The organism is Ignavibacteriota bacterium (assembly GCA_016708125.1).
Classification (GTDB): Bacteria; Bacteroidota; Ignavibacteria; order Ignavibacteriales; family Melioribacteraceae.
In genome coordinates, this window is sequence record JADJGF010000001.1 from 810687 (window position 1) to 1041372 (window position 230686).

At 29.4% G+C, this 230686-nt stretch carries 202 protein-coding genes, 1 tRNA gene and 6 pseudogenes (2 of these 209 only partly in view); 70 read left to right on the forward strand and 139 right to left on the reverse strand.

All coding sequences use genetic code 11. The annotated features are described in order from the left end of the window. The 85 genes and pseudogenes from IPH62_03840 to IPH62_04260 all read right to left on the reverse strand — a co-directional run. Positions 1-640: the 5' portion of an aminotransferase class V-fold PLP-dependent enzyme gene (locus IPH62_03840; protein MBK7104397.1), read on the reverse strand. 503 nt of this gene lie to the left of the window's left edge; only the first 640 of its 1143 coding nucleotides appear in the window; its start codon is at positions 638-640; the stop codon falls past the left edge of the window. 77 nt (positions 641-717) lie between these two features. Next, on the reverse strand, positions 718-1278 hold the full coding sequence (locus IPH62_03845) for a transposase (protein MBK7104398.1): 561 nt from the start codon (positions 1276-1278) through the stop codon (positions 718-720). 39 nt (positions 1279-1317) lie between these two features. After that, positions 1318-3315: an oligopeptide transporter, OPT family gene (locus tag IPH62_03850; GenBank protein MBK7104399.1), complete on the reverse strand. Its 1998-nt coding sequence runs from the start codon at positions 3313-3315 to the stop codon at positions 1318-1320. Positions 3316-3320: 5 nt separating this feature from the next. Further along, the gene (locus IPH62_03855) at positions 3321-6122 is read right to left on the reverse strand and encodes a S8 family serine peptidase (GenBank protein ID MBK7104400.1); all 2802 of its coding nucleotides are present in this window, start codon (positions 6120-6122) and stop codon (positions 3321-3323) included. A gap of 3 nt (positions 6123-6125) precedes the next feature. Further along, positions 6126-6965 (reverse strand): hypothetical protein, encoded by an 840-nt coding sequence (locus IPH62_03860; protein ID MBK7104401.1) that lies wholly within the window; start codon positions 6963-6965, stop codon positions 6126-6128. 198 nt (positions 6966-7163) lie between these two features. Then, the gene (locus tag IPH62_03865) at positions 7164-9020 is read right to left on the reverse strand and encodes a PAS domain-containing protein (protein MBK7104402.1); all 1857 of its coding nucleotides are present in this window, start codon (positions 9018-9020) and stop codon (positions 7164-7166) included. A gap of 7 nt (positions 9021-9027) precedes the next feature. Beyond that, positions 9028-9678, reverse strand: a complete 651-nt coding sequence (locus tag IPH62_03870) for a hypothetical protein (GenBank protein MBK7104403.1) — start codon at positions 9676-9678, stop codon at positions 9028-9030. An 81-nt stretch (positions 9679-9759) separates the two neighbouring features. Then, positions 9760-10413 (reverse strand): response regulator, encoded by a 654-nt coding sequence (locus tag IPH62_03875; protein ID MBK7104404.1) that lies wholly within the window; start codon positions 10411-10413, stop codon positions 9760-9762. A gap of 144 nt (positions 10414-10557) precedes the next feature. Beyond that, the gene (locus tag IPH62_03880) at positions 10558-11325 is read right to left on the reverse strand and encodes an OmpA family protein (GenBank protein MBK7104405.1); all 768 of its coding nucleotides are present in this window, start codon (positions 11323-11325) and stop codon (positions 10558-10560) included. Next, complete coding sequence (motA, locus tag IPH62_03885; GenBank protein ID MBK7104406.1) at positions 11325-12182, reverse strand: flagellar motor stator protein MotA; 858 nt, start codon at positions 12180-12182, stop codon at positions 11325-11327. The genes IPH62_03880 and motA overlap by 1 nt, the downstream gene beginning before the upstream one ends. 9 nt (positions 12183-12191) lie before the next feature. After that, positions 12192-12902, reverse strand: coding sequence for a response regulator (locus IPH62_03890; protein MBK7104407.1), 711 nt, complete (start codon positions 12900-12902; stop codon positions 12192-12194). Continuing rightward, the gene (gene csrA, locus IPH62_03895) at positions 12889-13143 is read right to left on the reverse strand and encodes a carbon storage regulator CsrA (GenBank protein ID MBK7104408.1); all 255 of its coding nucleotides are present in this window, start codon (positions 13141-13143) and stop codon (positions 12889-12891) included. Before csrA ends, IPH62_03890 begins: the two co-directional genes overlap by 14 nt. Before the next feature lie 10 nt (positions 13144-13153). Beyond that, positions 13154-13537 (reverse strand): flagellar assembly protein FliW, encoded by a 384-nt coding sequence (gene fliW / locus IPH62_03900; protein ID MBK7104409.1) that lies wholly within the window; start codon positions 13535-13537, stop codon positions 13154-13156. Between the two features lie 11 nt (positions 13538-13548). Beyond that, positions 13549-14139, reverse strand: a pseudogene (locus IPH62_03905) (OmpA family protein). 80 nt (positions 14140-14219) lie between these two features. Then, positions 14220-14999, reverse strand: a complete 780-nt coding sequence (locus tag IPH62_03910) for a MotA/TolQ/ExbB proton channel family protein (GenBank protein ID MBK7104410.1) — start codon at positions 14997-14999, stop codon at positions 14220-14222. After that, the gene (gene flgL / locus IPH62_03915) at positions 14999-16246 is read right to left on the reverse strand and encodes a flagellar hook-associated protein FlgL (protein ID MBK7104411.1); all 1248 of its coding nucleotides are present in this window, start codon (positions 16244-16246) and stop codon (positions 14999-15001) included. The genes IPH62_03910 and flgL overlap by 1 nt, the downstream gene beginning before the upstream one ends. 2 nt (positions 16247-16248) lie before the next feature. Then, positions 16249-17607, reverse strand: a complete 1359-nt coding sequence (gene flgK, locus IPH62_03920; GenBank protein ID MBK7104412.1) for a flagellar hook-associated protein FlgK — start codon at positions 17605-17607, stop codon at positions 16249-16251. Between the two features lies 1 nt (position 17608). Then, positions 17609-18064 (reverse strand): flagellar export chaperone FlgN, encoded by a 456-nt coding sequence (gene flgN, locus IPH62_03925; GenBank protein MBK7104413.1) that lies wholly within the window; start codon positions 18062-18064, stop codon positions 17609-17611. Between the two features lie 3 nt (positions 18065-18067). Beyond that, the gene (locus IPH62_03930; GenBank protein MBK7104414.1) at positions 18068-18877 is read right to left on the reverse strand and encodes a transglycosylase SLT domain-containing protein; all 810 of its coding nucleotides are present in this window, start codon (positions 18875-18877) and stop codon (positions 18068-18070) included. 1 nt (position 18878) lies between these two features. Further along, a complete protein-coding gene (locus tag IPH62_03935; GenBank protein MBK7104415.1) occupies positions 18879-19973 on the reverse strand; it encodes a flagellar basal body P-ring protein FlgI in 1095 nt (364 codons plus the stop codon). 9 nt (positions 19974-19982) lie between these two features. Next, the gene (locus IPH62_03940) at positions 19983-20552 is read right to left on the reverse strand and encodes a flagellar basal body L-ring protein FlgH (protein MBK7104416.1); all 570 of its coding nucleotides are present in this window, start codon (positions 20550-20552) and stop codon (positions 19983-19985) included. A 3-nt stretch (positions 20553-20555) separates the two neighbouring features. Then, the gene (gene flgA, locus IPH62_03945) at positions 20556-21194 is read right to left on the reverse strand and encodes a flagellar basal body P-ring formation protein FlgA (GenBank protein ID MBK7104417.1); all 639 of its coding nucleotides are present in this window, start codon (positions 21192-21194) and stop codon (positions 20556-20558) included. Position 21195: 1 nt separating this feature from the next. Next, positions 21196-21993, reverse strand: coding sequence for a flagellar basal-body rod protein FlgG (gene flgG / locus IPH62_03950; GenBank protein MBK7104418.1), 798 nt, complete (start codon positions 21991-21993; stop codon positions 21196-21198). A gap of 13 nt (positions 21994-22006) precedes the next feature. Beyond that, entirely contained in the window at positions 22007-22714 is a 708-nt protein-coding gene (locus IPH62_03955) for a flagellar hook-basal body protein (GenBank protein ID MBK7104419.1), read from the reverse strand. After that, entirely contained in the window at positions 22711-22884 is a 174-nt protein-coding gene (locus tag IPH62_03960; protein ID MBK7104420.1) for a hypothetical protein, read from the reverse strand. The genes IPH62_03955 and IPH62_03960 overlap by 4 nt, the downstream gene beginning before the upstream one ends. 9 nt (positions 22885-22893) lie before the next feature. Then, entirely contained in the window at positions 22894-24024 is a 1131-nt protein-coding gene (locus tag IPH62_03965) for a hypothetical protein (GenBank protein ID MBK7104421.1), read from the reverse strand. An 8-nt stretch (positions 24025-24032) separates the two neighbouring features. Then, positions 24033-24497, reverse strand: coding sequence for a hypothetical protein (locus IPH62_03970; GenBank protein ID MBK7104422.1), 465 nt, complete (start codon positions 24495-24497; stop codon positions 24033-24035). Further along, positions 24494-25789, reverse strand: a complete 1296-nt coding sequence (locus IPH62_03975; GenBank protein ID MBK7104423.1) for a hypothetical protein — start codon at positions 25787-25789, stop codon at positions 24494-24496. Before IPH62_03975 ends, IPH62_03970 begins: the two co-directional genes overlap by 4 nt. Next, positions 25786-26664, reverse strand: a complete 879-nt coding sequence (locus IPH62_03980) for an HDOD domain-containing protein (protein MBK7104424.1) — start codon at positions 26662-26664, stop codon at positions 25786-25788. Before IPH62_03980 ends, IPH62_03975 begins: the two co-directional genes overlap by 4 nt. A gap of 25 nt (positions 26665-26689) precedes the next feature. After that, positions 26690-27517 (reverse strand): HDOD domain-containing protein, encoded by an 828-nt coding sequence (locus IPH62_03985; GenBank protein ID MBK7104425.1) that lies wholly within the window; start codon positions 27515-27517, stop codon positions 26690-26692. Positions 27518-27563: 46 nt separating this feature from the next. Continuing rightward, on the reverse strand, positions 27564-28196 hold the full coding sequence (locus IPH62_03990) for a sigma-70 family RNA polymerase sigma factor (protein MBK7104426.1): 633 nt from the start codon (positions 28194-28196) through the stop codon (positions 27564-27566). A gap of 19 nt (positions 28197-28215) precedes the next feature. Further along, entirely contained in the window at positions 28216-28425 is a 210-nt protein-coding gene (locus IPH62_03995; protein MBK7104427.1) for a hypothetical protein, read from the reverse strand. A gap of 109 nt (positions 28426-28534) precedes the next feature. After that, positions 28535-29350 (reverse strand): AAA family ATPase, encoded by an 816-nt coding sequence (locus tag IPH62_04000; protein ID MBK7104428.1) that lies wholly within the window; start codon positions 29348-29350, stop codon positions 28535-28537. Beyond that, positions 29350-30453 (reverse strand): hypothetical protein, encoded by a 1104-nt coding sequence (locus tag IPH62_04005; protein ID MBK7104429.1) that lies wholly within the window; start codon positions 30451-30453, stop codon positions 29350-29352. The genes IPH62_04000 and IPH62_04005 overlap by 1 nt, the downstream gene beginning before the upstream one ends. Before the next feature lies 1 nt (position 30454). Continuing rightward, a complete protein-coding gene (gene flhA, locus IPH62_04010; protein MBK7104430.1) occupies positions 30455-32494 on the reverse strand; it encodes a flagellar biosynthesis protein FlhA in 2040 nt (679 codons plus the stop codon). A gap of 1 nt (position 32495) precedes the next feature. Continuing rightward, the gene (gene flhB, locus IPH62_04015; protein MBK7104431.1) at positions 32496-33581 is read right to left on the reverse strand and encodes a flagellar biosynthesis protein FlhB; all 1086 of its coding nucleotides are present in this window, start codon (positions 33579-33581) and stop codon (positions 32496-32498) included. Position 33582: 1 nt separating this feature from the next. Then, positions 33583-34359, reverse strand: coding sequence for a flagellar biosynthetic protein FliR (fliR, locus tag IPH62_04020; GenBank protein ID MBK7104432.1), 777 nt, complete (start codon positions 34357-34359; stop codon positions 33583-33585). After that, complete coding sequence (gene fliQ, locus IPH62_04025; GenBank protein MBK7104433.1) at positions 34356-34625, reverse strand: flagellar biosynthesis protein FliQ; 270 nt, start codon at positions 34623-34625, stop codon at positions 34356-34358. Before fliQ ends, fliR begins: the two co-directional genes overlap by 4 nt. After that, entirely contained in the window at positions 34625-35386 is a 762-nt protein-coding gene (fliP, locus tag IPH62_04030) for a flagellar type III secretion system pore protein FliP (protein ID MBK7104434.1), read from the reverse strand. The genes fliQ and fliP overlap by 1 nt, the downstream gene beginning before the upstream one ends. Beyond that, complete coding sequence (locus tag IPH62_04035; GenBank protein MBK7104435.1) at positions 35383-35727, reverse strand: flagellar biosynthetic protein FliO; 345 nt, start codon at positions 35725-35727, stop codon at positions 35383-35385. Before IPH62_04035 ends, fliP begins: the two co-directional genes overlap by 4 nt. Beyond that, complete coding sequence (gene fliN / locus IPH62_04040) at positions 35727-36089, reverse strand: flagellar motor switch protein FliN (protein MBK7104436.1); 363 nt, start codon at positions 36087-36089, stop codon at positions 35727-35729. Before fliN ends, IPH62_04035 begins: the two co-directional genes overlap by 1 nt. 96 nt (positions 36090-36185) lie before the next feature. Continuing rightward, the gene (gene fliM, locus IPH62_04045) at positions 36186-37172 is read right to left on the reverse strand and encodes a flagellar motor switch protein FliM (protein MBK7104437.1); all 987 of its coding nucleotides are present in this window, start codon (positions 37170-37172) and stop codon (positions 36186-36188) included. Between the two features lies 1 nt (position 37173). After that, the gene (locus IPH62_04050) at positions 37174-37710 is read right to left on the reverse strand and encodes a flagellar basal body-associated FliL family protein (GenBank protein MBK7104438.1); all 537 of its coding nucleotides are present in this window, start codon (positions 37708-37710) and stop codon (positions 37174-37176) included. A gap of 236 nt (positions 37711-37946) precedes the next feature. Next, a complete protein-coding gene (locus tag IPH62_04055) occupies positions 37947-38996 on the reverse strand; it encodes a T9SS type A sorting domain-containing protein (GenBank protein MBK7104439.1) in 1050 nt (349 codons plus the stop codon). A 159-nt stretch (positions 38997-39155) separates the two neighbouring features. Continuing rightward, the gene (locus tag IPH62_04060; GenBank protein ID MBK7104440.1) at positions 39156-40796 is read right to left on the reverse strand and encodes a flagellar hook-basal body complex protein; all 1641 of its coding nucleotides are present in this window, start codon (positions 40794-40796) and stop codon (positions 39156-39158) included. Between the two features lie 104 nt (positions 40797-40900). Continuing rightward, positions 40901-41275: a flagellar protein gene (locus IPH62_04065; protein MBK7104441.1), complete on the reverse strand. Its 375-nt coding sequence runs from the start codon at positions 41273-41275 to the stop codon at positions 40901-40903. 10 nt (positions 41276-41285) lie between these two features. Then, complete coding sequence (locus IPH62_04070) at positions 41286-41978, reverse strand: flagellar hook capping protein (protein ID MBK7104442.1); 693 nt, start codon at positions 41976-41978, stop codon at positions 41286-41288. A gap of 12 nt (positions 41979-41990) precedes the next feature. After that, positions 41991-45134 (reverse strand): flagellar hook-length control protein FliK, encoded by a 3144-nt coding sequence (locus IPH62_04075; protein MBK7104443.1) that lies wholly within the window; start codon positions 45132-45134, stop codon positions 41991-41993. Next, positions 45134-45682, reverse strand: a complete 549-nt coding sequence (locus IPH62_04080; GenBank protein ID MBK7104444.1) for a hypothetical protein — start codon at positions 45680-45682, stop codon at positions 45134-45136. Before IPH62_04080 ends, IPH62_04075 begins: the two co-directional genes overlap by 1 nt. A gap of 4 nt (positions 45683-45686) precedes the next feature. Continuing rightward, entirely contained in the window at positions 45687-46118 is a 432-nt protein-coding gene (locus IPH62_04085) for a flagellar FliJ family protein (protein MBK7104445.1), read from the reverse strand. Between the two features lie 3 nt (positions 46119-46121). Then, positions 46122-47456, reverse strand: a complete 1335-nt coding sequence (gene fliI / locus IPH62_04090) for a flagellar protein export ATPase FliI (GenBank protein ID MBK7104446.1) — start codon at positions 47454-47456, stop codon at positions 46122-46124. Beyond that, complete coding sequence (locus IPH62_04095) at positions 47453-48109, reverse strand: hypothetical protein (GenBank protein ID MBK7104447.1); 657 nt, start codon at positions 48107-48109, stop codon at positions 47453-47455. Before IPH62_04095 ends, fliI begins: the two co-directional genes overlap by 4 nt. Further along, positions 48102-49148 carry a flagellar motor switch protein FliG gene (fliG, locus tag IPH62_04100; GenBank protein ID MBK7104448.1) on the reverse strand — a complete coding sequence of 349 codons (1047 nt, stop codon included), beginning with the start codon at positions 49146-49148 and terminating at the stop codon, positions 48102-48104. Before fliG ends, IPH62_04095 begins: the two co-directional genes overlap by 8 nt. Then, positions 49138-50694: a flagellar M-ring protein FliF gene (gene fliF, locus IPH62_04105; protein ID MBK7104449.1), complete on the reverse strand. Its 1557-nt coding sequence runs from the start codon at positions 50692-50694 to the stop codon at positions 49138-49140. The genes fliG and fliF overlap by 11 nt, the downstream gene beginning before the upstream one ends. A gap of 59 nt (positions 50695-50753) precedes the next feature. Further along, complete coding sequence (gene fliE / locus IPH62_04110; protein ID MBK7104450.1) at positions 50754-51035, reverse strand: flagellar hook-basal body complex protein FliE; 282 nt, start codon at positions 51033-51035, stop codon at positions 50754-50756. A 10-nt stretch (positions 51036-51045) separates the two neighbouring features. Further along, positions 51046-51288 (reverse strand): hypothetical protein, encoded by a 243-nt coding sequence (locus tag IPH62_04115; protein ID MBK7104451.1) that lies wholly within the window; start codon positions 51286-51288, stop codon positions 51046-51048. Next, entirely contained in the window at positions 51289-51786 is a 498-nt protein-coding gene (gene flgC, locus IPH62_04120; protein MBK7104452.1) for a flagellar basal body rod protein FlgC, read from the reverse strand. After that, positions 51786-52142: a flagellar basal body rod protein FlgB gene (gene flgB, locus IPH62_04125; protein ID MBK7104453.1), complete on the reverse strand. Its 357-nt coding sequence runs from the start codon at positions 52140-52142 to the stop codon at positions 51786-51788. The genes flgC and flgB overlap by 1 nt, the downstream gene beginning before the upstream one ends. A 116-nt stretch (positions 52143-52258) precedes the next feature. Continuing rightward, entirely contained in the window at positions 52259-52504 is a 246-nt protein-coding gene (locus tag IPH62_04130) for a hypothetical protein (GenBank protein MBK7104454.1), read from the reverse strand. Between the two features lie 2 nt (positions 52505-52506). Next, positions 52507-53577 (reverse strand): chemotaxis response regulator protein-glutamate methylesterase, encoded by a 1071-nt coding sequence (locus IPH62_04135; protein ID MBK7104455.1) that lies wholly within the window; start codon positions 53575-53577, stop codon positions 52507-52509. Between the two features lies 1 nt (position 53578). Then, positions 53579-55297: pseudogene (locus IPH62_04140) on the reverse strand (chemotaxis protein CheW). Between the two features lie 30 nt (positions 55298-55327). After that, a pseudogene (locus IPH62_04145) lies at positions 55328-55579 on the reverse strand (Hpt domain-containing protein). Between the two features lie 16 nt (positions 55580-55595). Next, on the reverse strand, positions 55596-56351 hold the full coding sequence (locus IPH62_04150) for a protein phosphatase CheZ (protein ID MBK7104456.1): 756 nt from the start codon (positions 56349-56351) through the stop codon (positions 55596-55598). Positions 56352-56364: 13 nt separating this feature from the next. Further along, a complete protein-coding gene (locus IPH62_04155) occupies positions 56365-56739 on the reverse strand; it encodes a response regulator (protein MBK7104457.1) in 375 nt (124 codons plus the stop codon). A 15-nt stretch (positions 56740-56754) separates the two neighbouring features. Next, positions 56755-57120 carry a response regulator gene (locus IPH62_04160; GenBank protein MBK7104458.1) on the reverse strand — a complete coding sequence of 122 codons (366 nt, stop codon included), beginning with the start codon at positions 57118-57120 and terminating at the stop codon, positions 56755-56757. A gap of 4 nt (positions 57121-57124) precedes the next feature. Then, positions 57125-58030: a protein-glutamate O-methyltransferase CheR gene (locus IPH62_04165; GenBank protein MBK7104459.1), complete on the reverse strand. Its 906-nt coding sequence runs from the start codon at positions 58028-58030 to the stop codon at positions 57125-57127. Positions 58031-58033: 3 nt separating this feature from the next. Further along, positions 58034-59425, reverse strand: a complete 1392-nt coding sequence (locus IPH62_04170) for a HEAT repeat domain-containing protein (GenBank protein ID MBK7104460.1) — start codon at positions 59423-59425, stop codon at positions 58034-58036. Positions 59426-59804: 379 nt separating this feature from the next. After that, the gene (locus tag IPH62_04175; GenBank protein MBK7104461.1) at positions 59805-61196 is read right to left on the reverse strand and encodes a sigma-54-dependent Fis family transcriptional regulator; all 1392 of its coding nucleotides are present in this window, start codon (positions 61194-61196) and stop codon (positions 59805-59807) included. Between the two features lie 15 nt (positions 61197-61211). Further along, positions 61212-61886, reverse strand: a complete 675-nt coding sequence (locus IPH62_04180; GenBank protein MBK7104462.1) for a HAMP domain-containing histidine kinase — start codon at positions 61884-61886, stop codon at positions 61212-61214. A gap of 216 nt (positions 61887-62102) precedes the next feature. Beyond that, a complete protein-coding gene (locus IPH62_04185) occupies positions 62103-62366 on the reverse strand; it encodes a hypothetical protein (GenBank protein ID MBK7104463.1) in 264 nt (87 codons plus the stop codon). Between the two features lie 3 nt (positions 62367-62369). Next, positions 62370-62702, reverse strand: coding sequence for a hypothetical protein (locus IPH62_04190; protein ID MBK7104464.1), 333 nt, complete (start codon positions 62700-62702; stop codon positions 62370-62372). Positions 62703-62705: 3 nt separating this feature from the next. Continuing rightward, a complete protein-coding gene (gene fliD, locus IPH62_04195) occupies positions 62706-64112 on the reverse strand; it encodes a flagellar filament capping protein FliD (GenBank protein ID MBK7104465.1) in 1407 nt (468 codons plus the stop codon). A gap of 11 nt (positions 64113-64123) precedes the next feature. Beyond that, entirely contained in the window at positions 64124-64477 is a 354-nt protein-coding gene (locus tag IPH62_04200; protein ID MBK7104466.1) for a flagellar protein FliS, read from the reverse strand. Positions 64478-64545: 68 nt separating this feature from the next. Continuing rightward, entirely contained in the window at positions 64546-65433 is an 888-nt protein-coding gene (locus tag IPH62_04205) for a flagellin (protein ID MBK7104467.1), read from the reverse strand. 185 nt (positions 65434-65618) lie between these two features. After that, positions 65619-67127, reverse strand: a complete 1509-nt coding sequence (locus IPH62_04210; protein MBK7104468.1) for a glycosyltransferase — start codon at positions 67125-67127, stop codon at positions 65619-65621. Next, positions 67127-69484, reverse strand: a complete 2358-nt coding sequence (locus tag IPH62_04215) for a glycosyltransferase (GenBank protein MBK7104469.1) — start codon at positions 69482-69484, stop codon at positions 67127-67129. The genes IPH62_04210 and IPH62_04215 overlap by 1 nt, the downstream gene beginning before the upstream one ends. Positions 69485-69513: 29 nt before the next feature. Beyond that, positions 69514-70536, reverse strand: coding sequence for a methyltransferase domain-containing protein (locus tag IPH62_04220; protein MBK7104470.1), 1023 nt, complete (start codon positions 70534-70536; stop codon positions 69514-69516). Continuing rightward, entirely contained in the window at positions 70533-71678 is a 1146-nt protein-coding gene (locus IPH62_04225; protein MBK7104471.1) for a hypothetical protein, read from the reverse strand. The genes IPH62_04220 and IPH62_04225 overlap by 4 nt, the downstream gene beginning before the upstream one ends. Positions 71679-71691: 13 nt before the next feature. Continuing rightward, positions 71692-72350, reverse strand: a pseudogene (locus IPH62_04230) (acetyltransferase). Continuing rightward, on the reverse strand, positions 72347-73516 hold the full coding sequence (locus IPH62_04235; GenBank protein MBK7104472.1) for a DegT/DnrJ/EryC1/StrS family aminotransferase: 1170 nt from the start codon (positions 73514-73516) through the stop codon (positions 72347-72349). Before IPH62_04235 ends, IPH62_04230 begins: the two are co-directional and overlap by 4 nt. Before the next feature lie 5 nt (positions 73517-73521). Beyond that, the gene (locus IPH62_04240; GenBank protein MBK7104473.1) at positions 73522-74493 is read right to left on the reverse strand and encodes a CoA ester lyase; all 972 of its coding nucleotides are present in this window, start codon (positions 74491-74493) and stop codon (positions 73522-73524) included. Then, on the reverse strand, positions 74486-74953 hold the full coding sequence (locus IPH62_04245) for a MaoC family dehydratase (protein MBK7104474.1): 468 nt from the start codon (positions 74951-74953) through the stop codon (positions 74486-74488). Before IPH62_04245 ends, IPH62_04240 begins: the two co-directional genes overlap by 8 nt. A 110-nt stretch (positions 74954-75063) precedes the next feature. Then, entirely contained in the window at positions 75064-76917 is a 1854-nt protein-coding gene (locus IPH62_04250) for a hypothetical protein (GenBank protein MBK7104475.1), read from the reverse strand. A gap of 204 nt (positions 76918-77121) precedes the next feature. Then, the gene (locus tag IPH62_04255; GenBank protein ID MBK7104476.1) at positions 77122-79020 is read right to left on the reverse strand and encodes a T9SS type A sorting domain-containing protein; all 1899 of its coding nucleotides are present in this window, start codon (positions 79018-79020) and stop codon (positions 77122-77124) included. A 251-nt stretch (positions 79021-79271) separates the two neighbouring features. Continuing rightward, positions 79272-80234, reverse strand: a complete 963-nt coding sequence (locus IPH62_04260; protein MBK7104477.1) for a T9SS type A sorting domain-containing protein — start codon at positions 80232-80234, stop codon at positions 79272-79274. A gap of 623 nt (positions 80235-80857) precedes the next feature. On the opposite strand from IPH62_04260, the gene IPH62_04265 reads away from it, so the two are divergent. Continuing rightward, positions 80858-82759 carry a hypothetical protein gene (locus IPH62_04265; GenBank protein MBK7104478.1) on the forward strand — a complete coding sequence of 634 codons (1902 nt, stop codon included), beginning with the start codon at positions 80858-80860 and terminating at the stop codon, positions 82757-82759. Between the two features lie 275 nt (positions 82760-83034). Here IPH62_04265 and IPH62_04270 read toward each other — a convergent pair whose 3' ends face one another. Genes IPH62_04270 through IPH62_04280 form a run of 3 tightly spaced genes read right to left on the reverse strand, consistent with a single transcriptional unit; the run spans position 83035 to position 86239 of the window. Continuing rightward, positions 83035-83496, reverse strand: coding sequence for a hypothetical protein (locus IPH62_04270; GenBank protein MBK7104479.1), 462 nt, complete (start codon positions 83494-83496; stop codon positions 83035-83037). Positions 83497-83520: 24 nt separating this feature from the next. Further along, positions 83521-84402: a hypothetical protein gene (locus tag IPH62_04275; protein MBK7104480.1), complete on the reverse strand. Its 882-nt coding sequence runs from the start codon at positions 84400-84402 to the stop codon at positions 83521-83523. Then, complete coding sequence (locus IPH62_04280; protein MBK7104481.1) at positions 84389-86239, reverse strand: DNA adenine methylase; 1851 nt, start codon at positions 86237-86239, stop codon at positions 84389-84391. The genes IPH62_04275 and IPH62_04280 overlap by 14 nt, the downstream gene beginning before the upstream one ends. Positions 86240-86713: 474 nt before the next feature. Here IPH62_04280 and IPH62_04285 point away from each other — a divergent pair, with 474 nt between their 5' ends. From IPH62_04285 to IPH62_04300, 4 genes are all read left to right on the forward strand, one after another. Then, positions 86714-88879, forward strand: coding sequence for an RNA-binding transcriptional accessory protein (locus tag IPH62_04285; GenBank protein ID MBK7104482.1), 2166 nt, complete (start codon positions 86714-86716; stop codon positions 88877-88879). A 63-nt stretch (positions 88880-88942) separates the two neighbouring features. Continuing rightward, entirely contained in the window at positions 88943-89692 is a 750-nt protein-coding gene (locus IPH62_04290) for a geranylgeranylglyceryl/heptaprenylglyceryl phosphate synthase (protein ID MBK7104483.1), read from the forward strand. 79 nt (positions 89693-89771) lie between these two features. Beyond that, positions 89772-90719 carry an SLAC1 anion channel family protein gene (locus IPH62_04295; GenBank protein ID MBK7104484.1) on the forward strand — a complete coding sequence of 316 codons (948 nt, stop codon included), beginning with the start codon at positions 89772-89774 and terminating at the stop codon, positions 90717-90719. Between the two features lie 187 nt (positions 90720-90906). After that, positions 90907-93168: an aconitate hydratase gene (locus tag IPH62_04300; protein MBK7104485.1), complete on the forward strand. Its 2262-nt coding sequence runs from the start codon at positions 90907-90909 to the stop codon at positions 93166-93168. Positions 93169-93269: 101 nt separating this feature from the next. Here IPH62_04300 and IPH62_04305 read toward each other — a convergent pair whose 3' ends face one another. After that, positions 93270-93773 (reverse strand): CYTH domain-containing protein, encoded by a 504-nt coding sequence (locus IPH62_04305; protein ID MBK7104486.1) that lies wholly within the window; start codon positions 93771-93773, stop codon positions 93270-93272. Between the two features lie 108 nt (positions 93774-93881). Between IPH62_04305 and IPH62_04310 the strand changes: the two genes are divergently transcribed. Next, complete coding sequence (locus IPH62_04310) at positions 93882-94526, forward strand: hypothetical protein (protein MBK7104487.1); 645 nt, start codon at positions 93882-93884, stop codon at positions 94524-94526. 140 nt (positions 94527-94666) lie between these two features. After that, the gene (locus IPH62_04315; protein MBK7104488.1) at positions 94667-95056 is read left to right on the forward strand and encodes an STAS domain-containing protein; all 390 of its coding nucleotides are present in this window, start codon (positions 94667-94669) and stop codon (positions 95054-95056) included. On the opposite strand, the gene IPH62_04320 is transcribed toward IPH62_04315, so the two are convergent. Continuing rightward, the gene (locus IPH62_04320; GenBank protein MBK7104489.1) at positions 95053-95829 is read right to left on the reverse strand and encodes a ParA family protein; all 777 of its coding nucleotides are present in this window, start codon (positions 95827-95829) and stop codon (positions 95053-95055) included. The two genes, IPH62_04315 and IPH62_04320, sit on opposite strands and share 4 nt — an antisense overlap. Positions 95830-95956: 127 nt before the next feature. Here IPH62_04320 and IPH62_04325 point away from each other — a divergent pair, with 127 nt between their 5' ends. Continuing rightward, the gene (locus IPH62_04325; GenBank protein ID MBK7104490.1) at positions 95957-97408 is read left to right on the forward strand and encodes a peptidase M14; all 1452 of its coding nucleotides are present in this window, start codon (positions 95957-95959) and stop codon (positions 97406-97408) included. A gap of 93 nt (positions 97409-97501) precedes the next feature. Further along, positions 97502-97699 (forward strand): 30S ribosomal protein S21, encoded by a 198-nt coding sequence (gene rpsU / locus IPH62_04330; protein ID MBK7104491.1) that lies wholly within the window; start codon positions 97502-97504, stop codon positions 97697-97699. 27 nt (positions 97700-97726) lie between these two features. On the opposite strand, the gene IPH62_04335 is transcribed toward rpsU, so the two are convergent. Continuing rightward, entirely contained in the window at positions 97727-98548 is an 822-nt protein-coding gene (locus tag IPH62_04335; protein MBK7104492.1) for a TIGR00730 family Rossman fold protein, read from the reverse strand. Between the two features lie 142 nt (positions 98549-98690). Between IPH62_04335 and dacB the strand changes: the two genes are divergently transcribed. Further along, on the forward strand, positions 98691-100091 hold the full coding sequence (dacB, locus tag IPH62_04340; GenBank protein ID MBK7104493.1) for a D-alanyl-D-alanine carboxypeptidase/D-alanyl-D-alanine-endopeptidase: 1401 nt from the start codon (positions 98691-98693) through the stop codon (positions 100089-100091). A gap of 36 nt (positions 100092-100127) precedes the next feature. Here the strand turns inward: dacB and secG are convergent, their stop codons facing one another. The 7 genes from secG to IPH62_04375 all read right to left on the reverse strand — a co-directional run bounded on the left by secG (position 100128) and on the right by IPH62_04375 (position 105867). Beyond that, the gene (secG, locus tag IPH62_04345; protein ID MBK7104494.1) at positions 100128-100490 is read right to left on the reverse strand and encodes a preprotein translocase subunit SecG; all 363 of its coding nucleotides are present in this window, start codon (positions 100488-100490) and stop codon (positions 100128-100130) included. A 19-nt stretch (positions 100491-100509) separates the two neighbouring features. Further along, positions 100510-100583, reverse strand: a tRNA-Met gene (locus IPH62_04350). A 62-nt stretch (positions 100584-100645) separates the two neighbouring features. Continuing rightward, a complete protein-coding gene (locus IPH62_04355) occupies positions 100646-101653 on the reverse strand; it encodes an iron ABC transporter permease (protein ID MBK7104495.1) in 1008 nt (335 codons plus the stop codon). Continuing rightward, positions 101632-102618, reverse strand: a complete 987-nt coding sequence (gene obgE, locus IPH62_04360) for a GTPase ObgE (protein ID MBK7104496.1) — start codon at positions 102616-102618, stop codon at positions 101632-101634. Before obgE ends, IPH62_04355 begins: the two co-directional genes overlap by 22 nt. 3 nt (positions 102619-102621) lie before the next feature. Continuing rightward, the gene (locus IPH62_04365) at positions 102622-104787 is read right to left on the reverse strand and encodes a hypothetical protein (GenBank protein MBK7104497.1); all 2166 of its coding nucleotides are present in this window, start codon (positions 104785-104787) and stop codon (positions 102622-102624) included. Between the two features lie 204 nt (positions 104788-104991). Then, on the reverse strand, positions 104992-105417 hold the full coding sequence (locus IPH62_04370) for an STAS domain-containing protein (GenBank protein MBK7104498.1): 426 nt from the start codon (positions 105415-105417) through the stop codon (positions 104992-104994). Between the two features lie 21 nt (positions 105418-105438). Then, complete coding sequence (locus tag IPH62_04375) at positions 105439-105867, reverse strand: hypothetical protein (GenBank protein MBK7104499.1); 429 nt, start codon at positions 105865-105867, stop codon at positions 105439-105441. Between the two features lie 234 nt (positions 105868-106101). On the opposite strand from IPH62_04375, the gene IPH62_04380 reads away from it, so the two are divergent. The 4 genes from IPH62_04380 to IPH62_04395 all read left to right on the forward strand — a co-directional run bounded on the left by IPH62_04380 (position 106102) and on the right by IPH62_04395 (position 114698). Continuing rightward, positions 106102-108162: a histidine kinase gene (locus IPH62_04380; GenBank protein MBK7104500.1), complete on the forward strand. Its 2061-nt coding sequence runs from the start codon at positions 106102-106104 to the stop codon at positions 108160-108162. A gap of 91 nt (positions 108163-108253) precedes the next feature. Continuing rightward, the gene (locus IPH62_04385; protein MBK7104501.1) at positions 108254-108850 is read left to right on the forward strand and encodes a response regulator transcription factor; all 597 of its coding nucleotides are present in this window, start codon (positions 108254-108256) and stop codon (positions 108848-108850) included. A gap of 328 nt (positions 108851-109178) precedes the next feature. Next, the gene (locus IPH62_04390; GenBank protein ID MBK7104502.1) at positions 109179-114413 is read left to right on the forward strand and encodes a T9SS type A sorting domain-containing protein; all 5235 of its coding nucleotides are present in this window, start codon (positions 109179-109181) and stop codon (positions 114411-114413) included. Between the two features lie 6 nt (positions 114414-114419). Further along, positions 114420-114698 (forward strand): hypothetical protein, encoded by a 279-nt coding sequence (locus IPH62_04395; GenBank protein MBK7104503.1) that lies wholly within the window; start codon positions 114420-114422, stop codon positions 114696-114698. Between the two features lie 218 nt (positions 114699-114916). On the opposite strand, the gene IPH62_04400 is transcribed toward IPH62_04395, so the two are convergent. Both IPH62_04400 and IPH62_04405 read right to left on the reverse strand, forming a co-directional pair. Next, positions 114917-116239: an adenosylhomocysteinase gene (locus IPH62_04400; GenBank protein ID MBK7104504.1), complete on the reverse strand. Its 1323-nt coding sequence runs from the start codon at positions 116237-116239 to the stop codon at positions 114917-114919. Between the two features lie 2 nt (positions 116240-116241). Further along, entirely contained in the window at positions 116242-117384 is a 1143-nt protein-coding gene (locus tag IPH62_04405; protein MBK7104505.1) for a methionine adenosyltransferase, read from the reverse strand. A gap of 126 nt (positions 117385-117510) precedes the next feature. On the opposite strand from IPH62_04405, the gene IPH62_04410 reads away from it, so the two are divergent. From IPH62_04410 to IPH62_04435, 6 genes and pseudogenes are all read left to right on the forward strand, one after another. Then, positions 117511-118449, forward strand: coding sequence for a nitronate monooxygenase (locus IPH62_04410; GenBank protein MBK7104506.1), 939 nt, complete (start codon positions 117511-117513; stop codon positions 118447-118449). 12 nt (positions 118450-118461) lie between these two features. Continuing rightward, a complete protein-coding gene (locus IPH62_04415; protein MBK7104507.1) occupies positions 118462-118935 on the forward strand; it encodes a hypothetical protein in 474 nt (157 codons plus the stop codon). A 64-nt stretch (positions 118936-118999) separates the two neighbouring features. Then, complete coding sequence (locus IPH62_04420) at positions 119000-120139, forward strand: 1-deoxy-D-xylulose-5-phosphate reductoisomerase (protein ID MBK7104508.1); 1140 nt, start codon at positions 119000-119002, stop codon at positions 120137-120139. Positions 120140-120170: 31 nt separating this feature from the next. Then, positions 120171-120533 (forward strand): annotated as a pseudogene (locus IPH62_04425) (four helix bundle protein). A 54-nt stretch (positions 120534-120587) separates the two neighbouring features. Then, on the forward strand, positions 120588-121973 hold the full coding sequence (gene rseP / locus IPH62_04430; GenBank protein ID MBK7104509.1) for an RIP metalloprotease RseP: 1386 nt from the start codon (positions 120588-120590) through the stop codon (positions 121971-121973). A 226-nt stretch (positions 121974-122199) separates the two neighbouring features. Further along, entirely contained in the window at positions 122200-124011 is a 1812-nt protein-coding gene (locus IPH62_04435) for a TonB-dependent receptor (protein MBK7104510.1), read from the forward strand. 233 nt (positions 124012-124244) lie between these two features. On the opposite strand, the gene IPH62_04440 is transcribed toward IPH62_04435, so the two are convergent. From IPH62_04440 to IPH62_04465, 6 genes are all read right to left on the reverse strand, one after another. Further along, on the reverse strand, positions 124245-124490 hold the full coding sequence (locus IPH62_04440; protein ID MBK7104511.1) for a hypothetical protein: 246 nt from the start codon (positions 124488-124490) through the stop codon (positions 124245-124247). 190 nt (positions 124491-124680) lie between these two features. Further along, positions 124681-125043, reverse strand: a complete 363-nt coding sequence (locus IPH62_04445; protein ID MBK7104512.1) for an energy transducer TonB — start codon at positions 125041-125043, stop codon at positions 124681-124683. A gap of 12 nt (positions 125044-125055) precedes the next feature. Continuing rightward, complete coding sequence (locus IPH62_04450; GenBank protein MBK7104513.1) at positions 125056-125625, reverse strand: energy transducer TonB; 570 nt, start codon at positions 125623-125625, stop codon at positions 125056-125058. Between the two features lie 298 nt (positions 125626-125923). Beyond that, the gene (locus IPH62_04455; protein ID MBK7104514.1) at positions 125924-126391 is read right to left on the reverse strand and encodes a hypothetical protein; all 468 of its coding nucleotides are present in this window, start codon (positions 126389-126391) and stop codon (positions 125924-125926) included. A gap of 195 nt (positions 126392-126586) precedes the next feature. Next, positions 126587-127036 (reverse strand): RNA polymerase sigma factor, encoded by a 450-nt coding sequence (locus IPH62_04460; GenBank protein MBK7104515.1) that lies wholly within the window; start codon positions 127034-127036, stop codon positions 126587-126589. Between the two features lie 172 nt (positions 127037-127208). After that, positions 127209-127811 carry a leucyl/phenylalanyl-tRNA--protein transferase gene (locus IPH62_04465; protein MBK7104516.1) on the reverse strand — a complete coding sequence of 201 codons (603 nt, stop codon included), beginning with the start codon at positions 127809-127811 and terminating at the stop codon, positions 127209-127211. Between the two features lie 248 nt (positions 127812-128059). Between IPH62_04465 and IPH62_04470 the strand changes: the two are divergent. Continuing rightward, positions 128060-128929 (forward strand): annotated as a pseudogene (locus IPH62_04470) (DMT family transporter). Here IPH62_04470 and IPH62_04475 read toward each other — a convergent pair. Genes IPH62_04475 through IPH62_04490 form a run of 4 tightly spaced genes read right to left on the reverse strand, consistent with a single transcriptional unit; the run spans position 128919 to position 130948 of the window. Beyond that, positions 128919-129851 carry an MBL fold metallo-hydrolase gene (locus tag IPH62_04475; GenBank protein ID MBK7104517.1) on the reverse strand — a complete coding sequence of 311 codons (933 nt, stop codon included), beginning with the start codon at positions 129849-129851 and terminating at the stop codon, positions 128919-128921. The pseudogene IPH62_04470 and the gene IPH62_04475 overlap by 11 nt on opposite strands. A 12-nt stretch (positions 129852-129863) precedes the next feature. Then, positions 129864-130322: a TPM domain-containing protein gene (locus IPH62_04480; GenBank protein ID MBK7104518.1), complete on the reverse strand. Its 459-nt coding sequence runs from the start codon at positions 130320-130322 to the stop codon at positions 129864-129866. An 11-nt stretch (positions 130323-130333) separates the two neighbouring features. After that, the gene (locus IPH62_04485) at positions 130334-130552 is read right to left on the reverse strand and encodes a type II toxin-antitoxin system Phd/YefM family antitoxin (protein MBK7104519.1); all 219 of its coding nucleotides are present in this window, start codon (positions 130550-130552) and stop codon (positions 130334-130336) included. A gap of 3 nt (positions 130553-130555) precedes the next feature. Then, positions 130556-130948: a type II toxin-antitoxin system VapC family toxin gene (locus IPH62_04490; protein MBK7104520.1), complete on the reverse strand. Its 393-nt coding sequence runs from the start codon at positions 130946-130948 to the stop codon at positions 130556-130558. 279 nt (positions 130949-131227) lie between these two features. Here IPH62_04490 and IPH62_04495 point away from each other — a divergent pair, with 279 nt between their 5' ends. After that, the gene (locus IPH62_04495) at positions 131228-132853 is read left to right on the forward strand and encodes a 2,3-bisphosphoglycerate-independent phosphoglycerate mutase (GenBank protein MBK7104521.1); all 1626 of its coding nucleotides are present in this window, start codon (positions 131228-131230) and stop codon (positions 132851-132853) included. A 62-nt stretch (positions 132854-132915) separates the two neighbouring features. Here the strand turns inward: IPH62_04495 and IPH62_04500 are convergent, their stop codons facing one another. Then, entirely contained in the window at positions 132916-133635 is a 720-nt protein-coding gene (locus IPH62_04500) for a DNA-binding protein (protein MBK7104522.1), read from the reverse strand. A gap of 208 nt (positions 133636-133843) precedes the next feature. Between IPH62_04500 and IPH62_04505 the strand changes: the two genes are divergently transcribed. Further along, the gene (locus IPH62_04505; protein ID MBK7104523.1) at positions 133844-134248 is read left to right on the forward strand and encodes a hypothetical protein; all 405 of its coding nucleotides are present in this window, start codon (positions 133844-133846) and stop codon (positions 134246-134248) included. A 171-nt stretch (positions 134249-134419) separates the two neighbouring features. On the opposite strand, the gene IPH62_04510 is transcribed toward IPH62_04505, so the two are convergent. Beyond that, the gene (locus tag IPH62_04510) at positions 134420-135193 is read right to left on the reverse strand and encodes an SDR family oxidoreductase (protein MBK7104524.1); all 774 of its coding nucleotides are present in this window, start codon (positions 135191-135193) and stop codon (positions 134420-134422) included. A gap of 205 nt (positions 135194-135398) precedes the next feature. Between IPH62_04510 and bglX the strand changes: the two genes are divergently transcribed. The 7 genes from bglX to IPH62_04545 all read left to right on the forward strand — a co-directional run bounded on the left by bglX (position 135399) and on the right by IPH62_04545 (position 142289). Then, the gene (bglX, locus tag IPH62_04515; GenBank protein MBK7104525.1) at positions 135399-137618 is read left to right on the forward strand and encodes a beta-glucosidase BglX; all 2220 of its coding nucleotides are present in this window, start codon (positions 135399-135401) and stop codon (positions 137616-137618) included. A 348-nt stretch (positions 137619-137966) separates the two neighbouring features. Then, complete coding sequence (locus IPH62_04520; protein ID MBK7104526.1) at positions 137967-138419, forward strand: hypothetical protein; 453 nt, start codon at positions 137967-137969, stop codon at positions 138417-138419. 19 nt (positions 138420-138438) lie between these two features. Beyond that, the gene (locus IPH62_04525) at positions 138439-139572 is read left to right on the forward strand and encodes a T9SS type A sorting domain-containing protein (GenBank protein ID MBK7104527.1); all 1134 of its coding nucleotides are present in this window, start codon (positions 138439-138441) and stop codon (positions 139570-139572) included. 14 nt (positions 139573-139586) lie between these two features. Continuing rightward, entirely contained in the window at positions 139587-139757 is a 171-nt protein-coding gene (locus IPH62_04530; protein ID MBK7104528.1) for a hypothetical protein, read from the forward strand. A gap of 437 nt (positions 139758-140194) precedes the next feature. After that, positions 140195-140437: a hypothetical protein gene (locus IPH62_04535; protein ID MBK7104529.1), complete on the forward strand. Its 243-nt coding sequence runs from the start codon at positions 140195-140197 to the stop codon at positions 140435-140437. Between the two features lie 190 nt (positions 140438-140627). Further along, entirely contained in the window at positions 140628-141689 is a 1062-nt protein-coding gene (locus IPH62_04540; GenBank protein ID MBK7104530.1) for a PorV/PorQ family protein, read from the forward strand. A gap of 48 nt (positions 141690-141737) precedes the next feature. After that, positions 141738-142289, forward strand: coding sequence for a hypothetical protein (locus IPH62_04545; protein MBK7104531.1), 552 nt, complete (start codon positions 141738-141740; stop codon positions 142287-142289). A 93-nt stretch (positions 142290-142382) separates the two neighbouring features. Here IPH62_04545 and IPH62_04550 read toward each other — a convergent pair whose 3' ends face one another. Both IPH62_04550 and IPH62_04555 read right to left on the reverse strand, forming a co-directional pair. Continuing rightward, positions 142383-142979 (reverse strand): TetR/AcrR family transcriptional regulator, encoded by a 597-nt coding sequence (locus tag IPH62_04550; protein ID MBK7104532.1) that lies wholly within the window; start codon positions 142977-142979, stop codon positions 142383-142385. 213 nt (positions 142980-143192) lie between these two features. After that, the gene (locus IPH62_04555; protein ID MBK7104533.1) at positions 143193-145820 is read right to left on the reverse strand and encodes a valine--tRNA ligase; all 2628 of its coding nucleotides are present in this window, start codon (positions 145818-145820) and stop codon (positions 143193-143195) included. A gap of 261 nt (positions 145821-146081) precedes the next feature. Between IPH62_04555 and IPH62_04560 the strand changes: the two genes are divergently transcribed. After that, a complete protein-coding gene (locus IPH62_04560; protein ID MBK7104534.1) occupies positions 146082-146255 on the forward strand; it encodes a hypothetical protein in 174 nt (57 codons plus the stop codon). Positions 146256-146259: 4 nt separating this feature from the next. On the opposite strand, the gene IPH62_04565 is transcribed toward IPH62_04560, so the two are convergent. Next, positions 146260-147921: an undecaprenyl/decaprenyl-phosphate alpha-N-acetylglucosaminyl 1-phosphate transferase gene (locus IPH62_04565; protein ID MBK7104535.1), complete on the reverse strand. Its 1662-nt coding sequence runs from the start codon at positions 147919-147921 to the stop codon at positions 146260-146262. Positions 147922-147995: 74 nt separating this feature from the next. Next, on the reverse strand, positions 147996-150041 hold the full coding sequence (locus tag IPH62_04570; GenBank protein ID MBK7104536.1) for a polysaccharide biosynthesis tyrosine autokinase: 2046 nt from the start codon (positions 150039-150041) through the stop codon (positions 147996-147998). 171 nt (positions 150042-150212) lie between these two features. Here IPH62_04570 and IPH62_04575 point away from each other — a divergent pair, with 171 nt between their 5' ends. The 3 genes from IPH62_04575 (at position 150213) to IPH62_04585 (ending at position 154927) form a co-directional block, all read left to right on the forward strand. Continuing rightward, a complete protein-coding gene (locus IPH62_04575) occupies positions 150213-151880 on the forward strand; it encodes a PAS domain S-box protein (GenBank protein ID MBK7104537.1) in 1668 nt (555 codons plus the stop codon). Between the two features lie 2 nt (positions 151881-151882). Continuing rightward, positions 151883-153307: a sigma-54-dependent Fis family transcriptional regulator gene (locus tag IPH62_04580; GenBank protein MBK7104538.1), complete on the forward strand. Its 1425-nt coding sequence runs from the start codon at positions 151883-151885 to the stop codon at positions 153305-153307. 129 nt (positions 153308-153436) lie between these two features. Then, entirely contained in the window at positions 153437-154927 is a 1491-nt protein-coding gene (locus IPH62_04585) for an OmpA family protein (protein ID MBK7104539.1), read from the forward strand. Positions 154928-155008: 81 nt separating this feature from the next. Here IPH62_04585 and IPH62_04590 read toward each other — a convergent pair whose 3' ends face one another. Next, positions 155009-156568, reverse strand: a complete 1560-nt coding sequence (locus IPH62_04590) for a T9SS type A sorting domain-containing protein (GenBank protein MBK7104540.1) — start codon at positions 156566-156568, stop codon at positions 155009-155011. Positions 156569-156735: 167 nt separating this feature from the next. Then, the gene (locus tag IPH62_04595) at positions 156736-157794 is read right to left on the reverse strand and encodes a hypothetical protein (GenBank protein ID MBK7104541.1); all 1059 of its coding nucleotides are present in this window, start codon (positions 157792-157794) and stop codon (positions 156736-156738) included. A gap of 309 nt (positions 157795-158103) precedes the next feature. Here IPH62_04595 and IPH62_04600 point away from each other — a divergent pair, with 309 nt between their 5' ends. From IPH62_04600 to IPH62_04625, 6 genes are read left to right on the forward strand one after another with little or no spacing between them, the layout of a single operon-like run. Beyond that, positions 158104-158493 (forward strand): transcriptional repressor, encoded by a 390-nt coding sequence (locus IPH62_04600; protein ID MBK7104542.1) that lies wholly within the window; start codon positions 158104-158106, stop codon positions 158491-158493. Further along, entirely contained in the window at positions 158481-159320 is an 840-nt protein-coding gene (locus IPH62_04605; GenBank protein MBK7104543.1) for a zinc ABC transporter substrate-binding protein, read from the forward strand. Before IPH62_04600 ends, IPH62_04605 begins: the two co-directional genes overlap by 13 nt. Beyond that, positions 159317-160042, forward strand: coding sequence for an ABC transporter ATP-binding protein (locus IPH62_04610; GenBank protein ID MBK7104544.1), 726 nt, complete (start codon positions 159317-159319; stop codon positions 160040-160042). The genes IPH62_04605 and IPH62_04610 overlap by 4 nt, the downstream gene beginning before the upstream one ends. Positions 160043-160050: 8 nt before the next feature. After that, positions 160051-160857, forward strand: coding sequence for a metal ABC transporter permease (locus IPH62_04615; protein MBK7104545.1), 807 nt, complete (start codon positions 160051-160053; stop codon positions 160855-160857). A gap of 16 nt (positions 160858-160873) precedes the next feature. Next, positions 160874-161668: a prolipoprotein diacylglyceryl transferase gene (gene lgt, locus IPH62_04620; protein MBK7104546.1), complete on the forward strand. Its 795-nt coding sequence runs from the start codon at positions 160874-160876 to the stop codon at positions 161666-161668. Positions 161669-161684: 16 nt separating this feature from the next. Next, the gene (locus IPH62_04625) at positions 161685-162827 is read left to right on the forward strand and encodes a PD40 domain-containing protein (protein ID MBK7104547.1); all 1143 of its coding nucleotides are present in this window, start codon (positions 161685-161687) and stop codon (positions 162825-162827) included. Positions 162828-162912: 85 nt separating this feature from the next. On the opposite strand, the gene IPH62_04630 is transcribed toward IPH62_04625, so the two are convergent. Both IPH62_04630 and IPH62_04635 read right to left on the reverse strand, forming a co-directional pair. Then, positions 162913-166386: a right-handed parallel beta-helix repeat-containing protein gene (locus IPH62_04630; GenBank protein ID MBK7104548.1), complete on the reverse strand. Its 3474-nt coding sequence runs from the start codon at positions 166384-166386 to the stop codon at positions 162913-162915. 11 nt (positions 166387-166397) lie between these two features. Beyond that, entirely contained in the window at positions 166398-167048 is a 651-nt protein-coding gene (locus IPH62_04635; protein MBK7104549.1) for a hypothetical protein, read from the reverse strand. Between the two features lie 1026 nt (positions 167049-168074). Between IPH62_04635 and IPH62_04640 the strand changes: the two genes are divergently transcribed. From IPH62_04640 to aroE, 4 genes are all read left to right on the forward strand, one after another. Further along, complete coding sequence (locus IPH62_04640) at positions 168075-168503, forward strand: hypothetical protein (protein ID MBK7104550.1); 429 nt, start codon at positions 168075-168077, stop codon at positions 168501-168503. Between the two features lie 6 nt (positions 168504-168509). After that, positions 168510-169940, forward strand: a complete 1431-nt coding sequence (locus IPH62_04645) for an NOL1/NOP2/sun family putative RNA methylase (GenBank protein MBK7104551.1) — start codon at positions 168510-168512, stop codon at positions 169938-169940. 210 nt (positions 169941-170150) lie between these two features. Next, complete coding sequence (locus tag IPH62_04650; GenBank protein ID MBK7104552.1) at positions 170151-171566, forward strand: tetratricopeptide repeat protein; 1416 nt, start codon at positions 170151-170153, stop codon at positions 171564-171566. A 2-nt stretch (positions 171567-171568) separates the two neighbouring features. Further along, positions 171569-172456, forward strand: a complete 888-nt coding sequence (gene aroE, locus IPH62_04655) for a shikimate dehydrogenase (GenBank protein ID MBK7104553.1) — start codon at positions 171569-171571, stop codon at positions 172454-172456. Here aroE and IPH62_04660 read toward each other — a convergent pair. Both IPH62_04660 and IPH62_04665 read right to left on the reverse strand, forming a co-directional pair. Beyond that, positions 172437-173618 carry a pyridoxal phosphate-dependent aminotransferase gene (locus tag IPH62_04660; protein ID MBK7104554.1) on the reverse strand — a complete coding sequence of 394 codons (1182 nt, stop codon included), beginning with the start codon at positions 173616-173618 and terminating at the stop codon, positions 172437-172439. The genes aroE and IPH62_04660 overlap by 20 nt on opposite strands. 84 nt (positions 173619-173702) lie before the next feature. Beyond that, positions 173703-174176 (reverse strand): YbaK/EbsC family protein, encoded by a 474-nt coding sequence (locus IPH62_04665; GenBank protein MBK7104555.1) that lies wholly within the window; start codon positions 174174-174176, stop codon positions 173703-173705. Positions 174177-174378: 202 nt separating this feature from the next. On the opposite strand from IPH62_04665, the gene IPH62_04670 reads away from it, so the two are divergent. Together IPH62_04670 and IPH62_04675 are read left to right on the forward strand one after the other, a co-directional pair. Continuing rightward, positions 174379-175302, forward strand: coding sequence for an ROK family protein (locus tag IPH62_04670; protein ID MBK7104556.1), 924 nt, complete (start codon positions 174379-174381; stop codon positions 175300-175302). Continuing rightward, positions 175299-177164 (forward strand): MFS transporter, encoded by a 1866-nt coding sequence (locus tag IPH62_04675; protein MBK7104557.1) that lies wholly within the window; start codon positions 175299-175301, stop codon positions 177162-177164. The genes IPH62_04670 and IPH62_04675 overlap by 4 nt, the downstream gene beginning before the upstream one ends. A gap of 104 nt (positions 177165-177268) precedes the next feature. Here the strand turns inward: IPH62_04675 and IPH62_04680 are convergent, their stop codons facing one another. The 3 genes from IPH62_04680 to IPH62_04690 form a co-directional block, all read right to left on the reverse strand. Beyond that, the gene (locus IPH62_04680) at positions 177269-177904 is read right to left on the reverse strand and encodes a T9SS type A sorting domain-containing protein (GenBank protein ID MBK7104558.1); all 636 of its coding nucleotides are present in this window, start codon (positions 177902-177904) and stop codon (positions 177269-177271) included. A gap of 1235 nt (positions 177905-179139) precedes the next feature. Beyond that, entirely contained in the window at positions 179140-181506 is a 2367-nt protein-coding gene (locus IPH62_04685; GenBank protein ID MBK7104559.1) for a S8 family serine peptidase, read from the reverse strand. Positions 181507-181689: 183 nt separating this feature from the next. Next, positions 181690-183012, reverse strand: coding sequence for a glucosyl transferase (locus IPH62_04690; protein MBK7104560.1), 1323 nt, complete (start codon positions 183010-183012; stop codon positions 181690-181692). A gap of 434 nt (positions 183013-183446) precedes the next feature. Here IPH62_04690 and IPH62_04695 point away from each other — a divergent pair, with 434 nt between their 5' ends. From IPH62_04695 to sucC, 6 genes are all read left to right on the forward strand, one after another. Then, complete coding sequence (locus IPH62_04695; protein ID MBK7104561.1) at positions 183447-184619, forward strand: serine hydrolase; 1173 nt, start codon at positions 183447-183449, stop codon at positions 184617-184619. 1 nt (position 184620) lies between these two features. Continuing rightward, complete coding sequence (locus IPH62_04700; GenBank protein MBK7104562.1) at positions 184621-185400, forward strand: aminoglycoside 6-adenylyltransferase; 780 nt, start codon at positions 184621-184623, stop codon at positions 185398-185400. A gap of 6 nt (positions 185401-185406) precedes the next feature. Beyond that, positions 185407-186324 carry an ABC transporter ATP-binding protein gene (locus IPH62_04705; protein ID MBK7104563.1) on the forward strand — a complete coding sequence of 306 codons (918 nt, stop codon included), beginning with the start codon at positions 185407-185409 and terminating at the stop codon, positions 186322-186324. Between the two features lie 2 nt (positions 186325-186326). Further along, on the forward strand, positions 186327-187163 hold the full coding sequence (locus tag IPH62_04710; protein MBK7104564.1) for an ABC transporter permease subunit: 837 nt from the start codon (positions 186327-186329) through the stop codon (positions 187161-187163). Continuing rightward, entirely contained in the window at positions 187160-187837 is a 678-nt protein-coding gene (locus IPH62_04715; GenBank protein MBK7104565.1) for a hypothetical protein, read from the forward strand. Before IPH62_04710 ends, IPH62_04715 begins: the two co-directional genes overlap by 4 nt. An 82-nt stretch (positions 187838-187919) precedes the next feature. Next, on the forward strand, positions 187920-189083 hold the full coding sequence (sucC, locus tag IPH62_04720) for an ADP-forming succinate--CoA ligase subunit beta (GenBank protein MBK7104566.1): 1164 nt from the start codon (positions 187920-187922) through the stop codon (positions 189081-189083). An 89-nt stretch (positions 189084-189172) separates the two neighbouring features. Here sucC and IPH62_04725 read toward each other — a convergent pair whose 3' ends face one another. Together IPH62_04725 and IPH62_04730 are read right to left on the reverse strand one after the other, a co-directional pair. Further along, on the reverse strand, positions 189173-190831 hold the full coding sequence (locus IPH62_04725) for a T9SS type A sorting domain-containing protein (GenBank protein ID MBK7104567.1): 1659 nt from the start codon (positions 190829-190831) through the stop codon (positions 189173-189175). Positions 190832-192535: 1704 nt separating this feature from the next. Next, a complete protein-coding gene (locus IPH62_04730) occupies positions 192536-193537 on the reverse strand; it encodes a GHKL domain-containing protein (protein MBK7104568.1) in 1002 nt (333 codons plus the stop codon). Positions 193538-193760: 223 nt separating this feature from the next. Here IPH62_04730 and IPH62_04735 point away from each other — a divergent pair, with 223 nt between their 5' ends. Together IPH62_04735 and IPH62_04740 are read left to right on the forward strand one after the other, a co-directional pair. Continuing rightward, entirely contained in the window at positions 193761-194207 is a 447-nt protein-coding gene (locus IPH62_04735) for an Lrp/AsnC family transcriptional regulator (GenBank protein ID MBK7104569.1), read from the forward strand. 11 nt (positions 194208-194218) lie between these two features. Next, a complete protein-coding gene (locus tag IPH62_04740) occupies positions 194219-195238 on the forward strand; it encodes a glutamine synthetase beta-grasp domain-containing protein (GenBank protein MBK7104570.1) in 1020 nt (339 codons plus the stop codon). Between the two features lie 77 nt (positions 195239-195315). Here the strand turns inward: IPH62_04740 and IPH62_04745 are convergent, their stop codons facing one another. Beyond that, positions 195316-196059: a TerC family protein gene (locus IPH62_04745; protein ID MBK7104571.1), complete on the reverse strand. Its 744-nt coding sequence runs from the start codon at positions 196057-196059 to the stop codon at positions 195316-195318. A gap of 190 nt (positions 196060-196249) precedes the next feature. Here IPH62_04745 and IPH62_04750 point away from each other — a divergent pair, with 190 nt between their 5' ends. Together IPH62_04750 and rfbA are read left to right on the forward strand one after the other, a co-directional pair. Further along, positions 196250-196993 (forward strand): hypothetical protein, encoded by a 744-nt coding sequence (locus IPH62_04750; protein MBK7104572.1) that lies wholly within the window; start codon positions 196250-196252, stop codon positions 196991-196993. An 8-nt stretch (positions 196994-197001) separates the two neighbouring features. Next, complete coding sequence (gene rfbA, locus IPH62_04755; GenBank protein MBK7104573.1) at positions 197002-197871, forward strand: glucose-1-phosphate thymidylyltransferase RfbA; 870 nt, start codon at positions 197002-197004, stop codon at positions 197869-197871. A gap of 65 nt (positions 197872-197936) precedes the next feature. Here the strand turns inward: rfbA and IPH62_04760 are convergent, their stop codons facing one another. The 3 genes from IPH62_04760 to IPH62_04770 all read right to left on the reverse strand — a co-directional run bounded on the left by IPH62_04760 (position 197937) and on the right by IPH62_04770 (position 201772). Next, positions 197937-199235, reverse strand: coding sequence for a discoidin domain-containing protein (locus IPH62_04760; GenBank protein ID MBK7104574.1), 1299 nt, complete (start codon positions 199233-199235; stop codon positions 197937-197939). A gap of 358 nt (positions 199236-199593) precedes the next feature. Beyond that, the gene (locus tag IPH62_04765) at positions 199594-201183 is read right to left on the reverse strand and encodes an N-acetylmuramoyl-L-alanine amidase (protein MBK7104575.1); all 1590 of its coding nucleotides are present in this window, start codon (positions 201181-201183) and stop codon (positions 199594-199596) included. Position 201184: 1 nt separating this feature from the next. After that, positions 201185-201772 (reverse strand): isoprenylcysteine carboxylmethyltransferase family protein, encoded by a 588-nt coding sequence (locus tag IPH62_04770; protein ID MBK7104576.1) that lies wholly within the window; start codon positions 201770-201772, stop codon positions 201185-201187. Between the two features lie 149 nt (positions 201773-201921). On the opposite strand from IPH62_04770, the gene IPH62_04775 reads away from it, so the two are divergent. The 5 genes from IPH62_04775 (at position 201922) to IPH62_04795 (ending at position 206632) form a co-directional block, all read left to right on the forward strand. Then, positions 201922-202434: a hypothetical protein gene (locus IPH62_04775; protein ID MBK7104577.1), complete on the forward strand. Its 513-nt coding sequence runs from the start codon at positions 201922-201924 to the stop codon at positions 202432-202434. A gap of 200 nt (positions 202435-202634) precedes the next feature. Further along, positions 202635-203147, forward strand: a complete 513-nt coding sequence (locus IPH62_04780) for a hypothetical protein (protein MBK7104578.1) — start codon at positions 202635-202637, stop codon at positions 203145-203147. Positions 203148-203155: 8 nt separating this feature from the next. After that, a complete protein-coding gene (locus IPH62_04785) occupies positions 203156-203809 on the forward strand; it encodes a hypothetical protein (protein MBK7104579.1) in 654 nt (217 codons plus the stop codon). A 10-nt stretch (positions 203810-203819) separates the two neighbouring features. After that, positions 203820-205133, forward strand: coding sequence for a hypothetical protein (locus IPH62_04790; protein ID MBK7104580.1), 1314 nt, complete (start codon positions 203820-203822; stop codon positions 205131-205133). Positions 205134-205381: 248 nt separating this feature from the next. Next, entirely contained in the window at positions 205382-206632 is a 1251-nt protein-coding gene (locus IPH62_04795) for an asparagine synthetase B (protein ID MBK7104581.1), read from the forward strand. Between the two features lie 167 nt (positions 206633-206799). Here the strand turns inward: IPH62_04795 and IPH62_04800 are convergent, their stop codons facing one another. Then, positions 206800-208914, reverse strand: a complete 2115-nt coding sequence (locus tag IPH62_04800; protein ID MBK7104582.1) for a S9 family peptidase — start codon at positions 208912-208914, stop codon at positions 206800-206802. A gap of 276 nt (positions 208915-209190) precedes the next feature. Between IPH62_04800 and IPH62_04805 the strand changes: the two genes are divergently transcribed. The 3 genes from IPH62_04805 to IPH62_04815 all read left to right on the forward strand — a co-directional run bounded on the left by IPH62_04805 (position 209191) and on the right by IPH62_04815 (position 211678). Continuing rightward, positions 209191-210465, forward strand: coding sequence for a peptide MFS transporter (locus IPH62_04805; GenBank protein MBK7104583.1), 1275 nt, complete (start codon positions 209191-209193; stop codon positions 210463-210465). 154 nt (positions 210466-210619) lie between these two features. Further along, positions 210620-211276: a fumarylacetoacetate hydrolase family protein gene (locus IPH62_04810; GenBank protein MBK7104584.1), complete on the forward strand. Its 657-nt coding sequence runs from the start codon at positions 210620-210622 to the stop codon at positions 211274-211276. Positions 211277-211294: 18 nt separating this feature from the next. Continuing rightward, positions 211295-211678 (forward strand): rhodanese-like domain-containing protein, encoded by a 384-nt coding sequence (locus IPH62_04815; protein ID MBK7104585.1) that lies wholly within the window; start codon positions 211295-211297, stop codon positions 211676-211678. A gap of 50 nt (positions 211679-211728) precedes the next feature. Here IPH62_04815 and IPH62_04820 read toward each other — a convergent pair whose 3' ends face one another. Beyond that, positions 211729-215367 (reverse strand): T9SS type A sorting domain-containing protein, encoded by a 3639-nt coding sequence (locus tag IPH62_04820; GenBank protein MBK7104586.1) that lies wholly within the window; start codon positions 215365-215367, stop codon positions 211729-211731. A gap of 104 nt (positions 215368-215471) precedes the next feature. Continuing rightward, complete coding sequence (locus IPH62_04825) at positions 215472-216329, reverse strand: polyphosphate kinase 2 family protein (protein ID MBK7104587.1); 858 nt, start codon at positions 216327-216329, stop codon at positions 215472-215474. A 343-nt stretch (positions 216330-216672) separates the two neighbouring features. Between IPH62_04825 and IPH62_04830 the strand changes: the two genes are divergently transcribed. The 6 genes from IPH62_04830 (at position 216673) to IPH62_04855 (ending at position 224714) form a co-directional block, all read left to right on the forward strand. Next, positions 216673-217389 (forward strand): hypothetical protein, encoded by a 717-nt coding sequence (locus tag IPH62_04830; protein ID MBK7104588.1) that lies wholly within the window; start codon positions 216673-216675, stop codon positions 217387-217389. A gap of 122 nt (positions 217390-217511) precedes the next feature. After that, positions 217512-220367 (forward strand): PAS domain S-box protein, encoded by a 2856-nt coding sequence (locus tag IPH62_04835; protein MBK7104589.1) that lies wholly within the window; start codon positions 217512-217514, stop codon positions 220365-220367. A 286-nt stretch (positions 220368-220653) separates the two neighbouring features. Beyond that, positions 220654-221469: a sulfite exporter TauE/SafE family protein gene (locus tag IPH62_04840; protein MBK7104590.1), complete on the forward strand. Its 816-nt coding sequence runs from the start codon at positions 220654-220656 to the stop codon at positions 221467-221469. 61 nt (positions 221470-221530) lie between these two features. After that, complete coding sequence (locus IPH62_04845; GenBank protein ID MBK7104591.1) at positions 221531-222361, forward strand: universal stress protein; 831 nt, start codon at positions 221531-221533, stop codon at positions 222359-222361. Positions 222362-222417: 56 nt separating this feature from the next. Further along, entirely contained in the window at positions 222418-224040 is a 1623-nt protein-coding gene (locus IPH62_04850) for a cation:proton antiporter (protein ID MBK7104592.1), read from the forward strand. Then, on the forward strand, positions 224037-224714 hold the full coding sequence (locus tag IPH62_04855) for a HAMP domain-containing histidine kinase (GenBank protein MBK7104593.1): 678 nt from the start codon (positions 224037-224039) through the stop codon (positions 224712-224714). Before IPH62_04850 ends, IPH62_04855 begins: the two co-directional genes overlap by 4 nt. Here the strand turns inward: IPH62_04855 and IPH62_04860 are convergent, their stop codons facing one another. The 5 genes from IPH62_04860 to IPH62_04880 all read right to left on the reverse strand — a co-directional run. After that, positions 224715-227120 (reverse strand): carboxypeptidase-like regulatory domain-containing protein, encoded by a 2406-nt coding sequence (locus tag IPH62_04860; GenBank protein ID MBK7104594.1) that lies wholly within the window; start codon positions 227118-227120, stop codon positions 224715-224717. It abuts the gene before it with no gap. Positions 227121-227221: 101 nt separating this feature from the next. Next, positions 227222-228445: a hypothetical protein gene (locus tag IPH62_04865; protein MBK7104595.1), complete on the reverse strand. Its 1224-nt coding sequence runs from the start codon at positions 228443-228445 to the stop codon at positions 227222-227224. Between the two features lie 3 nt (positions 228446-228448). Then, a complete protein-coding gene (locus tag IPH62_04870; protein MBK7104596.1) occupies positions 228449-229084 on the reverse strand; it encodes a hypothetical protein in 636 nt (211 codons plus the stop codon). 1 nt (position 229085) lies between these two features. Then, the gene (locus IPH62_04875) at positions 229086-229592 is read right to left on the reverse strand and encodes a hypothetical protein (GenBank protein ID MBK7104597.1); all 507 of its coding nucleotides are present in this window, start codon (positions 229590-229592) and stop codon (positions 229086-229088) included. 123 nt (positions 229593-229715) lie between these two features. Then, positions 229716-230686 carry the 3' portion of a DUF4900 domain-containing protein gene (locus IPH62_04880; GenBank protein MBK7104598.1) on the reverse strand. 259 nt of this gene lie beyond the right edge of the window, so the window shows 971 of its 1230 coding nt (coding positions 260-1230); the start codon falls outside the window, past its right edge; it ends in the stop codon at positions 229716-229718.

Consider the following 230686-nt stretch of genomic DNA (forward strand, 5'->3'; position numbering starts at 1 on the left):
CCATTAACCATTTTTGAGTTCCGCCTGCAAAGAAATTCACATGAACATTTTGCAAGTTTATATTTACATTTCCCGCAGCTTGAATTCCATCAACGCAGAAAATAATATTTCTTAATTTACAAAATTCGCCGATTGATTTTATATCAGCTCTGTAACCGGAAAGAAACTGAACTAAACTTATAGAAATTAATTTTGTACGCGGAGTAACTAATTTTTCAATTTGAGGTAAATCAACTTTCCAATTTTCTGATTTTGCAAAAATGATTTCCACACCAATATTTTTAAGATTTAAAAATGGATAAACATTTGCCGGAAATTCAATATCATTTAAAATTATTTGATCGCCGGATTTCCAATCCAAACCTTGCGCAACAATATTCATTGCATTTGAAACGTTGTCTGTCCAACCAACAAAGTTTTCATCTACATTAAGCAATCTTGATATTTTTTCTTTTGCGGATTTAACTTGTGGAATTGTTTCAAAATAATTTTCAACTATTGTTTCGGATCGTTGATTTAAATAATCATCCAACTTTTCTTTTACAAGAGATGAAATTGGTCCAACTGCAGCATGATTAAAATAGGTTAGCCCATTTTTTATATAAGGAAAATATTTTCGAGTTTCTTCAAATTTGTTCATTTTGATTTTTCCAATAGTTCTTCATTTTCGAATTGACAAGTCTTTCATTTTAGATTTTATATTCTTAGATACAAACATTAAAATGCATAGTATTCATCTAAATTCCATTTAAGTGGATTTTGAGAAATATATTTTCTAATTCTATATAAATCAGTCTCGTTTCTAATTATATGATCATAATAATTTGACTGCCATTTAAATTCTCTATTTAATTTATGAATCTGGAAAGTCGTTTTTGCCTTAAAGTATCGTATAATTTTACCTAATGAAATATTAGGGTTTTTCATCATCATCCAATTTGTACATGGATTATTAGTTAATTTATGCTTATGCATCGTAGAGACATGATTAATCATGTCTCTACAAAAATCTTTTAAAATTATAATTCCATGAATATGATTAGGCATAATTACAAATTCATCAAGTTCAGCATTATTAAAATGTATGGGAATTTCATTCCATAATTTAAATGTAATTTGTCCAAAATTGTTTAATTCAATTTTATCATTCTGCACAATCCCAAAAACATTTTTTTTATGTTGAGTACAAATTGTAACAAAATACCAAAATGGTTGAGTATAATCGAAATTGTTTAAACGGTTAGAATTTATTCTTAACTTATTATTATACTTTTCCATTTTACGATATTTTACATCATCAAAACTTGATATAATTTTTTATTCTTCATTTTTTGCGCGCATTGAATCCCAAATTACATAAAGGCACAACAAACTAAACATAATAAATGCAAGCACTACTGAAGTATTTGATTCTGCCCATTCGTGCATAAACCAATCAGGCATATTATTTTCTTTTAAAACGGCTTTTATAATTACACTAACAACCCCCATAAGTGCGCCACCGGCAATAAAACCGGAAGCAATTAAAGTACCTCTTTCACGTCTTGCATTATTTAATTTTTCATCTTTACTTCTTGTTGAAACGAAGTGTGCAATTAAGCCGCCAACTAATAATGGAGTATTAATTTCTTGAGGTAAATACATTCCAAGTGCAAATGCTAATGCTGGAACATTTATCATTACAAGAATTAGAGAAATAAAAGCTCCGCCAATATAGAGCATCCATGGAGCAGGTTGATTTGACATTAAAGGCTGAATTACTGCCGCCATTGCATTAGCTTGCGGAGCCGGTAATCCGCCGCCGGCAAATCCATAAATTCTATCAAGTAGTGCAATAATCCAAACAACTGTTGCTGCTGAAACAATTGTTCCGACAAACTTCCAACCTTCTTGTTTGTTTGGTGATGAACCAAGCCAGTATCCAATTTTTAAATCTGTAACAAATGAACCGGCAACAGATAATGCAGTACAAACCACGCCGCCGATTATTAATGCAGAAACCATTCCGGATGCACCAGATAATCCAACCGCAACTAAAATTATTGAGGAAAGAACCAATGTCATTAAAGTCATTCCAGAAACCGGATTATTACCAGTAATTGCAATTGCATTTGCCGCAACTGTTGTAAACAAAAATGACATTATCATCACAATTAATAAACCGGCTAATGCATGAACAAAATTGAAAACAACTCCATATAAAAAAAATATAAAAAGTACAATTGCTGTTAATATTATTCCCCCAACAATTATTTTCATTGAAAGATCACGCTGCGTTCTCAATGAAGAACCTTCAACACTTCTTCCACCAAAAATCTCTTTAACTGCCAATGAAATTGCAGAGCTTATTACTTTTGATGAACGAACTATTCCTATAAATCCAGCCATTGCTATTGCGCCAATTCCTATATGACGAACATAATTGGTAAATATTTGTTCAGCCGACATATCTCTTATCAACAGTTGAACATTTGCTCCAACCGGTGTAGTAATAAATTCTCCTAAATAATTAAAAATCGGAATTAAAACATACCACGACACAAACGAACCGGCTACAATAATTAGTGAATATTTTAATCCAATTACATATCCTAAACCAACTACGGCTGCGCTTACGTTTAGTCTAAAAACTAATTTAAATTTATCAGCTACAACTTGACCAACACCTACAACTCTAGATGTAAATATTTCTGCCCATGTTCCAAAAGTTGAAATTAAAAAATCGTAAAAACCTCCAATCAATCCTGCACTAATTAAAACAATTGCCTGACTGCCACCCTTTTCTCCGGCAACTAAAACTTCAGTTGTTGCGGTCCCTTCTGGAAATGGAAGTTTTCCATGCATTTCAGAAACAAAATATTTTCTAAACGGAATAAGAAATAAAATTCCTAAAAATGCGCCGAATAAAGATGCCATAAACATTTGGAAGAATGATGCTTGAAGATTTAGAATATAAATTCCGGGCAATGTAAAAATTGCTCCCGCAACAACAGCGCCGGACGTAGATCCAATAGATTGAATAATTACATTTTGACCCATTGCATCTTTCTTCTTAAAAATATTTGAAAATCCAACAGCTAAAATTGCAATTGGAATTGCGGCTTCAAAAACTTGTCCGACTTTTAATCCTAAATATGCCGCAGCTGCAGAAAACAATACCGCCATTATCAAGCCGGTTATAACAGAATACGGTGTAACTTCTGAAATTTTGGAATGCGGAGACATTACCGGAATATATTCTTCACCGGGTTTAAGTTCCGAATATGCATTGGATGGTAATCCTATTGGTTTTTCACTTGTTTTTATTTCACTCATAAAACTTATTCCTTAGAATTTATTGAAATAACTTTTTTAAATTCAACTTCATTTGTATTTACCGAATTGAAAATAATCTCAACAAAATAATTTGTACCAATTGGTCTAATAATTTTTGGTTCATCAAAATTTGTTGAAATTTTAATTTCATTGAAAGGAAATAAATTTACATTTTGATCTTTCATTGCAACCTTTTCACTTTCGTTGAAATAAGTTTTTTCACAGATATTAACTTCTAATTCACTCTGCTCATTTGCAAAACCCGGAATTAAAACGAATTCATATTTTTCAACTTTATCATTTTCTTTTTTTGATATTGATGAAGAACCTTCACTATACGACAAACCGTTAACATCAACAGCTTTACCGGTTTCATCATAAATCATTAATGCAAAATCAGTTACTTTATTAAAATCTTCTTTGCTTAATTTAACTTCGAATTCTTTTTTAGTTTCACCATTTTTTAATTCAAAAGGAATTTTGTGAACATTATTTCCACTTATTTTTACGTTGTAATTTTTCTGATATCCAAGCAAATTTCCTTTTACTTTTAAGGATTTTTCTTCATCAAAATAATTAACAATTGTTAAAGATTTTTTCTCTGCAATAGAATTTTCAATAATATTTATTCCATCAATTTCTAAATTAAGATTGTAAATAGATTCTTGCGAAGATGTAAATTGTCCAAGTATTACAAGCTCATAAACACCCGGAGTTAAGTCATCAATTTGTTTTGTGCTATTGGCATTATCTTCCGAATCAAACATTCCAAAATATTTTTCTCTTCCATCGGGATCATGAAGATAATATCTCAACGAAGAAAAATCTTTACTATTTGCACTTAAATTAATTTTAAGATTTGAAGTTCCAACCGGAATTTTTAAAAAATATCTTTTGTGAATTCCGGGCATAATTTTTTCCGCTTCAAACATTTGACTGTAATTATTTGAAGAATTAAATTCGTAAGGAACAATAAAAGTTGCCATCAAATCAAATTCTGGATTTGCAGATTTATCAGCTCTTGTTGCAAATATTTTAGCATTATACAATCCGGGAGTTTTTAAAATTTCAGAATCAATAGTGGCGTTTACAATTACAGTTTGGTCATTTCTTAAATGAACATTTTTCTGTACGGGTTTTAGCCAATTTGCACTGCTCTTTAAATTGTACATTCTGTAAAACTTATCCGAACTGATTGTATTATTTCTACTAACTCTAAATGTAAACTTTTCTTTGCCTGTTAAAAATTCTGAATCTCTAACGTATAAATTTGAGGAAGTATTATTTGGCATATTTGGAGCAAATGCTTTTGTTGTATATGTTTCGAAATTTTTAATTTCATTGCTTTGAATATATTTTTTAAGCAAATTATATGCGGCTTCAATATTTACTAATCCACTTCCTTGATCAATAAAATCATAGCCAGTCATAGGCGTTGCGCTTTCTCTTAAAACTTTGTATAAAAATCGTGAAGGAATTTTAACATCGGGAAATTCTATTTTTGCAGCACCAAGTAATACTGACATAACTCCTGCTGAATAAGGTGATGCCATTGAAGTTCCCCAGAATCTGTCGCCATCACTAAAATTTGGAACAGTAGAAACACAAGCTCCGGGAGCAACAACATCCGGCTTACTAACTTCTCCACCACGTGAACTAAAATGTAAAATTATATCTTTATCTAAAGTTGTTCCATATAAATCATTTCCGACTTCTTGAGCTAAAACTGCTCCTGTTGAAAAAATTGATCCTAAAGTCGAAGGCAATCCAGTTGTGGAAATTCCAGGTCCCTCATTACTGTTTGAAGTTGAAATATATAAATAAGCATTGTTCTTAACCAATTCATCTAAAAATTTTTCTATTTCAGATTGCTGTTCAATTTCAGAACCAATTCCAAAACTCATATTTATTATGCAAGGTTCTTTTCTTTCTTTAGAAATTTTATCGGCATATAGATAAGCTTTTTTCATACTTTCCGTAACTGTTGCACCGCCGGCAAAATTATTATTCCCAAGTTTTAATCCCATAACTTTTGCGCCGGGAGCAATTCCATATAATTCATTATTGCCAATTTTATTACCAGCGGCAATTCCAGCACAGTGAGTTCCATGCGAGCCGTCATCAAAATAAAAACTTACTATTTGGGTTTCGGGAAAAATATTTAGTCCGAGTGCAAAACTGGGTAAGCCATTTTCTTTTGGGAATGTAAATACATCAAATTTTTCTTTATAATTTCTAAGCGGTTTTTCATCTTCTAAATTTCCGTTTCCATTTAAATCTAAATAGACAACCCAAAATTTTTCTCCTTCATTTTGAGTTTGAAATGTTACAAAATAAAATTTATCATCATTTTTTTTGTTGCCATTAATATCATCAACTCCTGAACCTGAATTTTTCCAAAGTGATTCTTCAACAACTCCAATAAAATATTTTTCATCATCGGATTTAAGTTTTAGATTATTTGCACCGGAAACTTTGTAACCTTTTTTTTCATTAACAAAAAAATCAACATCATTTTCTTCTTCAATTTCTGCTTCAAAAAATGGAATATCTCCTTGTCCCGTAAAATCTTGAACATCAATAACTTTTACTTCACCGGTTGATGTTGTTGTTAATCCATCAACACCCATATCAACACCTGTATCCAAAACAAGAATAATTGTTCCTCGTCCGTCATATTCCGGAAATTTTTCTTGAAAATTTTCAACACCTGTGTTTCTTAACGAAATGAAAGTTTGATCTTTTTGTTGTGCAAATAAAGTATTTATTGCAATCAAGATGAGTGAAATTCTAAAAATAATTTTCATGTTTTACCTTTTTTCTATGATTTTTTCTATTGATTTTTTTTGCTGATCAAGTTTGTTATAATCTAATTCAGAGCCAAGCACACTATGTGGAATAAGATATACAATCAACAGCAGTATGGCTCCAAAAGCTGCCCAAAGTTTTGGATTTCTACTTTTCTTATACATTATAAATGCAAATATCCAACCAAGAATTGTAATTAAAGTTTTGTTATCTGTTAAATCAATTCCAAACGGAAAGCCGGTCCAATATTCACCAAAAGCAAATTTTTGCATAATTGGGCCAAGAATAAATCCACCAACAATTAAAAATGCGAGAGTCCAAATTGTAAGTTTTTTAATATTTTTTCCATCGTTAAAATATTCAAATCCTGTTCGCGTTGATAAGAGCATTCCAAAAAACATTGCAAAAATATGCGGAATTAAAACATAGATGGGAACATCGCCTTTAAATCGAATTATAACCGGATGATCATTAGGAATTTTATTGATTTTATTTTGAGAATTAAATTCAACAAAATATTGAAGTTTACCCGCCGGAGGTTGATGCGGCAAACTTGCACTTAATTCTCCATTATTATTTCTCATTGGAATTTTCTGCCAATTATCAGAGGTTTTGTATCGTTTAAAAAATAAATCTCCAGAAATATTTTCATCATAAACATTTATTTTTACTTCGTGATCACTCAAACCGCCGTGAGTTCTATTTAGTTTATAAATTACTTCATTGTTGTTTAATTTTAATTCTCCGGTTATTGGGTAAGTTGGACCTGTAACTCTTTGATAAACAGCAGTCAATGCAGTAATTACAAAGGCAAGAATCCAAAGTAATACATTTTTTTTCATACACGATTTGGATTTTTATTAGCATAATGATTTTATAATTATAAACATAACCCTTTCTTAATATCGAAATCAACCTAATAATTAATATGGCAAATGTATGGATTTTACGCAATGATTTTTAAAGAAAGATCTCTAGAATTTTGTGCAGATTACATTTTCCGAGAAGTTTTGATAAAGAAAATTATTCTACGTAAACTTTTATTGCTTTGGTAAAATAATTTTTACTGAAGTTCCTTTTGTTAGCTCGCTGGTAATTTTTAATTCACCTTTCATGTACGAAATTAATTTATTTGCTAATGAAAGTCCTAAACCCGCACCTTCATATTTTCTTGTGTATCCAACATCTTCGCTTTGTTCAAAAATGTGCAAAATTCTTTTAAGATTATTGCTTTCAATACCAACGCCAAAATCTGTGATATTGATTTTGCCTCGTTCTTGTTTTTCACTTGTAGCAATAATAATTCTGCCTTTTTCATTGCTGAATTTAATCGCATTATCAACTATTTCGTTAATCGCCCTTATTAACTTTTCTTCATTTGCATAAATGAAAATTTCATACTCGGAAAGATTAAAAATAAAGTTGATTGATTTAGGTTTTGCTTGCTCGCACCAATAATCTTTATTTGAATTTATTAATGAATTTAATTCGATTTCTGTTAATTCAATTTCCTCGTTACCAGATTCTAAAAGTGAAACCTCCACAATATTATCAACTAATTTTAAAAGTCGATTTACACCTTCTTTTAAATATGTGGTCATTTGTGATGACGATTCAAAATTTTTAGCTTTTACATCATCTTCAAGCAAATCAGAATATCCAACAATTGCATTTAACGGCGTTCTAATTTCATGCGACATATTTGCAAGAAATGTTGATTTTAATTTGTTGAGACTAATTTCTTTTTTGTATGCATCTCTAAGTTTTCTTTCAATTTCAAGCTGTTCGGTTATGTCCGTCATACTAATTATAAACAGTTTTATATGATCAGAATTATCATCTGTAAAAGTTATTTTGCCCAAAAATCTTTTGTTGTTGTGAGATGTAAAATGAAATTGAGAATGAATTCTATTTGAATTATTCAAATTTGTTATTGAATGATTTATTGAATTAAATAATTCTTCCGATAAAATATTTTGGATTTTTGCTTCTGGATTTATTTCATTTTTTGCAGCAAGAATATTTTTATAAAAACTATTATTTGCGTTTTCAAAAATTAAATTATTTTTTTCTTTTCGAAGTATTAATATCGGATCGGAAATATTATTGATTATCGATTTTTGTTTCTGTTCGGAAATTTTCAGCAATCTCGCTTGTCTAATATGTTCGGTAATATCATTTGCAGTTACAATAAAACTTATTGATTTATCTATATTATCTTGAACAGTATTTAATCTAATTTCCTTATATAAAACTTCACCTTCGTGAGAAATATCGGAAATTACTTTCACCCAATTTTTATAATGGTCAACAGAAATTTGTAACTCATTTATTTCTTGTGCGGATAAATATTTTTTGAAAACATCAATTAAATTTTTGTTATAAAGTTCTTCAATATTTTTATGTAAAAAATCTTCAAATGAAGTTGAGAGATAATTTATACTTGCATTTTTATCTGCAAGCATTACACCCACATTTACGGATTCTAAAGCTTGATTGTAAGAATTGATTTTTTTAGTAATTCGTGTTCTATTATCTTGAGATTCAATGTAAACAATAAAAACATCTTCATTCTTGATTATTACTTTTTCAATATTTAACAAATATCCGCTGTAATAATTGTCTTCTTCTTTAATTACAAAATCCGTAGAAAAACTTGAAATTTTATTTTTCGTTAAATTATTAAATAGCGATTCTAAATCCGGCTCGGAATTAAAATCGAATAAATTTTTTCCTTCTTTGAATTTGTGCTTGATTCTTGCAGAATTGTTAGCATATAGAATCAGCCCGTTACCGTTCGATAGAATAACCGGCTTAGTATTGGGAAATTCTTCAAAAGATTCAAATTTACTGATAATATCTAAATCAAAATAAGAGTAATTAAGAGTATTTTTCAAATTAAATTCAATCTGTATTAATTATGTCTATTTGCTGAATAATAATCGGAATATTTGATTGGCTCTTTAGAATAAAATTCTTTTTTATTTTATCAGGATGTTTTGTTGTAATAAATGTATAAATAACTTTAAGAATGTAATTAAGCTCATTATATATGCCGTTTTCAATACCTGCCAAAATTTCATCATAAATATTTTGCAAAATTGAAGCTTTAAATTCATGAATTTCCATTCGATTAAAAAATCTTTTTAAAGAACCAATTTCAATCTTTTCCGGAATTTCGAGAATTGTTATTTCATCTTTTTGAACTTCAATTCTGGCTTCAAAGTTTACCTTTTTATTATCTATAAATCCGGCTCTGAATACCGAAAATTCTTGATGTGAGTTTGTGTAAAGCTCATTAAAATTTATTATTGTAAAAAATTCAATATCATCAACAATAAAATGGAAAAGCATTTCTTCTTCCGATGGATATTCAAGATTTAGGATTTGCCAATTTATTTTCGACATCAATTTTGCAAGCGGAGAAAATAATGCGGAATCTTTTTTATGTTTATCATAATTATTTGCGTGAATGTAATATGGATTTACGGAATGAACTTTTGTTCCGCTTTTAAATTTATCATGTGGATTAATATTTATAATTTTTTCTAACATTATTCTCCTAAAATCATTATCGGTACATGAGATCAAGAGTTTAATAGAAGTAATTGAGGAAAACCAGGAAAAATTATTACACTAAATTTTCAGCATTTTATTATCTAATGCGTAATCTGTAATTTCCGCACCTTGTAAGTTCTGAAGTGCTTTAACAAATTCTTGAATTCTTTTTAGTGATTCTTCAATCACAAAAAAATCATCGCTGATATTTTCTTTTTTGGAATCAATTTCATCCTTCAAAGATTCGACTGACATTTTTAAACTGCTCAACGGATTATTAATTTTATGACCGATCGTACAAGCTAATTCAATAACGGCTTTATTGTGTTCAATATTTTTTAATTCATTCTGCAAATTGTGAATTCTAATTCCGGATCTAATTCTTGCAACCAGTTCTTGATTATCAATCGGTTTCACTAAATAATCATCGGCGCCGGTATCTAAACCTTCAACTCTGTCTTTCAGCGAAGTTCTTGCGGTTAGCAAAATAAAATAAATGAGTTTAAATTCTTCTTTACTTTTTACAATGTTGCAAAGTTCAATTCCGTTTAATTTGGGCATTGTCCAATCAGCCAATATTATTGCCGGTTTGAATTCACTAATAACATCAAGCGCTTCTTCACCGTTATTTACACTTTTTATTGTGTAACCATTTTTTGTAAGAAGTCTTTCATAAATAAATCGCGAATCTTCTTCATCTTCAACAATTAGAATTTTGTTTTTATCGTTCATTGTAAAACTTTATTTTATTTAATATAAGATTATTGATAAATATTGATTAAAAATAATTTTAAAATAATTATCAACAATTTAGGATAAAAGCTAAGAATTTTTTCTGTTTATATCCACAGAATTGGGAAGTACAAAATTTATGTTTTACTGGGAGTATTTTACGATAATGCTAATTCTACGATTTACAACGTCGTTCGGATCATTTACGTTGCGTAATCTATTATCTGCGTAACCTCTAATTTCATCAATTTGATCATTTTTTAAACCGCTGGAAAGTAATATTCTTCTCGCAGAATTTGCACGATCCGCACTCAATTCATAATTTGAATATCCGTCTTGCCCATTTGAGAAAGGGCGAGAATCTGTATGACCTTCTACAACAATTTTATTATTAACTTGAATCATTTGTTTTCCAATAATTGAAAGAATAGATTTTGCTTTTTCACTTAAGATTGAAGTTCCGACTTCAAAAAAAGCATCATTACTCGATTCCATTATTTCAATTCTCAAACCTTCGTCAGTTACTTCAATATCAATTTGATCAATTAACTCTTTAAAATCTTGATTCTTAAGATTATCTAATAACTCTTCCCCCATTGATTCAAGTCGTTCTTTTTCAATTTCTTTTTTTTGCAAATCTGTGAGGGGAGAAGGAATCATTTGCTGTTTGCCTTTTCCTTCAATTGCGCTTGGACCGTTGCCAACTCCAAATCCGCTGGGATCATTAAAATATCCGGCAATATTTTCTTTCACTGCTTGATCTTGACCAAGAATCCATAGCACAATAAATAAAGCCATCATCGCTGTTACGAAATCTGCATAAGCAACTTTCCATGCACCTCCATGATGCCCATGTCCACCGTCTATAATTTTTTTTACAATTATCGGTTTATCGTTGCCTTGATCCGCCATTATTCTGTTTTACCCCTTAAGTAATTTTCCAACTCAGAAAATGATGGTCTTGTATGTGAGTTTATTGTTCTTCTTCCAACTTCAACCGCAACAATTGGAGGATTTCCTTTTGCATATGCTATAACACATTCTTTAATTGTTTCAAGATATCTTATTTCGCCTTCAATCATGTGCTCAATATTTGTTGCCAATGGACCAACAAAACCATAGGATAATAATACTCCCAAAAATGTACCAACAAGCGCTGCGGCAACATGGTGACCAACGGCTTCAGCACCGGCATTAATACTACCCATTGTTACAATAATTCCCAAAACTGCGGCAACAATTCCCAATGCCGGAAATGCATCGCCGAGTTTACTCAATAATGCATAAGTGGGATGTGTTTCGGTTTTGTAAGTTTTAATTTCAATATCCATTAAAGCTTCAACTTCATGTGGAGGAACTCCGCCGGAAAGCATAACTTTTAATGTATCGCATAAAAACGTAATTGCAGTTTTATTTTTTAATAATTTTGGATCAGATTTAAATACATCACTTTCACTCGGGTTTTCAATATGTTTTTCAATTGCTAACAAACCATCTCTTTGAGCTAAAAGGAATAAATCATATAATGCTTTTAGAAGTGATAAATTTTCTGGTTTAGAATGATGTTTATGACTAATTGCTTTAGGAATTGCAGCAACAATATTTTTTATATCATCAATCGATGCAGAAATTAATAAGCTTCCGATTGCGGCTCCGCCAATTGTTACAAATTCCGAAGGCTGAAGCAAAACTAAAAGCTGTCCGCCCGCCATTGAAAAACCAACAATTAAGCTGGCTATTACAACTATAGCTCCAATAATTATAAACATAATTTTCTATCAATTTTTAGTTATTAAATTTTGTTTATTACTTTTATTTAGCTCATGCTCTATTTGCTTAATTATCAGTTCTGCAAACATCCAATCAGAAGGTTTTGCAAATTCTTTTTTTGATAAATCATTTAATAATTCTTTAACAATTAATCTCGAACTTTTTCCGGCAAAATCTATAAGTACATTAACAATATTTTTTAGATTTTTCGGTTCTCTATTCTCAATTGCCTCAGATAAATTTATTTTGTACTCGCTAAACTTTTCTATAAAATCTAATTCATTTTCGTTTTTTTGCACCAGAACATTTTGATATTCATTTTCGGTTTCAGTTCCGAAGCATTCAAAATTTAATAATTCATTTACTGTTGCTTTTAGCTGTTTAATATTTATCGGCTTAGCTAAAACTCTATCTGCACCCGCTTCAATTGCCGCAATTACATTATTTCTTCCGGCATTAGCACTTATAACAATTACCGGAATTTCTTTAATATCATTCAAAACTTTTTTCAGCTGAAGCATTTTAATGCCGTCAATATTCGGCATCATCAAATCTAAAAAGATTATATCGGGTTTAAATTCTGCAGAATCCTGTAAACCTTCGTAACCATTTGTACTGGTTTTTACGGTAAACCCGTATCTTTCTAACAATGTTTTCAGATATTGTAGTATCGAATAATTATCATCAATTATTAATACCTTAACATTATTTTTTGTCATCTTTTTTAATTTTGTTAATCTTTAATGATTTCAAATTTTCCGGCAATTCTTTATTTAATTTAGCAGTCGAATTTTTATTGTTCTCAATTATCTGCTGATATATTTCTTCTCTAAAAATTGTTATATCTTTTTCGGCTTCAATTCCAATTTTAACATGATTATCGGAAATTGAGATAATATTTAAAACAATATTGTTTCCAATTCTAATTTTCTGATTTTCTTTTCTCGTAAGTATTAACATTTTACAATTCTCAATTATTTACAAAAAGTGGATAGTCCAAAGGTAATTCTTCGTTTTCTGATATTTTTTGAAATCCTATTTTTTCATTGTGATCAATAAACACGGGTGCTTTAAGATTTATTGTAATATTTTCCGGCTGCTTATCTAATCTTACAATTCCATATGGTTCAAAATTATTCTCTTTGCTAAATTCCTCTTGAAGTAATTCAATTGGAAATAATGGAAAAATAATTTCCGGCTGATCAACAGAAGTAAGCCAAGAAAAAAAACTGTCTTTTTCGTTAATCAATATAAAGTTTTTCAATTCTTCAAATCCAAGAATACCTTCTTTGAATTTTAATATTGAATCTTCCTTATATTCTATTTCACCAAATTGTTTGTTTTGAATCTTCATATTCTTTTCTCTTATTTGTTTAAAATTACTATGTCAACTCTTCTATTTAGGCTTCTTGATTCCGGAGTATCATTTGCGGCAACCGGTTTAAATTCAGAATTTCCAACAACAGAAACTCTTTCTTGATTTAGCCCTTGCTCATGCATTAAGTAATACGCCGTATTAGTTGCTCTTTCCATTGATAAATGCCAGTTAGATGGAAACTCGGCTGTTTCAATTGGAATATTATCCGTGTGACCTTCAATTCTTATATCGTTTGGTAAAGTTTTTAACAATTGCGCCATTTTATTCAATATTGGATGTGATTCTTCGGATAATTTAGCTTCTCCGGATTCAAACAAAATATTATCTAAAATGCTGATTACAATTCCTCTTTCGTTTTCCATAATTTTGATATTATTTGAATACTCGTATTCATTAATAAAATTTTGTATTGAACTTTTAAGAGTTTCTTTCCCGTCACTTATATCTAAATAATCAGATTTATATTCCGGATCGGCAAAATATTCGTTGCCAAAATAATTACCCATATTCTCCATCATTTTTTCATACTTAGAAACATCAACGTTTGAAATTGCATATAGAATAATAAATAACCCAAGCAGCAAGGTAATTAAATCTGCATAAGTTAAAAGATATCTTTCGGGATTTGATTCTTCAAATAATTCCGAATCATCATCTTCTATCTTACGCCTATTGATCCTTGTTCTTTTTGAGGTAATAAGCTCATTAGCCGTGATTTTACTATCGATGGGATTTCCCCACTTTGTATAGCCATCACTCCTTCTAATGAAAGTTCCATCATATGTTTTTCGTCTAAGTGACATTGTTTTAATTTATCTGCTATTGGTAACCAAATTAAATTTGCGCTGAGTATTCCCCACAATGTTGCAATAAACGCAGTTGCAATATTATGAATTAAAGTGTTTGGGTCTTTTCCGGCATTGGCTAAAGTCATAATTAATCCCATTACGGTTCCAATAATTCCCATTGTAGGAGCATAACCTCCCATTTTGCTGAACATTGAAATATTTTGATTATGTCTATTTGCCATTGCTCTAATTTCACCGTATGCAATTAATTCTAATTGTTCAATATCCGTACCATCCATTACAAAGTGCATCATTTTTTTTGGAAACGGGTACATTAATTTGCTTATATGATTTTGAATTGCAAGAATTCCTTCTTGTCTGCTTTTTACCGCAACATTTACAAAACCATCAATTAATTGTTTAATATCGTACTTTGGTGGAAAATAAGCCATTCTTATTAACATAAATATTTTTTTGAACTTATCAATTCCAACACCGATTATTGTTGCTGAAAAAGTTCCGCCAAAAACAATAAGCATTGCAGGCAATAAAAACAATGCGTTAAAAGAGCCGCCTTCTAAAAGAAATGCGCCAAATATTGAAACAAATCCTAAAAGTAAACCGTAAAGACTTCCGCTTTTTCTGAACATTACATGTAATCCAGTAATGATTTGGGTAATATCATTGAGGAAATTTTATAACTTACATCCAATGCATATTGCGAATTTTCTAAATCCAGCAAAGCTCTTGCAACATCCACATCTTTTTCAACCGATAATAATTCTGTAAGTTCAATTTCTTTATTTAATAAAATTTCTTGTGTATCAGATAGTTTATTGGAAATTCCGCCGGCTTCCGAAAGTTTATTTAATATATGCTGATTAAAATCCGTTACTAATTGCTGCTGTTCTTGGGTTGGTTTTTCACCGGCTAATAATTTTTGTTTTATCTGAATCAATGTATTAAAGATATCTGCTTTTTGATTTAGTGAATTGCTTAAATCTGCCGGCGAGCTTTGTTCGGTTAATGAATTTAGATCTAATACAACATCAATTTTATTAGCAGTATTCTGAATTTTAACTTCTCCGAAAGTATCACCATTTATTGATTCAAATTCTCCGGTTGCGGCATTAAATGAAATATCCGAAACTGTTTCTGTAGAAACAACATTTGAATCACTATCTACAACACTGTAATTCAGATCATAAGTATTTGCAGAAGTTGATGTGTATGTTAAATTTAAAGTATATTCATTTCCTTCGGCATCATAAATTTTACTTGAAGATGATTGATCAACTCCAATTCCGGCAGTTGAATCCAAATTTCCATTTTGCTTTACAACGCTTAAAAATAAATCCTTTCCGGAAATATTAAATTTTTGTGTTATACTTGAAGCAATTTTTACAACTCTATCTCCGCCTATGTGACTATTATTTGTAACAATATTATTTGCTTTATCATAGTAAAATGGCTTTGAGCTATTCTCGGTTCCGCTAAAATTATATTGCCCGTTAAATTCACTGTTTGCCAAATCGACTAATATTTCAATTGCCGAATCGATGCCGGTTGCAAATGAATCAAGTTCATCAGTAACAATTGCAGAATTTAGTTTGGTTAGTTCAATCATAGTATTTTGAACAGTCGTCTGCATATTTTCCATTGATAATATTGCATCATCAACCATTGATAAACCATAGTTTATATTGCTTTTGTAAGTTTCAATATTACTTAGCTGATTTTGAATTCTCATAATTCTTGAATTGCTGAGCGGATTATCAGAAGGTTTATTAACCTTACTTTGCGTAGTTAATTGATATTGAATTTCGGCAAGTGTGCTTTTATTCTTGCTTACATTTTTCATAAAATTTGTTTGAAGTAACGTATCCGGAACTCTCATAATTATACCAAGTTTATTAGTGTTTCTAATAATTCATCTGCAACATTTATTAATTTTGCCGCCGCATCATATGATCTTTGATACTGCATAACATTTACCATTTCCTCATCGGTAGAAACTCCGGAATATTCTGCTCTTTGGTTTTGCAGCTGATTTAAAACCAAAGAATATGATTCTGCATTTTGCTCTTGTAAATTTATTTCATTTGCAATTCCGCTTATTAACTCTGAGTACATTACCGAAAGTGTATTTCCATCGAGAACTTCAGAGTTTTGTAATTCAGCCATCATCAAAGCAATTTTGTTATCGCCGTTTATTCCATCGCCGCTTGCTGCAATATTATCGCTATCTTTTAAAATTTCTTCATTTATATAAAGTACGCCATTTTCAAAATTTGTAAAAAATTCAACATCGGTTTTAGCGGGATCAGTAATCGTAAATCCTTGCTTGTGAACAATATTTACGTTCTCCATTAATGTTGTTGTAAGAATATTTAGTTTGTTCAATTGATCCGGCAATTCTTCATTAAAAATATTTAACAATCCATTTAACTCACCGCCTTGCAAAGTTGCCGAAGCTGATTTTTCCTCATTCATTAAAGAAATTGTTTCTCCATCTTGAACAAGATCAAACGTAACATGATGCAAACCATCTACGGCAAACATTCCGCCAATTGAAACATTTGCAACATTATTTTTATCATAATATACATTTATGCTAGCATACTGACTTAATTCATCAATTAATGATTCTCGTTTATCAATTAAATCATTTGCATAATGATCAACAACGGAAGCCTCATAAATTTGTTTATTTGTTATATGAATTTGTTCAACGATTCCATTTATTGTATCAACCATTGCACCGGCTTCGTTTTTAACATCAGCTTTGGTTTGACTAATTCCCTTATGAATACTTTCAATTTTTTCAGAAAGTGTTTGGGCAGTTTGGACTACACTTGTTCTAAGTGAAGACGACAAAGGATCAACCGCAAGTTCATCCCAAGAATTAAAAAATGAATTTATTAAATTCGAAAGTCCATATTCCGAAGGTTCCGAAAACATACTTTCAACTTGCTTCAGCATTGATGATCTTTTATTGGCATCATAATAATTTTGATTGTTTGCTCTAATTTGAGTATCGGTAACTTGATTTCTTATTCGCAAAACCTCATCAACCGCAACACCGGTTCCAAAAGAAAATACAGCTCTGTGATCCGGAGGTGTTGCCCCGAACATTACTACTTGTCTACTGTAAGCCGGGTTATTAGCATTTGCTAAATTTGTAGAAGTTACAGACAATGCCTGCTGATGAGCGAACAAACTGGATTTTGCAATCCCGAAAATACTGTTTAGTGCCATTTCATCCTTTCCTATCTACAATAGCTCTATTCTTTGAATTTAGTACAGCCGTAATTGTTTCGTTTATTAAACTTCTGGATTGCTGAATAAGAATTAAGTTTTGTTGATTTATTTTTTGTATTTCTTTAATTGTTTTTTTAATACTTATTTCAAGCGAAGAAATAATTTTAAATAAATTACTGTCTATTTTATTTTTAATATTCTCGAGTAATACTTCAAGTTTATATCTCGCATTAGTAATATTAAACTCTGTAAATATTTCTTCCATTAATTTCAGTCGAGTTTCTTCAGTTAGTTGAATTGATAAAAGTAATTTTTCCTCTTTAGATACGGATTCTTTTATATTTTCATTTCTGCAATTAACCAAAGCAATTTGTTTTTCAAGCACGGACTGTAATAATTTTTCTAGATTTATATTTTGCTTTTCCAATACTGCAATCAATTTTTCAATGTTCATTTTTTATTCCAATATATTTATATAGTTGTTAACTCGTGCAATATAATTTTGAGTTTCCTTAAATGGAGGAACACCATCATATTTATTAACGTTGCCCGGGCCCGCATTATATGCCGCTAACGCAAGTGTTGTATCTCCATTATATTGTTTTAATAATTTCGATAAATATTTAACTCCGCCGTGAATATTATCTTTCGGATCAAAGGGATTTAAAACGCCCATATCTGTCGCCGTTGAATCCATTAACTGCATTAACCCTTTTGCATCAGCTTTTGATTTTGCATTAGCGTTACCTGCTGATTCTGTAAGTATTATCGACTTAATTAATTTTTTATCTACATCATATTTATTAGATGCTTCCGCAATAATCGGTTCAAATTTTTCTAATCTTTTTAATGCACTATTACTTGGAGTAGTTTTTTCAATATTCTTTATAGCTTCGGTAACTTTACTATCAACAGCATTTACATTAGGTTTCGAAATATTTTTTTTATTCACAGCATTCAGATTTTCACCGGTCATACTTTTATATATTTTATCTGCAATTCCCATTCCCTTTGTGTTGGAAATATGTTTTGCCATTTCTGTTTCAAACAAAACATCTAATACATCGCCGCCATAATTTTCATTTCCAAATAAGCCATCTGTCGTTTTTGTCATACTCTTTATCATCATTGCAGTAAGCATACTTTCAAAATCTTTTGAAGCTTGTGCTAATTTTGTTTTCTCTTCTTTTGAATATCTTTCATCTGCAATTTTACCTTGCTTAATGTGGGATTCCGGTTTCGTTATTTTTAATTCTAAATAATTCATTTTACATTATCACTAATTCTGCAGTTAGCGCGCCGGCTTCTTTCAATGCTTGAAATATTGCTATAATATCTCTTGGTGAAACCTTTAATGAATTTAACGCAGCAGCAACTTCCTGAGCATTTGATGCACCATCAATTGTATAAGTGCTTGTTTCATTTTCATTCTCTTTAACATCCGGAACTTGATTATTAAATAACATCGTATTTCCCTGTGAAAATGGTGAAGGCTGAGATATTAAAGGAAATGATTTTATAGTAATATTTAAACTTCCGTGAGAAATTGAAACCGGTGCAATTCTTACATTTGTGCCGGAAATTACAGTACCTGTTCTTTCATTCAATACAACTTTTGCTATTACATCTTTTTGCACATTTATTAATTCAACTCTTGAAAGAAAATCAGATATATTATTTTCACCGGTTGGTATTGCTAAAGATACTTCAGCGGCATCAATAGATGTCGCAATTGTTGAACCAAATACTGTGTTAATAGAATCTGCAATTGATTTTGAAGTTGTAAAATCCGGATCTTTCAGTACAACGCTTAATTCTGTTGGAGCAAAACCTTCTTCAAGAATTGGTTTTTCTAAAACGCCTCCATTAGGAATTCTTCCGCTCAGTGCATGATTTTTAGCAACTCTTCCGCCACTGCTTGTGTTTATATCATAACCGCCGATTGATATTGCACCTTGACTCATTGCATAAACATTACCGTCACTTTTTGAAAGAGGTGTCATCAATAAAGTTCCACCCATTAAACTTTTCGCATCTCCTAGTGAAGAAATTGAAACATCAAATTCGCTTCCTTGTTTTGCTAAATTACTCACCTTTGCAGTTACCATAACTGCGGCAACATTTCTTGTTCTTAAATTTGCATCCGGAACAGTAATCCCAAATCTTTTTAACATACTTGTTACTGATTGAACTGTAAATGTTGATCTATAACTATCGCCGGTGCCGCTTAAGCCTACAACTAATCCATAACCAATTAGCTGTTCAGAGTTTATGCCTTTGAAATATGCAATGTCTTTTATTCTTTGGCTATAAATTAAGTTTGATAAAAACACTATTAATAAAATTGATTTAATAATTTTCATATTCTTCCTCTAAAATAACCAATGGAAAAGTTTTGTTATCCAACCCGGATCTTGCATATTCTTTATTTGTCCTTCACTTTGGAAAATAATTTCCGCATCGGAAATATTATATGAATAAACTGTGTTATCAGTTTGAATATCTGAGCTTCGTACAATTCCTCTAATTGTAATCATTTGTTCTTCATCATTAATTACAATTTTTCTGCTTCCTTTAATTCTTAATAATCCATTTGCTAAAACTGAATCTATCATTGCGCTTAATTTTGTTCTTACCATTCCTGAAGATTTTGCAGAGCCGCTTCCTTTAAAATCATTTCTTGAACCTAAATCTAAATCAACACTTGGCAATGCTGTTGCATCCAGACCCCCATCAAGTCCAAACCCCACATCACTTTCTCTTCCTGTTGATTTCTCAGCTTCATTTGATGCTTCGGAAGATTCCACAACTATTATTGTAATAGCATCTCCAAGACTTGCTGCTTTATAATCTGAGAATAATGATCTAAATCCGTTTTGAGTCATATTTTGTCCATTTACTAAAAATGGAATTGATAAAATAAATACTATAATATTTTTCATTTTTTACTCAACTATTTTTACTGTATTATAATTTATTATTACCGCTTTGAATATTTTTTTATCTTCAGTTCTAATTTTTATAACATCTCCTACCTTCCCTTCAGTTCTGGCTGCTGCGTTAAAACTTATATGAATAATTCCCTTACTGTAAACTGCATTTACGTTGTCTCCGATTTTAACATCGGGAATTACCTCAACCATATTTTTACCAATAACTGATTCTGAAGAAATATTAATTCTTGCTCTAAATTTATTTATGTTATCAAAATTTAAAATTGGTTCTGTTCTAAGTGATGTAATTTCCTTTTCTTCAATAATAAAATCGCCCAAATTTAGTTCTTCATCTTTGTTAATGTTTCTTGTAGAAACAAGAACATCCTGATATAATTTCATTTTAAGAGTAATTATTCCTTGCTTTGTTTCTCCGTTTTGCATAAAATAATTTACTGGAACGTAAGCGTAATTATTTTCAAGTTTGAATTCTCTACTTTCATCCGGAATAATATTTTTATTGCCTGGTTTAGTGATTTCATACTCGTACTTTTTAAAATTGCTTAAATGTTTCTTTAAATAATTTTCAATTACTTCATTGCTATTTGATAAAAGTAAAATTCCCAACAATATTTTAATTGCTAAAATCATTTTATCGTTTTAAATTATTTGCAATTGACATCATTTCTTCAACAGTTTTAACAGTTTTAGAATTTATTTCGTAAGATCTTTGTGCAGAAATCATTGAGATCATTTCCTCTACAATATCAACATTGGATGATTCTAAAAAACCTTGATTCAATTCACCAAAACCTTCTTGTCCGGCTTGACCAAGTATAGGCGAGCCGGAAGCTTCGGTTTCGTTATATAAGTTATCACCAATTGCTTGCAGACCTCCTGGATTTACAAATTTTGCGAGTTCAATTGTTCCTAATTCAATAGTATCGCCGCCAACTTCAGTGGAAGAAATAATTCCATCTCTTGAAATACTTATGCTTCTTACATCTTCATTCAATGTAAATCCGGGTTCTAAAACATAACCATCCGCTGTAACCATTGAGCCTTCAGAAGATATTTTAAATGATCCATCGCGTGTATAAGAAAATGTTCCGTCACTTTTTCTAACTTGGAAAAATCCGTCTCCATTTATTCCAACATCAAATTGTTGTCCTGTTTGCTGTAAATCACCCTGCACAAAAAGTTTTTGAGTTGAAGATGGCTTTACTCCACTGCCGACTTGAATTTTTGTATTTGAATTTTCCACCGATCCGGGAATAACAGTGTTTTGCGGATTTGCAGAAATTTCTTGATAAATTAAATCCTTAAATTCAGCACGGTTTTTTTTGAAACTCGTGGTGTTCATGTTGGCTATATTATTGGATATAACTTGAATGTTTATTTCTTGAGCATACATTCCCGAAGCGGCACTTTTTAAAGCTCTTGTTGGCATTTATTTATTCCTCTTAAATTTTTCCGATTTCTTTACTTTGACTTAGCATTCCATCCAAAGATGTAATCATTTTCTGTGATGCTTCGTAATCTTTTTGCAATTGTATCATTGCCTGCATTTCTAAAATAGGATTGGTGTTAGATCCCTCTATAAATCCTTGATGAATTTTAAACTCACTTTTATCCGCATTATTAAAATCTTGTTCAGCATAATAAAATGTTTGGTTCTCTGATCTTTCCAACATTTCCGGCTGTTCAACATTTACTAATTTTAAATAATCAATAAAAAATTCACCTACTTTTATTTGTCCATCATCTGTAACTGTAATTTCACCTTTTGATTTTAAAAGTGATTCATCCAAATTTATATTTCCCTTTTCACCTAAAACTTTATTGCCGTCTTTCGTTGTTAAATATCCTTCTTCATCAATTTCAAATTGACCATTTTTTGTTAATTCAATTCCGCGTTCCGTATTTACGGCAAAAAAAGCTTTGCCTGAAATTGCAAAATCTAACGGATTATCCGTTTCGAGAAATTCGCCTTCAGAAAAATCCGTAACTTGCTTCACACCTTCATTTTCGGCTCTTTCCATATATTCTGCAAATGGAATTTCTCGCTTGAATCCATTTGTACTTAAGTTGGCAAGATTATTTGCAACAATTTGTATGTTATGAATTTTATCATTCATACTTTTCGATGCATTGTATAAACCTTTTATCATTTTCTTTCCAAATTATTTTGAAGTTTTAATATAAATTCAGAAAACTCTTTTGCAATAATTTTTATTGTTCTATCTTCTTTAATATTTTCTGATAAAGAATTATTTAAAATTGCGTTATCATTTTTCATTACTTTAAATTTTCTTGCTAATTCAATAATAAGTTTTATCATAAAAGTTACTTAAGAAACCAGTTTGTTAATTCCATTTTTGTGAAAGCTTTTCTCTGCCGAATAAATCTGGTCCTCTGTAATATTTAACTCCACATTTATTTGCCACTTTTCATTAATTTCTTTTTTAAATTCATCAATTTCCTGAAGCAATAAATTGTTTTCATAATTTTCAATATCAATACTTCCAACAAGAAAATTATTTCTTAAAAAACCTTTTATCTTTGCCGGAATTTCTCCATGCTCAAATTCTAATTTATAAGATGGCATTCCGTTTGATAAAAAAAGTTTTTTAATATTGTATTTTATAAATGAAAAACCACTGCCTCTTTTTACTATTACAAAATCGGGATAATAATCATAATCTTTAAATACCGATTTTTGTAAAATGTATATTGAGCTAAACTTTATAAATTCATCAACTTCTTTTGATGAAAATTCTGCATCATTAAAATATTTTATAAGTTTTAGTAAAACTTCCGATTTGTTCTGCAATGAATTTGTGTTTTCTCTTTTTACATCATAGATTAAATTTGTGTTAACTTCATTTAACAAGTAAACATCTTCTTGATTCAGCATTAAATTTTTAATAGAATTAAATAAATATTTACACGTTGTAGAAAATGAAATTGCAAATAAATTTTCATACAAATCTAAAATCAATGGAATGTCTTTTTCTGAATATTTCCAAATTAGATTTATCAAAAGAGAAAGTTCCAATTCTTTTACTTTAATTTTTTGTGTAATATTTTCTAATTGCAAATACTTTGATTTTATTAATGGTTTTTCTTCTTGAATAATTTTTGTTAACAGATCCTTAGTCCTTTCTGTATTGCTGATTTTAAACTTTTCAGAGATCTGTTCAAAAAGAAAATTCTTATTTCTTAACAATATTTGATTTAGATTTAATGAAAGTGTAATCGGTCTCTTTTCAACAACAACAGCAATTAACTCAGCTTTTAGTGGAATTTTTTCATCAAATTCGGCAATAAATATTTTGCCGTCAATTAATACTTTTACGGAATGACCAAATATTTCCAAAGGAATTAGACTAACTAAATTATTTTTTTCTGGTAAATATATTTCAGCATTAACTGAGTTTCTCACTCTAGTTAAAGATTCAAAATCAATCATATTTTTCATTGTATTTTTCATCTTGATTGCTGGTAAAGTTTTTGAATTTTAGCTGCTAAAAATATTTCTCCTTTTCCAATATTTAATTCTCTTGCCTTTTTACTAATATTGGCTGAGTCCATCACAAAACTTTTCATAACTTTTTTTAGTGATTTTCTTTTCTTACTTCTTACTTTGTCATTTACAAAAGTGAATTTTTCATTTCTCAATGCTTGAATATTTTTTTTATAACTTTGGTCAAATTGTCTTTTAACATTGTTTCGTGTTTTCTTCCAGTAAAATAAAACCATTAATAAAACAGTAATTTCAAATACAATAATTCCGTTCCGCAATAATTTTTCTGTACTATACGAAATGAAAGATTCTGTTGTAATACTTGATTCCGTGTTTTTATTTTCATTTAAAACATTTTTATTATCCTGAGCAAACAATTGCACATTGAGAATAATGAAAACGAATATTGTTAATACCAGCTTTCTCATTTTCTAATTTTCCTTTTTAATGGGAACTTCAAAACCAAAGCTGCGCCGCTATTTTCAAAAGAATCAAATTCTAAATATCCTTCATGCTTCTTCATCAAATTCTTAATAATATTTAACGATAAATTTTTCTGAACTTCTTCTTTATTTTTTATATCAGAATCTGAAATTCCGCTTGTTGTAATAACTCTTAGAATAATGTTATCTGATTTATATCTTGTTTGAAGTATAATTCCGCCTTTTCTTGTTTTATAACTTTTGATGACCGTAAAAACATTTGTCAGCAATTGATATATATAATTAGGGTGACTAAGTATAGAAGGCAGATCTTCTTCAAAATCAAGAATACACTCAAAGTTTGCATTCTCTAAAGTAGATTTGATAAGGTAAAAATAATCTTTAATAATATCGTTAAGATTGCATGGTTTTATTTTTACATCTTTGTGACTTACATCTGCGAATTTTACAAGCCGCCCAATAACAACATTTATTTTTTTAATTTGCGCTTTTATTTGATTTAATTCGCCGCTGTTTTTGAATTCAGATTTTAGAATATCAACATTGCTTGTAATTACTTGAAGCGGTGTTACAATATCTTCAACAATTCCTTCGGTTAATTCGCCGATTGCCGAAAGTCTGAAATCATTTGAAAGTTTTGCCTGGTAAGTTTGAAGCTCTTCATAAGTTTCATTTAATTTTTCACTAAGTTTTATTTTCTCTAGCTTTCCAAGTAATAAATTCAAGAACATATTTATGTTTTTCTTTTCCAGCTCACTAATATTTTTTTCATTTAGCGAAGTGAGTATTGAAAGAATTCCATAATTTTTCTTTTCATCATAAACCGGAAATATTAAGTAAAATAATTTTGCTCCATTAGAATTATAACTTTCCAATTCCGGAACTGTCATTATTTTTTTATCCGAATAAATTGAATTAAATATTCCCTGTTGATTAAAATGATTCATTGTTTTTACAATATTTGTATTTTCGTTTTCATCAACCGGAACAAGCTTTCTGGTAAACTCATTATAAAATAAAAGTGAAACTGTTTTTACCGGAATTATTCCTTTCAAATAAAGTAGAAATTTTTCCATTAGAATTTTTACGTTGAAATCATTTTTAATATCTTTTTCAAAAGCCATTAAATTTTGAATAAAGTAAGAATACTTTTCCAACTGTTTCAATTCGTCTGAAACTAAATTAGGTTGATATTTTTCTTGGTTGTAAAGTGATAATTCACCCAACGATTTATAAAAAGGTTCAACCTTTAAAGTATTTTGTTTGTGTAAAATCATTTCGCAAATAAATCTGAGTTAACTTCTTTAGCAAATAATTCTCTATAACTTTCAATAAAGGAATTTAATTCTTCATCGGAAGTAATTCCCAATGTTCCTAAGACTGATTTATCAAGTTCAATACCTTTATCCAAATAGAAAGTTCCGATTTCTAATTTTTGTGTCATATAATCAACAAGGTGAACAATTGAAATTAGAACATCATTTTCCGGAGCTAAACTTGGCTGATGATGATTAAGAATACAGTTTGATAAATGTTCGGGCAAGTGCCATTTGTTTGCAAGAAAATTTCCAATTTCTTGATGATCCAATCCTAAATATTTTCTCTCTGTTTCCAACAATGGCGAATTTAAATTTCTTATATCTTCAGAAATTGCTTCAAATTCATTTCTGAAAAATTTGTGCATAACCGGAACTCCTAAATCGTGCAACAATCCAGCTACGAAAGCCTCGCTTCCAATTCTGAAACCCAAATCTTCTGCAACTCTTTTGCATGCAGTTCCTGCAAGCATTGAGTGAACCCAAAATTCTTTCTGATCAAGATATTTATCAGATTTGTTTTTAAACGAATCAACCATTGTTAATGCAACAACAATATTTTTAATATCTTGATAACCAATTATTAATATTGCAAAATCAATTGTTGATACTTTTCTTGTTAATCCGTAAAGCGGCGAATTAGCAATTGATAAAATTTTTGTAGATAATCCTTGGTCCTTTCCAATCATTCTGCTAAGCGCTGCAGTATTGGTTGTAGGATCATCAAGAAGTTTTGAAACTTCCAACATTGTTGCAGACATTGCGGGCAGATTATAGACATTGGATAATGCTAATTCTGATTTTCTCCTTCTGTCCTGTTTTACTTGCTCTTCCATTTTTAGTCACCTGTTTATTGTTTGTTTATAAATTTATTGAGTCAACTTGATCTTGAAATAATTCTTTATAACTGAAAATAAAATTTTCTAAATATTCCGAATCTCCCAATCTTAAAATTTCTATAATTGCCGTATCTAAAGTTGTGGTATTGTCCCAGCTAAAATCTCCAATCATTAATTGCTTTGTCATATAATCCGCAAGATGTACAAGTGCAGTTAATTCGCGATTATTTTCTGCTTCGGATGGTTTATGATGAAAATTTATAACATCTGCAATTGCAATTGGTAAATTCCATCTATCAACTAAATATCTTCCTATTTCCTGATGTGTAATTCCCAAATGAAGTTCTTCTGCTTCTAAATAACTTAGATTTTGTTTCTTAACGGAATTAATAATTTCTTTAAACTCTTTATTAAAAAATTTATTTATGATTGCAATTCCTAAATCATGTAAAAGTCCGGCTGTAAAAACTTCACCGCTTGCTTGATATCCCAAATCATCCGCAATTTTTTTAGAGGCTGCAGCAGTAAGAATTGAGTGAAGCCAGTATTGCTTTTGATCAAATTTTGAATCGCCGGTAATTTTTAAAGAATCCATCATTGATAAAGCTAATACAATATTTTTAACTTGGTTAAATCCCAAAACAACAATTGCAAAATCAATTGTTGAAACTCTTCTCGGAATTCCGTGCAAAGGAGAATTTGCAACAGTTAAAATTTTTGTAACTAAACCTTGATCGTGACTTATCATTTTTCCAAGAATATTTGCACTTGTTTTCGGATCATCAATAATTGTTGAAACTTCCATAATTACTTGCGGAATGCTTGGTACATTGTAAACAGTTGAAAGAATTCTATAAATTCTTTCTTGTTTTCCTTCAATATTTTGTGCCGAAGTGTTAGTCATATTGATGTTCAATTTGCTTTTTTAAATCTTTCATAATTTTGCTGTGTAATTGAGAAACGCGGGAAACTGTAATTTCCAACGCCTGAGAAATTTCTTTGTAATTCATGTGTTCGTAATAGTAAAGCGTAATAATTAAGCGGTCTCTTTCCGATAACTTTTTAATTGCACCAACCAAAAGTTCTTTTTGTTCATTTGAGTGATATTCATCATCCGGAGTTTCATATTCAGATGGAATAATTTCCGAAAGTGTAAATCCGTCATCATTATCAAATGGCTGGTCAATAGAAACATTTTTATAAATTACTTTGTTTGCATCTTGATTCTGATAATTTGCGCGCGGCTTAATTTGAAGTTTTCGCAATTCATCAATAATTTTTCCTCTTATTCTTTGGATTGCATATGTTTCAAATTTGGTTCCAAAATCCGGATCAAATCTGTCGATAGCTTCACTTAATCCTTCAATTCCAAACTGGAAGTAATCCTTTTCTTCAACAACATTAAGATTCATAAATTTTGAATTATGGATTACATAGTGAACTAGATTGGTATAATTAACCATTATCTGCTTTTTAACTACACTTGATGGTTCTGTTTTAAATTCTGCCCAAAGTGTATTATTATCCATATTACTGTTTCCCTAAAGATTAGCTTAAGAAATTCTTTTGTTTATCAATTGATGCTTTATTTATTGCTTTTATAAATGTGAGGGCGAGAACTGTTAGTAATACGGTTGCTACAAAAAATATAATAAACGATCTTACTAAAATATCCTCAACTAACATTCCTTGCTGACTGAATATTATTACCGAGACGAAAAAAATTAACAGCCCGATGTTTAATATTATTTTATTCATTTTTGTCCTCCGATACTTATGTTTTCAAAGAATATACCAACAATATTTTGTTGATTTTCTTTGATTTTAGCGTGTTTTGTAAACTTTTGAATTGAGAGATTGGTTATTATTAACCAATTGTTTGTATTTTAATTTTTGATGTGATTTCTTTTAATTGATATGAAATTTCTGAAGTGTTTTTTGATTTTGCTAATGGAATCTGTTCACGAATTGATTGCACAACTTCTTTTGAAAATGAAACTTCACCCAGATATTTTACTTTATATTTTAAAAAATGATCAACAGCTTTTTGCAGATTTTCAAATGCCGTAATTCCTTCATTTTTCTCAAAAGTTTTATTTACAATTATGTTTATTGCAGATTCAAATCCTAAGTTTTTCATCATTTTGATTATTACATAACCATCCATAACGGAAGTCGGTTCCGAAGAAGTTACGATAATAATTTCATCTGAATTATTCAGTAAGTGAATCGTTGATTTATTAATTCCGGCTGAAGTATCAAAAAAAACAAAATCATATTTTGCAGAAATAATTTTTAGTTCGCTCAAAAATAAATTGATTTTTTCTTCGGTAAATTCCGGATGATCAATTTTTCCGGATTCACCCAAAATCATATCTAAATTTTCTGAATAATTAAAAATTACTTCATCCAAATTGTAATCATAATTTAAATAATGATATAAATTCTTTTTTGAATGAACATTAAAAATTGCGCCTATGTTTGATAAATTAATATCGAGATCAACAAGCAGAATTTTTTTCCCTTCTTCCGCAAGCTGAAAAGCCATATTGCTGCAAATAAATGATTTCCCCGTCCCGCCTTTGCCGGAGCTAAACGAAATTATTTTGGTCGATTCTTTTACTTCATTTTTTGCGTGAAATAAATTACTCAACTCATACAATCTTTTTGCTTGACCAAGCATTAATTTATTTTTCCCGTATAAATCATATTTGCAATAAATTCATTATCCGCCGCAATTATATCATCCGGAATTACTTGTCCGTTTGTTAAATATTTTATAGGAACTTTTATTTCTTCAACAAGATTTAACAGATTTCCGTAAGTAACAGCTTCATCTAATTTTGAGAAAATGATTCCGTTATAATTCAGCACTTTGAATTTTTTTGCGACATCCAACATTATTTTATAATCGCTTGTGCTGTTAAGGACTAAATAAGTTTCATCAATTTTTACAGTTTTTAAAAATTGATTTATTGATTGCAACAATTTTGTATTATTCTGACTTCGCCCAACCGTATCAATAAACACAATATCTTTATCTTTAAACTTTTTCATAAACTTTGGAATATCTTTGGGTTCATACGCAACCAAGAAATCGATATTAGAAATTTCAGAAAATATTTTTAATTGATCTAAAGCGCCTAATCTGTAAGTATCAATTGAGATTAATCCAATATTTAAATTGTGAAGTATTTTAGAAATTACCGCAAGTTTTGCAATGCATGTGGTTTTTCCAACGCCCGTTGGACCAACAATAGAAATAACTTTTTGTCCGCCGTCTTTATTAAGCTCAAAATCACTTGTTGGAATTAAAGAAGCCAAAGTTGAAATAATATATTCATCCTTATTTTCTTCATTAAATAAAGCTTCGTACTGAGTAATTAATCTTAAAACTTTATTAATATTTTTTTCGGAAACATCTTTTTCGCTTAATATTTTTTTAATAGACTGAAATTGAATTTTATCTAAATCTTCTGATTTTCTTTGAGGTTGTGCTATTCTTGAGTTTGAATTTATTTGGTTATTTGAAACTCCATAAATTTTTTGAGTAAGTTTTTTCATTTCCGATTCAAAACTTTTGGTTTTTGGAATTTCTACTTTTACTTCTTTATGATTATCGTCCTCATCCAAACTTGCGGTAATTTCAAAAAGTTTTTGTTCAACACCTTTTGAATAATCCTCAATTACTTTTGTACCCAAAACAATTGCTTCATCGCCAAAATCATTTTTCATTTCGGCAATTGCGTCTTTTAAAGTTGTACCAATAAATTTTTTTATCTGCATTCTAAACCTCTAATTTTCCAATAAATTCAACTTCAATATTTGCAGGTAATTCGGTAAAAGATAAAATTACAACATCCGGAAAGGATGAATTTATTAATCTGAACAAATATGGTCGTATTGTAGCTGATGTAATAAAAATGGGCATGTAACCAAGTTTTTTAAATTTACCAATTAGTACATTAATAGAATTTTGAAGCGCATTTAACATATCCGGAGTTAAACCTAATGTATGTGTTGCATCGCCTTGTTTAGATAAAGAGTTTGTAATATACTCTTCTAAACCTTCGCCAATTGCTGCCGCATGAATTATATTATACGGATCTTTGTAAAGTGTTGCAATTGTATCACCAAGTGAATGTCTTACGTATTCAGTTAATACTTCAATATTTTTCGTAACTTTTGAATAATCGATAAGTGATTCCAAAATCTGTACTAAATCTTTTATTGGGATTAATTCTTTCAACAAACTTTGCAAAACTTTTTGAATTGAACCAATCGGTAGTGAGTCAGGGCTAATATCTTCAATAACCGCAGGATAATCTTGTTTAAGATTTTCTAAAAGCTGTTTAACCGATTGCCTTGTTAAAATTTTATCAAAATTTTTCTTTATTGTTTCTTGCAAGTGAGTTGATAAAACCGAAACAGCATCTACGACTGTGTAACCAAGCAATTCTGCTTTATCTTTTTCTTGATCGGAAACCCAAAATCCGTCTAAACCAAAAGCCGGATCTTTTGTAGGAATGCCACTTAATTTTTCATTTATATTTCCAGAATTCATTGCTAAATATCTATCTGCATAAATTTCATAATGCGCAACAATATTTCCTTTAATCTTAATAATATATTCATTTGGCTTTAGTTGCAAATTATCTCTTACTCTAACCGGTGGAACTAAAACTCCATATTCAAGTGCAACAAATTTTCTTGTTGAAGAAATTTTCTGAAATAAATTACCACCTTGGCTGTCATCAACAAGTGAAATTAATCCATACCCAATTTCAACTTCAACAGGATCAACTTGTAAATAGCCTTCCACTTTTTCTTCTTTTTCTTCTTTTGCAGTTTCAATTTCTGTACTTTCTGATAATAATGCTGTTTTCTTATTTTTATTTACAAAAAATGTTGTTGTTGCCAAACCGCCGCCAAGCATTAAAAATGGTATGGTCGGCATTCCGGGAATCAATGCAAAAAGTAAAATTGAACCAGCAACAGTTCCAAGAACTCTGGGGTTTGATAAAAGTTGAGATTTCATTTGACTATCAAGAGATTTTCCGCCGGAATTTTTTGTAACAACCATACCGGCGGCAGTAGCAATTAGTAAAGCCGGTACTTGAGAAACCAATCCATCACCAATTGTTAAAATAGTATAAGATTGTAAAGCATCAACAACAGTTAAGTCTCTTTGTAAAACACCAATAAGAATTCCGCCAATAATATTTATTGCATTTATTATAAGTCCGGCAATTGCATCGCCTTTAACAAATTTAGAAGCACCGTCCATTGATCCAAAAAATTCTGCTTCTCTTGCAATATCGCTTCGTCTAGTTCTTGCTTCAACTTCGGTAATTATTCCGCTATTTAGATCTGCATCAATTGCCATTTGCTTTCCGGGCATTGCATCTAAAGTAAATCTTGCAGCAACTTCAGAAATTCTTCCCGAACCTTTAACGATTACCATGAATTGAATAATTATTAAAATTAAGAACACAATAAACCCAACAATGTAGCTTCCGCCAACAACGAAATTTCCGAATGTTTCAATAACTTCGCCGGCATATCCATCAATTAAAATAAGTCTTGTTGAGCTTATGTTTAATGATAATCTAAAAATTGTTAATACTAATAGTAATCCCGGAAATGAAGAAATTTCTAATGGCGAATTGATATATAACGATGCTATTAAAATCAATATTGCAAATGAAATATTCAGTGCTAAGAAAAAGTCCAATAAAAATGCAGGTAATGGAATAACCATTAAACCTAGAATAAAGATAATTCCAAATGCAAAAATTATATCTGTATTTTTTAGAATTTTATTCATACTAAATTATACTCTTTTTCTTTTTCTCTTTTTTCAACTTAAAGATGTAAGCTAAAATTTGCGCAACAGCTTTAAACAATGTTTCCGGTATTTCTTGACCAACCTCGCAGGCTTTATACAATGCTCTTGCCAATTGAACATCTTCGTGCATTGGAACATTATGTTCTTTAGCAATTGCCTTTATTTTTTGTGCTAATAAATCTTGACCTTTTGCAACAACTTTTGGAGCAATACTTTTCCCAATATCATATTTTAGAGCAACTGCAAAGTGAGTTGGGTTTGTTATAACAACATCAGCTTTCGGCACATCATCAAGCATTCTTTTGCGGGCCATTTCAAATTGTTTACTTCTAATTTGAGATTTTATTTGCGGATCACCTTCAGTTTGTTTGTGCTCTTCTTTTACTTCCTGCTTAGTCATCATCAAATCTTTTTTGTGCTTAAATTTTTGGTAAGCAAAATCTGAGAATGCAATAACGATATAAACGAGTGAAACTCTCCACAAAAAATCAATTGAATTTTCTATTGTGTAATTAACTATTTCCTGAATTGTAAAATTTACAAGTCCAATAGAATTTAGAATCATATCTTCTAAAAAGATATATGAAAATATTCCAATAGCACTAAGTTTAACTATTGATTTTAGTGTTTCTACTAAAGGTCTTGTAGTTAAAAAACTATTTTTGAATCCTTTAATTGGGTCCAGCTTTGAAAATTTTGGCTCAAGTGCTTGAGGTGTAAATTTAAATCCAACTTGTCCGTATCCAACTGCTAATGATATTATTATTATTCCTAAAAAAACCGGAAACATTGACAAAATAAAAAACATTGCTCCTTTTATCATATATATACTTAAAACATCTACACTAATTTCTAAAGTATCTAAAGATGAAAATATATAAATACTTATATCCCATAATTTTCCGCCTAAATAATCCTTTGTTAAAAACAGAACCAATAACCCAGTTGTAAAAACTGCTAGAGAATTTAATTCCTGACTCTTTGGAGCCTGTCCTTTATTTCTAGTATCCAGCTGTCTTTTACTAGTTGCCTGTTCACTTTTTTCTTGACCGTCTAATTCTGCCATATCAATTGCCTAATGCTTTTACTATTTCAAAAAGCTTGTCTTCGTATTCGTAAATTAGTGTTCTAAAAAGGTAAATATAAAGCGGCATTACTAACGCAACTAAGAACAATCCTAATCCAAGTTTAAGTGGTAATAAGACAAAAAACACTTGAAAGGATGGACTTACTCTTGCAATTATTGCACTTGCTAAGTGTATTAAAAAAAAGGCAACAAGTATTGGCGATGATATTTTTATTGCCAAAATAAAAATACTTCCGCTGTACTTAACAATTAAATCTAAAGCATTCTGTGTGATTTTAAATCCGCCAAGTGGAATGACTTTGAATGAGTATGCGATTGACTCAATAAGAAATTGATGTCCATTAATTAAAATAAAAACTATTACCGCAGCCATTGATAGCAACGTTGCAATAATATTTCCATCATCTCCGGAAACTGGATCAAACATTGAAGACATTGCCAAACCCATATCTCTACCGACTAATAATCCGGCAAATGAAATTCCTTGAAAAATTATACTTATTACAAATGCCATTGTTAATCCAACCATTACTTCTTTAATTGCGAAAATCACAATAAAAATGAAATGATCATTTTCAGTGAAAGGATAAGTTTGAACACTAAAAAAGACTATATAAGTTAGTATAAGAGCCAATGTTAATCGCAATAAAGTTGGAATAGCCGTATTGCTGTATAATGGAGCGAATGAAAGCATTGCTCCAATTCTAATAAAAATCATTAATCCGGTTAAAAAATCTGAAATCAATATTCCCGTCATTTCACAACCGTTTCAATTAGATTAAATATTTTGTGCGTGAATGAAATCATTTTATCTGTAATAAATGGCAAAGCAACAATTATAGTAACTGCCGTAATAATTAATTTTGGTACAAATGTAAGAGTTGATTCTTGAATTGATGTAGCCGCTTGAAAAATTGAAATTAAAACTCCGATTATTAATCCCGAACCCAAAATTGGAAGAAGAATAATTAACACTGCAAAAAAAGCTTCGCTTAATATTTCTATTACTAAATCAATTGACATTAGTTTATTCCTCTTACTATTGAACCGATTACTAAACTCCATCCATCAACAAGAACAAAAAGTAAAATTTTAAATGGCATTGAAATCATCATTGGCGGGAGCATCATCATTCCCATTGACATTAAAATACTTGAGACAATCATGTCAACCATTACAAACGGTATGAAAAGAAAAAATCCTATTATAAATCCTGCTCTTAATTCACTTAAAACAAATGCAGGAATTAATACATGAATTGGTAAATCTTTATGATTTTTTGGCTGTTTAATATCTGCAAGCTGAATGAAAAATTTTAATTCTTCAGGTCTTGTATTTCTCAACATAAAAGTACTGATTGGTTCTATTCCTTTTGTATAGGCTTCTTCAACCGTAATTTTTTTATCCAAATATGGCTGAAGTGCTTTTTCATTAAATTCATTCCAAGTAGGAGCCATCACAAAAAAAGTTATAAATAATGCAACACCGGATAATAATTGATTCGGCGGCATTTGCTGTGTGCCCAAAGCAGTTTTCAAAAAATTAAATACAATTATTATTCTTAAAAATGAAGTCGTCATTATTATAATTGATGGTGCTAAAGACAAAATTGTTAGCAGCAATAATAATTGTAGTGTAACGGCTAAATCTTCTGGTTTATCCGATGAACCAACGTTTACACCAATATTAGGAATTGCAATTGTCTGCGAGCTTTGTGCAAAAAGATTTTCTTCAAATGAAAATAATGAAATTGCAAAAACTAAAATGAGTAAATATTTTTTCATTTTATACCCATATTAGCTTTTAACAGATTTAAGAAATTTTGTTTGGGTTTTTCTAAACTATTATTTGATTCTTGAACAAAAATATTTTCATCAACTTTATCTATTAAATTTATTGAATGCTCGGAAACACCAAGTAAATAAACGTTATTATTAAATTGAATTACAGATACAAATTTTTTGGGAAGAATTGTCTGCGTTGATATTATTTTAACTTTAGAATTATTGTTCCCTTTTTTATCAAAAGTGTACAAATACTTTTTTACTAAAAATAAAAGTCCATACATAATTCCCGCCATCACCGCAAGAATTATGAAGATTTGAATTATATCCCATGTTCCCACTATTTAACACCTTGTAATCTTTCACTTGCTTCTAATAAACTTGTTATTCTAATTCCAAAATGTTTATCGATTACAACAACTTCACCTTCAGCAATTTTTTTGTTATTTACAAAAACATCAACCGGTTCACTTGCCAACTTTTCTAATTCAATTACATAACCTCGTTCCAATTCTAAGATGTCTTTAATTTCCATTTTTGTTCTTCCAAGTTCTATATAAACATTAAGCTGAAGGTCTTTAAGGAATTCAAGTTTATCGTCTTCAAAGAATCCTCTTTTTTTCGATTCATTAAATTTTGGGAAATCAGCAATGCTTGCGTTTATAGATGAATCAGAATTAGTAGCTTCTAATGCAGCCAGCATTTGAGCTTCGGCCTCTTCTTCGCTCATATCAACGTGACCTTTAGATTCAACATCCATAGAAGATTTTTTTGAATTGTTTTCAGATTTTTTGCCATTTTAATTTTTCCTTTTATCTACCTTTTTTGTAATCCTTACTGCTTTATGATTGTTTACAACTCCGGATATTCCATAAAACATGTGTTTTTTTTCAACACTAACTTTTATTTCATCACCAACTTGATTGTTTAATAAAATTACATCGCCGACTTTTAATTTTAATAGTTGACTAAATTTTATTGATGACTTACCGAATTCAACTTCAAGATTTAATTCGGTTTTCTTCAAATGTTCAGTTAAAATATTTTGAGCTGTAGTTCCGGCATATTTTATTGGGCGAATTGATGATAAATTTTGATTTGTAAGTTTTGATAGAATTGTATCAAACGCGTAAGTTGCAAAACACAAATTCATCATATAACTTTGTTCGCCAATATGAACTTCAAAAGTTATTAATAAAACACTTTCGCTTTGTGATGTTATTTGAACGAAATCTATATCAGGTTCAAATTTGTCAATTTTAAAAGTGTAGTCTCCAATAATCTGCCAGGCTTTTCCTAAATCATTAAGAATTTTATTTATCACCACTTCTAAAACTTTTTGTTCAATTGGAGTAATAACTTGCGAGTTTTTTGTTCCTTTTCCATTTCCGCCTAATAATCTATCAACCAATGTTAAAGCGAACTCAGAACTAAATTCTAAAATTCCTTTAATATCTGTTTGATTAATATCAAATGTAAATAGGCAAGCTGGATTTGAAACCGAAAGCACATATTCAGAATAATAAATTTGATCAACGGAAGTTACATTGCAGTTTACAATTGTTTGAAGTTTAGACATCAAAAAAGAGCTGAACATTTCCGCAAAGTTTTCATTTATATTATGAATTGTTCTAAGCTGATTTTTTGAAATTCTGTTCGGCAGCCTAAAATCAAATGGAATTACTTCCTTTTCAACTTTAACATTTTCAAAATCAGTTTTTGTTGAACCTGAATCCGCACTATTTAACAGCGCATCAATTTCTTGTTGTGATAATACTTCTGCCATTTTAATTTAACACGTATTTACTGAAATAAACATTTTTAACTTTTGCGCCTGGCAACATTTTATTTACCTGATCTGCAATTTCTAATTTTAAAGAATCTTTTAATTCAACTCTGCTCAAATCTGATAAGGATTTTTGCGACATTGAATTTAATATCATGTCTTTTATTACAATTTCATTGCTCCTTAAAAGTGTAGCTTTTTCTTCGTTAGCAACTCCAAAACCTACGGAAAGAAGCAAAAGTCTTTGTCCGCTTGTTCCGGCTGGATTTATAATTAAATCTTCAATACTATATATTTGCATTGTGCTATCGGCATGCCCTTCACCTTCTTCTTCGGATTCAGCATGCTCAACATTTTCACCTTCTGCTTTATCATGTAAAGCTGGTGCACTTTTTACCAAAAAATTTGCAGTAATAAAATATACAAGCACAAGTTGTATGATAAAAAGCGGAAGTCCAATTAAAATTATTTTAAAGTTAAAACCTTTCTTTGCCGGTTTTTCAGGTTTCGATTCCTTTTTAACTTCTTCTTCTGCCATTTTTATCTCCAATTTTAATTTATAATTTCAATTGGTATGCCATTAGAAAAAAAAAGTGAAAATTGAGCTGAATGCAGAAAATCAGTGTTTTTTGATATTATGAATTATTATAAGTGTAGAATATTGACCATTTGATCAATTGTAATAATTCACAATGAATGAGAAAAGAAAACTTGGGGATCATTTTACTGATCCCCATATTGCTTAGAACAACAATAATGATAACTGAAAATAAACTATTTCAAAAATAACATTTTTTTCATGTCACTATTATTCCCAGCTGTTAACTTGTAAAAATAAACACCACTTGGAATATTACTTGCATTAAATTGTATACTATGAACTCCAGCCGATTTTGATTCATCAACTAATTTAGCAACCATATTTCCCTGAATATCATAAATATTTAAATTTACTTTTGACGAATATGGAATCTCATATGTTATAGTTGTAGTAGGATTAAAAGGATTTGGATAATTTGCCCTTAAGTTGAATTCATTAGGTTTAGAGCTTATATCTTGTGCAATTACCTCTTTAAGTAATCTTGCTTCAATCCAAACTATACTACTAAAGCCAGAAGAGTTTCCATTTACATCAAGAGCACTTATTTTGTAATATATATCATCTCCATGTAAATATGTTGTTGTAACATCAAAATCAGTAAATGTTGTTGAGCTTGTAGTACCAGTTAAAACCCAAGCTTCAGAATTTCTTTTTCTATAAACTCGATAATTATTTATATCTGGTTCAGTATTTGCATTCCATGTTAGTTTTGGATGTTCATCTTGAGTCTCCGAAACCTGTAAATTTGTTGGTACTGCTGGTGGTGTATTATCAATATAATTTATACTTTTTGTTATTGAACTTATTGAAGAACTTTGACCATTAACTTGATGTTCATAGACACATCGTGTTGTATAATAAATAGTTGTATTCTCTACCAATGGTAAATTTACCTGAAAGTATGTGTAAATATATGTCCATACCCAAGATGACCAATCAATAAGTGAATTATCCTGTATTGCTACTATTGTGTTGGGTAAGTTATTTGCTGAATAACCCCAACTAAAAATTGCTTGCCTAAAAACACCATGATTTTCCCAACTAAATGGGGAATAATACCATCTACCTTTTAGAACAACTCCTTGGTTATAAGTACTACCAGTTAAAGGTTCAGTGTGTGCTTTCCTTGATGTAATGTTTGAATAAGTAGGCGTTTGGGCAAAATTGTTTGTTAATAAGATTAAATCTTGAAGAAATATTAAACATATGATGATGTATCTCATGTTTCCTCCATTTTAATAAGACATAGTTGGTTTATTAAAAATAATAAATGGTTTTAATATTTTAAAGTACAAATAATTTATTTGTACTTTTTGTTTTCTTATTTTTAATATATAATTGTTTGGAATTCTAATTAAGAACTCCAAACATATAAAATATTTTTATCTAACTAAATTTGTTATTTCCTGTAATAATGTATCCGAAACAGTAATTACTCTGGAATTTGCTTGGAAACCTCTTTGCGAAACAATCATTCTTGTAAATTCTTCAGAAAGATCTACGTTTGATTGTTCCAATGCGCCGGATTGAATTGTTGTATTACTTGTTTCTCCGGGTTCGCTGATATAAGGCTCGCCGGCATTTGCAGAAATTGTGTACATATTTTCGCCAACACTTGTAAGTGCATTTCTATTCGGAAATGTTGAAACCAAAATTTGCGCTAATTTTCTTGATTGTCCGTTTGTAAAAACACCCTCTATATAACCGTATTGATCAATACTGATATTTGCCAAAGATGCTGATGCAGAACCATTTTGCGAAGACATTGAAACTACCGAACTTCCGGAAATTTGTGTAATTCCTTCAAAACCTTCACCAAGATTTAATTCGATATTTTCTTGAGATGCACCGCCGATTGGTGAAAAAGTAACTACTGGTGGATTTGGTGCAATAGATGCAATCGATCCATCTGAATTAAAAGAAATTGTTCCTTCACTTCCGGCAAGAGTTCCGCTTGAAGCAGGCATTTCTGATACCCATTTCCAGTTATTATCAGCAATTTTAGTAAATTTGAGTGTCATATTATGCGCATTACCTAAAGAATCAAATACCGGAACTGATCCAGCAACAATGGTTGGTTTTCTATTACTATCAGTAACTGAACTTAATGTTTTCGTCGTACCTTCCTCAACATTAGTTGGATCAAATTTAAAATCAATTCCAAGGAGAGGTTCTGTTATCGGAACTTTATCTGGAGCTGCGCCATCAAAAGTTGTCATTGCCCCAGTTGTAGGATCAAACTCAACTTCAACTGTTACTGGACCAACTGTCGGAACTGTAGGATTTCCTTCGCTATCCAATAATTCATATGTTAAATCATAAGTATTATCTGCTGTTTTTACATAATTTGTTGTAAAAGAATATTCATTACCAAAATCATCATAAACAACGGCTTCGCTTGCTTGTTCCGTTCCAACTGCAACATTATTCTGTAAATTTCCGGTTTGTACAAATTCTTCTGATCTTGTTAATGATGAAGTGCTGTCAAGATTTCCATCCCACACTATATCTGTAGTAGGAACAGCAGGCAATCTTAAGTTTGAATTAATAACAATATTTTCCAAGTTATTTCCGGGAGGAACTGTTCCGTCTTCTGTTGCAACTTTACCTTGAACAATTGCACCATTTTGCGGATTTACTAATTGCCCGTCTGCATCAAAAATAAATGCGCCTGCTCTTGAGTAAAAAGTTTCGCCGTTTTTCTTTAGAACAAATAATCCATCACCTTGTAATGCTAAATCTGTTGTAATTCCGGTTCTTTCAAAAGTACCTTGATTCCAATTTCTATCAACAGAATTAAGTTTCATACCTAATCCAACTTGAAACGTGTTTGTACCGCCTGCAGTATCTGTAGGATTTGTTCCGTAACGAATAAATTGATTGAAAGTATCACTAAATGTAACTCTGCTGCCTTTATAACCAATTGAGTTTACGTTTGCAATGTTGTTTCCTATAACATCTAACATTGCTTGATGATTTCGGATACCGGAAACTCCGGCAAATAAGGAATTAATAAGAGACATCTTAAACCTCCTAAGGATTTTTTTAAAGTGTGATTCAACATCAGTCGGTCAGTTGAATCCGGGCGTCCTTTGAAGGTCCCGCCCATTTTTTAGTTAATTAATTATTATGCAAAAACTACACTATCAATATTTGTAAAAATATTTTCCGAACTTTTTTCAACATTCAAAGCAGTTACAACTGTTTTATTTGGAATATTTATAATGAACGCTTTGTTGTTCATCACAACCAATGAATCTTTTGCTCCTTTAGCTTCTGCTTTCATTACTGCATTCTGCAATTTGTTCATATCTTCATTTGATAGTTCCAATTCTCTTGATTCAATTCTTTTTGAAGCATGATTTGAAAATTTTAATTTTTCAAGCTCCGTTTTAAATATTGAGTCAAAACTTGAACTACCTTCTTTAATATTATTTGCAGGATGTTCTGGCTTAACTATTGGAACAAAAGGAACATTTATTCCATTAATCATATTTGCCATTTTATACCTTCTATTTTACTTTCTGTTTATTTTCTAAAATTTCAAAAACGTCGGATACTAAATACTCTAAACCGTTTACCAATATTGATGTACCCGAACTTCCGAATCTAACTCCCTCAATAGTTCCAACTAAATATTGACCAACTGTCATATCTTCATCATTCAAAGTAGTTGCTTTTAATTCAAAAGTATATTCACCTTCTTGAACTACATCACCTTCATTATCGGTAAAATCCCAATCAAGTTTATAGATGCCCTCAGTTTTTTCTAAATCACTAAATTCTTTTACTACAACTCCGGATGAATTTTTAACAACAACAGTTAAATCTTTTGCGTTAGCCGGAAGTTCATATCCGAAAGAAGTATTTTCTTGACCTTCATAAGAAATAGTATCGCCGGCAATTTTTGCATTTTTCCCAATTAGTGTTGCAGTCATTGTATTATTAACAGATTGAGTTAATAAGTAATTTGCATCAATACTATTATTTAAACTATCGTTGATATTTTTCAATTGTTCCAAAGAACTAAATTGAGCAAGCTGTGCCGAGTAATCTGTTCCATCCATAGGTTCAAGCGGATCTTGATTTTTTAATTGTGCAATCATTAATTGCAGAAACGCATCTTTATCTAATGAACTTTTACTTTCTGTTGCATATTCTGCAGTTGAGGTTGTCGCAGTTGTTGTTGAAATTCCATCGATCATTTTTTAATTCTCCTATGCTATATATTCGTAAGTATTGTAGCCTAATGTTTTTGTTTTTTTATCTTCTTCAAAATCTATTTTGTCAGTCTCTGTTTGATTTTCATTCGAATTATTTTTTGTATTCGTCCTTTTTTCACCTTTATGATTTTTTGGCTGACCAAGAGAAATATTAAGTGAACTTAATTGAATTCCGTTTTTTGATAATTCCTCTTGCAATTTTTCAACGTTTCGTTCAACCATACCTTTTGCCTGTTCATTATCAACTTCAATTGATGCTTTTAAAACATTCTCAACTGTAGTTAGGGTAATCTTCATTTTACCAAGACTTTCCGGTTTTATATCAAATGTTAAACTTCCCTTTTCCTGATTTGAAATGAACTTACTTAGTTCTTTTATAATCTCAGTTGATTTCACAACCTTGTGTGCTTTTGAAGAATCATTCTCTAAATTTGTTTTATTTGTAAGTTCTACTTCTTTCTTTAATTCATCCTTCACAATTGAGTCAAAATTAATTTCATGATGAGGTTTAATAATATTTTTTTCAGTACTAAATAAATTTTGTTTTGAGTTATCCGTTAAGTTATTTTTAGTTTCATCTTTAGATGAATCAATTTGTTCGCTGCTTGATTTTATTGATTTGTTTGTGCTTATATCTTCATCTTTATTCGTAATAGTTTTAACATTGCTTTTAACTTTTACAGATAATTTTCTGCTTTCTTCGTTTGGTAAGAACTCAACTTTTTTATTATTACTTGCAACTTTTTGAGTTTCACTAACTTCATTTTCAATTTCTTTTTTTGCAAATGATTTTAAATCTTGCCTAGGTTCAACAACATTTGATTTTTCAATAAAATTACTTTTCTCATTAGCACTACTTTTTGTTGAATTTTCTTTTACTTCCTTCGAATTATTTGATTCACTTTTTGTTTCACTAATTTTTTCTTTTGAATCACTTATTGATTGCTGAATATTTTTATTTGGAACTTTTTCAGTTGCATCATTATTTACTTCATATTTTTTTACATCATCAGTTTTTATACTTTTTGTTTCGTCTACAATATATTTTTCATTTTTAACAATTATATTTTCTTTCTCGTTATTTACTTTTAGACTTGTTTTAATTGGCTCTTCCGAAGTTTTTATTTCTTTAGCGAAAGAATTATCCTGCTTTGATATTACACTTTTAGAAGTTTCGGAAATTTTCACTTCGTTATTTTGATTTTTAATATCTTGAGGTAAAGTTTTTGCATTTACATTTGTTTCTTTCAGTGTTTCCTTAAGATTTACAGTTTTTAAATCAATTTCATTTTTTTGCACATTAATATTTTTATGAGTTTTGCTGCTTTCGCTAATTTCGTTTATATCTTTTATGTTCTGAACGATTTCATCTTTTTGAATATCTAAACTTTTATGTGTTTTGATAGTTTCATTATTTTCATTTATGACTTTTGTATTTCGAATAATTTCATTTGGCTGAGTATCAATTTTTGCAGATTTTCTAGAATCTACTTTTGTTAATTCATTTTTACCAATTACAAATTTTTTGAAATAATCTTGTGTTTGATTGTTAAGCTTTTGCTCTTTACTATTTTCACTAGAAACACTTTTTTCATCAACTTTAACATTGGGATTTTCTTTTATCTTAATATCTGAAGCGGATTTTATTTCTGTTTTTTCTTCCTTAACTAAATTTATTTCTCCATTTGCTTTGTTAACATTTTTCTGAATGTCCAAAATCTTTTCCGGTGTTTTGGTTCCGGTAATAACATTTTCTGATTTTAAATTGACTTTTTGTAAATTATTTTCATTTACTAATTTTTCTAATTTCAAATTTGATTTAGAATTATCCTTAGCAATTTTATTTTCATTATTGGAAACATTTTGATTGGTAATTTTTAAATCAGATTTTAATTGACCATTAATTTTGGGTTCAATCTGATTAATTAAATTCAATTTTGGATTACTTACTTTAATACTTGCTTCAGAATTATTAAGAATATTTTTCAACAGTCTAAATTGTGATTTATCAGATTTATACATTTCATTAAAATTAATTTTTCTCAAATCCGGTTCAATTCTATTTTCTTTAATATTTTCTTTGGAATTGATTTCACCAAATAAATTATCTTGCTTTTTTACAATTGTAATTTTTGTAACACTAAATTCTTTCTCTAAAGAATTCTTCAACGTTTCTAATTTATTCGAATCATTAGAATTACTTTTTATTTCTTGAATTATGTTTGCATTTGGTAAAGTTTTCGAAGAATTCGTTTTTAGCTCACTTGGAATAAAGCTAATTTTTTCAAGCGGTATGTTTACCGAGAAATTATTTTTATTTGATGCAACTAAATTTGTATTTACAAGTTCGAGTTTTAGACTATCTTTATTATCTCCAACCAATGTTGAAATGTTTTGTTCGAAATTTTTAAAAGAATAAACTGAAAGAGTTGGTTTAAAATTATTCTGCTCTTCACTCTGAGATTTTATCGAATTGTAATCAATCGGAATTTTTATCGACGATAAATTTGTATTCTCTGATTTTGAAACTTCTTGATTTTCTGGAGATTTAAAAAGTGAAAGAAGTTTTGATTTTTCCGGTACAACCAAAGTTTGTACAATTACTTTTTCTGAAGATTGTTTAGAATCAGTTTCTTTTAATAATTCAATATTCACAGCAGATTTTAAATCTTCAAGATGAAGAAAAAGTCCGGTTTCTTTTGTTAAATTTTCACTTAAAATATCTTCGCCGACTAATCTGTTTATAAATTTTTCCAAATCACCTTCAAGCGGCTCTTTGCTGATATAAGAAATAATTTGATCTTTATTTAAAACAATATTTTCACTAACTAAAAGTTCTGCTATTTCCGGCGGCAAAATATCTGCAAGATCAAGTTTTACTTTTTCGCTGTCTTTTTCAGAAAGTTCCGTAAGTTTAATTTGCGTACTGGAATTTTCAATTCCCGCAATAACCGGCAATTGATTTTTTACAATTCCTTCCAAGTTTGTTTCCAATAATTTTTTTTGCTCTCTGTCGGAATTCATCACAACTTTTACAATATCAGAAAACAAATATTTATTGCTTGAAAGTTTTCCCGGTTTTGCAACCAGCATTTGGTTGTTTCCGGTTTCGCTGAAATATAATGGGTTAAATATCATTATTGCGCCTTTGTTAATCTTTGAACTGTTTCTATTTCTAAATTAGAAAGTATTTCCGCTGCCTTTTTTTGTTTCATTGAATAAATAATATCTCTTGCTTCATCTTCAGGCATTGATTTAATATATTCCGCGGCTTTATTTGATTCCATTGCTTCATAAAGTTTAATTGTCTTTTTCAACCAGTCTTGATATTTCCCGCTGCTTTTTTCATTCATTCTATTTTTTAAACTTTCAATTTCCTTATCCTTCTCTGAAAGTTTCTGTTCGTATTCATTTATCTTAGTTGAATCAATTTTTACATCTGCACTTTCATTTTGCGCAATGTGTTTTGTAGAATCTGGAATTCCTATATGAAGACTATCGCTTACGGCTAAGCTATCAGCGCTTACTTTTGCAAGACTATCTTGAATTACTTTTTCAAATGCAGATCTATCTCTAAAATCAAGTTTGAACATATCCACATACTTGTTGCTGAATGTGTAGATGCCGAATGTTGTTCCGATAAAAGCCGCAATAAATAAGACCGAATATATAATTGTATTTTTCACTTTATTACCTATTAAATTCCTTGACTGCAATTTCGTCTAATTCAATTTGCTCAAGTTTATCTTGAGTTTTAAAAAATTCCATTTTGTGTTTTTCTTCAAGCATTTCAAACGTTTTTGTTTCTTTTGATTTCTTAATTAATTCCTTAAGCTTTTTATCTTTCTCTATATTTTTTTTTGATAATTCCTTTCTCAGTAAACTTATTTGTCTATCTAAATAATTTTCATGCTTTGCATAAAATTGCAGATCATTAATTTTAATTGTGTTGTTAGAAAGTTTTTTCAATTTCGTTTCTCTTAATTCCAACTTCAGATTTTCAATTTCATTTTTTATTCTCTCTATTTCTAAGTTGATAATAGAAAGCTCTTTCATTACAATTTTCTCAAATCTTTCTTTAATTGATTTTATTGTATCAAACTTATACTTGAATTTTGCCAACTATTATCCCAATGGTTTTTCAATTAAATTGTAAAGTTTATTTATTGTATCTGAATAAATTGCTTCTTCATTAATTCCTTGCTTAAGAAAACTTCTCAATCCGCCAATTTTATTTAACGCATGATCAATTTGCGGATTACTTCCTTTTACATAAGCGCCAATGTTTATTAAATCTTCGGCTTCATTATATGCAGAAAGTATTTCACTAAATTCTTGAGATCTTCTTCTATGATCTTCCGGAACTATATCCGGCATTACTCTGCTTATACTTTGCAGCGGATCAACCGCTGGAAATTGTCCTTTGTTTGCTAATTTTCTAGTAAGAACAAAATGCCCATCGAGAATTGATCTAACACTGTCTGCAATTGGGTCAGTCATATCATCGCCATCTACCAAAACTGTGTAGAATCCGGTTATACTTCCTTTTGTTGATGTTCCGGCTCTTTCAAGAAGTTTTGGCAAAACAGCAAACACCGATGGCGTATAACCTTTTGTTGTCGGCGGTTCACCGATTGTAATTCCAACTTCTCTTTGCGCATGTGCAAAACGAGTTACGGAATCCATCATTAATACAACATCTTTTCCTAAATCTCTAAAATATTCCGCGATTGTTGTACCAATGTAAGCAGCTTTTATTCTTGCTAATGAAGGCTTATCACTTGTTGCAACAACAATAACAGATTTTTTTAATCCTTCTTCGCCCAAATCCTTTTCAATAAATTCTCTAACTTCTCTCCCGCGCTCACCAACTAACACAATTACACTTACATCAGCAGTTGTATTTCTTGCAATCATTCCCAGCATTACACTTTTACCAACACCGCTTCCCGCAAATATTCCAACTCTTTGACCTTTACCGACAGTGAGTAAACCATCAATCGCTCTTACTCCGGTTTGTAGTGGAGTATCAATACGTTTTCGTGTAAGCGGATTTGACGGATCTCTATGTGTATTTTTAATTATTGAATAATTAATTTCTCCCTTATCATCAATTGGATTTCCAAATCCGTCAATTACTCTTCCTAATAATTGATCGCCAACACCAATAGAAAAACTTTTCCCGGATGATACAATTTGGCACGACGGCGAAATATTTTGTATATCTCCCAATGCAATCGAAAGAACTTTTCCGTCTTTAAATCCAACAACTTCCGATTTACAAATTTCATATCCGGTTCTATCAATTACCGAACAAATTTCACCGAGTGAAACATTTGGACCAACTGAAACAATTACAAATCCAATTACATCGGTTACTTTTCCATTTATTTTTATGGGATCTGTAACATCAATTATTTTATTGTATTTTTCAATAATATTTTCAATCACATCATTCATTCGGTTTCACTTTTAGTAAGTTTGCTTTCTAATATTTTCAATATTTCATTTAGCTGGCTATCAATTCTCGCATCTAAATTTCCCATTTCCGTTTCTATTAGGCATCCGCCTTTTGCAATACTATCGCTTGGCTCAAATCTAATTTTTGAAATTCCAATGCTACTCATTTGCTCTTTGCTTGTCTTTTCAACAATTTTAAACTCAGTTGAATTTAACTTTATAGTAATTTCATTTGCGCCAATTACTTTACTTAAGTTTTGCTCAAGAATTTCTGTTATAATACTTTTTTGTTCAATTTCTCTTTTAATTATTTTTTCTGCAATTTTTTGTGAAACATTAATTACTATTTTGTGAAAATTATTTTCATACGTTTTTATTTTATCTTCAAAAGTTTTTAATACTTTGTAAAATTCCTCAGCTTGTTCAATCAGTTCTTGGTTATGTTTTTCATTTAATAATTCTTCTGCTACTTGTTTACCTATTTCAATTCCTTTTTTATATTCCGTTTCAAGTTCTATTTTATGCGAGTTTTCTATTTTTTCTTTTTCTAATAATTCCGCATAATCATAAAAAGCTTTATTCTCTTCATCTTTCTTTTGAATAACTGCCTTAAGATTTCTGGATTTTATATTCAGTCTAATTTTGTCAGACATATACTTCTTCGGATCCGCCGCCTCTAAAGCTGATTGTTACTTCTTCCTGCTCTTCTAATTTTTTAATTTGATCTACAATTCTACCTTGTGCAGCTTCAACTTCTTTAAGTTTTACCGGACCCATAAATTGTAATTCTTCTTTTAATAAATCGGCAGCTCTTTCAGACATGTTTCCGAAAACTTTTTCTTGAACTCTTTCTTCCGCAACTTTTAATGCTAATGCTAAATCTTTTCTATCAACTTCTTTTAGAATTCTCTGAATATCTCTATCTTGCAAATGAATAATGTCATCGAACAAGAACATTAATCTTTTGATTTCAAATGCAACGTCTTCATCTTTATTTTCAATTGCTGCAATAATTTCTTTATTCATTGTGATATTTATTCTATTAAGAATATTTGCAACGCTTTTTGTTCCGCCCAATTGCCCCATTGTTTGGTTGATAGAAAATCCGGCAAGTTCATCAACAACTTTTTCAATTTGAGTTAATGTTTGCGGAGATATTTTACCCAATGTTGCAATTCTGTAAATTACATCTGTACGAATTTCTTCCGTCAACTCAATTAATGCTTCAGCTGTTTGATCGGGACTTAAATGTGATAAAATTAATGCAATTGTCTGTGGATGTTCTTTATTTAAAAAATTTACAAGCTGAGTTGAATCAGCTTTCTTAAGAACATCAAATCCGTGAAGTGTTGTAAGATTTTTTACTTTTTCAATTACTTCCATTGCTTTGGATAATCCGAAAGATTTTTCCAAAACTTGCTGGGCATAATCCAAACCGCCTTCAAGCACATATTCGCGAGCTGTAACTAAATCATGATAATCATCTATTACCTGCTCAACAATATGCGAGGGAATATTTTTAACTTTAGAAATTTCCGCCGATATTGATTCAACATCAGTCGGTTCTAAATATTTAAAAACTTGAGAAGCAGTTTCAACATTTAATGCAATCAAAAGTAATGCTGATTTTTGAATACCGTTTAAATCTTTTTTGGTAATCCCAGTTGTTTTTATTTGTTCACTAGTATTCATCTTCTTTCAACCATGAATTTATTAATTTAGCAGCTTCAGCAGGATTTTTACTTACATAATTAATTATTTTATCTTGTTTCATTTTTTTCATCACAGCTTCATCAGTTATTTCGTCTTCAATATCACCCATTTCAAAAAGAGGCTTTTTATTCTTCTTGCTTTTCTTCAACGATAAGCCCGGATCCCAAATCGGAGGTTCCATTGCTGTTTCAAAAGATCGTTCATTAAAATTTCCACCGCCGCCAACTGTGCCAATCATAATTTTTTCTTCTTTAAGTTTTGCTAACAATGTTTTTAATATGAACATTGCACCTAAAATTCCAATCAGTAATAATATATAATTCATATACTGACCAACATTATCAAGCGGTGAGCCTCCAAAACCATCTTCGGATTCCAAATTATTTGTTTCAAACGGAATACTAACTATTGATATTTCATCATTACGCGTAGGATCAATTCCAACTGCCTGGCGCAATAATAATTCGAGCTGCTGTAATTGCTCATCAGTTCTCGGTTCGTTAACAATTGTTGTTTCTTCACCATTTTGTACTTCTGATTTTACACCATTTATTACTGCGGCTAAAGTTATTCTTTTAATATTTCCAGTGCCGGCAATCATATGTTCAATTGTTTTGCTAAGTTCGTAATTGGTTGTTGAAGTTTCCGTAAACACCGCATTAGAATCACTTAAACTTTTTCCGCTGCTCGTGTTTCGCGAAGTTTGTTCACTAACCGCTACTTGCGATTCAGGATCATAAGTTTCTAATGTTTTTTCGAGCTGATTAAAATCTAATTCAACATTTACTTTTACATCCGAATTATCATAGCCTAAAATTTTATCTAATATTGTTTGAGCTTTCTTTGCTAGATATTTTTCAATACTGCTTTTAATTTCATATTGCTTGCCGCTATTAATTGCGAGTTCACTGTCTTCCGGTTTTTTAGAAAGCAATCTTCCTTTATTATCAATTATGATTACATTACCAGCTTCCAAACCTTCAACACTTGATGCAACTAAATTTGTAATTGCTAAAATGCTGTTTTCCGGTAAAGAATAGTTTGATCTTAATTTTAATACAACTGAAGCGGTTGCTTCTTTTTGTTCATCCTTAAATACTGCTTTCTCCGGAGTAACAATATGAACTCTAGCATTTTCAATTCCTTCCTGCTGAATTATAGTGCGTGCAATTTCTCCTTCAAGTGCCCGCTTAAAATTTAACTTCTGCATAAACTCAGACATACCAATTGTATTCTTATCAAATATTTCATAACCAATCATTCCCGTTGAAGGAATTCCTTTTCCGGCAAGTGCAAGCCGTACTTCATAAACATCAGTCTTAGAAACACTAATTGTATTTCCGTTGTCTTCAAGTTTATATTGTATTTTTTGTGATGTTAAATAATTTACAACTTCAGATGCTTCTTCCGGAGCCAGGTTGGAATATAATGTTGTGTAATTGGGTTCATTAAATGCTACGAGTATAAAAATTAATAATACTACTGCAACAACAGCAATACCGCCAAGCATTAAACGCTGCTGCATTGTAAGTTTATTAAAAATATTTACTAAAGCCGAGAAAGAATCTTTTGCTTTATCCACTTTTATTGCATCCTTGTTAATTCTTTATACATGTCTATTGTTTTATTTCTGATTTGCATAAGAAGGTCTAAACTTGTTTTAGCTTTTTCCCCGGATATCATTACTTCGTGTATTTCAACGTCTTTTCCCTCAATAAAATCAGTAGTTATTTGTTTGCTGTCAAGTTGATCAACATTTACTCCTTTAATAAAATTGCTTAGAAGTCCGTCAAATTTTGAATTTGTATCAATTGGTTTTGTAGAATTTTGCTGCGGAAATTTTGGTATAAAATTTCCCAATCCCATTGTTTTCATGCTAACCTCTTTTATCGAAAAGTGAACCGACTAAAACTGTTTTTTTATCACCGTCTTTATTGTAAAACTGATAATCATTGATTGTATTTTTTTCATTAGGATATAATTTTGTAAAATATTTTTTTTCTTCTTTTGTTATATCATTTACACTTTCATTTTTTGCGTTTTGGATATTGCTTACATTTTTATTGGCAATATTATTTACCGGTTTATAGTTTCCCACAGAATTAGTAGAAATATTCATCTATATCTCCAAAGAATCTTTTGCAATTTGTTTAGCAGAATTAAATGCCGTTAAATTTGCTTCAAAACTTCTTGATGCGGAAATCATATCAACCATTTCTGTAACTACGCTAATATTTGGCATTTTAACATATCCTTCTTCATTTGCATCCGGATGATCCGGCATATAAACTAATTCTCCATCTGTTGTATCTGTTTCCACATCTATTTTCAAATTTAGATTCGGTTCAAAACTTTCAACACCTTTAGCTTGTATTTTATTTTTATTAATACTTTCTAATGAGAATCCGGAGTTTTTAAGCGGTAATGAATTTTTTAGTGTTAAGCTTTCTTTTTCCTGCTGAACTCTAATAAATTTACGCTGATACGGAGTTCCCTTATCTGTCTTGGTTGTGCTTGTATTTGCAATATTTTCGGTAATTAATTCCATCCTTTGTTTTTGAATGCTCATTCCTTTGGAACTAATTTTAAATGATGAAAAATTTGGTTTAATTTCCATTAACTACCTCCTCTAATTACTTTCTGCAAAGTCTGGTAATAACTGTTAATTTTTTTTGCACCGAATTTGAACATTACTGAGTTTTGCGCCATTTCTGCCATTTCTTTGTTTACGTCAACATTATTAATACCTGAAAGATTTTCTGTACTTTCATCAAGTGTAATTTCAAAATCTTCATCTTTTAAATGTTCATTAGAAAGTGTTTTCATTCCCGATTGAAGTATTTCTTTAAATGCAATGTCTCTTCTTTTATAGCCGGCAGTTTCGGAATTTGCTAAATTCTGACTTATAACTTTCTGCTTAAGTGCACTAAAGTTGAGAAGATTTTCTAATATTTTATTTTCTGGGATCGGCATTTTAATCCACCTTTTTTAAGTGGATTACTCAAAACTAATGCCAGTAAAAAATTGGGTTATTGATAAAATTTAATGGTGTGAGTAAAAAATATTGGCTAAAATTAGTCAGTTGGGAATTATTCTTCACTATAATCTAACAAAACAGATTTTGTTTCTCCGCATGAGCAAACGAATTTTATTTCTTTGATATTATCATTTTCGTCTTTATTTAGAATTATTTTGATTCCTTCATGACTTTCTTCTTCTACGGAAATTTTACTTGTGCCAATTATTTCAACATCTTCAGAAGTTATTAAATTTCCGGAAACTATATCGTTTCGATATGATATTTCTCTAAATACTGCTTCGTTAAAATTATTCATAATTATATCGCTTGATTTAAAATTTTTGAAATTTCTTCCAATGGCGCAATTACATCCGCTAATCCATTATCTACAATTGCTCTCGGCATTCCGTAAACAACGCAAGTCTGCTCATTTTGTGCAATACAATATCCGCCGGCACTTTTTAATTTTTTTATTCCTTCCAAACCATCTTTTCCCATGCCCGTCATAATTACGCCAAGCATATTTTTGCCATAAATTTTTTGAACAGATTCTAACATTATATCTACTGAAGGTTTGTGCAAAACATTTTCCGGTAATTGCGATGTTTTAATTTTCACAATTCCATGTAAATCTTTTTCTAAAGTTAGATGAAATCCACCGGGAGCAATATATACAACACCATTTCTAACTACTTCATTATTTTCAGCTTCCTTAACTTCCAAAGTACTTAATGCATTTAACCTATCTGCTAATGATGCAGTAAATTTTGGCGGCATATGCTGCACAATGAAAATTGGAATCTTAATTTTATCAGATAAGTATGGAATAACTTTTTGTAATGAAATTGGTCCGCCGGTTGAAATTCCTATTGCAAATGCTTTATAATTCATAGTTGGTAATTTAGCTAAAGTATTATTTGATTTATTTGGTAAACTTTTTATTACTGTATTTGAATTAATATTACTTAATCTGCTAATTACATTTTTGCTATTATAAATTGCTTTTACTTTTCTAATTAAATCTTCTTTAATTCCCGTAATTGCAACACTTACAAAAGACATAGCTTTGGGAATAAAATCAACAGCGCCAAGTTCTAAAGCTTTTAAAGTTTCTTCAGCACCTTCTGTTGTTAAAGAACTTACCATAAGAACGGGAGTCGGACACTCTTTCATAATTTTTTTGAGTGCTGTAAGCCCATCCATTCTCGGCATTTCAATATCTAAAGTAACAATATCTGGTTTTAATCTTTTTACTTTTTCAAATCCTTCTAAACCATCAACTGCTGTATCAATAACACTAATTGAAGGATCGGATTCTAAAAGTAAGCTTAACGATTTTCTCATGAACGCAGAATCATCAACAACAAGAATTCTAATTTTATTTTTCATCTTAGTCTTTAAGCTTATTAATGATTTCAGCAATGTCCGCAATCATTACAACTTTTCCATCGCCCATAATTGTAGATCCGGCAATTCCTTCAATATTTCCCAAATATTTTCCTAATGATTTTATAACAATTTCCTTTTGACCAATTAAGCCGTCAACTTTTATTCCGTATCTTTTTTCTGCTAATCCTATTACAACAATAAATTGATAATCGCTTTTTTGCTGTAAAGTATCCGAATGATATAAAATTTTATCAATATTAATTAACGGTAAAACTCTTTCTCTAAGCTTTATACATTGTGTATGATTTATTGTATAAATTTCTTTTTTATTTACTTTTACAACTTCAACAACCGAGTTTAACGGAAGTACAATTGTTTCGCCGATAACTTGAACCAACAAACCTTGTATAATTGCAAGTGTTAATGGAAGTTTAATTAATATTCTAGTACCTTTTCCAACTTCTGATTCAATATCGATTATTCCTCTTAATCGGGCAACGTTGGTTTTTACAACATCCATTCCAACGCCTCTTCCGGAAACATTTGTAACTTTTTCGGCAGTAGAAAATCCCGGGGCAAAAATCAAATTGAAAATTTCTTGTTTTGAAATATCATTTGCTTTTTCTTTAGTTAATAATCCTTTCGCAATTGCTTTCTCAACTATTACTTTTGGATTAATTCCTTTTCCGTCATCTTCAATTAAAATAATTATATGATTTCCTTCATGTTCGGCAGAAAGTGTAATTGTTCCTTTTTCCGGTTTACCTAATTTTTTCCTTACTTCAGGAGTTTCAACTCCGTGATCAATTGAATTTCTAATAATGTGAACCAAAGGATCATTAATTTCTTCAATTAATGTTTTATCTAATTCTGTTTTTTCGCCATTAATAATTAAATTGATTTCTTTTCCCGTTTCCTTACTTAAATCTCTAACTAATCTCGGAAAACGATTGAAAACTTTTTCAATTTTTATCATTCGAGTTTTCATTACTGCTAGCTGAAGTTCGGTAGTAAGTAAATCTATTTGTCGAGTAGTATCTGCAAGATTACGTGAAATTTCTGTTCCTTCATACTGCATTTAGACATCTGAATTTAACTGCGAAAGTCTGTTTCTTCCTAAAACTAATTCCGATACTAAATTTAAAAGTTCATCTAATCTTTCAACATCAACTCTGATTGTTTGTTCAGTACCGCTACTTATTTGTTTTTTATCTTCGCCTTGTTTTTTATTATTTGATTCGGCAGAAACATTAGAATTATTTTCTTTAATTATTTCTTGCGTTTCTTCTTTTGAAGGCAATACATTTAATTCAATCGATTCTTCAAAACTATTCTCTTCATGATTTTCATTAACTTCAAATTCTACAACGTTATCATTAGTAACAAGTTCTGCGACTTTTTTCTTACTCTTAATCTTATTCTTACTCTTATTATTACTCTTAATATTTTTTGCGTTCTCTAAAAATGCTTTTTCAATTTCTTCATCATTCATTTCCAAATTTATTATAGATAATTCTTTCGCATCATTTTTCTTTTTTGATTTTTTTTCAACAGTATTTTTATTCACTATTGGTTCATCAAAATTATTATCATTTATTTTATCAATAATATTTTCAAGTTTTTTAATTTCTTTTTCGGTATCAAAATCTTCATTCTTGTTTTCTTCAACAATAGTCAGCAATTCACTTAAAGCATCATATCCGCTTAAAATTCCATCCATAATTGTTGAGTTAAGTTTTACTTCACCCTTTCTCAACTTATTTAAAATATCTTCAAGTCTGTGAGTTAACTCTTGCATTTTAATAAGTCCCAGAAATCCCGAAGTTCCTTTTACTGTATGAAATGATCTAAAAATTTCATTTAGTAAATCTTTATCTTCCGGTGAGCTTTCAAGTTTAACCAAATCCAAATCTAATTTTTCAAGAGTTTCTTTTGTTTCAACAACGAAACTCTCAAATATTTCCGCCATATCCGGATCTGTTAGCAACGAATAATCAGCCATTTTTTTTCTTATATTTTTATGAAAATAATTTATCTATTTCTGCTTGAGATGCTTTTTCATTATGTATTATTGAATCAACTTCATTCTGCTGATTTTCAGAAGGATTATAACTCGCACGCGCATCAAAGTGTACATCCGGTAATTTCTTATGCTCTAAATTCTCTGACACATTTATTTCGGAAGAATCAACAGTTGAAAGCAGATTACCCAATTTTTGCTGAACTGAAATTATTAAATGATTTACTGCCGCAAGCTGCTGCGCTGTAATATCTTGAACTTGAAGAGACATTGTAATTTGATCCGTATTTGACATAATGCGGGCAACTTTATTTTTCATTAATTCTAATGTTAAGCCAACGTCTATTGCTTCCATCAAATTCTTGAATATTGTTTTAGCTTTTTCATTCTCTTTAATTTCTTCGCAAAGTTCGGCGATATAATTTTCAACTTTTGATTTGCTCAAAACCATTTCATCAATGCATTCGGTTAGTTCATTTAATTGCAAAGTTATTTCATCAATTTTATCCAATACTTCCGTCATAGCTAATTCAGTTGCATTTGTAACCTTATCTAACTGATTTGATGCTTCGGGAATTTTTGATCTTGAATCTTGAATTGAACCGCTAACCTGTTCAATGAAAGGTATAAAGTCACTTATAAATGCAACAAAACCTTCAATTACGGGAATCATTTTTTCACCGAATTTAAAGACATTGTCAACTTCGTGTAATCGACCAACTATATCATTTAAATTTTTTATCGATTTACTCATTTTTCATTTCCTTTTAGTTAGATAATATTAAATCGATTTTGTCTTTTAGAATTTGCGGTGTAAATGGCTTAACTACATAATTAGAAACTTTTGCTTGTAGCGCTTGAACTATATCTTCTTTTACTCCGCGTGTTGTAACCATTAGAATTGGCAATGTTTGTGTTTTTGAATTTGAACGTATTGCTTTTGTTAATTCAAGTCCGGACATAACCGGCATATTCCAATCGGTAATTACAAAATTTATATTAGCATCAGCTTCAAGTTTATCCAATGCATCTTTACCATGTTCAGCTTCTGCATATTGACTATATCCAATAGATTTGAGGGTGTTAACTACAATTCTTCTCATTGTTACAGAATCATCAACAACCAAAAATTTTGTATTCATTTTTTACTCTTTAGTTTAGTTAATATATTTCGCTACTTCGTATTGAATTCTTTTAGGATCAAATGGTTTTACCATATAAGAATTTGCTCCGGTTTCTAATCCTCGTTTTATTTCTTCGCTTCCTTTTAATGAGGAAAGAATTATTATCGGTATATTTTTATTTGAATCATTTTCTCTTATTGCCTTTATTAATTCAAAGCCATCCATATTTGGCATATTCAAATCTGTTATAATTAAATCAATATTTGTTGTCGGCAACAATTCAATAGCCTCCATTCCATCGCACGCGGCAAGTACTTCAAATCCTTGAGCTTTTAAGGAGAACGATACAAACTTTCTTATTGTTGGAGAATCATCAGCTATTAGAATAACTTTTTTCATTTGATTATCCTTTTTTATATCCAATTGTTTTACTAAAACTTACTAATCTGAATGCTTTTGAAATACCGTGCAGAGTTTCTGAATAACCAATAAACAAATAGCCTTCCGGGTTTAGATTATTATATAAACTATTAACAACTTTAATTTTTGATTCTTGATCAAAATAGATTAACACGTTTGCACAAAATGTTACATCTGATTTGTTAAGTGTTCTAATTGCGGCTTCATCATATAAATTAAGCACTTTGAAACTTACCATATTTTTAATTTTAGGATCAATTATGTAATTGTTATCAATTTTTTGAAAATATTTTTTTAGATATATCGGCGGAGTATTACGGATTGAATATTCTTTAAATATTCCTTTTTGCGCTGTTTCTATTACTGCAAAATTTATATCGGTGCCAAAAATTTCTACGGAAAGATTTGGATGTTTTGGCAATATCATTTCGTTCAGCATCATTGCAATTGAATATGCTTCTTCGCCTGATGAAGCCGCTGCACTCCATATTCTTAATTTTTGATATCCGGAATTTTTCTTTGCCATTAGCTCGGGAATTATACTTCCAACCAATGCATCTAACTGCGGCTGGTTACGAAAGAAGTAGGTTTCATTTATTGTAATGGCTTCAAATAAAAGTTTTTTTTCTTCTTCCCTTCGCGGATTTGTTTTAAGATATTGTAAATAAAGTTCAAAATTATCAATCTTGAGATGCTTTATTCTTTTTTGTAATCTGCTTTCCAATAAATACTTTTTGTTATCCTGAAAATAAATCCCGCAAAGATCATATATATACTTTCGCCATTCTATAAAAGATTGGGGCGATAGTTTTTGTTCCTGCTGTGAGCCAAAACTAAAATTAAGTTTGCTCAAAGGATTAGGATTTAAAGTAACCGATGAATTAAGCATTTATTAATCCTTTAATTGTAAATTACTTATTCCTCTTTCTGCTAATATATTTTGTGCATTTTCTCTAACCATTTCATCTTGATCATTTGCTAAAGTTTTAATGATCTCAATTATTCTTGGGTCTTCTCCATATTGCACTATTTCTAACAGCCTAATTCTATTCCATGTAACCGAATCTTCCAACATTGTATCTGCAAATACAAATGCAGTTTCCAAATCGAGAAAAAACAATAATTCCATTGATGAACTTCTAACTTCTTCATCCGAATGTGTTAATAAATTTGAAAATATTTCTACATAATTTCTAACTTCCAAATCATTTAATGTTTGTAAACTTAGTCCGCCGTCAAATTGTATCATATCTTTTATTAGTGAAACGAAAGATTTTAAATTGTGCGGATTTTGTTTCAAATACAGACTTGCTTTTCTAAAAAATATTGGAAGATTGTTTGTAAAATATTCTCTCAGTTTATTATCAATTTCCTCATCGTTTGCAAAAATTGAAAACAAATGTTCAACAATATTATCACCTTCAAACATGCTAATTAATCTTACAGCAGATTTTTTATATTGTAAATCAGCTGATTGTAAAGTTTCTAACAATGAATTTTTTAATGCAATATCAGTGGGTAGTTGCAAATTTCTTTTTTCTTCAAGTTTTCCAATTGTTTCAATTGCAACCCATTTGAATGGTCCTTCTAAATATTGAATATCATTTATCAACATGTTAAAAGATTTTTCATTTCCAATTTCACCTAAGCTTTCAATTAAAGAATATTTTGTTAGTTCATCAACGCCGTAGTAATTTTCGTTAATAAAATCAATACATTCTTCGGTTCCAATTTTACCGAGTGCTTCAATAACTGTTGGGCGGAAAAGTTCATTTCTATCATACACAGAGATAATTTCATCAATTGAATCTTCACTTTTGATATTTCCAAGTGCTTCAATACAAGCTAAAATTACGTTATCATCTCTTGAATATTTTAGAATACTTATAATTTCATACGCCGGATCCGGATTGCCGATTAGCCCTAAAATATCAATAATGAATTTTTTATCATCATCATTTGCGCTTGGCAGATATTCCACCATTGATTTTATTGATTCAACTCTTCTGTTTAATAAAATTTCGCCGGCTAAATTTCTTGCAGAAATATTTTCTGAGGAAATGTAAGGAACTAAATATTTGGGAATGTTTGAATTTTTATTGCTTGATAAAATTCTGGTTAATGTATCTTTAACGCCGTTATCATCTAAAATTAATTTTTGAGTTAAATATTCAACAACTTTATCGGGCATTTCAACAAGTTGAAAATTTTCTGCCGTTGTTCTAATTTTATCAGCATCATTTGTATCTAATATTTTTTTTATAACATCATAATGATTACTCATTTTTACCTCTGATGATGAAGCTGTTGGATAAAGTCATTTTTCATTCTATATACCATTATCGAATATTCCTGTAAGTTTTTTACTACAATTGCAATTTATATGCCTGGAAAATTTCGATTGTTTTGATAAAAAAGAGAATATTTAAAAAATATTTCGGCTGATATTAGCCAATTGATTGAAAACTTAAAGATTACAAAATTGCAGATTTCAAGATTTGATTTATTTTAGAAATTCAAGTGTCTTTTACTAATTATTTTTAATATTATTGAAATACATATTGAACATAAAAAATCCCACCGAATTGATGGGATTAAATTTTGCCACGAATGCACGAATTTATTTTTTTCGTTTTACGTCTTTCGTTTTTCGTTTCACATTTTTACTGAATCGATTTTGTAACTTCAATTCCTAACTGTTCCATTCTATATCTCAATTTTGATCTGGATAAACCCAAAACTTTTGCGGCTTTTACTTGATTGCCTTTTGTAATAATGAGTGTTTTCAAAATTAAATCTTTTACAACCGTATCTATTTTTACACCTTCCGGCGGAACTTTTAATTCGAAATTTACATTTTGATTATTATCCGAAGAATCATTTTTTTTCAGAAAACTTAAATGCTGTTCTTTAATTTCATCACCTTCCATCATTAGAACTGCACGTTCCATTGCATTTCTTAATTCTCTAATATTTCCCTTCCATGAATATTCTTGCAATAAATTAATTGCTTCTTCAGAAATTCCTTTAACATTTTGATCAAATTTTTGTGCAAATTCTTTCACAAACGAAAGTGCTAATATCGGAATATCATCTTTTCTTTCTTTTAGTGAAGGAATTATAACATTGGCAACGTTTAATCTATAAAATAAGTCTTCTCTGAAAGTTCCCTTTTTAACTTCTTCTTCTAAACTACGGTTTGTTGCCGCTAAAACCCGAACATTTATTGTTATTTCTTTTTCACCGCCTACTCTATAAAATTTCTTTTCTTGAAGAACACGCAAAAGTTTTACTTGAATATCCAAACTAAGTTCGCCGATTTCATCAAGCAAAATTGTTCCGCCGTTTGCAAGTTCAAATTTCCCTAATTTAGTCTTTTGAGCAGCGCCGGTAAACGCACCTTTTTCATGTCCGAAAAGTTCGCTTTCCGCTAAATCTTTTGGGATTGAACCACAATTTATAGAAATAAATACATTGTTTTTTCTCGGACTAATTTGATGAATATATTTTGCAAAGACTTCTTTTCCCGTTCCGCTTGCACCTTCGAATAAAATTGTTGTATCATCACTTTTTGCTAATTTTTCAACCATATTCAAAACTCGCTGAATTGGTTTACTTTTTCCAAAAAAATCTCTAGATAAATTACCCGCATTCAGCATTGCTTGAAGTTCATTAACCTCAAGCAGAAGTCTTAAATGTTTAACACATTTTTCCAAAACAATTGCAAGCTGATCTATTTCAATTGGTTTTAGTAAAAAGTCGAATGCGCCTAATTTCATTGCCTCAACGGCAATTTTTACATCTGCGTAAGCAGTAATCATAATTACGGGAATATGAAAAAATTTCTGTTGGAGAACTTTAAGAATTTCTAAACCGTTGTGAGTTGTTAAATAAATATCAAGCAGAACAATATCCGGTGAATTAAGTTTTACTGATTCTTCAACTTTTCCGCCATCCATACAAACATCAACATCATAATCAAATTTTATTAGTACTTTTTTTAAAGACATTACAACAAGATTATCATCATCAACAAGTAGTACTTTAGGTTTCATTCCGCCTCACTTTTACTAATTAAACTGAATTGAAAAAGTTGTTCCTTTAGTTTTATTATTTTTAAATTCATACAAAGCTCCATGTTCTTCCAAAATAGCTTTGCAGACGCTTAAACCAAGTCCGGTACCATTTTCTTTGCTTGTATAAAATTCTTCAAAAATTTCATTTTTCTTTTCATCAAGTATTCCAAGACCTTCGTCAATTATATCAACATTTACTTTGCCATTTTTTTGATATGAATTTATAATTACACATGAATTGTTTTGGCTTGCCTCAATAGAATTAGAAATAATATTCACAAACACTTGTAAAATTTTTGTTTCGCTTACTTTAACTTTAGCTAAGTTATCAACTAAATTTAATCGGATGGAAATATTTTTTTTATTTGCGCTGCCTTTTGTAATATGGATTGATTTTTGCAGAATATCGTTTACGCAATAATAGTTAAAGTCGTCTTTTGATTTGCGCGAAAATTCGAGAGTAGTATAAATTAATTTATCAATCATATCCGCAGCTTCAAGCGAAGAATCAATACATTCAATAGTTTCTTGGTCAAATTTCTCATTGCTCATTTTAAGATATTCTAAGTTTAATTTGATGACGGAGAGCGGGTTCTTGATTTCGTGAGTTAGACTTGCTGCTAACTTACCAAGAATTTGAAGTTTGTTTTCATGAACATTAGTTGACAAGGTTAAACCTATTTGTTTCTTATTGAAAGAATTGACGAAATAAATTTAACTTTTTTTACAAATAAATGTATAGAATAGATGATAAGATTTTAGGCGAGTTTAAAATGAAACTGTCTCAAATTTAATTTTTTGTTAAAATAGCTGCTAAACAAAAACTTCTGCTAATTTGTTTAAGTACTATTTACTAAAAATTAACTATGAGACAGCTTCGTTAAATTATTTTTCTTCAGAAAACTTTTTGATTATTTCATCAGCAACTTTATTGATTACTTCATCCTTGTTATAATAACCGCTTTCAATTTTAGTTTTAACTTCCGTCATCAATTGAGCATCAATTCCTTCTGATTTAAGTTTTTTTGCCGCATCAGAAAGTTCAAGTTTGTCAGTTTTCTGCTGAGTTTGCCGACTCGAAGCTTGTTCTTGTTTTTTATACAGTTCAGTATAACGACTGTAATTATTTCCCACTCCTTTAATATCCACTTCTTACCTCTGATAATTTATTAATTTTTTCTTATTTACAGTTTTGGATAATTCTTCACTAATATTTTTAATAATTTCTTTTTTCTCTTCTACAATACTATCGAATTTAGTTGAAATATGTTTAACCTCAGTGTGAATTCTATCACAAACTGCCTTAAAATAATCTTCCGTTGAATTTTCCTTAATTTCCCGCTTTTTTCTATCAATTTGTTTTATGTATGAATTTACATTTTTTAATTTAATATCAAGATTATCATTTGTAATTGTATTTACTTCTTTTGTAATTAAATTAAGATAACTTCCTATTTCAACAAAATTATTATCGACATTTTTCATGAATTAACCAAGTAATCCCAATATTGAAAGTGAACTTTGTGTTGAATAAATTTGCGATAATTGAAGCTGCATCTGTTCATATCTTTTTCTCAACACTTCTGCATTTGAATCTATTTGTGTTTCTTTAAAACTAATTTTATCATTGAGATACGAAATTGAATTATCGTAATTATCAATAAGATTTGAAATTACTCCTTCAGTACTTACATATGTTTCCACCATATCATAAAGTTTATTTGCAATTCCTTTATCAGAATTAAATAAATCTGCAACTTGATCCGGATTGGCTTCCAAAGCCTCTGTTAGCAGATCATCATCTTCAATACTTAAACCTGATAATGGATCAAACTCAATTCCAATTTCTGAAAGAAAACTATAATTTCCATCTGAAATTCCATCAACTTTTTGATATGAAATTGAACCAAAAGACTGCATCAATCCAATTGCTGTAGCATTACCAACAAAAATTCCTCTTTGTCCGTCTTCATCAGCATAATAATTGTTTTTCACAAAAGAATATGCCTCGTTGAAAGAACTTATTAAATCTTCAATATCTGATTTTGCTGCTTCCATATTATTTTTAACAATAACATTTACAGTCGGAATTCCAACTTCCATCTCATTTTTAAGAGTTAGTGTAACTTCGGAAATCAAATCATCAATTGTATTGGAACCTCTTACAACTGTTACGCCATTTAGATTTAAAATAGCATCCAAATCACTTTCTGATGTTGAATAACCTCCGGTTCCGTTATCTGAAAGTAAACTGCGCGTATTAAAACTTAAGCCAACCGTATCAAGCGCATTTCCAGTAACATCTTTAATTATTATTGCATTATCAGAACCGCTTTCCGTTGAAATAACGGATAATTTTGATTCACCATTTTTTGGCGAAAAAACAGAAGCAGAAACAGCATCGCCCAATGCTTCATTTATTGCATCTGCAATAATCTGCATTAGTTCTTCTTTTGTTTCAGCACCTTCTAATTCAACATCTATAATTTGATCGTAATCTCCGCTTGCTACTTGAAACGAATATGTACCGGCAGACAATCCGGCTAAATCGCTTGAGTTTACAGTATCGGACATTACTCTATCGTTTTTAGCTAATTGATTAACTCTTATGTTGTAAGAGCTTAATGCCGCAGTAGAGTTTGCGGTTGCCGAAAAATATTCATCGGAACTAAGTTCTGTTGTTTTTCCGGTAAAACTTCCGCCCGCGTTTACATCTTTCAAATCCGTAAGTAAAGATTTAAGAGAAACTAATTTAGTTTTTAAACTTCCCCAAGTGGATGATAAATCCGAAAATTTAGTTTTTCTCGCAAGTAACGGAGAAACTTTCTTAATGTATTCCGATTGCTTAGAATTGTTAATTAAGTTGTTAATTGATGATGTACTTAATATATCCATCTTATAAACTCCTAGCCTTCCATACTAACAAACGCCTTAATCCATGTTTCACGTAATTCAGTCAGAATTTTAAATACAATATCATAATTTTTTTTTCTCATTTGATCCTGACAAAATTCATAAAGTCTTTTTAATCCCATTGATATTTCATTGGCTTCCACATTATCGAATCTTAAGGCATTTATTAACTCTGCTAAAGCTTTATTTGTTTTTTCCAAATTTTCATTTTTACATTGAGCAATTGCAAAGTCATAAACTTTCAATAATAACTTTTGAGGAGAAGCATTCAAAATTTCATTAACTAGATAGGCATTAGCCCTATTATTTGGATTATTTATTTTTAATGCAGCTGAGTAGTTATACATTAGTTATCCATATTAAATTATAAAAGCTCTCCTTTTTATAGGAGAGCTTTCTCGATTAAAGAAAATTATTAACCAAATAATTGAAGTACTTGCTGTGGAGCAACGTTTAATTGAGCAAACATTGCTGAAGCAGCTTGTGATCCAATTTGTGATTTTGTTGCATTCAATGATTCAATAGCAACATCAGCATCGAATAATCTAGAATAAGCTGATTGAGAATTCAAAATAGCTGATGATAAGAATTCTTGTTTTGCATTTAATCTTTGTGAATAGTTACCTATTGCACCTAAAGAAGCATCAACCGAATCTTCAAAAGCGTCTAAATCTAAATCATCGATTGTATCAGAAGCTACGCCCTTTAGATCATCTAATGCACCGGCAACATCAGCAGATAATCCACTAACATTAGTTGTAAATGCTGTAGTAGCAGTTGAACCAACTAATGCATCACCACTTACGTTACCATAGTCAATTGCTATAGTATCAGTTGAAGCAACACCAGTTTGGAATGTAAATCCAGCTCCGGCACCATTTGCAACTGATTGCAATAAACTTGTTTCGTTAAATTTGGTTGTTCCAAATGAAGCTGCCAATTCGTCTGCAATTGCTTGAATATCTTTAGCAATAGCTGCTTTATCAGATGTTGGATTACTTGCATCAGCTATTTTTCCTCTGATTTGAGTAATCATATCTTTAACACTGATTAACTGGCTTTCAGCTGTAGCTAACATGTCTTGAGCAGAACCAACGTTACGTTGAGCAGATTGCATAATTGTTACTTTAGAATCCAATGATTTACCTACGTTGAATCCAGATGTATCATCAGCAACATTATTAATTCTTCTTTGTGAAGCTAAACGCAATTGAGCTGTTTGTGACTGTGCATTTAACTTTGCTAGAGAATTATATGCTCTTAATGCACCAACGTTTGTGTTAATTCTAAATGATTGTGACATTTAAACCTCCTTGTTATTGATAATTTTATGGGCATCCTTGCCCACATTTTGTTTTTTCAACACTTGTTGAAATTTTTGTTAGTTAATAATTTTCTTCTGGCATACTATCGTAATACCAAAGTAAAAAGTTTACAGTCTTAAGTAACTTTTTTTATTGAGATTTGGTTTTGTGATTATTAGCAAATTTAATGCGAAGTTAATATTGGAGAGATTTTTTCCACTAAAATTTTAAATTTCTCTTTCGATAAAGCAGAAATTGATTCTGATAAATATTTGTTCTCTATAATAATTAATAAACTTTTTAACTTTTCTATTTCATTTGAATTAACATATATAGATGCTAAATAAAAAATTGCCGAATCTTCACAATCATTATTATTTAGTGAAGATTCAAGAATAATTTTAGCTTCATTAATTTGATTTATGTTTATTAAAAACGCTCCAAAATCATTTAAGTATTTTGAATTTTTAGAAAATCTATCGTATATATTTGAATATAATTCTAACTTCAAATCATTATTCTTTATAAAATCAAAAATCTTCAAATAATTATTAATATTATTCTGATCAATAAAATAAGTCGAATTAATAATTTCATCTTTACAAAGTTCATTATTAATTATCTTATTTAAATATTTAGTTTCATCATTATTAATTTCATTTAATTTATTCAAAAAATAATTCAGTGAATCTTGATCTTTAAATTGAAGTGAAATTATAATTCCTTCATAAATTATTTTTTTATCATCTGCAAAAATATCTTGCTCGCTTATTTTACTTAATTTCAATTTACTTTTTGAATTATTCTCCAAAGCATTTTTACAAAATTTTATAGCTTTTTTATCAGTCATTTTTGCATAAACTTGCGCTGCAATAATATTTAATAATGACTGATTTGGATTTATTTCTACCCCTTTATCAATATAATTTTTCGCAGCAAACAAATTATTATTTCGCATTTCAAAATCAGCTAATTGTAAATAGCAGACTTCCTTAAATTCATTTTTAAGTTTTGAATCTTCAAGAGCTTTTTTATAATATTTTATTGAATTTAAAGAATCTTCCAAAATTAAAAATGAGTTTGCAATTTGATAAGAAATGTAAGATGATTTATTTGAATTAAATTCTTCGAGAAGCAATTCCAAATTTCTTTTTGCTTTTATTTTAAGTTTATCTTTTGAAACATTATAACCAATATGATAAATTTTAATTTCAGAATTAATAATTTTGTAACCATTTTCTAAAAGCGAGTTTTCAATCTGCTCATGAACTTTGCCGGAAAATTTTAATGATTTATTATGTCTGAATAATCTAGTGTATTTCATCGATTGCGAAATACCTTTTTGATCATCCAGACTAATAACCGAACTTTTTACTCCTAAATTTTCATTTGATGAAATTATTTTTTTTAGTTCATTGATTGAATTATTTGATAAACGTTCATCTGCATCTAAGTAAAGAATCCAATCGCAAGTTGATTTTGAAAGCGCAAAATTTCTTGCTGCCGAAAAATTATTTATCCAGTTAAAGTGAAATATTTTTGAACTAAATTGTTTGGCAATTTCTAATGTTTTATCCGTAGAACCGGTATCAACAATTACAATTTCATCAACTAAATCTTTTACAGATTCTAAGCATTCACGAAGATATTTTTCTTCGTTTTTAACAATCATACTTAACGAAATTGTTGACATTAAATTTCCTTATCAAAAATATTTTCAATCAAAAGAGAATTATGATCAACCGATAAATTTAATTTTTGATTTACTTCTTCAAGTTTAATTTTTGCATTTTGATTTTTAATATTATTTACCACAGCCCATTCCAGCATTGCTTTAGATTCTTCAAGCATTTCTGCTTTATTAAAAATTTCACCTAAACCAAAACACGCAGTAGAAGAATTAGGATTTATTTCCAACTCTTTTTCAAACCAATTTTTCGCTTCTTCTAATTCATTATTTGATAAAGCTAAATTTCCCGCAATATTTATTAACACTTCTTTAGAAATATTTTCATAACCAATTCTATCAGATTGATCAAAATATTCAATTGATAGTTTAATATTTTCAATCGCAAAATCTATTTCATTCTCATCAATATTTTGAAATGTTCTTTCGATGCTTTGTTTAAATAAATCTTTATAAATAGGAATTTTTATATTTCTATTTTTCCACAATTTACCTTTCAGCCATATTTCTTCTGGATCAGCTCCCCATTTATCAATAAATTTCTGCTTATTTATTTTCAATCTTTCCGAATAATTGTTTTCACCGTTTGCTTTAAAACTTACCGAACCATAATGATGTATAAAAACATCTTTTGCAATTACTGTTTTATATCCGGCTAATTGTGCGCGCAGACAAAAATCATCATCCTCAAAATTTCCCGGCGAAAATCTTTCATCCAAACCACCGATTTTTTCAATTACTTCTTTTTTAATTAATGTACATAAAAATGCAACGCGCGGAAATTCTTGAATTTGATTTTTATTTTCAATAGAAATTCTATTTGCATATTTATGCATTTCATCTATTGAATTATATTTTGCATTTTTATCAATTTGAACTCCGCTTACAAAATTGCTGATTGGTCCGACAATACCGATTTTATTATCTGAATCGGCAATTTCAATCATTCTATCCAACCAGTCTTTTGTAACAACAACATCATTATTAAGTAAAACAACATAATTTCCGTTTGCTTCAAGAATTCCTTGATTTATTGCTTTGGGAAACCCAAGATTTTCTTCGTTAAAAATTACATTAACATTTTGATGTTGTTTCTTAAGTTTTGTAAGATATTCTTTTGTTCCGTCTGTTGAATTATTATCAATAATAATTAATTGATAATTCGAAGTATTCGCTTGAACTGATTCTATGAATTCCTTTGTATATTTTAGCTGATTATACGTTAGTGCAATAATTGAAGTTATTTTATTAATATTATTTAAGTTACATAGTTTTTCATTTTTATTACTTTGTTTCTTACTGAAAACGGAAGAATCTGAGTTATCAATATTATCAATCTTTAAAACTTTGTTAAATACATTTAACCAATTTTTATAATTCTTATTTATTGTTCTGTTTTGATTCACGTAATTAAATACGTTATTCTTAATTCTATCAATTTCAGAAGGATTTTCAACCAAGTACGAAAGTTTATTAAACCAGCCATTACTGTTCTCGAGATTTACTAAAATGCCGTTTTCTAAATTTTTTACTGATCTTTTATATGGACCAAAATTAGAATAAACACCAGCAATTCCTGAAAAACCATATTCTAAAAATTTAATATCGCTTTTGGCCATATTGAATTTGTTGAATGATAATGGAGCTAAACCAATATCAAGATTTGCATGTTTTAAGAGTTCATAAAAATCTTTTAATGATGCTGCACCCGGAATAAATTCTACTTCTTTATATGAAATAAATTCAACTGGTAACATATTTATAAAAACTAATTTGATTTTTTTTTCATAATATTTTTTTAATTGTAACAAAGCTGGAATAACTTGTTCAAAATCTTCTTGATGAGTTATAGTTCCGGCAAAACCAATTCTAATTTCATCATAATTTGCTTTTGCAATTTTTGGGGGGATAAATATATTTTCATCAATTTGATTTGGAATAACAGAAATATTTTCATTATAAGTTGAAAAATAATTCTTGAGATTTTGGGTTGAAACTGTTACATGATCTGATAACCAAATAAATTCTAATAACCCTCTTCTATTTACGGGATCTGAATATAAACTATATGCTGGGTTTCTTTCGGGAACTTCTAATAAATTATCATCTATTTCATATATAATTTTTGCACCTTTGGATTTTAATAATCTGATAAAGTCTAAGTATATTAGATTATTTATTCGTTGTATTATTACTATATCCGGAACAAATTTAATTTTATATTCTTTTTCTTTTGTAATATCAACTATTTCAAAATCCACAAATCCATTCTTTCTCAAAAATGTTAATGGGCTGTTAAGTCGTATATCTGCTACAGCGCCGGAGTTATTTACTAAAGCTAAAATTTTTATTTTTTGTGACATATTAATTCCAATACAAATTATATTAACTTTTAGTGTAAAACCTCGTTCAAAAACTTCAAATTATTTAATGCAATTTCATTGGTACTATCTTTATTAAGTACAGATTTTATAATTTCTTCTGCCTCAATAAATTTCTGCTCCATTATTGAAATTACTGCAAGATCATTTTGTATTTCTAAATTTTCATTATTTTTTTTTAATTCATTTTGAAGAATTTTTTTTGCTTCGTCCAATTTTCCTTTTTCAATCAAAACTTCAGCTATATCAATTTGAGAAAGTTTTCTAAATATCATAATAAATTCAATACCATTTTGCGAATGTTCAACCAATTCAATATTTAAATTAGTTTCATCAATCCATTTTAAAATTTGATCAAGAAAAGTATTATATTGCCAAACATGGAAATGAATATCACGATTTTCATCAAGATGATTTTTTACATATAGTTCTAGTAAAGCTTCATCAGTAACTTTACTTACTATACGCCCAAATTCTTTATAGTGTTCAATTCTATGTTTTTCTGGTCCATTGTAATATTCGAATTTTAAATGTTCATATGGTGTAAGTTCTCTATCTTTATCAAAAGTATATCTTTTATCTGGCAATGCGTAAAAAATATATCCATTTTCTTTTACTACTCTAATATGATTTTCTATTGTTCTAAAAACATTTTCCGTGTGCTCAAGCATATGATTTGCAATTAAAAAATCATACGAGTTGGAAGGCAGACTCGAAAGTTTTTCACCGTCTTCAATAACTGTAGGATATATACAATATTGCTCTTTAGTTTCTGGCATCCATCTTTTAAGAGTATCGATATCAACTTTATCTACATAATCTGCGCTGCATCCTTCTTTTAATGGCACGGGTGCGTGAAAAGCACCGATCTCTATTCCTCTTCCATTTAAATATTTTTCTGAAAGTACAATTCTCATATCTTGAATTGCATGCTGTGATCTTTTTACTTCCCTTACAAATTTATTATAATCATCCCTTAATTCAACTGAATTTTGCATGATTTGTTTATTAGGAACATAAACGTAATTTGTCATATTAACTCCTTAACTTGCATCTTAAGATTTTGTATGTACTCAAGATTATCATTGGCGGTATTATTTGTTTTATCAAGTTCTATAACCAAATTAATTAATTCATTAGCACGATTAAAATTATTTTTTTTGATTGAAATTAATGTTAGATGATTTAGAATTTTAATATCATGTGGATAATCTTCAAGTAATCCAATCAATTTTTTTTCCGCATTTGAATATTCTTCCATTTCGAGAAAATTTTCTGCTTCATTAATTGTTAACTCATAATTACTAATCCAATAATTAGGATTATTATTTTTAAACAAAGAAAGAAATTTTCCATTTACATAATTTTGAGTATGTTCAATAAAATTTTTTACATTATTCAAAAACTGCTGCTCAAGATTTTTTAATTGTGGTCTGACTAAATGCATTGTTTCAACGGCATGTTCAATATTTTCTTCACCATACGCAATTCCAAATTTTCTGGTTTCACTTAAACTCATCCATTGAACTGCTGAAGTACCTTCATATGGAACAACTATGCTAATACAACCACACAATGCAGCTTGAATACTTAGAAATGTTGCATAATCATAAGAATAGAAATATTTAGTTTTATTAAAAATTTCAACCAATTCTTGAGATGGCATTGAGTCAATTATTTCAATACTTTCATTCAAATCATGAATAATTTTTCTATTTTTTCCTTTTCTCATAACATAACAACTACCACTACGTTTTAAATTTTTATTAATGAACATATCACCATAAAGCTCAATAATTTGAAGATAGTTAACATCTTTTTGACCATTTGTAAAAGATTTGGAATAATAAAAAAGTAAATCGTCGTTTCCAAAATTACCATCACCGCCAAGCACTCCTGGTTTATTCAATATCCATCTAACAACATATTTTGCATTAAGGGGATTACCAATGATAATTTCCGGATAAATTGCGATAAATTTTGAACTTAATATTTCATAATTCGCTAATGAAATTTTATATTTTGCATTAGTTAAAAACGTATCAAAATTATTATCGCTTGGCCATAAATACGCTTCATAACCAAGTCGATTTATATAATCACATAAAAAATGCAAAACTGTTACACCACCGCTATTGATTTTAAGCGATGGTGCAAATATTACATATTTAAACATTATCAATCTCTTACTAATTATTTCTATATTTTATAATCTTTGCTGGATTACCGGCAACAATACTATTTTCCGGCACATCATTTAAAACTACTGCACCAGCTCCAATTAAACTAAAGTCACCTATACACACTTTCTCCCTTATTGTTGCATTACTTCCAATATGTACTCCTTTACCAACTAAAACATTTGCACCTACAACAGCATTTGTTGCTAAATGTGCAAATTGTTCAAGGGTTGAATCATGACCCAAATAAGAGTTTGGAAGTAGAATACAATTATCTGATACTATTGTATCCGTACTTAATTGTGCAAGCGGAGCAATCAAAACTCCATTGCCGATTTTACAAAATTCATTTGGAATTACCGATGTTTTATCAATAATACTAATTAATTTTTTTTGAGGAATTTGTAATGAATTTATTTTATTAAATGTTTCTTTTTCGTTTTTTAACCCAACATAAGCAATGAAACAATATGTATTTTCGTCTAATAAATAATTGTCTAAATCTTCTGTTTTACCGATGATCGGAAATTTTTTAAATTTTCCTATCTTATTTCCAACTTTTTCAAAATCATTTAAAAACCAATAACTTCACCTATTCGATTTTTTTCTATAATTGATGCTGCGATCATTCCTATTCCACTTCCGCCAAGTATTATAATTTTTTTCATATTTGATTTTTGTTAAGGTCAATAATCGTTTTAATTATCTTTTCTTGTGAAGTTTTACTTAAATCGGAAAATATTGGTAAACAAATAACTTCTTCAGTAATTTTTTCTGCATTTCTAAGATTATTTGGGTTTGAAGTTTCTAAATTTCTGTACATTGGGAAATGACTAATTAGCGGATAAAAATATCTTCGTGCAAAGATATTATTGTTTTTTAATGTTTGATATACTTCATCCCTACTTTTTCCAAATTCCTTTTCTTCAATAAAAATTGGAAAGTAAGCAAAATTTTCTGATACATAATTTTGAGGAGATAAAAATCTTAAACCTTTAATGTTCTTTAATTCTTCCGCATAATTTTTTGCAATAAATTTTCTTTTTGATTTATGGAATTCAAAATCTTTTAATTGAAGCAATCCCAATGCAGCTTGCATTTCATTCATTTTTGCATTAATTCCGGTAGAAACAACTGTTGTTTCACCAGCAAATCCAAAATTCTTTAAATAATCAATTCGTTTTTTAATTTTTGGATCATGCGAAATAATTGCCCCACCTTCCAAAGTATTATAAATTTTTGTTGCATGAAAACTTAAAACAGATAAATCACCAAAATTTAATATTGATTCGTTTTTAATTTTAACACCGAAAGCATGTGCTGCATCATAAATAATTTTTAATCCATATACATCTGCAATTTCTTGAAGTTCTTCCACATAACATGGATTGCCATAAACATGAACCGGAAGAATTGCGGAAGTATTGCCGGTTAAAAGTTTTTCAATTTTTTTTGGATCAATATTACAAGTAGTTGGATCAATATCACAAAAAACTGGTGTTATACCATTCCATTTAATTGCATGAGTTGTTGCAACAAAACTATAAGGAGTTGTGATTACTTCTCCTTTAATATCTAAAACTTGAAGTGCGGCAATTAATGCTAATGTACCATTTGCAAATAATGATATATACTCAACCCCAAGATAATTTGCCAATTCACTTTCTAATTGCTGATGAAATTTTCCATTATTTGTTAAAAATTTTGATTGCCAAATTTCCTTTAAAAGAATAATAAACTCATCCAATTCCGGAAGTGTTGGTTGATTAACAAAGATTTTTTCTATATTACTAAAACTATCTTTTGTTAATATTTGGTTATCAACGGATTCCATACTTATTATACTTTTAATTTAAATTTATTTTGATCTGTGTCAGAATTCTTTTTACTAACATTTGATAGAGTATTTATTACAACCACATTTTTCTTATTGTTATTAAGTTTTTCATATTTTGATAAAATTTTTTTTGCTGCCGAAACTATTGGAGGACCGATAAATTTTCCATTTATGATAGTAACGCCAGTTCCTTCTTTTTGTGCTTTTTGATAACTATCTAATATTTCTTTCGCATTTTCAATTTCAAGAGAATTCGGAGTAAAATATTTATGTACTAAGTCAATTTCTTTGGGATTTAGAATCAGCATTCCTTCAAAACCTAAATTTTTAGCAATCTTTAAATTCTTTTCTAAATCGACTAAATCATGAACATTAATATGAACGGTATCAATTGGAACCACTTTATTAGCTTTTGCAGCCATTGCAATCATTGCTCTTGGTGTAAATAAGCTTAATGCTTCTGCATCATGAATTCCACCTAAATCCGTTATAAAATCTTCACATCCATATGCAATTGCTAAAACTCTTTTTGAAGCTTTACAAATATCCTGAACATTTAAAACTGCGCCGGTAGTTTCAATTAATGGAATAATTTTAAAACTTCCTATGGGAAGATTTTTTTCATATTCTATTGTTTCAAGTAATTTATCAAAAAAATAAATATCCTCACCTTTGGTTGATTTAGGATACATAAATCCATCAATTCCCGGAATAGTTAATTGATAAATATCCTTGAGTAAGTGTCCGCTTTCTCGATCATTTACTCTTGGAAAAACCGAATAATTAGCAAATTTTCCTTCTGCAATAAATTGTTGAATTGTATCTCTTGCATATTGCTTATTATGTGAATTTGGCACTGAATCTTCAATATCCAATAAAAGAACGTCAGCTTTTGATTTTGCGGCACTTTCCAATAATTTTATATTATTTCCCGGCACAAACATTAAGCTTCGAAGTAAAAAGTTATTATTCATCATAATTCCTTTTTTTTATAAGTATTAGTCTTGTAAAACTTAATACTTCGAGATTATTTTGATTATATGCAATCGTCTCAACCGTAATTATTCCTCTATCATTTTTGCTTTTTGATTCTTCTTTACTTAAAATTTTTGTTTTTGCATAAATTGTATCATTAGTAAAAACAGGATTTAAGTGTTTAACATTTTTATATTCTAAATTTGCAATTGCTTTTCCGCTAATATCTAAAACCGTAATTCCCACAACCAAACTAAAAACTAATGTTCCAACAACGATTGGTTTCCCATAAATTTCATTTTTGGAATAATGAGAATTTGTATGAAGTGGATGATAATTCATAGTTAAAAGACTGAATAAATTATTATCACTTTCGTATATAGTCTTAGATAGAGAATGTGAAATAACTTCACCTTCTTCAAAATCCTCAAAATAATTTCCTAATCTATTTGGCTGCATTTTTCTATATATTTTTGTGAAAAATATTCCAAAATCATTCCAAATAAATTATTACGATTTTTAAGCGTTTTGTAGATTTTCTGTGTAGCTATTCAGATTGCTGGCTATTATTAGCCAACATTTTCCAAGGATTTTAGCAGGTTATTTAGCGGTGTGATGTATTCATCAATTTCTTTTTTTGCAATTTTATATTTGTGTTTATAATTTTCTTCTCGTTCTTCAACAAAACTTTCTATAATTTTTTGTTGAGTTAAAATTCTCTCATTAAACTTTTGTTCATAAATTTTTGCTTTTAAATTTGAATCAATTTCTAAATTTTTCCTTTCATCTGTTTGCGTAGATTTTACAAATTCTGATTGTGCAATTAACTTTTTCTTATAAGCACTTTTTTCCCAGAATGATGAAAATGCCGTAAATACGGAAATTGAAATTCCAAGCAAAAATGTTATTCCTCCCCATTTAAAACCGTTTACCGCTATTGTATTTATACTGCTGTTACCTTCATCCCAGCCAAACATAACCGACATAATTCCCACAACTAAAAAAATTACAAAAGAAATTGCAGCCGTAAAAATCATTGAACTGTAAAAAACTTTTGACGGATCAAATTTATTACTTTCTTCTAAGCTTTTAATTTTATCTTCTATTATTTTTGCTCTTTCTGTTAATGATCCTTCTAAATATTCAAATGCTTCTTTTTCCGTCATTTTAATTTTTTTAAAAGCATCGTCTTTTTCATGTTTAATCAAATCTAATTGTCTTTTGTTTTGTTCAATTTGTTTATCAAAAACATTTATTTCTTCTTTAATTTGATCAAAATAATGTGACTCAATTAAATTCCGAATAAATTCTATTAACGTAATTAATTTATCTCTAAAAATTTGTTCGCCAATTCTGATAAGCCCGTTTTTTTTATTTTTGTAATTATCCAAAGCTTTTCTTAAAAAATCCATTTCCGCATAAACTTCTTGATTGAAAAATTCTTTAATTCTAAGATTATCCAAATTAATAAGTTTGCTGTACGTTAATTCCATACTATTTGCATCGCTTGAAAAAAATGATCGTAGAAGAAAATCAATATCAGGAAGCATTTGAGCAAAACCAAGTTCCGTAAAAACATTATAGAAGCAAGCATTGTTATAAAAGAACGTAAACAGTTTTAAGAAGTTATAATTAATTGCATATTGAAATCTCATTCTATCATATTCTAAAACATTTTTAAGTCCGTCAAATGCAGTATCAAAATCATCCAAGTATTTACTGCTTAAGGCAATATAATAATTAGCATTTACGCCATGTGGATTAAATTGCAACGCTTCATTAAATGTTGATCTGGCTTTGCTGTAATTATATTCCAAAAAGTAAACAAACCCTTTGTAAATTTTAAGATAGTAAAGTAAATCTTTTTTTAATGACGTTTCAATTTCGCAGCCGTTAACCATTTCCCCGGCTTGATCAAAAAGTTCAATTGCTCTTTTAGGATTATAAATACTTTTATCAAAAGTTAGTAAAACACCATAAATAATCAGATTGTAAAAACTTTGATACGATAAATTTCTCTCAATTTGATTACTTATGCTGAACGCATAATATTGTTTTTCTTTACTCGTTTTTAAAGTTATCCACTGAGTATAGTATTTTTTTATTTCTCTAAAATTTGATACGTAATTAAATTTGCCGTTTTTTGTGAGTAAAAGATCTTCAATATTTCTAACAACATCTGCTTCGGAAAGCCAAAAATAAGGTGCAGTTTCTAATCGAATTAAAAAATCGGAAATTTCATGCGGAAGTTTTATTGAATAAAATTTGGAAGTGTTGCTAATGAATTGATCAAAACTAATTTCGTATCTTAACAGATCAGAAAAATGTTCTCGTCCGTAATTACGGAATTTGGCAATTTCAAGCTCTCTTGAAAGATTTACTTCGTCTATATTTTCGAGTATATCCATTCGGTTTGCGAACATTCTTCTTCCATGAAGTTGTAGAACTTCTTCTACTAATTTATTGTGAAAATCCTTTTTCGAGGTATAATCGTATTTTGCAAGTAATTAGTTTAATATGGAATAGACTTAAAATTCTTAGAATTTTGAATTTTGTAAGATTTTTATATAGGTTAATTTAAAAACAAATTTTGCCAGAACCCCCTTGTTTTGTCTGGCAAACGAAAATTACTTTAACAATATCATTTTATTTACTTGATTGTATTCTCCGGCTTGAAGTTTGTAAAAATATACACCGCTTGGCAAATTACTGGCATCAAATGTTACAGAATAACTGCCGGCTTGTTTAAAACCATTTACCAATTCACTAACTTCTTTACCTAAACTATTATAAACCATTAAGGAAACTTGATTATTTTTTGGTATATCATAAACTATTTTTGTACTTGGATTAAAAGGATTTGGATAGTTCTGAGAAAGTTTATATTCTGTTGGTAATTCATCCCCATTACTGTTTTCATCCTCAATGGCAGATTTGTACATTACACCTCTAATAGAAACCTCATTACTGTATACTGAAATTTTACTTTGTGTATCAAATGCTGTGATTTTGTAAAAATAATTATACCCTTGTATATTTGTAGTAACATCGTTATCACTATAACTAGTAACAAATTTTGTTGTAGTAGCAATTTGTAACCAGTTTGAATTACCCTCTTTTCTCCAAATTACGTATCCTGATAAATCTGTTTCGTCATTTGCATTCCATGTTAACAATGGATGATTTCCATTTGATGTAATTTTTAAATTTTGAGGTTTTGAGGGATTTGATGCAATTGGATTATTTTTAAAGATACTAATAGTAGCAATTCCATTATTTAGGTAATTTAAACTAAAAGTGAAGTTTAAAGTATTTTTATTCTTATTTTGATTGTTTGGATTGCTCCATGGAGAAAAAATTTGTTGATAACCAATTCTAAATGCCTGTAAACCATTACCTAAATAATACTTTGGCTCATCCACTAAATTTGTAATCGGGTTTTTTACAAAATATATTGAAGATGAGCTTTCTGTACAACCTGGATAATTATGTACAATTTTATTTTCTAATGAATGATGACCATCGGTTTTATCTACTCCAAAGTTTTTCCAAACTGGTAAAATTTTGTTCTGATCATACGGATTATTAATTTTATCAATAGCTTCCCAATCATATCTTCCATCTGCTGGAATACACTCACGACCAGTGCCTAATAGTCCTTCTTGTCTTATAATATAAATACCATTTTCAATAGTTCCATCAATACTATTTGGATGGTCTGAAAATGGAGCATGTGATTCCCAATAAGAAGTCTTTTGATGGTTTTCTATATAAAAGTATTTATCTGCATCATATTTAACCCGAATTGCCTTATTTGTTGTTAAAAAATCACCTATACTTTTTGTTATTGTTTCAACACTTGAATTTGTTGCATCAATTGTAAATGCTGCGGCAGATTCTGCCCATTGAAGCTGGTACATTTCGAAAGCATTTATGGTGTATGATTTTGTTCCCCAATCTGCTAACATTCCCCAGTAACCGTATCCATTGTGCATATTATTATGACCCAGTAGGTAATGATTAAATTCATGTAATGCAATTCTAAATGGATCTTGACCAAAATATGATTTTACTGTTACTCCACTTCCCCATGTATCAGTATTTATTTTACGTGCACCAGAATCAACGGAAATATCTCCACCTCGCCCAAGATCACCATAATTATTACCAAAACCTAATACACTTTCATAATTAATACCTGAGACATCTTTAGTAATATTTCGCCAAACAAAAATTATCATGTCAACTTTAGTATCAGCAGTATTTGTATGTAAATAGTTGCTTTCTAATTTCCATTTATCATAGTTAGCAAAATTTTCTGTTGCATCAATTGATTGCAGTAATTCTTTGTGTATATCAAATCTTTTCATATTTAAGTCATCATATTCAGCTCTGGTTTTATTAGTTACTACGTGTATTTCCTTACCGGTAAATTTGAATTTATTATAGGACATTTCGTTAAAATAATGAGTTAAGGAACCTTGGGTTGGATTTGTTGACCATGTTTGATCAATCCATTTACCCATATCTTTTGGTGATTGTCCTTTTATCCATCTTGTATTTGTAGAATTATAGTTATCATCTTTAAACTCTGCAAAAACAATTAAAATATTCAATGTACCAATTGAAGGTAGCTTATAACCTCCTGCTCCGTAGGTATAATCAGTTGATGATGTTGCAATGCAGTTTTCGGTTGAAGAATTTGTATTAGAAAAATTAATTATGTTTCCTAATACAAAAAAAATAAATAATAATTTCTTTAGCATATTATCTCCAATTATTTTAAATAAATCATTTTAATAATTTGCTTTTTATATGGACTTGATAATTGAAAAAAATATACACCACTTGAATATTTATCTAAATCTAAGCTAAACTGATAGTTTCCTGGTTTATAGAACTTTTTATTATTATAAATGATTTGTCCAAGACAGTTATAAACAATTTGATTATATTCCGCGTGCTTATGTATTGTATATTCTATTTTAGTATTAGCATTAAAGGGATTGGGATAATTTTGAAAAAGTTTAAATTCATCAAAAAATCGAATTTCTTTTTTTTCTTCCAAGCCAACAATAGTGCCAATTGTATCACCATCAATAATAGCAGAAATTAAAATATCCGGTTGAATACCATCTTTATCTTCATAAATCAACCCCATACCAGATGCTAAGACTCTATCACTGTCCCAATACTCAACAATTTCACCAAAATTATTATATTCTAGGTACTTACTAATAACTTTGAAAGTAGTATAGCGTCCTAAATAATAACCTTGATAAATTGTATCAATTTCACCAATATCTCCCTCAATAAAATTGCTATCAGAATCAAAGAATTTAACAATCCACCATCTTTCACCAATTTTTGCATCAAGTTTGTAATAAAGTCTATTCCAGTCATTAGGGTCGTAATAAACATTGTAGTTAGTATCTATTCTATAATCTGGCCATTGAGGAGTTCTTTTTTCACTACCATTATAATAGTACAGATGTGAACTATCTGCTAATATTGAATCCCTAGTAATAATTTCATACCATATAAAATCTCCTTGGCTATGATACTGCCAGAAATTACTAACTTTTAATGGGAAAAAACTATAGGGGTCAATTTCAGTTGTGTCATTAACTTTATTCAGTTTAACATTATTAATCTTAAAAAACTCAGCAACTCCTGCATTTTTCTGCGGGTATATTATGGTACAAATCAAGTAAAATTCAAGTAATAATATTTTTTTCATTTTATCTCCATATAAAAAATTGTTTTCAGAATTCCTTTTCTTCATGTAAACCCAACAAAAAAGCAATTTTTTGCATTTTGTAGATTCACGGCAAAACTCTTGTACTTACCTGCCTGCCGCAGGCAAGTATAGAAAAGAAAAATAAAAAGAGCAATTGAAAAAAATAAATTTGAAGAATTTCGGAAAAATTCAGAGAGAGAGAGAGAGAGAGAGAGAGAGAGAGAGAGAGAGAGAGAGAAAAACTATGCCAAAAATATAAATAAACATTATTTTATTTTTTAAGTTTACAATATATAATAAATGTTTCAGCTTAAAACATCAGCATAAATACTTACTTAATATTTTTCCTTATAATTTTTTAATAAATCGATTTTTAATTTATTTATTAGCAAAGAATTAACATTTTATGTAAGTATTAATACTTACATATATAACTTATAATGTTTTCTTTCTGTCATCGACCACTCGATGACAGAATTGTAAAATGTTACTGAATGGTCAGTGACCGCAAAAAAGATGCGATCTTTTCAGAAGATCATATCTTTTATTTCTAAACCTTTATAGAAATTCTTATTGATTTCATTTAATTTTTAATAAATTTTTGTTAAAAAAATAGGAATGTTATGGATTTTAGAATATCAATTAAAACCGGAAGTGTTGATAATGCCGGAACCGATGCGGACGTTACAATTAAAATTTACGGAAGTTTATTTAATACACTAGATTTAACTCTTAATGAACATAAAAATAAAAATGTTTTTGAAAAAGATAATATTGATAGTTTTTTAATTGAAACCGAAGATTTTGGTGAAGTTGAAAAAATAGAAATTTGGCACAACAATAAATGGTTTGGCGCAGATTGGTTTTTAGAAGCGTGCACAATTGAAAATCTCACAAATAAAAAATCACATTTTTTTAATATTAATCAGTGGATAAAAGGAAATAAAAAATATGAGTTTGCGCCAAAGCAATTAATAAATTATCAAATTGAATTAATTATGGGAACACTTCCCGGTTCCGGAAGTAATTCAAATTTATTTATTTCACTTATCGGTTCAAAAAATTCAGCAAATTTCATCAACATAAAACCGTTGATTTCTAACAAAGAATTTATTGCTGGTTACACGGAAATTTTTACTTTGCAAAATGAAGATATCGGAAACATCAATGAAATTAAGCTCAAAACAGATAGCTCCGGTTTTAATTCCAACATTTACATAAACAGAATTAAAATAAAAAAAGAAGCGGAAAATAATTTTTCAACTTTCCCAATATTCACTTGGATAAAAACAGATCAAGAATTTTCATTCAATCCTAATAATGTTGAATACACAATAATAATTACAAACGGAGATGTTTTAGGCGGCGGAACCGATGCAAATGTTTCTATGATTTTATTCGGAACAAAGGGAATTTCCGAAGCAATTAAATTAAATGATTTGATTGCGCGAAATGCTTTTGAAGCCGGAATTGTAGACTTTCTAAAAATTTCCACAAAAGATTTGGGTGAAATAGAAAAAATAAAAATCTGGCATGATGAAAAATGGATTGGCGACGGATGGTTTCTAAATAAAATTACGATAATAAATGAAAGCACAAAAACTAAATCCGTATTCCCATTTTATTCTTGGTTAGATGAAGCGGAAATTCCTCACAATGTTGAAGTTGAACTTACAACGCAAAAACTTCATCAAAGACCATTTTATGCAATTGCGCATATGGTTAATACTCCAGCGTATGTTGAAGAAGCTTTGGATATGGGAAGCAACGCAGTTGAGTTTGATATTACTCCAAAATTTGATTACAAAAATAAAACTTTTTCATTCGATGTTTTTCATGGATTTCGTCCGGATTTTGATCCAGATAAAATAAATTTAATGGAAAGAAGTTTGGCTAAAACTGAATTGAAAATATTTTTAGAGAAATTAAAAGAGTTTGAAGAAAATTTTCCAAAACTTTCTTTGGTAATTTATGATTGCAAACTTGGCGAAGTTCCAAAGAAATTGTTAAATCAATGCGGAATTGAAATGGCAAAAATTATTCAAGATAATTTTTTACATAAAAACATTAATAACAGAATTCATAGTATCATGTCAATCGGTAAAAAAAATTACACTCCATTTTTTGATGGATTTTTTGAAACAATTCCCGCCGAATTTAAAAAATATTTTGGCGCAGATTTAAGTGAAGAAAGTTTTAATACAACTGAAAAAGCCTTTGAACAAAGGCGCGAAGGAAATTTTTGGTGGGGAAGCGGAATTGCTTCTCAAGTTCCAAAACCTTTAAAACATTTTATTCCGCAGTTTTTAATTGCAGCAAAAAAAAGAGCAATTCGCGGAATAGTAAAAAAAATTTATTACTGGACTTTGGACGATCCCGATTCAATGGCAAGAATTTTAGTTACAAAATTGGATGGAATTATTGTTAACGATCCGTTAAAACTATTGCGTGTATTGGAGAAAGAAGAATTTAAGCATACTTATCGCTTAGCAGATAGAAATGATAATCCGTTTAATGTAATTTAATTTATTTTTGAATTTTGTTTGTCTTTTTGCGATTGCTGAGTATTGCCGGTGTTTCTTTAAGTGTTAGTAATTTGTCATACTGGCAATAATTTAAGTAACAATAAAAAAATTAATAAAATATTTTTTACTCAAATTTAATAAATGAAGTTTCCATAACCTTTTCAAGGTTAAAGTACTAATTTCCTTTTATATACTGTTGTTTTGTGTTTGAGAAGTTAAATTTTTGTGATTTTTTAGTGGCATAGTACAAAATAATTTGAAAATAAAATTTAAGACTATATTATACTGTTCATGTGGTCAACATCTTGTTTATAATAGTCCCACTTTATTACTTGTATTTTTCTGTTTGGTTTAAATTCCAAAACGTCTTTTCTGTTATATGTTTGCAGTAGTTTTGCCAATGTTGTTCCCATTCCCTGTGGACTTAGCAAAATTGCATAAATTGGTAATGCAATGCTTGAATATCCAATTAACTGTGATAAGTTGATTAAAGATAGAGTTGTGTTTTTACATTCTACAAAAACTAATTCAACATATTCTTTGTATTCAATAAAACCTGTTATGTCTTGTCGGATTTTATATGTCGTAAATGCAGGAAAGTGTTTTTGATAGTTAAGGTGCATAATGAAATTACTCAAATCACTATCGTGAGTGTCTAAAACTTGAATTTTTGTTGCCTTTTTCCCAAACTTCTGTTGTAAGTCGCTTTTAAGCCACTTAATTATGTCGGGATACATTTCAATTTCTGTTTTATACATCGCTTAATCTTTTTGTAAATAGCAACCCAAACATTTACATATTCCCTTGTAGCTGTTGAAATGTTGCCCGTTTAATTCTGTCGGTAATTTTTCGTGTGTTTCGTGGTTGTGAGTTGTTTTTACTTTTTCTCGACCAACATTTCCTGTGCACAAGGCTTGTCGTCTTGGTTTACTTGTCTTGTTATATTCTGAAAGTTCCGCTAATGCTTCGTTTTTGTGAGAAATATAGAAACCAATATTTTCAAAATCTTCTGCGTAAATTTTGATTTGATGTTCTTTTGCCCAACTTGTACCCGAACCGCCTCTAATGTTTGGGTGTCCGTAACCGATGTACTGAATTGATACGTTTAACGATTGTGTAAGCTGACAAATTTGTGGTGGCAAAAACCAATTCTTGTTTGATATTTCAATGTAAACACGATGTTTGCCTGCTTGGTCAACGTTTGATTTTCTTACAAAACCTGTAACGTCAGCAAGTCCTCGCAAAAATTCTTTTTTGTTAGCTTCTGTTGTTTCAAAAATAGGCTCTGGAATGAGAAAATCGTGAAAACTAAAACGTGTTCCGTTTATTAGAAATTTGATAAACAACCAAGCAATATCTTCTTTAATCCAAGTTAGTACAAGTGAAATTTTATCGCCTGTTACTTTTTGAACGTTGATACCCATTTGTTGCAAACGATATACAACAGGGTCAAGTGAAGTTTGAATGTGTAGACGTTGGTCAAAAACTTTTGCGATAGCTTTTGATTCCAAAGTTTTGTATTCAAAATCAATGATGATTTTCTTTACATCGCTGTTGTATTGAATTTCTCCGTGTCCTGTTATTAACCCCAACAGGTAAGAAATGTCTGCTGTTAAGAAGTTCGATATTTTATTTTTTTCCATTATCTAATTTTCTGAAAATTAAAATGTACTCGTGTACTTTGTTTATGATAAATTTGTGAGGATAGCCTAATGGTCGCATATTGTTGTACTCGGGTTGTCTGTCCCAAATTACAATATCTTCAAAAGAAAATCCCCCTTCTTGTGCAACTTTTGCTGTGTCAATGTGTAATGGAAAAAACTTGTCTTTCTTTCTTAAATCCATAACGTTTAAAATGAAATAGCCTTTTGGTTTCATCACTTTATAAACTTCACTACATACGTCTTTCAAAGAAAAAACAAACTCGTTGTAATCTTCAATGTTTCCCAAGTCATTGTTTTTGTTTGAATAGTTTTTATTTTCCTTGTAGTCGGCTGTACGTTGTCTATTCAAAATGTCCCAATACGGTGGCGAAGTAATACACAAGTCAATAGATTCTTCTTCTATCTTTTTAGATAGTTGACGTGAGTCGCCTACAATGTATTTATCTTCTAATCCATAGAGATTAATGTTGTACGAGTTTGTTGCTCGTTTGACGAAAAGTTTTTTATAATCGGAACTTAAATCAAAACCAATTACTTCTTTGTCTTTTTTCAAACCTGCAATTAAAGTCGTACCCGAACCTGCAAAGCAATCCAAAATTTTACCGCCATTTGGTTTGCAAAAAGTATCAATGACTTTAGAAACTAATTTTACAGTAAAAATTGCAGGATGTTTTAATTTCTTTTCTTCTTCTGTTTTTCCTAAATCACGCCAAATGCTGAACGAATTTTGTAACCATTCTTTGCCTGACAAGTTGTTTGTTTTGTTGACGGTTTTCTTCGGTTGAACTAAAAAAAGATGCTCCAAAGTTAGTTGAGGGTCTTTAACTGTTTGGTTAATGCTTTTGTATCGTTTGTGGTTTTCCGTAAAAGTTTCTACCGTTCCAATTCGTGAAAGCGTTTGTTCAATAGCGGTTTGCGGAATAACGCCCTCGTTGTTGTAACTCAAAATAATGTATTGTGATTTTGTTGAGTTTAAAATCAAATCTTCAAGCGTATTTAACGCTGAATTTTTAAAACAATACTTTGATTTTTGATGGTCATACTTTCTCATTCCAGTTTCACCATAAATTTCTGGTTTTGACTTAAACCACCCTTCTGCAATTAATTCAAGAATAAAGTAATTAGAAGCATATTGTCTACTATTGTATGGTGGGTCAAGATAAAGTATGTCGGGATTTATTTCCTTAATAAGTTCGTTTGCGTCTTTCTTAAAAACTTTGTTTTTGTTCTTGCTCGGGATGATTTCAACTGGTTCAAGAATTAAAGGATTTAACGCTCTTTTGTCCCAAGTTTTTAAATACGCTGCATAAGTTCCCGATACATTACTTGTTAAATTAACTCCACGTAATAAAGATGTGATGAGATAATAATATTCAAGTTCATTGATTATATTTTCTTCTTTCCATTCTTCAAACAAATAACGAAACATGTCAATTTTAAGAGCGTTTTGGTCTGAAAAATATTGTCTGCCACCATTTGGTGAATAATTTTCAAACATAAATCCACCGACTTTCATTGGTTTCATTTTGTTCATATAATCGAACAAAGTTTCGTTACCATTTTTTAGTTTGAGGTGTGATTTTAGTTTCTTGAATTGTGGTTCTTCGTTAAGTTCAATGTACGCCTTTGCAATCGCATATGAAAATTCAAGCGTGTCATTGGCAATAACAGTGTATCCAAGTTTTTTAAAATGTCTACCAACTGCTGATGTGCCTGAAAACAAATCAACGAAATTAGATGTACCATTTACACCTGTTTTCCTTACAACTTGTTCAATAAAAGGGAGAAGTTTTGTCTTTGCTCCGTAATATCTCATTTTTTTTTCATTATTAAAAAGTTGTTTTTCTTATCATTAAATTTGATTCTAATATGTACCTAATTAATTGAATTTTCATTCGTTCTGTAAACTGCTTATAATTCTATATCTTTAAAATTTCTTGATTTGTTTATAAGTAAGTTCTTACTTAACTAAATAATTATATCTGAATGTTCATGCAAAGATATTAACTTTAAATGAATTTGTATAATATTAACTTAGATAAGTGATAATATATAAAATATATGTTTTCACAATGATAAATTTAGTTTGTTAAAAACTTTATGGATTGGTGTAATTATTGTTTTTTCATTTCTTAAAATTTGATTTTAGATTATTAAAAATTTATTGATATTATTAAGAAAATAGATTGAAAAAAAATTTTATTATATCAAGGTTGAAATAAAAATTTATACTGCTAAATTTACCATCCGATTTTTCTAAATGTAGGTTTAATAAATTCAAGGATTTTTAATGAACATTCCACAAAGTATTGCAAAAGTTTTAAATATTAGTAAATCTCAAGTCGAAACTGTTTTAAGTTTATTTGCCGAAGAAGCAACAATTCCATTTATCGCAAGATATCGTAAAGAAAAAACCGGCGGTTTGGATGAAGATCAATTACGCGAAATCGAAAATTTAAATAACTATTTAACTTTACTAGAAGATAGAAAAGCCGCAGTTCTAAAAAGTATTGAAGAACAAGGGAAATTAACTGATGAATTAAAAGAAAAAATTCTTGCCGCCGATAAACTTCAAGATGTTGAAGATTTGTATCTTCCGTACAAACCAAAACGTAAAACCCGCGGAACCGTTGCAAAGGCAAAAGGATTAGAGCCTTTAGCACATTTTATAATTGATAATCCAAATTTCTCCGGCGACTTTAATAAAATTGCAGAACAATATTTAAGCAAAGAAAAAGAAGTTCTCACAATTGAAGATGCAGTAAACGGAGCTAAAGATATAATTGCAGAAATGATTAGCGATAATGCCGAAGTGAGAAAATTAGTAAGAGAAAGTTTATTAAATTCATCAAATGTTTGTTCTACAAAAGTTAGCAAAAAATCAGCTGATGAAAATTCTAAGAAAACAGATGTTTATGAAATTTATCACAATTTTAAAATTGAAATTACAAGAATTAAACCATATCAAGTTTTGGCTTTAAATCGCGGCGAGAATGAAGGATTTTTAAAAATAGCTTTCGAGTTTGATAAAAGTGAAATATTAAAAAATATTTACAAAACTTTTTTCACTTTCAAAAAATCATTCTTTGAATATTTATTAGATGAAACAACTTCCGATTCATTCAACAGATTAATTCAGCCATCAATTGAAAGAGAAATTAGAAATTATTTAACAGAAATTGCCGATGAACACGCTGTAAAAGTTTTTGCATCAAATTTAAAACAGCTTTTGCTTCAGCCGCCAATTATGAATAAAATAATTATGGGAATTGATCCGGGATTTGTTTCGGGATCTAAAGTTGCGGTAATTGATAAAACTGGAAAATATTTGGAAGGTGAAACTATTTATCCTCATCCGCCGCAAAATAAAAAAGATATCTCCATTCAAACAATTTTAAAATTTATCAAAAAATATAATGTTGAATTAATTGCAATCGGTAACGGAACCGCAAGCAGAGAAACTGAATTGTTGGTTTCATCAATTATTAAAGATTATAAATTGAATTGTCATTACTTAATCGTAAATGAAGCCGGAGCTTCTGTATATTCGGCATCGCCAATTGCTAAACAAGAATTTCCGGATTTGGAAGCAAGCCAGCGTGGAAATATTTCAATCGCTCGCAGAGTTTTAGATCCGCTTGCTGAACTTGTAAAAATTGATTCCAAGTCTATCGGCGTTGGACTTTATCAGCATGATGTTGATCAGAAATTACTAAATAAAAATTTAGATGATGTTGTAATCAGCTGCGTGAATTATGTTGGCGTTGACATAAATACAGCTTCATCTTCTCTCTTAACTTACGTTTCCGGATTGAGCAAAAGAATTGCAAATAATATTGTTAAATATCGTGAAGAAAACGGTCGGTTTGAAAACCGTAATCAGCTTAAAGAAGTTAGCGGTGTTGGAGATAAATTATTTGAACAAGCCGCCGGATTTTTAAAAATCAGCGGCGGTGAAAATCCATTGGATTCAACTTTTATTCACCCGGAATCTTATGAAGCGACCGAAAAACTTTTGCAAATGTGCGAAATTTCTTCAACTTCAATTAATGAAAAAGGTTTGCTTGTAAAACAATTTGCTGAGAAAAAAGGAATTGGAAAAATTGCCGATCAATTAAATATTGGAACACCAACACTCGAAGATATAATTCAGAATATTGTAAAACCCGGAAGAGATCCGCGTGAAGATATGCCAAAACCAATTTTGCGCAGCGATGTTCTAAAAATTGAAGATTTGGAAATTGGAATGACTTTAAAAGGAACAGTAAGAAACGTTGTAGATTTCGGCGCTTTTGTGGATATTGGAGTTAAACAAGACGGACTTCTTCACATTTCTGAAATGGCAAATAAATTTGTAAAACACCCGATGGAAATTGTAAGCGTCGGTGATATTATTGATATAAAAATAAAATCCGTTGATGTACAAAAAAATAGAATTGCTTTAAGTATGAAATAATAAAGACATTTTATACAAAGTTTACTATTTTGATTTTAAGATTTTTCCTATTTATTTGATAAAATGAAAATTTATAAGCAAATAGAAAATATAATTGAAACGAAAGGTGCAGCTTATTTTATTCTGATCGATCCGGATAAACTGCCGCTTGAAAAATCTAAATCATTTATTCAGCATTGTGAAAATTCTGGAGTTGATGGGTTTCTTATTGGCGGAAGTTTAATGATTAATGGAAATTTAGATGAATCAATAATTGAAGTAAAAAAATATACAAATCTGCCAATTATAATTTTTCCGGGAAGTGTTAACCAAGTTTCAAAATTTGCAGATGCAATTTTATTTATATCATTAATAAGTGGAAGAAATGCCGATCATCTAATTGGTAAACATGTTCAAGCCGCGCCATTGATAAAAAAATATAATATTGAAGCAATCTCTACCGGATATATTTTAGTTGAATCAGGACAAACTACAACAGCAGAATATATAAGCGGAAGCAAGCCAATCCCAAGAAACAAACCCGAAATTGCCGTTGCAACTGCACTTGCCGGAGAATATTTAGGAATGAAATTAATTTATTTAGAAGGCGGTTCGGGTGCTGAAAAATCAGTGCCAAACGAAATGATTAAATTTGTTTCCTCACAAATTTCTGTTCCGGTTATTGTTGGCGGCGGAATTAGAACTCCGCAAGAAGCAAAAGAAAAAGTTGAAGCCGGTGCAAAAATTATAATCACCGGAAACTATTTTGAAGATGAAGATAATTGGAATTTAATTCTGGAGTTTGCACAAGCCGTTCATAAAACCAAAAAATAAATTTTTAATTTTTCAGAATTTCCCGAAACATTTTTAGTTTTTAATCATCGTATCTATTTTAACTTATAAAGTTTTTTAAATGGAACGACTCAAAAATTTCCCAATCAATTTTTTCTCTATAATTTTAGGCTTAACCGGATTTACTTTAGCACTTCAAAGAAGCGAAACTTTTTTACATAATCCAATTAAAGTAAGCTCAATTATTTTAGCACTTACAATTTTAATATTTCTGGTAATTCTAATAATTTATTTTCTTAAAACTGTAAAGTTTAGATCAGAAGTTTTAAAAGAATTTAATCATCCAATTAAACTAAGTTTTTTTCCAACAATTTCTATAAGCTTCATAATGCTTAGTGTGGCATTGGTTAAAATTGATTTTACAATTTCAAAAATTCTCTGGATTGTTGGAACAATTGGACAGCTATTATTAACACTTAAAATAATTTCAATTTGGATTCAGCACACACATTTTGAAATTTTACATATGAATCCGGCTTGGTTTATACCAGCTGTTGGAAATATTTTAGTTCCTATTTCCGGTGTAGATTTTTTTTCAAGTGAAATTTCTTGGTTCTTCTTTTCAATAGGATTTTTCTTCTGGATAATTTTAATGGTGATATTTTTCAATCGAATAATATTTCATCATCCTTTGCCGGAAAGATTGCTTCCTACATTATTTATTTTAATTGCACCGCCGGCAGTTGGTTTTATCTCATATTTTAAGATAAGCGGAGAAATAAATGATTTCTCAAAAATACTTTATTACTATGCACTTTTCTTAACATTGCTGCTTTTTTTTCAAATAAAAATGTTTGGTAAAATTAAATTTTATTTTTCATGGTGGGCTTATTCATTCCCGTTATCTGCTATAACAATTGCGACAATTTTAATGTTTCACCAAACTCAATTCGATTTTTTTTCATATTTATCAATAGCTTTGTTGATAATTCTAACTTTTGTTATTGGAATAATTTTTTATAAAACAGTTATCGCAATTAAGAATAAAGAAGTTTGTGTGGAAGAATAATTTTCCCATCAAAATACTATGGATGAAATATAATTTTTTGATTATTTGAAAAGTGCTAATATTAATTCTGCAAAATTTTATCGACTTAACTAAAGATTTACACTCAGTTTATTTTATATTCTAAAGAAAAACATTTGGAAATTAGTTAACTTTGGAAAAAATTATAAAATTTGTGAGGAGAATATAAATGACAGCAAACTTTGATATGATTCAAAAAGTTTATAGCAATCTTGAAGCCAAAATAAATGCTGCAAGAAATGTTTTAAACCGACCAATGACTTATACTGAAAAAATATTATATGCTCATTTGTGGGATAATGTTGCAAAAGAATTTACTCGTGGAAAAGATTATGTTGATTTGGCACCCGATAGAGTTGCAATGCAAGATGCAACAGCTCAAATGGCACTTTTGCAATTTATGCATTCCGGAAGAAAAAGTGTTGCCGTTCCTTCAACATCTCATTGCGATCATTTAATACAAGCGCAAGTTGGCGCCGAAGCTGATTTGAACAGAGCAAAAAGTGAAAATGAAGAAGTTTACAATTTTATAGAAAGTATTTCTAAAAGATTTGGCGTTGGATTTTGGAAACCCGGTGCCGGAATTATTCATCAAGTTGTGTTGGAAAATTATGCTTTCCCGGGCGGAATGATGATTGGAACAGATTCACACACTCCAAATGCCGGCGGATTGGGAATGATTGCAATCGGCGTTGGCGGTGCTGATGCTGTTGATGTTATGGCTGGAATGGCTTGGGAATTGAAATGGCCAAAATTAATTGGAATAAAATTAACCGGTAAACTTTCGGGTTGGACTTCACCAAAAGATGTGATTTTAAAAGTTGCCGGAATTTTAACAGTAAAAGGCGGAACCGGTGCAATTGTTGAATATTTTGGTGAAGGTGCAAAATCAATTTCATGTACCGGAAAAGGAACAATCTGCAATATGGGCGCAGAAATTGGAGCAACAACTTCTACATTTGCTTTCGATGAAAAAATGGCAGCATATTTAAAAGCCACTGATCGCGCTGATGTTGCGGAATTAGCAACACAACACGCAAAACTTTTAACTGCTGATGATGGTGTTTATGAAAATCCAGAAAAATATTTTGATCAAATTATAGAAATTAATTTAAACGAACTTGAACCTCATTTGAATGGACCTTACACACCGGATCGTTCAATTCCAATTTCTAAAATGAAAGAAACTGCAAAAGAAAATGATTTTCCGGAAGAATTGAGTGTTGGTTTAATCGGAAGCTGCACAAATTCAAGTTATGAAGATATTGACCGCGCCGCAAATATTGCAAAACAAGCGCTTTCTAAAGGATTAAAAGCAAAAGCACAATTCACAATTACTCCCGGCTCTGAACAAGTTAGAGCAACAATTGAACGCGATGGACAATTAAAAACTCTTACAGATTTTGGCGGAGTTGTTCTTTCAAATGCCTGCGGACCTTGTATTGGAATGTGGCAAAGAATGGATAATCCCGAACAAAAAAGAAATAGTATTGTAACTTCATTCAACAGAAATTTTGCAAAACGACAAGATGGAAATCCAAATACTTTGGCATTTGTGGCTTCTCCGGAAATTACAACAGCTTTAACAATTGCCGGAAAAATTACTTTTAATCCGGAAACAGATGTTTTGGTAAATGATAAAGGCGAAGAAATTAAATTGGATATTCCTTTTGGTGATGAACTTCCGCAAAACGGATTTCAACCAGATTTAGAAGGCTTCATCGCTCCCTCTGAAAAATATTATGGTACAGAAGTTATTATAAATCCGGAAAGCAAAAGATTACAATTTTTGGAAAGATTTTCAGAATGGGACGGAAATGATTTTACAGATTTACCATTATTGTTAAAAGCTAAGGGTAAATGTACAACCGATCATATTTCTATGGCTGGATCTTGGTTAAAATTCCGCGGACATTTAGACAACATTTCCGATAATTTATTTTTGGGTGCAATAAATGCATTTACTGATAAAGCCGGTGAAGTGAAAAATGTTTTCACTCAAGAATATAAAAATGTAAGTAAAGTTGCCCGTGAATATAAAGCAGAAGGTTTAGGTTGGGTTGTTGTTGGCGATGAAAATTACGGCGAAGGTTCATCTCGCGAACATGCGGCAATGGAACCAAGATTCTTAAATGGCAAAGCAATTATTGTAAGAAGTTTTGCAAGAATTCACGAAACTAATTTGAAGAAACAAGGAATGCTTCCGTTAACTTTTGATAATCCCGCAGATTATGATAAAGTAAAAGAAGATGACAAAATTAGTTTGATTGGTTTAAAAGATTTAGCTCCCGGTTCACAAGTAAAGATGATTATGAAACATTCTGATGGAACAACCGATGAAGCAATGTTAAATCATACATTTAATGCAAATCAAATTGAGTGGTTTAAAGCCGGAAGTGCATTAAATTTAATTGCGGCACAAAATAAATAAATTTATAATATTGAAAAATAGAACGCAGATGACACCGAAAAAAAGATTCTCATAGTTTTATCTGTGATTATCAATTTCTTCTGCGTTTTCTGTGTTCTATTTTATTTTTCTAAAATCAAATCTCTATAAGATTTTCTAATCTGATTTTTTTCATCCAATTCTAATAATTTCACAATTTCATCAAACTCTGTTTTTGCTTCAACTTGAGAAATATTTTTAACAACGGTTTCGAGTTCTAAAAATTTTCCTAAATTTTTTACTTCATCCAAATGAATTCTTGTGTTTTTGTATATGTATAATTCGCGAACTTTTTCTACAACTGTTTCAGTTTCAAAAATATCACTAAAATAATTTTCAACATTTTCTCCGGAAATATTTAGAACAAAATAATTACTCCATCTTTCACCGTCTTTTTCATTTCGCTGATATTTAATTAATTCAAAACCTTCATTGTGTTTTCGCAATTTTAAAAGTCCAGCCGGAATTTTATAATAAATATCCTTTTGTAAAATTGTTTTTTCATGCTGAATATTTTTATCATTTTGTATTTTCAAAATATTATCAAAATTTTCTAACTTTACTTTAATTTCCAAATTTGTTGCCATTTTATCCTCAAAAATTTCACTGGATTTTTGAACTTCTGTTGTTTAATTAGTGTATTGATTTTTACAAATATTTATATATTTTAAAAAGTAAGCAATTTTGAGAAAACCATGAAAAAATTTCTTTTATTTTTTTTGATTTTTCCGTTTGTAATAAATTTTTCCCAAAAAATTGGACAGCTTGGCGAAGAAAAACCAAATATAGATTTTCCGGATAATGCAATTGGGTTGGATTTAATGATTGGCGAAGGCGGATTTGGTTTAGGCGGGTTTTATAGACATAATTATTCAAACACATTAACTGTTTTTTCTGATTTTTCTATTTCTGAAACAAAACACGAAAGAGAAATTGAGCGATATGATATTTTCGGTTATCCGCTTCCTATTTACGGAAAAAAAAATAGAATTTATTTATTTCCATTAAATTTTGGATTACAATATAGATTATTTTATCAATCTCTTACCGATAATTTAAGACCATACGTTTCTATTGCAGTTGGTCCAACAATGTTCGTAACATCTCCAGCCGAAAGAGAATTTTTTAATTCATTAGGATATGCTCAAGCAAAATATGGAATTGGCGGTTATATTGGATTTGGTGCAAATTTTGGCACAAACACAAATAATTTGACCGGAATTAATATTCGATATTACCTTCATCAAATGTTTGACAAAGGAATTGAACAATATTATGGTGAATTTAGAAAATCAATTCAGCAAGTTTCTTTAACAATTAATATTGGAATAATGTATTAATTCGTATTTCAATTTTTGTTGCAGTTTTTGAATTTTTCGAAACAAAATCTAATTTGAAACTTGATTTGAATCACAGTTTGAATCTTTTTATTCAATAAATTGGCTGTTAATCTTTAGGAAAAGATATAAAGGAGAGAGAAATGGAAACCAATTTATTTGAAAGAAAAGAATTTTTAAATCAACCTTGGATATCAACAAATTCAATTAATATGTTTACTAAATCAGAAATAAACCAAAAAACAATTGTTCATATAAATCTGTTAAGAGCTACTGCAAATGAAACTGAATCATTTAAAGATTTTTTAAAAGTTTTGTTAGATAATTCTAATAACAATTTAATATTTGATTTAAGCTCTTGTACTTTTATAGATTCTACATTTTTAAGTACAATTATTACGTTTAACAAAAATTATAAATCAAAAGTTGAAATTGTAGTTAAGGATATTAGACAGTTAACTATTTTTAGAATTACAAAACTTGATAAGATTTTTGATATATATTCGAATTTAGATTCTGCAACAGCTGCTTAAATAATACTAACGGAATTTCTGCTGATTAATTCGTCGGCTAATTTTCTATACGCCAATGAGGCTTTTGCTTCTGGGTTATAAACAATTATTGGCAAATTATGAAATGTGGATTCTGAAACTTCTACATTTTTTGGAATTACATATTGAAATAAATAGTTCGGAAATTCTCTTAATAAAACTTTCTTAGTATAAAAACCAGCTTTTGTATTTGCTTCATACATCGTTAGAAGAATTCCTTCTACTTTTAATTTTGAATTAAACTTTGCTTTAACCAAATCAATATGCTTCATAACTCTTACAACTTCATTTAATGAATATCTTGCTGTTCTAACCGGAATAATTACAGAATCTGCAATCATCAAAATGTTTGTTGTTGTTCCAATTAATGAAGGCGGGCAATCAAAAATTATATAATGATATGAATAAATTTCCGAATCTAAAATACTTTTTAGAATTAATTCATCAGATGTAATTTTGGAAAGTTTAACTTCTCCTTCATATTCAAGCTGGCGCATGGGAATAAAATCCAAATTATGTTCAAATGTTTTATGAATTACACTTTTAAAAGCTTTAGTAAAAGTTAGAACATCAAACAAATCGCCGGTTATGTTTGAAGCTTTTAATCCCAATGTCGGCGCACATTGCCCGGAAGGATCTAAATCAATTAGTAAAGTCCTTTTTCCGCTTTGTGCAAGTGCAACAGCTAAATTTACAGCTGTTGTTGTTTTGCCTTCTCCGCCTTTTGGCGTTGTTATTGAAATAATTTTTCCCATGTACCAAATAAATAATTAGCTTCTAATTTATAGAAAAATTCTAATGAATTAAATAAAAATTGTTCAATATATTAATCGTCACTTATTAAAGATTTTTTTATTATTGCAAAATTTGAGGATAAAGCAAATGAAAATATTTATAATTTTAATAATTATTTTAACTTCAATAGATTTTAATATGGCTCAGACTAATTTTTCTCAAACAATTTATGAAAATTATAACAACTATAAATCATCGGAATTTGAAAAGAAAAATTTCACACATTCTAATCTTAAATCGGCAATTGAAAAAATAAAATTGAATAAAAAAATCAAAGTTGAAATTGCCGGAAAATCAGTTGAGGGTAAAGAAATTTATTTACTTTCAATTGGAAAAGGAAAAACAAATGTTCTGCTTTGGTCGCAAATGCACGGCGATGAATCAACTGCAACAATGGCTTTGTTTGATATTTTTAATTTTTTCAGCTCAAATGATGAATTAAAAAATTTCCGCAAAGAAATTTTGGACAGTTTAAAAATTTATTTTATTCCAATGTTAAATCCGGATGGTGCAGAAAAATATCAACGAAGAAATGCTTTGGATATTGACTTAAACAGAGATGCACTTCGTTTGCAATTTCCCGAATCACAAATTTTAAAATCTGTACGCGATAGTTTAAATCCGAAATTTGCATTTAATCTTCATGATCAGAGCACAAGATATACTTCTGGAAAAAGTTATAAATCCGCAACAATTTCTTTTTTAGCGCCGGCTTATAATTATGAAAAAGAAATTAATGAAGTTAGAGCAAATACAATGAAAGTAATTGTAAATATGTTTGATGAGCTAAATAAAATTATTCCTGGACATATTGCAAAATACAGCGATGATTTTGAGCCGCGGGCTTTTGGTGATAATTTTGTAAAATGGGGAACCGGTTCAATTCTTATAGAATCAGGCGGATGGAAAAATGATACCGAAAAACAATTTGTACGAAAATTAAATTTTGCAGCAATTTTAAATGGATTGTATTCAATTGCAAAAAAAACTTACAAGAATGCAGATTTGGAAAAGTATAATTCAATTCCATTTAACGATAAATTACTTTTTGACGTTTTACTAAAAAACCTCACAATTAATAAAAACGGAAAAAATTATTTGGTTGATGTTGGAATTAATAGAGAAGAAATTTTTCCCAAAAATTCCAATTCATATTTCAAAAGTAATGTTGAAGATTGGGGAGATTTATCAATTTTTTACGGATATGAGGAATTTGATCTTTCGGGATGTGAAATTAAGGAATCACAAATTTATACCGAAATTGATTCCGATTTAACAAAACTCAATTTTGATGAACTAGTAAAAAATGGAATTGGTTTTATTAAAATTAAAAATATTGAGGAAAAATTTGATTTCAGTAAAATTCCTTTAAACATTTTAATAAATGAAAATAATATCGATTTAGAACCCGGTTACCAAAAAAGTGCAAATTTTACAATTTGGAAAAACGGGAAATTGATATTTAATGTAATAAATGGATTTATTTATAATTTAGAAAGCGGAATTAAAAATTACGGAAACGGAATTATTTTCGATTAATAATATTTGAAAAAACTAATTTTCTGTTTATTTTACGATTCACATTTTTTATAACTTAAAAAGCAAACCAAAAACGAAGGCAGGTGAATTTACTTGGTTGGAATTAATATTTCAGAAAACGAAAACATCGATAGAGCATTAAAGAGATTTAAGAAAAAATATGAAAGATCCGGTGTTCTAAAAGAATTCAAGAAAAGAACTTTCTTCACAAAGCCTTCAATTGAAAAACGAATGGAAAGAATTAAAGCTAAAAGACGTGCATATAAAGAAAATTTGAAAAATCAGAATTAAGTTAAAATCCAGCAAAAGCTGGATTTTTTATTTATTCAAATAATGTTTTTCAAAATAACTTACAATCTTATTAAATACTTCATCAACAGAATTACAAAAATCGAACAAATTCAAATCACTTTCGTCAATCATTCCGTTTTCAATAAATGCTTGAAAATTTATTATACTTTTCCAGTAATTTTCATCGTACACAATAACTTTCATATCTTTTTTAATTTTTCCGGTTTGAACTAAAGTCAAAATTTCCATAAACTCGTCAACAGTTCCAAATCCGCCAGGAAAAACAATTAATGCTTTTGCTAAATAAGCAAACCAAAATTTCCTCATAAAAAAGTAATGAAATTCAAAAGCCAAATCTTTATTAACATATTTGTTTACAAATTGCTCATACGGAATACTTATATTTAATCCAATTGATTCTCCGCCTGCAAGTTTTGCACCTTTATTTGCGGCTTCCATAATTCCGGGTCCGCCGCCGCTGCAAATTATAAATCTCTTTTTATTCGTAGGAAGACTCATTGACCATTTTGTTAATCTTTCCGATAATTCAACTGCATCTTCATAATATTTAGACATTCGAACTAAGTTTTCTAATTTCTTTAATTTTTTTGAATAGTCTTTACTTTTTTTATTTGAATTTTTAAGAAAATCACGTAAAAGTTTTTTTGAATCTTTTTCCGATTTTAATCGTGCCGAACCAAAAAAAACTATTGTATCAACAATATTTAATTTGTTGAATCTCGATTTTGGTTCTAAAAATTCCGATAATATTCTTATAATTCGTGCATCTTGTGATGTTAAAAAATCAATATTTCTGTAAGCTTTAATTGGCAGATTATCATTTTTCATTGTTTTATTCCAGATTTTCAAATATTGTAAATAAATATAAAAATATATTTTATAATTAAAGAACTTTTTATCGGATTATTATGTAAAACCAAAAATTTTAAAATCAATTTTCACTAATTTTCCGAATACATTTTTGAGCGACATGAAAAAAACATTTTTTTATTTACTTTTTGTTCTTTTAATAAATAGCATTTTAAGCGGACAATCAATAAAGAAAATTCAGCAAATTATTTCCGGAATTCCTTCTTCAACAAAAGTTGCAATTAGTATAATTGATGCAAATTCCGGTGAAATAGTTTTTGAGAAAAACAGCGCAACGCCAATGATCCCGGCTTCAAATACAAAATTGTTTACAACTGCTTCTGCTTTATATTTAATGGGAAATAATCATTTATTTGAAACACAATTTCTTACAGAGGATTTTGATTTTTCAGATTCCAAAATAAATGGAAATCTCTATTTAAAAGGTTTTGGAAATTCTACATTTACAGAAAATGATCTCGATTCTTTAATTACTAAAATTAAAGAAATGGGAATTTCTGAAATTACCGGCAATATTATTGCAGATGATTCATATTTTGATAATTTGTATATAAGAGATGATTGGATTGTGGATGAGAAGGCAAATGTTAAACTTCCGCCGGTTTCTGCTTTGGTGATGAACAGAAATCAAATTGTTGTTTCGTTTTCATCGAATGGAAAAGTTGGTACAAAATTAAAATATTCCATTAAACCCGAGGCTCCGTTTATTGAAGTTGATATGAAAGCTAAAGTAACAAAATTCCGTTCGCATCCTGCAATAAATCTTATTAGCAAAAATGAAAAAATTATTTTAACAATTTCCGGCGGATTAAGAAAGAAAAAATCGCAAAGCAGTTATGTAGTTAATATTGATAATCCTCCTTTATTTCTTGCTTTGCTTCTAAAAGAAAAATTATTGGAAAACGGAATTAAAGTTTTGGGAAATAGTAAATCTGAGAAAACTCCTAATAATCTAAATGAAATTATTTCTGATGAAATTTCAATAAATAAATTGATTTCTTTAATTAATAAAAACAGTAATAATTATTTAGCAGAATGTTTGTTCAAATCAGTTGGAGCATTTTTTAGCGGCGAAGAGGGAAATTCATTTTACGCAACCCAAGCAATTCTTACAACTTTTGAAGAAGATAATGTAATTGATGATCAAACTGCTGTTGTAGATGGTTCCGGAATTTCCAGATTTAACACAGTTACATCGGGATCAATATCCAGACTTTTATATAAAATTTATAAAGATCAAAACTATTTTACTGATTTTTATAACTCGCTTGCAATTTACGGAATTGACGGAACTTTGAGAGATAGAAGTAATTATAGATTATTGACTGATAATTTTAGAGGAAAAACGGGAACTTTAAATGGCGTAACTGCACTTTCCGGATACTTGAAAAAAAACAATGATATAAATTATATTGTAAGTATGATAATGGAGTTCAATCAAAAAGGTTCAAGTTACCACAAAGATATTGAAGACAGAATTTTATTGGAATTATCAAAATAAATGGGGAAAATAAATTTCCCCATTTTAAAGTAGAAATTAATTAGCTGGCTTAGATTCTGTATTTTGATTATTTGTATTAGCCGGAGGCAAAGTTGTTGTTGAAGGAACACTATTTGAACCTGAACTTTGAATAATACTTTCTCTTTCACCGGAAGTTGTTTGACCTGGTAAGAAAAATAAATTTATTACAACTGCCAAAATTAATAACGATCCGCCTAACCACCATGTAGCTTTACTTAAAAAATCAGCAGTTCTTCTTGCACCAAAAACTGTCCCAAAACCACCTGAAGATCCACCAATTGTTCCCGATAAACCATCACCTTTACTTGCTTGTAAAAGAACCACAATAACTAATAAAATAGAAATTATTATTGATAGTGTAATTAATAATGTATACATTTTTTCCTCTATTTAATTGTAGCGAGGGAGGGATTCGAACCCCCGACACGTGGATTATGATTCCACTGCTCTAACCTACTGAGCTACCTCGCCACTTTGTTTTTTACAGAACGTTAAAAATATGGAAATTTACTTCTATTTTCAAGTAAGTTGATTTACAAAATACGCGAACTTCGGCGTAATAAATATATAAAAATTGGTGCTCCAATAATTGAAGTCACTGCTCCAACCGGTAATTCCGATGGAGAAACCGCAATTCTTGCAATTGTATCGGCAATTGTTAAATAAATTGCACCAACAAAAAATGATAATGGAATAATTAATCTATTGTCTACTCCCCAAATTAATCTACATAAATGTGGAATTGTTAATCCCACAAATCCGATAATTCCGCTTACGGAAACTACAGTTCCAATTAAAATGCTTGAGATAAAATATGCAATTGTTTTTTCTCGACTCGAATTTATTCCCAAACTTTTTGCTGTTTCATCTCCCAAAGCTAAAATATTATATTTATTTGAATTTATTGAAAGATAAATTGATGTTATAAAAACAACTGAAATCACTAAAATTAAATTATCAGAATTTGCAAAAGATAAACTTCCAATCATCCAAAAAACGGCAGTTCTTAATGAATCATCCAAAAATATTACCAAAAGCAAAATTGCTGCGGAAAAAAATGCGCCAATCATTACTCCTGAAAGTAAAAGAATATTTCCATTAATTTCGCCGAATTTTTTTCCAAGAAAAAATACAAGAAACATTACGGCTAAAGCACCGATAAAAGCCAAAAACTGAGTTCCAAAAAAAGCTGAACCAATTAAAATTGCTAAAATTGCTCCAAAAGTTCCACCGCTTGAAATTCCTAAAATGTACGGTTCCGCAAGTGGATTCATCAAAATTGCTTGAAAAACTGCGCCGGTTATTGATAATCCGCCGCCGATAAAAATTGCAAAAATAATTCTTGGTAATCTAATTTGAAAAATAATTTGATTTAATTTTTCATCCGCAGAATTTCCCAAAAGTACTTTTATTGTTTCAAGAATAGAAATTTCTACAGTACCAAATGTTAAACTTATTAGTCCTATAAAAATTGTTAGAAATGTAAAAACGGAAAGTTGAATGATTAATGTGGTTTTATTTAGGGGTTTAAATTTGCCCATAATCTATCAATTAATTCTGAGATATTAATTTTTGATGCGGAAGAAAAGAAAATAATTTCTTCATCAAATGTTTTTTGCAATTTCTTTTTTATTTTTTCTACAACTTTTGGCTCAATCAAATCTATTTTGGAAATTCCTATAATTTTCTTTTTGCTAAATAAAACTTTACTGTAATTGTTTAATTCGTTCAATAAAACTTTATAATCCTTTGGAATATTTTCAGATGTTGAATCAATAAGAATTAATAAAATTTCTGTTCGTTCGATGTGTTTTAAAAATTCATGACCTAAACCTTTACCTAAATGTGCGCCTTCAATAATTCCCGGAATATCTGCAACAGTAAAACTTTTAAATTCTCGGTATTGTACAATTCCTAAATTAGGTTTCAAAGTTGTAAAAGGATAATCGGCAATTTTGGGTCGCGCTGAAGAAATAGTTGAAATTAAAGTTGATTTACCGGAATTTGGAAATCCTACTAAACCAACATCTGCGACAAGTTTTAATTCGAGAGCAATATTTAATTCTTCGCCAGGTCTTCCGCTTTCTGCATATCTTGGAGTTTGATTCGTAGCTGTGGCAAAGTTGCTGTTTCCTTTTCCGCCTTTTCCGCCTTTTGCAATAATTATTTCCGAATTATCATCATTTAAATCTGCTAAAATTCTTTCATCGTTTTTATCAATAATTAATGTTCCTTTTGGGACTTTAATTATTAAATCTTCCCCGCCTTTTCCATCTCTTAAAGATTTTTCACCGTTGTTACCGTTTTCTGCAAAATATTTTGGATGATATCTAAAATCAAGTAAAGTATGAAGATTTGTATCAACTTTAATAACAACATTTCCGCCTTTACCGCCGTTTCCGCCGGCTGGTCCGCCTTTGGGAACGTACTTTTCTCTTCTAAAAGATACGGAACCGTTTCCGCCGTTTCCGGCTTTTATAAATATTTCTGCGTAATCTATAAACATGATTTATTGGGTTTGGGAAAAATAATCGGTTATATAAGTTTTAAACTCAATTACATCATCGTGAAAAATATCAATATGATTATTTCTGCAATAATTGTTGGCAATTTCTAATGCTTCTTTTTCATCAAACGCATTTGAAATTTTACGAACAATTCCGTAATAATCTTCCATATCATAATCAAACATAGTTTCTATAATGTTGGTCATTTCTTTAGTGGAAACAAGTTCTTGAAATGATGAATAAATTACTTTTACTCCGGTTTGAGAATCATTAAAATTCTCTTGATAATCTTGCGATTCATTTTCTATTTTATTGCGAGTTTCCGGCTGGTTTTCTTGAATAATTTTTTGTTCTTCAATTTCATCTTTTCCTAAATACGTCATATCAGTAAATACTTCCGTAACTTCATCATCGTTAAGTTTTAATTTTTCATCATCAATTAAATTATTCATTTCTTGAGTTTCATCATTATCTAAATCATCAATATTTGATTTTGAATTATTCTGCAAAAATTCTTTTTCGTACTTTTCATTTTGAACAATATCATCAATTGTGGAATTAAAATCCACATCTTCAGAAATCAAATTCTCGTTTTCTGATTTCATTTTTGTGAAACTATTTGTTTCAATTTCAATATCAATATCAGAATCAAGCATTATTGAATCTAATTCTTCATTTATTTCATTACTGTCTTCAAATGTTTTATCTTCTACAATTCCGATATATTGTTCGTCCGTCGGAACTTCAACAAGTAAATTTTCACTTATGTTTGTAACATCAAATTGAAAATCTGAAGATTGTACTAATTCGGCAAGATTTATATCTTTTAATAAATTTATATTTTCAAAAGCTGTTGGCTGAGGAATTAGCGAATCGTAAATAGAATCAATGTCAATTAAATTTCTAACAATTTTTTTAACATCCGGTTTTCCGTTAAGCAATTCAGTATTGATGTTTAAGCTTTCTTCTGTTTTTATTTCCGATTCTAAATTTCCAGTTTCCGGTTTTGTAATTTTTGTATTATCAACTTCTAAATTTTCAATTTCGGTTTTTTCTTCAACTAAATTATTTGTAACTGAATTATTTTCGATTTCTGTTTCTGGTTCAATTTTAATTTCTTCAGTTTGAATTTTTGATTTTAGATTTTCAACTTCAGTTGTTTCAATTTCTGGTTTTAAAATTTCTATATTTTCTAATTCAGATTTTTCTATTTCAAAAAATTTATTTTCATTTTCAACAGTTTTTGTTTCTTCAATAATAATTTTATTTTCTTCTTCAATTATTTCAGAATTTATATTAACCGGAATTAAAATCTCTTCTTTATTTTCTGCAACATTTGAAAAATTATTTTCAACTAAATCAATATTATTTTCAAGAAGTTCAAAATTATTTTCTGTTGAAATTTCAATTCCGTCAAAATCGGAAACAAATAATTTTTGCACTTCATTTATTTGAAGATTTTTTGGTTTTTCAAATTCGAACTGTAATTGCAATCTTTGTGAAAAATTATCCAATTCTTTTTCTTCAAAAAACATTTGAATTGCTTCATACGGAAATTCATTTTGCTGAGAATTTGCTTGATCAAAAAAGTTAACCATCGAATTCAACGAAGTATTTATAATATTTTGAAGATGATTCTTTTTTGTAATTTGATCAATTTTACTAAGTAAAAAAGCAAATTCTTTGCGAGTTATTGTTTTGTTTTTTTTCTTGCTTAAAAACGATTGTGTAAGTTTGACAATATATTTATAGTAATATGCAAATTTTAATTTGTAAATAATTTCATCGTTTGAAATTTCTCGCTTTTCATCAAAAATAAAATTTATTAAAGTCTGATTTGGCTTTGCTAAAAAGTTTGCGTTAAATTTTACAGCTTCTTTTATTAAATCATTTATAAAAATTGATGAAAATTCTTTTTCTTTTTTAAACTCTTTTGAAATTAGACTAAAAAGTTTTTCGATTTTTTCGCCAGTGTAATCAAACTTTGAATTCTTTTGTATAAACTGTTTTTCAATTTGGAATTGATAATCAACTGCGCTCAAAATATATTTAATAAGTGCCGGATGAATTTTAACATTATGAAGTTCAAAAAGCTGAAATTTTTCACCAAGCTCTTTAATCTTATTTGTGTTTATACTTATTAAATTTTGAATTTCTTTTTCTAACATAACTTCTTTCCAAAGTTAAAATTTTGTGTATAAAAAGTACAAAATTGTAGAATTGAGAGTGCAATATATCATTAATAAGAAAATAGAACAAATGATTTGATGAATAGACGTTTCGGATTTTTAAATATGAATAAAATCGAGGATCGGACAAAATGATCTTTAGGAGAGAGCATTTTTGGCTTTGCCCGATCCGAAAAAGAGACTTTAGCTTATCGTACTGTTAAGTGCATCAAAAAGGTTTGGATAAATTTCAAAAATTCCTTCAAATGTTGATAAAGATAATAATTCGGGTTTGCTTTTATGATCAACAATAAGTTTAATATAACCGTTCATTTTTGAAACTCTTTTGAGATACTTTATTAGAGTTCCTAAAAAGATTGAATCCATGAAGTAAACATTTTCTAAATCAATAATGATTTTTGATTTTCCATCATTTATTGTTTTTTCAATATATTCCGCAAATTCACTTGATTCATTTACGGTTGCGCGATCAAGATTAACCAAAATTATTGTGTTCTTCGATTTTACATCAAACATACTTTTAAATTGATTTCTCTTTTGTGATGTAAAAAAATCTGCGCCCAATGTTACATTGTTTTTATTTATTCCATTTAAAACTGCGTTGTTCATTTTGATTTTCCTTAAAGATATTTAATTTAAAACTAACTGACTATTTGGAACTTTTTTTTCTTTTGTTTCTTTATTTTTATCTTCATTTTTTTCTTTAAATCTTCTTTTAAATACTTTTTCGTTTTTTAGAATATTCCAAATTGTACCATTTTCAACATTTATCACTTCGTTACCAACAGTTATATATTTAACCTCCGCAAATAATTTTACATCTCTTACAACAGTTGGAGCATCTTCAATATAAAACTGTACTGTTTTTCTAATATTATCCGGTAATTCTTCATATAAACCGGCTGTAACAAAATTACTATCCATTCTCATTGTCATTAATAACGAACCAAGACTATTTTTAGATTTTTTATATCCGGTTTCATAACTTGCAAAGGTTAAGAATCCTACAGCAACAACAATAAGAAACAAAATGAAATATGACGTATTTTTTGATTCCACAAAATCCCCCGCAAGTATTTTTAGTAAGTGTTTATTTTTGATACTAATTTGGTGGATAAAATCTGGACTGTTGTGTTTTGCGTCAAGTTGGATATTAAAATAAAATTCATGTAAAATCTTAGATTTCCTTAAATGCATAATAATAAAAAGTCAAATTTTTATTAATAATCATTTTATTTTAGAACTGATTTATTTTATATATTACTATTATTTTTAATTATCAATTTATTCTTTATGAAGAATAAAATTTTTCACATTATAACTAACCCCTTAATAATTAGTTTATTCATTTGGATTTTTATTGTCTCATTTTTACCACCGCTTTTTCCAAAGTATAATGCAGATTTGATAAAAAAAGAAAAGTTATCATCAAAATTATTTTTCTACTATCCTGATCTTGATAATGATAATTTAAGCGAAGAAATTCTTTTACAGACAACTTATGAGAATTTCGTAAATCTAATTATTAAAGCCAAGGGTTCAATAATTGACCAGTGGAATATAAAAGGAAAATTAAATATGCATGAACCTTTTATCGGTGATTTTAATAATGATGGTTTAAAAGAAGTTTTTCTTTTTACAATTGATGGAAATGATATTTTATTGAATTGCTTCAATCCTCTTGAAAATAAAGAATATATTAAAAATAAATTGATCGACGAATTTTATCCAAGAAATAATGAAAACAATTCCGGTTTTACTTTTTGCGAATTAATCGATTTGGATAATGATAAAATTAAAGAGTTGGTTTTTTCGTTTAATGCAGGTTATTCAGTTAATCCAAGAAAATTATATTCATATAATTTCATTAAGGATTCTTTAATAAAATCTGAAAATGGTTGTATGCCATTATTAAATATTAAATGGATTTATAATAATTCGATATACTTTATACCATCGACACATGCTGTTTCAAATTGTGATGAAAATTCTCTTTACTCTGATAAATATAATTGGTTAACCATTTTTAATAAAAATCTGGAATTTAACTTTGAACCCATAAAGTTTGGAAACTATCCTTCGACTCTTCTTGTTTCACCATTAAAAATAAATGCGAATTTCTTTTTAACAGCTTTAAATATTTATTCTGGAAATAAAAATTTTCCATGTTCAATTGGATTATATGACTTTAATGGAAAAAAAATAAAAGAGAGAGAATTTGCATATTCAAAAGAGTGGCATTCTGCAATATTGATTTCTAATAAAAAAGATTTTAAAACCTATTTAATTAAATATAACGGAGATATTGAAGAACTTAATAATGATTTAGAATTTAAAAATGTAAGTAAAATTTTGCCTATGTCTGAACCCATTTATAGAATGTTGGATTGCGATTCGGACGGATCTAATGAATTTATTTTTTACCATCAATTTTTAGAAAAAATAACAATATTAAACAATGAATTGCTTGATCCGTTAATTATTGATGTTAAAGGAAATTCAATTCTATACAATGCTGGAATTATGTTAAATGGAAAAGAAAAACCTCAACTTAATTTAAGATTTGATAACTATTCATATTTTTATGAATACTACAAAAATCCCTACTACAATTATAAATTTATAGTATTTGGATTAATTTACTTGGGAATTTTTGGTTTTGTTTATTTACTTCAAAAAATTCAAAAGTATAGAGTGGAACATAAATTTATCACTGAAAAGAAAATTGCAGAATTGCAAATTAAATCAATCAAAAATCAGATGGACCCTCATTTTACATTAAACATAATTAACTCCATTGGTTCATTATTTGCAAAACAAGAAACGGAAAAAGCTAATTACATTTTTGGAAAGTACAGTAAATTATTACGTTCAACAATTTTAAGCTCAGATCAAATTTCCACTTCTTTAGACGAAGAATTGGAATATGTTGAAAATTATTTATTTTTAGAAAAATTTAGATTAAAAAATGAATTGCATTTTGATATAAGAAAAGATGATGGAATAAAAGGAAATATAAAAATTCCCAAAATGTTAATTCACACTTTTGTTGAAAATTCAATTAAACATGGAATTAGACACTTGGAGAAAGAAGGTAATTTACTTGTTTCAGTTTCAAATGAAAATAACTTATATAAAATAAAAATTACAGATAATGGAATTGGAAGAAATAAATCAAAAGAAATATCAAAATTCAGTACTGGTAAAGGTTTAGAAATCTTAAATCAAATATTAGATTTATATTATAATTTAGAAAAAGTAAAAATCACTTATGAATTTATTGATTTTGAAAATGAACGAAAAAAATCATTGGGTACTGAAGTTATAATTAATATACCTATTTTAAATTCATAAAATAACTGTCGTTCAAGAAGATTCAATCGGGAATCCAGAATTACAATATTAGCTTTCCGATTGAAGCATTTGGAATGATAAAAAAGTGAAAATGAACATAATTAACTGCATTTTAATTGACGATGAAAAGGAAGCATTAGACAGACTTGAATCCCTTCTTAACAAATTTGAGTTTGTTAAAATTTTAGCCAAAATTGATAACTGTGAAAAAGCTGTCAAATCCATTATTGAAGAAAAACCAAACTTAGTTTTTATAGATGTAGAAATGCCAAGAAAATCTGGATTTGACATAATCAATGAAGTTAGAGAAAATAGATTAAACCCAAAATTTATTTTTGTAACCGGATATAATCAATATGCAATAAAAGCAATTAAAGCAGCAGCTTTTGATTTTCTATTAAAACCGGTTGATATTGATGAACTTAGAGATACACTTAACAGATTTTATAAAACACAAATTGGTAACGATGTAGAAAAAATTCCGCAACATTTAATTGATAAATACAATTTTACGGAAAGAGAAGTAGAAATAATTACATATTTACTGATTGGGAAATCAAGCCAGCAAATTGCAGATGAATTGTTTATAAGTAAACACACAGTTGACACACATCGAAAACACATTCTTGAAAAAACAAACCTTAACACAACTTCAGAGTTTATTGGTTATCTGTTGTCACAAAAGTAAAAGGCAACCGTAAAAAAGAAAAATTCCGACTGGAATCCGGTAACGGAAAACACAATGTAGAATTCTGTACTTAGAATAAAAAAGAAATGGTCATTCTGAGGAGTCTAATATTCTTTAACTAACGGAAACGGACGACGTAAGAATCTCCAAACTCCTATATCTTGCATCTCAAATCTCACATATGTGATCTAACTCAAAATACCTATTAATAAGTACACAAAATACTTATTGGTGAGGATTTAAAAATTACTTTTCGCTAAGTATTTTAAATTGTAAACAGGATAGGTAACTATTGTTTTTCTAGATATATTTAATGATGAGAAGATATATGCAAAAAATCAATTTATTGCTGATATTTTTAATTTCAATTGCATTATTTGGGCAAACAAAAACTAATGATGTCAATACATTACTAAAACAAAAAATAGCGCCAATACCTTTCCCCAAATGGAAATCCCCAATAAAAATTTTCGGGTCAGAACATTTTATAGTGAAATATGATCCTAAAACTCAAAAAAAAACAATTTTAAAAAAAAATGGATATAATTCTGATTTTAACGCTGAAATTATTGAAGGGCAAAAAATCACTAATGGATTAAATGAGACTTCTCCGCCAAACCAAATTACTAACTTTAGTGATCTAACAAAAGTTATCGATCCAACAATTTATCCATGGAATATGACTGTAAAAATTTATGTCAAATTTTCAAATGGTTTTACTGGGCAAGGTTCTGGAATTTTAATCGACTCAAAAACAGTATTAACTGCTGGACATAATTTATCAAGTGAGGAAAATGGGAATGCTTATAGCATAATAATAATACCAGCATATGAAAACGGTAATTTCCCTTTTGGTTATGCATACAATTTGTCATGGTATACATGGCAGGATTGGGATGAAAATAGAAATTTTGATTGGGATATGGGCGTAATAGAATTAGATAGACCCATTGGGGCATTAACTGGTTGGGCAGGTTATGGTTATAATAACACTGATGATTATTTTTCAAATAATATATTTACTAATCCAGGATATCCTTCGACTGAGCAATATAATGGTGAATATATGTATACCTGGGGTGGAAAATTTGATGATGCTGATGAAAACATATTATTTATTAATAAAAAATGTATTGAAGGACAGAGTGGTAGTGGAGTTTATGATAATCAAAATGTTGTGTATTCGGTTCTTATAAATTATCGTGATGTATGGGGCCTACCAACAATTACTCGTTTTTGTCGTATCAATTCTGAGAAATATAATAAAATAAATAACTTAATTGGACTTTATACTCCAATGGCAAATGACTTAATCCCGCTAAAGGTGAGAGTTGACCCCCAGCTAATTAATGCAGGAAATTCATTTAATGAAATGAATTATATTTTACATAATTATTCTGGTGCAGATTGGGAAGGGACAATTTATGTAGATATTTATCTTTCACCTGATGATCAAATAACTACAGAAGATAGAAAGCTCTTAATCCATAAATTTTCTGGGGCAATTCAAAGCAAACATAGTTATACTGTAAATTTAAATAATATTAAACCTCAAATACCAAATGATATTAAATCGGGAAATTATTATATTGGAATAATTCTTAGCACTTCAGATGCGAATAATAATAATAATAGTACAAATGGTTGGGATTGCATACCAATTACAGTTACTGCTTCTGAAATACTGAGTCCTCCTTCAAATGTTCAAGCAAGTGATGGTACTTATACAGATAAAATTAGGATTACATGGAATAGCGCTTCTGGTGCTGATACCTATCGTCTATATCGTAATACGGAAAATAATTCATCAACCATTACAAAACATCAAGTTGGAATAACTAATACCTACTTTGACGATGATATAAATATTGAGCAAGGCAAAACATATTATTATTGGGTCAAAACACAGAATAGTTTAGGTGATATAAGTGATTTAAGTAGTTCGGACGCTGGATTTGCTAAAGAAGGAAATCGTCCACCTACCCCACCTCAATTAGTTTCACCAGATGATAGTTTTGTTCTTAATACTCCTGGAATTATAACTTTCTCATGGAATAATTCTACTGATCCAGATGGAAATAATATTACATACTATTTTGCTCTCTCGGAAGATGGTATCCATTTTGAAGATGAAAATGAAGGTTCTTTAACATCTTTTACAATTAACAATATTTCTTCGGAATCAAATGGGAAATATTTGTGGTACATATATGCAAAAGATAATTATGGCTTTGAAAGTCAAAAAAGTGAAATAAGATCTTTTTCAATAAATATTCCAGTTATAAATGAAGCTGAATTATCAGTTTCAAGTTTATCTTTCTACCCACAAATTATTAATGCAGGAGCTAGCCCAACATCCGTATCTTTCAGACTTACAAATAATGGTGCAGAAAGTTTAATATCTCCAAATACAAGTATTGAAGCAAATTATTATATTTCAAAAAATTCTACTTTTGGTGATAATGATGATATAAAGATTGGAAATAAAATTTATGACTTAAATTTATCATCTGGTACATATAAAGATTTACCTTTGTACACTGAAGATTTACCAAATCTTAAAATACCAGAAGATGCAAAAGATAACTATTATGTATTTGTTAAAGTGAACCATACCTCTCCATCTACATTAATTGATCCTAGTCTAGGAAATAACTTTACGGTTCGTTCAGGAACAATTTTGGTAAAAGGACCAACTTTAGATTTAATAGCTGATAATGTTTCTAGAAATTTTGGAAATGTTCAACTAAGTAATAATCCATCACCAAATTCATACTCATTCACTGTTAAAAATTCTGGCGGTAGTATCCTATCTGGTAATATTATTGAAAATGCAAATTGGATAGCACTCAGCTCAACATCGTTTTCACTTACAACCAATCAAACAAAAACAATTACAGTTACTGCAAATACTTCTGGATTAACACTTGGTAGTTACACTGAACCAATAAAAGTAGCTTCAAATAGTGGTGATGTCACAGGAAATGTATCTGTTACAATTTATCAAAACCATAAAGCTCCAACAATAATTCAACAACCAACAAATAAAACGGTAAATGAAGGTGAAACGGCAACTTTTTCAGTAACTGCAGCTTGTGCAGATCCAATTGGTTATCAGTGGTGGCGTTTTCCTTTTATAAGTGAAGCAGAAAGCAAAATTGAGAATAATTCCGGTAAAATTGAAGGTGCTCAAACATCGCAATTAAAATTATTAAACACAACTTCAGCTGATAATAATACTAGCTTCCTATGCGAAGTCTATAATACAGTTGATCATACAAACCTTTGGGTTAATTCTAATTCAGCAACTTTAAGTGTAATTCAATTACCAAACCTAGCTATTTCATCTGGAAGTGTAGCTCATGATTTTGGAAATGTTCAAGAAGGCAATAATCCTTCACCAAATACTTACTCATTTACTGTAAAAAATACTGGCGAGGGAACATTAACAGGTAATGTAGTTGAAAATGCAAGTTGGTTATCTATTAGTTCAACTTCTTTTTCATTAACTGCCAATCAAACTAAAACTTTTACTGTTACCGCAACAACAGCTAGTATATCTCCAAATAATTACTCTGAAACAATTAGTGTTACTTCTAATGGTGGAAATACTTCAGGGAATGTTTTAGTCAATATTACTCAAGGTCCGGCGCTAACTATTTCTTTCGGAAATGTTGCTCATGATTTTGGTAATGTTCAAGAAGGAAACAATCCATCGACAAATACTTATAATTTTATTATAAAAAACATTGGTGATGGAACTCTAACCGGCAATATTGTTGAAAATGCTGCTTGGCTAAATCTTAACTCAACTTCATTTTCACTTACTGCCAATCAAACTAAAACTTTTACTGTTACAGCTACTACTTCAAGTTTAGCTCCAAACAATTATTCAGAAACAATTAATATTACCTCTAATGGTGGTAATACTTCAGGGAATGTTTTAGTCAATATAACCCAAGACCCAGTTTTAAATATTTCATCTGGTAATGTTGCTCATGATTTCGGAAGTGTTCAAGAAGGAAACAATCCTTCACCAAACACATATTCATTTATAATAAAAAACTATGGTGGCGGAACATTAACTGGTAATGTAGTTGAAAATGCAAGTTGGTTATCACTTAATTCAACTTCTTTTTCATTAACTGCAAACCAGACTAAAACTTTTACTGTTACCGCAACAACAGCTAGTCTATCTCCAAATAATTACTCTGAAACAATTAGTGTTACTTCTAATGGTGGAAATACTTCAGGCAATGTATTAGTCAATATAATTCCAAAAATCTCTAATTCAATTCAAATTTCAGTAGCAAAAATTGATGAGAATAATGATTATATACCTGATAGAATTGGAGAAACGGTTACAATTACTGGTATTGTTTTAAATAAAATATTTAATTTAAGTAATATGACTGTATTTGTCCAAGATGAGACTGGCGGTATACAGTTATATTCTCAAGGAAACCCTGGTACGAATTTTAATACTGGAGATTTAATTACTGCAACCGGAAAGATTGATCAATATGGCGGTTTGGCTGAGTTAATAATTACAGATTCAGCAACAGGTATTGAAATAATTAGCTCAAATAATATCATTACTCCAATATTACTTTCGATAGATGAATATCTTTCAAATGCTGAAAAATATGAAGGGACATTAATTAAGATAAATGGACTTGCAATAACAGCCAATTCAAATACATGGCCAGTTTCCGGAAGCGATGCAAATTTAAATTTGTGGAATGGATATGGGAATGAGTTAAAGATAAGAGTTGATAAAGACACGGATGCTGATGAAAATTCAGAACCTCTTTGGCCTATTGATTTGATTGGTATAGCATCTCAATTTGATCAGAGTACTCCACCATCAGGTGGCTATCAAGTATTGTTAAGGAGTTATTCAGATATAACACAAAATGTATCAGTTTCCCCAATACCATATTTTTCATTATTAAATCCTTCAAATAGTACAACAATTCAAATTATTGATACTAATGATACTGTTGATTTTCAATGGATGGAAGCAGAAGATTTAAATAATGATTTAGAAAAATATATTTTTCAATTCATACCTGGGTATCTATTTGCCGAGACACATATTCCGAATTTTAAACTTTCTGCAAAAAATATCCTTTTTTTAATGAATGGAAATATGCAATCTACTTACGATTGGACAGTCACTGCATTTGATGCAAACTCACAGAGTTCTTCTAGTATTGACACTTTTACTGTAATATTTGAAAATAACATACCAACAAGTATTAAAAATAATTTATTGCATGATAATGAAATTCCTATGCAATATTATTTAGCAAATAACTATCCAAATCCATTTAATCCCTCAACTAATATTAGTTTTGGATTACCTGAGCAATCTATCATTAGTTTAGTTGTCTATGACATTTCCGGTAAAGTAGTGGAAACATTTTTACATAATGAACTATTATCTGCAGGTTCATATAATTATTCTTTTGAAGCAAAAAACTTAGTAAGTGGAATTTATTTCTATACTTTAAAAACAGATAAATTTGTTCAAACCAAAAAGTTATTACTAATAAAATAGTATAAAATGAATAATGACTTTTTATTAAAATTTTCATATTTAACCACTCTTACCTACCTAAAACATAAGTATGGTAAGAGCGGTTTTTTTGAAAGCAGCAATATTTTATTTGAAGACTTAGCTATAGAAATTTCCGCATCATTTTTTTATAAAGATGAAACTGGGAAAATTCAATTTTCACAAAACAATGGTTTTTCTAATTTCAATAATCTGTCAACAAGCGACCAAGAATTTTTAATTTACAAAACAATTGTTGAGAAGGTTGATAATTTTATAAAAATTTAAATTCTAAACTTTAAGTTTCGGTAACCAATCACCAGTCTTACAAATTTATTTTTACTCTAATCTAATAAATAACCCATAGATTCAATACTTCGCAAAATAGTCAAGACTTTTTTGCAAAGTACTGCATTTTCGTCGGAATGTTAATTAATAACGAAAGGAATTTTAGCCAGAACATTCCATGTTTTAAAAACACGGAATGTTTTTAAGAAGTATTTTTTTTAATATCTATAATAATCAGGTTTGAATGGTCCTTGAACCGTAACGCCAATATATTTAGCTTGTTCATCGGTTAATGTATCTAATTCAACTCCAACTTTTTCTAAATGAAGTCTGGCAACTTCTTCATCCAAATGTTTTGGAAGCATATAAACTTTATTTTCATATTTACCGGAATTATTCCAAAGTTCAATTTGTGCTAAAGTTTGATTTGTAAAAGAATTACTCATTACAAAAGATGGATGTCCGGTTGCACAACCTAAGTTTACGAGTCTTCCTTCTGCTAGAATTATTATTTCTTTTCCTTCTAAATTATAAATATCAACTTGAGGTTTTACCGTATCTTTTGTATGACCATAATTTTTATTTAACCACGCCATATCGATTTCATTATCAAAATGACCAATATTACAAACTACGGCTTTATCTTTCATCAATTTAAAAGCTTCTGCAGTAACAATATTTGTGTTTCCAGTTGCGGTTACAACAATATCTGCCAAAGGAACTGAATTTAAAAATTTCTTTACTTCATATCCTTCCATTGCTGCTTGAAGTGCACAAATCGGATCAATTTCAGATACAATTACTCTAACTCCTGCGCTTCTTAAAGATTGTGCAGAACCTTTACCAACGTCTCCATATCCGGCAACAATTGCAACTTTTCCCGCCATCATTAAATCAGTTGCTCTGCGCAAAGCATCAACTAAAGATTCTCTACATCCATATTTATTATCAAATTTAGATTTTGTAACAGAATCATTTACATTTATTGCGGGAATTGGTAAAGTACCATTTTCCACTCTATCATAAAGCCTATGAACTCCAGTTGTAGTTTCTTCGGAAATTCCCTTAACACTGTTTACTAATTCGGGATATTTATCTAAAACCATATTTGTTAAATCGCCGCCGTCATCCAAAATCATATTTAGTGGTTTTCTATCTTTACCAAAAAATAAAGTTTGTTCAATGCACCAATCAAATTCTTCGGCATTCATACCTTTCCAAGCGTAAACCGGAATTCCGGCAGCGGCAATTGCAGCAGCGGCATGATCTTGTGTAGAAAAAATATTGCATGATGACCAAGTAACTTCTGCACCGAGTTCAATCAGTGTTTCTATTAAAACTGCTGTTTGAATTGTCATATGCAAACATCCGGCAATTCTTGCACCTTTTAATGGTTTTGAGTTTTTATATCTTTCTCTCAAAGTCATTAAGCCCGGCATTTCAGCTTCAGCTAATCTGATTTCTTTTCTTCCCCATTCTGCAAGAGAAATATCTTTTACTTTATAAGGAATATATTCTACTTCATTCTTTACTTCGCTCATGTTTAACCTTTCTTATACTTTTTAAATTTTTCGACTAAATCTAATTCTTCCCAAGAAAAACCTTCTCTTCCAAAATGACCATAAGCAGTTGTGTTTTGATAAATCGGTGTTCGTAAATTTAATCTGCTAATAATTCCCTTTGGTGTAAGATCAACCTCTTTTTTAATCATCTCAGAAATTTCATTATCGGAAATTACTCCGGTTCCTTTAGTATCAACAAATATTGATACTGGTTCAGCAACTCCAATTGCATATGCTAATTGAACTAAACATTCTTTTGCTAATTTTGCACCAACAACATTTTTCGCAATATGTCGAGCAGCATAAGTTGCGCTTCTATCAACTTTGGAAGGATCTTTTCCGGAAAAAGCTCCGCCGCCGTGAGGTGCCCAGCCGCCATAAGTATCAACAATAATTTTTCTTCCGGTTAAACCGCTATCACCGTGAGGTCCGCCAATTTCAAATCTTCCGGTTGGATTTACAAAATATTTTGTTTTTTTATCCAATAGTTTTGCGGGAATAATTTTCTGAATTACATTTTTAATTACATCGGTTTTTATTTTTTTCTGACTAACATTTCCATCATGTTGTGTAGAAATTACAACCGCATCAATTCTTAAAGGTTTATGATTTTCATCATATTCTACAGTAACTTGTGATTTTGCATCCGGTCTTAGGTAAGGCATTAATTTTTTATTTTTCTTTCTAATATCGGCAAGTTTTTTTACAAGTTTGTGAGCATAGACTATCGGCATCGGCATTAATTCCGGAGTTTGATCGCAAGCGTAACCAAACATAATACCTTGATCACCAGCTCCGCCGGTATCAACTCCCATTGCAATATCCGGAGATTGGGAATGAATTGCATTTAATACCGAACAAGATTCTGAATCAAATTTATATTCTGCTTGAGTATAACCAATTTTTTTAACTGTGTTTCTAACTATTTCTTGAATATCAACATAAGCAGTTGTTGTAATTTCTCCGCCGACTAAAACCAAACCTGTTGTTACAAAAGTTTCGCATGCAACGCGTGCATTTGGATCTTGCGCAAGAATTGCATCTAAAACTCCGTCTGATATTGCATCAGAAACTTTATCCGGATGACCTTCTGAAACTGACTCGGATGTAAAAAAGTAGGACATTTAAACCTCTTTTGTTATTTTTCTTAAGAATTTCATTTTATACTAAATTTAGATTTTAAAAGTAGATAAAAAGAAGTCCATAATCAAAATTGAAGAGAATTTTTCATTTAATTTTTTGAGTTTCAAATAAATAGAATTACAGAAATATTACAAATTAAATATCCTATAATTCAAGCCGGAATGGTTTGGGTTTCGGGATGGAAATTAGCTTCCGCTGTTTCGAACAATGGTGGCTTAGGTTTGATCGGCGCCGGATCTATGAAACCGGAATTGTTAAGAGAACATATTCAAAAATGTAAATCAGCAACTTCAAAATCTTTTGGAGTAAATTTACCTTTATTGCGCGGCGATGCCGAAGATTTGGTAAAAGTTATTTTAGAAGAAAATGTTAAAATTGTATTTTCTTCTGCCGGTCATCCGGGAAAGTTTATTGATTCATTTAAGAAAAATAATATTGTTGTCGTTCATGTAGTTCCAAATTTAAAATTTGCATTAAAAGCAGAAAGTGTCGGATGCGATGCAATTGTTGGCGAAGGTGTAGAAGCCGGTGGTCATAATGGAATTGATGAGCTTACAACTTTTTCACTAATTCCTCAACTTGTTGAAGAAGTTAAAATACCCGTAATTGCAGCCGGAGGAATTTCAAACGGAAATGGAATTCTAGCCGCATTGGCATTGGGTGCGGTAGGTGTTCAAATTGGAACTCGATTTGCAATAACTCAAGAATCTTCAGCTCATGAAAATTATAAATCTTCAGTGATAAATTCTAAAGATTGCGATACACATTTAATTCTAAAAAAAATTGGAATGGCTCGCGTTATTAAAAATAAATTCAGTGAAGAAATTTCAAAACTTGAAAATAATTGTGCTGATTCGGAAACTCAAAAAGAATTACTTAGTAAAAAGCGGGAAATGAAAGGAATATTCGAAGGAAATTTGGATGATGGAATGCTTGAAGCAAGCCAAAGTTCCGGATTGATAAATGATATTCCAACCGTTGAACAATTGATGAAAAGATTAATTAACGAATACAATTTAGCTTTACAAAATTTAAAAACATTATAGAAAGGAAAACCAATGCAGCATTATCAAATAATTGTTGCTTTACATATAATTTTTGCCGGAATGTGGCTGATATTTTTTGCAGCTGATTTAATTATCAAAAATAAAATTGAAAAATGCAATACGCCGGAAACGAAACAAGAATTAATTTCTCTTTATTTGCAATTATCAAATTTGTTTGGAATTGTTGGATCTTTGGGAATTGCAATTACCGGAATTGTTGTTGTTTTACAAAATCCCGGTTACGGATTTTTTGATATGAGTCATGCGCATTGGCTTGCAACAAAGCAAATAATTTTTGTGATAATCTTAATTTTAACATTCGTAAAAATAATTCCGGATTCCAAAAAATTAAGAATTTCTTTGGGAAGTGAAAATTCAGAAGAAATAAATAAAAATCTGAAAAAGGTTTTTAACTCAAATAATATTGTGAATATTCTTGTTTTACTAAATTTTCTATTTGCTATTACTCACAGATTGTATTCATAAATATGTTTATAATAGCAACATTTAATGGTATTTTAACGCAAAGATTTATCAAAATTATTTTTAGATGAAAAAAATTCTAATTCTTGGTTCAACGGGATCGATAGGCATAAGCACTTTAGATGTTATCAGAAATTTTAGAGATAAGTTTGAAGTTTTCGGTTTAACGGTAAATACAAATATTGAACTTCTCAAAAAACAAATTGCTGAGTTTAATCCGAAATTTGTTGTTGTAAAAAATGGAAAATATCAAGAATTACAAAATGATATAAAAAATTGCAAAGTTTTAAGCGGTGAAGAAGGATTAATTGAAATTACAAAAAACGGCGATTATGATATTTTAGTTTCATCGTTAGTTGGTTTTGCTGGATTAGCTCCAACTCTTGAAGGTATAAAAAGAGGAAAAAGAATTGCTCTTGCAAATAAAGAAACGTTAGTCGCAGCTGGCGAAATTGTAACTTCCTCAGCAGAAAAATATAATGCTGAAATAATTCCTGTTGATTCCGAACACAGCGCAATTTTCCAGTGTTTAGTTGGCGAAGAAAAAAATAATATTGAGAAATTATTAGTAACTGCTTCGGGCGGACCTTTTCTTAAAAAATCTTTTTCGGATTTGGAAAAAGTTACTGTTGAAGAAGCTTTAAATCACCCAAACTGGAATATGGGAAATAAAGTTACAATTGATTCTTCAACAATGATGAATAAAGGTTTGGAAGTAATTGAAGCTCATTGGTTATTTGGATTGCCGAAAAGTAAAATTGATGTTGTTGTTCATCCACAATCAATTGTTCATTCAATGGTTGAATTTATTGATGGAAGCATTAAAGCCCAATTAAGTTTGCCGGATATGAAACTGCCGATTCAATATGCAATAACTTATCCGGAAAGATTTGAAAGTAAATTTGTAAATACACATTTTCCAACTTTGAAAGAATTAACTTTTTTTGAGCCGGATTTAAATAAATTTAAATGTTTAAAATTAGCATTTGATTCGATGGAACAAGGCGGAACTGCTCCTTGCATACTTAATGCGGCAAATGAAATTGCAGTTGAAAAGTTTTTAAATAAAAATATTAGATTTACACAAATTCCGGAATTAATCGATTATGCCTTGAATAATGTTGAAGTAAGTCATAATATTAGTTTCGAAACAATTTTGGATTGTGATCGTCAAACAAGGGAAATTTCGATCAGATTTAATGATTGAAGAATTTTGATTAACGATTTAAGATGTAGTTATGAATAAAAAAGAACTTGAAGAAAGATTGATAAATTTTTGAGTTCTAATAATTGAGTTAGCAAATGAATTTACAAATTCTCGAGAAGGAAATCATTTAGCTGGACAAATTATTCGCTCCGGGACTTCGTGTTCTCTAAATTATGGAGAAGCTCAAAGAGCAGAATCTCGAAAGGATTTTATTCATAAAATAAAAATTATCTTAAAAGAATTGCGTGAAACTTTAATTAGTTTGAAAATTATATATCGATTAAAGATTTATAAATCAGAAGAAAAAATTACAAAAGCATTAAAAGAAAATGATGAATTGATTTCTATTTTTGTAAAAAGTGCTGAGACGGCTCAAAATAATCTTAAAAAGTAATTCTGATTTATTCCATAATTCTAAAATCATAAATCGTTATTCTTACTATCTTAAATGATTTTTTTATACAAGGGAGATATTTTGGTTAACTCAATAATTTATTTCATAATAACAATTGCTATTTTGGTTTTTGTTCATGAATTAGGACATTTTTTAGCAGCACGAATTTGTAAAATGCGAACCGATGCTTTTGCAATCGGATTTGGACAAAGATTATTCGGCTGGAATAAAATAAATGGTTTTACATTTGGCAATCTTGCAAAAGATTTGGATTTACAAGGTCATACGGATTATAAACTTTGTCTATTACCTTTGGGCGGATATGTAAAAATTGCCGGAATGGTTGATGAAAGTTTTGATACAAAATTTGCAAATGAAGAACCTCAGCCTTATGAATTCAGAGCTAAACCTACATATCAAAAATTATTTGTAATTACCGCTGGAGTTTTGATGAATTTACTTCTCGCGATTGCAATTTTTTGGGGAGTAAATTATTTTCAAGGAAAACAAATAATGAAAACAACTTCACTTGGTGAAGTGGCTGATACAACTCTTGCTTATGAAGCCGGCTTTAGATCTTTTGATAAAATAATTTCTGTGAACGGTACAAAAGTAAATGATTGGGAAAATTTATTAAATTCATTGTTGATTGAAAATCTTGGGAAAAATGTAAATGTTGTTGTAGTAAGAAACGGAAGTGAATTTAATTTCACTGCACCAAGAGATATTTTATCTAAAGCATCACAAGAAGCAGATTTTTTCCCAATTGGAGATACAAAACCTTTAATCAGTAATGTTATGAAAGATTCTCCCGCAGAAAAAGCCGGATTAAAAAGTGGTGATATATTTTTAGATATAAACAATGCTAAAATAAATTCAACTCAGCAAGTAATTTCTATAATTTCTACACACAAAGAAGTTGAATTACCGGTGAAAGTTTTAAGAGAAAAAGATACAATTTTAGCAAACGTTACTCCCGGTTCAAACGGATTGATTGGTATAAACATTGGCGATGCTTACTTAGGTGATGTTGAAACCAAAGATTTTACTTTGGGTGAATCTTTAGTTAAAAGTGTTTCTAATATTGGCGGATATACTGCACTAACTTTTAAAATGTTAGGAAACGTAATACGCGGAGATATTGCTTTTGAAAATTCATTCGGCGGTCCGGTTAAAATTGCAAAGTTTGCTTCACAGTCTGCGGATGCCGGCATTGTTGCGTTTTTAATGTTCTTGGCATTGTTAAGTTTGAGTTTGGCGATAATTAATATTATGCCATTTCCCGTTTTGGATGGAGGTCATTTTGTAATTATTTTAATCGAAGGAATTATTAGAAGAGAACTTCCAATAAAAATAAAATTGGCAATTCAAAATTTTGGATTTGTAATTTTGCTAATGTTTATGGCTTATGTTATTTATACAGATATTGCAAGTTTATAAAAATTAAAATTTTGTTCTTTGTTTTTATCCCTAGATTTTTATTCTAGAATTTCACGAGGTTGAATTAATTTTCAGCCTCTTTATTTTTTACTCTTAATCTTACTCTTTATCCTAATCTTATTCAAAATCTTTTTCAAACTTCATTTTTAATTAACCAAAAATTTCTCAAAAAAAACTTTATCAGTTTTTCTGATTTACATTTTCAATTTAATTTACAAAGGAACTAATGAAACAAATTTTACTAATATTTTTCGTATTCATTTTCGTAAAAAATAATTTTTCACAAAATACAATTGATTACAAAATTGATTCTGTTGTTGTTTCATCAAACAGAATTCCGCTTTCATTTTCAGAAATTGGAAGAAGTATTGAAACAATTTCAAGCGAAGAAATTAAAAATCTTCCCGTTACAAATATTCAAGAATTATGTGATCAAGTAAGTGGAATTGATATAAAACAGCGCGGACCGGAAAATGTCCAAGCAGATGTTTCAATTCGCGGCGGAAGTTTTGAGCAAACTTTAATTTTAATTGACGGAATAAAATTAATTGATCCGCAAACCGGACATCATAATTTAAACTTGCCGATAAATTTTTCACAAATCGAAAGGGTTGAAATTCTTAAGGGACAAGGTTCGCAAATATACGGTGCAAATGCTTTCGGCGGAGTTATAAATTTTATTACAAAAAAAAATGGAGAAAATAATTTTGGAATTGAACTTAGAGGAGGTGAAAATAATTATTATAATTTAGGAATAAACACTTCGCAAAATCTGGGAAATACTTTTCACAATTTAACATTTACAAAATCTAAATCAGATGGTTACAGAACCAATACGGAATTTGAGAATTACAATTTTTCAATAAATAATTCATTCAGATTTTTCAACGCAATTCTAAATACAATTTATGGATATTCAGATAAAAAATTTGGTGCAAACAGTTTTTATACAATTCGTTTTCCAAATCAAGCAGAAAAAGTTAAAACAAATTTTGCTTCAATTTCTGCAGATGTTGATTTGTCAAAAATCAAAATTAAACCAAATTTATTCTGGAGAAATAATGTAGATGAATTCGTACTAAATAAATTTGATGAATTATTTTATAAAAATATTCACACGACAAATTCTTTTGGCGGAGAAATTCAAACTTCTCTAAATCTATTTGGAGAAATTACAAGTTTCGGAATTGAATTTTCGAAAGATAAAATTGAAAGCAACAATCTTGGAAATCATGAAAGAGAAAAAAAAGGAATTTTTATCGAGCAAATTTTTAAACCAATCGATAAAATTCATATCAGCATTGCGGGATATGCTTATAAATATTCATCTCTGAATTTTAAATTCTGGCCCGGAATTGATTTATCTTTTTCACCGAATAATAATTTTAAAATCTTTGCAAATTTTGGAAAAGCTTTCCGCATACCGACTTACACAGAATTATTTTACAAAGATCCGGTAACAATTGGGAATATAAATTTGAATCCCGAAGAATCAATTAATTATGAAATTGGTTTGAATTATTTATCAAATTTTTGGGAAAGCAATTTTTCTGTTTTTAGAAAAGAGGGGAAAAATTTAATTGATTACATTTTGAATGAAGAAATTAATATTTGGGAAGCAGAAAATTTAACAGAAATTAAAACTTCTGGTTTTGAAATTGGATTTTCGATTAATCTCAGAAATTCGACAAATAATATTTTAGAAAAAATTAAAATTGATTACACTTTTTTAAATTCAGATAAAATTGATTTGGGAAATCAATCGCGTTACAATTTAGAACATTTAAGAAATGATTTAACTGTACAGATTTTTAATAATCTTCCGATGGATATTAAGCAAAGCTGGTCGTTAACTTATGAAGATAGAATTAATTTTGCAGATCATTTTACGATTGATACAAAATTAATTAAGAAATTTTCTAGTGTAGAAGTTTTTATAAAAGCTTCAAATTTATTAAACAAAACTTTTGAAGAAATTCCGGGAGTTGTTCTTCCGGGAAGATGGATTATTGGCGGAGTTTCTTTCAATTTACATTAAGTAAAAATAAGATTTTGTTTTACTAGAATTACAAGATCACATCTCCAAAACACTTTTATTGACTTTGAGATGGGATCTTTTATTTTGTCGCAGTAATGCCAACGATGTGATCTCCAACTTCTAAATTTAGATTTAGAAACCCCATCTTGTAAACATTTAAATGTTCAAATAAATTCTATGAAATAATTCCCTAGCTTCGTAAGGAAGAATATGTGATATTTGAAATCAAAAAGTTAGTTATTCGATAAGTTAACGTCATTTGTGTAATTAAAATTTTGTTCTTTTTTAGTTACAATTCCACCTTTAAAAACTGAATAACCATTTCTACTTAACCACTTCAATACTTCATGGTAATCTTCCAATTTGGATCTTGCAATTAATAAATCTTGCAAATAACCGCCGTCTTTCTTCGATTGCGCTTGGTGACGGTACATGTTTTCAATAGATTGTTTAACTTTTTGTGTATATGATCTTGGCATAACCCCCCTTTAAGGTTTGACAATTTCTTAAATATTTGTTGCAATATTAATAAATTCGAAGGATAAATTCAAAAAAGAGTTGAAGTGTTATTATGGTTAATTGAATATTGAAAGAAGTAAGGTTAATTTATAGTAAAGATGTGATCTCCAAATAAAAAATTATGTTTTAGAGATCCCATCTTTTTATATATTATTTTTTATCATCCAACTTAAATTTTATTGGAATTGTAACTTCTGCTTTTACAAATTTTCCATCTTTTTCACCGGGAGTAAATTTTGTTAATTTTATTGCAGAAATTGCCGCTTCATCCAATTCTTTATTTACACCTTTTTCAACTTCAGCAGATTCAACATTTCCATTTTCATCAATTATTACTTTAACAAAAACTTTTCCTTCAACTCCCTCTTTTTTTGATGATTCTGGATATTTAATATTTTTTGCAAGTTCTTGAATTCCACCTTTAATTTCCGGCATTTTATCAAGTTCTTCTTGCGCAAATATTACAAAAGACGATAACATTATAATCACAAATATTTTATTTAATTTTTTCATTTTGCACTCCTTTTATTTTTTTATTTCTTCATTACTCAATTTGAACAATATTGGAATTGAAACTTGAACTTTTACCGGAACACCTCTTTGTCTTCCGGGTTCAAATTTGGTTGCTTTTACTGCTTCCATCGCTGCTTCACTTAATCCGCCGTCTAAACCTCTAATAATTTCTGCCGAAGCAACATTTCCGTTTTCATCAATAAATGCTTTTACATAAACACGACCTTCAATTCCAGCTTTTCTTGCTAATTCCGGATAAATTATTTTTTGCTGAATTGCTTGCATTCCGCCAATTGGAGAAGGCATTTCTTCAACCGCAACAAAAAATTCTTCTTGAGGTAATGTTTTAATATTTTCTGATACTTTTAAAGAAGAATTAAGCAAACTTAAGTGATTTTCACCTTTTGGTTTGAATAGCTCAAAACTCCAATTTATTATATATTTTATTGGTTTATCATTGATCTTATAAATTTCCATTTTCCAATTTTTCATTTGATCAACAATATATTTATCTACTTCTTTTGATAAACTTTCAATTGAAACAACATTAGTAATCTTACCCATTTCATTTACATATAGCATATATAATGAAGAATTTGGACGGAAAATAATTCCTTTTGGAATTGATTCAACCTCAAAATTTTGATCAGATTTTAAGAGAATTTTTTTTACTCCCTCAATTGTTTCACTAACTTTTTTTACTTGTTCATCGGAAATATTATAAACTTGTGTAATTAAATTTCCTTCGGAATCATAAATTTTTTCAATAAATGTATAATAATCATCCGTTACATTTATCAATTCAATTTCATCTTTTTGGTTATTGCAACTAATCATTACTAAAATCATGAATATAAAAATTATCTTTTTCATTTTTCCCTCACATGTTTGATGTTACCACAATTAAATCTTCGACTTTTGCTTTTACTTCAGCTTGTGGTAATGTGTTAAATAAAACTTGTATCATTTGGTTTTGCTGATTTATCTGCTGAAACGATAACTCCAATTTATTTCTATACTGCATCGATTCATTGTAAAAGAAGAACGAAAGTGCAAGCAGCAAAAGTGCAAATCCGTAAGTCATATAATTAAAAAGTTTATTATAATTTTTTAATTGTATCGGAATTTGTGTTTCGTTTTTCAATTTTGAAAATATTTTTTCATCTAAATTTTGAGGAAATTCTTCAACGCCTTCTTTGATTACTGAATTCAGCAAATTCATTTCCTTAAAATAATTTCTTGCTTCTTCGTTTTGTGATAATTGCGTGAACAAAAATATTTCTTCACTTTTGTTTAGTTCATTATCAAAATATTGATTTATAATTTCTTTCACTTTTTCTGTACTCATAATTTTTCTCTCAAAATTTATTTTGTCATTTCGAACCTTCGATTTATCGAAGGGAGAAATCTCTGAAATGAGATGTCTCACAAAAAACAAGTTCGACATGACATTTTTTTCTACTCTCATTCCGTCATTCTTCAAACGGAATCTATCTCTTCTTCTGGATTCCCGATAAAAACATTCGGGAATGACAATTATTGATTACACTAATTTTGAAATTTTATTTATTAATTTTTGTCGCACTTTGTGTAATCTGCTTTTTACTAAATCTATATCAATATTCATTGTTTCTGCAATTTCTTTGTAAGAAAGTCCGCCGTATTCTTTAAGAAGAAAAACTTCTTTTTGGTCAAATTCCATTTTATCTAATTCAGCAAGAATTATTTTTTTCATTTCTTTTAGTTCGATAAAACTTTCAAGTTCAAATTCATCTTTTTTATTTTCAGATAAGTCTTCATCTAAATTTGAAATTCTTTTACTTCGCTTGTATAAATTGTAAAATTCATTTCTGGCTGAATTGAAAATCCAATAGTTTGCACTTTCCAAATTTTTTATTGATTCAAAATTTTCGTAAAACTTCAGAAACACCGATTGAACAATATCTTCGGCAATCATTTTATCTCCGGATAATTTTAGAAGAAAATTGTACAAATTTTTCTTATATCTGTTATAGATAATTGTGAACTGAATGATTTTACTGTTCTCTTTTTCCAATCTGAAATTTTCTGTTTATGTAAAGACAATTGAGATTTAAAAATGTTGCTTTAAAGAAAATCTTAACTTCAAAGAATACAAAGTTTTCAGTTGATGGTTCACAAAGTTCTCAAAGAAAACTTACTTCTTTTAAATAAGCAATTTCCAAAAGACCATTATATTCTTCAAAATCTATTTCTTTTGTTCCAAACATTTTTAAGTGAGGTGTGGGAAATTGAACATCCAAAAAAATAAAATTCTTTTTTTTAAGATGAGTGATTAAAATTGAAAGCGCAGATTTGCTCGCTTGCGAAACTTTTGAAAACATTGATTCGCCAAAAAATACTCCTCCGATTGCAATTCCGTATAATCCGCCAACCAAAATATTTTTTTGATAAACTTCAACTGAATGTAAGTAACCAAGTTTTGCCAAATTTAAATAAGCAGAAATTAATTCTTCTGAAATCCATGTTGTTTCTCTGTTTGCACAATTTTTAATTACGTCACTAATATTTTCATCAAATCTAAACTCAAAATCTGAAGTTGACATAAATTTTTGAAGTGATCTTGGAATATTAAAATTTTCCATTAAAATTATGCATCTTTCTTTTGGCTGATACCAGCTAATTTCATTTTTTTCATCAGCCATCGGAAATGCGCCTTGAGCATAAAGATTAAGCATATTAACCGGTTTTAGTAAATCTTTTGAATTTATTTTTGAAAATTTGCTCATTGTTAAAAATTTGTGAATATGAGAAAGATTAAGTTTAAGAGTAAGATATAAAAATTATTCTTCAAACTTGACATTTTTTAAAATATTGATTTCGATGATATTTTTTAAATCATAATCTTTTTATAAATCTGAATGTCCACAAAAAATAAACCCGAAAATCCGATCGAAAAATATTTTATTTTAAGTTATCAATTTATTTTAACAGAATAAACAAATTGGAACAACAAAAAAAATCTTTCTTACTAACAATAAGCGCAGTTCTTTTGTGGTCAACCGCAGCAACTGCATTTAAGTTAACTTTAAATGGAATGAATACTGTTCAGCTTTTATTCTATTCGTCTGTTGTAAGCTGCATAATATTATTTGTACTTTCTTACAAAAAATATTCAAATGAATTAAAAAAAATATTTTCGAAAAAATATATACTTAAAAATATTTCGCTCGGATTTTTAAATCCGTTCTTCTATTATTTAGTTGTGTTGAAAGCTTATGCGCTTTTGCCGGCACAAGAAGCCATGATTCTAAATTACATTTGGCCTATTATAATTACTTTATTTTCAGTTTTATTTTTAAATTCAAAATTTACAACAAGAATTATTTTAGGAATTATACTTGCTTTTGCCGGTGTAATTGTAATTGGAACAAAAGCTGAAATATTCACATTTAAATTTGAAAATACTTTAGGACTTGCTCTTGCAGTATTTAGTCCTTTTATTTGGTCAATTTATTGGATTTTGAATTTGAAGGATTCGCGCCCAGAATTAGTTAAATTATTTTCTGGATTTATATTCGGTACAATTTTAATTTTCTTTTATGTGCTTTTGTTTGATGATTTTAAACTTAATAATTACAATTATTTATTCGGAGCAATATACGTCGGCTTATTCGAAATGGGAATTACTTTTTTTCTTTGGTTAAAAGGTTTACAATTAAGTTTGAACAAAGCAAAAACCGCAACATTGGTTTATCTTTCTCCGTTTCTTTCAATAATTTTTATCGCATTATTTTTAGATGAAAAAATATTAGAATCTTCAGTTATTGGTTTGCTTTTAATTATTGCTGGAATTTCAATTCAGCATGTTGTATTTGAAAACGGAAAAATTAAAATTAAGTTATAGTAAAAGTTTGACCAATAGAATCAAGCCCTAATTCAATTTTATAATTTTGTACAGATTTTTTTAACCAATCGATTGGTTCTTCAAAAGGTTCTGCACCAAGTTTAAAAGTTTTTGTATGAACTGGAATAAAATATTTTGCACCAATATTTTCCGCCATAATTAAAGCTTCTTCCGGATTGCAATGAGCATAAGTCCAAGGATTATAAGCTCCAATCGGCATAATTGCAATATCGGGATTTTTATCTTTCAAAATTTCTAATTTTTTTGAATTTCTTGTATCGCCGCCAAATAAAATTGATTTCCCATTTTTCTCAATCAGATAAGCGTTATAACTTCTTCCGTCTTTTAAATATCCGCGCGATCTATCCTTTTCCCAAGGAACTCGCCAGCCAAAATGTTCAACTTCCAAAGCGGTAAATTTTATATTCCGAATTTCTATTTCTTCATTCCAATCAATTACAGAAATGGATTTCCACTTTAAATCTTCAATTACATCTTTTGTTAAAAATGCAATTATCACATCAATTTGGTTAGGAAATTTATTTGTGATTTTCTTCAACGAATTATAATCTGTGTGATCAAAATGTGCGTGTGATAAAAGTATTATATCCGGTTTGGGAATTTCATCAAAACTTAATGCCGGCGGAGTTAATCTTGCTGGACCAAAACTAATTCCCAAAATATTCATCCCAATTCTATTAAGTAAAATTGGGTCCGTTAAAATTATTGTTCCGTAAAAATTTATTAAAATAGTAGAGTGACCAATCCACGCAATATTTATTTGATCATTTTTCCAATTTTCCGGAGTTGGTTTGTATTCCAAAATATTTTCGTTTTCTTTGGCTAAAATTAATTTTGGAAATAAAAATGTTCCGATTGCGGCGATAAAACTTTTTCCAATAAAATTTCTTCTGTTAAGCATTAGGAAAACTTTCTAATTAGGTAGGACAATTTTGTTCGTCAATTCATTTACATCATCGGGTTTTAAGGGAAAATGTTCGCTCAAAATTTTTCCAACTTTTTCAATTCCGGAAATTATACCAAGTGAAAAATGTCCATGTTTAAATTTTTGTTCAATTTCTTTACTCACTTCTTTCCAAACATTTGTTTCAACTTTTTCATTAATTCCTTTATCGGCAAGAATATAAAATTTTCTTTCACCTAACATGAAAAAAAGAAGAATTCCGGTTTTGTCTTTTGTTTGGTGCATATTTAATTTATAAAATTCTTTTTCAGCTAAAGCACGCAAAGTTGAATTTCGTTCACTGAACTTTTTTTCTTCTTTTATGCTAACTCTAATTTCTCCGGAAGTTGTAAGTTCAACTTCAGAAATTTTATTAGAAATTCTTAAAAAATCATCATCATCAAAAAAGTGGTAAATTAATTCGTTCATATTAAGTTTAGTTATCGTTCACGCGTTTCATTTATAATATCAATAATTACTTCTTTTTTCAACTTAAGATTAATTCCTTTTACATCAAGCGGTGATTTGTTTTCTAACAAAGCTTTTAATTCAAAAATTGCTCCGTCTTTTCTTTTGATCAAAACTTTTCCTTCCTTTTTTGCTTTATTCAAAACCATAGCAAATTTTTGGCGAGCTTCACTATAAGTATATGTATTCATTTTCTAAACCTCGATAACTTTCAGATTCATTTTTTTTGCTATTTCTATTAACTTTTTATCTAAACTAATTAAAGGTAAATTGTAATTATTTGCACACTCAATAAAATAAGCATCATACGCATAAATATTGAATCGTTTCGAAATTTCTAATGAACTAAACAAATTTACTTCAACCAATCTTAGAGGAATCATTTGATAATATTCAATAGCTTTTTTAACTAATTCAATTGAAATAATTTCTCTTTTAAACATTGCTGAAAACGCGTTTCCAACTTCCCAGTGTAAAGATTCTGGAGCAATTAAATCTTCACCTTTCGTAATTTTTATCAAATTTGATTTAGTGATTTCATTTGTAATAACAGAAATAATTACGGAAGTATCAACTACAAGACTCATTTACTTTATTATTTTATGTACAATTGTACAACAAGATATTATTTTCCAAAAATTTTTGCAAGCGAAATAATTTTCATATTTATTAAAGAAATTTTAAACGTAAACAGAATAGTTTATTGTTAAGAAGAATTATATTTTTTAGATTCCGTCTAATAGATTGCATGAATAACAAATTGAATATTTCACAAATCTCTATTCAAAAAGTATAAAATTGTTTAATCCTTTCTCCAATGGTATATTTACATTTGAATTTATAAATATAAAATGCGGGATTTAAAAATGAATTTAAAATTAGAAAAATTAAAAAATTTCAAACCAAGAAAAGGTCCGGTTTTATTAGTAATTATGGATGGAGTTGGTTTTGGCAAACAAGATGAAAGCGATGGCGTTTATTTAGCCAAAACTCCAAACTTAGATAAAATTTTAACTCTTCCAAATCAAACAAGATTAAAAGCTCATGGTACCGCCGTTGGTTTACCGAGTGATGATGATATGGGAAATAGTGAAGTCGGGCATAATGCACTCGGTGCTGGCCGCGTATTTGCTCAAGGTGCAAAATTGGTAAATGCTTCAATTGAAAGCGGCGAGTTTTTCAAATCAGAAAATTGGAATAAAGTTTTGGAAATCGGCAAAATCGGAAATACAGTTCATTTTTTAGGATTACTTTCGGATGGAAATGTTCATTCTCATATAAAACAACTTTTTATTTTAATAAACAAATGTGCAGAAGCCGGAGTTAAAAAATTAAGAATTCATGCTTTACTTGATGGAAGAGATGTTCCCGGAAGATCAGCACCGAATTACATAAATCCAACAGAAGAATTATTGAAGAAAATTTCCGCTGAAAAAGGTTATGATTATAATTTTGGTTCCGGCGGCGGAAGAATGATTACAACAATGGATAGATACAATGCCGATTGGGATATTGTTCAACGCGGATGGAACGCTCACGTTTTAGGAATTGGAAGAAAGTTTAAAAGTGCAACCGAAGCAATTAATACTTTTTATGCAGAATCTGAAAAAATTGATCAATATTTAGATCCGTTTGTAATTGTTGATGAAAATGAAAAACCAATCGGAACTATAGAAGACGGCGATGCGGTTGTAATGTTTAACTTTAGAGGCGATCGTGCAATTGAAATTTCACGTGCTTTCGAAGAAGAAAATTTTGATAAATTTGATAGAGTTCGCGTTCCAAAAATATTTTATGCCGGAATGATGGAATATGATGGTGATTTACATATTCCTAAAAATTATTTAGTTAAACCGCCTAAGATTGATAGAAGCATCAGCGAGTATATTTGCGCAGAAGGATTACACACTTTTGCAATTTCGGAAACACAAAAATTCGGACACGTAACTTATTTCTGGAATGGAAATAAATCCGGTTACGTTTGTAAAGATCAAGAAACTTATGTAGAAATTCCTTCAGATAAAATTGAGTTTGATAAAGCTCCAAGAATGAAAGCCGATGAAATTACCGACAAAACTATTGAACTTCTTAAATCCGGCAAATATCAATTTGGAAGAATAAATTATCCGAATGGCGATATGGTTGGTCATACCGGAGTTATGGAAGCTGTAATAAAATCTGTTGAAGCTGTTGATGACGGCTTGGCAAAACTTCTTCCGGTAATTGATGAACTTGGCGGAATTGCTTTAATTACGGCAGATCACGGAAATGCAGATGAAATGTTTACAATTACAAAAGGAGTTAAAATTCCAAAAACTGCACACACATTAAATCCGGTTCCGTTTGTAATTTATGATCCGAATTTTAACGGTGAATACAAAATGGCAGAAATTGATATTCCCGGTTTAACAAATATTGCCGGAACAATTTTAAATTTATTAGGTTATGAAAATGTTGAAGATTATGATAAATCTTTGATTGAAATGATTTAGTAAATAATTCAAATTTTTGTAGAGATTTGATTAATCAAATCTCTACAATATTTATAATAAAGTTAAATTTCCTTTTCCAAAACAATTGAAGCATCTTCAATAATCATATCATAAAAATATCCGGCGCCAAAATCTTTATCCAATGAAAGAAATCCTTCAACTATTATTGTATTCCCAACTTTTGCATCTTGATTTGAAGTTACTGTAATATCAACCGTTTCGCCAAATTTTGTTCCGTCTTGAATATGAATCCAATTTCTTCCCATAATTCCGCCGTTGTATTTTGTAACAACACCTTTAATTTTAATTTTTTTACCGGAAAGATTTTTTTTATCCTTTGCAATTGTTTCAACAGTTTTTCCGTCCGATAAATGTTCAACGGAAATATTTGAAGAAGCTTCAACTTTTGGTTTTGTATGATCTGAAGAAGCAGCCATTTGCGGCATTTGTTTTTGCTCAGAAGCCGCAGATTTAGAAATATCATTAACGAATAAAATACTTGCAAAAGTTTTGTTAAGCGATTTGCTTTCAAAATTTTTCATTTCCATTGCATCTTTAAAATAATAAGTTTCACCATTTTCAACCGGCATTTCTCTTATTGCAACCCACAATTCTTGCCCGTTTTCTTCACCTTTTAAAAATGTATAACCGCCGCCGTTCATATGCTCAGCAACAGTAATTTTTTGCATTCCAGTCGGAATATTTTCTGCGTTTTCAGTTTTCTCATTACATGCAAGAATAAAAACTTGTAAAACAATTAAAAAAACCACCAATTTCTTCATTTTATTTCCTTTCGATATTTCATAAATAATTTTGAAAGTAAATTTATGAAATAATTTTATTAGATAAGTTGTCTAATAATTAAAATCGACTTTAGGTAAATATTTTTCCACAAAAATATTTGTTGATTATTGAAACAAAATTACTTTATATTTGTCAAAAAGGATAAACAATCTTGTTTTGAAATTCACTAACCAAAGGAGAAAAATAATGAAAAAAATAAAAGGTCTTTTAGCTGTTAGCATGTTCCTCTTTTTAGCTTCATCAATATTTGCACAATCAGAGAACAGTGTTGCTGAAACAAAATCAACAGTTGAAAAAGCAGCTTGTTCAACAACTGCTGCAGCTTGTGATTCAAAAGCTAAAGAAGCAAAAGTTTCCGGCGTTTCTACAATTTCAAATGATTCAAAAGTCAATGTTGTAAATGCAATGGATAACAAAACTTCAGTAAAAAGTGAAGCTGGATGTTGCGGTTCAGATAGCAAAGTTGAAGGTGCTAAAATGTCTGATGCAAAAAAAGGAAGCTGCAATTCTTCAGTAACAAAAACTGCTTCTGTTGAAACACAAAAATCACATAAAGCAGATTGCAAATGTGAAAGTTGCGCAAAATCGTAAATTTTTATCTAAAAATATCCGATCTTTAAAAAAGATCGGATATTTAATATTTCTAACAATCCAAAAAGATCAAACCTATCATTTTTTATTATCACAACACTTAAAAGTTTTTTAGTTTTGTTTTCCGTTTATGATTTTTAATTTTTCAACTTTAACTTTTAAACTTTTCTTTCACTCCGTTCTATGAAAAACAATTGCGCTTGCTTGTTGCGTTGGCATCATAATAATTTCTGCAATGTTTGCATGCGGCGGACGAGTTGCACAAAATAATACTGCTTCGGCAACATCTTCGGCGACTAACGGAATAATTCCTTTATACATATTTTTAGCTTTTTCTTTATCGCCAAAAAAACGCACATTGCTAAAATTTGTTTCAACCGCTCCCGGATCAACTGTGCTGACTCTAATATTTTTATCAACAACATCCATTCTTAATGATTTTGTTATTCCATTTACGGCATGTTTTGTTGCACAATAAACGTGACCTTTCGGATATGCTTCATGTCCCGCAGTTGAGCCAATATTTATTACATGTCCGCTTTTTCGCTCAACCATTCCGGGAACAATTGCGCGAGTTACATATAACAATCCTTTAATATTTGTGTCAATCATAGCTTCCCAATTTTCAATATCGTCCTCGTAAATTTTTGCCATTCCTTGGGCAAGTCCGGCATTGTTAACAAGAATATCAATTTTTTTCCATTCATCCGGCAAAGAGTTAACAACCCACTCAACTTCTTGTTTATTTTTCACATCAAGTTTTTGAGCAAAAACCTCGACTTTATAATTTGCTCTAATTTCATCCGCAACTTTTTCAATAATGTTTGCCCTTCTTGCAGAAATAATCAATTTTGCACCTTGTTCTGCAAACGCAAATGCGCAAGCTTTTCCTATTCCCGATGAAGCTCCCGTTATAAAAACTATTTTACCTTCTAACTTTTTCATTTCAATTCCTTTACAAAAATATTAACAATAAATTCTTATCATTATAATAACTATTTATTACAAAAATGATAAGAAAAATTTTAAATCGATTTAAAATTTTCACTTTATATTTCAATTTGCAAATTGTTTTAATGGTACAAATATTGAATTTATTATTAAAAATAAATTATAGGAGACTGAAAACTTGAAGAAAATATTATCATTGATGTTAATTTTATTATTATCATCAATAACTTTTACTCAAACTTACAAAGATCCAAAAGCTAATATTGAAGAAAGAATTACTGATCTTCTTGGAAGAATGACCTTGGAAGAAAAAATTGGACAAATGCAGCAAAATACTTTGTTTGAATTTACCAATGATATTCTTGAAGATACAAAAAAAGGAAATGCCGGTTCGTTTTTAAATTCCGGTGGAATTGCCGAACGTACAAAACTTCAACAAGCCGCAATGGAATCTCGTTTGGGAATTCCTTTAATTTTCGGCAGAGATGTAATTCACGGATTTAAAACAATGCTTCCAATTCCTTTGGGACAAGCCGCATCTTGGAATCCGGAGCTTGTTGAAAAAGGCGCAAAAATGGCTGCGCGAGAAGCTGCAGAAGATTTTATTCATTGGACATTTGCACCAATGTTAGATATTTCTCGCGATCCTCGCTGGGGAAGAATTGCAGAATCTTGCGGTGAAGATCCGCTCTTAGCAAGCAAAATGGGTGTTGCAATGGTTAAAGGATTTCAAGGATATGATATAAGCAATCCAAACTCAATTGCAGCTTGCGCTAAACACTATGTTGGTTACGGTGCCGCAGAAGGCGGAAAAGATTATAACACAACTTTAATTCCAGAAAGAGAACTTCGCGATATTTATCTAAAACCTTTTAATGCAGTTGTAAATAATGGAATTGCAACTGTAATGAGCGCATTCAATGATTTAAATGGAGTTCCAACTTCCGGAAATAGTTTTACATTAAAAACAGTTTTAAGAGATGAATGGAAATTTGACGGATTTGTCGTTAGCGATTGGGGTTCAATTGATGAACTAATTCCTCACGGATTTGCAAAAGACGGTTCCGAAGCAGCAATGAAAGCCGCAAACGCCGGTGTAAATATGGAAATGGTTTCCAAAAATTATATTTCAAATCTTAAGAAACATGTTGAAAACGGTGCGGTTGATGTAAAATGGATTGATGAAATGGTTAAGGGAATTTTAAGAATCAAATTTAAAATGGGACTTTTTGAACAACCGTTTATTAAAGTTTCAGAAAATCCTACAACTTTAAGCGATGCAAATAAAGAAATCGCAAAACAAATCAGCATAGAAAGTATTGTACTTCTTCAAAATGAAAATAATTTTTTACCTTTGGATAAAAATAAAATTAAGAAACTTGCAATTATAGGACCTTTGGCAGATGCGCCTTGGGATCAATTAGGATGCTGGACAGTTGATGGAAAACCGGAAAATACAATTACTCCACTTACAGCAATTAAAAACGAATATGGAAATTCTATTGAAATTAATTATTGCAAAGGATTGGAAACTGCGCGAAGTAATTCAACAGAACATTTTGCAAAATCCGTAGAAATGGTAAATAAATCGGATGCAGCACTTTTATTTTTAGGCGAAGATCAAATGCTTTCTGGTGAAACTCATTCTAGAGCATTTATTGATTTGCCCGGCGTTCAAGAAGATTTGATTAAAGAATTAGCGAAAACTGGAAAACCTTTAGTTTTAGTAATTATGGCCGGAAGATCTTTAACTTTTGGAGAATTAATCGGAGATGTAAAATCAATTATTTACGCATGGCATCCCGGAACAATGGGTGGACCGGCTTTGGCAGATATTATTTTCGGAAAAGTTTCACCATCTGGGAAATTGCCTATTTCCATGCCGAGAACAATCGGACAAATTCCACTTTACTATAATTTCAAAAATACCGGAAGACCTCCGGCTCCAAATCAATTGGGAAGAGTTTTAGGAACTCCGGAAAATCCCGAGGGTTACGCAAGTTATTATTTGGATGTTGATTTTACTCCGGCTTATTATTTTGGTTACGGATTAAGCTATGCAAAATTTGAGTATTCCGATTTAAAACTTTCTACTGATAAAATTGGAATGAACGATAAATTGGAAGTTTCCGTAAATGTTAAAAACATAGGAAATGTTGAAGCAAAAGAAACAGTTCAACTTTATGTTAGAGATTTATTCGGAAGTGTAACACGACCGGTAAAAGAATTAAAAGGATTTGAAAAGATTACATTAAAACCCAGTGAAGTAAAAAATGTAAAATTCACGATTTCTACAGAAGATTTGAAATTTTATGACATAAATATGAATTATGTTGCTGAACCGGGAGATTTTGATTTGTTTGTTGGAAGTTCGGCAAATAATAATGATTTGTTGAAAACTAAATTTACACTTAACTAATCTATTTAATGAAACCTTAGAAATTACACAATGTAAAAGAATTAAAAACTTTGAAGGTTTTGTTTATATCTCTTTTTACCTAAATAAAGATTGGATCTTTTAAAAAGATCCAATCTTTTCTTCAAGTTTGATATAGAACACATATTTTTTTTACTTAAATAATTATTTTAATACAAAATATCTTATTTTTGTGTGATTCAATTCACAATATAAAATATTTACCTAAGTTCAAAAATTTCTGTTTCAAAATTTGACAAATTTTATACTACTGATTAGCTAAACAATGATAGCAATCACATCGTTAAATTTTAATTAAATTATATTTGATTTTATGTTAAAGAGGAAAATATGAAAAAGCAAAATCTACTTTTTATCTTCTTTTTTTCTTCCGTTTTTGTAGTAAATGCTCAGGTGGAAAAGAAAATTATTGAGGGTACTCTGGCAGAAAATACCCAAATTGCTAATAAGAATATTGTTGATAAATACGCAAAAGTTGGTGGAGTAAATTATACACAAGCAACTAATGTTGCGACTTATAATTTTACCGCTCCAGGTGCAGCTTATAAACCAACTCCTACAAGTCCAGAACCAATGGTTGAAGTTGAACCTGGTGTTTGGGCAATGATTGCGGGTGATGCGAATAGTGATGGTGGTGTATATCTTGAAGATTTTGCATCATATCAATTAAATCAGGGTGTTCAAGGATACTTAAATGCTGATTTCAATATGGATGGTGGTGTATATCTTGAAGATTTTGCCATCTACCAATTAAATCAAGGAAAACAAACTTTAGTACCATAATATTTTTAAGGACAAACTTATGAAAAAATTATTTTTAATTTGTATTATATTAATTTATACGAATTTATTTGCAAGTGTGGATATTAGATTGTCAAAAGTTGATAATCAATATAATACACCTTCTCCAAATAAAGGAACATTAATTATTGACATTGAAGGAATGAGTAACTCTGGTGATATTGCAGTAGTTGGATTTCAAAATTCAATTCAATTAGATGCTACTTTTCAGGGTCAAAATCCTTCAGCATCATTTACCCAACAACTTTTTTTAAATACAAGTTTTTTACCTACCGAGCTGTATAAAAGTGGAACAGGAGTTATTGAATTTACATATTCACTAAAATTAGGTGGTACTCCTGTTAATTTAGCTGATGGCGTTTGGACTAAAATCGTTAGGATTTCTATTGTTTATGATATGGCTGATGTTAATGGAATGATTTCCTGGACTGCACCCGGAATTCTGCCTACATTTCAAGTTTTAAATACTTCGGCTCAAAATATTGCTGGAAATGAGGGGACTATACCTTCTGAATTACAAACAGTTCCACTTCCCGTAGAACTTTCATCATTCAATGTAAATGCGGTTGAAGGAACAAAAGCTCAGTTAAATTGGGAAACTGCAACTGAAGTAAATAATTACGGATTTGAAATTGAAAGATCATTAAAATCGGAAACCGAAGAAAGTGCACAGGAAACCGAAGTTAGCTGGGAAAAAGTTGCTTTTGTTGAAGGTCACGGAAACAGCAATTCTCCAAAATTATATTCATTTACAGATAAAAATTTAATTGGCGGAAGCAAGTTTTTATATCGCTTAAAGCAAATTGATATAGACGGAACATTTGAATATTCAGAAGCTGTGGAAATTGAAGTTTTACCAATTAAATATGAACTTATGCAGAATTATCCAAATCCATTTAATCCAACAACAAATATTAAATTTTCGTTGCCAGAAGATGCAAAAGTAAGCATCAACATTTATAATATTTTAGGTGAAAAAGTTGCATCATTATTAAACGAAGATTTACTTGCCGGTTTCCACCAAGTCGATTTTAATGCATTTTCATCCGGATATCAATTAGCAAGTGGAATTTATCTTTATTCAATTGAATCAAAGAATTTCAAACAAGTTAAAAAAATGATGTTAATGAAATAAAAATTGAGGACACAATGGAATTTATAAATACATACGCAGAAAATTATTTAAAAGAAGATTTTGTAGCCGAAACAGATTCCTACATCAGTATGTTAGAAATAGAAAAAAAACGTGACCTATTTATAAAAATTGTTATGGGAACGGTTTATGTTGTATTATTATTTGTATCTGTAATTGTAGTATAATTTTTTCGAAATTTTATAAATAAAGCCTTGTATTTTAACAAGGCTTTTTATTTTTAAAGAAGGTGAGAATAAAAAATTTTAAAACTTTATTTTATTTGATTTTAAACAAGAAAAACAAAGCTATTGATTTATCTCCAAATTGGACTTCATATATTTTATGTGATTTATATCACAAAATAAAATTAATTTTCAAAAAACTAAAAAATTGTACTATATAGCATTTAGTTAATTGAAATTATAAAACTTTCCCCCCAAAGTATATGAAAATGGAAAATAATATTCAGAACGAACCGTTAAGTGATAAGGAACTGCACAATCTTGTGTTTAATCAAAAAAGGTTTAGAACGCAAAATATTCTTCTTATGGTAATCTATGTTGCATTAATTGTTTTATCTCTTTTTATCATTTAAAATATTCCTTTTAAGTATAAAACTATTGTGGCAAAAATTTTAAATATTCACGATTATTTTAATCTAAAATCAAATGAGAATGAAATGGCAGAACGAATTTTTACAGAAGATCTTTTTAAAGAAAAAAATGATATAATTGATGGCGATTTTGAAAAGGAAAAAGTTAAGATAGTTAAAATTTCTGAAACCGATAAAACCAAATCAACAATCAGCTTAGCACTAATAATTTTATATGTAGTAATTGGACTTGCTGCGCTTTTACTCGTTTAAATATTTTGATTTTACCTATCAAAAGATTATACTTCCCTATTCATAATTCTTGTTAAAAGAATTAAATGATTTTTTATTATTTAATGAATTATTTAATTTGATACGCAAATATTTGACCTTGATTTTGACTCTTTATTTCTGTTTTTTCACTTAATTGTTTCGATAATATTTAACATTTGAAAACAAAATTATGCTAAAATCAAAAAATAAATTTTTATTAGTATTTTTTTTAATCACATCAAATATATTTTCCCAAACAGAAATTGGTAAATATTCCGGTGAGTTTCTCTCGCTTGGAGTTGGCGGAAGAGCTTTGGGAATGGGCGGAGCAAGTGTTGCCGTTGCAGATGATATTACAGCCGGATATTGGAATCCCGCCGGATTAGCACATATGAATTATCCTCAAATTTCTTTAATGCACGAAGAACATTTTGGTAGTCTCGTAAATTATAATTACGCCGCTGTTGCAATTCCTTACGGAAAAGATATGAGTTTTGGAATAAGTGCAATCCGTTTAAGTATTGATGGAATTTACGATACAAGAGATGCCGGAGTTGATAAAGTTACCGGCGAAGTTATAAATTTTAACGATCCAAATTGGCAACTGCTTCATCCAAATTGGGGTTTGGATAGAACAAAAATTACGGAGTTCAGCAATACCGATTGGGCTTTCTTCTTAACTTTTGCAAAAAGACATTCGGAAAAATTTTATTGGGGTGCAAACGTAAAATTTATTAGAAGAGATATTGCGGAGTTTGCTGCAACGGGAATTGGCTTTGACGTTGGCGCAGTTTATATGCCTTATGAAAATTTTTCGCTCGGTGCAAATTTTATGGATGTTACAACAACTTTATTAGCTTGGGATACGGGAAGAAATGAATTAATTTCTCCAACCGCAAAAATTGGAACAGCTTATAAATTTAATTTTCTTGGCGGTGCAATTACTCCCGCTTTGGATTTAGATATAAGGTTTGAAAACCGACAAACAGCTTCGGTGTTTAATTTAGGTCCGGTTAGTTTTGATCCACGAATCGGAATGGAATATAATTTCAAAAATATTGTTGCGTTGCGCGGCGGATATAATGATGTAAAACAATTTACAATCGGCGCCGGAGTTAAACTTCCTAAATTAAATATTGATTACACATTTGCAACTTTTAATGAATCAAAAATTAATAGTCTTCCCGAAACACACCGCATTTCTTTAATTCTTACAATTGAAGAACCGAAATTTTTAAGAAAATCTGAATAATCTTAAAATTTTGATTAAATCATTTTACAGAAATTCTTAACTTTGCGAATGAAAAAATATCTTTTTATAATCCTCATAATTATAATTTCTGCATGTTCAAGCTCCGATGAAATTACGAAAATTGAAATTCCCGATGAACTTGATGAAAATATTGCCGTTTCGCAATCAAAAAATCTTTTGGTAAATATTCCTATTCAATGGAAAAATATTTCAGATAATTCAGAAACCATTTTTGATATTTGGCTTGTTAGTCCGGAAAACAATGCTGTAATTGGGTTTATTCCTCTTACAATAAATGAAGAAATTGATGAAGAAGATAAAATTGAACTACTATCAAAATTTAATCTTGAAAATATCAAAACAAACGGTGCGGATTTCGATTCCGAAAATAATTACACTTTGATCGAAATTGATGATTTTCTTACATCTCAAATTTCTTACAAAATTGATGAGAAAAGTTATAATTCAGTAATTTTTGGTAAAGATAATGTTTATTATAAATCGCTTGCATATTTTGGGAATGATTATAAACCGACCGAAAATGAAATTGAAGAATTAATTGAATTGCAAGAATTGGTAATTTCTTCCGCAAAATTTTAATAGAACACATTAATCAAAAATTAGAAGTTTTTAAAGTCTTTCTTTTTTCTTTTTTTACATTTTTCGTTTTAACTTTTCAACGTTTTTACATTTTCACTTCTTCACCGCTTCCCAAATAAATTCTGAGTGTAATTCCAATTCCGTTTTGAAATTGTAATATTGATTTGCGGAATTAATTTTTTTTAACTCAATTAAAAAAAGCGGGCTTAAAAATTGGTTACTCAAAAGTTCTAAATCAATATTCTTAAGAAATTTATGATTTATCATTTCCTTAAAAATAAACGAACATAATTTTCTGAAATCACTTAAATAATTATCAATTGTGTAAAAATTTGCTTCGGAATTTACGCTATTCAAATTCAATAAAATTTTTATGAACATTCGTTCATTTGCGGAATCCCAAAAATTTATAATATTTTGGGAAAGTAATAGAAAAAATTTCTGCGGTTTTGATATTTGATTAATTAGTGAGTCGGTAAGAATTATTGAGCCAAAATTCCTATTGCTAAAATTTTTAACAATTTCGGAAAGTATTTCTTCTTTTGATTTAAAATGATTATAAATTGCACTTTCTCTAATATTTACAGCTTTTGCAATTTCCCTAATTGATGCGCCGTGATAACTTTTTTCCGAAAAGAGTTTTAAAGATACTTCAAGAATTTGCGATTTTGTATTAACAACTGTTTCCATCATAACCTCAAATTATGAACGTTTGTTAATATATAAAATTTAAGTAAAATGAAAAATGTTTTTCTCCAAGAAATTTTACGAAAAAAAATCACCACAAAGAACACAGAGTTACACAAAGTTAAAAAAACAAGATCACATCTTTTTTTAAGATGGGATCTTTTCAGAATCTCTTAAAAGATGTCATCTTTTCAAAAGATGCCATCTTATTAAAATTTAGGATAAATCAGAAAGTAAAGTTTTTAATTTTATTAACGAATTTTCCCAATCACTTTTTTTAGTTAATTCTTTTTCAACAATTTCTTTGGGCGCACTATTAACAAATTTTTCATTTCCTAACTTTTTAGAAACTCCTATCAATGCACCTTCCAAACGCTGAATTTCTTTCTGCAATCTTTCTCGCTCAACATTTAAATCAATTATTCCTTCCAACGGAATATAAATTTCACAATTTTTAATTACGGAAGAAGCTATTGCTTTTGGTTTTTCAATGTTATTTCCGAATTTAATTTCATCAATTCTGCCAAGCGATTTTATATAGATTATTTGGTCATCTAATAAATTTTCGGTTTTCAATAATGCGGAAATTTTCTTCGATGGAGCAATATTCATTTCGCCGCGAATATTTCTAATACTTGTTATAATATTTTGAGTGAATTCCATTTTATCTTCAGCAACTGTTGAAATTTTAGAAGAATCAAATTTTGGAAATTCAGAAATAGAAATACTTTCTCCTTCTTTTCTTTCTGAAATTAAATTCCAAATTTCCTCAGAAATATAAGGCATAAATGGATGAATCATTTTCAACATTTCTTCAAATAATTTTATTGCTCTTGTTATTGCAGCAGATTTTATTTCTTCATTTTGCGAATAAAGTTTGTTTTTAATTAATTCAACGTACCAATCGCAGAAATCATTCCACACATAACTATATAAAATTTTTGATGCAGAATTAATTTCAAATTTATCTAAAGCTGTTTCATAATTTTTTATCGCATTTTGAAATTTCGAATCAATCCATTCATCAACAAAATCAACGTGTTTATCAATTAAATTTTCATCTAATTTAATTTGTTCTGAGCCTGCCTGCCGGTAGGCAAGGTTCATTAATAGAAATCTTCCGGCATTCCAAATTTTATTTGCAAAGTTTCTTCCAAGTTCAACTTTTTCTGTGCTGAATAAAACATCTTGTCCGAGTGGAGCAATATAATTTATTGTAAATCTCAAAGCGTCAGCGCCGTATTCAGAAATTACATCAAGCGGATCCGGCGAATTACCGAGCGATTTGCTCATTTTTCTTCCTTGCAAATCTCTAATTATACTTGTGAAATAAACATTTTTAAACGGAATATCATTCATAAATTTCATTCCGGCCATAATCATTCGCGCAACCCAAAAGAAAATAATATCCGGACCAGTAACTAATAAATCAGTTGGATAATAATATTTTTGTTCATCTTCGGAAGTGAAAACGTCTTGAGCCCAAAGCCAGCTTGATGCCCAAGTATCAAGAACATCTTCATCTTGATGCCAATTTTCCAAATCTTCCGGCGGATTTACATCGCAATAAATTTCTTTTGAGGATTTGTGATACCAAACCGGAATTCTATGTCCCCACCAAAGCTGGCGCGAAATACACCAATCGCGAATATTTTCCATCCAATGTTCATAAGTTTTTACCCAATGGCTTGGATGAAATTTAACTTTCTCATCTTTCACAACTTGCAATGCAGATTCTGCAAATGCATCCATTTTTAAAAACCATTGTTCGCTCAAATATGGCTCAATCGGCACTCCGCCTCTTTCCGAGTATCCAACATTATTTGTATAATCTTCAACTTTTTCTAAAAGTCCAAGTTTTTCAATTTCTGCAATTACTAATTTTCGTACAACAAATCTGTCTTTATTTCTAAATTCTTCCGGAACATTTTCATTTGTTGAAGCATCTTCATTAAAAATATTTATCATTTGCAGATTGTGTCTTTTTGCCATTTCATAATCATTAATATCGTGCGCGGGAGTTACTTTTACTGCGCCGGTTCCAAATTCCATATCTACATATTCATCACCGAAAATTGGAATTTCTCTATTTACAATTGGAAGCAAAACTTTTTTACCAATTAGATTTTTAAACCTTTCATCATTTGGATTTACCGCAATTCCAGTATCGCCAAGCATTGTTTCTGGTCGTGTTGTTGCAACAATTAAAAATTCATTTGAATCAACAATTGGATATTTGAAATACCAAAGATTTCCGTTGCTGCTTTTGTAAATTACTTCTTCATCTGAAATTGCAGATTTTGAAGCCGGACACCAATTTACCATTCGGTATCCGCGATAAATCAATCCTTCTCTGTAAAGTTTAACAAATGCTTCAATTACCTTTTTATAATAATGATTATCCATTGTAAAACGTTCTCGGCTCCAATCACAGCTTACACCAAGTTTGCGCAATTGTTTTGTGATTATTCCGCCGTATTTTTCTTTCCAAATGTAACAATGTTTAAGAAATTCATCGCGACCAATTTCTTCCTTATCAATTCCTTGATCTTTAAGATATTTTACAACTTTTGTTTCCGTTGCAATTGATGCGTGATCAGTTCCCGGAACCCAAAGTGCATTAAATCCTTTCATTCTTTTGTAACGAATGTAAACGTCTTGAATTGTGTTATTCAAAATGTGACCCATTGTTAATATTCCGGTAATATTTGGCGGCGGAATTACAATTGTATAAGGTATTTTATTATTATCTATTTGTGAAGAAAAAAGCGAATTTTCTTCCCAATATTTATACCATTTGTCTTCAACTTCATTTGGATTATAGGTTTTGGGATATTCTTTCATGTATTTCTGATTTTTTATGAATAAATAAAATTGAGGTGGAAATATAGTTATAATTCATATTACTTTTTTCATTTCGCTGATTTTATTAAAAATTGATCATTGTTAACAATTCTAAAAACAATTTGTCTCATATTGATAAAATATATTGATAATTTTTTGCGAATTCTCACTTTTGAGTCAAATGCAACAATTATTCCTTTAAAAAATACTTAACTACTTAAATAATGTACCGATAGTAAACTAAAATTTAGGAGTAATTTAATGAAAGCAAAAGCATTATCAAGTATTTCAGATTTTTACAAAGTAACTGAAATTTCAGAAATGAAATCAGAAACTTTTGAAGATGGACTTTTAAGAATAAATAAAATAAAATATAATTTGGGATTAGTTTATTTTGCAGCAGTTACAATTTTGTTAACATCTTTATTCGTTTAAGAAATTATGTGTTTAACAAAAGTGTTACTAAAAATCCGATAGGTAACAAAAAGGAAATGAGAGTTAAACTAAAGGTGTAATTTTTATTTAGATCAACAACAAGTTTATACCAAATATAAAATATAAATGATTCAAGAAGGCTTATACTCAAAAAATAATTCAAATCAAATTTCATCATATTATTTACCAAAAATGTAAGCAGCATAAATACAATCATCGTTAAATCAATACCCGTAAAAAATAATTTCTTCGTCATAAGAACTTTCCATCTAAACAAAATAATTATTGCAAGTAAAGCCGATAAAGCATAAAATGCAATATTTACAACCGTATAAATTACCTGCGTTGTTACTTGATCTCCGAATACAATTGGTAAACTTAGTTTTGAAATGATAAAAAATATTGCAAAGTTCAAAAAAACATTTATTTCTCCAATTGATGAAATTTTCTTTGATTGAAATAAAGCAATTACTAAAAGAATTATTGTCATCACAAAAAGAAAAATTAATTCTCTTTGTGTTAAAGTTGATTTTACGGAAAATAAAAACAGCGAAATTACCAGCATTAAAATTCCGGAAAGTAAAAGTAAAACTTTAATAAGTTTAAAGAGATTTTTAATAGGTAAATCATGTGCGTTTATTAAAATCTTGTTTATTGATTCTGCGATGTTAAACTTTTTTAGAATTGTTGGAAATGCTAAAAGTCCAATTGTAGCAATTAAGAAAACAATTGTTGCTTCCAATCTATAATCTTTCAAATATATTAGAGCTATAAAAATAAATCCGATTGAAAATATCTCAATTAAAAATACAGTTGCTTCATGACTTACAATTGTGTTTTTAATTATGTGATGCTGATGATTTGTATCGCCGGAAAACGGATCTTTTCTATTAAAAATTCTTATAAAAAATACTTTTATTGTATCAACTAAAGGAACGGCAAGTAAAATTAAAACAAATGTTAAATCCAAAACAGAATTATGATAACTTATAGAAATCAGCGAAGTTAAAAGTATTAAGAAAAACCCAAGTACAAGTGAACCTGTATCGCCTAAAAATATATGCGCCGGAAATGCGTTAAATCTTAAAAATCCTAACGTACTTCCTAACAAACTTACTAAAATTAGAATTAGTAAAACATCTTCTTTCCTAATTGCCAAAATTAAAAGAACAGTAAAAATTAAAAGAGAAAATCCGCTTGCTAAGCCATCTAATCCATCAAGAAAATTAATTGAGTTTATTGTTCCAATTATGAAAACGAGTAAAATTAAATAATCAAATGGTTGGGGAATAAAAATTCCGAATAATGAAACTTGTGTGTAATGTTTTTCTAAATAATAAATTAAAATTACGCCTGAAATGTTTTGAACAATAAATTTAATAAAGTTTTCTAAACCCATAACATCATCAACAATTCCGGAAAAAACTAAAATAGTTGATGCAATTAAAATTAATTTAATGGATTCAAAATCATCGACAAATGCATTTAGCATTACTAAAACCATAAAGAAGATAATTAGTCCACCCATACGCGGAATAACTTCCGTATGGATTTTCCGCCCGCCGGGAACATCAACAATTTTTGTTCTTCTTAAAAAATCTATTAAGAATGGAGTCAAAAATATTGTCGTTATCAAACTTGTAAAAAATACAAGCAAATAGGTCATATAAGTTTAAATTCTTAAGTTACTAATTGGTTTAATATTATAAAAATATGAAATGTTAATAATTAAACTATGATTTAATTCACGTAAACATCATTTAGTATAATATCAAAATTAGAAATTCCGTTTTCTGCTAATAACAATTGAGAATCAGCAATTTCGGAAAATTTAGTTTTGTTTGCTCTAACAACTAAAATTGTTTCATCAACATTTTGACCTACAAATGTTATTTCTTTAAGCGAACATAATGATGCAGAATCATAAATAACAAAATCGTACATATCTTTAACAAGATCCATAAAACTTTTCATCCTTTCTGAAGTAATTATTACTGATGGATTTTGAGGAAATTCTATACAAGTAATTATGTCTAAATTTTTTAAATGTGTATTTCTAATAATTTCATCCAATTCCTTTTTTCTAAACAAATAATGTGCTAAAGACGGAGTAGATTTAATTTTAAAGATTTTGCTTTGGTCAGGTTTTATTAAATCAGCATCAACTAACAAAACTCTATTGTTATTGTTTGCTAAAAATACAGCAATATTGGCAGCAACAATGCTTTTGCCTTCTTCTGCATTATTACTTGTAACTAAAATTGTTTTTAATGGTCTTTCAAGATTACCATATTTAAAATATGCCTGAATATTCGCCAAAGAATGCGCCAATTTTCCATGATGAAATTCTTCTTCATTTTGATTTACTAAATCTATAATTACCGGTTCTGTAGTTTCTAAATGATCAAACTGGGCAATAATTTTATATCCGGAATCTTCAATTTCTTGAGCAGAATTTACAATATCAATATCTTGAGTTTTACCTCTTAAAACAAAAATAATTGCCGCAATTAAACCAAAAAGTAATCCTAAAAATATATTTTTTGCAATATTTGGACTTACATAATCTTCTGGAACTTCAGCTTTTCTAATTGATTCAATTTCTGCGTAATACTTGCTTTCGGTCGATTTTAGATTTTCTATTTTATTTTTTATTTTAATATTAAGATTATTTGTAAAACGTTTTCCCCTTAATTTTCTTGCAGATTCAATCATTTCAAACGGAATTAAATTAAATTTTTCTTCAAGCGAAGTCATAATTTCAAATATTATTGATTGTACTTGTCCAATTGCGTTTAATTTAATTTCCTTTTCGTAAAATTTTGATGTAATTCTTTTTAAAAATTCTCCGTCCTTAATATTATTTTTTTCAATAATATCATCCAAAGTTGAGCTCAATAAAGAATTAAAGTTTGATTTATAATTCTCTAATTGTTTTGCATCATAATCTGATGGATCCCAAGGATATGAAAAATCAAATCCTCTTAATTTTTGTAAAACCGGATCAACATAATTTTGAATTTCAATTATTTCAATTTTTTGTTTCAAATCTAAAAATGAAGAATTATTAATATTTGTAACATCAGTAATAATTTGCGGAAATCTATTTTCAAGAACTTGACTGATTTTAGTTTTCTGCATTTGAAAATACTGATTTTCCAAATCTGCACCTTCTAACTCTGATTCAAATTCAGAAATCTGAGTTACGGTTAAATCGTCTGAAGCAGATAATGGATTTGAAGTAAGCTGCGAAGATTTTAATTCGTTTTGTAAAATTTTTTCTCTATCGGAAAGTGATTTAAGTAAAAACAGATAAGAACTTTTATCATTTAAAATACATTCTTCACTAAAACTTGTTGCAACGGCATTTGCAATTTGAGCAGATTTTTCGGCTTCATCACTAACTGAATTAATTTCAAATCCGGTAGATAAATTTTCTTCATCAACTTCTGTTGAATTTTTCAATTCATTTAGATTAATATTTATACCTTGAATTGTAAGTGAATTCTGTGCATTTTCATAAAGAATATCCGAATTAAGCAGTGAAATTTCATTGCTTAACGAACCCGGATTATTTAACAAATTATTGTTTACTGAATTGTACTTAAAAATTATTGTTGAGTTTGATTGATATTCTTTTGGCATAAAAAAAGAAACTAACGCAGCAAGAAAACCGCCTCCTAAAAAAAGTACTAAAATATTCCATTTCTTTTTTTGAAGTAAAGCTAATCGTCTTTTAAGATGAATGTTTGATGAAATTGTCTTTTGCAGCGAATTTAGTTCCATGAGCTTTCTTTTGAATTGTGAATTTTAAATTACGTTTCAAATAAATAGAAAAATATAATTGATTATTAAAATTAACAATTTAATATCAGTTTATGTAATATTTATCACATTTCCAAATTCTTAAAAAAGAGCAATTAAATTCGATTATTAAAAAAAAGAAAACATTTTTAAGTGAATATAGAAAATAAATCCAAAATTTTAAATTCTCCTAAATATGAAATTAATGATTTGAAAACTCAAATTGAAGATCTTCAATACGAAATAAAAGAGCAGAATAAAATCATTAATCTTTACGGAGATATTTTAAATTCTTCATCAATTTCTACATTAATTACAGATGAAACCGGAAAAATAATTTGGGTGAATAATGCTTTTTTGGAAACAACCGGATATTCATACAATGAAGTAATTAATAAAAATCCGCGAATCTTAAAATCGGGCGAACACAATTCAAAATATTATAAAAAAATGTGGTCCACAATTTCATCCGGAAATGTTTGGAAAGGTGAAATAATCAACAAGAAAAAAGATGGAACTGTTTATCATGAAAAATCTGTAATTACGCCTATTCTGAATAAAAACAATAAAATTACTCATTATGTTGCAACAAAATATGATATTACAATTCAGAAAAAAATTGATTTTGCGTTAAATGAATCATATATAAAATATGAAGAATTAGCTTATATTTTTAATCAAAGTCCGGCAATAGGATTTTTATGGTCTGCAAATGATGAAAGATCAGTAGAATTTGTCACCGAAAATATTAAACAATTCGGTTATACTCCTTCCGATTTTTATTCGCGTAATCTAACTTTTTCAGATATTATTTTTCCAACCGATAAAGAAACCGTAATAAATGAAATAAAAGAAATAATTAAAAACGGCAAGGAAAGATTAAAACAGCATTTTAGAATTTTAACAAAAACCGGTGAAGTTAGATGGGTTGATTCTTTTAGTTATGTTAGATTGGAAGACCAAAATTCTGTTACACATTTGCAAGGTGTAATTTTAGATGTTACTGAAAAAAAATTAGCTGAAGAAGAATCCAAACTTCAGCTTGAGCAATTAATGCAAGCAGATAAAATGATTGCGCTCGGAACTTTAGTTTCCGGAGTTGCTCACGAAATTAATAATCCTAATAATTTTGTTTTATTAAACATTCCATTGATTGAAAAAATTTGGACGAACACACTTCCAATTCTTGAAAAATACTTTGAAGAAAACGGAGATTTTTATTTGGGTGATAATTTAACTTATTCAAAAGTTAAAAATAGTATGCCGCTTTTACTTTCCGGAATTCATGACGGCTCGCAAAGAATTAAAAGTATTGTGGAAGATTTAAAAAGTTTCGTACGAAAAGATATTTCCAAATTTGACCAAGATGTTGAGTTAAACAATGTTATAAAAACCGCATCCGGTTTAACCGCAAATTTAATTTCCAAATCAACAGATTCATTCAAAATTAATTTTTCTGATGAACCAATTTTTGTAAAAGGCAGCAAACAAAAATTAGAGCAAGTTATGATAAATTTAATTGAAAATAGCTGTCAATCGCTTACCGATAGAAAACAATCAGTTTCAATAAATATCAAAAAAGATTCAAAATATGCGATAATAAAAATTGAAGATGAAGGAAAAGGAATTGAGCCGGCAATTATCCAAAAAATTACCGATCCTTTTTATACAACGAAAAGAAACGGCGGCGGAACCGGTTTGGGTTTATCAATTACATCAAAAATAATTGTGCAGCATAATGGCTCGTTAGAATTTAATTCAGAACCAAATAAAGGAACTATTGCAGTTGTAAAAATTCCTTTAATAGAAAATAAAAATTAATTATGGCAAATTTCAAAAATCCACAAAAACCTTTAATAATTGTTGATGATGAAGTTCATTTGCTTCACTCGTTTGATTTAACATTAAGCGAAGCTGGAATTAATAATTCCGTATTATTCAGCGACGGCAGAGTTGTTGAGGAATTTGTTAATAACAATCAGATTTCCTTAGTTCTATTGGATTTAACAATGCCTTATATTCGCGGCGAAGAATTAATTGAAAAAATTGCTCCAAACTTTCCGGAAATTCCAATTATTGTTGTTACCGGTGATACGGAAATTGAAACCGCAATTAAATGTATGAAACTTGGCGCATTTGATTATATCGTAAAACCGGTTGAAAATACTAAGCTAATAAATGTTGTAAATAATGCTTTAAATATTAAAAAACTTCGTGAAGAAAATCTTTCGCTAAAAAGCAAAATTATTGCAAACACTTTAGAAAATCCCGAAGCATTTGAAGAGATTAAAACAAATAATATAAAAATGAAATCCATGTTTAATTACATGGAAGCAATTGCAATAACATCGGAACCAATTTTAATTACCGGCGAAACCGGCGTTGGAAAAGAATTAATTGCAAAAGCTTTACACAAATTAAGCGGAAGATCCGGAAATTTTGTAACGACAAATATTGCCGGTTTGGATGATCAAATGTTTTCCGATACTTTGTTCGGACATAAACGCGGCGCATTTACAAACGCAAACGAAGATAGAAAAGGTCAAATTGAAAAAGCTTCCGGCGGAACAATTTTCTTAGATGAAATCGGCGATTTGAGTTTTCAATCACAAGTAAAATTATTACGACTTTTACAAGAAAAAGAATTTTATCCTCTTGGTTCTGATAATCCAAAATTTACAGATGCGTTAATAATTCTTGCAACAAATAAAAATTTAGTTGCAATGGTTAATGATGGAACATTTAGAAAAGATTTATTCTACAGATTAAATGTTCATCATATAACTCCAATTCCTTTAAGAGAAAGATTAGAAGATCTTCCGGCATTGGTTGATCATTTTTTAGAATCTGCATCAATTAGTTTTAACAAAAGAAAACCAACGGTTCCACAAGAATTATATACTTTACTTTCTACATATAATTTTCCGGGAAATATTAGAGAATTAAAATCAATGGTTTTTGATGCTGTAAGCCGACACAAATCAAAAATTATGTCTTTAAGTTCGTTTAAAGAACTAATTTCTCCCGGAAACGATTTTGTAATTTCTGACGTTGTAAATAATATAAATTCAAAAGTAACTTTTGGTGATAAACTTCCAACCTTAAAAGAAGTGCAAAATATGTTAGTTCAAGAAGCTTTATCAAGAACCAAAAATAATCAAAGTATTGCCGCTAAATTGCTTGGTGTTACAAGACAAGCACTAAACCGACGCGTAATTCAAGAAAAAGACTCTCAAGAAAATATTTAGTTTTAGCAAAAAAAACTGTGTATCAAAATAAGAAATATTAGTAATTTGTATTGCAAAATTTAATTTTATTATACTAATTGTAAAATATATTTCTCATAATTATACAGTTAGAAATTTTAAGGATTTTTAATGATCAAAATATTTTGTCAATTTTTATTTACTATTTTGTTTAGCACAATAATTTTAGCACAAAGTGAGTTTGGCACTTATAATCCTTATTCAAATAAAATAACTTTAAGTTTGGGAACCGGACTTACAAAAGGTGAAACAGATTATCCGCAATCAGATTTTGGATATTTGGGAAAAGGCGAAATTGCCTACTTTTTAGATTCACGATCAGCTCTTTCATTCGGATTACATATTTCCGGTGGAATTTCCGTTGTTAACGGAAATGGAATTAAAACTTACGCTCCTTCAGATTTTGAAAGCGCTTTAATTTCTTTAGGTTTTGGAGCATCATTAAATTATAGTTTAACCCGAAACTTTGTTCCTTTTGCTGCTCTGGAAATTCAAACAATGTGGATAAACACAGATCAATATTCAAATCCGCAAAATCCGGATATTAAGTTAATTACAAATCGCTCTACAATAAATTTTCTGACCGAAGTTGGTTTTAGATATGTTGTTTCGGAATTAATTTCGCTTAACGCAAGTGTAGGTTTAAATTTTGTAAATGCCGATCACGTTGATGGTTTACACATAAATAAAACCAATAACGATTATTTTTCGACATTTAATTTTGGAATTTCTTACGCAATTGATTTATCTGAAACAAACGATAAAGACAATGATGGAATAATTGACAGTGATGATAATTGTCCTTATCAAGCAGAAGATTTTGATGGTTATGCTGATAACGATGGTTGTCCGGAATTTGATAATGACAGCGATGGATTAATTGATTCAAAAGATAGCTGCACAAACGAACCGGAAGATTTTGATGGTTTTGAAGATAAAGATGGTTGTCCGGATTTAGATAATGATAACGACGGAATTTTAGATATAAATGATAAATGTGCAGATAGTAAAGAAGATTTTGATGGTTTTGAAGATGAAGATGGTTGTCCGGATTTGGATAATGATAACGATGGAATTTTAGATGTTTTAGATAAATGTCCGCAAACTCCCGAAACATATAACAGTTTTGAAGATAATGACGGCTGTCCGGATTCATTACCGAAAGTTAAAATAATTGAAGAACCGAAAGAAGAAAAACCAAAACAAGAAACAGAACAAAAAGTCGAAATTCCGCAAGTTGGAAATAAATCACTAATTCCAAGTGAATTTATTCTTGATGGAAAAAGTACATTTGTTAATGGTTCATCGAATATTAAAAACAGCGCATATAGCGCACTTAATCAAATTGCCGAACAAATAAAGAGCAATCCAAGTTTAAAATGGAGAGTTGAAGGACACATGGATAATTCGGGAACTCCATTTGAAGTTAAAGCTTTATCCACAGCCAGAGCAAATGCAGTTTTAGATTATTTAGTTTCAAAAGGAATTTCACAAAATTCCCTTGAATCTGTCGGCTTAGGCGATCAATTCCCTATTTCATCAAATTCAACCGCTTTCGGAAGAGAAAAAAACCGCCGAGTTGTAATTAAGAGGATGAGATAGTTTTTCAAAAACACACATTTTATTAACCAACTTTATAAATATGCCATCTTTTAAAAAGACGGCATCTTTTTAGTTAAACTTTTATTTTGTTAAAATCATTTTCTTGCTTGAGAAAAAGTTATTTACTTTCATCGTGTAAATGTATATTCCGCTTGCAAGATTAGAGCCGTCAAATTTTACTTCATAACTTCCCGGTGTTTTTAATTCATTTACTAATTCTTTTACTTTTCTGCCTAATGCATCATATATTGTAATATTAACATTTCCTATTTCTTTTATTGTATAATTTATTGTTGATGTTGGATTAAATGGATTTGGATATGATTTTATTGAATTTTCTAAAATTGTATTTTCCGTTGTTGTTTCAGCATAGTATGGATTATCCTTTGCTAATAATTCGCCATATAAAGCATAATAATCATCTGGGCTCAATGTCCCTTCTAATGAATAATAAGATTTTACATCATATAGTACCACATGATTTTTATCATTTATGTTGCTAATCCCTATTTCATTATCGGTATAGGTATATGTTGATGCACTTGTGCGATTTATTGTTGCAATTTTACTTGGTGTTCCAGAAGCAGTAATTTTTCTCCATATTTCATATTTTGAAACATAACTATTGGGATGCTGATTCCACATTACTTTTACCGGTGTACCTATCGGATCGGATGTATTAAAATGTAAATTTCTTTGTGAATTTACTGGTCTGCCAACATAATAGGCAATATAAGAATTGTGTGAATTCGGATAAATAGTTCTTCCCGCATTCGTATTCCCATCAACACTCCAATGATCAAACAAATAACCAATATAATTTTGTACTAAATAATTTGTTGCTGTTACACTAATTGCGTTTTGCTCTACAACTCCAAAATTAGAGGTTGGCGAATTGTAGTTTGTACCATTTACCTTTATTGTGCTGGTATAACTTATTCCAACAAAACTATTTGCAAAGTTAATATTGCATATTTTACGCAAACCGGCTTCCAATGTTGTATTATTATCTGATGAAATTACAGAATATGTTGAAACTCTATTAGAAGAAAATGGACTTCTTGTGCTTTGATATGGAATTCTACCCCAATCACTATTATTTGTACCTGAAGTATTCCAAATATAATTATAACTGTTATAATATTGTTCAATAGCTTCAAGTCCAATATTATCACCTCCTTTAACTAATTTATAAAAACCAGATGTTTGAGAAGCCCCATCAACTTTTACACTTCCACTGCCAAAATTGTTTTTTGCAAAGACTTTAAAGTTTATTGTAACATTTTTCGTTTTAGTATCGGCGTAGTACCATTGTGAATGAGCCCAGTCCCAAGCTAACCATTCAAAAGTAATTGTATGATTTCCTTGGCTTAGTGTTATATCAACATAAGCTGGATTATTTGCACCGCTACCATCGGGGTTTGATGGAATTCTGTTTCCGCCATCAATTTTATAATGTAAACTAGAAGTCCAAGGTGTACCACCTGGTGAATATGAAATATTAAATCTAACAGTTTTAGTATTTGTTCCAGGATCCATAGTGGCTGAGGTTGGACCACTAACTGTTATACTAGCACCAAGTAAGTTAATAGAACTTAAAAAAATAATTAAACCACTCAAAAATATTTTTAAAGGCTTCATTTTTTCTCCATTTTTAATTTTACACCCAATTATTATATTACTAGTGCAAATAAAAAAGCTATTTGCTTACTTTAAGATGGGAAGTCTTAATAATTTATTTGCACTAGAAGAGACGGTGTGGCTGCACCGTCTCTAAATTATATTTAAAAAATATTCACCCAAACCTCCTATTTTGTCTCTAATTTTCCATGTATAATTATATCCTGTTTTATCCCCGGTCTGAAACAGACAAAAAATACTTCGTTTTCGAATATTATAGAGGAACTAAACCATAAATCCGTTTCAAATAGAATTTCTATATAACTACCATTATAATGACCTATCCCTACTCCAAAGGTTGCTGTAAAAAAATCTTTTTCGTTTCTACCTAAAATTGGTCCCGCAAATCCTTCTATATCTGAAAAATCCTCCCAAACAAATAAGCTACCATTTTTATACTTTAATATTTTTTTACCCACCATAAAATATGCTGTGTTTTCCATACCAAATACCTTTGTTTCTTCATTACTTTCATATATATCAGTTATTTTATTATTTGCAAATTTGTAAATATTTTGGTGACCATTTGAAGGATTGTAACTACTTATAAAAAAACATTTTTCATTAGAATCATAAGTCATAGATGAAAAAATGGTATTTATTTCTCCAAAATCCACATATTCCCAATCATTATTTGTAATATTATTTTTTAGCAAAATAGCCTTGCTTTTACTTCTTTTGGGACTTTCGAGATAAGCACCAAAGGAATAAAATTCTGAAATACTGTTTCCAGAAAATCCATTTAAAGCTAGTTGCTCACCTTCTATTGCATAATTTCCCAAGAGTTCCCAGTTTGAACCATTGTATTTTATTATTTTTCCAAGTCCAGTACATATCCAAATATTCTTAGAATCAAAACCATAAATTGACCACGCATCTAGTAGTGAAAATTCAATATCAATATTTTCCCATTTTATTCCATTGAAATGAAACAATCTATATTGATTTGAAGAACTTCTGCCAGCCGTCATCCAGATATTATTTGGATCTGTTCCCCAAATACCATATGCAGAAGTAAATTCTCCATATGGAACTTTTAAAGTATCAATTTCCCACACATAATCCCTTCTTCCTGGTTCTATTTTAGGTTCTGTTGGTCCGTCATCGCAAGAGTTTACGTAAAAAATACTAATTGCAAATAATGTTATTAATGTAAATGTCATAAATCTTACTTTTGTGGATTTCATAAATTTTTCTTTTAAGTTTTTAATAAAGTATTTAAATTCAAACTTTTTTAAATGCGACATCAATATATGAAAAAAAAAAAATACATTTCAAGTTAAATAATTGTAAAATCATTTAAGTAATTGTAAATATTTAATAATTTGATATTGTTAAAGAATGATAAAGATGCAGTCTTTTAAAAGATGCCATCTTTTTTTTGTCATTTTTTTGCAGTATTTGAACGATAGGTGACATCAAACATATCTAAAAATCTACAAAAATTTCTAAATGCAAATAATTTGCAATTAGAAATATTTTAACTACTTTTACTTATGGAAAATTTAATTTCAATTTTAAAAGAAAACGGCGCTAAACTTACTTCCCCAAGAAAAATAATTCTTGAAAAATTAAGCAAAACTGATCGCCCGTTAACTTTAAGGGAAATTTACGAAGAATGCAGTACAATAGATTTTGCAAGTGTTTTTAGAACTCTAAAATTATTCTGTGAAATTGGAATTGTAGAAGAAATAAATTTTGCTGATAATAAAACTCGATTTGAATTAAAAAACAAAAAACATCATCATCACGTAATTTGTTCTGAGTGCGGTGAAATTAAAGAATTGCCGCTTTGTTTACTTACGGAAATTGAAAAAATCACAGATTATAAAATCATAAAACACAGTTTTGAATTCTTGGGGATTTGTCCAAAATGCAAAAATTAAAATTACTTATATATTTTATTATGATAATTTCTGCAATAAATTGTTCTGAAAAAAAATCACAATTGCCGGAAGAAATAAAAATTGCAGTTACGCTTCCGCCGTTTGCAGATTTTGTAAAAAATATTGTTGCAGATCGTGCTGAAATAATTATTCTTGTTCCGCCGGGAACAAATGCACATTCGTATGAACCAACTCCGGGCAATATAAAAAATCTTCTGAATTCAAATATTTATTTTAGAGTTGGAAAGTCTTTCAAGTTGGAAGAAATAATTTTCAGTAAAGTTAAAATTGATACTTCAATTACTCAAACAATTGATTGCAGCAAAGGAATTGAAATTATAAATAACGATCCGCATTATTGGCTTTCACCAAAATTGGTAAAATCAATTACTGAAACAATGTTAGAAGTTTTGGTTGAAAAATATCCTCATCACAAAAATTTCTTCACAAATAATACAAATAGATTTTTGCATAAATTAGATTCAATTGATGCAAATATTTCTACAATGCTTTCGAATAAAAAAGAAAGATCATTTTTGGTTTATCATCCGGCGTGGACATATTTAGCACAACATTATAATCTTCAACAATTTGCAGTTGAGCAAGATGGCAAATCACCAAAAGCTGATGAACTAAAGGAATTTATTGATCTTGCAGTTGAAAAAAATGCAAATACAATTTTCTTTGATCCGCATTTTGATAATGCTTCTGTTACAACAATTGCAAATTCCTTAAATATTAAAATTGAATCACTTGATCCTCTTCCGGTAAATTATTTAGAAAATTTATCTCAAATCGGTAAAAAATTTGAAATGAGTTTAAAATGAGTTTAGCAATTGAATTACAAAACGTAACAGCCGGTTACAAGCAAAATTTACCAATAATTGTTGATGTAAATTTACAAGTTGAAGAAAAAGAATTCCTCGGAATTATTGGTCCAAACGGCGGCGGGAAAACAACTCTTTTAAAAGTTATACTTGGATTGATCAATCCCACAAAGGGCAAAGTGTTGGTTGATGGAAAATTAAATAATTCGGATTACCAAATTGGTTACGTTCCGCAATATTCTAACTTTGATAAAACTTATCCAATTTCCGTAAAAGATGTAGTTTCAATGGGAATTAAGAAAAGTGATAATTTTCAACTTGTTGAATCTGCGTTAACAAAAGTAAATTTGCTAAATAAAATAAATGTTCAAATCGGACATCTTTCCGGCGGCGAACAGCAGCGTGTTTTAATTGCGCGAGCTTTAGCTACAAATCCAAAAATACTTCTGCTTGATGAACCAACCGCAAGCATTGATACACAAACCGGAAATAATATTTACGAATTGCTTACAGAACTTAATAAGGAAAAAACAATAATTTTAGTTTCGCATGATATTGGAGCAATTTCCCGCGCAGTAAAGAAAATTGCATGTATGAATAAAAAATTGGTTTATCATAATTCTAAAGAAGTTACAAAAGAAATGCTGGAAGAAACTTATCAATGTCCGGTAGATTTAATTGCACACGGAGTTCCGCACAGAGTTTTTGATCATCACCATTAAAGGATTTTATGTTTGAAATTTTTCAATATGAATTTATGCAAAATGCAATACTGGCAAGCGTTTTAGCAAGTATCGCATGTGGAATTATAGGAACGTATATTGTGATAAAAAGATTAGTTTTTTTAAGCGGAGGAATTTCTCATTCTGCTTACGGAGGAATTGGTTTAGGTTATTTATTATCGTTCAATCCAATTTACGGCGCAGTTTTTTCATCATTACTTGGAGCTGTTTTTGTTTCCGTAATGAGAAAAAATAAATTGGAAAATGAAGATACATTAATCGGAATTATTTGGGCTTTCGGAATGGCACTTGGAGTTTTATTTATCGGACTTGCGCCCGGTTACGCTCCGGATTTGATGAGTTATTTATTCGGAAATATTTTAACTGTTTCTTCAAGTGAATTAATACTTATGGGAATTGCTGATTTAATAATTATGGTTGTTGTTTCAATTTTCTTTAAGCAATTTCAAGCAATAACATTTGATGAAGAATATTCCAAAACAATTGGGCTTAATGTTGATTTCTATTACTTGCTTCTATTCGTATTAATTGCATTAACTTTAGTTTTGCTAATTAAATTAGTAGGAATAATTTTAGTAGTTGCACTTTTAACAATTCCCGCCGCAATAAGTAAAATGATTGCAAAATCTCTAAAATCCATGATGATTTTATCAATAATATTCGGACTTGTTTTCACAATCTTTGGTTTATTGATTTCGTATTATTTAAATTTACCTTCAGGTTCGGCAATAATAATTTTATCCGTGATTGGATATTTTATTGTTTTTATAACTAACAAAATTTTGAATAACTAAATTAAAAGAAAAATTAATGATCACTTGGGATGTTAATCCGGAAATTATTGCTTTTGGACCAATTCATATAAGATGGTACGGTTTATTATTTGCTGCATCTTTTTTAATTGGGTTTCAGATAATGACAAAAATTTTCGAAAAAGATAAAAGAAGTTCAAAAGATTTAAATGATTTACTTTGGTATGTGTTAATTGGTACCGTTGTTGGAGCAAGGCTTGGACACTGTTTGTTTTACAATCCGGAATATTATTTAACACATCCTTTAGAAATTTTTATGACTTGGAAAGGCGGCTTAGCAAGTCACGGTGCCGCAATTGGAATTACAATTGCAATTTTAATGTATTCTAAGAAAAAGTCTAGACAATCATTCCTCTGGGTATATGATAGAGTGGTAATTACCGTTGCCCTTGCCGGATTTTTTATAAGAATGGGAAATTTAATGAACTCCGAAATTATTGGTAAAGCAACCGATGTACCTTGGGCTTTTAAATTTGTAAATGCTTATGTTACTGATCCAATTACTCCTCGCCATCCCGCACAATTATATGAGGCAATTGCATATTTAATGATATTTATTTTTCTGTTTTATTCATATTGGAAATCGACAAATAAATTAAAAGATGGATATATATTCGGCTGGTTTCTTGTTTTAATTTTTTCTGCAAGATTTATAATTGAATTTTACAAAGAAGTTCAATCCCCGTTTGAAGAAGGTATGACATTAAATATGGGACAACTGTTAAGTATTCCATTAATACTTTGGGGATTGTATTTACTTTTTTTTCACAACAAAACTACTCAACCAAAATAATTTAGAAAGTTATAGAATGATTAAAAAAATATTTACAATAAATTTTGTTATTATACTTTTAATTTCATGCACTCAAAACAAAGTTGAATACAAACCCGTAAACGATATTTTTCGATTTACCGGTGAAACTCATCTAAGAAATATTAAGCAATTAACTTTTGGCGGAAATAATGCCGAGGCTTATTGGAGCTTTGACAGCAGACAATTAGTTTTTCAAAGTGATTGGGATTCTATAAATTCTCAAGGATGTGACCAAATATTTATTATGAATGTGGACGGTTCAAAATTAAATTCCGGAGAAAAATATAAATTGGTTTCAACGGGAAAAGGAAGAACAACTTGTTCATATTTTCTTAAAGGCGATCAAAAAATTATTTACGCTTCAACGCACGAAGCTGATTCTGTTTGTCCGGAAACACCAATGTTTGTTAATGGAAAATATGTTTGGGCAATTTATGATTCATATGATATTTACTCAGCAAATATTGATGGAACTGAAATAACAAAATTAATTAGCGGAAACGGTTATGATGCAGAAGCAACAGTTTCTCCCGATGGAAAATTTATTGTATTTACATCAACAAGAAGCGGAGATTTGGAATTATGGCGATACGAAATATCAACCGGAAATTTAATACAATTAACAAATTTGCCAGGTTATGATGGCGGAGCTTTTTTTTCTCATGATTCAAAAAAAATAGTTTGGCGCGCAAGCCGTCCTGTTGGTGAAGCTGAAGCGCAGTATAAAGAATTGTTAGCTCAAAATTTAGTTGAACCAACAGCACTAAATATTTTCATTGCTGATATTGACGGAAAAAATGTTGAACAAATTACAAATCTTCCGGGCGCAAATTGGGCGCCGTATTTTCATCCTTCCGATAAAAAAGTTTTGTTCTGCTCAAATCATCATTCGCAAAAAGAAGGCGGAAGATTATTTGATATTTTTATGATTGATTTAGATTCAAAAGAAATTGAACAAATTACACACAGCGGAACTTTTGATGCTTTCCCTATGTTTTCTCCGGATGGAAAAAAATTAGCTTTTGCATCAAACCGACAAGCAGACGGAAAGCCAACTCGTGCAACAAATATTTTTGTCGCAGATTGGATTGATGAACCGGAACAAATTGATTTAGATTTTAAAAATTTGATTAAATAATTTTACTGTCATTAATCACTTAATTACACAAATTGCTTTGCAGTCACCACCCAATCGGTGACTGCAAAATTGAAATTTTTGGCAATTATTTTACTAACATCAATTTCATTGTTTTAGTAAAATTCTGATTATTTCCTTCAATAGAATTGGCACTAAATTTCAAGAGATAAATTCCACTCGAAACTTTTTCATTGTAATTATTTGTACCATTCCATTCGAGTTCATAACTTCCGGAAGTATTTGAAATATCACTAAAACTTTTTACTTCTCTTCCCATAATATCATAAATAGTCACTTCAACAGTTGAATTAAAAGGTAGTTTGTATCTTATTTTTGTAGTGGGGTTGAAAGGATTCGGGTAATTGCTCAGTAGTGCGTAAGAATCTGACACAATTTCATTATTATTGTTTTCTTCTTCTTTATTTTCAAATAGGTTCTCGTTAACAATATTTGCTGTATTAAATTCAGTTAAACATGTATTAATAAATTGCGAAACATGTTCATCGTTATTTTTGCTTAACAATTCTGAAAAAATCGTTTCTGCTTTTTTCTTATCGCCAAGTCTGTCTAAGTAAATCAAAGCTTCATTCATTTTTGCATTTGACCAGACTTCTTTATTATCAATAAATTCATTTTGAAGTTTATTATATGTTTCTATTGCCTCTGAATAATTACCTTCCTTTTCTGACCAATAAGCATCTAATTCGAGACTGATTGTATGTTTGCTATCATTCTTATCTTGTATTTTATTTTGAACATTATTTTTTAAGTATTCTTTAAATCCATTTTTATTCGATTTATCATAACACTTACTTAGACCAACAGTTGCATAAACTGCATTATTCTGATTAAATTCTTCCTCAATTATTTTCTTGAATATCTTTTCTGCTTCTTCATAATTCTTTTCATCCATATATGAATAAGCAAGATTTATATCATTTTCGTTAAATACTGTTTTTGGTAATGTTGAACCTGCTCCATTATCACTGGAAAAATAGTAAGTGTTGTTATAACTGCTTGTTCCATCTGCATAAAATTCTCCCGCTGGTGGTGGTGTAGCTCCCCAATAATTTGTCATCATTGATGCGTTACTGCTGCTTATTGATGAAACTTCATAACCGCTGTTTGAATATATGCTATTAAAACCTGGCCCTGTATATGTTCCTGAAAATGTTGTTGAGCCATATGCTATTTTAATACCACCGGAATTATTTGTTATTAAATTTTTACCACCGCCGCTTTTATAAAAATCTAAATCACTATATAAATATCCATAAATGGCATCATTGATGTTTGATCTAATTGTGTTTTTTGTTATTTCTGGATCACTATAGGTCTCAGCATAAATTCCCTTTGAGCCGTTACTTTCTATTTTATTATTATCTATTGTGGGAGATGACCTATACAAATAAATTCCATAATTTGTGTTATTTTGAATATAGGTATTTGTTATTGTTGGATTTGAGGAAGCAGTATTTGTATTTAAAAAATATAAACCATAGTAACAATTATGAATGTTACTATTATTTATATTTACAACGCCTTGATTTGAATAAACACCATAACGTGCATTATAAATATTTGCATGTTGAATATCAACCGAACCCGAAGAATTTACTTTAATTCCATTTGAAGAACTAGCTGATTGAAAATTAAATGTTATCGGATTTGATGAAGTTCCAATAGCATTCAGTGTTCCATTTATTATGAGTGAAGCACCATTTTTAAAATAAAAAGTTATACCAGGTGTTATCAGTAATTTTGAACCACTGTTTATAATCATATCAACCAATATGGTAACTGGAACATTAAAAGTATTATTGTTCATCACTCTTGAGGCATTACTTTTATCAGTATCTGTTAAATAACCAGATGAGAATAGGGCATTATAAAAATCTATAATACTATTAAAATTATTAGATGCAATTAGATTCATGATTTCCGAAAACGAGAATATATAATTGGCTGGATCATCACCATTGGATGGTTCACCATAATCATAAAAATCACAAAGTGCACCCGCTACCCTCATTTCATTTTGCTGACTGTTATCAGGCAAATTAGCTGGGTATCCATAATATGTCATCAGATCATTATCTTCAACAGGACAGCGATATGAAAAATTAGCTGCATCATAATATCCATCAGGATTAACAAATTGTGCATAAGCTGTTGCAAATCCTTCAGACCAACATAAACCTGGTGAATACAATCCTGTTAACGAATGAGGCCCACTACTATTCGGCGCGTGGTAACTATTACGCCTATACATTGTTAGATGACCATATTCATGGTAAGCAACGTCATGGCTATTTGCATTAGAATAAATACTTCCGAATCTCAAATTACTATTATAGTATGGATCAGAGGAGGCACCAGTGCCTACCGGCCATACTGCTTGGCATGCACCAGGATCATAGGAGCTTCTCGTATAGGTACAAGCCTGCATAAGCCAATTAAAAAGCTGAGCAGCACCTTTGTTGGCAGCATTAATTGTATAATTCAAATTTACTGTGCCAGAGACAACATAATTAGTTGTTGGTCCCGTCCAGCTATATGGATTATCGCCCCACACAGAAAGTCCATCGCTTCCATCCTGTGGATATGGCGTTTCAACTGATAGCCAAGTATTTATACATCTTAATCCTAAAAATAACTCAAGTTCATTATCTGGTTCATTCTCTGATACAGTAATACTGTAATATCCCGCAGAATTTGTTACCGCACGCCATTCCCATGCGCTATAAGAAGATGTTCCATCATTTTCCCAGACTGATACTTCTACACCATTTAATGGATGTTGATTACCATTAGAATCTTGATAGTAAATATATCCACTAACCTGAACAGTAACAATATTCAAAATACTAGTTTCTTTTGAAAGGTCTCCATTTTTCGCTGGATAAATATTTCCTTCTGAATCCATTTCCTTATCGTACCCCTCGATTAACTTAGCTTTTGAATCTACACCTTCATAATTTGTAATTATATTAGGAGATAATGAATCCAATGCTTCATCATTTTTGTTATTCTTTAGATAATCTCTTAAAGTGCTCGCATAATATTTACTTTTCTTTGAACTCTCAATGAGGATTATATCACCACTATAAGCTGGCGATCCATCAAGCTTTGTTCCCTTAACTTCTAATAAAAAAAATTTTGGCTTTAATTTACTGTTTATTTCATTTCTTTTGGGTAAAATTTTATCAAATTTTAAATTCACCGGGATATTTATGGAAATATCTTTTATTTCATCTAACTTTATTTGTCCCAGATTAATTTCCTCTTTGCTTAAAATTTCTATAGATTTATCTTGTTCGGTAAAATTGACAATAACATTATTAAGATTCTCTTTTGATTTAAGTGAAATGAATAATTTTCCACCTGGTTCTATATTTCCATCTTTAATTAAAATATCAGCAGCGGGATCAATTTGTAGATTACAAATTTTATTTTTTGGACCTGTTTTTTTAATTTTTTCAATTGCAAATGCATTAGCGTTTATAATTAACATTACAGTTAATAGGATTTTTAAACATAAAGTTATGCGCATTTTCATGGTTTTTCTCATTATTTTATGATTGTAAAAGGCGGACTATCAGGCGTTCCGACTGAGATATAATAAATTCTCTCATTTACTGGTGTATATTCTATATGCTCAATTGATTGATATTCGGTTTTATAAAGAATATCATTCTCAGTTGAATTTTCTAATAATTTTTGACCATTGAAATAAAGATCCAAGGACAAACTCATATTACCAACTTCAGAAGTCTGCTTATATTGTGAAAAAAGAGAAGAGGGTATTACAATCCTATAATTACGTGTTAATTCATCTGTTAAATTTATTAATGTATCCAAAATACTATGATTTGTTGTTCCAAATAAAACTTCTTCAGGTACTATTCTTTCGTTATATGTTGAATCACTATAGCATCCTGCAATAGTCCAAGCTATCCTTACTGAATTTATTTGTTCGTTATTCTTCTCATCTATTATTGGCCAATTACCATTTTTATCCCGTTTAAAGGTAACTGCCAAATCAATCAGCATATCTAAATCAGGTTGTGTTGCTGTTGGAAGTTGTGTTAATTTAATTTTCCCAACATAAAATGGAATGTTAGATTCAATTGGAATTTGATCGCCTTCACTTTGTGTTATATTTTTTTTACAACCTGAAATAAATAAAATAGTTATGGCTATTAAAAGTTTTACTTTCATTTTAAAATACCTCTTAAAATATTTTTGATTTATTTAATTCTGATCTTACCCCCAAAAAGTGGATACTAAGTTAAGCAACTTCTTCAATTAAATTTCTTCTGTTTTTATTTCAGATTATACTAGTAATATGTATCACATTATGAAGAAATCTTATAAATTATCAATTTCATTTATAATTTTATTTCACTTAAAGCTAACAAAAAATCTATTCTTTGCAATTCGCAGGTTCAAGATTAAACTAAAATATTTATATAGAAAAGTAAAATAAAAGCAGCAATTAAAAAAAAGCAAATTTGTTGAATATTGAAAGTTAAGAGGAATAATGTAAAAAACTATACCAAAAATATTTTTTAACATTGTTTTATTTTTATAGTTAAATGTAATACAAAATATTTTAATTTAAAACATCAGTATAAATACTTACATTCAAATATTTCTTGGAAAAATTCAAATTTCAGAAAAAAGAGATTTTTTAATAGATATTTTTAATCAATGGCATTTGCTTTGTAAGTATAATTACTTACTCTATTTTACGAAAAATACTAAATTTATCTGCTTTCACCGCTTTTAACGGTTAAAGTTATTAAACCAGAAGTGATGGTTTCTCAATAACTATATTTACGTACTTAATCAAAATTTTACTTTATATTTCTGCTACAAATTAAAAAGGTTGTTGAGAAAGTTCAGTTTGTATTATCTAAAGTATTATTAGTCTGAGAATAGAATATCTAGTTATTATTATGAGATTTCTCTTCCGATAAAAACATCGGAATCGAAATGACAAAATTGTGTCATGTCGAATGTTTTTATGAGACATCTCTAAATTTAATTTTCACAAAATAATTTTGAGAAGAGATTTCTCACCTAATAAAAATAATTGGATTCGAAATGAAATGTTATTTGTCATCTCGAAGGAATGAAAAGACTGAGAGATCTAAATAAAATTTTTTTTCATTTTCACAGATTATTTTTTTGTTTTGTTGTCGTTGATCAATCGATTACATTTTACAACTTAAGTTAAAAATTATGTCAATTTCAGAATTTGAAAATAAATGGCTGAATAAAATAAATTCGAAATTATTAAAAATTTTTCCGGATGAATTTATTCAAAATTTAAATTTTACAATTTTGGAATTGCCAAGGAAATCAATTACAAAAGGCACGGAAATTTTTGGAGTTTATGAAATTATTGATACCGACGGAAAAACATTTTATCAATCTGAAAATTTAAGTGAAATAAAATATATACTTTATTCAAGCAGAAATAATTCTCAAAAAATTAATTTAATTTCTGATAAAAATTTGTTTGATAAAATTGTTCATGAATATGAAAAACACATTGATGAAATTTTGAAATTGATTGAATCGGATTACAAGAAATCTTTCCCAAACTCAAAAGATTTTATCAACATTTCTAATAAAATTTTTAAGCTTGCAAATCTTACAAGGTATTAAAATATTTTGATTGAATTAAGCGGCAACATCTCAGATTATATCCAGCAAACTTTTGGTAATGAATTTTTAGAAAATTATAAATTGTTTGTCGAAAGCAAATATTTGCCGGCAATCCGCTTCCCTATTTACGATGAAAATATTTCCGTCACTTTAAAAAGTTTGGAAGAACAAGGAATTGAACTTGAACAAATTCCGGAAATCCCAAATTCCTATTTTGTAAAAAAAGGTGACGATATAATTGGAAAAACTATTGAATACACTTTAGGAAAATATTACATTCAAAGTTTATCTTCAATGATTCCACCGCTGATTTTAAATCCAAATAAAACAGATGTAGTTTTAGATCTTTGCGCTGCGCCGGGTTCTAAATCAACTCAGCTTGCAGAAATTATGAATTACAAAGGAACACTATTTTCCAACGAACCAAATTTAAATCGAATAAAAGCATTAGTACATAATCTTGATAAAATGAATATTGTAAACATGAGTGTGATTAAAGATAAAGGCGAATTGCTCAGCAAATATTTCAATAATTATTTTGATAAAATTTTGGTTGATGCGCCGTGCAGCGCTTTGGGAGTTGTTCAAAAGAAACAAGAAGTTAGTAATTGGTGGAGTGAAAAATCTGCAAACACAATTTCTGATCTTCAGCTTAGACTTTTAATTAGCGCAATAAAAATGGCAAAAGTGGGCGGAGAAATTGTTTATTCAACTTGCACATTAACTGTTGAAGAAAATGAATTTATTATTGATAAAGTTCTGAAAAAATATCCGGTTGAATTAATTGAGTTTGATTTGAATTTAAAACACATAAACGGTTTTACGGAAATCAGAAATTATAAATTCGATGAAAGTTTATCTTTAACAAAAAGAATTATTCCTTGGGAAATTAAATCAGAAGGTTTTTTTCTTGCCAAATTGAGAAAAAATGGTTTAACGGAAATTTCCAAAATTCACTCAAATAAATTCAGCAAAAAAATTATTATAAATTATCAAAGTGCTAAAATCAAAAATTATTTATTAGAAATTTCTGAATATTACGGAATTCCTTTTCAGCAATTTTCAAATTATAAATTTTTGATAAACGGAAATGATATAAATTTTGTAAATGTTGAATCGAAAGAATTTGATCCGGATTTTTTTCTAAGAATTGGAACAAAGTTTGGGATTATTGATAAACATAATTCATTAAAATTACATTCTCACGCAGCTCAAATTATAGGAAAATTTGCTGAAAAAAATATTTATGAAATCACAAATGAAAATGATTTGAAAATTTATATGTCGGGTGGAAATATCAAATCAGATTTTACAGAAAACGGACAAAAAATAATAAAATACAAAAACATGATTTTAGGAACAGGCACCGCGAATGACCAAATACTAAAAAGTCAATTCCCCCGTTCAAAACGCACGGCAAATATTAGCATTGTGTAAATTTTTTCACTAATTCAAATAATTTTCATTCAAAAACCTATTAAAAAATCCATTTTAGTACTTTTTGATTTCACTAAAAATTTAAACCTTTTTCAAAAAATATTTTTTATTATTTTGTCAGGCAAAATATTTATTATTCATACGTAAGAAACTAATTTTAATTTTATTGATTTAATTTTTAAAGTTGAATTTTGGAAAACTGGAGATTTAATGAATTTTACCGATGATTTTTTTAACGAAAATTCACTTTCTTTTTTAGATAACGAAAAACTGAAATCAAAAGTTCAAAAGTGCAAAGAATATGTTACAAAAGGACAAACAATAGCGTTTCTTGATAATATAGAAGAAACTATTCAGCTTTGTATAGAATATGATTTTACAGAAGACGGAATATTTTTAACTGAAGCTGCGTTGGAAATTTCTCCGTACAGCTCAGAACTTTGGCTTTCACGAGGAATATTTTTTAATAATTTGTTTGAATTTGAAAAAGCTTACGTTTGCTTTAATAAAGCGCTGTCTTTAAATCCAAGCGATGTTGAAACAATGATAAATAAAGCAATTGCGGAAGATAATCTGGGACTTTGGGATGAAGCTATTTCTACGCTTGATAATGCTCTTATATTAGAACCGACAAATGAAGAAATCCTTTTTAATCTTGGAATTTTTTACGAACGAAATGATTATTACGAAAAAGCAATTCAATATTTTCTTGAAACTTTAAATATTGATCCTGAGTATAGTGATGCTTGGTACGAATTAGGTTTTTGTTACGAATGCAGCAATCAATTTGATAATGCAATTGATGCATATAAACAATTTTTGGAAATTGATCCATACAGCGCAAGCGGCTGGTATAATTACGGAATTGTAAATCTAAAAACAGAAAATTTTCCCGAAGCAATTAATAATTTTGAACTTGCCGTAACTTTAAATGATGATTTTGTAAATGCGTGGTATAATTTAGGCGTTGCTTATTCTAAAACAACAAAATTTATAGATGCAAAAAAATGTTTTATAAAATCTTTAGAGCTTGATCCTTACGATTATTCAATTCCTTTAAATATTGCACAAACTTGTGAAGCAACCGGCGATTACGAAGAATCTTTCAAATATTTTAATGATGCATTAAAATTAAATAAAACGTGTACGGAAGCTTATATTGGTTTAGGCAATTATTACTCAAGGAAAAATAATATACCTTTAATGGTTGAGTATTTTTCATTATTTATAAGATATAATTTAGCTCAAAAAATTGAATATGATAATTCTCACGAAATGGATATTATGATTTCGGAATTATTTTTGGAAATGGAAGATCTTGAATCTGAAGAAAAACTTTCCTCAGAAAAATTATTGCAGTTAGCAGAAGTTTATTTTGAACTTGGAAGATGGAATGATTCTAAAAAAATATATTCGGAATTATTAGAAAAAGATAGTAATAAATCGGAAATTTTCTACGGTTTGGCAATGTGCAATTTTATGCTTCTAAAAAATGAATATGCATTAACAAATTTAGTAAGTTCATTCGAATCAAATCCGGGAACAGAAAATATATTTTTAGAAGAATTCCCGCTTTTAGATTCAACGCAATTGTATATTAATATTTTTAATTCAATTTATTTTTAAAGATGAGTTTTATAAATAACATAGATTACAATACAAAAATCGTTGGAATTATTGGTCACCCGATAAAACATTCACTTTCTCCAATGATGCATAATTTGTGTTTTCATTCACAAAAACTTAATTATGTTTATCTTCCTTTTGATGTACCGACAAGCAACTTAAAAGGCGCTTTAAAAGCTTTAAATATGTTGGGAATTAGAGGTTTAAATGTAACTCTTCCGCACAAAGAAAAAATTATGCAGTTTATGGATCATGTTTCTGAAGAAGCTTCAATAGTTGGTGCAGTAAATACAATTGTGAGCGAAGGAAATCAGCTTTTTGGTTACAATACCGATATAAACGGAATTGTTGAAACTTTAATGCCTTACAAAGAAAAATTAGCAAAAAGTGTTGTTACAATTATTGGTGCCGGCGGAGCTGCGAGAAGCGTAATTTTTTCATTGATAAGACATTTTAAAGTAGAGAAAATTAATATTATAAATCGCACCGAAGAAAGATCTGAAGCAATGAAAGATTATTTCAAAGATAAAATGCATTTTGATGCAATTTATTCTCATGAATTAATGGCGAAAGAAAATACTGAAGTTTATCAATCGTCAAACTTAATTATTAACACAACATCAATTGGATTATTTCCAAATATTGATGATACTCCGACAGATATTGCAGAATCTTTCAATTCATCACAAATTGTATTTGATTTAATTTATAATCCGATTAGAACTAAATTTTTACAAATTGCAGAATCGCAAAATGCAACAATTTTAGATGGATTAAAAATGTTTGTAATTCAAGGCGCAAAGTCTTTTGAGTTATGGACCGGCGCAGAAATGGAATATGATTTCGTATATAACGAATTGAAAAAAAATCTTACTTCAACTGCTGAATAAAATCTTTAATTCTAACAAAAGCTTCTTTTAATTCATCCATAGATTTTGCGTAAGAAATTCTAATATAACCTTCCAAACCAAATTCAATTCCCGGAACCGTTGCTACATAAGAATTATGCAACAATTTTAAGCAGAAATCTTTTGAATTATTTATTGAAGAATATTTTTCTATCAGTTTGCTGATATCAATAAAATAATAAAATGCACCGGAAGGTTGAACAAAAGTTATGTCTTCAATTTCTAATAAAGAATTTTTAATAAAATTACATCTCTCTTCAAAAATATTTCTTTGCTCTTCAACTGTTTCTTGAGAATGTGTTAAAGCCGCCAAAGCTGCATACTGAGAAATTGTACATGCATTCGATGTACTGTGACTTTGAAATTTATTCATTCCTTCAACAATATATTTTGGAGCAATTGCGTAGCCAATTCTCCAGCCGGTCATTGCGTAAGTTTTTGAAACTCCGTTAATTATAACAATATTGTTTTTATACTTTTCTCCGAATGAAGAAACACTTATAAATTCTGAGTTATTATAAACTAATTTTTCATAAATCTCATCTACAATTACAAAAATATTTTTTTCGATTGCAAGATTTAAAATATCCAGTAATTCATTTTTAGTAAAAATTGAACCGGTGGGATTATTGGGATTACAAATAATTATAGCTTTCGTTTTTGATGTAATATTATTTAGAATTTCTTCTTTCGTTGGATTAAAATTATTACTTCTTTTTGTATCTATAAAAATTGGAATTCCACCCGAAAGCCTTACCATATGCGGATAAGAAACATAAAATGGTTTTGGAATTAAAACTTCGTCACCCGTTTCAATTATTGTTTGAAGTACATTAAAGATTGATTGTTTTGCTCCGTTAGAAACAATAATTTCTTCCGGTAAAAATTTTGCACTAAATTCTTTTAAATACTTTTCTGAAATTGCATTACGCAGTTCTTTAATTCCGGTATTTAAAGTGTACTTAGTTTTATCAGATGAAATTGCTTCAAATGCTGCTTGTTTAATATAATCCGGAGTTGGTAAATCCGGCTCGCCCACGCACAAATCAATTACGTTAAAACCTTTTGATTTAAGTTCAAAAGTTTGAGCAGCAATTTCCATTGTTCCGGAAAAAGTAATATTATCAATTCGAGTAGAAATCATATACAAAATATTTTTTTATTGAGTTGGATAATATAGTATATGCTTCACAAACGCGAAAGAAAAATTACTTTCACAAAAGTTTCATTACGTTTTATATTTTGTTGAGAACCTCAAAATTTTTGGATTAACAAGATTTTCAAAATCAGAATATTTCATTTTAATTAATTCAGTATGATTTCCGGCATTAAACAAAATATCTTCGTCTTCAACTAAACTTGCTGCAACAAAAGTTTCACAATTAAATAAATTTCCAAACGGCGGCATTGCGCCAACTTCGCAACCGGGACACTTATCTTTAAACTCTTGTTCATTTGCTAATCTAACATTTTCATTTCCAATAGAATTTTTAAGCATTTCAAAATCAATTTTGTACGAAGCTGGAAGAACGGCAAATGCTAATTTGCCATCAATTTTTAGAATTACAGTTTTGGCTAATCTGCGACCTTCAATATGCGCAACCGCCGCAATTTCTTGTGCAGTATATGCTTTTGAGTGTTTGATTGAAAGGTACTTGATTTCGTTTTCATCAAGATAATTTCTAATAATTTGTGCTGGCATTTTATCCTCCTTTTTAAATTATAAAAATGGAGCACCAGAAAATTTATTGCGGAATATTACTGACCAATTGGTTTTGTTTATTACAAAATAGAAAATTTGTAAAGCAGTATCAATAATTATAATAATACAAATTTAACTTCACTTTTTGAACTTCATCATATTTTAGATAAGTTTAGAAATTCTCAAATACAAATTAACTATTATGAAATATTTTATTGGAATTGACGGCGGCGGTACAAAAACCAAATGTGTGCTTTGCGATGAAAATCTAAAAATTATTTGTTCAACTCAATCCGGTCCCTCAAATTTTTTAACGATTGGAACTGAAATTGTTTCTCAAACTATTTTAGATTTAATAAAAAAATGCTGCGATGAAATTAAAATTTCTACAAATGAACTTACCGGAATTGTACTTGGCACCACCGGCGCTGGTCGTGAAAGTGATGCTGATAAATTAAAAAACGCTATAATTAATTCTGCAAAAAATCAAAATCTTTTATTAAATAATTTTGAAGTTGTTAGTGATGCAAGAATTGCTTTGGAAGGAGCATTCTCTGGAAATCCGGGAAGTATTTTAATTTCGGGAACCGGCTCAATTATGTTTGGAAAAGATGCAAATGGAATTATTCACAGAGTCGGTGGTTTTGGAAGATTAATTGGCGATGAAGGAAGCGGTTACTCAATTGGGAAAAAAGGTTTAAATCAAATTTCAAAATATTTTGATGGCAGAGGAAAAGAAACTTTACTTCAAAAGTTGGTTGAAGAAAATTTTAACATTTCTGATCAAAGTAAATTAATTTCAAAAGTTTACAATAATGAATTGAATATTCAAGATGTTGCTCCGTTGGTTATTCAAGCTGCAAATAATGATGATCTTTGCAGAAATATTTTGGATGAAGAAACCAACGAACTTTTACTTCACATATTGGCAATGACAAAAAAATTAAATTGTGAAGAAATGAAAATTGTTTTTATTGGCGGAATTATAACTAATGAAAGTTTATTTTCAAAAATGCTGAAAGAAATAATTCTAACATTTCTTCCAAAAGTTAAAATTCAAGATTCAGAATTTCCTCCAGAAATAGGTGCGGTGATTATGGCAAAGAAATTTTCGGAACAAAAATGATTAAAGATAAATTAAGTAAAAATCCGTGGAGCTGGGTTCCTTCCCTTTATTTTACTGAGGGAATTCCATATGTAATTGTAATGGTTGTTTCAGTAATAATGTACAAAAGACTTGGAGTTTCAAATTCGGATATCGCACTTTATACAAGCTGGTTATATCTTCCTTGGGTTATAAAACCATTGTGGTCGCCAATCGTGGATTTGTTTAAAACAAAACGATTCTGGATTATCACAATGCAGATTATAATTGGTGCCGGTTTAGCCGGAGTTGCATTCACAATTCCAATCCCCAATTTTTTTCAATATACTTTAGCTTTTCTTTGGTTACTTGCTTTCAGTTCTGCCACACATGATATTGCCGCAGACGGTTTTTACATGCTGGGATTAACGGAAAATCAACAAGCTTTTTTTGTTGGAATACGAAGTACATTTTACCGAATTGCAATGATTACCGGACAAGGTTTGTTAATAATTATTGCTGGATATTTGGAAAGCTCAACCGGTTTGGGAAAAATAAATATTGAAGTAAAATCAGTTACCGGAAATGTTAATTATGAAAATATTATTGTAGATGAAAGTCTTACAAAGGATGAAAAAATTAAATTAATTATTTCGCCGCAAGTTTTAGAAATTGAAACCGTAAATATTTCTCCCGAAAAATTGGATTCTGCAATTCAATTTGTTACAAACGAAAATATTAAAAATGGTTATGAAGAAAATATTAAACAAATAATTTCTGAAGAAAAAATTAACGAATCTGAATCATGGTGGAATAAATTTATTTTATCCAAAATAGAAAAAATTATTGTTGAAAATTTTGGCAAAAAAGAAATTTTTAAATCGCCAAACAGCCAAACCGGTAATTACGGAATTTCAAAATTATTTCTATCAAAATCTCCAAGCGAAAATGAGCAAATTGTTGTAAATCTTAGTGAAAGTTCCGGCGATAAAAGTATTATGCTCGTTAAAGGTGCAAGATTTATTTTTACAAAACACAATTGGAATAAGCCGGCATTGATTCTTTTTCAAATTGACCAAAAATTAAAATCTGAAACCTCGGCAACATTTAGTGCAATTTCCGGAAATATTCCGCTTGCATGGACAATCACTTTTATAATTTTAGCAATTTTATTTTTAGTGTTTTTCGTTTATCATAAATTTATTCTTCCATATCCAAAATCCGATGTTACTCACAGTTTAAATGAAAAAAATGTTCTAATAGAATTTTTTAACACATTTAAACTTTTTTTCAAAAAGGAAAAAATTGGGATATCAATTTTATTTTTATTGACTTACAGATTAGGCGAATCGCAATTACTAAAAATGGCATCTCCGTTTTTGCTTGATCCAAAAGAGTTAGGCGGCTTAGGTTTAACAACCGGTGAAGTTGGTTTTGTATATGGAACAATTGGAATTTTAGCATTAATTACCGGAGGTTTAGTTGGCGGCATTCTTGCATCAAAACATGGTTTAAAGTTCTGGCTTTGGTGGATGGCACTTGCAATTAATGTTCCTCATTTGGTTTATGTTTATATGTCTTATGCACTTCCGGATAATTTTACCACAATTCTTATATGCGTTGCATTTGAGCAGCTTGGCTATGGTTTTGGTTTTACCGCATACATGCTTTATATGATTTATATTTCAGATGGAGAACACAAGACTGCACATTTTGCAATAACAACCGGATTCATGGCTTTGGGCATGATGATTCCGGGAATGTTCAGCGGATGGCTTCAAGAATTAATTGGTTATCAACATTTTTTTGTTTGGGTTTTTCTTGCTGCAATTCCATCTTTATTAATTGTAAAACTCGTAAATGTTAATGAAGATTTTGGGAAGAAAATTAAAGAAGCAAATTGATTTTTAAAGATATAATATATTACGATTACAATAACTTAGTAGATAAAAGTTCTTTGAAAAAAGAAAAGGCACTCTAATAATATAGAATGCCTTTAATTTTTTGTTTATTTCATTAAAATAAGTTTTTTTGTATCACTAAAATTACCAGCTTCTATTTTGTAAAAGTAAACACCGCTTGATAAATTACTACCGTCAAATTTAATGTTGTACTTTCCACTTGTTTTAAATTCATTTACTAAAGTTATTACTTCTTTACCAAGCATATCGTAAATTTTTAAAGTTACATGCCCGTCTTTTGGTAATTGGTAATTTATTGTTGTTAATGGATTAAAAGGATTGGGATAATTTTGTGAAAGTGAATATTGTTTTGGTAGTTCTTCAATATTTAATTCAACATTCTCAAAATTGTTTTTGTTAACAGATTCATATTCTATATCTAAACAATCACTTATATCGTACTTAACTTGTTCGTTAATATTACCACTTACTCTTATAAAATATTGTCCGGATTGCAATTTACTGCAATCAATTTTAAAGTAAGTTTTAATATCAGTAGTATCTTTTTTATTATAAGAAATATCCTTTATTTGTGAAATAACTTCACCATTATTTTTTACTAATTCTAATGTTAATTTAATTCCATTGGTTGATAAATTTGTCTTTTCCCTGTTTATAAAATAAGCACAATCAGCAAACTCTAAAGAACTTTCTTTAGTTAAATTTAATAGTTCGGTTGACATCATCTCGGTTAACCTTTTACTATCTTTTATTTTGGTTGAATCATTAATTTCTCTAAACTTAATGCTTTCGCCATCAAGCTTAATATTTCCAAGTTGGTAAACTATTTCAGAATTATTTTTTGTTAAAACAAGCATTCTAGAATAGTTAAATTTTTCATCTTCAGAAGTCTTTTGCATTGTACTAAAATTATATGAAACAGGTCTCACTTGATAGGGTGCCGAACCACTTCTATAAAAACCAATTGCTTTTATTTGTGCAAATTCCTCGCCATTGCTTATTTGTAAATCTTGCCCAAAGTAAGCTGTTGGTAATGTTTTAATAGTTGAATAACTGCCATTTTCAAATTTTACATAATGTGCTACATTATACATATTTGACCATGCTATTATTGAACCATCGTTACCGGATCCTTTAGAATTATTATTTGTCGGATATGCTGCTGCTCCATTTTCAAATAACGAATTAGATGACCAAGTGTTATTAGTATTACTTGTTTTTCTTTTTATAATGGCAGTTGGTATACTGCTAGAATTATATCCACTCCAACTAATTACTGGAAAATCATCATGTGCAGAAATTGATGGATTAATATTATAAGTAAATCCGGAACTGGCCGAAATTGTTGTTTCGTCTTTGATGGTACCGTTTTGGAGAAGTTCACAATATTTTATTTGTGTATTACTGTTTTGATACGCTAAAAAGAATCTGTATAACGAGCCCATTATTGATGGATTTTGACTGCTTGATGTTGAATTTGTTACAGTATAATTTGTTACTGAGGTAATTCTTTCAGTAATAGAATCAATATTTAGCTTAAGAGAAATTAATTGAGATGTTGATGTGGGTTTAAAAACAACAAAAATTAAGTTATTATAAACTCCAATAACTGGCTTTGTATCGTAAGTATATGTTGTTAAATCATATATATTATCATCCCAAATTCTATTGCCGTTAACAAATTTAGTCACATTTAGTCCCAAGCAAGTTGAAAGAAAAACAAATCTATCCGCTTGATAAACTACATAAACATTATTCATGCCGTCGTTTGATTCTGCAATTGATACACTTTTTGCATTACTGGGGTATGGATTTACCCTTTGTTCTGGAGTCCATGTTGTGCCTCCATTACTGCTGTATGTATACCAAACACTTCCCATACTTTCATAAACCATGTGTAATCCGCCGTTTGAGGTTCTTACTATTTTTCGCTGGCTGTTAGTATTGAAACCTGTTGTTACATTTTGCCTTTAAGATTAGCTTGAACGATTGCATTAGCTGTATTAAAAACAACTGGGGTTTCTAATGCAGTTTCATTTTGAAAAGTAGCACTGCCTGTTGGATTGGCACTCCAATTTTGGAAATAAAATTCTCTTGTACCCACTAAACTATTAACATAAATATTTTGTTGTTGAATTGCTTTTGAAGTATAATATGGTGGTGTAAAACCAGTTCCACCCTGCAATAAGAAAACACCTTTATAATTAGAAGAAGTGTTTGGAGAAAATGGTGAATTTAAATTATTATACCAAAGAGCTGATGCTATTGACCCCCTATTCAAGGGTCCCTTTGCATCGTTGTTATCAATAAGCCAAGGATCTCGAAAACCAATTTGACCACCGTTAATGCTCGTTTCTTCAAGCTTATTGAGAAACTGGACACTGTAAACAGGTTTTAAATTAGCAGTAAGATTGGTAGTACCTGATATTATTGTAAAATTTTTATGATTGGTTACATCCGTTAGTGAACTATTCCAGTTGTGATATTTTTCATTATTTACTACATTCTGATTACTTCGTAATGTTTGTGTTGAATTTTTTGCAAAAATAAAAGTTTTTGGAGCCGATTGGTTATTCCAACTATTTGATTGCCATATATCAAAAGTGCTAATATTTGTACCACCAGAATTTAATTGAGAAACTGTTGTATTAACATAATTTTCTGCAACTCGTGCTGCAATAGCAGCATATGCATCTACCCTACCGTTTCCAGATGCTTTTTTCCAAGTCGTAGAATTCCCTCCATCACTCATAGCTACAGATGTGCTTTTAATTTTTGAAAGAAATTGTGTATATCCATCCGTATTAAAGCCTTCGAAATACAGAGCAGCAATTCCAGCTAAGTGCGGAGCTGCAGCAGAAGTTCCAGAAAATGGATTTGAAAAATTTCCATTTTGACCAACAAATGTATTGACATTATCAGCGGCTGTAATTTTGGGTTGTTGACTTTCTAAGTAAGTACCACTTCCAGATGAATATATTACACCCGGACCTCGAGAGCTGAAGTCTTCAACATCTAATGGGGTTGATACATTTGTTGCGGCCGTAGCTATTACATTACTAGCAATACACTGTCCTAATATCTGCTTATCTGATTTAGGCAAATTAAAATTGGAAATATCGCCCAAAATTAATATTTTTAATTCTCTATTCATACTGCCAGGTACCCAATCAAACCACTTAACTTTTATTTTATATGTTGTATTTGCAGTTGCCTCAAAGTCCCCATATTCTTCAGGAGAAAAACCAGATCCCCTTCTATCACTTGTTATTTTCGCGTTATTACTTGCGTCAGTAACAAACAAATCATAATCTTCTGTAGGTGCATACCAATTATCACCCCATTGCAAGATTATTTGTATATTATTTGCTGAATTTGACTTAAACGTTAATTCAGTCATAGCATTGTTATCGAATATAACAAAATTACCAGTGGCATTGACAAGATAACTGTTACCTGTATACATTTTCCCATTAAAATTTCCAGCAGATGATATATAACAGCCGTTATTTGATTGTATAAATTGATTAATTGCTACAGAAATCTCATTTTCTTGAAAATAGGAATAGCCAATAATAAAGCTAAGATCATCAACAATTATTTTACATCCTTGTTGTTTTAAATGTGTAATTCTATCAGCAAAATCTAAATGATCATCAGAACCGTCAATTCCGCCAAACCAAAGTTGTGCACTAGGGGCAATATCATGTATTATTTCCATCATTGCTGTACCTTCTGTTCCAGGATAATTTGTTGCATTATTAGTATTATCAACTGCATTAACCACAGAGGGTAAATCACCATTTAATCTTGAGTCCATCCAATAATTCATACCATTCGATATTATTCCAACTTTTACACCGCTACCTGTCAATCCATAAGTATTATAAACCAAATCTGTTCGGTGTAATCCAACTCCTGCACTAATAACTTCCTCATTTGATATAGCAACACCTTTAGTACCTATTGATAGAACTTCATCTAATGCAGCAAGATCTTCAACTTTACTATAAGGGATCCATACATAAAGATCATTATGTGTCTCATTTTTTATTTCACACCCTAAACTTTTTATTTTGTTTTTTATTGATAATGTACTCACTCTCACTCTGCAAAGTATTCTTAAATCACTATCTAAAGCGGTAAATTTGTTCTTCACTTTTTTAGTTATATTTCCGTGTAATTTATTACCATTTTGAACTTCATTAATAACACTGTTTATTTCTTTTAATACTTCTTTTTCAAATTTACTTTCTAAGTTTTTATTATTCCATTGTCCAAACAGTAAGTTTGAACTTAAAATTAACATTATTAAAAATTTCATAAACTCCTCATAAAGTTTGTTAAAGTTCACTTGAATATGTAATTTTGCTATATAAACAAAAATGGGTCAGCATTATTTTCAAATGCTTAACTCTATACGGTTTTTGTTTACTTTGTTTCTGTTCCAGTGTTGGCGCACTGGAGCAGATTTAATTTAATTTCGGAGAATCTCTTGTTTCCAATCTTATCTTCGTCCTATAGTTATAATAGCCTTCACTTTATCATCAATATAATTTCCTACAAAACAGACTAAATTTTCTTTAACTGAGAGTGATAAATAATTTCCGTAAAAATTTGGAACTCCATCATTTTTATAGGTTTTCCAGGTAACACCATTAAAATGAACAATTTCTCCTCCGGCACCTCCAATAAAAATGTCATTAACATCGTTACCTCTTATTGTATGCATATAGTAAGAAGAAATATTATTATTTACATTTTTCCATGTTTTATTTGCAGAATATGGATTTTGAATATATATACCATCCCCAACAATATAGGTTTTTAACTCATTTTTGAACCAGACTGAGCTTATGCTCCAAGGTAAACCTTCAAGCATTTGAGGTACAATTAAATTATTCTTAATCTCGTAAACTTCGGGTCCGTGTCCTTCATATTTATCAGAGGCAACGCATAAAACTTTAGAATCATTTTCTTTAATCTTTTTACTTCCCCATATATCTTGAAAAGGCAGTGTAGTACTATATTCCGTTTTCTCCCAATAGCCATTATAATGTGCAATCAAACCACTATTTCCCACTGCATATATATCATTATTTGATGCTCCCCAGAGTTTATTGATCCAGCTATTAAAAACTGTCTTTGGTATTTCAATTGATTGATATTTTTTTCCATTCCATTTAATTATTTGATCTAAACCAATCGTCACATTATTTGAATCAAAAGCGAAAACCGCTTTCATTGGAGCTAAAAAGGATTGCTGTTGACTATTATTAAAATAAATTCTTTCAGGCTTCCATTCTTTCCCATTCCATCTAATCAAGTTATAGAATTTTGGATCCGGACTATTTAGCGAATCATTTAAGTAAATTTCACCCACAGCCCAAATGTTGTTTTCATCAATAACTGCGACATCATAAAGAACACTACTAGAATGTTCTCCAAATAAAAATGTTTGCCATGTAATATTATGGCTTGTTGTATCTAATGTTGTTACTTGTATTTTGTTACTTAAACCCAATTGCTTTTCAACTGTTGTATAAATATTATACGTTTGGTTTGGCAGTAATGAATCTACATATAATACTGTATCAACTTCATTTAATCTTATTGTTCTCTTATTCTTTTCATTAACAAACAGATTTATATTTGCTGGTATTTGTAAATTATTTGTTTTAAGGGTAAGCCAGACTTCTGTACAGCTTGCATCTTCAAGCTGCAGTTCAAGAATTGCTTTATTCGGTTCGGTTGTATCGCAACTAAAGGAAATAAATATTAAGGCAAATACTACTGGCAATAATAGGATGGGAAGATATTTCTTTTTCATTTTAGAACCCTTGTTTTCATTTAATTTATCTTGGTTCTTATGTTACTATAAAATCACTTTAGTTTTAAATCCGACATTAACATACGAAAAAAAAAAATAAATTGTCAAGATTTACAATATTAAGTTTGTGTTAATTGAGTTTTTTATATGTTTAATAATATTTCTATACAAACTTAATTTAGTTAGCTTTCTTGCGGTTAGTAGTATTTTCAAGAATTATTTATCTTTAACAATTTTAATAATTTCCTAGAATAACACATTACTAATTTTCTATCCAGTTAATTTGAAGTGGTTTATTTTTCTTTTATACAAATATTTTAACTTGTAAAAATTATTATTTCACTTGTAAGAAGTCTATTAAATATTTTTAATTTTACATTAACCAATATTTTAAATAAATCAATTTTTCTGTTTATAATTAAACAATAATAATTATGTTCAAAAACAAAATTAGAATAAGTTCGATCTTGCTAAAGACTATACTGGTTTTAACTTTCTTAGTAATTTCCTCATGCTCAACAAAAATTGAAAAAGAATATAACTTTGAAGTTATTGACATGATTATGGAATCTGCAGTTATCGATTCCGTTTTTCCCGGCGCTGTACTGTTATTTGGAATTGATCAAGAAGTACTTTACAGCAAAGCATTCGGACATTTTACATATGATAAAAATTCATCTAAAGTTCAAACAAATTCAATATTCGATTTGGCTTCGGTTTCGAAAGTTATTGGAACAACTTCAGCCGCAATGATATTAGTCCAAAATGGCAAATTAAATTTAGATGAAAAGGTTGTGAAATATATTCCTCAATTTAACAATAATGGAAAAGATCAAATTACAATTAGGAATTTATTACTTCACAATTCCGGTTTATCTGCATTCAAAAAATATTATGATATATATTCAACAGCTGATGAAGTTATTAATGATATTATGAATTTAAGTTTAGAAAATCCTCCCGGTGAAAAATATGTTTACAGTGATTTAGGAATGATTGTTTTGCAAAAAGTTATTGAGAAAATTTCCGAAAAAACTCTTGATGTTTTCTTAAACGATAATTTATTTACTAAACTGGAAATGAACCAAACAATGTATAATCCGTCAAATGAAATAAAAAATAATTGCGTTCCAACAGAACTGGATGATTTTTATAGAATGAGATTATTGCAAGGCGAAGTTCACGACGAAAGAGCTTTTATGCTAAACGGAGTTGCGGGTCATGCTGGATTGTTTTCAACAACTGAAGATTTATCGAAATTTATTATGATGTATTTAAATCACGGAATTTATAATAACGAAGAAATTCTTGATTCAAGATTAATTAAAGATTGGACGACAAAACAATCAGTGCAAAGCGATAGAGGTTTGGGTTGGGATACAAAATCTCCGGAAAAATCTTCATCCGGAAATTATTTTTCGATGAATTCATTTGGTCATACTGGATATACCGGAACTTCAATTTGGGTTGATAAAGAAACAAAATTATTTGTTATACTTTTAAGCAATAGAGTTCATCCCAAAAGAACAAATACTAAAATTTCAGATTTCCGACCAATAATTCACGATGCTATTTTTAATTCAATATTTAGAAATTTAGAAAATTAACATGCACAAAAGTTTTGTAAATAACGTAATTGATAAAGTTAAAAACGATGAAAATGTTTTGGGATTAGCACTCGGCGGTTCTTGGATCACAAATGAAATTGATGAATTTTCCGATCTCGATTTTGTTTTAGTTACAAAAAATAAAATAGCTCCAAATAAAGAATTGATGACAAATTATGCACAACAATTTGGAAATTTGTTAAATGCTTTTACCGGTGAACATGTTGGAGAAAATCGACTTTTAATTTGTCTTTATGATAATCCGCTTCTGCATGTTGATATAAAATTTATAACTCCCGATGAATTTTATCAAAGAGTTGAAAATCCAATTGTGGTTTGGGAAAGAGAAAATATATTATCTAATATTATCAAAAATTCCGAACCAAAATTTCCTTATCCGAATTATCAATGGATTGAAGACCGCTTCTGGATTTGGATTCATTACGTTTCTTCCAAAATTGGCAGAGGTGAATTTTTTGAAACTTTAGATGCAATTAATTTTCTTCGGACAAATGTTATTGCACAATTATTGCAGATTAAAAACAATAGCTTGCCAAAAGGTTTAAGAAAAGCAGAAAAATTTTTCACTACTGATGATATGGGAAAATTGAAATTAACAATTTCAGATTATGATAAAAGTTCATTAATCAAAAGTTTGGAACAAATAATTTTTTTATATCAAGATTTACGAAATCAAATTTTTTCACAAGAAATAAACTTGCAAACTCAAACTGAAATACGAGCAATGGAATATTTTAACGAAATTAAAAATCGAAATTAATTTAAAATGAATTCTGAAAAAGTTATAGAAATTTCAAACTTAACGAAAAAGTTTAAAAATCTTACAGCGGTAAATAACCTAAACCTCAATGTTTATAAGGGTGATGTGTTTGGTTTTCTTGGTCCAAACGGCGCCGGAAAAAGTACAACAATCAGAATGCTTCTCACATTAATTAAACCAACTTCTGGTAATATTAAAATTTTTGGGAAAGATTTAGCTCAGCACAGAAAAGAAATTTTAGCAAAAGTCGGTGCAATTGTAGAAAAACCGGATTTTTATTTATACTTAACCGCATATAAAAATTTGGAGATTTTAGGAAAAATGTCCGGTATTAGTATTTCCAAAAAAAATATTATGGAAATTCTTGAGTTAGTAGGTTTAGATAAAAGATACAACAGCAAAGTAAAAACTTTTTCTCACGGAATGAAACAAAGATTGGGAATTGCTCAAACACTTTTGCATAATCCGGAATTAATTATTTTAGATGAACCAACAACCGGACTTGATCCGCAAGGCATGAAGGAAATCCGAGATTTAATAATTTTCTTAAGCAAAGAAAAAGGTAAAACAATTTTTCTTTCTTCGCACATTTTACGCGAGATTGAATTAATTGCAAATAGAATGGTGATTATAAATAAAGGAAAAAATATAATTGAAGGTGATGTAAAAGAACTTTTAATTAATGATAAACATGAAGTTGAAATAAATTTTAAGAGTGAAATTAATATTCAAGAAATTTTATCTAATTCAGTATTTTCAAATAACAATTTCACCATTTTAAATTCACAACTGAAAATAAATCTTGCCGAAGAAAAAATTCCACATTTAATAAAATTTTTTGTTGAAAATAATGTTGAAATATTTTCCGTGGAAAGAAAAAATTCATTAGAAGATTATTTTTTAAAAATTACAGAAGAAAAATAATGCTGATAAAATTAGTGCATATAGAGCTTATTAAAATTTTTAAGAAGTGGCGTTCTTACATTGGTCACTTTGGAATTTTGTTTATGGTTTCAATGGTTCAAATCAATCTTTACATTTATGGCGAAAATGAAGTAAGACATATCACCAGAAATTTGAGTGATTTGTTTATCATCTCCGGAAATATTTTAAATGGAAATTTAATCGGTCATTTAATTCTAAATGCATTTTTTATTTTATTTCCACTTACAATTGTTTTGGTTGCCGGAGAAATTCTTGCCGGAGAAGGAACCGGCGGAACTTACAGATTAATTATTACTCGTCCCGTCTCAAGATTGCAAATTATATTTTCAAAATTTTTAGCCGGATGTATTTATATTTTATCAATTATTGTTTGGATGATTTTTGTCAGTTTAGTTATTAGCCATATTGTATTTGGCAACGGCGAATTAATTGTTCTTTCTGATGGTATAAATATTTTTGCACAAGATGATATTTTATGGAGATTTGCTTTAAGTTATTTGCACGTATTTTTCAGCATGCTTCTTGTTTTTACATTATCATTTTTGTTTTCCTCATTGGTGGAAAACGCAATTGGACCAATAATTGCAACGATGGCAATTTTAATTTTCTTCGTTATTCTTTCGCAAATTCCGGTTGATTTTACTAAATATATTAAACCATATTTATTCACAAATTACTTTATGGATTGGCAAAAATTTTTCAATTATGATTTTGATTGGTTTGTACAAATTAAATCTTTGGGATATCTTGCTTTACATTCTGTAATATTTTTAATTCTAACTTCAATAATTTTTATAAGAAAAGATATTTTATCATGAAAGAAATATTTGTAACAATTTTTATACTTTTTACAATTACTAATTTTGCTCAAGACAAAAATGCCGAGAAAATTATTTCAGCAATAAAAAGTAAAATTGATAAAGTTGATAATTATTCTGCTGATGTTGAAATTTCCGTAAAGTTTGATTTTCTTAAAATGCCGAAATCGAAAGCAGAAATATTTTTTAAGAAACCGGATAAATTTAAACTAAAATCGGAAAAACTTGCAATATTACCCAAAGGCGTAATTGATTTTAATCCGCAAAAAATTATTGATAAGAATTTTACTTCGGAAATTATTGGCGATACTTTAATTGATAATAAAAAACTTTCCGTAATTAAAATTATTCCAAATGCTGATAGCATAAAATTTAATGCTGCCAAATTGTTAGTAGATAAAAATGAATTTTTAATAAAGCAGATTATTTTATCGTTAGATGGAAATGCAAAAATTATAACATATTTTAATTACAATGATCAGAAAGAGTTTGCTCTTCCATCACAAATAAAAATAAATTTGGATTTTTCACAAGTTAAAGAAAGTGAAAATAAAAGAAGAAGAAATATTCCAGAAAATTTTAAAGGTGACATAACAATAAATTACAATAATTATAAAGTTAATAAAGGAATTGAAGATTCTGTTTTTGTTGATGAGAAAGAAGTTGAAAAATAATTTATATCAAAATTGGGCAAAATATTTTTTTTAGTTATTATTAAGAAATTAAAAAATTGCTTTAATAAAGTTGTGGGAAATTATGAAAATTCATGAATATCAAGCAAAGGAAATTTTAAGAAAATTTAACGTTCCGGTTCCGGAAGGAAAAGTAGTTTTTTCTCCCGAAGATGCAGTTGTAGCCGCAAAAGAATTAGTCGGAAATATTAAAGTTGTAAAGGCTCAAATACATGCCGGCGGAAGAGGAAAAGGCGGCGGTGTAAAAGTTGCAAAAAATCTTGATGAAGTAAAAAAATATGCAAAAGAAATTTTCGGAATGAATTTAATTACGCATCAAACCGGACCGCAAGGAAAAACTGTAAAACGTCTTTTAATTGAGCAAGGCGTAAATATTGATAAAGAAATGTATGTGGGAATTACTTTAGATCGTGCTCAATCTAAAAATGTTGTAATGGTTTCTACAGAAGGCGGAGTTGAAATTGAAAAAGTTGCAGCCGAATCTCCGGAAAAAATTCTTAAAGAAACTATTGATCCCGCAATTGGAATGCAACAATATCAAGCGCGTAAATTGGCTTTTGGTTTAGGTTTGGAAGGGGTTCAATTTAAAAACGCAGTAAAATTTTTGTTGGCACTTTACAAAGCTTATGATTCAACAGATGCTTCAATTGCTGAAATAAATCCTTTAGTAGTTACAAAAGAGGGCGATGTTATTGCACTTGATGCAAAAATGAATTTTGATGATAACGCACTTTTCCGACACAAAGATATTATGGAATTTAGAGATTTTGATGAAGAAGAACCGCTTGAAATTGAAGCATCAAAATATGATTTGAATTATATAAAATTAGATGGAAATGTTGGATGTATGGTAAATGGTGCCGGACTTGCAATGGGAACAATGGATATTATAAAATTAGCTGGCGGTGAACCGGCAAACTTTTTGGATGTCGGCGGCGGCGCTAATCAAGAAACTGTAGCAAACGGATTTAAAATTATTTTGAGCGACCCGAATGTTAAAGCAATTTTAATAAATATTTTCGGCGGAATTGTCCGCTGCGATAGAGTTGCTCAAGGTGTAATTAATGCCGTAAAAGAAATTAAAGTTGAAGTGCCAATTGTTATAAGACTTGAAGGAACAAACGCAAAAGAAGCCGGAGTTTTATTGGCAAATTCCAAATTAAATTTTGAAGTTGCCACAACTTTGGAAGATGCTGCAAAGAAAGTTACCGCTGTTCTCAAAAAATAAATGATTTCCATCCGTTGGCTAACGGATCATGGGAATGACAACCATATTTTTGTAGAGACGTAAAATTTTACGTCTCTACATTTTTTATATCACTTCATTAATATAAGTTTTTTGGTAGTTGCAAATTTTCCAGCTTGCAATCTGTAAAAATATACTCCGCTTGAAAGATTACTTCCATCAAATTCAATTTCGTAATTACCGGGTTTTTGTTTTTCATTAACCAATATTTTTACTTCTCTTCCTAATAAATCGTAAACAATTAATTTTATGCTCGAGCTAAAGCTCGAGGCTACATTTGGTAATGAATATTTAATTGTTGTACTTGGATTAAACGGATTAGGATAGTTTTGGAATAATTCAAATTCTATTGGTAAATTTTCTTCAATTTCGATATCCGTGGTTGCATCAAATAATTGTAATACTTTCCAACCAATATTATTACTTTCGTGAATTTCATCAATTTTATTTTCCGGATCTAACTCAACATAAATTCTTGGGAATGTTGAAATTCCGTTTGGAATTTGCCAATTAAAACTTATAATTTCTTCACTTCTTGCCGGTATAAAATCATCTGTAGAAAAAAAATTTTTTCCATCCGTACTTTCTATTAATGTTCCGCCGTTATTGGGATCTCCAACATAAAATTTTGCATCAACAATTGAATTTGTATTTAGCAAACTAAAATTTTTAATTCTTGTTTTAATATTTATTATGTCTCCCGGTTTAGGTTTTTCGGGATTAAATATAATATCTTTCGTTTGTTGACGTTTATCTTCGGTAATACTAAATCCTTTTTCGGGATCCAATCTCCATGGTAAGATTAATGCTATATCCGGTTTTTCATTATATTTTTGCTGCCACCAAGTTTCGGGAACACTTATTCCAGATGGTCTTGGATCAACTGCATAATCCAAAACAAGCGCCCCGCTTTTTGCCCAATAGGCATAAGGAGTTACGGAATAATATGTTTCTCCTATGCCTAAATCTATTGGTCCTAAATGAACATCTAAACCTTTTTTATATTTAACTTTATTTGTTCGAGTTGAAATTGATTTGGTGGAATAATTTCCTTTAATTTTTACATCAGGTGTAAATTTAAATGGATTATCAAAGCTTGCTTCTCCACTAATTTTAAAATTTACTTCATTTGAAGCTGTAACTATTGTTTGAGTTTCATTTTCTAATGCCCAATTATATTGAAATCCCGGCGAGCCATCCAATGTAATTTGATCTGATGTATTCCATTTTAAAACTTGATGTAAACTTCCGTTTTCGGTTGGTGCCGCAATATTGTTATAAGATAAAATATTGCCGACTTCATGATTAGGAATATAATCAGCAGCTTGCGGACTTTTGCTCGGGAACCACGATCTTTGTGGCTGCCCGGGTTCTACAACTAAAACATAACCTTGAATTTCGTCATTTGTTAAAACCGGATATTCCCAAATATCGTAATTAATTATTGTTGCGTAAATATAATCATCGCTGCTGGCTGTTATATTCTGACTTACTTTATATGTATTTGACGTAAATTTCTTTTTAGAAAATCCTTTGCCATATTGACTTTTAATTTTTATTTCCGTTCCAATTCCAATAACAGGAATTTTAAATCCTCCGGAAACTTCGCCGCTTACTGACCAAGCTTTATTTATCTTTGTTTCAAATTCAATATCGGTTTCGCTTGAAGTATAATATTTTGAATAGAAATTTGAATTTTGTCCGTTAAAATTTTTATTTATATCAAACATATTTCCATCAAGCATATCAAAATGAACCGGCGGAGCATTAAGAATTACTAGAGGTTGAACTATATCAGTTGCGGAATAAAAATTTGGTTTTCCCAAACGAATACTTCCGCCGTCAAAATCACCGGCTGTAATTGAGTAAATATGATTATTTGATCCAACAATAGAATCTGCAATAAAACTAACTCTTTTTTGTACATTTATAACATCTCCCGATGCATCAATAATTGGTTCAAATATAGAAATATTTAATGTTGTATAATTAGGAAAATTATCCGGTTGCACACTTCTTGTAAAAGCAACAATTATTTCCGGATGCCACAGTGAATCGTTTGTGCTTGCATCCAAATCTGCAATTATCATTCTATTATTAACCGGAGTTTCTGAACCAAAATTTTCTCCGGTTTTCCAAGTTAGATTAAGAGTTGTATCTGCTTGAAGAATATTTATTCTTCCATCTCCATCAACAATAATTTCATCTGCGCCGTCATTATTCAAATCTTCTAACTGCATGCTGATTGCCAAATTTGTGTTTCCGTTTGTCTGAAAAATTTTATACAAATTTTTTAAATCAACATTAATTGTATCTAAGTTTAATGTAACTTTTGCTGGAAGAATATAATTTTCAGCTTGTGAGCTTCCGTTATTTGCCAAAACAAAATTAAGTGTAAATTCATCAATTATATTATTTGTTAAATCTCCGGTTTCTATAATGAAATTATTTATTTTATAATTTGAATTAAAAAAATTATCACTTGAATAGAAATCGTTTTTTTTCACTTTGGGAATTATTGCATTATTTTCTACATCATAAATTTTTGTAAAAATTGACCAACTATCGTCATCTTCGGCAATATGTCCGGCTAAAACAAATTCATCAATTAAATCTCCATCAAAATCACCGCAAGCAAAATCAAAACGAATTGTGTAATTATACATATTGGGATTCATGTATTCATCAGCTAAAACTGAAGTTTGTGAGAAGTTTAAATTTTCATCAATATTGTAAATTCTTAATTCAAGAATTGCATCAACATTCCAAAAACAAATTGCCAATTCGGGTTCTGCATCTAGATCAAAATTTCCTTTTGCAATTTCAAATCTGCTTGAATTATTAAATGGCGAAACCGGATATTGAATTTTATCAAGTTTAATTTCACTAACATCATTCCATGCTAAATTGTTTTTATTAATTTTTGAACTTATAATATTTATTGAATAATCCGAACTTTCCCATGCTGTAATAATTTCATCCAAACCATCTCCATCAAAATCTCCGCTTATTTTTTGGAGTTTCTTTTTATCACCGATAGAAAGATTTTCATCAAAATTTCCACTATTTGTTGAATCTAAAATATACTGCCCCGAATTTGACAAATAATTAAAAATTTTATGCGTTACTGTTGAATCATTATCTCGATTTACATTCCAGCTAATTGCAATTTCCGATGAATTTCCCAAAGTGTAATTACCTTGAAATGGATCTTGTTTATCAGTTTGAGAAAACATAATAGATGTAGAAATAAATAAAAGCATTGTAATTTTTTTCATAAAAATTCCATTTTTTTTAATTTCTATATTTATAACGCAAAAAAACTATGAGGAAGTGATAATGAATTTTTATTGGAATCTAAAAATTTTATTTAGGTAACTATTCAACAATTTACAATTATGATAAGAAGATATCAAGTATTATATTGAATTGATTTATTCGATGGGAATTGAAAATGCAAAAGTAGAGCCAAAACCTTTTTTACTTTTAACCCAAACTTTGCCGTTATGTTCTTCAACAATTTTTTTAACAATCCATAAACCTAAACCGGAACTGGTTTCATCGCCGGTTGGTTTATTACTAAGTTTGGTTCCTTTTTCAAACGCATGAGAAATTTCATCTTCGGTTAGTCCAAAACCGTTATCCGTAACTTCAAGCGTAACAAAATTCTTTTCTTTATTTGTAATAATTTCAATTTTACTTTTTTCAGGGCAGTATTTTATTGCATTTCCAACATAATTATCAATTGCTTCTTTAATTTTTTCTTCATCCATTTTAATAAATAATTCTTCTTTAGGTTGGTATAATCGCACATCAATATTTTTCTTACTTGCTTTAACTCTGTTAATTTTTACTACACTTTCAATTGTTTGATAAAAACTTGTATTTTCTTTGCTAATTTGAAAAGGTTCAAATTCCTCCGCAACAACTTGCGAAAATTCATCGGCTAATTTTACAATTCTTGAAGAAATTTCAACCAAACCGGAAAGAATATCGTTTTGTTCTTGCGCAGATAAATCATATGATTCAAGCAATTCCACAAAATTTTTAATTGCCGATGCGGGATTTTTAATATCATGCGCTACCATTGCAAGAGTTTCATCTTTTTTAATTCTTAATTCTTGCAATTTAGATTCATTTTTTTCTAACTGATTTTTTTGTTCTTCAAGATGAACTATTACTTTTTTTAGCTGATCAATTTTTAATCGCAATCTTCTATTTTTTTCTTCAAGGAATTTTATTTCCTTATTTAAATTCTCATTATCATTTTTTAACCTTTGAAGTTTTTCATTTTGATTTGCAGAAATTTTTTCCTCAGAATTAATTTCTCCCGAAATTTTTAGATCGAAAATATTTTTTCTAATAAGATAAATTATTATTCCGGCTAAAAAGAGAAATACCGAAATTATTCCAATTATTCCAAATAGTGAATTCATAATAAATTTTCCGTTCTGAAATTTTCAATTGAATTATCGAAAAAAAACTGTGCTTCTTGATTTTTTGCAATTTAAACAGCAATTCAATTTTTGTTCAAAGTATGTTATAACTCACATTTATCCTAAAAAAGTTATGAATTCAAAAAATAATTTGCATAAAAAAAATATTTCACTTAATTTTACAAGTAAATTTATTAAATAACCTAAATAAATAAGTGTAATTATGTTAGATGCAATAGACATTAAAATTTTAAACACCCTTCAGAGAGAAGGAAGAACAAAACGAAATGTAATTGCCGAGCAAGTAAATTTATCCCTTCCATCGTTAAGTGAAAGATTAAAAAAATTAGAAGAAAAAGGAATTATTGAAGGTTATTACGCAAAATTGAACAAAAAGCAATTTGGGTTTGATTTAATGGCGTTTATAACTGTTTACATGAAATCTTCGAAGAAATTTCACGATTTGGAAGAACATGTTTCTCAAACACCAGAAATTTTGGAATGTCATGCAATTTTGGGAGAAGGTTCTCACTTATTAAAAGTAATTCTAAAAGGAACGGATGATTTAGAAAGATTGCTTGCTCAAATTCAATCATGGCCAGGAGTTGTAAGAACAGTAACAAGTTTTGTATTATCAACTGTAAAAGAAACCACAATAATAAACATTTAATTGGAGAAATAATGGCTAAATCGAGGTTAGAGTACATTTGGCTAGATGGTTATCAGCCAACACAAAAAATGAGAAGTAAAACCAAAATTGTAGATAATTTTGATGGAACTGCTGAAGGAGCACCACTTTGGGCTTTTGATGGTTCATCTACAATGCAAGCGCCGGGTGGTTCATCAGATTTATTATTAAAACCCGTTCGCGTTTTTATTGATCCGGCAAGAGCAAATGCATATTTAGTTATTGCCGAAGTTTTAAATCCGGATAAAACACCGCATCCGACAAATGGAAGAGCAACAATTAATGATGATGATCATGATTTCTGGTTTGGATTTGAGCAAGAATATGTTCTTTGGGATTTGGATCACCATACACCTTATGGTTTTCCGGCGCCAGGATATTTTCCTCCTCCGCAAGGACCATTCTATTGTTCAGTCGGTGCAGAATATAATGTTGGTCGCGATATAGTTGAAGAACATGTTGATCTTTGCATTTCTGCCGGAATTAATATTGAAGGAATAAATGCAGAAGTTATGAAAGGTCAATGGGAATATCAAATTTTTGCAAAAGGTGCTAAAGAAGCTGGTGATCAGCTTTGGGCTGCAAGATATTTAATGGAAAGAATTGGTGAAGCTCATAATATTAGAATTAACTTAGATCCCAAACCAGTTACCGGGGATTGGAATGGTTCCGGAATGCACACAAATTTTTCTAACTCAACTTTAAGAACTTGCGGAAGTAAAGAAACATACGCAAAAATATGTGAAGCATTTGGAAGTCAAGAAGCAATTGAAAGACATATTGCAGTTTATGGTGCAGATAATCATTTACGCTTAACCGGAAGACACGAAACTCAATCAATTGATAAATTTAGCTACGGAGTTTCCGATCGCGGTGCATCAATTAGAATTCCAATTGGAACGGTAGAATCCGGTTATAAAGGTTGGTTAGAAGATAGAAGACCAGCTTCCAATGCAGATCCATACAAAGTTTCTGCGGAAATTATTAATACAGTTAAAGGCGTTAAATTATAATATTTCCAAAATAAGTAATTACAAAAAACCCTCAGTAAATTGAGGGTTTTTTATTTTATGCAAAAATTTTATCAAATTTACGAAACAATATTTTTATGCAATTTCACTTTTCTTTCTGAATTTTTCTTCATTCTTAAATTCAACATTTCTACTCCGACCGAAAACGCCATTGAAAAATAAATGTATCCTTTGGGAATATGAAAATCAAAACCTTCGCCAACAAGTGAAACTCCAACCAAAATTAGAAAACTTAAAGCCAGCATTTTAATTGTTGGATGAGAATCGACAAAATCACCAAGTGATTTTGCGGAAACCATCATAATTATTACTGCAATAATTATTGCTAAAATCATTACTTCAACATGTTCAGCCAATCCAACTGCTGTTATTACAGAATCCAAAGAAAAAACTATATCCAAAATTGCAATTTGAATAATTATACTAAAAAAACTTGAAACTGCTTTATTGCTATGATGTTCGGTGGCACCTTCCAAACTATTATGAATTTCATGAGTGCTTTTTGCCAGTAAAAATAATCCGCCAATAATTAGAATTATATCTCTTCCGGAAATATCGTATTCATAAATTGTAAATAAAGATTTTGTTAAACCCATAACCCAAGTAATTGAAAGAAGCAGTAAAATACGGGTTATCATTGCCAAAGCTAATCCTATAGTTCTTGCTTTGTTTCTTTCTTTATCCGGCAATCTTCCAACAAGAATTGATATAAAAATTATATTATCAATTCCTAAAACAATTTCCAAAGCGGTAAGTGTTAACAAAGCAATCCACGCTTCTGGTGCAAATATCCATTCAAGCATAATATTCCTTAATAATTTTAATGGTTATACTTTTGTATTAAGATCAGCAAATTTATAAAAATTTTAGGTGATTAAAATATTGTTATTACTATATTTATGTTAATAGTTCTAATATTTTTGAATTTAAAGAAATTAAGTGTTTCAAAACGTAATTTTTTTTAGAAAAATAATTTTTACAATTCTAAATTTTATGAAATTAAAATCAATAATTATTTTCTTAATATTTTTTTTATCAGCAAGTATTTTTGCACAAAACATTTATGTTTGCGAAAGTTATACAGATCAAGGAAATCCAATTGGAATAATAAATATTTTGGGAATCGGAACTATTAAAAAATCAGTTAATATTTTAATTGATAATGAGAAAAAATTGGATTCCGACATTTTATATCTATTTATTGATAAACTAAATGATGGAAAATTTTCTCCGTATGACAGCAAAATATTAAAAGTTGAAAAAGAAAAATTCTGGGCTTCAATAAAATATGAATTTAAAGAAACTGGCGTTTACGAAATAAGCTTTTTAAACTCTTCAGAAAAAAAACTTGCCAATTCAAAATTTGAAGTAAAATATGAAAATGAAGCCGGAGGTTCGGGACGAGCATTATTTATTTTTTGCGATATGATTGTAAATGATAGACCAGTAAATCCAATTTCGCAGTTATCATTATCAGAAAAAAATGGCGAAACTTACGTTTTTATAAATAATTACGTAGCTTTTAGCACAGATAAAATTATTGTAAAAATTTGGAAAAGAACTGAAAATAAGTCAGAATACAAAGAACTTATTTCAACAAAAAAGTTTAAAGTTAGACCCAAATGGTCAAAAACATTTTTTAAACTTACTTTTGATGAAATTGGTGATTATAAAATTGATGTAAATGATAGTAACAATAAATTAATTGTTTCAAATATTTTAGACGTAACAGAGTAGAGGGAAAAATGAAAGGAATAATACTTGCCGGCGGTGCTGGTACGCGTTTGTTTCCAATAACAAAAGTTTACAGCAAACAATTGGCATTGTTATATGATAAACCTCTAATTTATTATCCGCTTTCAATTTTAATGCTTGGCGGAATTAGAGATATTTTAATAATTTCGGATGAAAATACAATTCCGCATTATCAAAAATTATTTGATAATGGAAATTTTATTGGAATGAATATAAGTTATGCAGTTCAAAATGCTCCAAACGGAATTGCCGAATCTTTTATAATTGGTGATAAATTTATCGGCGCTGATAGTGTAACTCTAATTTTAGGTGATAATATTTTTTATGGAAAATTAGATTTCCTCTATAAGGCTTTAGAAAATCATAAAACCGGAAGTACAATTTTTGCATACCAAGTTAATGATCCCGAGAGATACGGAATTATAGAATTTGATAAAAATGGTAAAGCAATTTCAATTGAAGAAAAACCAAAATTGCCAAAATCTGATTATGCAATTCCAGGTTTATATATTTACGATAATAAAGTAATTGATATTTCGAAAAATCTAAATCCATCCAAACGCGGAGAATTAGAAATTACAGATGTAAATAAAGTTTATTTAGATAATGAAGAATTGGATGTTGTAAAAATTGGTCGCGGTGTTGCCTGGCTTGATACCGGAACACCGGAAGCACTTTTGCAAGCTTCAAATTTTTTTGGTGTAATTGAAGATAGACAAGGTTTAAAAGTTGCGTGCATTGAAGAAATTGCATTTAAGAAAAATTTTATTTCTAAAAATGAATTAGTTGATTTGATTAATTCTTACCCAAATTCCAGTTACAAAGAATATCTTACAAAATTTTTAAAATCATTAGATTAGTCAAAATTGCTGGCAGTCGGTTTTATTTTAGGAGTCACCGGCTGCCATATTTTCCGAACAGTTTATTATTTAATCAGGTTCATTTTTTTGATTTGAGAGAAATCATTGTTGATATCAAGTTTATAGATGTAAGTACCGCTTGCAAGCTTTGAACCATCTATACTAATTTCATGTATTCCGGCATTTAGTTCTTGGTCTACTACTGCCAATACTTTTTCTCCCAATATGTTATATACTTCCAATCTTGCATTTCCGCTCTCTTTCATCTTTATCTCTACTTTTGTACTCGGGTTAAACGGATTTGGATAATTCTGACTTATTCCATATTCACTCGGTATGGTTTCTTCATCTGTTGTTTCTTCTTTTACATCAGATGTAGAACTTATTCCATAAATCTCTGCTTCCCATACATTTGACCATTTACCCGGATTATTCGTTGTGCCAACTATCTCTAACTCTACATATCTTCCTTCTACTCCATCACTTATTATTGCTTCACTCCATTCCGTACTATCTGATTCTATTCCACTTAATACCTCGGTCCAATTTTCCTTATCCTCTGATACTTTTACATTATACTGATACGTTCTTCCTTTGTTAAAATAATAAAATGAAAATCTTGTCTTCTTTATTACTTTCTTCTCTCCCAAATCAAATACTAATGATGATGGTATTGTTTGTGTTGCCCATCTTGCATATTCTTCTCCATCATCATATCCTTTCCCATCTACCACACCCGTTGCCGTTGTGTTGGTATCTGTTGTTGAACTTGCATATACTTCCTTTATCTCTAATTTATCTTCCTTTTCTTCTTCTTCCTCTTCTTCATTTCCTTCTATAACTGTAAATATACTTACATGACTTTCCGGATTTGTGATGTTCTCAAAATTCTTCCCCGTTATTATCGTGCTTACCGTTCCCTCAAAATCCCACTTTATCCCTAATAAGTTTATCTTACTTAAGTCTATTTTTCCCGCAAGTTCAAACTTCCCGACTAATGTTTTCTTTGTGATTATATCATTTCCTATAAACGAGACAAATGTTAGTTCTGTGGTTCCGTCTATGTTTTCTACTCCTACGTACAAATCTGGTGAATTCAGCAGTTCTGAACTTCCTTCCACATAACTTAATTTCAGACTTGCCAAATCTATACTTTGATTTATACTAAGCGCACATTGATAGCTTGTTAACTCAAAGGCTTCTCCTACATTCTCTATATATACACTCGCTCCTATACTGCTATCGCTTATTACTGTTAAATCTTGGATCGTCATCTTGTAAATTGGCTGAGCGTTTATTACTGTTAAAAGGAATAATGAAATAATGAAAACTAATCTATATAAATTGTTAAATATTGCTGACATTTTATTCTCCAGAAACTTAAAATCTGGAAGAATATTTCAGCAATAATGCCAATTAATATACGTTTGTCTTAAATCACAACTATGTTACGATTTTTAAATATTTTCTAATTATTTAATCTTGCCAATATTATATGTGTAATATCAAATTGGTGAAATATAAATTGACAATAAAAAATAATTTGCGGGAAAAGCGAGGAATTGATCCATTTAACCAATGCAACTTTTTTTGACATTGCAAATAATGTAGCATTGGTTTATCAATGATTTTGACTTAACTTCCTGAAGTTATTTTAGAGAGGACCAACAAGATCACAAAAATTATTAAAAATATTGCAACCCATTTTTGAGCGTTTGTCATTTATTTACCTTGCTTACTTATTTCGTTAATAATTGAATTTTCATAATATTTTTTATACTTGGATATTGCATCAAAAATTGATGAAGCAATTTCTTTTTGTCCAGATTTACTTCCTAAATATTTTGCATCATTTTTATTTGAAATAAATCCGGTTTCTACAAGAACACTTGGCATTGAAGCGCCAACAAGAACTAAAAATCCGGCTTGTTTTATTCCGCGAGTTGGAATTTTAATTTGATTTTTCCATTCTGTATTTAACATATCCGCAAATGATTCCGAATATCTCATATTTGATGCATGCGCCATACTTACCAAAATAAAATTTTCGTCTGTTAGTTTTTGATATCTATTAGGATCATCTTCCAAACTAATTACACTATTTTCAAATGCAGCTATATCTATTGCTTCTTTTGTTCTTCCGGGTCTTAATAAATAAGCTTCTATTCCGCTTGCATTTGTTGGTTTTTTAGGAGTTGAATTGCAATGAATTGAAATAAATAAATTTCCTTTATTTTCGTTTGCAATTTTTCCTCGTTTATATAATTCAACAAACTGGTCTGTGTTTCTTGTGTAAACAACTTTTACATCTTGTAAATTATTTTTTATTAATTCACCTAATTCTTTCGCAATAGCTAAATTTACATCTTTCTCTTTTAAGCCATTTATTCCAATTGCGCCGGGATCTTTTCCGCCATGACCCGGATCTATTACAATTACATCAAATTTCCATTTTTTAATTTCATCAGAATCTAAATTTACATTTTCTGTTTTTAGATATTTATTATGTATTGAAACCAATACTTCATTAATTTCTTCATCATAAAATACTTCATAATTATCAAATCCTCCTTTCAATTCTAATTCTAATTGCGGATTTCCATTTACATATTTTATCTGCAAATCGCTTATCAATCCGGAAGATTTAAAATTACTAGCTAAACTATTATCAATAGTAATATTTGAAAAAAATAAATATAGTTTATTGTCTTTAATTGAACTTGCCGGTTCTCTGATTGCTCTTTTTGTTCCTAACCTTAATAAAGTTCCGTTTGCTTTGTTTTCAATTTTTGCTGAAAAAATATCATACTTTACATTTGTTACATCAATTAAATTTTCATTCCAGTTTACAAGATTTTTTGTATCAATATTTTCGTTTTTTACCGATACTAAATTTGAGTTTTCATTATATACCAATTCCATTCCCGAGCCGTAACTCAAATATTTCAAAGCATATTTTATGGGAATTACAATTTCGGAATTTTCAATTCTTGCAGAAACCGGCATTTGAAATACTTGATGCTGATTACTTTTTTTGGAAGTTAAAATTACAAATTGATTATTTATCGTAAATTTTAATTTGTAATCTTTAAACTTAATTTCAAATTTTTGATGTGTTTCATTGAAAAAGAAATTTGCTGAAAATGCTTCAGCTATTGATTTGGATGAAACGTACTGAATTCCTCTAATTTCAACGGATGGAATTTTTCTTTCGTATTTACCAATTTTTATTGATAAATCTGATGCAAATCCAAAATCTGAAAATTGCAATAATAAAAAGATTAAAAAAATATTTACTTTTTTGTTAATCACATCAACCTATAAATGGAATTATAAATCCGGATTTTTTCTTATAGTTTACAAACTTTTCTTTAAAATGTTTCTCAAGTAATTTATCTTCAAAAATTGCGCGCAAAATAAATAACGGAAGTTCAATAAGAAATACCATCGGAATTATTAAATATCCCATTATTGCAATTCCAACGCCTAAATCGCTTAAAATTTGACTCAAATATTGCGGATGTCTGATGTATTTATAAAATCCGTTTGTAATTAAATTATGATTTTTAAATATCAAAATATCTTGAGCATAAAATTCGCCTAACGATTTGAAACTTCCCACTTGAACCCAAGAAAATATTATGAAAAATATTAAGCCAATAATTCTAATAGTATAAAATTCTTCTTTAATTTCATTCTGAAAAGTTCCTAAATTAAAAACTGCGGCAATAGCTAAAATCAAAATTCCCGCCGAAACATTTGGCGGATATTTTTGAAGATAAGTTTTTGGTCGTTCTACAACATTCGAAAGTTTCGATTTCATTCCCTTTTTTGCCGCCGCCATATTTGCGCTCATTGAAACAAAAAGGTTTATTGCAACAATAATATTAATTGGATCCATTTTTCTGCAAAATTCCTAATAATTATTTACCAAATATAACAACTTCAAATAAATAATTTAACATAATTAACAGCAATTCTTTAAGTGCGAACCTTTAATTTTTCAAATAAGTTCCGATGATATATTATTGATAATAAATTTCATTGAACGTGAATACCGGACAAACTTTAATTACAATAGCAGCAATGGCTTTACTTTCTTCTACAATTTTAAATGTTAACAAAAATTCTTTGTCAACTTCGCTTTCAATGTCTGAAACAAAATATAAAATTTTAGCAGTTTCTTTAGCTAATACAATAATCGAAGAAGCAACCAGCAAATCTTTTGATGAAAAAACCACCGAAAACAATCTTGTAATAAATACAAATGAATTATCATCAACTTTAAAAGCTGATACCGGTGAAAACCTTAGAAAATTGTTTGATGATTTTGATGATTACAATAATTACCACGAAACCACAGACGCAGATTCTACTTACGATTACGCAACAATGAATATTTTCTGCAATGTAAAATATGTAGATCCTTTCGCTTCATTAGATTCCGTAAATTATAATACTTGGCATAAAAGAATAACCGTTACAGTTAGCAGTCCCTTTTTTAATGAAGGAACGGAAACTATTACTTTATCAAAAATAATCAGCCATTATTATTTCAGATAATTCTCAAAAAAAATCGTTTGTGATATAGATCAATATTTACCTTTTTATGTAAAAAGATAAGGCATCCAATATCATTTTATTTGATTCACATTAATGCAAGTTTTTAAATCATTTGTTTATTGCGCAAATTATATGATTATAAAATTTATTTGGCTGGCATAGTAATTGAATCTTAAATTTTCCAAATACTTGAGAATTTTATGAATACCGGACAAATGTTAATTTCAATTGCTGCAATGTTGCTGCTTTCGCTTGTAATAATTAACGTAAATAGAAATTCGTTAACTAATACAAAAAATATGGATGAAACAAAATATGAAATTTTAGCCGTTTCTTTAGGAAACGCAATAATTCATGAAGCAATAAGCAAACCATTTGATGAACAAACTGCAAATAATAACGTTATTAATGATGAAGATGAATTAACTGTTTCTTTAGGTAGTGAAAGTGGAGAATTAAATCGTAAAGATTTTGATGATTTTGACGATTATAATAATTATACGGAAAACACAAAAAGCGATTCAACAATTATTTCGGCAGATTTTACAATTAAATGTAAAGTTTTTTATGTGGATCCTTCGGTTTCGTTAGATTCGGTAAGTAATAGAACTTACCATAAAAGAATTGAAGTTTTGGTTACAAGTCCGTTTTTAAATGATGGACAAGATGGTATAAAATTATCAAAAATAAATAGTCACTTTTACTTCAGATAGAGGTTTAAATGGGATTTAGCACATTAATTGATATACTTGGATCAACATTAGTCGGCGGATTAATTCTTCTAATATTATTTAGAATGAATGATTCTTCCGTTGAAAACAGCTATTTAAATAGCGGAGAAATGATTGTTCAAAGTAATTTACTTTCTGTTATTGAATTACTTGAACATGATTTTAGAAAAATCGGTTATTGCGAAGATTATGATAAAATCCCAAATCCGGCAGTAGCAATTATTGAAGCAACAGATACAAGCATTTCATTTAGAACTGATGTTGCACAATCGCAAGCAGTTCAAACCGGAGATGGAGAAGTTGATATTCTTAAATATTGGGTTGGTTCACCAATTGATTCTGATGTAATGGGAACGCCAAATCCTAAAGACAGAATATTATACAGACAAGTAAACAGTGAAACTCCGCTTTCGGCAAATTTAGGAATAACGCAATTTAATTTAAAATATTTTGATGATGACGGAGAAGAAATTCTCGCAATGCCGGCAGCACCTCCACTTGGAATTATTACTTTACAGATTGATGTAACGGTTGAAAATACTGCTTCTTACGGAGATGCCGCCGATGAAGACGTTTACTCAAAAGACAAAAGTGCGTTTTGGCGACAAATTAGATTATCTGCACCCGGATTAAGTATAAGATAAAGGAGAAAAAATGGGCGGAAAAGCAATATTATTAGTTGTAATTGCATTTAGTTTAATGTTTTCAATTGTAAATTTCAATTCTTCTAATACAACAACTCGAGCCGTAGAAAATCTTTCGGAATATTATTCAAAAACCAATCTGCAAAATATTGCCGCAAGCGGTGCAAATATGGCTGCAAATATTATCTTCAAAGACCCAACTTGGACCGGCAGTTTTGATAAATTACCTTTTCAAGGTGGATTTATTGACATCAATGTAACAAAATTTGCGGTTGATAAAATAAAAATTACATCAACCGGATATTTAACCGGAATTTACAACAGTGAAATTGGAGAAGATACATCTCTTGTTAAAATTGTTTTGGAACCAAGCAGTTATTCAAAATTTGGATATTATACAAATAAATGGCCCTCCGGCGGTTATTTAGTAACCGGAGACACTATTGATGGTCCATTTCATACTCAAGGTAAATTACTAACTTTAGGTTCGCCGGTTTTTACTGGTAAGGTAACTACAAAAGATGGAATAACTTCAATCGGTGATGTTTATGGATATGGTGCGGCAGATCCAGAATTTTTAGCAGGTTATGAATCGCCCGTTGATGTACCATTCACACTTAACACAACAAAAATTAAAGATGCCGGAAATTATGATGGAAAAATTTTCCAAGATGCTTCCGGAAATGCATTAGATGTAAAATTAGTTTTTTCTGATGATGGAAGTGAAATTGGTGTTGTTCAATATAGTACTCGTTTAACCGGAACAACTACTTGGAGTACACCGGTAAATGCTAAATTAGATACACTTGCGCCAAACGGCGTAATTTGGAATACAAAAGGAAATTTATATTTATCTGGCACAGTAAACGGAAAATATACAGTTGGAACCGGAAAAAGCGGCACCACAAACGGATATGTTTATTTAGAGGATGATATTGTTTACAGAGATTCCCCGCTTATTAGTGATCCATCAAATCCAGGTTATACAATTACAAATCCAGCATGCGAAGATATGCTTGGAGTTGTTGCGGAAAAACAAGTTGTAGTAAAAGATAATGCTGCAAACAGAAGCAGTATAAATATTCATGCATCATTGTTTAATTATGATGGCGGAATTACGGTTGAAGGTATTAGTCCTTACTTACCTAACATGGGAACAATGAGAATACTTGGTGGATTAATTGAAAATGAAGCACAAACAACAGGTTATACAAATGGCGCGGGTTATCGACAAGTAATTAGATTTGATAAGAGATTTGAAACAACAACTCCGCCATATTTCCCAGCAACAGAAACTTACGAAATTGTTTCTTGGTTTGAATAAATATATTTAACAAAATAAAATTTTATAGACTTCTGAAATATTCAAAATGTCATTCCCGTGAAAACGGGAATCTATTGAATTCTCGCTGGATTCCCACTTTCGTGGGAATGACAAGTAATATTAACTTAATTTTTCAGAAGTTTCTTTAAATAAATCCAACTTCTTAAAGAATTTGGATTTTTAATTTTAAACAAAACTTTTACAAAAATTTGATGTATAATTAAACAATTAATTTTAATTTCAATCTGATGAAAAAAATAATAATTATACTTCTCACACTTCAATCAATTTTTGCGCAATCCAAAATTTTAATTCCAATGGATTTAACACAGACGGATCACCTTAAAGCATACGGAATTACTTTTAATGCTTTGAAGAAAAATCTTAAAGCCGATTGGTTGCTAAATTATAAAGGCGGGTCGTTCGTAATTGATTATTCAGAAAAAATTGTGCTTGATTGCCAAATTAGAAATATAACTTATCAAGTTTTAGATATTAGCTCAGTTGCAGATATTTATTCTTTTGTGCAAAGCAATGATCAAAATATGGATGTTGTGCGATTAGAAAAAGCTCCCGAAATTGCAGTTTATGTTCCGCCGGGATTTCAGCCATGGGATGATGCCGTAACTTTAGCTTTGGAATATGCCGAAGTTAAATATGATAAAATTTGGATTGAAGAAATTCTTACCGGAAAATTGGAAAATTATGATTGGCTTCATCTTCACCATGAAGATTTTACGGGACAGTTTGGAAAATTTTATTCAAGTTATGCCGGCGCAAGATGGTATCAAGAAAATCAGCATATTTATGAAAATGAAGCAAAAAAATTAGGCTACCATAAAGTTTCAGAAATGGAAAAAGACGTTGTAAAAACTATAAAAAATTATATTGGTCAAGGCGGATTTTTATTTGCAATGTGTTCCGCTACAGATAGTTATGATATTGCTCTTGCTGCTGAAAATGTTGACATTGTTGATAAAATGTATGACGGCGATGCGCCGGATCCAAATGCACAAAGTAAATTAAATTTTGCAAATACTCTTGCTTTCGAAAATTTTAAGCTGGAAATGAATCCGATGATTTATGAATACAGTGATATTGATATTGATATTATTGAAATTGGAAATGAACGAAATGATTATTTCACACTATTTGATTTTTCGGCAAAGTTTGATCCGGTTCCGACAATGTTAACGCAGAATCATGTAAATGTAATAAATGGTTTTATGGGACAAACAACAATGTTTCACAAAAAATTTATAAAAAGTTCTGTAACAATTTTAGGTGAGAGGGCAAATACAGATCAAGTAAGATATATTCACGGAAAATTTGGTAGAGGAACTTTTACTTTTTACGGAGGTCACGATCCCGAAGATTACCGTCATGCAGTAAACGATCCTCAAACAGAATTAAGTTTGTATAAAAATTCTCCCGGTTATAGATTAATTCTTAATAATATTCTTTTCCCCGCTGCAAAAAAGAAAGTTCAAAAAACTTAACAAATATTTTGGGAAAGTTAAAAAGATGTGATCTTTTTAAAAGTTTGCATCTTTGAATAAAACTTAATTTTCAATTCTCACTGGATACCCACTCCTGCCTGCCGCAGGCAAGTCCGTTGGAATGACAAACACAAATATTCGGATATTTCTAAAAATTATTTTTGTGATTATTTATTCTCTAAAATAAAATTTGTAATTGTTCTAAATAAGTGTAGAGTTGTATTTTCACCTTCATAAATTCCGTGTGATCTATTTGGGTAAGGAAAATACGAAAATAATTTATTGTGTTTAACTAATTCATTTACCAACATTTCACTATTTTGAAAATGAACATTATCATCGCCGGTTCCGTGAATTAAAAGAAGTTTTCCTTCAAGCTGATTTGCAAAAGTTATCGGCGATCCGTTCTTATAGGCTTCAGCATTGGTTGTAGGCAATCCCATATATCTTTCTTCATAAATTGTATCGTAAAGTTTTAAATCCGTAACAGGAGCAACGGCAACTCCGAATTTATAAATTTTAGGATATCTGAAAAGCATATTTAATGTCATTGATCCGCCGCCGCTCCATCCCCAAATTCCAATTTTTTCTTGATCAACAAATTTCCAATTTAAAATTTGTTCGGCAGCTTTTGCTTGATCGTAAGATGAAACCACTCCAATTTTTCCGTAAATACATTTTCTAAATTCCTTCCCTTTCGGAGCCGGCGTTCCTCTGTTATCTATACTGATAATTATAAATCCATTTTGGGCTAACATATGATGCCAAATATTCATGCGTCCCCATTTATCTAAAACTGTTTGACTTCCGGGTTCTCCATAAATATAAAATAAAACCGGATATTTTTTGTTTTCATCAAAATCCTGCGGAAGAATTTTATAACCATCCAAAGAATATGTGTTATCAATTTCTACGGTAAAAAACTCTGCCGGGCTAATATTTAATTTTTCTAAATTTTTTCTAAGCTCATCATTATCTTGTAAAATTCTAACAATTTTGTGATTGGGTAAACTTATTAATTCCGTTTTTCCCGGATCATTAATTGTTGAAAAATTATGAATTGCCCATTTATAATTCGGCGAAATATTGTATGTGTTTGTTCCGGTATTTTCTATCGCAGTAATTAATTCTGATTTTTCATTTCCGAAAATTGATTTTTTGTAAAGGTATTTTTGCGTTGAATTATTCGGAGAAGCTGTGTAGTAAACAAAATTATTTTTTTGATCAATTCCGGAAATTTCAATTACATCAAAATTTTCATTTGTGTTATTTTTGATTTCGCTTCCATCTCGCGAAATTAAATAAATTTGGTTCCATCCGTTTTGATCGCTGAGCCAAGTAAAATATTTTCCATTATCAAACCATTTGATATCATCAACAACTTCCACCCAAGCAGATTCATCAATCTCCGTATATATATTCTTTGCTTCACCGGTTTTAAAATTTGCTAAATAAATATAATTGTGATTCTGCAGTCTATTTAATTGTTGAATTAATAATTCCGAAGAAGATTCCGCCCAATTCATTCTTGCAATGTAATTATTTCTCGGATCGCCGGGAATATTAATCCATTTTGTTTTCTGATTTGAAATATCAACTACACCAACTTTGCACGCTGAATTTTGTGTTCCAGCTTTTGGATATTGTACCGGAATTATTTTTGAGTAAACTGAATCTGTATAATTGATCATATTGAAAACACCAATGCCGGAAGCATCCAACTGCCAATATGCAATTTGCTTACTATCCGGGCTCCAACGAAATCCATTTTTCAATCCAAGTTCTTCTTCATAAACCCAATCAAAAGTTCCATTTATAATTGTAGCAGAGCCATCATTCGTAAGTTGAATTATTTTTTCATCTTCCAAATTTTCGACATAGAGATTATTTTCACTAACGTATGCAATAAATTTTTTATCCGGAGAAAAAGTTGCAAACATTAATGATGATGGTTTTGCATTACCGCCGATTTTTTTCAAGTTCCAATTTTCTAAATTCAATACCCAATAATCGCCGCGAGTGTTTGTTCTCCAAACTCTTTTTGTATTTGTAAAAATCAAAAGGAGTTTTAAATCATCAGAAAATGAATAATCGTGAATTCTTAAAGGTTCATTAAAATTTTGCGGAATTAATTTTTCACTTTTTACAATAACTGTTGTATCACCGGTTGCAACATCGTATTTAACTAATTGCTGTCCTTTCCCTTTCCATTCAAGCGTTGTGTAACTATCGCCATTTTCAAACCATTCAATTTTTCCTAATCTGCCGGAAGCAAATTCCATTGAATTAAAAATTCTATCAATGGTTAATTTGTTTTCATTAATTGTTTGGGAAAAACTTATAGAAAAAGTTATAAACAGAAATATCCCAATTGATTTAAGTTTCACAATAACTCCTAAAATTTTTAAAATAAATTTTGTTTAACAATTTTACACTTTTGGGTTTTAAAATATTTTTAATATTATAAATGTATAATTTGAGAATAAATGCAAAACTAAATTACTTTTAGAAATTAACAAAAGAAATTCAAATCCATATTTAAAAACGAAAGGAAAAATATGCTTAAAGATCACCCAAAGGGAATTATGGTAATGTTCACAACTGAAATGTGGGAACGTTTTGGCTTTTATATATTAATGGCAATTTTAGTTTTGTATATGGATAATGAATTTGGCTGGAGCGACACTGTAAAGGGCGATCATTACGGTGCATTTTTGGGATTGGTTTATTTTATTCCGCTTCTTGGTGGATATTTGGGTGATAAAGTTTTAGGACAAATAAACACAGTTTTTACCGGATCAATATTTATGTTTTCCGGTTATGTTTCGTTAGCACTTTCTTCAGCCGATCAATTATTCTCTTTTTATTTAGGATTATTTTTAATTGCATTTGGTACCGGAATTTTCAAAGTAAACATGGCAGTATTGGTAGGAAATTTATATAAGGAAAAAGTTCATTTAAAAGATGCGGGATTTAATATCTTCTATATGGGAGTTAACGTTGGTGCAACTGTTGCACCATTAGCCGCAACTTTATTGGGATATTTATTTAATGATTATCGAATGTCATTTTGGGCAGCAGCAATTGGAATGTTAATTTCTATAATTACTTTTTATTTAGGAAAAGATAAACTTTTAACTGCGGATGTAAAGCAATCGCAAAAAACCGATAGTAAAATTGTTCACCAAGAAATTTCTACTTCAGAAACAAAAGCACGAATTATTGCGTTAAGTATGCTTTTTACAATTGTAATTTTTTTCTGGATGGCATTTTATCAAAACGGATTTGCATTAACTTTATTTGCAGAAAGATCAACAAAAATTTATGATTTACTTAGACCCGAAACTTATCAATTTTTTAATCCGTTTTTCATTTTGGTTTTAACTCCATTATTGCTCACATATTTTGCAAAACTTAATAAAGTTGGAAAAGAACCAAGTACACCGGTAAAAATTTTCATTGGAATGATGATCATGGGAATTTCAATGCTGGTAATGGTTTGGGCATCATTAGAAGGAGGAAACAGCGATTCAAATATTATGTCCCCGGCTTGGTTAATTTCAACTTATCTTGTTGTTACAATGTCGGAAATTTTAATTTCCCCGATGGGATTATCTTACGTTTCGAAAGTTGCTCCACCAAAAATTCAAGGATTGATGATGGGCGGATGGTATTTGGCAACATCAATCGGCAGTTATCTTTCCGGACAATTAGGAAAATATTACAGCGATTTTGCACATCACGAATATTTTTTAATTTTAACCGGAATTTTAATTTTTTCGGCAGTTCTTGCTTTGTTAGCGATGAAATATTTAAAACGATTTGCAAACTAAGTTTTTGAAAAAACATTATTGCATTTATTTTCGGAATAGAAATAAACTAGTCATTCCCGAATGTCTTAATCGGGAATCTATTTTTGATAAAGAATTAATGTTTATTTAAAGAATCCATCAAACAAAAAATGAATCTTACTTTCACGGAAAAATTATGAAAAAAGTAAAATTAAGAAATAGCGAAAAAGAATTTATAGTTGGTAAAATTGTTTGCGTCGGCAGAAATTACGCAGATCACGCAAAAGAATTAGGGAATGAAATTCCAAAATTTCCAATAATATTTTTAAAGCCGCCATCAACATTAATTTATGATGGAGATTCAATAGTTCATCCCGAATATTCTAATGAATTACATCATGAAGTCGAATTAGTTTTGCTGATTGGAAAAAAAATTAAGAATGCAAATCTTGAAGAAGCAGAAAATTCTATTATTGGTTACGGAGTTGGATTAGATATGACTTTGCGCGATCTTCAAAATGAATTTAGAAAAGAAGGTACTCCGTGGACATTAGCAAAAAGTTTTGATACATGCGCAGTAATTTCAGATTTTATTTCTTCTGAAGATTATACTTTAACCGGTGATGAAAATATTCAATTATTTTTAAACGGAAAACCTCAGCAAAATTCAAAAGTAAATAAAATGATTTTTTCACCAACTGAAATTGTAAAATATATTTCCGAAAGAATGACTTTGGAACCGGGAGATTTAATATATACCGGAACGCCGGAAGGCGTAAGCAAAGTAGAAAGAGGTGATATTTTAAAATCTTCAATTTCAAACATTGCAGAACTTGAAAATAAAATAGAATAAAAAATAAAGGAATAATTAATGAAAGAATTACTAACTATGGGTTTATTATTATTTATGATTTCTTCCGCAACAGTAAGCTGCCAAAGCAATGAAAATAAAGATGATTTTAATTTAACTGTTTCTGAACTCAAAGAAAAAATGAAAACAGATGAGTCTTTGGTAATTTTAGATTGCAGAACTCCGCAAGAATTAACAAGCGAACTTGGACAAATTGATGGCGTTATAAATATTCCCGTTCAAGTTTTAGATCAAGAAATAAATAAATTAGAAAAATATAAAAACAATAATATTGCTGTAATTTGTCGCTCGGGTAACAGATCTGTTTTTGCAACAAAAATTTTACAAGCTAAAGGTTACAAAGCTAAAAATGTTTTAGGTGGAATGATAGCGTATAGAAAATAATTTTATCTGAATGTAGAGACGTAACATGTTACGTCTCTACTGTATAATTTTTATTTTAGCAACATCATCTTTTTAGATTGCACAAAATTTGTCGCTTCAATTCTATAAATGTAAACTCCGCTTGCTAAATTTGATCCGTTAAATGTTGTTTCATATTTTCCGACTTTCATGTTTTGATTTACCAAATCACTAATTTTTTGTCCGAGAATATTATAAATTGAAATTTTTACTTTACCTTCTTTAGGTATTGAAAAATTTATATTTGTAGTTGGATTAAATGGATTAGGATAATTCTGACTTAATTCAAATTTATTTGGAATTTTTTCATCATCTGAAATATCTGATAGAAAATCTGTGTTAAATGTATAAACATCAGTTAATTGAATTGGATTATCGTATTCAATTGTTACAACATCACCCAAATGATAATTTGTACCATAAAATACCAAAACCCAAGTTGCTAATTCATTGTACTGATCGGGACCATTATTTACTTGAATAACTTGATTTGGATTATACGGAGAATTGACAATTATTCCATACATTCTGTTTGATAAATTCCATGAATAAAACGGATTTTGAGATCCATATCGCACTCTATCACGATAAGTCAGATTAACTTGAAATGGATTATTTGGATCTTCAACATTCCAAACTTCGAAAGGAATTCTAATTAAAAACGGTTCAGCAACTCCCGGATTTGGATTTAAAGGATTTGTTGCCAATGAAGTTGCATTAATCATTGTGAAACAAGTCGCAATTTGTCCGCCTTCTTTTACAAAAATTATTTTTTGTCCGTTTACTTCAATACTATCCCAAACTCCGGTAAATCTTAATTCATAATCTTGAATTAATTGACTTATATCATTTGTACCAACATTAAAGTTATCAATTGCCCTACTGGAAACAACACCACCAAAAACTGTATAATTTACAATTGAAATATAATTTGTATTTGTAACGGGTTGTGTTGATAAATAACTTAATCCTGAAGGTGAGTTTAACTCTAGATTTGAAAATTCAATTGGGGAATCAAAACTTCCATTAACTTTTATGCTAAACCCATCAACAATTGGTTCATATCCATATGGCGCATCTTCTCCGGAATTAATATCTTTTCCATTTAGAATAGTTTCATAATCTAAAACAATTTTATTTTGGGTTTGATTTGATAAATACCAATATTTTTCTGTCTTTGTTTGATTTAAAATTTCTCCGGTTAAAGTTGCGGTTCCGGAAGCATGAATGATTCCATTTCCCAGATTGAAATATGTTGGATCACCAGACTCAGCATAGTATTTTGACCAGCCATCATCATAAATTTCATAATCTATAGAAAATGTGGGATCAATAAAATCTATATTAACAGAAAATATTTCATCTCCAGCAAAAATTCCATTAGTTGATGTGTCTTTAGAACCCCAAATCACTCTATTATTATTTATTATCGGAATAACTTCCCAAGAGGAATTATTTGCTTTAACATTTGATGCAGAATTAATTTTAACATTTGAGGGAAATGTAATACTTACTCCATCTGAATAATCATAATCAACAGCAACTAAATTTAAAATAAAATATAAGTTTAGTTTTCCGCTTTCCGCATAAACAGAAGGCTGTGGAATTATTGTAGAACCGGTTAAATCATTTGGTTTGCCAAGTGTTTTATTTAATGAATCGACTTTTTTCCATTCTCCGCTTTCATCCATGTAATAATCTTGAGTTCCAAATTTAATTTCATAAATATTTCCGGTAATTTTTGTCGGATCAATAATTTCAATTTCCGCACTTACATTTGAGTTGCCAATTGTTTGTTTTCCATGAAGAACATCTAAATATTTAAAACCATATTCATCCGGTTTAAATATTTTGCTCGCAACTTTATAAGAAGTCTCAATTACTTTATTGTCAGTTTCATTGTAAAAATATGATGAAATTCCGTAATAATAATTTTTCCCAATAAGCAAATTCATATCGTAATAATAATCTTTATCAATATAAAAATTATCTGGAATTCCCGAATTTGTACCTCTAATTATTATTGAATCATTTGCTTCATTATTTATTAGTGTTATGTTATCATTTATATCAAAGGTGTAAACCAGTTTATTAAAAAATTCTGCGCCTTGTTCATAATTTAGTTCAAATATTCTAAATCCTTGAAATTTATATCCGTAGTTTGAATAATTTTCAATTGTTTCGTTTGAGATAATATTCAACTTAAACTGTTCTTCGTTATCAGAATTTATAAATTCAATATCCGGAACGTATTGTTCAAATTCTGCCTGCATTGTATTTACATTATAATTTGGATAGTTTTCCTGTAAATGTTGCGCATATTCTTTTAGTGCTGTAATTGAATTAAGCCTATCAGTTCCGGTATTTGCAAATTCTGCAATTACAACTTCTTGGGTTTCTCCGGCAGCTAAATTAAATGATCCGCATGTAAATATTGATCTTCGATCACCTGGTGCTTGAAAAATCCCATCAATCCAACCTTCACCAATGATTGGATTACCGGCTAAAGTAAATTTCGTAATTTTCTTTGTTGTTGGATCAACTATAGGTTCTCCCGTCACTGGTATCAAGGCTTTCATTATATTATACATTTGAAAAGAACCATTTTGATAATCTCCCAAATTTGGATCGTGATAAGTTTGGCTTCCACCGATAAAATAAAATGAAGTACTAATATTCTGATTTTTAAAACCTGGTTTTAATTGTCCATCAAAAAAAGCAACACTTCCGGTTTCTTCAACAATTGGTCCTTGTAAAAATTGAAATCCAACAGCCGGAGAAATTGCACCATAAACTGCATCATCTTCATCCCCGTTATAAGAATACATTAAATTAAGTAATGTATCAAATCCAACAAAATCATCACCGGCATCTCCTAAATCTATATCAGCCCATTGTGAGATGTACATTTCTTTAAATTCTTTATCACTTTTATTTATCAATTTATATTTCTTAAAAATTACATCCTTAAAAACACCGGGTGCATTAAATCCCCAAATTGTAACTTGCATTTCAATTTTCATTGGATCGGAGCCATATAAACTTTGCGAAATAAAAGGATCAAAATCATTTGCAACATACCAAAGAGTTTGGTCAGCTCCGGGAACTCCGGGAATATCAATTTCCGGTTCGTAAATTCCGTTATTATTTTTATCTTCAAACGGAGCTCCAAATTCTGCCGGCCATTCATTCCAATCTTTTTCATATTGGGCACGAATTTCATCAATAGGTTTTTGTTCATCCTCAAATTCGGAAGATAGGGAAATAGTTTTATAATATTTTCTCACTCGGTAAACTCTAACGCTTTCATCATTTGGATCTTGAATAGTTCCATCATCAAAAACTTTTCCGCCAACTAATCCTTGAGAATATGTTGAACCACCAACACGAATTTCTTCATCAATTTTTGCTCCCCAAACTATACCAGATTCGAATACAGCTCTTTTATCAGTTCCCTTAGGATATTCAAATCCATTGTTCCCAGTCGGATCGATATCCGTATTTCCGTCATTGTAAAAAAATGAAGAAACATTATTAACATTGAATTTTGAAAAGTGGCTAATTGCAGATTTTTTGTTAACATTTTCTGTTTTGTTGATCGGCAATTTTTTTTGTGCTAAAAAGTTATTAGAAATAATCACAAGGATTAAAAACAGAAGAAGTTTTTTCATTTAAACCTCAATGTATTTAAAAATTTTTACTTTGAATAAGTTATAATTATCTCATTAAAAATCAATTGATTTTTTCAGTATCAAATTTTTAAGATGAAATAATTCTATTTATTAAGTTCTGCTTTATACAATTCCAAATTGCTTAATTGTTCTTCATCCAATTTCGGATATTCAATTTTAAGTTTTTTCAACTTATCAATTATAATTTCGGAAATTGCAAAACGTGTAAACCATTTATTATCGGCGGGAATTATATGCCACGGTGCATATTTTGTGTTGGTTTCGGAAATTGCATCTTCATAACATTTTTGATATTCATCCCAAAGTTCTCGTTCTTTCAAATCTGCAGAAGAAAATTTCCAATTCTTTGAGGGTTTTTCTAATCTTTCTAAAAATCTTTTTTTCTGTTCATCTTTGGAAACATTTAAGAAAAATTTTAAAACTACAGTTCCGTTTTGGGAAAGATGCTTTTCAAAATTTCTTATTTGTTCATATCTGTCTTTCCAAATATTTTTTGTTAAAAATTCTTGAGGAATTTTTTGTGTTTTTACCAAATCGTGAACTTTTACAACCAAAACTTCTTCGTAATATGAACGATTAAAAATTCCTATTCTGCCTCTTTCGGGCAAGGATTTTGTTGTTCGCCATAAATAATCATGATCAATTTCTTCAGTCGAAGGCTGTTTAAAACTAAAAACTTGTGTTCCTTGCGGATTTAATCCGCTCATTACATGTTTAATTGCGCTGTCTTTTCCGGCGGCATCCATTGCCTGAAAAATTAACAATAAACTGTACTCATTATGTGCATAAAATTTATCTTGAAGTTCCGCAATTATTTCAATGTTCTTTTTTAACTTTTTCTCAGTTTCTTTTTTTGATTTTAATTCTCCCGTAAAGTTTGGACTAAAATCTTTTAATTTTAATTTCTTTGCTTCCTTTACTTTAAAATCACTGATTTTCATTTTTTCCCTCATTTTACATGTAATAATTACTGATTAAAATTAAACTTTTTGAAATCTAATTACTAATTTTTTGTAAATATATAAAAATTAACTATTGCGCAATAATATTCATTTTACCAGAAATCAAATTTGTTTTTCCAGAATAAATAGAAATAAACTTAAATTAAATAAAATGTTCGATTTCAATTCAAAATCGCGACTTTAAATCAAACTTCAATAAGTATCCAAATCACATTTAAAAATATTATATCTAAATAATCGGATTAAAATATCGATAATAATACAAATAACAAGTTGGTTCGATTTTTGTATAATTAATGAAAATTTATTCCTCGGAGTCTTAATGGAAACCCTAAATTTAAGTACATTTATTAAAGCCGCTGATGATTTAGAACTTAGCAAATATAGGGTTTTGGCTGTTTTAAGAAATTATTCCGATTCTTTACACAAAAATAAACTTTACCCCGCTCTTGCAGAACTTATTTCCATCAAAAATGAACTTGAACTTTTAATTGAACAAATGTCTCTTTTTGATACGGAATTTATTTTAAATCTCAATTTTTCCGAATTTTCCGATAATTTTGATTCAGAACAACCAAGTAAATTTAATGATGCTGATTTGGATGTTGTTGCAGATTTTATAAGATGGGCTCTTCCGGAAATTAAAACTTCTATTTCCGAAGGAAAAGCAATTTTCGACTTTGTAGACGAAAATATTACACTTAAGGAAATTGGTGTAATGCCAAAAAATAAAGACGAAGGCTATTTTATGATTCAAGATTTAAAGCATGATTTGCTGAAAATCTACAAATTTGAAATGACTTTATTTTCTACTGCGGAAAATCCATTAAGAACCTTAAAAAGTAAGTTGGTTGATTTAATCAGTTTGAAAGCCCCGGAAGCAAATTCTCCGTTAGATATAAAACACAATTTGATTGAAAAATTCCCGGAATTACAAAATCCGGCAACATTTTATTTTGAATCTTCAATTGATTTTCCTTTTGCTGAAACAATATTGCCGGTTGCAAAAAGAAAACTTGTTAAAACTTTGGCAATGTAATTCATTTTAACTAATTCCTTGAAATTTAGTTTACTTTTCATAATTTTCGCTATTACTTAATTAATAATTTTATTATTTGGATTTGTTTTAAGTAATATTGTACCAATTAATTAAAAAAGTAAATGCAAAGAAAAAAATCTTACCAACAAGATTTAGAAAACCTTAAAATTTATTCCATTTATCTCAATTCTTCTTTAATAATTAGTGATATTAATAAAAATGCCGTTAGTTTGCTGGGATATAAAAAGAGCGAAATTATTGGCAAAACGTATTTTTTTCTTGTTGAAAAAACCGAACAAATATATTTAAAGGAATTATTTAAGAAATTTTTAAATAGTAAAAATCTTCAAATAAGTTTTGAAATAATAAATACAAAAAAAGATAATTCAAAAATTTGGATTAAAGCAACCGGAACAAAAATCAATTTAATAGATGAAATCAAAATTCTGCTTTCGTTTTCTGATATCACAAAAGAAAAAAAATATAATAGTTTGATTGAAGAATTGCATAATTGCTCACAAAATTTCAGTTTGGATTCAAAACAAAATATTAAAAATACCTTAAATACAATCGGCAGAATTTTAAATACAAAATTTTTATTATTTACAAAAAGCAACGGCGAAGTAATTTATAATTTTTCAAAGTTTAAAAATATAGACGAAGAAATTTGTTCATCGGAAATTATAAAAAGTATTTGCAGCCAAAAAATTTACAAATCAAGTAAAAACAATATTTATATAAAAGATTTATCAACATTAAATTTTGGCAAGCTAAACAATTTTATAAAATCAAATAAACTTAGAACATATTTTGGAAAAGTTGTAAAAACAGAAAATAAATATTTGGGAATGATTTGTGCTTTTTTCCAAAATAATTTTGTGCCGGATAAAATTGATTTTAAAATTTTAGATATTCTTAGCGCAACTTTTGCAGTTGAAGAAACAAAAATTAATGCGCAAAATGTTTCTTTGGAAAATGAAGTACGATTTAAAAGTTTGTTCGAAAATTCTACAATCGGAATTTACAGATCAACTCCGGCTGGAAAAATAGTTTTTGCAAATCCAAAATTTATAAGTTTATTGGGTTACGATTCGCTTGAAGATTTACAAAAAATTGATATAAATAAACAGCTTTATGTTAATCCCAAAAACCGAAGTGAATTTAGAAAAATTTTAGAATCCGAATATACAATTCACGGTTATTTAGAAAACTTAAAAAGAAAAAATGGTTCAATTGTATATATTAGAGAAAGTTCAAGAGTTATTAAAAATGAAATTGATGGAAACATTTTATATTACGAAGGAACTATTGAAGATATTTCAAATCAGAGAAAAATTGAAAATGTGTTAATTGAAAGTGAAGAAAAGTTTAGATCAGTTTTTCTATCAAGCGGATTTGGAATTTGTATAATTAATCCGAATAAAAAATTTATTGATGTTAATCCAAAATTCTGTGAAATTTTTGGATATACAAAAGAAGAATTATTGCAAAAAACATTCCTTGATATTACTCATCCGGATTTTATTGATTCAAGTAAAAAATTAGTAATGGAATTATTTAAAGGAACGCAAAAACAAATTAAGATTGAAAAAAAATATTTAAGAAAAGATGGAAAGGAAATTTGGGCATCGTTAACTGTAAATTTATTAAAAGATAATTCAAGCGGTAAAACAAATTTATTGGGAATTGCAGAAGATATAACGGCAAGAATAAATTTTATAAATGAACTTAAAATAAAAGATGAAATTTTATCTGCGTTAAGTTTTTCTACGGAAACTTTTTTAAAAACACTTGATTGGCAAGCGAATATTAGTGAAGTTCTTAAAAGATTAAGCGAAAGTTTAAAAGTTAACCGAAGTTACGTTTATAAAAATTCATTATCAAAAAACGGCGATGTAATTTTTGGATTAAAATATGAATGGGTTGATAAAAATATTAAACCCGAAATTAATAATCCTTCATTCCAAAATTTTTCATACAAAAAGTTTAATCTGAAAAACCTTTACGATGCTTTATTGAAAAATGAAATTTTTGTAATTAACACAAACGATATTTCCAATAACGAAAAAAACTACTTAAGCATAAAAGTTGAAAAAACAATAATTGTTGTTCCCGTTTACGAATCCGATTCTTTATGGGGTTTTATGGGATTTGAAGATTTTAATTGTGAAAGAATTTGGTCGCATCAAGAAAAGGAAGCGATTAAAACTGCGGGAAATTTATTTGGCGTTGCAATAAAAAGAAAAATATTTGAAGAAGAATTATTAAAAGCAAAAATTAATGCGGAAGAAAGTGAAAAATTAAAATCGCAATTTTTGGCGCAAATTTCTCATGAAATTAGATCTCCTATAAATTCAATTTTAAGTTTTACAACTTTGCTAAAAGAAGAAATTGATGGAAATATAAATTCCGAACTTCAATCAAGTTTTGAAATTATAGAATCTGCAGGAAACAGAATTACGCGCACAATTGATTTAATTTTAAACATGTCGGAAATTCAAACCAACACTTATGAATACATTCCGAGAAAAGTTGATATTTATGAAGAAATATTAATTCCGCTCGTAACGGAATTTCAAGGTGTCGCAATTTCAAAAGGAATAAATTTTCAGTTAATAAAAAAATCTGAAAATAATATTTTGGAACTGGATCCATACACGGTTATGCAAATTTTTGCTAATCTTTTGGATAATGCAATTAAGTACACGAATAAAGGAAAAGTAAAAGTTGAAATAAATAAAAACAAAAAAGGAAATTTAATTGTAAATGTTGAAGATACCGGAATTGGTATTTCTGCAAAATATCTTCCAAAATTATTTAAACCATTTTCACAAGAAGAGCAAGGCTACACAAGAAAATTTGAAGGCAACGGATTGGGTTTGGCTCTCGTTAAAAATTACTGCGAATTAAATAATGCAGAAATTTCCGTAACGAGTAAAAAAAATATTGGAACAATTTTTAAAGTTTGTTTTAATTAAAATTTAAAAATTCTGCACAACTCAATCATTTTAAATTTTTATCAAATTTTAAATAAACTAAAAAATAATTGAGACTTGTGAAATTGTTCTCGTCATTCCCACGAACTTGCCTGCGGCAGGCAGGAGTGGGAGTCCATTAAGAATTCAATAGATTCCCGTTTACACGGGAATGACATTCCGTATATTGCAATAATTTCAAATTATTATATGTCACACTAAAAACTTTTTAGCATCTAAAAATTTTATTTATTTCTGTATTTTTGATATCAACAAAACAATATCTATTATGACATTCATTCTAATTTTACTTTCGGCAATTTTTGTAAGCGGATTTGGTTCAATAGTTGGTTTCGGCGGCGGTGTTTTTATGATTCCAATTCTTGTAATTGTTTTTGGTTTTCCAATAAAAATTGCAATCGGTTCAGTTGTGGTTTCGTTAATTCCATCTGCAATAATTTCAACTTTATTCAACTTAAATAAAAATAATATTGATTACAAAGCCGCAATCATTTTAGAAATTCCAACAATTTTTGGAACAATTCTCGGCGCATATTTAACAAAGATTTTATCTGTTGAATTTGTGGAAATTTTATTTTCCGTAGTTGTTCTTTTGATTGGTTACAGAATGATTAAACAATCAAAAACTTTGCGCAAAAAATATGATAAAAATTCATTCGTTTATAAAATGAATAGTTTTGGACCAAGTGTAATAAGAAAAACCAAAACTTCTGTTTACAAAATTAATTTTCTTATCAGCGGAATTTTTGGTTCTTTATCCGGAATGATTGCCGGATTTTTAGGAATTGGCGGAGGATTTTTAAAAGTTCCAATTATGACAGAAATCTTTCGTATGCCCGCATTTACTGCTTCCGCAACGGCTTTATTTATGATTTTATTTACAAGCATCAGCGGAAGTTTTAGTCATTATTTTTTAGGACATATTGAATTTTCAAAAGCAATTCCGGTAATTGTGGGATTTTCGATCGGCGCATTTTTAGGAAATGTAATCACCACAAATATTTCTGAAAAGGTTTTAAAATTGATGATTGGAATTGGACTTCTTCTTGCATCCGGTTCAATTATAATTAAAAAATTCTTTTAGATTTTACATTTGCTCTTTATATAAATTATAGCAATATTCTAACAAAAAAATAATTGAGAAAATGATTTCAAAAATTGGTTTAGCAATTACTTTTTCCCCAACGGGAAAAGCATTATTAAAGGAAACTTTAAGATTACAAAATTTATTTAATGCGCAATTGGTTCTTATTCACATTGGTGAAAAAAATAAAGAAGCGGAAGAAAGATTATTTACCGCAATTGAAAATTCCGGAATTGCAAAAAATAGTTACGAAGTTATTTGGGATAAAGGTGATCCGGCTTCGGCAATTTTAAGAAACAGTAAAAAATCGAAAGTTGATTTATTAATTTCCGGCGCATTGGAAAAAGAAAGTTTATTTAAATTTTATTTCGGTTCGGTTGCCAGAACAATTATGCGCGAGTTTACTTCTTCAACATTAATTTTAAAATCACCGACAGAAACTCCCAAAGGTTTTAAAAGATTTTATGTTTCCGCAGATTATTCAACACGCGGAGAAAAAACAATTTTAACCGCATATAAATTTGCGTTAAAAGAAAATGCCGAAGAATTTGTGATTATTCATGATTTCCATGCTCCGGGAATTAGTGCTTCAATTATTGACGGAGGAACTTCCGATGAAATTATTATTGCAAAAAGACAGTGGATAATTGAAGAAGAAGAAAAAATGAAATTGTTTATTAAGGAATTGAACTTAAAAGAAATTCAGCCAAAAATTGTTTGTCTTTATGGTAAAGAAGGCTGGGAAGCCGGAAACTACGCACATCAAAACAATGCAGATATTTTTGTTGTTTGCAGTCCGCCGAGAAAATTAAAATTTTTAGACAAACTTTTTCCGCATGACTCTGAATTTGCATTTGAAAAACTTCCATCCAACTTATTAATAGTTAGGTAAAAATCTTGAGCCTATCAGCCGAACAAATTACAACATTTTTAATAAGCATAAGTGTTATGCTTTTTTTTGCAAAATTGTTTGGCGAAATTTTTTCAAAACTTAAACAGCCATCAATAATTGGCGAAATTCTTGCGGGAATTGTTTTAGGTCCAACTATTTTAGGAATGCTTTTACCGGAAGTATCGGAATTTCTATTTCCCCAAAACAGTGAAATCAATATTGCGATTGAAGGAATTACAAATATTGCTGTTGTATTACTTCTTTTAGTTTCCGGATTAGAAGTTGATTTATCAATTGTTATGCGCTACCGTAAAGCTGCAATTTCTATTAGCACAATTGGAATTATTGTACCTTTTGTTTTAGGTTTTGGAATTTCATATTTATTCCCAAATTTGGTTGGGTTATTGAATGATAAGGACAGATTAGTTTTTGCATTATTTATTGGAACTGCAATTGCAATTTCATCTTTGCCGGTTATTGCAAAAATATTAATGGATTTAAAAATATTTAAAACACAAATTGGATTTATAATTATAGCTTCGGCAATGTTAAATGATTTAATCGGCTGGTTTATTTTCTCAATAATACTCGGAATGATAGGCGCAAACACTCACGGCTTTTCATTTTCAGAAACAATAATTTATACAATATCATTTATTTTTATTCTGCTTTTTGTTGGAAGAATTGTAATTGATAAAGTAATATTTTGGTTTAAGGAAAATCTTTCATTCCCGGGAACATTACTTAACTTAATTTTAATTTTAGGATTTCTTGCCGCAGCATTTACGGAATTTTTAGGAGTTCATGCAATTCTTGGCGCATTTATTATGGGAATTGCAATTGGTGATTCCAAACATTTAAAAGAAGATACCAGACAAATAATTCATCAATTTATTACAAATATATTTGCTCCACTGTTTTTTGTTTCAATTGGTATGAAAGCAAATTTTATTGCTGATTTTAATTTGGGAATTGTAATTGTAATTCTTTCTCTTGCATTAATTGGCAAAGTAACCGGCTGCAGCATTGGTGCAAGATTAGGCGGAATGAATAAAAATGATTCCTTTGCAATTGGCGCCGGAATGAGTTCGAGTGGTGCAATGGGAATTATTATCGGATTAATTGCACTTCAATTCGGACTTATTAACGAAGAAGTATTTGTCGGATTGGTAATCATGTCACTTTTTACTTCAATGGCAAGCGCGCCAATTATGAGTTATTTCTTAAATAAAAAAGACAAATCAAAATTTGCAAATCTGTTTTCGGAAAAAAATATTTTATATACCGATGAAAATGATAAACTAAAAATTATCAAAAAGTTAGTTGATTCGATTTCTGAAAAATCAAAATTAACAAGCGAAGAAATTTTTAACGAAGTAATTTTGCGCGAGAAAATTTTACCAACGGGAATTACAAATTATTTAGCTTTACCGCATGCAAAAATTCATATTAAGGAACCGTTGCTTGCAATTGCAATTAACAAAACCGGAATTGATTTTGAAGCAAGCGACGGAACTTTAAGCAGAATAATAATTTTACTTCTTACTCCAAAAAATAATAACGAATTACAGCTTAAATTGCTTTCAGAAATTGTAAATAAATTCGATAATAAAACCGAAGTTGAAAAATTATTAACAATTGAAACTGCAAAAACATTAATTGCCGAATTAAAAAAATGAACCAAGAAAATCTTACAGAACGAGATCAGTTTTTTTCAAAATTAAGTCACGATTTACGTGGATCTTTTACAAGTACTTTGGGATTCAGCGATATTTTAAATGATCCAAATGAAAAACTTACTTATGAAGAAGTGAATGAATTTGTTTCCAGAATTGGAAATCAAACACGCGAATCTTACGAGCTGCTTTTAAATTTTATTAATTGGTTAAAGCTTGATAATTACAATTATGGTTTGACGAAAGAAAGTTTAAATTTACTTGATATGGTTTTTCAAACAAAAAATTATTATAAAAAAATATTAGCAGAAAATAAAATTGATGTAAATATTAAAATTGACGATCATCAATATTTATATATGGATTATGAAATTGCAAATTCTATTTTCAATAATATATTTTTATTTCTAAAAAGAATTACAAAATTTAATAGTACAATTGTTATTCAAACTGTAAAATCCGAAATAGAAAATTTTTCCGTTGTGGAATTTATTACAAATTGTGCGGAAGAAGATTTATCATATTTAACAAATATAAAATTAGAAAAATTAACCGGAAATGTTTCTTATCCAATTGTATTTGCTATAAAGTTTACGGAATTATCCGGCGGACATTTTGAATTTTTTCAAGATATTGATAATACATTAAAAATAGTTTTGAGCTTGCCGAATCGATAGTTAAAGCACAATTGTATTAATTCCAAATACAAAATTATTTTTTCCGCGGTAATTTAATTTCCATGTAAATTCAAAATTCATTGGAATTAACAAATGTCCCAAACTAAATCCCAATTCGTAAAAAGGTTTTTTGAATATTGCCGAATTGTGCATTAAAATATTTGCACTTTGCGATGTAATTTTTGATACAGCCATATTTAAATGAACCGTAAATTGTAATTGCAGATCTTTTATAAAAGAAATTTGCGCAAGTGTAAATAACTCATCGCCAAAATTATGTTTTAAGAAAACTTCCGTAACGTCATCGCCAAAAACTTCTCCAATCCGCAAAGTTCTAAACGAATTATTTTTTCCCGCTGAACTAATATTTCCCGGAAGCGCATGCAGCATTTGAAACGGAACTGCGCCATTTGAAAATATTTTATTTGCATAAAATTCCATCATCCAATTATCTGCGGTAGAAAATGTGCCGTAAGTATTTAATTCAAAAATCGAAAAATCATTTTCACTTTTTAATATTTTCTCATCGCTAATTAATGCCGAACCTTCAAATATTATATTATTTCTTCTGGGAATTCTTCTTCTAAAAAATCCGTCTTCAATAAATTTTCTAAAATCCAAAGTGAAGTTTGCAGTAACAGCATTGGTCTTTGTATTGAATATTGATTTATTTAATGAATATTTTTTACTCGGAAAGAAAAATGAAAAATTGGAATTATTTTTTGCCGATTTATCAGTTCTATTTAAAAATCCAATTCCCAAATTTAAAATTGAAAAAACTTCTGAATTTATTTCTGCTTCAAATCCTTTTGTATAATAATAATCTCTAAAATCATACTTGGTAATTAAGCTTAAAAATGTTGATGTAAATTTGTTGTAATTATCTGATACGCCAAATAAATCAGTAATTTTATCGTAAGCATTTAGCTTAAGCGTTGTTGTGCGCAAATCTCCGAATCTATAATTTGCAGAAAATTTTTTCTTAAATTTTTTATCGGAAAATCCGTAACTAATTTCTGCAATTCCGTTTAATCTTTGTTCTTCCGCATCGGAAAAGTATAAATCAAAATTTAATGCGTGACCTTCAACTTTATTAAAACTGTATATATCAATTGGTCCGCTGATAGAAAAATTATCATTTAATTTTATTGTTTGCGAAAGTAAATTTATTTCTTCGCCCAATTCTGCATTGACTTTTTTGAGACTATCAATTCTTGAATATGCAATATTTTCTTCAACAGTATTTGGAATTGATTGAATTGAATTCCAATAATCTTCATTTTTTTTATCTGCTTCCGGCAAAACGGAAATTAATGTATTATCAAAAAAATCATCTTCAATATTTGTGTTGATTTCATAATCATTCATAATTGTGTTAAGCTCAAAACCAAATTTTGCTAAACCCAAATAATTTCCGTTTGCAAAAATTCTGTAATCAACTGGAAGAATAATTCCGTTTTCAAATTGTGAAAATTGCTGAAATATTTTTACTTGATCGAAAAGTCCGCCGGGATTTGCCATTCTGTTTAAGTTAACATCAACTTTCAACAAATAAAATGTACTGTCTTCAATAAATAAATTTCCGTAAAAACCGGGATCGGCAGTATTATCAGTATTAAAATAAATTTGATAAACTTTTTTATTGTCTATTGCAGTTTCTTTTTCGATATAAAAATAATAATAAGTTAGTGCTTGTTTAGAAATTGGGCATGGAATCATTTTTCCAAGAAAAGTAAGTTTGTCTTCATAAAAACTTTGCAAAACATTTCCGCCGGTTAAAGTATTAACAAAAGGTGGAGTATTTGCGGTTTGCTTTCTTGCAACAATATAATATTTTCTGTTATCGGGAGTTTTGAAAAATCCGCGACTTTCATTTTCTAAAATTCCGGTAATTTTAACATCGCCGGTATCTTTGGAAGATAAAGAATAACTTCCGGTATTAAAATCTTGCGTGGTTTTAATTAATCCTTTTGTGTATGCGGAATATTTATAATCAGAAATTTTATTTTTAATCTTTTCCTTTGCGGCAATTGCTTTTTCAATAATATCGTATGCGGGATTTCTATCCGGCTTAACCGTAACTTCTGCTAATTTTATTTGAATTGGATCAAGATAAAAATTTACAATTTTATTCGAAGTTAAATTTATGCGAATTGTATCTGATTTGTAGCCAAGATAAGAAGTTATTAAATTGTAATTTCCTTCAATTAAATTTAATCTAAATTCTCCCGAAATATTTGTGGAAGTTCCAAATCCGGTTTGATCAACTTTAATATTTGCATAACCCAAACCAAGTTTGGTTTGATTATCAAATACAAATCCGGTAATTGAATGTTTTTGTGCGGAAATTTTTAGTGAAAAAAATAATTGAAAAAATAAAATGCAGAATGTGATTTTTGTCTTCATAAAATTGATAAATAATATTTTTGTTTCTTTAAGATAAGAAATTTTATAAAATATTAAATTATCAATAATTTGAAAAGATTTTTGGTGAAGTAATTTTTCTTTTATTCAAGCCAAGAAAGAATTTTAAATGTATTTGTACTTGGAAAATAAGGAGGAACTTTTCTTAAAAGTCTGCTATCATATTTATAATCCTTTTCAGAAAAACCAGATAATGCAATTACTTTTCCAAACTTATTAACAATAAAGGTACCGACTCCACCTCTTGTTTTTTGAGTTATTCCCCCAATTAAGTTAATAGAACCACTTAGTGCTCTTGTTGTTAAATTTTCAACCGTAAAACTTCCGTCTTGACAATAAATTGCGGCATTTATATTTACATCTGAACGATTAGCAATATTATCACTTATTATTACATTATTTTGAGAAATAATACCTAATAAATCTTGCGAAGGGTCATTTTTATCCATTGGATCTGGTTGATCTGCATAAACAATATCATTTTCTATATAAACATTTTTATTAGTTCCAATAGACCATTTCCCTTTAACTGTACCTTCAATTCTAACATCTGCATTTTTTGCATAAATAACTCCATTTGGTGCAAGATCACTGCCCAAAACAGTTTTGTATTTTTTTGGATTTGTAGTTGAATATTTAATACTATCGCCTTTGAATTCGACATTAATTTCACTGCCGCTTAATACACAACCACCAGCACTTGAATAAGCTGCCAAGTTTGTAATTCCGTCAGTGGGAATATCAATTGTTAGTCCAGGTGAATATGTTCCAATAATCGTTGGAGAATCTTTTGTTTTATTAGTATAATATTTCATTGTGCCGCCATGAGAAGTTGATGGACCAGCAAAATAAGGATGACCTTGAACTTGGATATTATCATTAGTATGAAAAGGTCCCCAAACAGAATCTTTTTCACTCCACCAAACATCACCTTCAACATCGGAAAAATATGCATATTGAGAAAAACTAGCCATTGCAATCTTAACTTCAATAGTTTTTGATTTACCTTGATGGGTTCCAGTTGATGTAACAATTTTAATATCACCGGAATCTCTAACTGAAATTGCAAGATTTTCAATTCCATTAAAACTGTATGGAGAAGAACTTGGTTCCCAACTTGAGGATCTCGATAAATTACTTGCAGCAAAATTTACTCCGCTTCGAGCAATTTCCTTAGCAAATGAATTTTCATAATATCCAGCAGAATTATCAACCGCGGTTGTTGAAATATTATTCATATTTAAACCGATAATTAAAATAATTGTGCTATAACCAAGAACCAATATTAATGCAGCTTTTCCGCCCATTTTTTACCTGCTCATATTTTTTGCAGCAACTCTAATTTGTCGCCAAAAAATTGTTGGATATTTTTCTGAATGAACTTTCTCATCGTTCCCTGTATCATAACCGTAAGAATCTTCAACTTTAAGATCAATCTGAATATACGAAATTAATTTTGTATCAATAGGATGCAAAAGTTCATTTCCAAGATTATCAAAGTAGTTTAATCTAAATTCTGTTAGTCCTAAATTGCTACCGTTTTTAGTTTCGCCTTTTGCATATCTGTACAATAGTCGGTCATACGGATTAGGCGTAGAAGTTATTGTTGGACCAAATTCATAGGTTAAGATATCTTTAGTTCCATCACCTCTTATATTTTGAAAACCTTGTGCAAAATCTGTTTTAAATGAAATTTTTGTTGAATCTGCATAAACAATCATATCTTCAGGTGCTTCAATACTATCGGTATTTTCACAGTATCCAATTCTTGCAAAATCGTGTTCTATCAGTTCTACAATTGAAACCAAATTTTGCTGAGCAATTAATTCATTCTGGAATTGATTTGATTTCTCTGAAGAATTTAACATTAAAGCTCTTACGGAAAGCAAAACCATTCCACCAATTATAGCAGCACCTAATATATCAATTAACGTTGAAAAGCCCATTTTATAACATCACCCATTGACTGAATAAACTAGTTATTGTCATTGTATCTGGTTTATCTGTAAAATAATTTAAGAGTGTTGGACTCGTTATTCTTACTGTTACACTTTTATTAAAAGATTTTGAAGTTGTTACTTGCAAATCATCATTCATATAATCTACATAGACATAGGAAGTAAACTCTCCCATATTTGGAATAGTATCAATTTTTACTAGATTGTTATAATCATCAACATCATCAAAATTGGGATAGTTTTCCCCAGTTTCTTTTCCCAAAGTTGAAGAAAAATTATTTGCCGATAGAATTTTAGTTCCTTTAATAATTTCTTCGTCATATGCTTTTCCACTAATTTCATCTAAAATAGATTGTCCGACAGAAGTTGCCAAAATAAATTCTTTATTATAAATCATATTATCTTGAGTTGTTAATGACGCTCGATTATGATTTAGCGTTGTTATAACAACTAAGGTTAATGCAGCAATCGTAATTAACATCTGCCCGGTGTTCATATAGTTATTTTTCTATTAATTATAAAACATTATCGTCAAGTATTTGATTTAAATTAACCAAATTGATATAAGTCAATCCAAAACTTGCTTAAATTTTTACTTTGAAAAAGAGATAATAATGTACTATTCTAACCAAGAAAGGATTCTGAAAGTACTTGTACTCGGGAAATATGGAGGAACCATTCTTTGTAATCTGCTATCATAACGATAATTTTTAGCAAACCCGCTTTCTATATTTCCGGAGCTTGAATTAAAAGTACCAACACCTTGTCTTGTTTTTTGAGTTACTCCTCCAACTAAATTAATATAACCGCTGACGGGTCTTGTCTTATAATCTTCTGCTTGAAAACCGCCGTTTTCAACATAAATTGAGGCATGAATATTTATATCGCTGGAATTTTCTGCATTATTTGTAACATAAACATTTTCTTTAGAAAGAATTCCCAATAAATCATTTGAAGGATCATTTTTATCAGTAAAATCCGGAACATCATTATATACTATGTCATCGTCTAAATAAACAGATTTATTTGTTCCAACCGACCATTTTCCTTTTACCGTACCTTGTAACCTCAGATTACCATTTTCTACGTAAATAATTCCGGATGTAGAAAGATCACTCCCTAATACTGTTGTATATGCATCGGCAGCATTGAATTTATATTTCAAACTATCTCCGGCAAATTCCAAGAAAACTTCGGGATGACCCGAAAAAACATAACCGCCAGTTCCAGATGCCTTTGTTGATAATCCGGAAACTCCGTCTATCGGTAAAGAAATTGTTAACCCGGGATTGTAATCTCCCACAATTACCGGCTCATCTGCAGCAGCATCGCTTTGGTAAATTAGTGAGCCGCCATGCGAAGTTGATGGACCATTAAAATATGGATGTTTTGAAACTCTGAGTACATCATTTGTATGAAAAGGTCCCCAAACCGAATCTTTTTTTGTCCACCAAATTTCTTCTCCGGTCGGAGCTTCTTCATCGGAAAAATATGCAAATTCTGAAAAGCTTGCAGCTCTTACTTTTACTTCAATTAATTTAGTTATGCCTTTATATTCACCAATTGCAGTAATAGTTTTTACATCACCCG

Coding starts and splice junctions, on each gene's coding strand:
- IPH62_04600 (MBK7104542.1), top strand. CDS start 158,104: ATGGAAAATTTAATTTCAATTTTAAAAGAAAACGGCGCTAAACTTACT.
- IPH62_04860 (MBK7104594.1), bottom strand. CDS start 227,120: ATGAAGACAAAAATCACATTCTGCATTTTATTTTTTCAATTATTTTTT.
- IPH62_04240 (MBK7104473.1), bottom strand. CDS start 74,493: ATGAATAATAACTTTTTACTTCGAAGCTTAATGTTTGTGCCGGGAAAT.
- IPH62_04865 (MBK7104595.1), bottom strand. CDS start 228,445: ATGGGCGGAAAAGCTGCATTAATATTGGTTCTTGGTTATAGCACAATT.
- IPH62_04305 (MBK7104486.1), bottom strand. CDS start 93,773: ATGGCAACAAATTTGGAAATTAAAGTAAAGTTAGAAAATTTTGATAAT.
- fliM (MBK7104437.1), bottom strand. CDS start 37,172: ATGGCAGAAGTATTATCACAACAAGAAATTGATGCGCTGTTAAATAGT.
- IPH62_04325 (MBK7104490.1), top strand. CDS start 95,957: ATGAAAATATTTATAATTTTAATAATTATTTTAACTTCAATAGATTTT.
- IPH62_04400 (MBK7104504.1), bottom strand. CDS start 116,239: ATGAGCGAAGTAAAGAATGAAGTAGAATATATTCCTTATAAAGTAAAA.
- IPH62_04750 (MBK7104572.1), top strand. CDS start 196,250: ATGAAATTAAAATCAATAATTATTTTCTTAATATTTTTTTTATCAGCA.
- IPH62_04630 (MBK7104548.1), bottom strand. CDS start 166,386: ATGAAAATGCGCATAACTTTATGTTTAAAAATCCTATTAACTGTAATG.
- fliP (MBK7104434.1), bottom strand. CDS start 35,386: ATGAAAAAATATTTACTCATTTTAGTTTTTGCAATTTCATTATTTTCA.
- IPH62_03955 (MBK7104419.1), bottom strand. CDS start 22,714: ATGATAAAAGGTTTATACAATGCATCGAAAAGTATGAATGATAAAATT.
- bglX (MBK7104525.1), top strand. CDS start 135,399: ATGTTAATTTTATTATTATCATCAATAACTTTTACTCAAACTTACAAA.
- IPH62_03870 (MBK7104403.1), bottom strand. CDS start 9,678: ATGTTAGAAAAAATTATAAATATTAATCCACATGATAAATTTAAAAGC.
- IPH62_03940 (MBK7104416.1), bottom strand. CDS start 20,552: ATGAAAAATATTATAGTATTTATTTTATCAATTCCATTTTTAGTAAAT.
- IPH62_04415 (MBK7104507.1), top strand. CDS start 118,462: ATGCAGCATTATCAAATAATTGTTGCTTTACATATAATTTTTGCCGGA.
- IPH62_03890 (MBK7104407.1), bottom strand. CDS start 12,902: ATGACAAAAAATAATGTTAAGGTATTAATAATTGATGATAATTATTCG.
- IPH62_04335 (MBK7104492.1), bottom strand. CDS start 98,548: ATGAAAAATGATAATCTGCCAATTAAAGCTTACAGAAATATTGATTTT.
- flgK (MBK7104412.1), bottom strand. CDS start 17,607: ATGGCACTAAACAGTATTTTCGGGATTGCAAAATCCAGTTTGTTCGCT.
- IPH62_03910 (MBK7104410.1), bottom strand. CDS start 14,999: ATGTTCAGAAAAAGCGGAAGTCTTTACGGTTTACTTTTAGGATTTGTT.
- sucC (MBK7104566.1), top strand. CDS start 187,920: ATGAAAATTCATGAATATCAAGCAAAGGAAATTTTAAGAAAATTTAAC.
- IPH62_04315 (MBK7104488.1), top strand. CDS start 94,667: ATGGAAACCAATTTATTTGAAAGAAAAGAATTTTTAAATCAACCTTGG.
- IPH62_04615 (MBK7104545.1), top strand. CDS start 160,051: ATGTTTGAAATTTTTCAATATGAATTTATGCAAAATGCAATACTGGCA.
- IPH62_04165 (MBK7104459.1), bottom strand. CDS start 58,030: ATGCTTAATTCATCGGTTACTTTAAATCCTAATCCTTTGAGCAAACTT.
- IPH62_04450 (MBK7104513.1), bottom strand. CDS start 125,625: ATGCTATATGTAAATGAAATGGGTAAGATTACTAATGTTGTTTCAATT.
- IPH62_04205 (MBK7104467.1), bottom strand. CDS start 65,433: ATGTCACAATCATTTAGAATTAACACAAACGTTGGTGCATTAAGAGCA.
- IPH62_04160 (MBK7104458.1), bottom strand. CDS start 57,120: ATGAAAAAAGTTATTCTAATAGCTGATGATTCTCCAACAATAAGAAAG.
- fliN (MBK7104436.1), bottom strand. CDS start 36,089: ATGCTGGCTGCATTAGAAGCTACTAATTCTGATTCATCTATAAACGCA.
- IPH62_04845 (MBK7104591.1), top strand. CDS start 221,531: ATGATTTCAAAAATTGGTTTAGCAATTACTTTTTCCCCAACGGGAAAA.
- IPH62_04440 (MBK7104511.1), bottom strand. CDS start 124,490: ATGCCAAGATCATATACACAAAAAGTTAAACAATCTATTGAAAACATG.
- IPH62_04235 (MBK7104472.1), bottom strand. CDS start 73,516: ATGGAATCCGTTGATAACCAAATATTAACAAAAGATAGTTTTAGTAAT.
- IPH62_04255 (MBK7104476.1), bottom strand. CDS start 79,020: ATGGGTAAATGGATTGATCAAACATGGTCAACAAATCCAACCCAAGGT.
- IPH62_04715 (MBK7104565.1), top strand. CDS start 187,160: ATGAAAGAAATATTTGTAACAATTTTTATACTTTTTACAATTACTAAT.
- IPH62_04115 (MBK7104451.1), bottom strand. CDS start 51,288: ATGAATATTTCTACTAATTCTGTGGGAAACTATAAACCGGTAAATAAT.
- IPH62_03860 (MBK7104401.1), bottom strand. CDS start 6,965: ATGAAAAAAAATGTATTACTTTGGATTCTTGCCTTTGTAATTACTGCA.
- IPH62_04545 (MBK7104531.1), top strand. CDS start 141,738: ATGAAAAAATATCTTTTTATAATCCTCATAATTATAATTTCTGCATGT.
- IPH62_04700 (MBK7104562.1), top strand. CDS start 184,621: ATGCACAAAAGTTTTGTAAATAACGTAATTGATAAAGTTAAAAACGAT.
- lgt (MBK7104546.1), top strand. CDS start 160,874: ATGATCACTTGGGATGTTAATCCGGAAATTATTGCTTTTGGACCAATT.
- IPH62_04605 (MBK7104543.1), top strand. CDS start 158,481: ATGCAAAAATTAAAATTACTTATATATTTTATTATGATAATTTCTGCA.
- IPH62_04625 (MBK7104547.1), top strand. CDS start 161,685: ATGATTAAAAAAATATTTACAATAAATTTTGTTATTATACTTTTAATT.
- IPH62_04170 (MBK7104460.1), bottom strand. CDS start 59,425: ATGAGTAATCATTATGATGTTATAAAAAAAATATTAGATACAAATGAT.
- IPH62_04420 (MBK7104508.1), top strand. CDS start 119,000: ATGAAAAAAATTCTAATTCTTGGTTCAACGGGATCGATAGGCATAAGC.
- IPH62_04835 (MBK7104589.1), top strand. CDS start 217,512: ATGCAAAGAAAAAAATCTTACCAACAAGATTTAGAAAACCTTAAAATT.
- IPH62_04055 (MBK7104439.1), bottom strand. CDS start 38,996: ATGAGATACATCATCATATGTTTAATATTTCTTCAAGATTTAATCTTA.
- IPH62_04150 (MBK7104456.1), bottom strand. CDS start 56,351: ATGAGTAAATCGATAAAAAATTTAAATGATATAGTTGGTCGATTACAC.
- IPH62_04295 (MBK7104484.1), top strand. CDS start 89,772: ATGGAACGACTCAAAAATTTCCCAATCAATTTTTTCTCTATAATTTTA.
- IPH62_04065 (MBK7104441.1), bottom strand. CDS start 41,275: ATGGCAAATATGATTAATGGAATAAATGTTCCTTTTGTTCCAATAGTT.
- IPH62_03970 (MBK7104422.1), bottom strand. CDS start 24,497: ATGAGAAAGCTGGTATTAACAATATTCGTTTTCATTATTCTCAATGTG.
- IPH62_04005 (MBK7104429.1), bottom strand. CDS start 30,453: ATGCAGATAAAAAAATTTATTGGTACAACTTTAAAAGACGCAATTGCC.
- flgB (MBK7104453.1), bottom strand. CDS start 52,142: ATGCCGATCCCAGAAAATAAAATATTAGAAAATCTTCTCAACTTTAGT.
- IPH62_04525 (MBK7104527.1), top strand. CDS start 138,439: ATGAAAAAATTATTTTTAATTTGTATTATATTAATTTATACGAATTTA.
- IPH62_04670 (MBK7104556.1), top strand. CDS start 174,379: ATGAAATATTTTATTGGAATTGACGGCGGCGGTACAAAAACCAAATGT.
- fliD (MBK7104465.1), bottom strand. CDS start 64,112: ATGGATATATTAAGTACATCATCAATTAACAACTTAATTAACAATTCT.
- IPH62_04730 (MBK7104568.1), bottom strand. CDS start 193,537: ATGAATTCACTATTTGGAATAATTGGAATAATTTCGGTATTTCTCTTT.
- IPH62_04380 (MBK7104500.1), top strand. CDS start 106,102: ATGAAGAATAAAATTTTTCACATTATAACTAACCCCTTAATAATTAGT.
- IPH62_04060 (MBK7104440.1), bottom strand. CDS start 40,796: ATGTCTCTTATTAATTCCTTATTTGCCGGAGTTTCCGGTATCCGAAAT.
- fliF (MBK7104449.1), bottom strand. CDS start 50,694: ATGCAGCAGCGTTTAATGCTTGGCGGTATTGCTGTTGTTGCAGTAGTA.
- csrA (MBK7104408.1), bottom strand. CDS start 13,143: ATGTTAATACTTACGAGAAAAGAAAATCAGAAAATTAGAATTGGAAAC.
- IPH62_04155 (MBK7104457.1), bottom strand. CDS start 56,739: ATGAATACAAAATTTTTGGTTGTTGATGATTCTGTAACAATGAGAAGA.
- IPH62_04300 (MBK7104485.1), top strand. CDS start 90,907: ATGACAGCAAACTTTGATATGATTCAAAAAGTTTATAGCAATCTTGAA.
- IPH62_04675 (MBK7104557.1), top strand. CDS start 175,299: ATGATTAAAGATAAATTAAGTAAAAATCCGTGGAGCTGGGTTCCTTCC.
- IPH62_04705 (MBK7104563.1), top strand. CDS start 185,407: ATGAATTCTGAAAAAGTTATAGAAATTTCAAACTTAACGAAAAAGTTT.
- IPH62_04830 (MBK7104588.1), top strand. CDS start 216,673: ATGGAAACCCTAAATTTAAGTACATTTATTAAAGCCGCTGATGATTTA.
- fliW (MBK7104409.1), bottom strand. CDS start 13,537: ATGAAGATTCAAAACAAACAATTTGGTGAAATAGAATATAAGGAAGAT.
- IPH62_04250 (MBK7104475.1), bottom strand. CDS start 76,917: ATGTTCGCAAACCGAATGGATATACTCGAAAATATAGACGAAGTAAAT.
- IPH62_04680 (MBK7104558.1), bottom strand. CDS start 177,904: ATGTCAACCGAACTATTAAATTTAACTAAAGAAAGTTCTTTAGAGTTT.
- IPH62_04800 (MBK7104582.1), bottom strand. CDS start 208,914: ATGGAATTTGCTTCCGGCAGATTAGGAAAAATTGAATGGTTTGAAAAT.
- IPH62_04130 (MBK7104454.1), bottom strand. CDS start 52,504: ATGAATAATTTTAACGAAGCAGTATTTAGAGAAATATCATATCGAAAC.
- IPH62_03990 (MBK7104426.1), bottom strand. CDS start 28,196: ATGGATAATAATACACTTTGGGCAGAATTTAAAACAGAACCATCAAGT.
- aroE (MBK7104553.1), top strand. CDS start 171,569: ATGAGTTTTATAAATAACATAGATTACAATACAAAAATCGTTGGAATT.
- IPH62_04500 (MBK7104522.1), bottom strand. CDS start 133,635: ATGAAGAAATTGGTGGTTTTTTTAATTGTTTTACAAGTTTTTATTCTT.
- flhA (MBK7104430.1), bottom strand. CDS start 32,494: ATGAATAAAATTCTAAAAAATACAGATATAATTTTTGCATTTGGAATT.
- IPH62_04445 (MBK7104512.1), bottom strand. CDS start 125,043: ATGAAAAAATTAAATAAAATATTTGTGATTATAATGTTATCGTCTTTT.
- IPH62_03845 (MBK7104398.1), bottom strand. CDS start 1,278: ATGGAAAAGTATAATAATAAGTTAAGAATAAATTCTAACCGTTTAAAC.
- IPH62_04135 (MBK7104455.1), bottom strand. CDS start 53,577: ATGAAAAATAAAATTAGAATTCTTGTTGTTGATGATTCTGCGTTCATG.
- IPH62_04560 (MBK7104534.1), top strand. CDS start 146,082: ATGAAAGCAAAAGCATTATCAAGTATTTCAGATTTTTACAAAGTAACT.
- fliG (MBK7104448.1), bottom strand. CDS start 49,148: ATGAATACTAGTGAACAAATAAAAACAACTGGGATTACCAAAAAAGAT.
- IPH62_04390 (MBK7104502.1), top strand. CDS start 109,179: ATGCAAAAAATCAATTTATTGCTGATATTTTTAATTTCAATTGCATTA.
- IPH62_04505 (MBK7104523.1), top strand. CDS start 133,844: ATGAAAAAAATAAAAGGTCTTTTAGCTGTTAGCATGTTCCTCTTTTTA.
- IPH62_04725 (MBK7104567.1), bottom strand. CDS start 190,831: ATGTTTGATATAAATAAAAATTTTAACGGACAAAATTCAAATTTCTAT.
- rfbA (MBK7104573.1), top strand. CDS start 197,002: ATGAAAGGAATAATACTTGCCGGCGGTGCTGGTACGCGTTTGTTTCCA.
- IPH62_04485 (MBK7104519.1), bottom strand. CDS start 130,552: ATGAATACATATACTTATAGTGAAGCTCGCCAAAAATTTGCTATGGTT.
- IPH62_04790 (MBK7104580.1), top strand. CDS start 203,820: ATGGGCGGAAAAGCAATATTATTAGTTGTAATTGCATTTAGTTTAATG.
- IPH62_04555 (MBK7104533.1), bottom strand. CDS start 145,820: ATGAAAGAATATCCCAAAACCTATAATCCAAATGAAGTTGAAGACAAA.
- IPH62_04220 (MBK7104470.1), bottom strand. CDS start 70,536: ATGACAAATTACGTTTATGTTCCTAATAAACAAATCATGCAAAATTCA.
- IPH62_04570 (MBK7104536.1), bottom strand. CDS start 150,041: ATGGAACTAAATTCGCTGCAAAAGACAATTTCATCAAACATTCATCTT.
- dacB (MBK7104493.1), top strand. CDS start 98,691: ATGAAAAAAACATTTTTTTATTTACTTTTTGTTCTTTTAATAAATAGC.
- IPH62_03855 (MBK7104400.1), bottom strand. CDS start 6,122: ATGAAAATTATTTTTAGAATTTCACTCATCTTGATTGCAATAAATACT.
- IPH62_03930 (MBK7104414.1), bottom strand. CDS start 18,877: ATGAATTATTTAGAATTAAAAATAACGAAACCGGAATCCCACATTAAG.
- IPH62_03935 (MBK7104415.1), bottom strand. CDS start 19,973: ATGAAAATTATTAAATCAATTTTATTAATAGTGTTTTTATCAAACTTA.
- IPH62_04495 (MBK7104521.1), top strand. CDS start 131,228: ATGAATTTAAAATTAGAAAAATTAAAAAATTTCAAACCAAGAAAAGGT.
- IPH62_04275 (MBK7104480.1), bottom strand. CDS start 84,402: ATGGAAAAAAATAAAATATCGAACTTCTTAACAGCAGACATTTCTTAC.
- IPH62_04795 (MBK7104581.1), top strand. CDS start 205,382: ATGAAAAAAATAATAATTATACTTCTCACACTTCAATCAATTTTTGCG.
- IPH62_04490 (MBK7104520.1), bottom strand. CDS start 130,948: ATGAGTCTTGTAGTTGATACTTCCGTAATTATTTCTGTTATTACAAAT.
- IPH62_04260 (MBK7104477.1), bottom strand. CDS start 80,234: ATGAAAAAAATATTATTACTTGAATTTTACTTGATTTGTACCATAATA.
- IPH62_04540 (MBK7104530.1), top strand. CDS start 140,628: ATGCTAAAATCAAAAAATAAATTTTTATTAGTATTTTTTTTAATCACA.
- IPH62_04770 (MBK7104576.1), bottom strand. CDS start 201,772: ATGGATCCAATTAATATTATTGTTGCAATAAACCTTTTTGTTTCAATG.
- IPH62_03975 (MBK7104423.1), bottom strand. CDS start 25,789: ATGATTTTACACAAACAAAATACTTTAAAGGTTGAACCTTTTTATAAA.
- IPH62_04365 (MBK7104497.1), bottom strand. CDS start 104,787: ATGTTAGAAAAAGAAATTCAAAATTTAATAAGTATAAACACAAATAAG.
- flhB (MBK7104431.1), bottom strand. CDS start 33,581: ATGGCAGAATTAGACGGTCAAGAAAAAAGTGAACAGGCAACTAGTAAA.
- IPH62_04665 (MBK7104555.1), bottom strand. CDS start 174,176: ATGCCAGCACAAATTATTAGAAATTATCTTGATGAAAACGAAATCAAG.
- IPH62_04285 (MBK7104482.1), top strand. CDS start 86,714: ATGAACATTCCACAAAGTATTGCAAAAGTTTTAAATATTAGTAAATCT.
- flgA (MBK7104417.1), bottom strand. CDS start 21,194: ATGATTTTAGCAATTAAAATATTGTTGGGAATTTTACTTTTATCAAAT.
- IPH62_04565 (MBK7104535.1), bottom strand. CDS start 147,921: ATGACCTATTTGCTTGTATTTTTTACAAGTTTGATAACGACAATATTT.
- IPH62_04740 (MBK7104570.1), top strand. CDS start 194,219: ATGGCTAAATCGAGGTTAGAGTACATTTGGCTAGATGGTTATCAGCCA.
- IPH62_04840 (MBK7104590.1), top strand. CDS start 220,654: ATGACATTCATTCTAATTTTACTTTCGGCAATTTTTGTAAGCGGATTT.
- IPH62_04595 (MBK7104541.1), bottom strand. CDS start 157,794: ATGAAATCCACAAAAGTAAGATTTATGACATTTACATTAATAACATTA.
- IPH62_04050 (MBK7104438.1), bottom strand. CDS start 37,710: ATGGCAGAAGAAGAAGTTAAAAAGGAATCGAAACCTGAAAAACCGGCA.
- motA (MBK7104406.1), bottom strand. CDS start 12,182: ATGTTTATAATTATTGGAGCTATAGTTGTAATAGCCAGCTTAATTGTT.
- IPH62_04215 (MBK7104469.1), bottom strand. CDS start 69,484: ATGTCACAAAAAATAAAAATTTTAGCTTTAGTAAATAACTCCGGCGCT.
- IPH62_04805 (MBK7104583.1), top strand. CDS start 209,191: ATGCTTAAAGATCACCCAAAGGGAATTATGGTAATGTTCACAACTGAA.
- IPH62_04095 (MBK7104447.1), bottom strand. CDS start 48,109: ATGTCTGACAAAATTAGACTGAATATAAAATCCAGAAATCTTAAGGCA.
- IPH62_04810 (MBK7104584.1), top strand. CDS start 210,620: ATGAAAAAAGTAAAATTAAGAAATAGCGAAAAAGAATTTATAGTTGGT.
- flgG (MBK7104418.1), bottom strand. CDS start 21,993: ATGCCAACAAGAGCTTTAAAAAGTGCCGCTTCGGGAATGTATGCTCAA.
- IPH62_03995 (MBK7104427.1), bottom strand. CDS start 28,425: ATGAATAAAATAATATTAAACATCGGGCTGTTAATTTTTTTCGTCTCG.
- IPH62_04520 (MBK7104526.1), top strand. CDS start 137,967: ATGAAAAAGCAAAATCTACTTTTTATCTTCTTTTTTTCTTCCGTTTTT.
- IPH62_03960 (MBK7104420.1), bottom strand. CDS start 22,884: ATGATAAAACTTATTATTGAATTAGCAAGAAAATTTAAAGTAATGAAA.
- IPH62_03875 (MBK7104404.1), bottom strand. CDS start 10,413: ATGAACGATAAAAACAAAATTCTAATTGTTGAAGATGAAGAAGATTCG.
- IPH62_04640 (MBK7104550.1), top strand. CDS start 168,075: ATGTCAATTTCAGAATTTGAAAATAAATGGCTGAATAAAATAAATTCG.
- IPH62_04820 (MBK7104586.1), bottom strand. CDS start 215,367: ATGAAAAAACTTCTTCTGTTTTTAATCCTTGTGATTATTTCTAATAAC.
- fliE (MBK7104450.1), bottom strand. CDS start 51,035: ATGGGATTGGGAAATTTTATACCAAAATTTCCGCAGCAAAATTCTACA.
- flgN (MBK7104413.1), bottom strand. CDS start 18,064: ATGAACATTGAAAAATTGATTGCAGTATTGGAAAAGCAAAATATAAAT.
- IPH62_04590 (MBK7104540.1), bottom strand. CDS start 156,568: ATGAAGCCTTTAAAAATATTTTTGAGTGGTTTAATTATTTTTTTAAGT.
- fliR (MBK7104432.1), bottom strand. CDS start 34,359: ATGACGGGAATATTGATTTCAGATTTTTTAACCGGATTAATGATTTTT.
- IPH62_04405 (MBK7104505.1), bottom strand. CDS start 117,384: ATGTCCTACTTTTTTACATCCGAGTCAGTTTCAGAAGGTCATCCGGAT.
- fliI (MBK7104446.1), bottom strand. CDS start 47,456: ATGAATGATGTGATTGAAAATATTATTGAAAAATACAATAAAATAATT.
- IPH62_04270 (MBK7104479.1), bottom strand. CDS start 83,496: ATGTATCCCGACATAATTAAGTGGCTTAAAAGCGACTTACAACAGAAG.
- IPH62_04480 (MBK7104518.1), bottom strand. CDS start 130,322: ATGAACGAATTAATTTACCACTTTTTTGATGATGATGATTTTTTAAGA.
- IPH62_04320 (MBK7104489.1), bottom strand. CDS start 95,829: ATGGGAAAAATTATTTCAATAACAACGCCAAAAGGCGGAGAAGGCAAA.
- IPH62_04355 (MBK7104495.1), bottom strand. CDS start 101,653: ATGGGCAAATTTAAACCCCTAAATAAAACCACATTAATCATTCAACTT.
- IPH62_04435 (MBK7104510.1), top strand. CDS start 122,200: ATGAAACAAATTTTACTAATATTTTTCGTATTCATTTTCGTAAAAAAT.
- IPH62_04465 (MBK7104516.1), bottom strand. CDS start 127,811: ATGAGCAAATTTTCAAAAATAAATTCAAAAGATTTACTAAAACCGGTT.
- IPH62_04875 (MBK7104597.1), bottom strand. CDS start 229,592: ATGAACACCGGGCAGATGTTAATTACGATTGCTGCATTAACCTTAGTT.
- IPH62_04585 (MBK7104539.1), top strand. CDS start 153,437: ATGATCAAAATATTTTGTCAATTTTTATTTACTATTTTGTTTAGCACA.
- IPH62_04310 (MBK7104487.1), top strand. CDS start 93,882: ATGAAAAAATTTCTTTTATTTTTTTTGATTTTTCCGTTTGTAATAAAT.
- IPH62_03850 (MBK7104399.1), bottom strand. CDS start 3,315: ATGAGTGAAATAAAAACAAGTGAAAAACCAATAGGATTACCATCCAAT.
- IPH62_04815 (MBK7104585.1), top strand. CDS start 211,295: ATGAAAGAATTACTAACTATGGGTTTATTATTATTTATGATTTCTTCC.
- IPH62_04175 (MBK7104461.1), bottom strand. CDS start 61,196: ATGAAACCTAAAGTACTACTTGTTGATGATGATAATCTTGTTGTAATG.
- IPH62_04825 (MBK7104587.1), bottom strand. CDS start 216,329: ATGAAAATCAGTGATTTTAAAGTAAAGGAAGCAAAGAAATTAAAATTA.
- IPH62_04510 (MBK7104524.1), bottom strand. CDS start 135,193: ATGAAAAAGTTAGAAGGTAAAATAGTTTTTATAACGGGAGCTTCATCG.
- flgC (MBK7104452.1), bottom strand. CDS start 51,786: ATGGAAATTAAACCAAATTTTTCATCATTTAAAATTAGTTCCAAAGGA.
- IPH62_04610 (MBK7104544.1), top strand. CDS start 159,317: ATGAGTTTAGCAATTGAATTACAAAACGTAACAGCCGGTTACAAGCAA.
- IPH62_04760 (MBK7104574.1), bottom strand. CDS start 199,235: ATGTCAGCAATATTTAACAATTTATATAGATTAGTTTTCATTATTTCA.
- IPH62_04685 (MBK7104559.1), bottom strand. CDS start 181,506: ATGAAATTTTTAATAATGTTAATTTTAAGTTCAAACTTACTGTTTGGA.
- IPH62_04280 (MBK7104481.1), bottom strand. CDS start 86,239: ATGAGATATTACGGAGCAAAGACAAAACTTCTCCCTTTTATTGAACAA.
- IPH62_04385 (MBK7104501.1), top strand. CDS start 108,254: ATGAACATAATTAACTGCATTTTAATTGACGATGAAAAGGAAGCATTA.
- IPH62_03880 (MBK7104405.1), bottom strand. CDS start 11,325: ATGGCGGATCAAGGCAACGATAAACCGATAATTGTAAAAAAAATTATA.
- secG (MBK7104494.1), bottom strand. CDS start 100,490: ATGTATACATTATTAATTACACTATCAATAATAATTTCTATTTTATTA.
- IPH62_03965 (MBK7104421.1), bottom strand. CDS start 24,024: ATGAAAAATATGATTGATTTTGAATCTTTAACTAGAGTGAGAAACTCA.
- IPH62_04745 (MBK7104571.1), bottom strand. CDS start 196,059: ATGCTTGAATGGATATTTGCACCAGAAGCGTGGATTGCTTTGTTAACA.
- IPH62_04530 (MBK7104528.1), top strand. CDS start 139,587: ATGGAATTTATAAATACATACGCAGAAAATTATTTAAAAGAAGATTTT.
- IPH62_04695 (MBK7104561.1), top strand. CDS start 183,447: ATGTTCAAAAACAAAATTAGAATAAGTTCGATCTTGCTAAAGACTATA.
- IPH62_04455 (MBK7104514.1), bottom strand. CDS start 126,391: ATGAGTACAGAAAAAGTGAAAGAAATTATAAATCAATATTTTGATAAT.
- IPH62_04200 (MBK7104466.1), bottom strand. CDS start 64,477: ATGTATAACTACTCAGCTGCATTAAAAATAAATAATCCAAATAATAGG.
- IPH62_04370 (MBK7104498.1), bottom strand. CDS start 105,417: ATGAACAACGCAGTTTTAAATGGAATAAATAAAAACAATGTAACATTG.
- rseP (MBK7104509.1), top strand. CDS start 120,588: ATGATTTTTTTATACAAGGGAGATATTTTGGTTAACTCAATAATTTAT.
- IPH62_04190 (MBK7104464.1), bottom strand. CDS start 62,702: ATGAAAAATGTCGATAATAATTTTGTTGAAATAGGAAGTTATCTTAAT.
- IPH62_04660 (MBK7104554.1), bottom strand. CDS start 173,618: ATGATTTCTACTCGAATTGATAATATTACTTTTTCCGGAACAATGGAA.
- IPH62_04075 (MBK7104443.1), bottom strand. CDS start 45,134: ATGATATTTAACCCATTATATTTCAGCGAAACCGGAAACAACCAAATG.
- IPH62_04245 (MBK7104474.1), bottom strand. CDS start 74,953: ATGCAGCCAAATAGATTAGGAAATTATTTTGAGGATTTTGAAGAAGGT.
- IPH62_04550 (MBK7104532.1), bottom strand. CDS start 142,979: ATGGAAACAGTTGTTAATACAAAATCGCAAATTCTTGAAGTATCTTTA.
- IPH62_04210 (MBK7104468.1), bottom strand. CDS start 67,127: ATGTCAACAATTTCGTTAAGTATGATTGTTAAAAACGAAGAAAAATAT.
- flgL (MBK7104411.1), bottom strand. CDS start 16,246: ATGAGAGTTCCGGATACGTTACTTCAAACAAATTTTATGAAAAATGTA.
- IPH62_04850 (MBK7104592.1), top strand. CDS start 222,418: ATGCTTTTTTTTGCAAAATTGTTTGGCGAAATTTTTTCAAAACTTAAA.
- IPH62_04000 (MBK7104428.1), bottom strand. CDS start 29,350: ATGCTTGGTCAAGCAAAAAGATTGTATGAGTTGAGTAATTTATTTCAC.
- IPH62_04870 (MBK7104596.1), bottom strand. CDS start 229,084: ATGGGCTTTTCAACGTTAATTGATATATTAGGTGCTGCTATAATTGGT.
- IPH62_03980 (MBK7104424.1), bottom strand. CDS start 26,664: ATGGAAGAGCAAGTAAAACAGGACAGAAGGAGAAAATCAGAATTAGCA.
- IPH62_04475 (MBK7104517.1), bottom strand. CDS start 129,851: ATGCTTAACAGAAGAAATTTTATTGGAAAAAGTTTTATCGCCGCAATC.
- IPH62_04395 (MBK7104503.1), top strand. CDS start 114,420: ATGAATAATGACTTTTTATTAAAATTTTCATATTTAACCACTCTTACC.
- IPH62_04265 (MBK7104478.1), top strand. CDS start 80,858: ATGGATTTTAGAATATCAATTAAAACCGGAAGTGTTGATAATGCCGGA.
- IPH62_04650 (MBK7104552.1), top strand. CDS start 170,151: ATGAATTTTACCGATGATTTTTTTAACGAAAATTCACTTTCTTTTTTA.
- IPH62_04855 (MBK7104593.1), top strand. CDS start 224,037: ATGAACCAAGAAAATCTTACAGAACGAGATCAGTTTTTTTCAAAATTA.
- IPH62_04580 (MBK7104538.1), top strand. CDS start 151,883: ATGGCAAATTTCAAAAATCCACAAAAACCTTTAATAATTGTTGATGAT.
- obgE (MBK7104496.1), bottom strand. CDS start 102,618: ATGTTTATAGATTACGCAGAAATATTTATAAAAGCCGGAAACGGCGGA.
- IPH62_04780 (MBK7104578.1), top strand. CDS start 202,635: ATGAATACCGGACAAATGTTAATTTCAATTGCTGCAATGTTGCTGCTT.
- IPH62_04785 (MBK7104579.1), top strand. CDS start 203,156: ATGGGATTTAGCACATTAATTGATATACTTGGATCAACATTAGTCGGC.
- fliQ (MBK7104433.1), bottom strand. CDS start 34,625: ATGTCAATTGATTTAGTAATAGAAATATTAAGCGAAGCTTTTTTTGCA.
- IPH62_04070 (MBK7104442.1), bottom strand. CDS start 41,978: ATGATCGATGGAATTTCAACAACAACTGCGACAACCTCAACTGCAGAA.
- IPH62_04735 (MBK7104569.1), top strand. CDS start 193,761: ATGTTAGATGCAATAGACATTAAAATTTTAAACACCCTTCAGAGAGAA.
- IPH62_04225 (MBK7104471.1), bottom strand. CDS start 71,678: ATGTTTAAATATGTAATATTTGCACCATCGCTTAAAATCAATAGCGGT.
- IPH62_04635 (MBK7104549.1), bottom strand. CDS start 167,048: ATGAAAGTAAAACTTTTAATAGCCATAACTATTTTATTTATTTCAGGT.
- IPH62_04690 (MBK7104560.1), bottom strand. CDS start 183,012: ATGAAAAAGAAATATCTTCCCATCCTATTATTGCCAGTAGTATTTGCC.
- IPH62_04290 (MBK7104483.1), top strand. CDS start 88,943: ATGAAAATTTATAAGCAAATAGAAAATATAATTGAAACGAAAGGTGCA.